Genomic DNA, 225,999 nt, shown 5'->3' on the forward strand with positions numbered 1-225,999 from the left:
GGCCAAACACCGCGGCCACGCCCATCGCTTTGAGATGGGGCACGTCCTCGTCGGGGATGATGCCCCCACCAAAGAGCAAAATGTCGTCGGCACCCTGCTCCTTGAGCAGGCGGCGCACCTCGCCAAAGTAGTGCATATGGGCCCCCGACAGCACCGACAAGCCAATGGCGTCCACGTCTTCTTGCAGGGCCGCCGAGACGATCATCTCCGGGGTTTGTCGCAGACCGGTGTAGATCACCTCCATGCCGGCATCGCGCAAGGCCCTGGCCACCACCTTGGCCCCGCGATCGTGACCGTCCAGGCCGGGCTTGGCAATGAGCACCCGTATTCTTCTGTCCATACGCCTATCTTACGGCAGGCTGCCAAAAGCAACCAGGCAGGCGCAAATCACCCACAACCCCTTACAGCACAGCCAAAGGCCCTTGGGGGATTCGATGGCGTGCGTCAGGCTGTGGAGGCTGAAAGTTTTGGCGAATGGTGCGCTTTCTCGAGGTGTTCCTTGAACTGTTCAAAGGTTACCTTGAGCAGCTTGTTGGGTTCGCCAAAGAGCGTGGCGTACCACTCGGCGGCCTTGTCCAGCAGGGGGCTGTCGTAGTGGGGCTGACCCTCGAAGAGGAGCTCGAGGTGGGTGCCCCCATCCTCGGTTTCGCTCAGGCGCAACCAGCCCGAAATTTCCAGGTTGTGCGGCACCCCCGGCACGCTGCGGAATTCTAAGAACTCGGGGGGGCGGCGCTGGGTGGCCTCGGCCACCCAGACCAGATCCACCGGCGGCTGCCCCCGCGCCCGGAAGCGCCAGGCCGAGCCCTCGCGGCTCACCTCCTTGATGGCCTTGGCCCAGACCGGCCAGTTCGAGAAGTCCTGGAAAGCCGCCCAAACCGCCTCGCGTGGGGCCCGGATGTTGAGCACCAACTCCTCCCTGAAACGCATGGCTACCTCCCTTGGTGGATTACGCGCACGGCGGAAAGAGAACGAGTACAAGTTGGGGTAAGTGTATGGTGCCATAGAAAGGTGTACGGGCGGTGAAGCCTGGATTACACTACAGGGATGATGAAGGTGCACGTGATTGGAGCTGGCCTGTCGGGTGCGGAGGCGGCGTTTACAGCGGCCCGGCTGGGGGCACAGGTTCGGCTGTATGAGATGCGGCCCCGGCGCATGACCCCCGCCCACCAGACCGGACACTTTGCTGAGTTGGTCTGCTCCAATAGCCTGGGGGGTGAGGGCGAGACCAACGCAAAAGGCTTGTTGCAGGCTGAGCTGCGGGCTGCCGGCTCGCTAGTGATGCAGGCTGCCGACCACAACCGGGTTCCGGCGGGCGGGGCGCTGGCGGTAGAGCGGGAAGGGTTTTCGCAGGAGATTACCCGGCGGCTCGAGGCCCATCCGAACATTGAGGTGGTGCGGGAAGAGCTAACGAGGATTCCTCCGGACGGCATTACCGTGCTGGCGACCGGCCCGCTCACCTCCGATGCCCTCGCGGAGCACCTGCGCGCGCTGCTGGGCGATGAATTCCTGGGGTTCTACGATGCCGCCGCGCCGGTGGTGCTGGGCGAGAGCATCAACATGGAAGTGGTCTACCGGGCCGGGCGGTACGGCCAGAGCGCCGACTATTTGAACTGCCCCCTCAACGAGGAGCAGTACCGCCGGTTTTACGAGGTGCTAAGCCAGGCCCGCAAGCACACCCCCCACGAGTGGGAGAAGCTCGAGTTCTTCGAGGGCTGCATGCCCATCGAGGAAATTGCCCGCCGCGGCTTCGACACCCCGCGCTTTGGCCCCATGAAGCCGGTGGGCCTGCCCGACCCCCGAACCGGCCAGGAGCCCTACGCCGTGGTGCAGCTGCGGGCCGAGGATCGGCGCGGCCAGATGTGGAGCCTGGTGGGCTTCCAGACCGGATTGAAGTGGGGCGACCAGAAGCTGGTGGTGCAGAGCATACCGGGCCTGGAGAACGCCGAGATCGTGCGCTACGGGGTGATGCACCGCAACACCTACCTGTGCGCCCCCCGGCTGATTGAACCGACCCTGCAGTTCCGGGCGCACCCGAACCTGCTGGTAAGCGGGGTGCTGTGCGGGGTGGAGGGTTACCTCGAGTCCGCAGCCACCGGCTTTCTGGCCGGCCTCAACGCGGCCCGGCTGGCCCAGGGTCAGGAAGCCCTGGTTCCACCCGAAGCGACGATGCTGGGCGGCCTGGTGCGGTACCTGGCCAGCGCCAACCCCGACAACTTCCAGCCTATGAACGCCAACTGGGGGCTGGTGCCCGCCGAGGTCGGCAAGGGCAAAAAGTCCGAGAAACGGGCCCGGATGTTCCACCGGGGCCTGGCCGAGTTTCGGGCCTGGCTGGCCCGGTCGGTGGGCCTGGTTAGCGAGGAAATACTGGCAGGTTGAGGGCGGCCAGGCTGGCGTACACCACCTGCCAGCCCTGCTCGCCGAACACCAACTGGGCCTCGCCGCTGCGCCGCACCGGACTGCCGTCCAGCACGGCCAGCAGGCTGAAGCGCAGGGTGGCCTGGTTGCCCGCCAGCCGGGTTTGCAGGTTCTCGAGGCTAAACCCATCCAGCCGAACCCCGCTGCGGCCAAACGCCGCTGAAGGGTTCCGCAGGAAGCGCTGGCTCCAGACCGGGTCGTTGCACTTCAGGCCCTCGAACACCTGGCGCAGGGCGTTCTCGGCCAGCAGAGCCGAAGGTTGGGGGCGCAGGTTGGGGTCGGGGCGGGCAATGGCCTCGAGGGCGGCCCTGGCCCAGTGGCAGGGCGGCACATCCACAAAGGGCGAGGTGCCCGCCGCAGGCTGTGCCAGCGAAAAGCCCCCCAGGAGAAACAGGGCCACGAGCTTTTGCATAGCCTCAAAGTGACAGATGGGGCGGCTTTCCGCAAGGGAACCGAATACCTTTCGGAGTAGGTATAAACTGTGCAAGATGGAACGTAAATACTTTGGAACCGACGGGGTGCGGGGCGTGGCCGGGGAGCCACCGCTGACGCCCGAGTTTGTGCTCAAGCTGGGCCAGGCAGCAGGGGCGTTCTTTAAAAGCACGGTCAAGCGGCCGGTAATTTTGCTGGGCAAAGACACCCGCCAGTCCTGCGACATGCTCGAGGCTGCCCTGGCCGCGGGCCTGATGTCCCAGGGCGTGCAGGTCGAACACCTGGGGGTGCTGCCCACCCCGGGGGTGGCCTACCTGACCAAGGCCCTGGAGGCCACCGCCGGCGTGATGATCTCCGCCAGCCACAACCCCTACCAGGACAACGGCATCAAGTTTTTTAGCGCTGCGGGCGACAAGCTGCCCGACCAGGCTGAAAGCGAGATCGAGGGCCTGCTGGAACGCGAGTTCAAGACCGATGGCATCGGCACGGTCTCCGACTTCCGCGAGGCCGAGCGGATGTACCTGGACTTCCTGTCTTCCAAAGGAAGCAGCCTGGAAGGGCTCAAGGTGGCCCTCGACACCGCCAACGGGGCCACCTATCGCCTGGCCCATCGGCTATTCCAGCGGCTGGGGGCCGAGGTGTTCGTGATGTTCAACACCCCCGATGGGCGCAACATCAACAAAGGCTGCGGTTCGACCCACCCTGAGTTTTTGCGCCAGCAGGTGGTGGAGATGGGCTTTGACCTGGGGGTGGCCTTCGACGGCGACGGCGACCGGGCCATCCTGGTAGACCGGCAGGGGCGCGAGTTTCACGGCGACCACGTGCTCTACCTGAACGCCCTGGTACGACGCGAGCCGGGGGTGGTGGGCACCCTGATGAGCAACATGGGCCTCGAGGTCAAACTGCGCGAGGCCGGCATCAACTTCTACCGCACCGCGGTGGGCGACCGCTACGTCTATGAGAAACTCAAGGCCTCGGCCCTGACCCTGGGCGGGGAGCAGAGCGGCCACGTGCTCTTCCTCGACCACGCCCCCACCGGCGACGGCATGCTCACGGCCATCCTGACCCTGAAGGCCATGCGCGAGTCCGGGCGCGACCTTTCCGAGTGGTACGAGGCCCTGCCCATGTACCCGCAGATTCTGAAGAATGTGCGGGTCTCGGATAAACAAAAGGTCATGCAGCAGCCCGAGCTGCACCAGGCCATCCAGGAGGCCGAGCAAAAGCTATCGGGCCAGGGGCGGGTCAACGTGCGCCCCTCCGGCACCGAGCCGCTGGTGCGGGTGATGGTGGAAGGCCCCGCCGAACTGATCGAGCCGGTTTCCTCGGAACTGGTAGCGCTGGTAGAGCGCCTGGGAAGCGCCAGCTAGTATGAAGGTACGCCTGCCCATTACCGTCCGCTACGCCGAGACCGACGCCATGGGGGTGGTGCACCACAGCAGCTATGTGATCTGGCTCGAGGCCGCGCGGGTGGAGTGGCTCAACCAGATTGGGCTTCCCTATACCCAGATTGAAGCCCAGGGCCTGGCCTTTGCCGTGGTGGAAATTGGCCTAACCTACCGCAGCCCGGCCCGGTTCGGCGACACGGTCGAGGTCGAAACCTGGCTCAGCGAGGCCACCTCGCGCACGTTGCAGTACCGCTACCGGGTCTGGAAGGGCCAAACCCTGCTGGCCGAAGGCTTTACCCGCCACCTTTGCCAGGACACCAGGGGCAAAGCGGTGCGGATTCCCGCTGCCGTTGCAGAACCCCTACATAGGCATCTGCTGTCAGACTGAACCCAGCCCGGCCCCACCCCGGGAAGATTGGCCGGCGAGCTAGCAGCCCCCAGCGGCGTGATAAACTTAGGGCCGACCATGACCCTTTTTGAACAGTTTGAGCGTCACATCAACCCCGGTCTGGCCGGGCTGCTGCGCTTCACCGGACTGGACAAGGTGGAGTCCCACGCCGAAGGGGTGTACGTCTGGGACACCGAAGGCAAGCGCTACCTGGACTTTTTGGGCCTGTATGGAACCCTATCCCTGGGCCACCGACACCCCAAGGTGGTGGCTGCGGTCAAGGCCCAGCTTGACAAAATGCCCATGTCGGTGCGGGTGATGGTTTCCGAACCCACCACCAAGCTGGCCGCCCGCTTAGCCGAGATCACCCCCGGCGAGCTTTCGATGGTCTATTTTGGCAACTCAGGCACCGAAGGGGTAGAGGCAGCGCTCAAATTTGCCCGCTTCTACACGGGCAAGCCTGGCTTTATCACCACCCAAGGGGGCTACCACGGCAAAACCCTGGGGGCTCTTTCGGTTACACCGCGCGAGCACTACCAGCTTCCGGCGCGGCCCCTGGTGCCGGGGGTGACGGTGGTGCCCTACGGCGATGCCCAGGCCATTGAAGCGGCCATTGGCCCCGACACCGCCGCGGTGATCGTGGAGCCCATCCAGGGTGAGGGGGGCATCCGGGTGCCGCCCGAGGGGTATCTGCGGGAGGTGCGGCGCATCACCCGTGAGAAGGGCGTGCTGATGATCGCCGACGAGGTTCAGACCGGCCTGGGCCGCACCGGCAGGCTCTGGGCGGTGGACTGGGAAGAGGTAGAACCCGACATCCTGGTGAGCGCCAAGGCCCTAGGGGGTGGGGTGATGCCCATCTCGGCCACCATCTGCCGCCCGGAAATCCTGAGCATCTACAAAACCGAGCCTTTGATTCACTCCACCACCTTTGGGGGCAACCCACTGGCTGCGGCGGCGGCGCTGGCGGCCATCGAAGTCACGCTGGAAGAGGATATGCCCGCCCGGGCCCTCGAGATGGGCCAGTACCTGATGGCGCAGCTTGGCAGCCTGCAGCAGGCCTACCCCGAGTTCATCCAGGAGGTGCGGGGCCGGGGCCTGCTGGTGGGCCTCGAGTTCACGGACGCCGATATCGGGGCGGTGGTGGTGGCCGAGCTGGCGGCGCGGGGGGTGCTGACCGCCTTTGGCCTCAACAACCCCAAGGTGGTGCGGCTGGAGCCCCCCCTGATTGTGGAGAAGGCGCACATTGACGAGTGCCTCGAGGCCCTGGAGGGGGCTTTGAAAGCCACCCAGTTGGCTTTCGAGGGAGTGCTGTAGCCTGGGGCGAGAATTCGGCGCCGGTGCTCTATGATGGTGCGAGTAGCGCCTCGTTCTGAAAACATCATGCTAGAACAACGGATTTACGAGCACCTCAAACAGCACCCCAAAAAGCGCTTCAGTCTGCGCGAGCTGGTGCGGAGCCTGCGGCTCGACAAGGACGAGGCCAAGGAAGCCCTGGACCTGCTGGTAGCCGAGGGGAAGGTGGTCGAGCCGCGGCGCAAGCTCTACCAACTCCCCGAGGGACCGGGGAAAAAGGGCCTCGAGGGCCGCCTGCAAGCCCATGCAGCGGGTTTTGCTTTTGTGATTCCCACCAACCCCGACCTGCCCGACCTCTACATTCCCAAGGGCCACCTGGGCGGGGCCTGGCACGGCGACCTGGTACGGGCCGAGCCACGCCCACCGGGCCGCGGCCGCGACGGCAAGCCCTGGGGTGTGGTGGTGGAGGTGCTCGAGCGGGCCCATCATCAGGTGGTGGGGCGGCTGTACTTCAAGCAGGGGTTTGCCTGGCTCAAACCCGACGACCCAAGGCTGCCCGCGCTCAAGCTCAAGCCGGAGGGCCTCGAGGGCCTGGAAAGCGGGGCGCGGCTGGTGGTGCGGGTCACCTTCCCCAGCGGGCGCAAGCCGCAGGAGCCCTATGGGGAGTTCGCGGGCTACTTAGGCCAGGGGGATAGCCCCGAGGTCGAGACCGAGGCCATCATCGCCAAGTACGAGCTGAGAAGCGTCTTCCCGCCCGAAGCCCTGGCCGAAGCCGAGAAAGTGGCCCATCTGGACCCCAAAGAAGTTGCGCGCCGCGAGGACTTCCGGGCCTTGCGGGTTTTTACCATTGACGGGGCCGACGCCAAGGACTTCGACGACGCCATCCACCTCGAGCTGCTCCCCAACGGCAACTACCGCGTGGGCATTCACATCGCCGACGTCTCGCACTACGTAAAGGAGTTCTCGCCCCTCGACCACGAAGCCTATGCCCGCGCCACCAGCGTCTATCTGCCGGGGCGGGTGCTGCCCATGCTGCCCGAGCAGCTTTCCAACGGCATCTGTTCGCTCAAGCCCCACCAAGACCGGCTGGTGCTCTCGGTGCTGGTGGAGCTGACCCCCAAGGGCCGGGTCAAGGACTACCGCTTCGCCGAAGGGGTGATCCGCAGCGTGGCCCGGCTGACCTACACCGAGGTGGAGGCTTTCGCGGAGGCGCTCGAGGCCCCCGAAAAGGCCCTGGCCCCCGCCCCCTCCGACTGGAGCCTCGAGCTCCAGAACGATCTGAAGCTGCTGCTTGGGCTTACCCGCACCCTCAAGGAGCGCCGCCTGGAACAGGGCGCGCTGGATTTCCGCTTTACCGAGGTCAAGGTGGAGGTGGATGAGGAGGGCAACCTGCACCTGATCCCGCAGAAAGAGCCCAGGGCCCGCAGCCTGATCGAAGAGCTGATGCTGCTGGCCAACCGGGTGGTCGCCAAACACCTGGCCGAACGAGAGATCCCCACCCTCTTCCGCGTGCACGAAGACCCCAGCGAGGAGGCCTACAACAAGCTGGTGGCGGCCCTGGGCCGGCTGGGTTATAGCCTGCCGGGCGGTGAACCAAGCCCCAAAGCCCTGCAAAGCATCCTGAAGCAGGCCGAGGGCCGCCCCGAGGAGGCCGTGGTCTCGACCCTGCTGTTGCGCTCCTTGCGCCTGGCCCGCTACGCTGCCGAAAACCTGGGGCACTTCGGCCTGGCCGCCGAGCACTACCTGCACTTCACCAGCCCCATCCGGCGCTACCCCGACCTGGTGGTGCACCGGGTTCTGCGCGCGCTGCTCAAGCGTCGGGTGACCCAGGCCCGCAAGGAAGACTGGGCCCAGCGCTTCCCCAAAATTGCCGAGCACGCCTCGGAGCGGGAGCGGGCCGCCGAGAGTGCCGAGCGCGAGCTGACCAAGTACTACCAGTGCCTGTGGGCACAAAAGCACCAGGGCGAAACCTTCCGGGGCACGGTCTCGGGCGTAACCGGGTTTGGGGTGTTCGTGAGCCTGGACAACGGGGTGGAGGGCATGATCCGGCTGGGGGCCCTCGAGGACGACCACTACGAGTACATTGAAGAGCTGCTGGCCTTGGAGGGCCTGCGCACCAAGCGCCGCATTCGCATAGGAGACGAGATGGAAGTAAAGATAGAAGGAGCCAACCCTTCGGCGCGGCAGATTGATCTGGTGCCGACCGAAAAGTTTTACCAGACCGAAACCCAACCCGAACCCGAGCAGCCAAAGAGAAAAAAGCGCCGTAGGGGTAAGCGTGGGAAAGCCGCCGAAGCCCCCAGCAAAGCGGCGCGCAAGGTGGTGGCTACCGAACCCAAAAGCCCGGCCCCACACGCCCGGGCCCGCTCGAGGCGGGTGGTGGGCCCCCCCGAGGAACGCGGGGGCTTCCAGAAGCCGGTCAAGGTCAGGGCCCAGAAAATCTACTTTGGCTCGTGGGGGGGCGACCAGGAGCAGGCCCCACCTAGCAAAGCAGAGAAGTCCGGTAAGAAAAAGCGCCGCCGCCGCTAGATACCTCACCGGAAGCAGGGCCGGTTCGCCTATCGGGGCTGGGCCACCACCAGCACCCAGTAGTCCCCCCGCCTGACCATGCCCATCTCACGCAGGTGGGGGGCCATCAGGGTCTCGCAGTGGCCCTGGGGGCTCGCCAGCCAGGCTGCTACCGCCTCGGTCGCCTGTTCGTAGCCCTGGGCCAGGTTCTCGCGAATTTCCACGTAGTGGTAGCCGTTCTGAAGACTGCGGGTGGCAACCGCGGGGGTGGTGCTCGAGCCCTCGTAATGGCTCAACACACCGCTCTGCTGGAGGTACTCGGCCCGCTGGCGGGCCACTTCTCCTAGCAAACCGTTCCAGCTTAGCGCAGGGGCCGCAGCGTAAGGGGTGGCGTTGCAGGTGCGGGCCTGGGCGCGGGCCTGATTAACGGCATCCAGCACCAGTTGATAATCGTCCGGGGTGTAGGAAACCCCTGGGCTGGGGGTGCAGGCTGCTAAAACCATCAGGGCGGCGCTCAATAGCAGGCGCATGGCCTCAGTCTGCCAGGGTTTTAGCAATAGGCCGGTGAAGAAATCACCGTGGGGCGTTACAAACGGTATGCTATGCCCTGATGCGCCTGATTGGCCTCACCGGAAGCATTGGGAGCGGCAAGAGCACGGTGGCCCAGCGGTTGCGGGCCCTGGGCGTGACAGTTCTGGACGCCGACGAATATGCCCGCGAAGGAGCGTTGGTGCTAAAGTCGGAGATTTGCCAGGCCTTTCCCGAGGCCTGCGCGGGTGGAGAGGTCAACCGGGCTGCGCTGGGGCGGCTGGTTTTTAGCGACCCAGCGGCCCGCCGGCGGCTCGAGGCCCTCCTCCACCCCTATGTGCGCCGGCGGATGCAGGAAGAAACCGAAAAAGCCCGGCAGGCCGGGCATCGCCTGGTGGTGCAGGATATCCCCCTGCTCTTCGAGGCCGGGCGCGAAGCGGATTTTGCCGGGGTGCTGGTGGTGGCCGCCCCCACCGCTTTGCGCAAGGCGCGTGTGATGGCCCGCAGCGGCTTAAGCGAGGCCGAGTTCGAGGCCCGCGACCGGAGCCAGCTACCCCAGGAAGAAAAGGTGCGCCGGGCCACCTGGGTGATCTGGAACGACGCCGACCTGGACACCCTGCACAAGCGGGTGGAGGCCTGGTACCGGGAGGTGGCTGGGTGAAGCTCACCCACGACTGGCTGGGGCCGCTCGAGCTGCCCGATAATGCCCGGCGCATCGTATCCCTGGCCCCCAACGTGACCGAGACCCTCTTTGCCCTGGGCCTGGGTGAGCGGGTGGTGGGGCGGAGCGCCTTCTGCTACCGGCCCGCCGCTACACTCTCCCTGCCGGTGGTCTCGAGCTACACCCGGGTGCGCTGGGAGCTGCTGGAAAGCCTCCAGCCCGACCTGGTGCTCATCAGCACCGGCGTGCAGCGGGAGCTGCTCTTTGAGCTGCACCGGCGGGGGCTGCCCGTCTTTCCCGTACCCCTGCCCCAAAGCCCCTATGGCATTCTGGAGAACATCGCGGTCCTGGGGGCCTTGCTGGGCGTGAGCGAGGCGGCCACCGGGCTTTGCGCCCGGCTAAACGAGCGCTACCAGGCTTTGCACCGGGCGCTGCCGCCCCGGCGGGTCTACCTCGAGTTCGACCTGGGCGGCCCCATCACGGCAGGCCGGGGCAGCTACGTGGACGAGGCGCTGCGGCACCTGGGTTTGCAGAACATCTTCGCCGAGCATCCCCAGAGCTACTTCCAGCCCGACCTGGCCGAGGTGGTGCGCCGGGAACCGGCGCTGGTCATCTACGAGCCCAAGCCCCACCGCTCGAGGCCCCTGGAGAAAGCCCAGCGCCTCCTGGCCGAGCGGGGCTGGAAGTACCCGCTGGTGGTCACGGGGGGCGACGAGCTGGCCCACTACGGCCCGCTGTTCTTTGAGTACCTGGAGGCCCTGGTCGGGCAGATACGGGGCTTGGCTTTCTAGCCTTCAACCCTCAGACTAAGGCCGATGAATCTAGAGATCCTGCAAAACGAGCGCCTACGTCTTACGGTTGCCCCGGAACTGGGGGCCAGCGTGGTGGGCCTCGAGCTCTACCAGGCGGGCTTCTGGCTGCCCATCCTGCGCCCTACCCTGCCTGCGGCCCTGGCACAGAAGCACTCCCCCGATACCTCGAGCTACGTCCTGGCCCCTTACTCCAACCGCATCCGGGACGGGCGCTTTCGCTTTGGCGGGAAAACCTACCAGCTTCGCCCCAACTGGCCCGATGGCCGGCAGACCATCCACGGCGAGGTACACGGGCGGCCCTGGAGCGCACAGCGCCTCGACGGGCACACCCTGCGCTGCGCTTTCGATGCTTCCAGCCTCCAAGACCTGAACTTCCCATTCCCCTTCAGGGTGGAAGTGGCCTACCGGCTGCAGGGGGATGACCTGGAAATCTCGACCATGCTGACGAATGTGGGAACTGAACCCATGCCGGCGGGTTTCGGGCACCACCCATACTTTATGCGTCGCCTGGGCCTCTCGGACGAAGCCCGGATCTCCTTCGAGGCCCAGGGCGTCTACCTGACCGATGCGAGCTGCCTTCCCACCCAGCCCGCCCAGGCCCTCCCACCGGAGTTTGACTTCTCGCGTCCAAGGCCGCTGGGGGCTACCCAGCTAGACCATGTTTTTGCTGGCTGGAAGGGGCGGCTACAACTGGACTGGCCCAGTTCGGGTTGGCAGATGGTGCTCGAGGCCGACCCCATCTTCTCACACCTGGTAGTCTTCACCGCGCCCGATGGCAGCGTGGCCCTGGAGCCCGTCACCCACGCTACCGATGGTTTCAATCTGATGAGCCAGGGCTGGGACAGTACGGGGGTGCGGGTGCTGGAGCCGGGCGAAGAGATTTCCGGCCGCCTGCGCCTGCGCCTGCTGCCCGGCGGGTAGGCGCAAAGATTCGAAGAAAAGCGATAAACTACGGTTATGCACGTTTTTCGCCTGCGCGGCAACTTCGAAACCCTCGATATCTACTCGGCGGCGCTGTTTGAGCTGGGCGCGCGGGGTCTGGAGGAAAAACCCGGCGAGGTCTGGGCCTACTTCCCCGAGCGCATCGAGCTGCCGTTTCCGGGGGAGTGGCAGGAGCTCCCCGATACCGACTGGCTCGAGGCCTACAAGCGCGACCTGCAGCCGGTGCGGGCCGGGCCCTTTGTGGTGCTGGCCCCCTGGCATACCTGGGAGGGCCCGGAAAAACCAATCGTCATTGAGCCGGGCATGGCCTTTGGCACCGGCCACCACGAGACCACCCGCATGGCTCTGGAAACCCTGGCTGAGCGGGTTGAACCGGGGATGCGGGTGCTGGATCTGGGCACCGGCTCGGGCATTCTGGCTATCGGGGCCGCGCTGCTGGGGGCCGAGGCGCTGGGCATCGACATCGATCCCGCGGTGATCCCCCAGGCCATCGAGAACGCACGGCGCAACCAGGTTAAGGTGCAGTTCCAGGTGGGCAGCCTGGACGAGGCCTACGACCCCCTGGCCGAGACCGCACCACAAGCCCCCCCCGCCCAGCCGGCCCCAACGCCCCTGGTGCAGGGCCCGTTCGACCTGGTGGTGGCCAACCTCTACGCCGAGCTGCACACCTACTTCGCCCAAAAATACCGGGAGCTTTTCGGCATCTGCGGAACCCTGATTCTCACCGGTATCCTGGCCGAGCGGGAGGGAATTGTGAAGAGCGCCCTCGAGGCCGCCGGCTTCGGGCTGCTGGCCCGCCGGCAGGAAGGCGAGTGGGTCTGCCTGACCTACGCCGCCCGCTGAGTTGTATGCGTCCCCATCGCGCCTTTGTGGAAAGCATCCAGCCCCAGGTCGAGCTTGTCGGGCGCGAGGCCCACCACCTGCTGGACGTGCTGCGGGCCCGCGAGGGCGACTGGCTTACAGTCTTCGATGGCAAAGGGCTGGAAGGCCGCGCCCGGGTGCTGCAAACCGAACCCGGCTGGGTTCGCCTGCAGGTCGAGGAGACCTGGCCGGCCAGCAAAGAGCCCCCCCAGCCCATCACCCTGTATGTGGCCCTGCTCAAGGGCGACCACCTGGCCGAGGTGGCGCGGGCCGCCACCGAGCTGGGAGCGAGCCAGATTGTGCCCATCCTCACCCAGCACTGTGTGGTGCGGGAGTTGAGCGAGGCCAAGCGCCAGCGCCTGGAGCGTATCGTGCTCGAGGCCGCCAAACAGTGCGAGCGCGCGGTGGTTCCAAAGGTGCAGCCGGTCTTACAGCTCAAACTGATCCCACCGGTGGAGCAGGGCTTCGTGGCCCAGCCCCGCACCCAGGCCCTGCTACACGAACATTTCGATCCCAGCAAGCCCACCGCGCTCCTCACAGGCCCCGAGGGTGGCCTGGGTGAGGCCGAGGTGCAGTTCTTGCAGGCCAGGGGCTTCACCCCGGTCACATTGGGGCCGCGTATCCTGCGGGCAGAAACCGCCCCAGTTGCGCTTTTGAGCCTGGTAACGGCGGCCTTTGGACTATGAACCCCTGGCGCTTGTTGTTGCTTGGCTGGCTGCTTCTGCTGCCGGCCTGCCGTTATACCTTTGTGCCGCTCGACCCTGGTCGGGCCACCCTGCCCAATCGCTTCAGCGTGAGCGGAACCCTCGAGGCCACCGAGCGCGGAGCGCTGGCCAGGCTCACCGTCCGGCGCCTGGCCGAGCCCGCCTACCTCGAGCTGCGCTGGTACAAGGGCGATCAGCTCTTTCAGGAGCGCTCCATCTGGGTAGAGAAGCCCGGCACCTACCAGGCCCGGTTTGAGCGCCTCGACGACGGCTACTACCGGCTGGTGGTGCTGGTGCAGAATAGCCCTTTGTTGCAGCTCGAGCTGGGCTCACCCCTGCTGCCCCCACCCCCTGCGCCTTAGGACTTTATCCCACCCCAATCAGCAAGAGCACCAGAGGAATCGTAACAAACGATAGCACCGAGGAAGCCACCACCGCCCGGGCCGCTCGAGGGCCGTCGCCGCCAAACTCCCCCGCCATCAAGAAGGCATTGACCGCGATCGGCATGGCACTCTGGAGCACCAAAACCTGAATATCCAGCCGCTCCAAGCCCAGCGCCCAGCCCGCCACCGCAGCCAGCAAGGGGGCGGCCAGGAGCCGTAAAGCGCTGGCTTGCAGCTCAAAACCACCCCACTCGGGCTTGGATCGAGCAATCTGGATGCCCAGCGTCAGCAGCATCACCGGAATACAGGCCTGGCCCAGCAGGTGCACCCCCTCGTCCAGCCCCAGCGGCAGGGGAATGCTCAGCCCCCGCACCAGCAAGCCCCCCGCCAGGGCCCAGAACAGCGGCAGCCTCAGGGTGAAGGCCAGGCTTTGCAGAAAACCACCTCCGCGCAAAAAAGCCGGCCCCAGCCCAAACATCAACACGCTGCTGGCGATAAAAAAAACAATAGCCCGATCCAGGCCGGGCTGCCCCAGGGCAAAGAAGGTGAGCGATAGGCCCATGTTGCCTGAGTTGGGGAAGGTCGCCGAGGCAATCAGGGTTTTAGTTGCCCCCTTATCCAAGCGCAACCACCGGCTCAGCACCAGCGCAGCCCCATAGAGCCCTGCCGAAGCTATAAAAAAGGCCGCCGTAATGCCCAGCACGCTGGCCCCGGTGAGCTTGGCCCTGAGCATGGCGTCGAAGATCAGCACCGGCACCAGCACGTAAATCGAAAGTTTGGACAGGGTTTGCAGGTCGAAGTCGATGCGCTTGCCCACCAGGTAGCCCATGAGCACAATGAACGCCACGGGAACAACGGTGTTGAGCAGGGCTTCCATACCTGGGGTAGCTTACCTGAATCCAGGAATCCGGGCTATGGCGCCCTCCTCCAAACATACCCTGGAGACACTTTTTCCTGGCAGGCCTCGGCAAGACTACCAAATTAGGTGAGCGAGGGTATGTACAAAGAGCTGCTGGTGGTGCAGGCGGCGGCCACCTGGTTTCTGGTGGGCCTGATCTGGATGGTGCAGGTGGTGCATTACCCCCTGTTTGCACGGGTGGGGCCGGCGGAGTTTCCGGCTTATCATGCGGCCCACTCGAGCCTCATTACCTGGGTGGTGGGGCCTTTGATGCTGCTCGAGCTGTGCACGGCCCTCCTTCTGCTCAGCCAGTGGCCGCCCGGCTTACCAGGCTGGATGGGATGGCTGGGCCTGGCGCTGCTGGGGGTGATCTGGCTTACCACCCTGCTGGTATCGGTGCCGCTGCACGCGCGGCTGGCCGGGGGTTTCGAGGCCCAGGCCCACGCCCTGCTGGTGGGTACCAACTGGATCCGCACCCTGGCCTGGACGGCTCGAGGCCTTCTGAACCTGTGGGCCCTGCTGAGGCTCACGTAGCGCATCCCACCTGCAAGCAAACCGAGCCGCTGGGTGCCCTCAAGACACCCAGCGTTGTTCCTATCAGCCGCTAGGACAGGAAATCCAGCACTGTACGGGTGATCAGCTCAACACCCAGGGGCAGCGAGCGCTCGTCGTCAATCCAGAAGCCCGGGTGGTGATGGGGTCGGTTCTTGCTGGGGTCGGGGTCGCCGGCCCCCAGCCAGAAGTACACCCCGGGGCGGCGGTTAAGAAACTCCGACATATCGTCGCCCCCCATCACAGGGGGCACTTCCAGCACCGAGGCCTCCCCTACCACCTCTCGGGCCACCCGCCGGAAACGTTCGACCATCTGGGGGTCGTTGACCACCGCCGGCGATCCGGGTAGCCAGGTTACAGCGGCCCGCCCACCCATGGCCGCGGCAATTCCTTCCGAAAGCTCGCCAATGCGCCGCATGAGCTTTTCCCGCAGGCCTGCATCAAAGGTGCGCAGGGTGCCTTTGAGCGTAGCCGTCTCGGGGATGATGTTGTGGGCGCCCTCCCCTGCCGTAACCGTGGCAATGGTGATCACAGCGGTCTGGATGGGGTCGGTCTCGCGGCTGACCAGGCTTTGCAGCGCCACCGTGAGCTGGGCCGCCATCAAAACCGTATCCACGCCCTCGTGGGGCATGGCTGCATGCGCCCCTTTGCCCTGTAGCTGAATGGTAAAAGCATCGGCGGCGGCCATGGAAGGGCCCGGTCGCACCCCCACCTTACCCGCTGGCATCAGGCTGTACAGGTGAAGCCCCACCACCGAGTCCACCCCGTCCAGCACCCCGGCCTCCACCATGGGCTTCGCGCCCGATACAATCTCTTCGGCGGGCTGGAAGGCAAAGCGCACCTCACCGGCTATCTGCTCCTTGAAGCGGGCCAGCACCGCTGCCACATGGGCTGCAATGGCCGCGTGGCCGTCGTGGCCGCAGGCGTGCATGACACCGGGGGTCTGGGAGCTGTAGGGCACCCCGGAGTTTTCCTGTATCGGCAGAGCGTCGATGTCCGCCCGCACCAGCACGGTTTTTCCGGGATTCGCCCCCCGCAGCCGGGCCACCACCCCGGTCTGGGCCACGCCCCGGGTCACCTCGAGGCCCAGCCCCTCCAGAAACTCGGCTAGCCTGGCGCTGGTGCGCACCTCCTGAAAACCAAGCTCTGGATGGCGGTGAAAGTCCCGGCGCATCTCAATCAGACTGGGGGTGATCTCGGCGATGGCTTCTTGTAGGTTCATACCGCTTTAGTCAAACATCCCAGCCAGGGCCCGTCAACTGTGCATGGATTGACATTGGGCGGAAGGGCGCGGGGCAGATGCTTGGTGGGAAAGCAATGGGGGTGGGGCCTTGGCTGGGGTGTGCCCCATTCAAGCCAGACTGCTAAAATCCTGTTCTCGACATACTTTACGAGCACAGCTTGAACTCGGTACAGCATTTGCTAGACTTGGTAAAAACCAAGCTGCACCTTTCAGGAGCAAGACCATGAGCAAACCTTGGCTAAAACACTACGACAAAGGCGTCCCCGCGGATGTGCAGGTGCCCGAGGTGCCCCTCTGGCAACTGTTGGCCGACAGCGTCAAAAAGTATCCCGATCACGTGGCCCTCGAGTTCATGGGCAAGGTCATCGGCTACCGGCAACTGTGGGAATCGGTGCTGAAGTTCGCCGGGGCGCTCAAGGCCCAGGGGGTGGGCCCGGGCGACCGGGTCGCCATCATGCTGCCCAACAGCCCCCAGTTTGTGATCGCCTTTTACGGCACCCTGGTTGCCGGCGGCGTGTGCGTCAATATCAACCCCCTCTACACACCGCGCGAGCTACGCCACCAGCTCGCCGATGCCGGGGCCGAAACCCTAGTGATCCTGGATATGCTCTGGCCCCGGTACGCCGAAATAGAGGCCGAAGTACCGGTCAAGCGCGTCTTTACCACCGGCATCCAGGACTACCTGCCCTTCCCCAAAAACCTGCTTTTCCCGCTCAAGGCCCGGCGGGAAAAACGCTGGGTGAACCTGCCACAACACCCCAAACGGCTGGACTTTAGCAAAGCCCTGCGCAGTGCCACCCCACTTACTGAGCCTTACCCCGCCAAGCCCGACGATGTGGCCCTCCTGCAGTACACCGGGGGTACGACAGGACTGTCCAAAGGAGCCATGCTCACCCACCGCAACCTGGTGGCTAACACCTACCAGAGCCTGGCCTGGGGTGGCGACGAGGTGAAGGCGCTCGAGGGCAAGGGGGTTATGCTGGGCGCCATCCCTTTTTTCCACGTTTACGGCATGACCGTAGCCATGAACTACGGCCTGGCCGCTGGGTACAAACTGGTGCTGCTGCCGCGCCCCGAGGTCAAGCCCTGCATCGAGGCCATCGAAAAGCACGGGGTTACCCATTTCCCTGGCGTCCCCACACTCTACATCGGCTTCATCAACTTTCCCGGCATCGAGAAGCGCAAGGTGGGCACAGTCAAGGTCTGCATCTCTGGTTCGGCAGCGCTGCCGGTGGAGGTGGCTAAAAAGTTCGAGGCCCTCACCGGTGGCAAGCTGGTGGAAGGCTATGGCCTCACCGAAGCGGCCCCCTGCACCCACTGCAACCCCCTGTCCGGGCAGCGGAAAATGGGCAGCATCGGCATTCCCATGCCGGGCGTTGATGCCAAGATTTTAGACGAGAACCTGCACGAACTACCCCCGGGCGAAGTGGGTGAGCTGGCCGTTCGAGGGCCCAATATCATGCTGGGCTACTGGCAACGCCCCGACGAGACCAGCAAGACCATCAAGATCGACTGGCTCCTGACCGGCGATATGGCCCGGATGGACGAGGATGGCTACTTCTACATCGTGGATCGCAAGAAGGACATGATTATCGCGGGGGGCTACAACATCTACCCACGCGAGGTAGAAGAGGTGCTGTTTGCCCACCCCGGTGTGGCCGAGGCCGCCGTGGTGGGGCTGCCCGACGAGTACCGCGGCGAGACCGTGGCGGCTTTCATTGTGCCCAAACCCGGCGTCAACCTTACCCAGGAAGAGCTGGACAAATACTGCCGCGAGAACCTGGCGGCCTACAAGGTTCCGCGCATCTACGAGTTCCGCAGCGAACTGCCCAAGAGCGCAGTGGGTAAGGTGCTGCGCCGCGAGCTGCGCGAGGCCGCCCTCAAGGAGCGCCAGAAGGTGGGCAGCTAGTGCTTATCCCGGGATACGCCCCTTGCCGCCAGGGTTGGTGGCAAGGGGTTGCACCCGGAACCGCTATGTGTAAACCCTCGAGCGCTCCACGGCCTCGGCAAAGGCCTGGACCGCCTGATCCACCTCGGCCTCGGTGGTATAGCGCCCCAGGCTGAAGCGCACCGAGGCCCTGGCCTCTTCCTTGCTGCGCCCAATCGCCAGCAGCACATGGGAGGGCTCGAGGCTCCCGCTGCTACAGGCCGAGCCCGAAGACACCGCCACCCCCAGCAGATCGAGGTTGAGCAATAAGCCCTCCCCATCGGCCCCCCGCACCGTTACGTTGACGTGCTTGGGGCTGCGCAGGGTGGGATGTCCATTGAGCAGTACACCGGGTACGGCCAGAAGCCCGGCCTCGAGCCGCTCACGCAAAGCCAGAAGCCGCCGCGATTCTTCAGCCAGCCGTGCCGCTGCCTTTTCTGCAGCCAGCCCCTGGCCATACACCGCTGGCAGGTTCTCAGTGCCGCCCCGATACCCCTGCTCCTGCTTACCCGGGATAATCGGAAATAGCTCCACCCCTTTGCGCACATACAAGGCCCCCACCCCTTTGGGGCCGTAAAACTTGTGCGCGGCCAGGGAGATGAGATCGGCCCCCAGGGTCTCCACCTGGCAGGGCACGGTGCCCATGGCCTGCACGGCGTCGGTGTGCAAGAGCACGCCCCGCGCATGGCAGACTTCGGCGATCTCCCGAACCGGGTAGAGGGTGCCCAGCTCGTTGTTGACGGCCATTACCGAAACCAGAATGGTCGCAGGCCGCAGAGCCTCGGCCACCTGCTCGGGGTAGATGAGGCCGTGTCGGTCGGGCTGAAGCAGGGTCACCTCGAAACCCAGGCGCTCGAGGTTCTTCAGGGCCTGCAAGACCGCCGAATGCTCCACCGCGGTGCTGACCAGGTGCCCCCGGCCCCGGGCCAGGGCCACCCCGTACAGGGCCAGGGCGTCGGCCTCACTGCCGCCAGCGGTAAGCACCACCTCCCGGGGTTTGGCACCCAGGGCCCGGGCCAGCCGTTCGCGACCCTCCTCCAGCAGGCTGCGGGCCCGCCGGCCAAGCTGGTGAATTGAGCTGGGGTTGCCGTACTCCTCCAGCACCCCCTCCATCGCCGCCCTGACCTCGGGATCCAGGGGGGTGGTGGCTGCGTAATCGAGGTAGATCATGGCCTGGGGCTAGGCGGGGCGGGTGCCCTCTCCCGGTTCTGCGGGCATGGCGGGCTCGAGCTGCACCAGCTTGCGCGACTCAATCAGCCGGCGCTCTTCAATCAGGTCTTTCAGGGTGGTGCTCCGCAAAACCCCCCGCATGGCTTCGTCTACTCTCTTCCAGAGGGTTTCGGTGGAGCAGTGCCCGGTCTGCCAGCACAGCTCGGGGTCGTCCAGGCAGATGACCGGGGCCAGGCTCCCCTCCAAAGCCTCCACCACTTCCAGGGCATCGATGTGTTCGCTGGGACGACCCAGCCTATAACCACCACGGGCCCCCCGAACACTGCGGATAAACCCCGCCCGGCGAAGCTGGGCCGCGATCTGCTCGAGGTAGTGCAGGCTAATGCCCTGGGCTTCGGCCACATCCTTGAGGGGCACCGCCTGCGGCTGCCGCAAGCCAATCTCCACCAGGGCCCGCAGCCCATACTGCGCTTTGGTCGAGACCCACATAACCCTAGTATAAATCCCCAAAACCCGTAAGAAAAAGGAGGATTTTCACTCTTGGCGAAAAACCACGCTAGCGGCGCAAGGCCAGTGCCAGCCCAAACAGCAAGGCCTGCGCAAGCACAATGGCGCTGCCGGCTGGCACATCCAGCGCGTACGCCGCCACCAGGCCCGGCAGCACCGATAGCGTACCGATCAGGATGGCCGATACGGTCATGGCAGCAAAGGTCTGGCTGAGGAGGCGGGCAGTGGCCGCCGGAATCACCACAAACGCGGCGATCAGGACAACGCCCACCACCTTGACCGAGACCACCACCACCAGGGCTATCAGGGCCGAGAGCAGGTAGTCGTGCCGGAGCACCGGCAGGCGGTCGGCCAGGGCCAGTTCGCGGTCGAAGGTGGCGTAGGCCCAGTAGCGCCACAACGGGGCCAGGAGCAGCATTAACAGGGCCAGCAGCCCCATCACCTGTAGGTCGGTCGGGGTGACGGTCAGGATAGAGCCGAAAAGGTAGGCCACGGCGTCCGGAGCGAAGCCCTGCCGCAGGGACATAAAAAGCACCCCCAGCGCCACCGAGACGGCAAAAAATATCCCGATAGCGGTATCGTCGCCCAGGCTGCTTTGCTCGCGAACCCAGGTGATGAGCAAGGCAATTCCCACCGCAAAGGGAATAGCCACCCAGAGGGGCTCCTGCTGGAGCAGCAGACCCAGCGCGACGCCGGCAAAAGCGGCGTGGGCCAGGCCATCCCCTAGAAAGGAGAGGCGGCGCTGTACCACCAAGACGCCCAGGTAGCTGGCCAGCCCGCCCACCAGGAGGCCGGCCAGCAGGGCCCGTTGCATAAAGGGAAGTTGAAGCGCCTCGAGCATCCTAGCGCCCCCCCAGAACCACCTGGTGGGCATGACCCACGTGCCCAAAGGCCTGGCTGAGGCACTCGTGGCAGAGCACTTTCTCAGGGGGGCCGTAGCCCACCACCCGCCGGTTGAGCACCAGCACCGCCGAGGCGTGGTGCTGGGCGGCTTCCCAGTCGTGGGTGATCATCAGGATGGTGGCGCCGCGCTCGGCTTGGTAGGCCTCGAGGTGGCGGTACAGGTCGGCCTCCCCCACCACATCCACCCCGGTGGCGGGCTCATCCAGCAGCAGCAGCCGGGGCTGGCGGATCAGGCTCCGGGCCAGGTAGACCCGCTGCAGCTCGCCCCCCGAGAGCCCGCCCAGCCGGCGGCTGGCCAGGTGCAGGGCCCCCACTTTCTCCAGCACCTCGCTGGCCTGCCTACGTTCCTCGCGGCCAATCCGGAAGGGCCAGTGCCGCCGCAGGCCCGAGACCACCACCTCGATGGCCAGGGCCGGAAAGCTGCGGTCGAAGCCCTTGACCTGCGGCACATAGCCCACCCAACCGGGCGGCACCTCGCGGGGGGGGTGGCCAAAGACCCGGATGCGGCCCGTGACCCGGGTGGGGCCGTCGCGCATGGAACCCCGCTCGAGGCCCAGCAGGGCCTTGAGCAGGGTGCTCTTGCCGGCCCCGTTGGGGCCCACCATGGCCACGAAGGCCCCTTCGGGCACCTCGAGGCTCACCTCTTGCAGCGCCTGGAACTCGCCAAAGCGCACCGAATACTGCTCAATCTCCACCGCCGGCGCGGCCATATTTACTGATAATACGCTATCAATAGACCTTTTGGATAGGGGCCTTATTCCAGCGGCACTTCGATTACGTTGCCCAGGCTCGAGAGCGGCTTGTCGAACTGGCGCTGGTCGCCCACCACCACAATCACGAACTGCTCCGGGCGCACATACTGCTGCATCACCCGCTGCAAATCGGCCGGGGTGGCGGCCTGAATCTGGCGCACGTACTGCTCGTAGTAGTCATCGGGCAGGCCCAGCAGTTGCGTGCGGGCGATGCGCTCAGCCACCGCCTGTTTGGAGGTAAAGCGGAAGACCTCGGCGTTGAGGATGTTGTTGCGGAAGAGCTCGAGCTCCTCCTGGCTCACCGGGCGCTGGCGCAGGTCGCGGAACTGGGCCAGCATCAGCTCGATGACCTCGGCGGTCTTTTCGACGCGGGAAATAGAGGCCCCGTAGAAAAAGCCCGGCCAGCCGAAGCCCTGGGTCTGGGCCCCGCCGGTGGCGTAGGCCAGGCCGCGCTTGGTGCGGACTTCCAGGAAGAGCCGGCTATTGAAGCCATCCCCCAGCACCCGGCTGGCCAGATCCAGCTCGCTGTAGCCGGGGGCAAAGGCCGTCACCGTGGGGTTGCCCATGTAAATGACGCTCTGGTTGGTCTCCTTCTGTACAAAGTAGATGCCGGGCTTGGGGCTGGGCGGCGCAAAGGTGGGCAGGCTGACCTCGCCCCGCGCCCAGCCCTGCAGGGTGCGCTCGAGCCTGGCTACCATCTCCTGGGTGTTGAAGTCGCCGGTAACGGCCAGCACCGCCCCGTTGGGCTTGAAGAAGCGCTGGTGGAAGGCCAGCAGATCGTCGCGGGTGATGGACTGGATCGAGGCCGTGCTGCTGATGCGCCCCGCGGGGTGGCCCTCGTTGATGCGGCGCACGAACTCCCGCACGGCAATCTGGGTGGGCTGGTCGTTGCGGCGGCGGATGGCCTCCAAAGCCCGGCCCTTCTCGAGGTCAACCCGATCCTGGGCGAAGCGCGGGCGCAGCAGCACATCGACCCAGATCTGCAAGACCTGATCGAGGTTCTCGGTCAGGGTGTTGAAGGCCACCGAGGTAAAGAGGTTGTCGGTGCTCACGCTCACCGAAGCGGCCAGGGTCTCCAGGGTTTCGTCCACCTGGTCGGGGGTGCGATCCCCGGCCCCGCCGGTGCGCATCACCGCGGAGAAAATCCCGCTCAGGCCCACTTTGTCCTCGGGTTCGTAAATCGAGCCGGCCCGCAGGTAGATGCGCCCGTTCACGAAGGGCAGGCTGCGGTCTTCAATCAGCAGAACCGTCAGGCCGTTGGAAAGCTGGACGCGGGTGGGCTGGATGGCGGTCGGCTGCAACCGCTGGAACTGCATCTTGAAGGGGTCGGGCCAGTCGGCCGGTACGCCCTGGGCCAGGCCCAGCGTCAGAAGCGCCAGCAACAAACTCCATATCGCTTTCATCGGCTACCTCCCCGGCTAATCAGGGTGGCTACGGTGCGGTTTTCTGGGGTGAAGTATTTGCGGGCGACCTGCTGGATTTCCTCGGCGGTGATGGTGTTGTAGATGGCCTCCTCCTCGAAGATGCGCTGGTAGCCGCCAAAGAACAGCTCGTAGAAGGCCAGGGCCTGGGCCAGCCCCGGCCCACCTTGCAGCACCCGCAGGTAGGCCGCGCGGGTCTGGTTGCGCACTTTTTGCAGCTCCTGCGGGCTCACCGGCTCGTTCTTGAGCCGCTCGAGCTCCTCGTAAATCAGGCGCTCCAGGTCCTGGGTGGTGCGGGGGGCGCGCGGCTGGGCCGAGATGGTGAACAGGTTGGGGTAGCGGAAACCCGGCGAGGCCGAGCTCGAGCTCACGTTCAGGGCCGCCTGCTCCTGGATGACCAGGCGGCGGAAGAGCCGGCTGGTGCGGCCCTCGGTGAGGATGGAGTCAATCACGTCCATCACGTAGGCCTCGCGGTTGGGGTAGGTGGGCTTGTGGAAGCCAATCAGCAGGCTGGGCTGGGCGTTGTACTCGATGCTGGTGCGGCGCTCGGCGGTCTGAGGCGGCTCGGCGGGGATGCTCAGGTTGGGCCGCTCGGGGCCTCTGGGCACGGCCCCCATGTAGCGGCGCACCAACTGGATGTCGCGCTCCGGCTCCACATCCCCCACCAGCACCAGCACCGCCCGGTTGGGGTGGTAGTGGGTCTTCCAGAACTCCATGGCCTTGTCCACCCGGTAGCCCTGAATCTCCTCGCGGCTGCCAATCAGGGGGCGGCCATAGGGGTGCACCTGGAAGGCCGCGCGCAGGAAGGCCTCGCTCAAGGCCCCGTTGGGGTCGTTCTCGCTGCGCTGGCGACGCTCCTCCAGCACCACGTCGACCTCCTCGTAGAAGCTGCGGAAGACCGCGTTGAGCAGCACATCGGCATAGACCCGCAGGTAGAGCTCGAGGCGGTTGGAGGGCAGCGAGACCCGGTAATCGGTGCGGTCGTAGCCGGTGGAGGCGTTCAGGCCCTGCTCGCCGTTGTTGGTGAAGAGCTGGTCAATGGGGTTGGGCAGGGCCAGTTTCTTGGCCTCCTCGCGGGCCTGGTTGAACGCTGCCGTCAGCCGCTCTATCTCCCCCTGCGAAGCCCGGTTGGCAATGGCCCGATCCAGCTCGGCGCGGGCTTTGTCGATGGCCTCGAGGGCCGCTTTTTCCCTGGGCCAGTCCAGGCTCCCAATGCTGGGCGTACCCTTGAAGGCCATGTGCTCGACCATGTGGGCGATCCCCCCCAGGCCGGGGGCCTCGTCCACCCCGCCCACGTCGAACATCAGGTTGAAGTGGATCACCGGGGCGGTCTTGTCGGGCACCATCAGCACGCGCAGGCCGTTCTCGAGGGTGTATTTGCGGATCTGCTCACGGAGCTGCTGGGCCAAAGCCCCTGGCAGCAGCAGCACCAGCAAGAGCAACCAGACCAGTCTTTTCACCATGACCTCCTGTGCGGTGTCGAGTTTTTACCATTACGCCGCAAATTCCGCGTCCAGACTGAAGGAAGGTCTACAGTTGCCAGATACTGTGGAATGACGGCGATCAGCCCAGGCAAAGTTATCCGCCCAACCACGCCCTTTCGGCAACTTGAGGCTTTGGGGTTGCCTTCGAGAGGCCCAGCCGAACCCTTCCGGGTACTGGCACTGGAGCCTCGAGGCCCCCTCTACCGCCCTGCCGGGGGCGGCAAGACCTGGATGATGCTCTGCATGATAAAAGGCGGAACCCGCTTGCCCGGCAGGGGCCGCCCCATGAGCACCAGAAAGTAGGGGCCGGGCTTGGGAAAGGTCACCACCCCTTCCACGCGCCCGGTGCGCGGGTTGGGCTGCAAGCGCACCTGGGCGTCGGGCTGGGCGGTGGCGCTGACCCGGCCCTGGTAAAAAAGCAGCATGCAGAAGCAGTCCTGTGGCTTGATGGGCAGACCGCCCACCTGGATGTACTCAATCCAGGCCACCGTGGCCTTACCGGCGATGGGCGGGGCGTCGTTGGGTTCAAAGTCCACCTGGCCCTGCACATAGCCCCCGCTGCCCTCAAACGGGTGGCCCCAGGCCCACCCCAGGCCAAGCAGCAGGACAAGCCATCCAATCCGGGCATACCTCATGGGGTGCTCCCCTTTCCGCCGGGCGGCAGCAAGGCCGGGTTGGTGGTAAAACTCGTATCGGTGAGGGCCTCCAGGAAGGCCACCAGGTCGTCTACTTCCTGGTCGGTGAGGCCCAGGGGCCGGATGAGGGCGTCGGCATTGAGGTTGGGTTCACCACCGCGGTTGTAGTGCTGGACAACCTCTCGCAGGGTTCGGATGGAGCCGTCGTGCATGTAGGGGGCGGTGAGCGCAACGTTGCGCAGGGTGGGGGTTTTAAACTTGCCCACGTCTTCGTCCTTGCCGGTGGCGCGGGCCAGCCCGATGTCCTTGTAGACCGTGTAGAGGGCGGTGTTGCGGGGCTCGTCGTCGGTGAAGTCGGGGCCCACATGGCAGTGGAAACAGTCCCCCTTCTCGCTAAAGAAGAGTTCCATCCCGCGCAGGGCTGCCGGGCTCAGGGCCTGGTCGTCGCCGGCCTGGTAACGATCGAAGGGGCTATTGTAGGAAACCAGGGTGCGCTCGAAAGCTGCAATGGCATAGGTGACGGCCCTCAGGCTGGGGGGCTCGCCAAAGACCTCCTGAAAAGCCTGGGCGTACTCGGGGATGGCCTGGAGCCGCTGGGCGAGTTCCTCGGGCTCGAGGCCCATCTCGTCGTGGGCGGTGAGGGGGCCCACCGCCTGGAGCTCGAGCCGGGGAGAACGCCCTTCCCAAAACAGGTGCCGACGAAAGCCCACGTTGGTCAGGGTGGGAGCATTGCGGGTGCCTTTGCGGCCAAAGATGCCGGTGCTCACCGCCTTACCTCCATCGCTAAAGGCGAACTCGGGCCTGTGGCAGCTTGCACAGGCAACGGTGTTGTCCTTGGAAAGGCGGGTGTCGTAGAACAGTTTCCGCCCAAGGGCCACCTTGGCCGGGGTCTGGGGGTTGTCCTCGGGGATGGGCACGCTCCGCTCGGCAAAAAGAATGCGGGGGCTGGAAGGGTGCAGGGGGGGCTGCTCAACCACGGAGGGCGGAGGGACGGAGCGGGGCCAGAAGTACCAGCCCAGCAGGCCCACCCCCAGCAGGAGCCCCACCCAGACCATTGGCCGCCGTCGCATACGCATCTACTGGGCCAGCGAAAAGGCCGTCTGCATGTTGAAGTAAACCACCGACATCAGCAGGCTGGTCTCGGGGCTCAGGCCGTGCAGTTGGCGCAGGGGCTGCTTGCGCCAGTCCACAAAAACCCCGCCCGGCCCCGGCTCAAAAGCCCGGGCCACATCCAGGTTGAGCACAATAACCCCCCCACCGGGCGGGATGTTGATCTGCACCCGCCGGGTCTGGAGGTCGTGCAGGCGCACCGGGATACGAAAGGTGTCGGTGCCCATGTGGATCACCCATTTTTGGTTGCCCTCAGGGAGTAAGGCGGTGCCCTCGAGCCTGTAGAAGATGTAGCCGGGATTCCAGGCCCAGTACATGCCGGAGTTTACCCCCAGGGGTAGCTGCTGGGTGCCCGCGTCAAGGTGGTTGAGTTCACGCGGCACGCCCACATTGAAGCGCAGGCCCCGGTACTGCCCCGCCGGCACGTCCAGTCTCATGACGCTCACCCCCTGGGTAGGGCCATCCCGCTTGAACTCGGCCAGGGCCAGGCCGTCGGCGCGCACCTCGCGGCCATCCGGGCGCACCAGGGCCACCTCGGAAATGTAAAACTTCAGCAGGTCAATCTGGTAGCGCTGGCCCTGAGGGGTCTGGTAGGTCTGCCCCCATTGCAAGGGCCTGTCCCCCACCCGCAAATTCACCTTTATCTCAACCGGCACAGCCAGCGCGTGGGCGCTCAACAGCAGCAAAAACACTAGCCAGCCCTTTTTCATACCCGACCCCTTATTTTGAGGTTAGCAGAACCTGAACGGTTTTCGTGTGAAGCAGCCCTCAGGGGGCTACCTCGAGGGTGTACTCGAGGGTCTTGTGCGGCAGCTCCAGGGTAACCTGCCACGCACCAGGGGTTTGGGCCAACAGGGCAAAGTGATACTGCGCTTTGTACACCGGGCCTCCAGCATCCTCCAGGCGCATTGCTTCTCGCTCAGCACGAATACGCAGGCTGGGGCCACGCTCCAGCAGGTTGCCCTGGGCATCGCGCAGATCCAGGTAGAGGTGAATCAGACCGCCCTGGCTGAACAACTGACCGACATAGCGCCGGTCGCCCTGGGCCTCGGCGATGTTGATGAGGCGGGGCACGGCCTGGCGGGCTGGGGGGGGCGGTTCGGTGGTGGCTAGAAAACCACTCACCAGCAGCACCCCCAGCAGCAGGGCGGCCTCGAGGCTCACCGTCTGCAAGCCCTTGATCCGCTTCTCCCGCAACCGGGGCAGCAGCCAGAGCCGGTTGACCGCCGCCAGCCCCACCACCAGCCCCACCAGCCCCAGCTTGAGGAGCAGGCGCTGGCCATAGGCGGTGCCCCACAGGTGGGTCACCTCGCCCAGGCGAACCCAGGACAGGTACAGGCCCATCAGCGACAGGAGCACCACCGCACCCAGGCCCAGGGTCGAAAGGCGCTGGATGGCCCGCAGAATGGCATCGTAGCGGCTGCCTGGCCAGGCCACGGCCAGCGCCAGCACGCTCCCGCCCCAGGCCGCCGCAAATGCCAGGTGCAAAAGCCCGGCAAACATCTGCACAAGCCCGCCCCCGGCGGCGTGCGAGGTGAGGGTGAGGGTAAAAAGAAGCCCCAGCGCCAGCGGGGGGTAGAGCCAGCGATCCAAGCGAAACCAGCCCATGGACAAAAACAGCAGGCCCACCAGCAGCCCCAGCCGCAACAGCAACCAGTTACCCTGGGAGGTCTCGAGCAGGTAGCTGAGCAAAAGCGAGGTATCGCCCAGCATCCAGGTCACATGGTACACGCCATAAAGGGTGGCACCTACGGCCAGTAGGAAACCACCCGAGATCAGGTACCACAGCCGCCAGCGCTGGGCCCTGGCCGCCTCCGGCCCCACATACCGGCTGAACACCCCACCCCCCAGCAGCATAAACACCCCCAGGTAGAGGATGGCCCGCAGAATCGAGAGGGTGTTGTCGTGTTCGTGGGGCATAGCGGCTCAGGGGTTGGGGTTCCTAGACCAGGCGCTACTCTCCGGTATTCGATAGGTTATCAGAGCGCTAGGACGGCTTGTAGACAAACACGAAAAAATCGGTCTCGGTGTGCCCATCCACCCCCAGGTTTTTCCACATCACCACATAGGCCCCCGGCTGCAGGCCCGGCTTCAGCAGCACCGTGACACTCTTGCTGGTGCGAGCGGTGGTGCTCACCCCGGCGTCCACCCGGCGGGTGGTGTCGTTGCGCAAAGGCAGCACCTGCTGCACCAGGGAACGGGCCAGGCGCCTGAGCTGCGTAAAGTTACCCAGGGCCGCTGGAGGGGTCTCGAGGGGATAAACCTTGAAGCTCGAGAGCCGCACCTCCACGGCCTCACTAAAGTTTATGGTCACCGACCGGGGCATGGTTCGAAGGGTGGCGTTGGCCGGTGGGGTGGAGCTTCTGTACTCGGCGTGGGCAAAAACCGGAGCCACCAACAACAATAAACCGACATACCAGCGCATCAAGGTTTCCTCCTCAGGGCTCTACGACAAACACAAAAAACCCCTGGGTGGTGTGTGAGTCCACCGAAAGCACCCGCCACAGCACCACATACACCCCAGGGCCCAAACCCGGTCTGAGGGCTATGACCACATTTTCAGCGTCAGCCCGGCATCCACCCGCCCTGCTGGTTTAACCCCTCCAGCGGACAACGCCTTCTCTGCCAGGGCTTTGGCCTGTTCTTGCAACCAGCCCGCCTCCCGCCAGCGCTCATTGGGCACCTCGAGGGCGTACACCGCAAATTGCGAAAAGCGCAGTTCCACCGCCTCGGTAAAACTCAGCCGCACCTCACCCGGCGGCCTGCGAAGCAGCACGTTCTCGACGGGTGAACTGTTCACCAGATAGGCGTGCGCATGCGCGACCCCAGCCAAAGCCAGGGTCGCAGCAATCATCCAAAAGGCTCTCATCTGACCTCGAACAGCGACTTATCGCGAATGTTGAAGGTACTGCCCCCAACCGTGAAGTCAAAGGCTGTCCCCTCAATCTCGCCAAATATCCGCACCTGGTACTGCCCCGGAACGGCCAGGATCCACTTCGTCTGGTAGCGGCCTGCCCGATCCGCACCAGGCTGGGGTCGGAGCCGGTAAATATCTTTGGCGTCTTCCGACCACTTGTAGACGCGGCGCTGACCCGAGGGGCCGATAATCTCTACAGTGATGTTCTTTTCCGCACCAACTACCGGTGAGTTGTCGGCCTTACGGCGGATGATTAGGTCAAGACCGTTGATCTCCCCGGCCATCGAGGGCTCGTTAAGCTGGCCCACCGCAAAGACAAAAGGGCCTACCTCCACCCGCTCGTGCGCTAAAGCTGGAACCATCACAAAAGCCAGAAGTACAGCAAGGCAGGAAAAAGCACGCATGTAACAACCTCTCAGCACCCCCTCTTCAAGGGGAGTCTGTAACAAAATTCCTTGGGGCCGAAAAACCTAAAAAATGCCGTGTATAGCTAGGGGCGGCCCTCGAGCCGCCACGGCTTTCAGAAACTCATCCCGGGCCTGCTGCGCCCCAGACCAGAGCCGCGCCACCAAAGAGGCCACAAGAACCCCATTCAGCACCGGGGTTAGGTCGGGCAGCAGCATATGCAAAACGCAAAGCGGGCAATGCTCGAGGTGGTGATGGGTTTTTTCGGTGCCGTGGTGGGTGGCTTCATGCGGTTGGGTGGCTGTGGGTTCTATGGAGAACATCACCACCCCACGCAGACCAAACAACAGCGAGGTCAGGCATACCAGGCCCACCAGCCCAAGTGCAGCCAGGGCTCGAGGGGTGCTGGACTTGCTGCCCCGCATCATCAATCGCATCGATATTGTAACCGATTTGGCCTTACCTATATCGGGCGGATCAACCCCTCCCGAACCAGCTCTTGCAGCACCTCTGGCTTAGCATCCCGGGTTCGGCCCTCGGCAATGGCCCGCAGGGCTGCCAGGGCTTCGGGTTCTCCTCGCTTGAGCTGCAGGTGCAGGTCGCTGAAGGGGTTGAGGGCATCCTGTCCGCGCAGGGTGATGTGGTAGCGGCCAATGGGTGCAATCGGCGCCAGGTGGGCCAGGTAGTAGCGCGAAAGCTCCACATAGCGCTCGGCGTTCTGGGTTGGCTCCACCGGGCCGCGCACCTTGGCGGGAATGCCGATTGCCAGCATGCCTTCCGGAATTTCCATCCCGGGCGGCACCACCGCCCCGGCGCCCACCATCGCCCCTTTTCCCACCCGGGCTTTGTTGAGCACCACCGCACCAATCCCAATAAGGGCCCTATCTTCTATCAGCGCCCCGTGCACCACCGCCCGGTGGCCCACCGTTACGTTCTGTCCCAGGATACAGGGATCGCCCGGATCAGCATGTAGGATGGCACCGTCCTGCACGTTGCTTCCAGCGCCTATCACCACCCGCTCGGTATCGGAGCGCACCACCGCGCCAAACCAGACCGAGGCATTCTCGCCTATTTCGGCCTGGCCCACAATTAGCGCGTTGGGGGCAATAAAGGCGCTGGGATGAATTTGGGGTACGTGTTCGCCCAGTCGGTAGACGGCCATACTCACTCCTTTTTAATCTAAGTCTACGCTCAAACCCTGCGCTCGAGCCTGCACCAGGGCCTCATCCAGCAAGCGGACATCCTCGGGAAAGGCCAGCAAACGCCTTGCTTCTGCTGGATCAAAGAAGCCCGCCCCGTGCAAACCCCGCTCGAGCCGAATCGTACCCTCCCCTGTCATCAAAAACCAGTGAATCTCCCGATCGATACCCCTGTTGTTTTGGTAGCGCGTGGTGGACAGTTTTTGTCTTACAGTGCCTCTAAGGCCGGTTTCCTCTTCAACTTCGCGCAAGGCGGCCTGCTCCAAACTTTCCCCTGGATCCAGGTGCCCCTTGGGGAAACACCAGTAGCCCAGCCGGTCTCGAATGAGCAGAACCTGCCCCTGGGGATTGAACAGCACACCACCCGCACCCAGCACCCTATGGCTCATGCAAACTTCTCCTGCAAGTACTTGAGAACCATCTCATCCAAAACCGGCCCACCCCGGTAGCGCTCCTCGAGGTTCTCCATTCCAACGAGCATTACAAAGGCTTTTTCGGTGGCCTCGTCCCAGACCCCACTGGCTTCACCGGTGTAAAGCCCCTGGCGGCGGAGCAGAGCCTGAATCCAGGCAATCTCGTCGGAGTGTAAAGGTCGGCCCGGCTCGCCCGCGCCAAAAAGCAGCCGGTGGATGCTCAGCAGCCGCCGCAGCTCTGCTACCGGGTCGGGATGATCGTCTACCCGCAGGTCAATCCAGCGCTCCATGCCCCCGTAGCCCTTTCCTGTACCCACCACCAGCAACGCAGCCGACTGCCGGCCCCGCCGGTCACCCCCGGCCCGGTCGGCCTGGAACAAGGCTTCCAGCAGGCGCTCGGGAAAGGCCAGGTCGGTGCGGTTTAGGAAGGTGTGCTCGAGCGCCTCCAGTACCTCCGGCCCGGCCAGTAAGTTACCCTGGGCCGCATAGCCAGGGCCAAAGCGGCTGCCGGCCCAGGCCTGGCATTCCTGCCCGGTGTAACTCAGGCTCTCACCTGAAGCCAGCACATAGCCAAACTGGCGCCTGGCCAGATCGGGGTCGTTGCGGGCAAACACCGCCAAAATATCCTCCGGGCCGGCTCCCGCCTCCATCAAGGCCAGGCCTATGGGGCCGAAGCTGGGGTTGACGTAGGACTGGGTCGCCAGTGCACCCACGCCCGCTTTAGCCCAGGGCACCACAAAACCGACCGCAAGAAATTTGCTGGCAACCGCAATCCCTAAGTCGCCGGTATCGGGGTCGCGGGCCACCAGTGAAAAGGTGTGAACCGGCTGGTTCGCCTTCATGAGCCCTATCCTACCGTTGTCGCCAGCCCCCTAAATACTCCAGGCCGGTAGCTAGAAGATGGCCTGAATGACCAAAATACCCATCAGCAGGTGTATTAGAAACTTACCCGCCAACCCTCCCAACAGCCCTACCACCGCCCCCCAGGCCCCCCGCAGGGCCTCCTGGATCGAACGCCCTGCCACCAGCTCCCCCACGTAAGCGCCCACAAAGGGCATCAGGAACAAGCCCAGGGGAGGCAGAACAAAAAGACCCAGAAGACCCCCAATAAAAGCGCCCCAGACCCCCTGTCGGCTGCCTCCATAACGCCGGGCCCCTATGGCCCCAGCAATATTGTCCACCAGCGAAGAAAGCACCGTTAGAAAGCCCAAAACAATCCAGACCGGTATGGTGATTTCTCTAAACCCCAGCAGCAATTCGTGCAGCAGCGCCACCCCAATAATGACAAACCCAGCCGGAACCACCGGAATAAAGGTCGCCACCAGGGCCACCAACCACACCGCCACAAACAGCCAGTCGGCAAAAGCGTTCACGGCTTTACAGTGTAGCAAGGGGCTATGAGAAGCCAACCGCTCGAGGCTGGGTTTGAGCCCCCGCCATCTCCTCGAGCAGCTCGCCAGACGGCGCCCCCTGGCCCATTTCGGTAGCCACACCGAGCAAAACCTTTTTCAATCCTGTTTATTTCATTACACTCTTGAGTATAGATATGGCCGCTCGACTTCGACGCTACTTCATTACCGGTCTGCTTTCTACCTTGCCCATCGCGGTCACGCTGTATTTCCTGTGGTGGGTGTACAACTGGTCAAACAGCCTTATCGAGAGCATTCTGCGAATCATCGGTGCCGAGCCTGCCCGCTGGCTATCACCGTTTCTGCCCATTCTGGGCATTCTCGCCACGCTGGGCCTGGTGATCCTGGTGGGCGCACTGGCCGGGAACTATGTGGGGCGGCTCGTTCTGGGGGCCATTGACCGCAGCATCAAAACCATTCCCCTGGTGCGCGAAGTCTACAACGCCGTGCAGCAGATCGCCCACACCCTGCTGGGCCAGCCCGAGGTGCAATTCCAGCGTGCAGCGCTCATCGAATACCCCCGCAAGGGCCTGTATACCTTGTGTTTTATCGCCAGCCCCCAGGTCGGCAAACGCCTGTCGCCCTTACCCGAAGGATACACGGTGGTGCTCGTACCTACCAGCCCGGTGCCTGCATCCGGAATGGCCATCATCGTGCCCACCGCGGACGTAATTCCCCTGGACATTAGCATTGAAGACGCCCTCAAGTACGTGGTATCGGCAGGCTTCATCCTGCCCAATCAACGGGCCAAACAACTCCTCGAGACCGGCTCGCTCCCCCCCGAACCCAGCGCCTAGCGCAAACCCTTTGTGGGGTCGGTGGCCGTTTCGATCTGTTCCTGGGCCTGCTCGAGGTAGTTTTTAAGAGCCTCCAGGTTAGGGAAGTATCGCGTCGGCCCCCCCTGGGAAGGGCGCACGGAAGCCTTAACCACGCCATCGGGGCCCTGCCACATACGAATGATTAGGGCAATCGCTCTGGAGCGCATGAGATCACCCTTCATAAGGCTAGGGTAGGGCCTCGAGCGTTATACCGGCGTTATGCGGCCCCCTCGGGCATCTGTCCCGCCTGAAGCAGGCTAGTATGGGGCCATGGAAGGGATTTCACGTACCGGAAAAGCCCTGGGGCGCAGCGAAGTAGAAAAGGTGTACCAAAGCAAGCTGGTCAGCCTGGATGCCGCGGCTGGCATGATTAAGAGCCACTCAAGGGTCTTTGTCTCGGGCAATGCGGCGACCCCCACCCCCCTGCTGGAGGCCCTGGCCCAGCGCAAAGACGAGCTGGAGCAGGTTGAGCTGGTGCATGTCTTGCAGCTTGGCCCCGACCCCTTCCTGGCCCCCGAGATGGAGGGGCATTTCCGCCGACGCTCGCTGTTTGTAGGCCCCGCCGATCGCGAGGCAGTCAACTCCGGCCGGGCCGATTACGTGCCCATCTCGCTGCATCAAGTACCCTGGCTGTTCAAGCGGGGTGTGCTGCCCCTGGATTACGCCCTGGTACAGGTTTCCCCCCCGGACGAATTCGGTTTTGTGAGCCTGGGTGTGGAGGTAATCGCCGCCAAGGCCGCGGTAGAACAGGCCCGGCGGGTTATTGCCCTGGTCAACCCGCGAATGCCCCGCACGCTGGGCGACACCTTTGTGCACGTGTCGAAGTTCGCCGCCTTTGTGGAAGTGGATTTTCCGCTTCCGGTACTACCGCGCGACACGTTTGGTGAAGTCGAGGCCAGGATTGGCAAGTACGTGGCCGATCTAATTGACGACGGCTGTACCCTGCAGATGGGCATTGGGGCCATACCGGACGCCGTGCTGGCTAACCTTACCGGCCGCCAGGATCTGGGCATCCACACCGAGATGATCTCCGATGGCGTGATGGAGGCCTTAGAAAAGGGCCTCGTCACCGGGCAGCGCAAAACCTTGCTCCCCGGCAAAGTGGTGGGCACCTTTGTGCTGGGTTCCGAGCGGCTGTACCGCTTCGTGCACAACAACCCCCTTTTCGAGATGCGGCCCGCCGACTGGGTCAACAACCCCATCAACATAGCCCGCAACGACCATATGATCGCCATCAACTCGGCCCTCGAGGTCGACCTCACCGGCCAGGTTTGCGCCGACTCCATCGGCACCCGGATTTACTCCGGCTTTGGTGGCCAGCTCGACTTTATCCGTGGGGCCGCGGCCAGCAACGGCGGCAAACCCATCATTGCCCTCCCCAGCAGCGGCAAGGATGGAAGCTTTAGTCGGATTGTTTCTCTACTCAAAACCGGCGCCGGCGTTGTAACCACCCGGGCCGATGTGCACTATGTGGTCACCGAGTACGGCGTGGCCGAGCTGTTCGGCAAAAGCCTGCGCGAGCGGGCCCAGGCTCTTATCAGCATTGCACACCCCAACTTCCGTGAGGAGCTAAGCCGGGCCGCGTTTGAACGAGGCTTGCTGCCCAAAAGCTACCCCGGTTTTTCTGCTCCACAGTAACCAAAAAACGCGGCTCAATTAGGGTTTTTTGCGCTCGAGGGCTGCTCAAAACCCAGGGCCCTGTACATCAGGTCGAGGCTCTGGGCCAGGTCGGTGGTGGCCTTCTCGATCAGCTCGATGTACTGGGGAATGAGGGGATCGTTGTGGCTGGCGTCATCGCAGAAAATTTTCCAAAACCTGCGCACGCTGGCCAGGCCCTCACTCAGCCTGGGTTCCTTGCTCAACCACAGCTTGAAGGCCGGGTGGGACTCAACCCTGCACAGACGAAAGCTTTCCGTTTCAATCTGTAGCAAAAGTTTTTGAATCCGGACTTCGATGGACATAGCTTAAGATAGCCGAAATTTTGGCTACAGAACGCGTAAACAGGTGCGTTATTAGCCGTAGCCTGCCCCGGTCTGAGGCTTTCCTCATTTTCTCCGGCGCATTAGTTCGGTCGGCCAGTCTAAAAGCCTGATCAGGACGGGTTTATTGCGCATCAGACCTAAAGTCTTGTGTCAGGTATGCCCTTGACAAACCGGCCGCGCCTCGTCCATATACTGAACCGTATGCCGGATTCAACCTTAATTGTTGTGGAATCACCCGCCAAAGCCAAAAGCATTCAAAAAATGCTGGGCGCTGGCTATGAGGTGCGGGCCAGCAAAGGTCACATAGCCGATCTGCCCGAGCACGAACTGGGGGTGGATACCCAGGCCGATTTTGCACCGCAGTACACTGTCAAAAAAGACAAACAACCCATTGTGGAAGAGCTCAAGCGGGCGGCTCGAGGCAAACGGGTGCTCATCGCCACCGACCCCGACCGCGAGGGTGAGGCCATCGGTTGGCACGTGGCCCGGCTGCTGGGCCTCAACCCGCAAACCCCTCTACGGGTGGAGTTCCATGAGATTACCCCCAAGGTGGTGCGGGCCGCCGTGCAGAAGCCACGCCCAATAGACCAAAGCCTGGTCGATGCCCAGCAGGCCCGGAGGGTGCTGGATCGGCTGGTGGGCTACCAGCTCTCGCCGGTGCTGAGCATGGAGTTTCGGCGCCGGGCCCTATCGGCGGGCCGGGTGCAATCGGTCGCATTGCGGCTGCTGGTTGAGCGGGAGCAGGAAATCGAGGCCTTTGTTCCTCAGGAACACTGGAGCCTCGAGGGTCGGTTCGAGTCGGAGGGCCAGCAGTTTAAAGCCATGCTGTACAGCCTGGGCTCGGAGCGGGTGCAGTCCGGCGATAAATTCCTGATCACCAGTGAAAAACAGGCCCAGGAGATCGCCCGGCTCGCAAAAGATGTCTCAGGTTACCGCATCGGCAGCATCGAGCGCCGTGAGCGGCGCCGCAATGCCCCTCCCCCTTTCATCACCTCGACCCTCCAGCAAGCGGCCAGCAGCAGGCTGGGCTGGACAGCCAGCCGCACCATGCGCGTGGCCCAGAAGCTTTACGAGGGGATTGATCTGCCCGAGGGCACCGTGGGCCTCATCACCTATATGCGCACCGACTCAACTCGAGTCTCGCAGGAGGCCCTGGCCGAGGTGCGGGCCTTTATCCCGCGCCACTTTGGGCCGGCCTACCTGCCCGAGAAGCCCAATTTTTTTGCGGGCAAAAAAGCCGCCAACGCCCAGGACGCGCACGAGGCCATCCGTCCTACCTCGACCGAACGAACCCCAGACGCGCTGCGCAAGCACCTCAGCGACGAGGAGTACAGGTTATACCAGCTTATCTGGCAGCGCTTTGTGGCCTCACAGATGACCCCAGCGGTTTTTGATCAGACCACCGTGACGGTGGTTGGGGCCAGTGGAACCCCCAGCGGCGACCTGATCTTCCGGGCGGTGGGTTCGGTGCTGAAGTTCGACGGTTACCTGCGGGTGTATGGGCGGGAAGAAGGCGACGAAGCCGAAAACCGGCTACCGCCCCTACAGGAAAACGCCAGCGCCCGCCTGCTGGAGGTTACGCCTGAGCAGCATTTCACCGAGCCGCCCCCACGGTACACCGATGCCAGCCTGGTCAAAACCCTCGAGGAGATGGGCATCGGGCGGCCTTCGACCTACGCCCCCACCATCGACACCCTCGAGCGCCGGGGTTACCTCGAGCGCAGCGGCAAGTCGCTAAAGCCCACCCCGCTGGGCCGCGAGGTTACCGGCTACCTGATTAAGAGCTTCCCCGACGTGGTGGCCTACGATTTTACCGCCCAGCTCGAGTCCCGCCTCGACGAGATCGAGGAGGGCAAAGCCGCCTGGCCCAAGGTGGTGCGTGAGTTTTACGAACCTTTCCTCAAGGACTTTGCCAAGGTGCCGCAAAAACTCTGCCCTAAATGCGGGCGGCCCCTGGAGCTCAAGGTCTCGAGGTTCGGGCAGTTTTTGGGCTGCACCGGCTACCCCGAGTGCAAACACACCGAACGCCTCGAGCTCAAAAAAGAACCCGAGCCCATCGGGGAAGCCTGCCCAGCCTGTGGGGAGGGTCAACTGGTGCGCCGGCACGGGCGCTACGGCAGTTTTATTAGCTGTAGCCGCTACCCCGAGTGCAAGTACACCCGCGACGAGGCCCCTTCCACCGGGATCGAGTGCCCCAAATGCCACGCGGGCGAGGTCGTGCAAAAAACCAGCAAGCGGGGCAAGCCTTACTACCGCTGCAACAACCCGGCCTGCGACTTTTTATCCTTCGACCCGTTGCTGCCGGACAAGTGCCCCCTTTGCGGTTGGAACGAGGTGGCCAAGGGTCGCAGCGGCAAGCGGGCCTGTACCAATCCAGGCTGTGAACGCTACGGCGGGCCCAAGCTCGAGGCTCTGAACCAGCGGCGCACAAAAAGCAGCAGTAAAACCTCCGGTACAGCCAAAAACAAGGTCAAGGACAGGGCCAAAGCCAGCGCCACCTGGGCCGACCTCGAGCCCTTCATCACCAAAGCCGGCCTCACCCCCGAGCAAGCCGAGGTGGCCCGCCGCACCCAGGGCCAGCAAAAGCAGGTAGCTGCCGTGGCCAAAGCCCTCAATCAGCCCGAAGAGGCCGTGTTGAAACTCTTCCGCCAGGCCATGTTCAAGCTGCGCATGGAGTACGGCAAGGCCCGCAAAGAAGCGGTAAGCGCCTAGGCAGGGTGTGGTTGTATGAAGCTTCACCTAGTGCGGCTGGCTAAGCGCCAGGGACAGGCGCGCTTTCCGGGCCTCGAGGGTTTTTGCACGCTCCTGATGGAAAAGCCCCAAGAAATAGAGGGGCCGCGCCTGTACGTGCTGCTCGAGGGCGAGCTGGTGATAGACCTCCCCGACCACAGCTACCTGCACCTGCGCAAAGGCGAAGGGGCGCACCTACAGGGCCCCCATAAAATAACCCCCATCGATCCCAGCGTGGTGGCTGTGTGGAACCCCTGAGGGTGCTAGCATAAAAGCATGAACCACCCCGAGCTACAGCCGGTATTAGAGCGCATTCTGGAGGTGGTGCCGGCCCAGCAGATTATTCTCTTTGGCTCGAGGGCCAAAGGCCAGGCCCGCCCAGACAGCGATTACGATTTGCTGGTGGTGGTGCCGCCCGAACTGCCCAAACGCCCTACCGCCCAGTCCATCCACCGGGCTTTGCTGGGGCTGCTGGTGCCTGTTGATCTGGTGGTGGCGCATCCAGCCGACCTGGAGCGCTACCGCACCGCCTGGATGACCATTTATCCGGAAGCGCTGCAGGGCGGACAAGTGCTGTATGCGGCCTGATTCCACCGACCCCCAAGCCTGGCTGGCTCGAGCCAAGAGTAATCTGGCCCTGGCAGCTGCCGGCCCTATCACTCCTGAGGTTTACCTCGAGGATCTCTGCTTTGAGGCCCAACAAGCTGCTGAAAAAGCCCTCAAAGCCTTGTTGATCGCACACAATGTCCCCTTTCCTCGCACCCATGCTATAGGGCTGCTGCTTTCCTTAGTGCAAACCCATGTTCTAGAGCCACCTACCGGTGTGCTCGAGGCCGCCCAGCTCACTCCCTATGGCACCCTGGGCCGCTACCCCGGCGAGGACGACCCCGTGACCGAGGACGAGTACCATAAAGCCCTCGAGCTCGCCCAGCGGGTGGTGGCCTGGGTGGAGGCACAGATGGCGTGCTAGCATACAGACATGGAATACCCCGAGCTAAAGCCGGTATTGGAGCGCATTCTGGAAGTCGTACCGGCCCAGCAGATTATTTTGTTCGGCTCGAGGGCCAAAGGCCAGGCCCGCCCGGACAGCGATTACGATTTGCTGGTGGTGGTGCCAGAAGAGTACATCACCCTAGAAAACTATAAAGCGCTGTACCGCTGCCTCGGCCAGGTCAGGCGAAGCTTTGGGGTAGATTTGATTCTGACTACACCCGAACAGCTCGAGCGCGCGCGCAAGGCTTGGATGCCCCTCTATTCCGAAGCGCAGCACAACGGTCAGATTGTGTATGCCGGGTAAGGGCAACAACCCCAAAGCCTGGTTGCTGCGGGCTAAAGGCAGCCTGGCCCGCGCCAGCGCAGGCCGCCTCGCCCCAGAAATTCTTTACGAAGACCTCTGCTTCGACGCGCAGCAAGCTGCCGAAAAAGCCCTCAAGGCCCTGCTGCTGGCACACCACCAGCCCTTCCCCAAAACACACGACATCGGCCTCTTGTTGCAGCAGTTGGAAGCAGCGGGCATGGCCTTACCGGAGGAGATCAGAGCTGCCGAGGTGCTGTCTTTTTACGCCGTGGTAACCCGCTACCCAGGGGATTACCCCGATCTGGATGAAGCCGCTTACCTGGAAGCCCTCGAGCTCGCCCAGCGGGTGGTGGCCTGGGTGGACAAGCAACTTTAGACCCAGACCCTCGCAGTGCACATCAACCCACCAGGTACAGCACCTCGCTCAGGGCCTGCACATACTCCTCGGGCCGCAGGCCTTTTTTGGGGATGCGGAAGCCGGGGGGGTACTGGGTGGGCTCGACCCGGAAGGGCAGGGCCCGCAGGGCTTTGGCGTCGTAGTCGAGGGCGGAAGTCTGGAAGGCGATTTGCAGGTGCAGCATGTCCTCGGTGATGGAGACCACCCCCCGGCCCTCGGCCAGCAGGCGCAGGCGGGTGAGGGCCAGGAAGTTCTCCACCTCCTGGGGGGCCGGGCCGTAGCGCTCCTTGAGTTCTTTGACCAGGCGGGCGAGCTGGGCCAGGTTTTTGCACTCGGCCAGGCGGCCATAGTAGCGGCTGCGGGCCGCGGGGCTCTGGATGTACTCCGGGGAGAGCCGGGCCGAGAGCTGAAGGTCGAGGGTCACGTGGCGCTCAGGTTCGGTTTGTTCGCCCTTTAGCTTGCGGATGGCCTCGGAGAGCAGCTCGGTGTAGATTTCCAGGCTCACCGCGCGGATGTGGCCGTGCTGCTCGGGGCCCAGCAGGTTGCCCACCCCGCGGATTTCCATATCCTTTTCGGCCAGCAGGTGGCCGGAGCCCAGGTCGGAAAGGTCGGCGATGGCGGCCAGGCGGCGTTCGGCCCCTTCGGTGAGGCGCAGGGGGTGGAAGAGGTAGGCCCAGGCCTCCTGGTCGCGCCGCCCCACCCGGCCCCGGAGCTGGTACAGCGCGGCCAGGCCCAGCTTATCGGCCCGCTCGACCAGGATGGTGTTGGCCTCGGGGATGTCGAGGCCGGACTCGATGATGGTGGTGGCTAGAAGTACATCGAAAGCCCCCTCGGCGAAGGCCAGCATGGTCTCCTCCACCTCGGCCTCGGGCATCTGCCCGTGCACCACCCCAAAACGGGCCTCGGGCACCAGGGCTTCCAGGTAGCGGCGCCGGGCCAGGATGGTGGCGACCCGGTCGTGCACGTAGAAGGCTTTGCCGCCGCGCTCGAGCTCGTCCATGATGCCCTGCCGCACCAGGGCCGGATCGTAGGGGGCCAGCAGGGTGCGGATGGGCTTGCGGCCGGGGGGCGGGGTCTGGATGCTGCTGAGGTCGCGCAGGCCCACCAGGGCGCTGTAGAGGCTGCGGGGGATGGGGGTGGCCGAGAGGTAGAGGGTGTCCACGGCCTCTTTGAGTTCGCGGATGCGCTCCTTCTGCCCCACCCCGAAGCGGTGCTCCTCGTCCACTACCAGTAGGCCCAGGTCCTTGAAGCGCACGTCGGGCGAGAGCAGGCGGTGGGTGCCGATCACGATGTCTACTGTGCCCTGCTCGAGGCCCCGCAGCACCTCGCGGGTCTCCCGCTCCGAGGTGAAGCGCGATAGCGCCGCCACCCGCACCGGCAGGCCCTCCAGACGCTTCTGAAAGGTCTCCTTGTGCTGCTCGGCCAAGAGGGTGGTGGGCACCAGCACCGCCACCTGGGCCCCATGCCCCACCACCCGGAAGGCCGCCCGCAAGGCCACCTCGGTCTTACCGAAGCCCACGTCGCCTGAGATCAGGCGTTCCATGGGCCGGGGGGCCTCTAGGTCGCGCAGGGTCTCCTCGAGGGCCTTCCGCTGGTCGGGGGTGAGCTCGAAGGGAAAGTTTTGCTCAATCAGAACGTCCCACTCAGGCAGCGGCCCAAAAGCCCGGCCCGGCGTGGCCTCGCGCTTGGCGTGCAGCACCAGCAGGCGCTGGGCCAGTTCTTCCGCATCTTTGGCAGCTTTCTCGCGGCTCCGCTTCCACTCGCCCTTGCCCAGCGAGGAAAGCGCCGGGGGGTCGTCGGTGGTGCCAGGGTGGCGCTTCAGGAGCGGGAGTTGCTCGACCGGCAGGTACATGCGGGCCTCACCGGCGTAGCGCAGCACCAGGTAGTCGCGCTGGGCCCCCAGCACCTCGCGGGTCTCCAGGCCCAGGTACTGGCCGATGCCGTGCTCGGGGTGGATCAGGTAGTCGCCCACGGCCAGGGCGCCGGGGTCGGTCTCTTCGGCAGAGAGCAGCTTGCGGCTGCGCAGCACCTCGGCCCCACCGAAGGCGTACAGGTGGGCCTCGCTCAGGTAGACGGTGCGGCTTTGGGGCTCGAGGAAAGCCCCTTCGAAGGAGGCCGGTACCAGGTTGAGGCTGCCGGGCCGGGGGCCCAGGGTGGGGGTGGAGACCACGGCCAGGTCGGGGTACCGGGCCTGAAGCTTGGAGAGCAGGTAGTTTCGGCTCTTGACGTGGCGATAAAAGAACACCACCGACCAGCCCGCCCCCACCCAGTTATGCACATCCTCGACAAACTGGGAGATGCGGGCCCGGTAGGGGGGCAGGGGCTTGTAGTCCAGGGACAGGGTGGGCAGTTCGGGCCCTCCCAGGCCAAAGGCCACCCGATCCCGCCCGGCCAGCAAAGGCCACAGCGCCTCCGGGGCCAGGGCCGGGGTGTCGAGGAAGACCGGGCCGGGGAAGTGCAGAATCTTGTGGGAGTCCCAGGCCTCGGCCTTGCCTGCGCGGGCCGTCAGGACGTGGCGCTGGCGGGGCTGGCCGTCCACCTTGAGCACCTCGAGCTCGTCGCCAAAGAACTCGAGGCGCACCTCGCCCAGCTCGAGGACGTCCCCCTGCACCCGATAGTCCTCTTCGCGCAGGTAGCCCATGCGCAAAAGCCGTTCCAATAGTTCGTCGCGCAGGTAGCGGCGGCCCACCTCGAGCACCAACCGCCAGTCTTCGGGCCGGGCCGGAAAGCCCTCGAGGGCCTCGCGGTAGCTCATCACCACCACCTCGGCCTCGCCGATGGCCTCCAGACCAGGGTTCACATAGGACGAGACCCCCAGCGCGCTCAGATCGGCGTACAACCCCAGCCGCTCCTCGGGGCAGAGCAGCACCCGGGGGCCATGATGCTGGGCAAAGATCAGCGCGCGGGCCACCTGGGGCAGGCCGGGCAGGTAGTGGTTCAGGACAGAGGGCTCGGTAAGGTTCATAACAAATCATCAAAGCCCACCAGGAAAACCTGGGGGGATCGGCTCCAGTCTACAGGGGCAGCACCGATTGCACTACCGGCGGCTCTAGCGGGCGAATGCCATCATTACAGCGTCTAATGTTATCATTTAAGCATGGTGCGCACCCAGATTCAGCTCGAGGAAGCGCAATGGCAACAGCTACGGGAGATAGCCCACCGCGAGGGCATCTCCATAGCAGAGGCCGTGCGCAGGGCCGTAGATAACATGCTGGAAGAAAAACAAAAAGCCTACCGCTGGCGCAAAGAACAGGCCCTGGGCGTGGTGGGGCGCTTTGCTTCGGGCCTGCAGGATGTGAGCGAAAACCACGACCGCTACCTGGAGAAAGCCTTTGACCCTCGTTGACACCTCGGCCCTGTATGCCCTCCTAGATCGAGATGACCAAAACCATCCAGAGGCCAAAGAACGCTGGGAGATGCTCCTGGAAGAAGGCGAGCCCCTTTGCACACACACCTATGTGGGGGTAGAAATCACTGCCCTGGTACAGCGTCGGCTGGGGATAGAGGCCGTGCGCGCGCTCGAGGCGCTGATGGGCGTGATAACCTTATACCCAGTGAGCCTGGCCCTGCATCAGCAGGCGTTGGCTGCCTTGCTTAGCGCCGGGCGCCGCGAGGTAAGCCTGGTAGACTGGGTGAGCTTTTTGTGGATGCGAGAGCAAAATATCCGCCAGGCTTTCGCTTTTGATCAACATTTCCTCGAGCAGGGGTTCACCAGCCCCCCTTCCAAAACACCATGACCGACGTACTTATCATATCGGGCGGCAACGCCGAAGACCTGATTGGGGCCACCCTCTGCCAGCACCTGGAGGGCCTGCGGCTGGCTGCGCTGCCCCTGGTAGGCCCCGGCAAGCGCTACGAAGGCCGTGTAGAACGTATCCTGGGGCCGCGCAAACAGATGCCCTCCGGGGGCTTTCCCTTCAACAGCCTGGAAAACCTGCTGGCCGACCTGCAGGCGGGCTTTTTGCAAGAAATTGTCCTGCAAATCCGCGCAGCCCAGCTTGCCCGCCGCGAGGTGCGGGCCGTTGCGGTGGTAGGCGATGCCTACGCGCTGGCCGTGGGGGTGCTGGCCTCGGATTGGGGCCGCAGACCCTTATTTCACATCCAACCACTCATTTCTAGCTATTACCTACACGGAAGAAGCGTGTGGGAGAGGTTGCGCCAACCCAACCAGTTTTTTGCTGAGGACTTTTTATTCTACGAACGCTGGATGCACCAATTTGTGCGGGCGGTGTATGTGCGGGACAAGCTCAGCGAGCAGCGGGCCCATCAGCTTGGTATGCACAAAACCAAGTTTCTTGGCAGCTTAGCTATGGATATCCTGGGTACTCCCGAGCGCGACCTAAGCGGGCTACTGGACGGGCGCAAGGTACTGGTGCTCTTGCCCGGCACCCGGGCCGATGTGCGCTTCAGCCTGCCCCTCATGCTGCAAACCGCTGCGCTGCTACCCGAGTTACAACCCCTGGTGGCCTGGGCCGGCGACTTTACCAACGTACCTCTAGCCGAAGGCTGGGCGCTGGATATTCGGGACGAGCAAACCGCCATCGCCCACCACAACGGTCAGCAGGTCTGGCTCTTGCGGGGGGCCTTCTCGGCCATTCTGCACGTGGGCTATGTGGCTATTGGTACCGCCGGCACTGCCAACGAACAGGCGGCCGGGATGGGTATCCCGGTGGTGGCCTTCCCCACCCCAGGGCCGCAGTACATTTACCCCAACGCCCTGCGGCAAAGCCGGCTGTTGGGCAAGGCCATGCAGTTGGTGGAGGCCCGCGCAGATCGCATTGCCGAAGCGGTCAGGGTATTTATATCGGATGCGTTGACTCGAGAAAAAGCCCTGCAGGAAGGCCCTGAGCGAATTGGTAAGCCGGGAGCGATACCCCGCATAGCTGATGAACTTCGCCTCGCAATTGGAGTCGGAAAGATTTTATGAGTGAGCGAATACTAGCTCTGATCGTCACCCACAATCGTCAACATATGCTGCGGGACTGTCTCGAATTGCTGGCAGCCCAAACCCGCAAACCAAATCACACACTGGTCATAGACAATGCCTCCACCGACGATACCCCCGCGCTTCTAGCCCAGCACCAGGTCGAACATATACGCCTGGAAAAGAACACGGGCGCGGCAGGAGGTTTCCACTTTGGGCTGGCCGAGGCCTGCCGAAGGGACTTCGACTGGGTCTGGCTCCTCGACGACGATGCCCACCCAAGGCCCGACAGCCTCCAGAAGCTATTGGAGGGCCTGGAGCGGGCTCGAGGTATCGGACCCGAGCCCAACCTGCTGCTAAGCCGCCTGCTCTGGGTAGACGGGCGCGTCCATCCCATGGGTGTACCCTGGCCGGATCTGCGCAAACCGGGGCTCATGCTCAAAGCACGCTCCCACGGCCTGATGCCCGTTCGCTTTGGCACCTATGCCTCCATGCTGGTCAATCTGCGGGCCGCCCAAAGCCATCCCCTTCCGACGGCGGCTTACTTTCTGTACAACGACGACCTCGAGTACAGCGGGCGCCTGCTGCGCCGGGGGGTGGGCTACCTCGTGCGAGACAGCCTGGTGGTGCACAAAACCCGCAACCCCTATAGCTCGGCAATCAACGCTTCGGACGAGGTGTTTTACCTCGAGGCCCGCAACCGGGCCTGGTTGGTGCGCTCGGACGCCTTTGGGCCTCTCGGCAAAACCTACTGGCTACTGAATAGCCTGGGGGTGTTCACGGTTCGTCTCCTAAAAAAGGGCCCACAAGGTATCAAACCCATCTGGAAAGGCTGGCTCGAGGGTTTTCAAACCCTGCCCGATTCCAACAACCAAGCCTGATTCCGCACGCTCAATCGACTAGCTTAATGTCGTTGACCAGGATGGGACTGCTAAAATCGCGGCATGCACCCTCGTCGCGAAATGCCCCCAGCGCCCAATGGGTTGGATAATACAAAAGTGTCCACGCATCTTTTATATTGCCCTTGGCTCGGGGCCAGTCGGATGACGCCCAGCCCCGCAAGGAGGGCCCTATGAACGCCCTGGACAAGCTCCCATGGCAGCGGCAGGATTTGCCCAAATTCATCGTGATGCTCTCCACGCTGGGCCTTTTAGAGTTCACCCGCTCAGCTTTTTTCTGGGTGTACATGCCCTTTTCATCCAAAGAACTGGGTCTTAGCCTGAGCCTGGTCGGGCTGGCCTGGGTTGTGCACTCCCTGACCGAAGCACTGAGCCGGGGTATTGGGGGGTTTTTAGTTCAACGCATAGGCTTTGGCGCGGTGGGCGTTCTATCGGGCTTGGTGGGACTGCTGGCTTTGTCCGGCACCATCCTTAATCCCAACGGGTGGTTCTTGCTGGTAAGTATGCTGCTTTGGGGCGTGAGCATCTCCGGGTTGCAGCCAGGTTACCTATCTTTTTCCAGTCGAATCGCCGTTCCTGGTAGAGAAGGCCGGGCCATCGCCTATGCGCAGTTCCTGGTGATACCCTGGATTGGTCTGGGCTGGGTCTTAGGAACCTTTTTTATAAGGAATCTGCCTGAAAGCACCTCGTTGCTGCTCTTTGCTGCCCTGGGCCTGGTCACCCTGCTCGGCCTCGCCAGCCTGGGCGTGCGGGAGCCTTTGCCAAAGCAAAGCCTTAACATTCGGCAGCTCATGCAGGTGCTCATCATCGTTCCAACCGCCTTTGCCCAGCTTTTTTTGCAAAACCTGTTCAATCTGGTAATCCTCAAATTCACCCTCACACACCTCAAGCTGACCGAGTGGCAGCTTTATCTAGCCATGGGTCTAGCCGCCGCAGTGGTCTTCCTGGGGGCTGGTATCCTGGGCCGCCTGCCCGACCGCAAAGGGGTCTGGCTACCCCTGATCTCCAGCCTGGGCGCTCTGGCCGCCATCTTCCTGCTAATCGCCCAGCAGCCCTCCTACCCCTACTTCTTGCTTTTGTGCTTGCTGGGGGGCATAGCTTTTGCAACCTTTGTGCCAAGCTGGAACGCCCTATTGGTGCGCCTGCTGCCCACGGAAAACCGAGCAGCCATCTGGGGCTCGTTGATGGTGGTTGAAGGCCTGGGAGCCGCCACCGGCCCGGCGGTAGGCGGGTTTTTATGGGACTGGCTGGGCCCCCGCGGTCCCTTCTGGGGCGGGGCCGCGGTATGTGGGCTGCTAATCGCCTTCTACGGTTTCGTTTACTGGAGACTGCGCCGCGGCCTCTCGGTCGAGGCCTCTTAAATCAACCCTCGAGCGCCCCAACCATACTTACACCTCAAACTGCCAAACCCCAATAGAATATAGCCGCTATGGGATACCGAATCGAAACCGACACCATGGGCGAAGTGCAGGTCGAAGAGAGCCGCTACTGGGGGGCGCAAACCCAGCGTTCGCTGCAGAACTTCCCGATTGGGCAGGAGCGTTTCAAGATGCCCCGCTCCATCATCCGGGCCATGGGCATCCTAAAAAAAGGCGCGGCCCTAGCCAATGCCGACCTGGGCGAGCTACCTCGAGAGAAGGCCGATCTGATCGTACGGGCCGCCGATGAGGTGATTGCGGGTAAGCTGGACGACCACTTCCCGCTGGTGGTCTTCCAGACCGGCTCGGGCACCCAGACCAACATGAACGCCAACGAGGTCATTGCCAACCGGGCCATCGAGCTGGCCGGGGGCGTGCTGGGCTCCAAAAAGCCCATTCACCCCAACGACGACGTCAACCGGGGGCAGTCCTCCAACGACACCTTCCCCACCGCCATGCACATTGCCGTGGTGGAGGAACTGCACCGGCAGCTTTACCCCAACGTACAAAAGCTGCGTGACACCCTGGCGGCCAAGGCCGAGGCTTTCAAGGACGTGGTGAAGGTCGGGCGCACCCACCTGCAGGACGCCACCCCCATCACCCTGGGGCAGGAAATAGGAAGCTGGGTGGCCCAGATCGACTACTGCCTGGGTGAGGTTCGCCACGCCGAACAGGGCCTCTACGAGCTGGCCATCGGGGGAACGGCGGTGGGCACCGGCCTCAACGCCCACCCCAAGTTTGGCGATCTGGCCGCCTCGTATTTTGCCAAGGAAACTGGCTTCCCCTTTGTTTCGGCCAAAAACAAGTTTGCCGCGCTGGCTGCTCACGACGCCCTGGTCACCACCAGCGCCGCCCTGCGCACCCTGGCCGGGGCCCTGATGAAGATGGCCAACGATGTGCGCTGGCTGGCCTCCGGCCCGCGCAACGGGATTGGTGAGATTACCATCCCCGAGAACGAGCCCGGCAGCTCCATCATGCCCGGCAAGGTTAACCCCACCCAGAGCGAGGCCATGACCATGGTGTGCGTCCAGGTCTTCGGCAATGACGCAGCGGTAGCCTTTGCGGGTTCTCAGGGCAATTTCCAGCTCAACGTGTTCAAGCCGGTGATGGTGTACAACGTTCTGACCAGCATCCAACTGCTGGGCGACGCCTGCGCTGCTTTCAACGACAACTGTGCGGTGGGCATCGAACCCAACCTGCCGCGTATCCGGGAGAACCTCGAGAAAAACCTCATGCTGGTCACCGCCCTCAACCGCCACATCGGCTACGACAAAGCTGCCGCCATCGCCAAAAAGGCTCATAAAGAAGGCACCAGCCTCAAGGAAGCAGCCCTGGCACTGGGCTACCTGACCGAGGAAGAGTTCGATAAGTGGGTGGTGCCTTTAGAGATGACCCACAACTAGCGGCCTTTTGAGACCTCAGTCACAGCCTGAACCGGACTTGCGGTAATAGAGTACACCTGGGAGGTTCAATTATGAGTTACCCGTTCAAACTACCCGAGCTCGCCTACCCAAAGGACGCACTGGAACCCCACATTGACGCGCAAACCATGGAGATTCACCATGGCAAGCACCACGCGGCCTATGTGAACAATCTGAATGCGGCTCTGGAAAAACACCCCGAGCTGCATAGCTGGAGCCTCGAGGATTTGCTAACCAAAATTAACCAGGTGCCCGAAGACATCCGCACCGCCGTGCGCAACAACGGCGGCGGCCACCACAACCACACCCTATTCTGGGACATCCTCACCCCCGGCGGCTCCAAAGAGCCTACCGGCAAGCTGGCCGAGGCCATCAATGCCACATTCGGCTCTTTCGAGGAACTGAAAGCCAAGCTAACCCAGGCTGGCGCGACCCGCTTTGGCTCCGGCTGGGCCTGGCTGGTAAAGGACAAAGACGGCAAGCTGCAGGTCTATAGCACCGCCAACCAGGACTCCCCCCTGATGGAAGGCCACACCCCGCTGCTGGGCATTGACGTGTGGGAGCACGCCTACTACCTCAAATACCAGAACCGCCGCCCCGACTACCTGGCGGCCATCTGGAACGTGATTAACTGGGACAAAGTGGCCGAGCGGTTCTAGCGGAACTTTTAGCAAAAAAGGCCGGGGGGTTCCCCGGCCTTGACGCTTGGACGTTCTAGGGTGCGGTTGTAAATGTGCGGCCTGTAGATGCAGTGAAACTGCCTTCGGCAGCGCCCAAGAACACAGCCAGCCAACCTCCAGGCCCCGCCGCAGCGTCTACCGAGGCGAAAGGCGCAGCTCCCACAACATTCCATGAATAGACCGTAGATGCGGGTAATCCAAGCCCCACCGAGCTGAGGTTGGGAATGGTAGTGCTGGCCGCAGCAGTTACCACCACATAGTCGGGGTTTGCACCCGGGCCGTTAAATACCACAAAGTGCACACCGCCGGAGAAGGGGGTATACGAGAAGGTGGTGCTATTGTTGACGCCCGTAGCGGCATTGGGCGGCAGGCTAAGGTCTGAGCCTGCTGGCAGGGAAATCGAAACGCTAGTAGCATTGACCGCAAGACCTGGTTTGGTTGTAATCACAGTGGTTCCTGCAGCATTCCCTGCCGTAACCTGCATCCGTATAGTAGCTCCAGTGACATTGGGCGTGGTATAGGCAAAATTGGTGCTCGCACCAGTATCGGTTAGCACATCGATGTGCGACCCGTCTGCAAAGCCAACGGCCATGCGCTTGTTTGTGAGGGTGTATCCAGCCGGAAGGGTGACCGAACCCGAGATAGTGGCTTCGCTTACCCCATACATGGTTACATTCTGACTACCAAACGCTCCACCATCCGATAGCACCACACCCAGCTTCTCCCCGTACCCTTTGTAGTCGGTGGGAAGGTTCGTGCCGTCAAACAACCATTGAAGCGCATGAATATTTCCGGTGGTGGTGGTGGAACCAAACCAGCTAACCGTACCCATATTGTAGACACCGGTAGCGGTGTTGGCCGTTGCGCTATCCACCGCTTGGGGTGATCCAAAAGCGGTTCGGGTTACGTGGTTTGCGGGTTCGGGGAAGCCCGCACCACCCGAAACCGTGCCACTGAGAGTGGCTGACCGCGAAACGCCTGGAGAAAACCCGAGAAATACCAAAGTTGGATCGGTGCGGGTCAAACCCTTGTAAATGAGCGACCGGTTCCCAGCTACCACGGTTGCGTCATAGGGGGGGGTGACGCTGCTTACGCTAAAAACACCGCTTGCGTTGGTGGTTGTGCTGAAATTGGTGCCACCAGAGGTTATGACAACTGGCGCACTGGCAACTGGCTGTAGGTTTTCACCGATTACCGTACCAGAAACAGTAATGGTGGCAGGCGGATTAACGGTAATGTTGGCGGTGGCCGTTAGCGAGCCCGAGGTTGCAGTGAGTTGCACTGTAGTTGAGCTGGCTATCGTAGCTGGGGGCGTATAGGTAACAGAGGTACCTGTGGTTGCCGAGAGCGTACCTACATTTGGGCTAAGCGCCCAGTTGATGGTACCGGACGCATTGCTGAGGGTCGCGTTGAAGACTTGGTTTCCCGTCCCGGCAGTGAGTGTTGCCGAGGTCGGGGAAACCGTGAGGGTGGGTGCGGTTCCTCCGCCTCCACCGGGACAGGCCGTTAGCAACGGTATTAGACTCATGCTCAGGAGCCACAATAAACGTTTCATACAAACCTCTGAGCTCAACCATGTTGATGAATTTCAGGTTGTAGCCAGCTAGAGGCTAACAAGACCAGCGTTATATCGCCGTTACTGTTCTGAGCAAAACGCACTGCAATCCATCGTTTGCTTTGCAGTTTTATGGCAAGGTCATCTTTCAGGCACTTTGCTCAAAGCCCAGGCCACATACCGGTTTTGCAAAAGCCGTTCGGCAAGGTGAGGGGGCAATTGCTGCGCCAAGTTGTGTAGCAAGCTTTGGGTTTCGGCCAGCAAGTCCGCCCCTTGCTTGTCTCCCAGGGCCCGTGCCCTGGCATAAAGCACCAGCGGGAGGTCGTAGATGCCCAGTGCCCACGGCGCGCGCAGCTCGTGGGCCTCAGCAGAGATTTGCCGTGCTTGCTTGCGGTTACCGGCCCGTAAATGGTTCAGGGCCAAAGCTGCCAGTGAGCGGGCAGTGTGGCGGTATTCCTTTCTGTCGCGCCAGATCTGCACCGATTCCTCGAGGGTCTGCCGGCTTTGTTCAAGGTACCCCTGCTCGAGCAGGGTAAAGCCTAGGTTGAAAAGCGCATGGCCCAGCCGGGCCCGCTCACCCATCTCGCGCAGGTCGCGCAGAGCGGCCTCGAGCTCGCGCCGGGCTTCCTCCAGGCGGCCCGCAACCATCAGGGCGTTGCCGTAGTCGGAGCGGAGCAGGGCCAGGTCGCGCCAGGCCCCGACTTCGGCGGCCTCGACCATGGCCCGCTGCACGGTGGCCTCGAGCGTGGGTTCCAGGCCCAGCACCGCCGCATTAAGCAGAAGGCCCTGCAAAGCATCCCACACCGCCCACCAGTCGCCGCGTTCGCGGGCTTCCTGGTACAGCAGGTCGGCCATCTGCGTGCTGGCGGCATAGTCGCCTTTGACCCAGTCCACCATCAGCTTGTCGGCCCTTAGGCGGCGGAGCAGCAGGTCGTCTTTGAGTTGGGCGGCCCGTTTGAGGGCCTGCTCATAGACCTGCTGATGCTGCTCCAAGTCCCCCACCCGGAACCAGTAGCCCGAGAGGTTGCGCAAGGCCAGGGTTTCCATGGCCGGGTCGCCAATATCGTGGAAAGCCTGTATGGAGGCTAGCAGGGGCTCGAGCTGCTTATCGGGGTCACCCCCACGGTACTCGAGCCAGGCCAGTTTGAACAGGGCATGGCCCTGCTGCCAGGGCGTTCGTGCTAGATGCTTGGCCTCCTGTATCGCTTCGATCCCCTCGGCCACCCGGCCCGAGGCCAGGGCCACATCCGCATTGAGCAAGTGCATACGAAAGCGCTCAGGGTCGCCCAGATTTTCGACCAAACGGGCCATCTCCTGGCGCTCGGGAATCTGCAGTTGCCCCAGCAAGACCCGGGTCTCGGCGGCTTCGATCAGCATACGAAAGCGCTCCGAATCCGGTTCCATGGACGGACACAAAACCTGGGCGCGGGCATAGTGTTCCAAGGCCTGCCGGGCCAAGGGCCCCCGGCGCAGGCTACGACCGGCCATCAGATGGGCCACATAGGCTTCGGCGCGCTGCCCAGCCGCCTCCAGGTGCGCGGCCAGTTGGGGCAACGGCCCGCTCACCTCGCGCAAGGCATTGGCGATACGCCCGTGCAACCAGCAGCGACGCGACTCGCTCATCTCGGCCAGTACGGCCTGTCGTACCAGTTCGTGGCGCAGGGTATAGCCGGCCGGATCCAGGCGCAAGAAGCCGCTCTGGGTCAGGCGCTCCAGGGCTTCAATGGGGGCCTCGAGGTGGCGCAGCAAGCCGGCGGCCAGCTCGGGCGGCAGGGGAAAATCGGCCAGCGCCAGGGCTTGCGCAATGGGAACAACCCCCTCACCCAGTCGCTTAAGCCGCTCCAGCAGGGCATCGCGCACGCTGGGTGGGAGGGGCAGTTCGCGGTAATCGCTGGTAAAGCCATCGAAGGGGGTATGCCAGGCCCCCGCCTCAGCCCTGAGCAGGCCCTGGTCGAAGAGGTAGCGCAGCGTCTCCAGAACATAAAAGACATTTCCCTCCGTGGCCTTGAACAAGCGTTCGGCGAAGCGTTCACCACCCTCCTGCTGGCCCGAAAGCTGGCGCAGTAGATCGAGCAGGGCCGATTGGTCGATGGGCTCCAGGACTCGTTGCTGCATACTCCCTTCCTGGGCCAGCTCTTGCAGCACCCGCCTCACAGGCTCATTGTTTTGAAGTGCTTCGAATCGAGATGTGCCCAGCACTGCCAAGCCCAGCCTCCCCGCCCGGCGCACCAGGTAGGGCAGAAACTCCAGGCTGGCCCAGTCCAGCCATTGCAGATCATCCCAGAGCACCACCCCGCCGGGGCGAGCAATGGCTAGCAAACCCCTGCAAAGCGCCTCAAATAAGCGTGTCTTGTGTAAGCTGCCAGGTGGGCTTCCCAGCTCGGGCAGAAGCTGGGCCAGCTCCTCTCGCCAGGGTGAGGACAGATGGTGAAGCCTGCGATCCTCGTAGGCCTGGCGCAATACCTCCAACACCGCACTGAAACCAATTCCCTGGCCGCTTTCGCGCTGGCGAATCCGCAACACCTCGGCAGAACCGGCCCTCGTCCGCCGTCTGGCGTACTCCAGGGCCAGCCGGGTTTTACCCACCCCTGCTTCACCCAGCAGCAGCAGCAGGCCCTGCCCCCAGTGGGTCTCGAGCCAAAAGATATCCGCTTCACGGCCTACCAGAGGCGGCTCAGCCCAGGGGTTGGGGCTGTCGTTTGGAGGAGCGGTGAACCTGCCGGCCAGCATCTGCGCTCCAAAGGCCTTCATTTCCTGGCTCAGCTCGAGGCCTAGCTGTTCCATGAGCAGTGCCCGAAACTGTTCAAACTGCCGCAACGCTGCCGCGCGATCCCCCATCTGCAGGTACAGGCGCATTACCGCCATCTGATCGGACTCCTGTAAGGGATCATCCCCCAGAAGTCGGAGGTACATCTTTAGGGCCTCATGGTAATTAGCACCAGCTTCGTAGCTGCGGGCCAGACCGAGCAGGGCTTCGCGGTAAAGGCCAGCCCAGCGTTCACGCTCGGGAATCAGCCAGTCCTGGAAATTTTCCGAGGTCTTCGCTTCCAGATTGGCCAAAAACCCACCCCGCCAGAGCGCTGCTGCTTCGGCCCAAGCCCCCTGGGCCATCCGGTGCAGAAAAACCTCGAGGTCGGTCTCAACCGCCCCCAGGCCGACCGAGGCTGTGGTTTGCGCGAACACCTGCTCCCATGGGGTACGTTTAAGGCGGAACAACTCCTGGCGCAGGTTTCTGCGTGAGGCCGCCTCGTCGCCTTCCCATAGCAGATCGGCCAGACGACCCCGCTCCACCGGGTGGCCCACCACCGCCAGGTAGGCTGCCATGGCCACCGCCTTGCGGGGCAGCAGCGGCACCAACGCGCCATCCGCCCAAAGCTGGGGCGGGCCAAGCAAGCTCAGGTAGAGGGCCATTTAATCCTCGCACCGGTTGGGCTACCTCAACTGCACAAAAACCCCATCGCCCTGGCCGCGCCCCTTTGCTAAACCCCGGTCATTTGTGAGGCTGCGGCCTGCCAGTTGTGGCTGCGGGCCAGGCTGGTGCCAATCAAAACCCCATCAAACAGCCCCTCCAGCTCCTGTAGTTGTGCTTTATCGTTGTAGCCTGACTCGGCCACCAGCAAGCCCCTAAACCCCGCTGCCCGGGCCATACGCCCCAGGCGCGGGGCCGTTCGGCGGTCGATGCTCAAATCAATCAGGTTGCGGTTATTCACCCCGATGATGCGGGCCCCAGCCGACAAGGCCAGCTCGAGCTCGGCTTCGTCGTGCACCTCCACCAAGGCCTCGAGCCCCGCCTGCTCGGCAAGTTGCAGGTAAGACGCCGTGAGCCGGCCCAGCACCGCCACAATCAGCAGCACCGCCGAGGCCCCCAGGGCCCTGGCCTCGGCCACCTGCACCGGATGCACTGTGAAGTCTTTGCGCAGCACCGGCACATCCACCGCAGCCCGCACCTCCCGCAGATCCTGGTCTGAACCGGCAAAGTAGTGCGGCTCGGTCAGTACGCTAATGGCTCGAGCGCCCCCGGCCACATAGGCACGGGCTACTTCGGCAGCCTCGAGGGCCACCGCTATCTCGCCTTGCGAGGGACTCTTGCGTTTGACTTCAGCAATTAGCGATAGACCTGGCAAACGCAAAGCCTGGCTCAACAGGGGCGGGCTGGGCAGCACCGGCTCTGCCGGGACTTGCAAACCTTCCACCTCGCGCAAGCGTCGGCGCGAGATCTCCCCCAGCACGCCCGGTACGCGGGATAGCTCTGGAATCATGTGTTTTATGCTACTGCTTTATGGCTTCGCGCGATATGACAAATTTCTAATACTTCAAACAAAGCCCCACGGGCGCGCCTGCCTGCACTGTATGAAGCCATTCTGGTCATTAGCTTAAATGCGGCCTTGGTCAATGCTTAATCAAGGTCAGTGCACCTGGTTCAATTATTTTGCTAGCATAACAACTATGAAGGGTATTGTTCTGGCCCTGGGAGGCGGCGGCGTGCGGGGCAGCGCACATATGGCCCTGCTGGATGTATTGAGAGAGGCCAATATTCCAATTGCAGGGCTGGCTGGCAGCTCCGCTGGCGCGCTGGCAGCAGCTTTATATGCTTTCGGCATTCACGTACACCACAACGAGCTCGGCGAGTGGCTCAAAGATCCCGAGCTCGAGCGCCTGCAAAAAAACGGCGCTATACACCAGGTAAGCCGTCTGGTCGATTTTGTGCGGCGGCCTTACCTGGCCGAAGGGGCCAAGATCCGCCAGGGCTACCGCGCGCTGTTCGGCGAGCGGCGTATCGAAGAAAGCCCCATACCGCTGGTCATCCAGGCCTGCGACCTGACCACCGGGGAGCCGGTTATGCTGCGGGCCGGTTCAGTGGCCGACGCTTTGGCCGCCAGCAGCGCCGTACCCAGCATTTTCCCTCCGGTGGCCTGGCATGGCCGGCTGCTGGTTGATGGCGATGTGGCCGAAAAGGTGCCAGTCACGGCCGCCAAAGCCCTGCAGGCCGGCCCAATTGTGGCCGTGGACGTGTCCAATCGGGTGATACCCAGTGAGCCCAGGAGCGCGCTGGAAGCAGCCCTGCAGGCTGGGGAGGCCTCGCGCCGCCGGCTGTTGAGCATCGCCCTGGCCCAGGCCGATCTGGTGATCGCCCTGGAGGCCGACCCCCCCATCGAAACCTTCGACTACACCAAAGCCCAGAGGGCCTACGAGCTGGGCCGCCAGAAGGCCGAGGCCGCCTTACCCAAAATCAAAGAGCTGCTGTTCAAACCCGTTCCAAGCCGCAAACCCTGGTGGTCACGTTTTGCCCAGCTCAAGCCACAGACGCCAAAAAGCGGCTCCATAGCCCACGCAACCCAGAATCAAAAACAGCGCCACCCCTAAGTTAAGCCCCATCCGCAGAGCAAAAATCGCCGCAAGACCGGCCACCCCAAGCCACAGCGCATTCAGAAAAACTTTGCGCACGGGCTCGAGGCGCTGCTTAGTAGATGGACGGAATTGCTGCACCCCAACAGCCACCCACAGCAGAGCAAAAAAACCATTAATGGCCCAGACCATCCAGGCGGGCAGCCCAGCCAATACCGGTAAGACCAGCCAGGCCAGGCTGAGATGAAAGAACTGAACCAGCAAGGTCAGCGCACTTAGCTGCAACAAACCACGTCGCCTCGAAGCTAGAGGCGCTTGGCAATTCAGCAATTCCACCCAAGACTTCATCAGCCCAGCGCTAGGAGGCTGCTCGGCGGGCCCACCACTGCCAGCCCAGGGCCAGGGCCATCACCCCAATTCCTACAATTTCTGTGCTGGGGTTGTTGGGCATCAGTGTGAGCGCTGCCACCAAGTACAGAAGCCGCTGGGGCCAGTTGGCCTTCCCCAATAGGTAGCCCAGGGTGGCTGCTGAGAAGGCTGTAAGCCCCAGCAGGGCGGTTGTAATGATGCGTCCACCCTCGAGCACACTCTCCACCCCAATCATCAGCAAACCCGGGTTGAAGAAGACCATATAGGCCAGGAGGGCGGTTCGCAGCTCGTAGACAAAGCCCTGCACACCGGTTCTAAAGGGGTCGCCTTTGGCGATGGCCGAGGCCGCATAGGCCGCCAGGGCCACGGGCGGGGTCGAGTCGGCCATGATGCCAAAATAAAAGGCAAACATGTGGGCCACAATTTTCAGGATGGGCACCTCTATGCCCGAAAAGGTCAGGGAGCCATAGTCAATACCGTTCTGCTCGGCAATTTTGGTAATCACCGGAACCACTAGGCTGGCCATCACCACGTAGTTGGCGGTGGTGGGAAGGCCCATGCCCAGCACCAGGCTGATGAGCTGGGCCAGGAACAGGGCCACCAGCAGGTTGCCCCCCGAAAGGGTTTGCAGCAGGTCGGTCAGGCCAAACCCGATGTTGGTGATGAGCACCACCGCGATGATGATGCCGGCCAGACCGGTGGCAATAGCAATGCCCACCATGTTGCGGGCCCCGTTGGCGAAGCCCTCGATGACAATCTGTGCAAATGAGCGCAAGCCACTAGCAATCCCCTGCCCGCTGCGCTGGGCGCGGTAGAGTTCCTGTAGCAGCGCCACCCCAATCATCAAGAAGATGGTGTTGAGCGCGGCCCGTTCGGGCGACATCTCGATGACCAGCAGGGCGTAGAGCAGGTAGGCCAGGGGAAACACGTAGTGCAGCCCTGCCCGGAAGGTCGGCCAGAACCGGGGTAGCTCGGATCTGGGCAGCCCCTTAAGGCCCAGCTTGACCGCCTCTAAGTCCACCAGAATGAACAGGGTGGTGTAAGCCAGCAGGGCCGGCACCACAGCCATCAGCACCAGCGACGAGTACGGTACGCCCAGGAAGTCGGCCATGATAAAAGCCGCCGCCCCCATCACGGGGGGCATGAGCTGCCCGTTGGAGCTGGCCGCCACCTCGACCGCCCCGGCTTTCTCGGCCGAGTAGCCCGCCCGCCGCATGGCCGGGATGGTAAAGGTGCCGCTGGTGACCACATTGGAGATGGAAGAGCCCGAGACCACCCCGGTGAGCGCGGAGGAGACAATCGAGGCCTTGGCCGGCCCGCCCCGCACCCCACCCAAAATGCTGAAAGCCAGGTCGGTAAACCATTTACCGGCCCCGGCCCGCTCGAGGATGGCCCCAAACAGCACAAACACAAACACGGTTCGGGCCGCCACCCCAATGGGCGTCCCCCAGATGCTATCCGAGGCGTTCATAAAGAGCTGGCTCACCAACGAGCGCCACTGCACCCCTGCGTGGAGCTGGCCCAAGGCGCCGGGCAACTGCCCCTGGAAGAGCCCCTGGGGCCCGGTGAGAGCAAACAGCATAAACACAACGGTGATGATGGGCATGGCCGGCCCCAGCGAGCGCCAGCCTGCCAGCAGCAGCATCAGGATGGTGACACTGCCCACCACCAGGTCGGTCTGGTTGGCCAGCCCACCCCGGATCTCAATCATCTCCTTGTACTGCCACATCACGTAGCCTGCCGAAAGGGTTGCGGTAATGCCCAGCACCCAATCGAACAGGGGTATCCGGTCGCGGCGGCTACGGCGGTTGAAGGGGTAGACCAAAAACACCAGGGCGAAGGCAAAGGCCAGGTGGGCCGCCCGGAAGAAGAGCTGATCCAGTGAGCCAACCCAAGTCGCCCAGACCTGGAATACGCTCCAGCCCACCGCCAGCCCTAGAATGACCCAGCGGCTCCAGTCGGTTGGTTTTCGCCCCCCCAGCTCGGTCTCCTCAACCAGGCGGGTGGCTTCAACCTCCGGATTATTGTTATGCATCCATAACCTCCATAGTCACGTCCCCTACGCTGTTGGACTCGAGCAGGGCGCACCTCCCTGGCTCATAAGCTGGCATAGTTTTACACCCAAAAGCCCACAACGTCCATTTTGACCCGCAAAAAGTAAGGCCGACTCGATGGTCGGCCCGGACGGATTCAAGAATTTAGCGGATGATGCGCTTTTCACGGTAGTAGCGCTCGGCGCCGGGGTGCAGGGGAATCGGCAGGTTACGAGCGGCCAGGTTCACGTTGAAAAAGCGCTGCAGGTTGGGATGAATGGACTTGAACTCGGGGCTATCGAAGGTGGCCTTGAGCATGTTGTACACCACGTCGGCGCTCAGGCTCTCGGCAGCAATCCACATCGATAGCACCGCCACCGAAGGGGTGGTCACATCCACGCCGCGGTAGGTTTCACCCGGAATGTTGAAGGCGCGGTAGAAGGGGTACTTTTTAGCCAGTTCCTGCACACGGCTGGCCTCAACCTCCACAAGCTGGATGCGCAAGGTCTGGGCGGCCTGGCTGATCACCGAAGCGCCCAAGCCCCCCGTGAAGAAGAAGGCATCGGCGCGGCCGTCCTGCATCAGGGCCAGTGCGTTGTTGGGGTTCACCCGGATGGCTTCGCGCAGGTCGTTCAGGCCGAGCCCGTAGGCCTCGAGCACCTGCCGGGCGTTCTGCTCCGTGCCAGAGCCCACATCGCCGATCACCACCCGCTTGCCCTTGAGGTCGGCAATGGTGTTGATGCCAGCCCCAGCGCGGGCCACCACATGCACCACCTCGGGGTAAAGGATGCCCACCGCACGGATGTTCTTCACCGGCTTACCCTCGAAAGCAGGGATGCCAGTACCGTTGTAGGCATAGTAGGCGATATCGTTCTGAGCCAGGCCCATCTGGAGTTCACCCGAGGCGATGGCGTTGATGTTGAACACCGAGCCGCCGGTAGAGCGAGCGTTGGCCCGCACCCCAATGTTGGCATCGTTGACCAGTTTGGCGATGCCGGTAGCCACGGGAAAGTAAACCCCGGTGGTGCCACCAGAGCCGATGGTAACGAAGGTTTGCGCGAGAGCGGAGCCCAACAGCGCAAGTGAGGCGAATAGCAGAAACTTCTTTTTCATTTCAGTTCCCTCCTTGTGCTAACCGGGTTGATTATTCCCTAGTGTCAGGGCTGCGTCAACCTCTGTCCTTAGCTTCAGGCCATTGGGTAGAGTGAAGTGTGGTTAGGTTACATATTGAGAAGCTGGTTGCAGGCGGCCTGGGACTGGCCCGCACCCCCTCGGGAACCGCCCTGGTGCAGGGTGGTTTACCAGGTGAGACAGTAGAAGCAGAGCTTTGGCAGCGCAAAAACCACCTCGAGGGTCGGGTAATCCGTGTTCTGGAAGCACATCCAGCACGGTACCTCGAGGCATTGCCCCCTTCAGCCGACCTACCGCTGGAATACCCCTACCAGCTGCCCATAAAGCAGCTTTTGGTACAGGAGTCGCTCGAGCGCATTGGCAAGCTCCAATTCGAGCTGGCCCCAGTTCAGCCCTCCCCCAGCTATACCGCCCAGCCCGGCCTTTACTACCGCACCGCCGCCCAGTACGCCCTGCACCCCCTGGGGGGGCTGGCCTACCGGCGGCCCCGCTCCAACGAGCTGGTGCCCATACCCCACGACCCCCTCATCGCCGAACCCCTCCAACCCGCCTTCGAGCTGTTGAGCGGTTGGCCGCTCGCCAACCTCGAGGAGGTGGTCTTACGGGGCTCGATCTACGAGCAAAAGGTGCAGATCGGGTTTATTGGTGGACACGCGCGGCATTTCCAAAAAACCGCACAGGCCCTGGTGCAGGAAGGCATCGCCGGCGTGGTCTGGGGCGCCTCGAGCCCCAAGGGCCGTTTCCGCGGGCCGCTCCAGCACCTGGCTGGAACCCCGCACCTCCTCGAGGACTTTGGCGGGGTGCTTTCCAGCGTAAACGTGCAAAGTTTCGCCCAGGTCAACCCCAGGGCAGCCGGGCTGTTGTTTCAAGAAGCCGCCCAGGTGGTCGAACCGGGCCGCAAGGCTGTCGAGCTCTATGCGGGCAGCGGCGTCCTAAGCCTGCACCTGGCCCATCGCTTTACCGAGGTGGTGGCCATTGAGATTAACCCAAGCGCAGTTAAGCGGGGGGAGGCCGACCGCGACCGGCTGGGGGTGCAGAACCTGGTGTTTGTTCGGGATGACGCCAGGGTGCTGGGCCGGCACCTCCCCGCCGACCTGGTCATGGTTGATCCCCCTCGAGCCGGCCTGGCGCCCGAGGTGCTGGCCGGCCTGCTGGAGAAGAAGCCCCGGCAGATCCTCTACATCGCCTGCGACCCGGCCACCTGGGCCCGCGATATCGGAAGGCTTGTGCAGGGCGGTTATCGCCTGCGTTTTGCCCGTCCCTACGACTTCTACCCCTTTACCCACCATGTGGAGGTGCTGAGCCTGCTATCGCTCTGAGGGTGCTGTACGCCCCCACCGAGGCACCCCTTGCGCTTTGCGTCTGCTTCTCCGAGAATCGTCGTTGTGTTGGTCAAGCGCATCATCCCGTGCCTCGACGTCCACAATGGACGGGTGGTTAAAGGCATTAACTTTGTGAACCTGCGGGATGCCGGGGATCCAGTCGAGGCGGCCAAAGCCTACAACCTGGCCGGGGCCGACGAGCTGGTTTTCCTGGATATTACCGCCACCCACGAGGAGCGCGGCCTGATGCTCGAGATAGCCACCCAGGTGGCCGAGCAGGTGTTTATTCCCTTCACGGTGGGCGGGGGGGTGCGCAGCCTCGAGGATGCCCGGGCCCTGCTGCTGGCCGGCGCCGACAAGGTTTCGGTCAACTCGGCGGCCGTTCGACGGCCCGAGCTGATCCGGGAGCTGGCCGAGCACTTTGGCAACCAGGCCGTGGTGCTGGCCATTGATGCACGCAGAAGCGGCAGCTCCTGGGAGGTATACGTGGCTGGGGGCCGCACCCCCACCGGACTGGACGCGCTGGCCTGGGCCGAGCGGGGCGCCAGCCTGGGTGCGGGGGAGATTCTGCTGACCAGCATGGACGCCGACGGCACCAAGGCCGGTTTCGATGTGGCCCTGTGTCAGGCCGTGTCGCAGGTGGTGGATGTCCCGGTTATCGCCTCCGGCGGTGCGGGCAGCCCGAAGCACTTTGCCGAGGTGCTGCAAGACGGCATTGCCGACGCAGCCCTGGCCGCCAGCGTGTTTCATTTTGGCGAGATTCCCATCCCAGAGCTCAAAGCGTACCTGGCCCAACAGGGTATTCCGGTGCGGCTCGAGGCCCCCCGTGGGTTGCAATCCCCCACCTGACTACCGAGAATGAGCCAAGGGAAGCCTATGAATCTCAGCGAAGTTCGATTCGATGCCAACGGCCTGGTTCCGGTCATCGTGCAAGATGCGCAGACCGGTCAGGTGCTCACGCTGGCCTATGCCAACCTCGAGGCCCTCGAGCGAACCCTACAAACCCGGCAAAGCACCTTCTGGAGCCGCAGCCGGGGTGCGCTCTGGGTCAAGGGCCAGACCTCCGGGCATACCCAGCGGGTGGTGGAGGTTGTGCTCGACTGCGACCAGGACGCGGTGGTGTACAAAGTTATCCCGGAGGGCCCGGCCTGCCATACCGGGGCCGAGAGCTGTTTCCATCATCCCCTGACCCCCACCGCCGACCCACCCCTGGGTGAGGTTTTGGAGCGGGTGTACCGAACCATTCAGCAACGCATCCACACCCTGCCCGAGGGCTCGTACGTCGCCAAGCTGCACCAAGCGGGCCTCGACCGCCTGCTCAAAAAAATCGGCGAGGAGGCCGGTGAGGTGATCATCGCCGCTAAGAACCACCACCCCGAGGAGCTGGTCTGGGAAGCCTCGGATCTGCTGTTCCATCTGCTGTTCGTGCTCGCCGAGCAAGGCGTCACCCCCGCGGACCTCGCCCGCACGCTCTGGGGCCGGCACCAACCGAAGGACCAGGGCCAGGCATAGGGATTTCCTCTGGAAGGGCTACCAAGGCCTGTGCTTTAGCAAAGCTTGGTAAGCTTGGGGTATGGAAATGGAATTCGATACCGATATGGACATTGAGCGGCTCCTGGTGCTCGAGGTCGCCCGGGTAACCGAACAGGCCGCACTGGCCGCCAGCCGGCTGGCCGGAATGGGCAAAAAAGACGCCGTAGACGCGGCCGGTACCGAGGCCATGCGCACTGTGCTCTCCGAACTCCCCATCCATGGCCGGGTCGTGATCGGCGAAGGCGAGATGGATGAAGCCCCCATGCTTTACATCGGCGAGCGCCTCGGACGGGGTGGGCCGGAGGTGGACATTGCGGTGGACCCGGTAGAGGGCACCACCATCACCGCCAAAGGTCTGCCCAACGCCATCACGGTCATTGCCATCAGCGAAAAAGGCGGCCTGGTGGGGGCCCCCGACATGTACATGCAAAAGCTGGTGGTGGGCCCACCAGCAGCCGGCAAGGTGAGCCTGGATTTTCCGGTAGAGGCCAACCTGCGCATCGTCGCCGACTCCCTCCAGCGCAAGGTAGAAGACCTGGTGGTGGTCATCTTGGATCGGCCCCGGCACGAACAGCTTATCCGCGAGGTGCGGGAAGCCGGGGCCAGGGTCAAGCTGATTACCGATGGCGACGTGGTAGCAGCGGTCTCGGTGGCCGTTCGTGGAACCGGTGTTCACGTCATGATGGGCAGTGGGGGTGCCCCGGAAGGGGTGCTGGCGGCTGCTGCTTTGAAGTGCATGGGCGGGGAGATTCAAGGGCGCTTCCTGCCCAGCAACCCCGCCGAGCTCGAGCGGCTCCATGCCATGGGGGTGGACGAAAAGAAAATCTATCGCACCAATGACCTGGCCCCAGGCCGGCAAATTGTCTTCTCGGCAACCGGCATTACCCACGGAGAGCTGCTCGAGGGGGTGCGCTACTTTGGCGGCGGCGCCCGCACCCACTCGATTGTGATGGGCTATCAGACCAAGGTGGTGCGGTTTATCGACTCCATTCACCTCTTTGAGAGCGGCGCACGGGTCAATATCCGCGTATAGCACCTGCTATCACAGCAAAAACCAGGGGCAGTGCCCCTGGTTATAGCGGTTTGGCCCCGCTTGAATCCTTTGCCCCTGGGTGTAATCAAAAGCGCATTCCAGCAGTTTCGTTCGGGCTTTCGAAAGTAAACGATACGGCCGAAATGCGCGTTATTACAGCAAACCCAGCCGGATCAGAAGCCGATGTTTACACCCACAGCACCCCCCAGGCCAAAAGCGCTCGAGCTGCCAAAAAACAGCATGGGGTGCACCTCAACAAAAATGCCCACCAGCGGTAGACCCACGTTCAAATAGGTTCCGATCACCCCTCGAGCCCCCAGACCCCCGCTGCCAGCGCCTTGCGAAATCAGCGAGACGGTTGTCCCGGAGGCATAAAACAAGCCGGCCCCCGCGTACAGATCGGTCAGGGGTACCGAGACCAGTACGTCGGCGCCGCCACCGAGGGAGGCCGGCCCACCGGTAAAGAAGTTGGCACCGCCATACACCCGCCCATCCACCAGCAAGGGCACCAGGGAAAAGCGAACGCCAGCATTGACCCCAAAGGGACTGCCAGCAGTCACCTGCACACTCTGGGCCAGAGCCGAACCGAGCAGCAAAACCAACAGGATCAGCCATTTGCGCATACAAGCCTCCGCGCCAAGTATAAAGGGGTGCTAGCCTAGATGGCTACTGGCTTTTGCAGCAGCTCTGCAATCTGCACAGCATTCAAAGCCGCTCCCTTGAGCAGTTGGTCTCCCGCCACAAAGAAATCCAGCCCGTTATCAAAGGCCAGGCTTTTGCGGATACGCCCCACCTCCACGTTGAACTTGCCGGTCGCGCTCAGGGGCATGGGATAGCGTTTGGCAGCGGGATCGTCCACCAAATCCACCCCTGGCGCTGCGCTTAGCACCGCTCGAGCCGCCTCCGGACTTACGGGTTTTTCAAACTCCACCGTAACCGCCTCGGAGTGCACCCGCAGGGTAGGAACCCGTACTGCCGTGCAGGAAACCCGGATCTGCGAGTCCTCCATGATTTTTTGGGTCTCCCACAGCACCTTCATCTCCTCTTTGGTGTAGCCGTTTTCCTGGAAAGCGTCTATCTGTGGAATTACATTGAAGGGCAGGGGGTGGGCAAAGGTTTTGTGTTCAACCGCACGCCCGGCCAGGAACTCTTTGGTGCCCTGCAGCAGCTCCTCCATCCCGCTTGCGCCTGCCCCCGAAGCGCTCTGGTAGGTGCTCACAATCACCCTTCGGGCCTTAAAGGCTTTGTGCAGGGGATGAAGGGCCATCAGCAGGATGGCTGTGGTGCAGTTGGGGTTCGCAATGATGTTCTTATGACCCCGGATGGCGTGCGGGTTAATCTCCGGCACAATCAGGGGTACGTCCGGCTCATAGCGAAAGGCCGAGGAGTTGTCGATCACCACCGATTGGGTGGCCCATATGGGGGCATACTGCTTGGAGATGCTGCTACCTGCACTCGCCAGCACCACGTCCACCGGCAGTGGGGCCTCCGGCAGGGCCTCTACAGCGACTTCCTCTCCCCGAAAAACCATGCTTCGACCAGCAGAACGCGCCGAGGCGTACAGCCGCAGCTCCGAAACCGGAAAGTCTCGCCGCTCGAGCACGCTCAGCAACTCTTTACCAACCGCCCCGGTCGCCCCTACAATCGCGATTTTCATAGCCTTCACCTCTCTTCAACAAAAAACCTGCCAGAACTGGCAGGTAGCGGCAACTCGAGCGAGCCGCCGCTTAGCTAGTGGTGGTGGTATACCAAACCATCTGCGAACAACAATATAAGCAACTCAAGCAAAAGTCAAACCCAACCAGCCCGCTCCACAACCACAGAAAGGCCTGATTCCTCAGTTGCAGCGATAATCACCAATCCGCGCCTCGGGCACCTGTAGCCATGCCACCTGGGCCGTTGGGGTCTCCGGGGAAGCCAGGCAGCCGGTCACGCGGTTGACCGCAATGGTAAGGTAGGCCCGACCGGAGGCCAGCGCTGGGCCGGGGCGGGCGATGTAGGTGGGCTGGGGTGGGACATCCAGCACAGCAGACTGGGCGCCAGCCACCTGGGTGCGCTGCACCTGGCGCGCAGGAAACAAAGCCGCAACACCACTGGAACTGATATTCCCGGTTAGCAGGTCGAAGGTGGCCGTAGCCAGCCCAGAGGGTTGTGGAAAATCGCCGGCGGGGCGGCCGCGCAGGGCCTGTTCCACAAAGTCGCGCCAGATGGGCGGGTTCACCACCGAGCTGCTGGGCTCCACGCCGCCCATGCGCTGGGGTTTGTGATCATCCCGCCCGACCCAGAGCGTAGCCACCAGACCGCGGGTGGCCCCAGCAAACCATAGGTCGATGGCCTCGTCGCTGGTTCCAGTTTTGCCGCCCACAATACGCCCAGGGATGCGCGCCGCCGAGGCCAGGCTCGAGCTGAACCCAGGCGGCACGTCGTAGACGTAGCCTTTGAGCATATCCCAGATCTGATAGGCCACCTGGGGCGACCAGAGCAGAACTTTTTTGGTCTCAGGCTGGTAGATTATGCGGCCGTTGCTGTCCTCAACCCGAAGCACCAGCCGGGGCTCCACCCAGTAGCCCCCATTGACAAAGCTGGCGTAAGCAGCGGCCAGGCCCATGGGCGTGATCTCGGCGCCACCCCCAATCGCGTTGGCCAGCACGGCCATATTGCCGGTCAGGCGGAAGCCAGCGGTGCGCAGCTTATCGCCCAGGCGCTGCACCCCGATGGCCTCGGCGGTGCGAATGGCCGGCAGGTTCAGCGAGCGATCCAGGGCGTAGCGGATGCTGACCGGGCGGTCTAGGTAGCGGCCATCGAAATTTTTAGGCCGCCACACCCCCTGGGGCGTGCGGTACTCGATGGGTGAGTCGCGCACGGTGGTGGCCTGGGTCCAGCCAGCTTCCAGGGCGACCCCGTAAGTAAAGGGTTTGATGGCCGAGCCGGGACTACGCCAGGCCTGGGTGGCCCGGTTGAACTCACCCTCGGTGCCTGGCCGGGCCCCCACCATAGCCAGCACCTCGCCCGAGTTGGGCTCGAGGCCCACCAGCGCGAGCTGGGCCTGATCGGGTAGGCGGCGGCCCGTCACCGCCTTTTCAGCAGCGGTCTGCATCCGGAGATCCAGGGTTGTGATTATGCGCAGGCCACCCTGTTCACGCAGCTTGTCTGCACCTATTTTTTCTTTTAGATAGCGCTGTACCTCATATACAAAGTATGGAGCCAGGCGCACATTGCGTTCGGGCACAATTCGCACGCTGGGGTCAACCAGCTTGGCATTCTTGAGGTTGCCGTTGTCGTCGTATTCCACTTCCCAGCCCTTGGGCACCAGCTTATAACGCCACGCCGCATCGGCCTCAGACTGGCTAATCCACCCCTCCGAGACCATGTTGTTCAGCAATACCCGCATGCGCCGTCGGGTCGAGCTGAAGTCCAGGTAGCGGGTGTTCGGCGCAGGAATCAGCACGGCCAGGTAAGCCCCTTCGGCCAGGTTAAGCTCGGACGGCTCCTTACCAAAATAGGCCTGGGCCGCGGCCCAGATGCCCTGTGCGTTGCCGCCCCAGGGCACCACGTTCAGGTACATCTCTAAAATTTCCTCTTTGGAGTAGCGCCGCTCAACCTGAATAGCCAGCGGAAATTCCTTCAGTTTGCGCTCGAGGCCGCTGATACCCCGCCGCTCGAGGGCCAGATCCCTTAGCAGGGTGTTCTTGACCACCTGGGTGGTGATGGTGGAGCCCCCCTGTAGATCACCGCGCAAGGTGTAGTAAACCCCGCCCAGCAACCGGATGAAGTCGATGCCGTAGTGCCTGAAAAAGCGCTGATCCTCCGAAACCACCACCGCCACGGCCGCTGCGGGGGATACCTCGGAAAGCCGCACCAACTGCCGGGCAATAGCCCGCCCATCCTCCACCGAGGCCAGATCGGCAATGGGAATACCATCGCGGGTGTAGAAGGTAGAGGTGGCCGTGAAGCGCAAATCTTCAAGGGTCTCGAGGCTAGGCAGGTCGCGCAGGAGCAGCCAGGTTACGTACCCTGCGGCTCCCAGTGCGCCCAGAAACCCTGCAAGTAGCACCAGCCGCAAAACCTGAAGCAATCTTCGCACGTGCCCCAGTTTAGCAGCATTGCATTAGAGGGTTTGTAATGCTTATTTTGAGCCCAAAGACCTAAGGACTGGGCTGCGGCCTTGCCAGGTTGCGGAGAATATTGGAAAAGGCCTTGCGGTCTACCGGCTTGGAAAGCACGTGATCAACCCTGGCAAACTCGGCGGTTAGCTTGGTTCGCTCGTCGCCATCGGTAAGGAACAGCACCACCGGTACTTCTCGCAAGCGACGGCTCATTTTGAGGCGGGAAGCAATTGAAAAGGGGTCTATTTCTATTGCATCGTCTAGCACGATGGCACGGGGGGTATGGGCTTTCAGGTAATCCAGGCCTTCCTTAGCACTCTCGAAAAATTGCGCCTCAATACCTTGCTCCTCGATAGCCAGTTCGAGCAAAGCCCGCAAGGTCTGGCTCGAGGTTACTATCAACACCTTATTGCTTGGCACTGCTTCCGACATACTAGCTAGATGCTAGCAAACCCAGGGCGAAGGACAGGCCCAAATATCACAGTCATGCAGCCAGCGCGCGCTCCGGGGCGGTGCCCCGCCTGGGCTCACAAACCGCAAAATCGCCTTAAAGCCAACCACCCGAGGGGTATTCACCCCCGGGTGGGTGCGTCCTGCTGCTGGCTGGGGCACGTGGACTCGAACCACGACCGACGGTTCCAAAGACCGTTGTCCTGCCATTAGACGATGCCCCAGCGGAAGGCGCCATTGGGTTGCCAGAAACCCCGCAGGACAGCAATCGGTATTTTAGGGGTCTTCGCACCGTGTGTCAAACCCACCGGCCAGCCTAGGCTGCATAGCCTAGCATCCGCTGCAAGAGACGGGGGTTTTGCGTATGCGCTTGCAGATCAACCGCCAGAAGTTTCAAGTATTCGGCAAAGACAGGCTCGAGCTGTGGCATCCAGGCGCGCAACACAGCCTCGGAAAGACCCAGGTGCTCGGCCCATAGCTCAACCAGCTCGGTCGCCTTGATGGGCAGGTGGGCCTGCCAGCGGTAATGCAAGGTGGGCACCAGGTGCGCCACCACAAAATGCCGGTCAATCAGCCAGTCCAGTTGAGTACCTTGCTTTTGGACAAATAGGGCCAGGGCAGTAAGGGCGCTTTGTTCTAAGGTTTTGACGTTGAGAGGACGTTTCATGCTTGTTCTCCCTGATCGGCCAGGCTCGAGCCGATGTCTTTATGGTAGTAGGTAGACTCACAACTGAGAATGGCATATCGAAATAAATAAATGGATTTTTCAAACGAAAACAAAGTAAAATTTGCCTATGGCTATTGAATCTAAACCTCTGGACGAGGTCTCGTGGAAGATCCTGGAGCTGCTTCAGCAAAACGCCCGCCTGCCCTACAGCGAACTGGGCCGGCAGGTGGGGTTGTCGGCGCCCGCCGTGGCCGAACGGGTACGCCGGATGGAGGAGGCCGGGATTATCCGGGGCTACCGGGCCGATGTGGATCCCAGCCAGCTGGGGTATACCCTCGAGGTTTTCATCCGGGCCGAGGTCACACATAGCCACCACGAGGCCGCCATCCGCTATATATCCCAGCTACCCAATGTGCTCGAGTTCTGGAACCTGACGGGGCGCGATGGCTACTTGATTCGGGCGGTATTCCGCTCTGTGCAGGAGCTCGAGCAGGTGCTAAACCAGAAGCTGGGCATCTACGGCACAACCACCACAGCCCTGGTGCTTTCCAAACCAGTGGCCTTTCGTGTTCTTAGCCAAGCACAAGCGATCCAGTAGCGTTGTAATTCACAGGTCGTACCAGGGGGGCCGGCCTCGGAACAGCTCGATGGGCGCCCCCAAGACCTCTTCCCTTCCAGCCTCTACCAGCGAGATAACCTGCGGCGGGCAGCTCTCCAGGCAAGCCCCACACCCCGTACAGGCCGATACATTCAACTTGAGCACGTACTCCTCGCCGCCAGGTGCGCGTTCACGCTCGACGGCCTTGGTGGGGCAGACATTGCTACAAACCGGGCATAAGGTACACCCTTCAGCCACCGCGATGCGGGGCCAGCGGACGGCCTGGGCCCGATAAGCGGCCAGCCTGCGCAAGCGAAGCTCAGCGGGCAGCTCACCCCTTTTATCCTCATAGGGTTCCAAAGGCGGTAGGGGCAGGTTGGGTACCAGTTCCGCAGCCGAGCGCTTAGCCCCTCCTAGCAGGGCCCCAAAAAACTCCCGGCGGCCTACCTCGGCCCCGCGCAGGGGCTGGTTTTGTATATGCACCTCGAGCCCAGGAAAATACCGCTTGGCCTCCTGCACCGCCCATTGCACACGCTCTGGAATGGTGGGGCCCCCAATCCGACAGCTTTCGCAGTCGCCCCGGGCCAGAACGAGTGCACCGAAACGAGAGGCGGCCTCAGCCAGAGCGCCAGGGGTTAGCTGGCCCAGGCAGTGGATCTCGTCGCCTGCCCCCGGCGCTTTAGAACAGCGGATCTGGCCGCGCCCGCGGTGCAGTTTCTCCTGTATAGGCCCCAGCGGAAACTCGAGGGCCAGACCGGGACAGACGGCCGTGCATAACCCGCAGCTTGTGCACTTTACCTCGTCGATCTCAGCGGTAAAGCTCTCCAGATTAATAGCCCCGTGCGGGCAAACTTGCTGGCATTTATCGCATCCCCCGACGCTGTTGCGCTCGAGCAGGCAGCGCGGCCCGGTGTATTCGGGGGTGGGGTCGGTGAGTTTTAGAAAGGCCCCAACAAGGTTGTCAAGCAGTCCCACAGCAACAGCCTACCGGATTGGTTGAGGTAAAGAGGGGAAAAACCAACAGTTTAGGCTAAAAGGCTGTGGGCGCATCTGCTACACCCTCGAGGCCGGCTTCGGCATGAGGTCTTCGATGGCCTGCAAAAACTGCTCAAACTGGGCGAAGTCGAGCTGTTGTTCGTTGTCGGAGAGGGCCACTTTAGGGTTGGGGTGCACCTCAACATGCACCCCATCCAGGCCGGCTGCCAGAGCGGCTCGAGCCAGGGGGGCCAGCAAATCCCGCCGCCCCGCCGCGTGGGTCACATCCACAATCACCGGCAGATGGGTGAGCTGTTTAGCCAGGATGGCCGCCGATAGATCGAGGGTGTTTCGGGTCCACTTTTCATAAGTGCGGATGCCGCGCTCACACAAGATCACCTCGGAATTACCCTGCGAAAGTATATATTCGGCGCTGTAAAACCACTCCTCGATGGTCTGGGCAAAACCCCGCTTGAGCAGCACCGGCTTGTTGGCTTTGCCCACCTCACGCAGCAGGGCAAAGTTCTGCGCATTGCGGGTGCCTACCTGCAGGATGTCGGCATACTGGGCCACCCGTTCCACATCGCGGGTATCCATCACCTCGGTAACAAAAACCATCCCGTTGGCATCGGCAGCCGCACGGCCTATCTTGAGGGCTGGCTCCCCCATACCCTGAAAGCCATACGGGGAGGTGCGGGGTTTGTAGGCCCCACCGCGTAAAACCTTCACCCCATGCCCGGCCAGAAACTTAGCGGTGAGCAGCATCTGTTCTTCCGATTCAATGGAGCAGGGCCCAGCTACCAGCACCTTATCCCGGCCAAAGACCACATCTCCAACCCGAACTGTGGTGTCCTCGGGCTTGACCTGGCGTGAGTAGAGGAATTTTTGTTTATCTTGCTGCTCTTCTAAGTCCAGCGAGGCCTTGAAAATTTCCTTGAATAGCCGCTTGATGGTCTCAGCCGGGTAGGGCCCCGGGTTCTCCCGGGTCAGGTAGGCCAGCATCTCCTCTTCCCTTTTGGGGTCGTAGTGGGGCAGGCCCAGCTCGGTTTGCACCCGGCCGATCTCGCTCACCAGCTTGCCGCGTTCAGAGAGGAGACGGAGCAGTTCGCGGTTGATCCGGTCAACCTCCTTGCGCAGGTCTAAGATTCGCTGATCCATGAACCCAATGGTATACCAAAGTTGTCTTTTACAAGCAAGCCCAGTCCCCTAAACCGGGCTGGTTTCCACTTCCCTGGGGCGGCCCCGCTCAGCCCACTTTACCAACAAAATGGAAACGCCATAAAGCACCATTAGAGGAAGGGATACCAGGCTCAGGTTGACCACATCCACCGTAGGGGTAATCAGGGCGGCCAGGGTGACCAACAAGACCACCGCAATGCGCCAGTTATCCACCAGGAAGCGGCTCGAGAGCAGACCCAGCTTGGCTAGCAGGAAGCTCACCACCGGCATTTCGAACAGGATGCCCATCAGGGCCAGGAAGGTCACCACCTGTCCCATGTACATTCCGATAGAAATTTGCGGGGTGACCACATCCCCCAGAAAGCCCAGCAAGAATGGAACCGCAAAGGGCAGCAGCACAAAATAGGCGAACACCGCTCCTAGCGCGAAGCTGAAACCTGCTCCCAGGATAAACGGAACCGCCAGTCGGCGCTCGTGCAGGTACAGTCCGGGGGCGATAAAAGCCCATATCTGGTAGACGATAAAGGGCAGCGCCAGGGCCAGCCCCCCAAACGCGGCCACCTTGAAAGCAGTAAGGAAGGGTTCGGTAATGTTCAGGACGATTAGCTCGGCTTTGAGCGAAGCATTGGCGTTGTAGGCATCCAGGGGCCGCCGTAGGGCCTCGAGGATCTGCACACGAAACGTAAAGGCTACTGCGGTCATCACCGCCCAGGACACGATGGCCCAGATCAAGCGGCTGCGCAATTCCTCCAGGTGTTCCATCAAAGGGGCTTCACGCATGCCGACCCCCTCAGGACTTGGTCTCTTCCTTGGCCTCGAGCGGCCGTTTAAGCTCCTCTAGTGGCTTAGCCACCTCCTCCTTGATATCCTTGAGCTCCCGCACATCAGCGGCTTTTTCAAACTCCTCGCGGATGCTTTTAGCCCCACGCTGAAACTCGCGTATGCTCTGACCCAGGCTGCGCCCGAGTTCGGGAAGCTTGCGGGGCCCGAACAAAAGCAACGCAATCAACAAAATAATCAGGATTTCCGTCATTCCTAGGTTCATGGCAGTCTCCTGTGCATAGTTTACTCCGCCGGCTGAAGGCCGTCTGAAATCCAGGGCACCGCACATACCCCGGCTGTGCCTACCCCCCTCCAGGCCAGGCGAAGCGCAGCCAGCATCGCAGGTGGGCCTTACTTATCGTAGGGTTTGCCAACCGCAGCCGGGGGACGGCTCCGCCCGATAAAGCCAGCGAGCACCAGCATGGTCAGGATGAATGGCAGGGCTTGAACAATGGTGGCAGGCAAAACATTCCCACCCTGAAGCTGAATAGCCAGCGCCTGGGCGAAGCCAAACAGCAAGGTAGCCCCCAGCACGCCAAACGGATGCCATTTACCGAAGATGAGCGCGGCCAGGGCAATAAACCCGGCCCCGGCGCTCATAGCCCGGATAAACTGGTTCAGGAAGCCTATCGAGAGGTAGGCGCCCGCGATGCCAGCCAGCATACCGGACAGAATTACCGCGGTATAGCGCATCCGTATCACATTAACGCCCATGGTCTCGGCGGCCTCGGGGTGTTCGCCCACGGCCCGCAAGCGCAGACCCCAGGGGGTTTTGAAGAGCACCCACCAGACCACCGGCACCAGCAGAAAGGCGATCAGAACCAGGATGGAAACTTCTCCTATCCCCAGGTTGACCAGCGGCAGGCGGTTGTTGACCTCCTGAGAGGTGGAGGTGTTGTTGTACAGCACCTGCAGTACGATCGAAGGTGCGCCCAGCGCAGCAATGTTGATGGCCGTCCCCGAGACAATCTGGTCGGCGCGGTATTTGATGGAGGCAATGGCGTGAATCAGGCCCACCAGACCGCCCACAATGGCCCCCACCAGGAGGCCCACCCAGGGGATCCAGAAGGCCTCGAGGCCGCCCGTGGCTACCTCGATGCGGTTGACGGTGATGGCTGCGGCAGCCGCGCCGAATAGAATCATGCCCTCGAGGGCGATATTGACCACCCCACTGCGTTCTGAGAACAGCCCACCCAGCGCGGTGAGCAGCAGCGGCGTTGCCTGACGCAAGGTTGAGAAAAACAGTGCGATGACAAGCTCCATGGGTTAATCTCCTGCAACCGGCGATGTCTTGGCCTGACGGGCCTCCTGCTCGGCCTTGGCTTCGGTCTCGACCTGAGCAGCCCGCAGCGGATCGGTAAAGTAGCGTGGTAGGAAGCCGCCCACCGCTATGAACAAAATAATCAGGGCCTGCAAAACCTGAATGATCTGGTTGCTAATACCCAGTTGGGCATTAAGCGAGACCCCCCCCGCCAATAAAACACCAAACAGGGTGGCCGAGAGGAAGATCCCCAGCGGCGTGTTCTGACCCATCAGAGCCACCGCGATGCCGTCAAAGCCAACGCTCGATGGGATGGCAGTTTTAAGCCGGTAGGTGCCGTCCATACCCGCCCCCAAAACATAGTGGGTCGCGGCCAGCCCGGCTAAAGCCCCTGAGATGAACATGGCCAGCACCATTTTTCGCCTCAGATCAACCCCAGCATACTCCGCGGCTTTGGGGGCCAGGCCGGTGGCCCGTAGTTCGTACCCGCCTGAAGTGCGGAAAAGGTAAAAGTTATAGAACAGCAAAGCCAGAATGGCGATCAAGAACGAGCCGTTGAGGAGCTGCGAGGAAAGCGCCGAGCTGATGGTAACCGGGATGCCCGGCAGAAGCCCCCCCAACACGTAGCCCGCCACCAGGGCAGCCGCCGCAGCCAACAAGCGCTTGCCCAGCTCGAGCCGCCGCAGAGCGTAGTAGGCCCCTAGAGCCGCCACCACCCCAAGCGGCAGGGCCCACGAAAACGTGCTATTGGGCGCAAGGATATCGATCATAGGTGGAATGCGGGCCCCTTCCAGGATCTCCTCGCTACGCCCCTCAAAGCCCTCGGCCTTGAAGGGCAGGGTCACCTTGTTGCCGAAGAAGCTGTACTCGTTGGCGGCCAGCATGAACAATAGCACCGAAGCGGCGATGTAGTTCATCATGATGGTGTTGATCACCTCGTTGGCCCCAAAACGGGCCTTGAGCCAGCCCACCAGTCCGCCCCACAAAGCCCCGCCCAGGGCCGCGGCCAGTATGGCTGTGGGTAGCAGCAACCAGCCCGGCAGGGGCAGGTAAACCCCGGCCAGCATGGCAAAAAGCGCCCCAATGGTGAGCTGTCCGGGGGCCCCGATGTTGAACAGGCCCGCCCGGAAGCCAAAAGCCACAGCCAGCCCGGTAAAGATTAGGGGGGTGGCAAAGCTAAGGCTGTTGAAGATGCCGGGCAGGTTGAGGATGGGGCTGAACAGGATTTGGAAGGTATAGGTAACCAGGTCGAGTTTGCCGGCAATCAACTCACGCAGGCCCAGGCCCTCCACCCCCTGGGTGCCAAGCCCCGGGCGCAGGATGGCCACCACCCCGGCCCCGACCACCACCGCCAGCAGCAGCGACACCAGCGGAACCACCACCCCGCGCAGGCGCACCAGAAAGGCCAGCCCACCCGGTAGCTGCATCCGGGCCACCAGCAAAAGCCCCAGAGCGTAGAACAGCCCCACATAAGCACCCAGCGAAAGTGCAAAGCGGCGCAGGGGTGGACGCCGGGCTCCTGCTGCCAAAGCCGCCTCGTTGGCCGCGGCAATAGCCTGATAAAACAGATAAGCCTCGAGCGCAAACAAAGCCAGGCCCAGCCCCCCTAGTACGTAGAGGATCCTGGCCCGGGTTGCAGCGTTTGGTAAGAACACCACAATGCTGGCCGTCAACAGCAGCGCCACCCAAAGCCCAAACATGACCCCTAACCAGCCAAAACTTAACCCTTCTGGCAAAGTCAGGCCTTTGGGGTTCATGGCCCCTAGGGGGTTGAGTAAGTAACCGGTGCCGTCAAACTCCCGCATGGGTACAGCCCAGGGGGACAAGATCATCAGCACCAGCACAATCAGTCCCGCAAGCAAAAAGAGATACCTACCCATAAGTTCCTCAGAGCGGATTCTACACTGCGCGGCTCCATTGCATAGCGCGAAGCAGCTATACCCCCCGGCAGCCCCTCTCAAAAAGTCCAGGCCCACCCCGGAAACTGACTCTATTTTATGGGGTTCGGGGTGATAAACTTGTCGGGTGCAAGACTCGAGCGAAACCAAAGCCAAAGCCATTCAGCAAATGTTTTCGGAAATAGCCCCGCGCTACGATCTGCTCAATCGGGTGCTATCGCTTGGGGTGGATCGCCTCTGGCGTGTGGCTGCTGTTCGGGCGGCTTTGGAGAAAAATCCCTCGCGCATCCTCGACCTAGCCACCGGCACCGGTGATATTGCCCTGCTACTCAAAAAAGTAGCCCCTGAAGCCGAGGTGATCGGCGGCGACTTTGCGCCCCCCATGCTCGAGCTGGCCCGTCAAAAAGCGCTCAAGGCAGGGCTCGAGGTTCCTTTTGTAGAAGCCGACGCTCTTCGGCTGCCTTTCCCCGATCAGCACTTTGATGCGGTGGTCATCGCCTTTGGCTTTCGCAACTTTGCCGATTACCATAAGGCGCTGGTCGAGCTTTACCGGGTTATAGCACCGGGGGGGCGGCTGTGCATTCTAGAGTTCCCCCCTCCGCCCCGCAGCGGCCTGGGGGTGCTCTATCGCTTCTACTTCACCCGCATTCTACCCATCATCGGAGGGCTGGTCTCCGGCAGCGCCGCAGCCTACCGGTACCTGCCCGACTCGGTCGAGCGCTTCCCCAACCCCGACACATTGGCTAATATGATGAGCCTGGCCGGCTTTGCCACGCGGTATCAATTGTTTACCGGCGGTATCACCGCGCTGCACATTGGCGATAAACCCGGCCCGACCCCAGCCAGCCGGGTTGCCCGCACCGGAGAGTCTGACCCTGATGAACCAGCCTGATCCAGCCTTCGAAATAGACCCCCAGCGTTTGCTGCTGGAAAGCATGGAAACCGGGGCCTTGCCCGACTTAGAGCCGCTCGAGCTGGCCCGTGAATATGCCCAGGAGCTCGCCCAGGGCAGCAGCGGCGAGAATGAAATTGTGCGCTGGTGGCACAGCCCGAGCGGGTTCTATTACGAGTTTAAGCAATTTCCCGCTGCGTTCTATGGTCGTTCGGGCCCTGTGCAGGGCCAGTACCTATCACCCCAGGAAGCCCAGGAGCTGGTCTGGGAGGCACTCACTCGAGCCGATAAAGACCAGGCCGATCTCACCATGTTCTACACGCCCCATTTAATGCAAAGCGACCTGGACTTCTATATGGCCTACACCCTCGAGCAAACCCGTATCGAGCGGGGTGAGGCCCGCTATGCCCTGCCGCTGTTCATGCGTCTCAAGCTACCTACACACCTGCTGCTGCTGTTTCGTAGCAAAGATGAGTATCTGATGTTCAAGCTTCCTCAAGGCCAGCCGGTGCTTTATCAGGTGTTGGCTTAGAACCGAACTCGTTTTTTTCACCGGCCCCAGCGGCAAGAGGGGGCCGGGCAGCCAACCTCGAGCGCGCGCAAGTACCCAATAACAAAAAGCAGGGGAGCGCTCCCCTGCTTCGGCAGCCCCAGATGGGTCAGTGGCTGTGCTGGTGCGCGCTGTGGGCGTGGCCGTGCTCGAGCTCTTCCGGGGTGGCAGGCCGGATGGCCGTAAGGGTGACGTCGAAGTCGAGCGTCTCACCAGCAAGGGCGTGGTTGAAGTCAATGGTCACATCCTGACCGTCCACATTCAGCACCGTGAAGGGCATGGGGTTCCCCTGGGCGTCTTCGGCGTAGAACATGGCGCCTTCTACCAGCTCGGCGTCCTTGGGAAAGGCCGCCCGATCGACCACCTGCACTCCTTCGGGATCGTATAGACCGTAGCCTTTCTCCGGGGGCACAGAAACCACCACACGATCACCGGCGGCCTTGCCCTCGAGGGCCTCCTCCAGGCCGGTCACAATATTGCGGTATCCATGCAGGTAATCCAGCTCACCCTGGTCGATCAGCTCGTTTTCTACATGCAGGGTATATCGAATGGTCACCACATTGCCTTTGCTTGCTGTCATAACAACTCCTCTCCATTCACAGAAACCAACCTTCGTTTCCGCGAGACAACCGAGTATAAGCCATCTGGATTAAACAATCGTAAACTAAAGCGAATCTCGCCCACCAGGCCATGGCCTATGCTTATACACATGAACGTAGAAGACGTGATTGGGAAGACCCCGGTGGTTCGCCTGAAGCGCCTGGTAACGCCAGAGATGGCGGAGGTTTGGGTGAAGCTCGAGGGCAACAACCCCGGCGGCTCCATCAAAGACCGCACCGCCTGGTATCTGATCAAGGACGCTGAAGAGCGCGGCATTCTGAAGCCAGGATCGGGCCAGCTCATCGTGGAGCCTACCAGCGGCAACACCGGCATTGGCCTGGCCATGGTGGCTGCCAGTCGGGGCTACAGGCTCATCCTGACCATGCCGGCCCAGATGTCGGAAGAACGCAAGCGCATCCTCAAAGCCTATGGGGCCGAGCTGATACTCACCGACCCCAGCCGCCGGATGCTGGCCGCCATCGAGGAGGCCCAGCGGATTGTAGCCGAGCAGGGGGCTTTTATGCCCAACCAGTTCGACAACCCCGCCAACCCCAGGGCCCATTACGAGACCACCGGCCCGGAAATTTTTGAGCAGATGGAGGGTCGGCTGGACGCCTTCGTATATGGCTCCGGCACGGGCGGTACCATCATGGGCGTTGGTCGTTACCTGCGTGAGCGCCTGCCCAATGTCCAGATAATTGCCTGCGAACCTCGCCGGAGCAACGTGCTCTCGGGCGGCCAGATGGGCTCGCATCAGTTTCAGGGTATGGGGCCGGGGTTCATCCCGCCCAACCTCGACGTGAGGATGCTGGATCGGGTGATTCAGGTGCTGGAAGAAGACGCTTTCCCCCTAGCCAAGCCCCTGGCCCGCGAAGAAGGGCTTTTTGTCGGAATGAGCGCCTGCGGGATGATCTGGGCCGCCTTGCAAGTAGCCCGCGAACTCGGGCCTGGTAAAAGGGTTCTAACCATCGCCTGCGACTCGGGTATGAAGTACCTCTCGACCCAGCTTTTCGCGGATACCCAGGCTGAAACCAGCACGTCTTGAAGGTGCGTCAACACCTGTAGTTTGCGCGATTTGTAGGCTAAACTTGCTCTCAGATGGCTAGGGCGTCTATCCAGCTTCGCTGTACCGAGTGCGGGTATAAATCGGTCAAGGCACTCGGGCGCTGCCCCAACTGTGGAGCCTGGGACAGCTTTGCAGAAGAAGCGCCCCCGCTCAAATCTGTGGGCACTGGTAAGGCCGGGATAGCGCGGCCCCGCCCCTCACCCAATCCAGCGGCGCTGACCCGCCTCGAGGATGTGTCGGAGGAGGGTGAGGCGCGGTTTTCCAGCCGGATCGGCGAGCTGGATCGGGTGCTGGGTGGGGGGTTCGTACCCGGCGAGGTGCTGCTGCTGGGCGGCGAACCGGGGGTGGGCAAGAGCACCCTGCTGTTGCAGGTAGCCCAGCAGATGCTGGAGGCGGGCCAGCGGGTGGTCTACCTGGCCGGCGAGGAATCGCCCGGGCAAATACGTTTACGGGCCCGGCGGCTGGGCGTTTCAGGGGGCCTCGAGCTGCTGCGGGAGACTGAACTGGAGGCAATGCTGGCCACCCTCGAGGCTGCTCCACCCGACTTCCTGGTGGTGGATTCTATCCAGACCATCGAAACCACAGCCTCACCAGGCTCACTGGTCGCCGTGCGCGACGCAACGGCTGCCCTAACCCGCTTTGCCAAACGCCATCAGGTCACCACCGTGCTGGTCGGGCACGTCACCAAAGAGGGTGTGGTAGCCGGGCCCAAGGTGATCGAGCACGTGGTGGACGCCACCCTGTACCTGGAAAGCGCTGGAAACTTCCGGATACTGCGCTCCAGCAAAAACCGCTTCGGGCCGGTGGGCGAGCTGGGGGTCTTCAGCATGGTAAACGAAGGTTTGGCAGAGGTTCCCAACCCCTCGGCAGCCTTTCTGGCCGAACGACCGCTGGGTGCACCGGGCTCGGTGGTGGCCCTGAGCCTCTCGGGTGAGCGGGCGCTCGCTTTGGAGGTACAGGCCCTGGCGGCGCGCACGCCCTTTCCTGCTCCGCGCCGGGTGTCGCAAGGGCTGGACAGCCGCCGGGTGGACGTGGTGCTGGCGGTGCTGGAGCGAAGGCTCAATCTGCCCCTGGGCAACCTGGATATTTACGTGAATCTGGCCGGCGGACTTCGAATCTTCGATCCAGGGCTGGATCTGGCCGTGGGGCTGGCGGTGTATTCTGCTGTGGTAGGCCGCCCAATCCCCCAGGATGTGGCGGTGGTGGGTGAGGTGGGGCTGGCTGGGGAGCTGCGCAGCGTGGAGGGCCTCGAGCGCCGCCTGCGGGAAGGCCAGCGGGCAGGCTTTGAGCGCCTGGTACACCCACCCCAGTTCAAGAGCCTGGAAGCAGCGGTGAACATGTTTATATGAGTATGGTGCGGTGGATTTTATACGGGCTATTCGCCTATCTAGGCTACCGGGCTGGGGTGTGGCTCGAGGCCCACAACCTTATCGGGAGCAGCCCCTTGGGCAGCCTGATCAGCCTGAACCAGCTATACCTGAGCGTGGTGGGCCTGCTGGTGGGTTTTTTGCTGGTGCCCCGTCTAACCGACTGGCTGGAACAGCGCTGGACACGCACCCAGAACTGGCTTAAGGAACTGCCCCCTGAGATTCCCGTGGCCATCACGGCCGCTTCCGGCCTGGGGCTTCTGCTGGCCGTGCTGCTGACCAACCTGCTGAACCAGATTCCCGGCTTTTCCGCGATTCACTCCTTGATCATCGCAGCGGTGCTGGTCATCTCGCTCTCGGCCTTTGCCATTGCCAACCGCGAGTATTTCCGCCTGGTACGCCCCGCGCCTGCCCCCAGCAAACCCCGGGGGGGCAAGGTGCTCGATACTTCGGTGTTGATCGATGGTCGCATTGCGGATATCGCCGAGGTGGGGTTTCTGGAGGGCCCGCTCTTTGTGCCCCGGCAGGTGCTGCGCGAGTTACAGCAGTTTGCCGATTCCTCCGATGCCCCAAAGCGCGCCAAGGGGCGCCGGGGACTGGACACCCTCGAGCGCCTGAAGCTGAGCGTGGGGCTCGAGGTGCTCGATAGCTCCGAGAGCGACGAACCCGTGGACGACCAGATACTGGCCGAGGCCAAAAGGCTGGGCTCGGCTTTGGTAACCAACGACCACGCGCTGGCCCAGCTCTCCCGCATTTACGGGGTCAAAACCCTTTCGGTGCAGGCCCTGGCCTCGGCGCTGCGGGCCCCCTTGCAGCAGGGCGACACCCTGAGCATCACCATCGTCAAAGAGGGTAAAGAGCCCGGCCAGGGCGTGGGCTATCTGGAAGACGGCACCATGGTCGTGGTGGACGACGCCATCCCCTTTAAGGGCAAGGAGGTGGGGGTGGTCATCACCCAGTCCATTCAGACCCAGGTGGGCCGTTTGCTGTTTGGAAAGCTCCAGACCGAGCCAGCCGAGCGCCCCACGCACAGGTCGGAGCGATAGCGCACCCGGTTGGCGGGTTTCAAGAGAATCCCAACCGCGTTGGAGCAAACCCAGGTCAACACGCGGTAAACTGTGGTTAATGCCCTATCGTGTGCCTAAAAGTCGGCTGCTGCCGCCCCGTACCGCTCGCGAGGTGGAACGGCTGCGGCTTTTGGAGCGGCTGCGACAGGGTTTCGCCAAAAGCCCGGTGCTGGTGTTGGCCGCGGGGGCCGGGTATGGCAAGTCCACCCTGCTCTCGAGCCTTCCAGCCCTGTGGCTGACCCTGGGCGAGGACTGTTCCGACCCGGTGGTGCTGGGCTGGCATCTGGTCGAGGTCTACCGGCCCCGGCTGGGGGATGGACTGGATGGGGTGGTGGGCGCGCTCGAGCGGGGCGCCTGGGCCGCAGCCAGCGAACTCCTGCTCGAGCGGCTGGCCAATCAGCCAGCCCATACCCTGGTGCTCGACGAAGCCCAGCGGGTGGCAAGCCGGGAGGCCGTCGCCTTTCTGCGCACCCTCACCCAGGTACCGGGGCTGCACCTGGCCCTGCTCACCCGCCGGGCCGCCCCCTGGGAGGTGCTGGGGCAGGTGCTGGACGAAAGCGAGCTGGCCTTCGACCCCGCCGAGGCCCTGCAGCTCGGCCAGGCCATTGCCCCCGAGTTGAACGCTTTTGAGGTTGAGCAGGCCCACAGCCTGGTGCGGGGCTGGCCTTTAGGGCTGCGGCTTTTGCTGCGGGCCATGCAGCGGGGGGCCAAGCCGGAGGAGGCCTTCTACGCACACCCCGATCCGGCCAGTCTGCTGGTCTACCTGATGCCTGCCCTGCCCGAGCAGATACTTCACCTGGCGGCCCGGGCCAGCGTGCTGGGCGAAGTCGGGCCCGAGGAAGCAGCTTGGGTGGGAAAGCTGGAAACCCTGCAACCGTATGCCCCCGACCTGCTGCTGGAGCATGTGGGGGGGCGTATTCGTTTTCACCCCCTGGTGCGGGCCGCCCTGATGAGCCTGCTCGAGCCCGGCGAGGTGCGCGGGCTGCTGACCAAAGCCGCCGATCTGGCACTGGAACGCGGCGAAGAGGTGCAAGCGGCGGGCTATCTACTGGAGGCCGGACGGCTGGGCCACGCCGCCGACCTGCTGCAGCGGCAGGGCCAGGCCTGGCTGGCTCGAGGTCTCACCTACAGCGTGCTGGCCCTGCTCGAGCGCCTGCCCGAGGCCACGCGAACCACCCGGCCCGACCTGCGCTACCTGCACGGGGAAGCCTTGCGGCAGGCCGGGCGCTATACCGAGGCCGAGGCGGCATATCAGCAGGCCCTGCAGGCCGGTGTGAACCAGGCCCTGCTGGGCCTATCGAGGCTGTACCTCGACACGGTGGAGCCGGCCAAGGCCCAGGGCTATCTGCTAGCAGCACGCGTGCGCTTTCCTGTCGAGGTTGAACGGCTTTGGGCCGAGAACTTGCTCAATGCCGGGCGGGTCGAGGAAGCCAGAGCGCTTGGCCTGAAGGGCCCGCGGGTCTGGCTGCGCAGCGGCCAGCCCGAGCGGGCGCTGGCCGAGTTGCGCCGACTGGAAGGGGATGCCACCGCACGGGCCCCACAAAACCACCGCGAGGGAACCTTGCTGCTGGCCCTGCTGGAAGCCATCGCGGGCGACGCGGTGGTGGCCGAGCAGGCCGCCTACCGGGGCCGCCGCGAGGGAGAAACGCTGGGTAGCCCATTTGTGGTGGCCCTGGCCGAAGCCCGGCTTGGGCATGCCTTGCTGGCCCAGAACCGCTGGGCCGAGGCTGGGGAAGCCTACCGAAGGGCGCTTTCCCTTTCGCAGGGTGGGCCGGCTCGCTTACGGGTGGAACCCCTTGGAGGACTGGCCGCGCTCGGCGAGGCCCGCGCCTTCGAAGAGATGGTGCGCCAGGCCCGCGAGGCCGGGGATGCCTGGGTCGAGGCCTTCATGACCCTGGTAGCCGCCCAGGCCCACCTGCGGCGGGGCCTGCCCTTCAACTTGCCTGCCCTGCCAGGGCTGCAAGACCCTTTTTTGCGCGCACTGGCTGTCAGCTACCCCTGGGCCGCCGACCCGGAGGGGATGCTGGCGCGCTACCCCTTTCTCTGCCAGCCCACCCTCTTTGCCCCCCCTTTGCATCGCAGCCGCCGGCTTTTGTGGGAGGCTGGAAGGCTGGACGTGGCCTATCATCCCGGCGTGAGCGTTGAAATTCGCGCTCGAGGTGGTTTTCAGGTCTGGGTGAACCACCAGGAAGTCCGCTTTAAGCGCGAGAAAACCCGCACCCTGCTGGCTTTGCTGCTGGTTCGCGACTGGAGCAAGGAGGCCCTGATGGAGGCCCTCGAGGTCTCCGACGGCGAGTTCCGGGTGCTGTGGTCGGAGCTGCTGGGCGCCCTCGAGCCCGGACGCCCGCCCCGCGCGCCCGGTTATTTCCTCAGGCCCTATGCGCTATGCCGGGTTCCCGAGCTTCGGGTGGATCTGTGGGAAGACGCACGAGGCAAAGAAGGCCCCTTCGAGGGACTGGATCACCCGGTGCTCGAGCGCTACCGCGCGGCCTGGCTGCAGGATGTTCTGCGGGCCTGCCGCCAGAGCGATGCCCCGGAGGATTGGCTCTTTGGGCTTCGCCTGGATCCGCTGGACGAAGAGCTGCTGGCCCGCCTCGAGCACACCGAGCTGGCCACCCTGGCCCGGCGCATTCGCCAGGAAGCCCTGGAGGAGCTCGAGCTAGAAAGCTAAATTGGGGCGTGGATACAGCCAGCAGGTTCGCAGTTGGGCCTGGGCATAGGCCCGCGCCTCGGCAGCCCAGCGGTGGGTATGGGCCCGGGCCTGTTCGGGCTCGAGCAAATCCGGGGTGAAGGGGATGCCGAGCAGCTTCTGAAGCCAGTCCGGGTTAATCGCCACCCCCTGCTCGGCCAGCGCCCCCAGGAGCGCCAGGCCCACGGCCAGCAGGTCGGTGGGCGGGCCCACCCGGTGCACCTGCACCCCCGCGCAACGTTGCCCCTGATGTTTGGAGAAGTAAGGGGTGAAAAAGGTAGGCCTGAAGCGCACCCCTGGCAGCCCCAGTTCGTTCAGCCGCCGGGCCAGCCGGGCTGCGTCCAGCCCCGGTGCCCCCACCAGCCCAAACGGCAGCGCCGTACCCCGCCCTTCCGAGGCCGCCGAGGCTTCCACCAGGGCCACGCCGGTATAGAGCCAGAGGCTCTCGAGGTTGGGCAGGTTGGGCGAGGGCGGAACCCAGGGCAGGGCCTCGGGGCCAAAGGCAGCCTGGGGGTCGCAGGGGATGACCTCAACGCCTGGGTCTACAAAGCGGGCGCACTCCCCCAGGGTGAGGCCATGGCGCAGGGGTAGCTCGAGCATCCCCACAAACGAGCGGTAGGCCGGTTGCAGGATGGGCCCCGAGACTGCAAAGCCCAGGGGGTTGGGCCGGTCGAGCACCACCACCCGCACCCCCCTCTGCCGGGCCGCCCCCAGCACCTGCACCAGGGTGGAGACAAAGGTGTAGTAGCGCAGCCCCACGTCCTGCAAGTCCACCAGCAGGGTATCCACCTGGGCGATGAGGGCCGCCAGCTCATCTGGCGTTTTTTCGTAGAGGCTGTGCGCCGGCAGGCCGGTAAGGGGGTCGGCGGCCATCTCGGGGGCCTCGCCGGCCTGCCCCGAGCCGTCCACCCCGTGCTCGGGCCCAAAGAGGCGCTCGATCCGGATTCCCTTTTGCAAAAGGGCCACCGCAGCGGGAACCAGGTCACGGGTCACCCCTGCCGGATGGCTCAACAGTCCAAGGCGCCCTGTTTTTCCTAGAAGGCTGGGTTCAGCGAGAAGCCGCTCGAGGCCGGTAGGCGCGAGCCCTGGGTTAACTGACGGCCAACTCATAGTTCGTTGAAGTGCCTCGTCTATCGCTCGAGGCCGGTAGGGCGCGAGCTTGGGGAAGTTATGAGGCTTTCATTCATAAGCTGAGCAAGCCTCGTCTATCGCTCGAGGCCGGTAGGCGCGAGCCCTGGGTTAACTGACGGCCAACTCATAGTTCGTTGAAGTGCCTCGTCTATCGCTCGAGGCCGGTAGGGCGCGAGCTTGGGGAAGTTATGAGGCTTTCATTCATAAGCTGAGCAAGCCTCGTCTATCGCTCGAGGCCGGTAGGCGCGAGCCCTGGATTAGCTAACGGCAAGCTCATATTGTGTCGAGATGCCTCGTCTTGCGCTCGAGAAGATTTATCGCATCAGGCTTTCTCAAACATGCTGAAGTTGGTGAAGATGATGCGGTTGTCGCGGGCGAAGAAATTGCCAAGACGGGCGTGTCCGGCGGCCACGGCGGTGGGTTTGGCAATCATAATCACGGGCAGGTTCTGCGCAAAGAGAAGCTGCCAGCGATCGTAGAGGCGTTTGCGCTCGTTCTGGTCGCCGAGCTGCTCGGCCTGGCGGAAGATCTCCCAGATGTTTTTCTCCCAGGGGAACATCTGGTCGAACTTGGGCTCGCTGCTGCCCCGGTCGGGCCAGACTGAGCGGTGCCAGTAGTTGAGCTGGCCGCCCGGCTGCCAGATGTCCTTGCGCAACTGCGGGTCGGGCTGGTCGCCGTAGGCCATCAGGATGCTTTCGAAGTTGCCGCCGGTGGCGGTTGCCAGCAAGGTGCCCTGCTGGATGCCTTGCAGGTTGAGCTTGACCCCAATCTGGCGCAGGTCGTTTTGCAGGATGGCCGCAATGGCCGCAAAGGGGGCCGAGTCGGAGGCGTAGGTAAAGGCAAACTCGAGAACCCTTCCGCTGGGCAGCCGTCGTTGCCCGTCGCTGCCGCGCCGCAGCCCCAGCGAGTCCAGCAGGCCCGCCGCGCGCTCGAGGCTAAACTCCCCCAGGTAGCTGCGGGTGTCGTAGTACCAGAAGGTGCCCGGCGCCACCCCATGCCCCGGCAAGACTGCCAGGCCGTTGTACACATCCTCGATAATGCGCTTGCGGTTGACCGCAAACTGCATGGCCTTGCGGAAGGTCAGGTTGCGGAAAAACTCGCGCAGCTCGGGGTTGGGGACGTCGAAGTTGAACCCCCAGTGGGGGGGCGAGGTGTAGATGGTGCTGCCGCTCAGCACGCGGATTTTGGCTCCCCCCACCTCGAGGCGCTTGAGCTCGGGGAACTGGGCCCCGGTGATGGGCACCTGGTCGAGGTTGCCGGCCCGGAACTGGGCGATCTGCACGTTGGGGTCACGGATAATCAGGTACTCGAGGCGGTCGAAGTAGGGCAGTGGGTTGCCCTGGGGGTCGCGCCGCCAGGAGTTGGGGTTGCGCACCAGGGTGACTTTCTGGTCGGGCACGTAACTTTGCAGGATAAAAGGCCCGGTGCCCACAATCTCCTTGGGGTCGGTGTTGGTGGCCCAGATCCGGCTGAAGCCGCCGGGGTCTTCCTTGGGCTTGAACTGGGCCAGTTTGTGCCGCGGCAGGATGGGCGAGAAGGTCAGGGCTTGCAGCACCGCCCCGTAGGGCTTGCTCGAGATCACCCGGAAGGTGAGGTCGTCGACCTTCTCGAAGCGCAAGGGCACCCCGGCCACCGTGAGGGTGGCGGCCTGGTTGGCCCGCAGGTTGGTGTTGGAGGCCACCTCGGTAAAGGTGAAAAGCACGTCGTCGGCGGTGAAGGGGGTGCCGTCCGACCACTTGATACCGCTGCGCAGCTTGACGGTGGTGGTGCGGGCGTCCTTGGAGATGCTCCAGGACTCAGCCAAAACACCCACCAGCTCAAAGCTGATCTGGTCGAGCTGCATCAGGCGATCAAATACGTTGTTGAGCACGGTGTAGGCGAAGTTGTCAATCACCGCAAAGTAGTTCCAGCTCTGGGGAGTGGATCCCAGCGGTAGGGTCAGGGTGCCCCCGCGCCGACCAATCTCCTGAAACAGGTTGGCCGGAACATTGGCAGCCCCACCCTGGGCCAGCCCACGGGCCCAGAGGCCCGGGGTCAGCACCCCCGCGCCCAGTCCCAACGCAGCTTGCCGTAAAAACCTTCTTCTGTTCATACCTTGCTCCTTTCTAGTCCCTCGAGCGCACATCCGCGGCGTCCCGCAGCGCATCGCCGAAAAAGTTGTAGGCCAGTACCGAGATAAATATCAGGAGGCCGGGGGTCAGCAACCAGGGGTAGAGGCTCAGCGACTGGAAGTTTTGTGCATCCTTCAAGAGCAGACCCCAGCTAGCCATGGGTTCCTTAATGCCCAGCCCCAAAAACGACAGCGCCGACTCGCCGATAATGTAGCCGGGCAGGGCCAGGGTCGCGGTCACGATCAGGTAGCTGCTCAGGTTGGGCACGATGTGCCGCAGGATGATGCGCAGGTTGGAGGCCCCCTGGGCCACCGCGGCGGTCACGTAGTCCACCTCGCGCAGGGCCAGCACCTGCCCCCGCACCACCCTTGCCAGCCCCGCCCAGCCGATAAACGAGAGCACCGCAATAATGCCCAGATACACGTAGGTGCTGGGCCAACTGGCCGGAATCACCGTGGAGAGGGCCATCAAGATGGGCAGCCGGGGAATCGAGAGTAGCACCTCGGTGATGCGCTGGATGAGGGTATCCACCCAGCCGCCAAAGTAGCCCGAGATGCCCCCCAACAAAATCCCGATAGCAAAGGAGATCAGCACCCCGACCACCCCCACCGTGAGCGAGACCTGCGACCCCACCAGGATGCGCGAGAAGAGGCAGCGGCCAAACTGGTCGGTGCCCAAAGGGAAAAAGTACCCCTCGCGCTCGGCCACCCCAAACAGGTGCCAGTTGGTTTTGAACCCCAAAAAGCGGTAGGGCTCGCCCTGGGCGATCAGAAAGCGGATGGGGGTGGGCCGGGTGCGGTCTTCTTTGTAGGTGCTGATGAAGGTAACCGGGTCGCGCTCGCGTTTGAGCTGGTACACGTAGGGCCGCACGGGCCGGCCATCGCGGAAGAAGTAGACCCGCTGGGGGGGCTGGTAAACAGCGTCTGGGTGCTGCACGGTCAGGTTGTTGGGGGCCAGGAAGCCGGCCAGGAAGGCCACCAGGTACAGCGCAATTAGAACTACGCCGCTGATGACCCCCGGCTTGGAGCGCAAAAAGCGCCGCCAGGCCAGGTAGAGGGGGTTATTGCGCTTGTCCATGGGCCTACTCGTAACGGATGCGGGGGTCTACCCAGGCCAGCAACACGTCGGCCAGCAGGTTGCCCACCATCAGCAGGACTGCAGAAAGCATCAAGAGGGCCATCACCACGTACTGGTCTTTGTTCAGGAGGGAGTCGTACAGGAAGGGCCCAATGGTGGGCAGGCTCAGCACGATGGAGGCGATGATGGTGCTCGAGATCAGGGTGGGGAGCTGTAATCCGGCCAGACTGATGAGCGGGTTGATGGCGTTGCGCACCGCGTGCTTCCAGAGCACCACCCGCTCGGCCAGCCCCTTGGCGCGGGCAGTGCGGATATAGTCCTGCGAGAGCACGTCCAGCAGGTTGGCCCGCATCTGCCGCATGATGGTCGCGGTGCCGTCCAGGCCAATCACAATCAGGGGAATCCAGAGGTGGGCCAGCATGTCCTGGAACCTGGCCCAGCTCCAGGGCGCATCAATGTACTGCGGGCTAAAAAGGCCCCCCACAGCAGTCCCACCGCTTTGTAGCACCAGGAAGATGAGCAGCAGGGCCACCAGAAAGTCCGGGGTGGCCAGCCCGAAGTAGCCCACAAAGTTGAGCACCGTGGACGAGGGGCCGTAGCGGTTGAGCGCCGTGTAGATGCCCAGGGGAATGGCGATCACCCAGGTGGCCAGGATGGTCAGGGCGGCCAGGAAAACCGTCCAGCCCATGCGCTCCCAGATTAGCTCCGAGACGGGGCGGCTATTGAGGAAGGAGTAGCCAAAATCCCCCCGCACAATCCCGCCCAGCCAGTGCAGGTACTGCACCCAGACCGGCTGATCCAGGAGGTACTGTCGGCGAATGTTCTCGATGGTCTCCCGGCTTACCCTGGGATCTTCCAGCAGGTTTTCTAGGAAGCCGCCTGGCTGGAGCTGGATGACCGCAAACACCAACACCGAGATCAACCACAGGGTAGGAATCGCCACCAAGACGCGCCGCAAAAGGTAAATGCCCATAACCCTTCCCTGCAAGCCCCATCCCTGGCTATAAGCTTTACCGCTGGAACATCAGCGGCACGGGGTTGAAGCCGGGGATCACGCCCAGGCTGTAGATGTAGTTGCCGTAGCGGTTGGAAACCGCTCCTACCGCATACTCTTTGGCAATCATGATGACCTGGGCCTCACGGGCCGCGATGGCCTGCCAGCGGTCGTAGAGGGCTTTGCGCTGGGTGAAGTTGGTGGTGCTGGCCGCCCGCTCCCACAGGCCGTAGATTTCACGTTCCCAGGGCAGGAAGTTGTTGAACTGGGGCTGGCCGTTGGGGGTGGTGGGCTGGGTGGCCTGGTGCCAGTAGTACAGGGCCCCGCCCGGCTTCCAGATGGGGGTGCGCAGCTCGGGGTCGGGTTGGTCGCCCAGGGCCAGCAGGATGGCCTCCCAGTCCTGGCCTCGCCCCGTTGAGAGCAGGTTGGCGGCCAGGATGCCTTGTAGGTTAACCTTGACCCCTACCCGCTGGAAGTCGCTTTGCAAAATGGTGGCAATAGCGGTGAAAACCGCGGAGTTGGAGCCGTAGGTGAGGGTGAACTCGAGCGGCCTTCCACTGGGCAGGCGCCGGATGCCGTCCGGGCCCCGCCGCAGTCCCAGCCGATCCAGAGCGGCGTTGGCTGCATTCAGGTCAAACCGGCCCTGCAAACGGGCCACTTCCGGGTAGTACCACTCGGAAAGCGGGGCCACCCCATAGCTGGCTCGCTCGGCCAGACCGTTGTATACGTCCTCGATGATGCGCTCGCGGTTGACGGCGAACTGTAGCGCACGGCGGAAGTCGCTGTTTTTGAAAAGGTTCGCCAGCTCGGCGTTCTTGGCGTTGTAGTTGAAGCCGATGTGCGGCGGCGAGCCAAAAAGCGCGCGGAATTGCACCACCCGGAACGGGGCCCCCTGGGTTTCGCGGCGTTTGAGGTCGGGGAACTCGGCCCCGGTGATGTTGATCTGACCGATGTTACCCGCCAAAAACTGCGCCACCCGGGCCTGGGAGTCGGTGATGATCAGGTACTGCAGCTGATCGAGGTAAGGCAGGGGGGTGCCAGCAGCATCGCGCTTCCAGTAGTTGGGGTTCTTGACCAGGGTAACCTGCTGCCCGGCGGTGTAGCTGCGCAGGCGGAAGGGACCGGTGCCCACCACTTCCTCGGGGTTGACGTTGGTGGGCCAGGCGTTGTTGATTTCGGCGCGGGGCTTGCCCCCTTCCTGGCTGAAGGGTAGCAGCTTGTGCTTGGGCATGATGGGCAGGCGCATGTAATGGATAAAGGCAGGCGCGGGTTTGGGCAGGGTAAAGCGCACCCGGAAATCACCCAGCTTTTCAATTTTCACACCCTCAAAGTTGGCCGCGTCGCCGCCACGGGCCTCGGGGTTGGCGACAATCTGGGTGTAGGTAAAAACCACATCGTCGGCGGTGAAGGGGCGGCCATCGTGCCAACGCACATCCCGGCGCAGGTCAAAGGTGTAAATCCGGCTATCGGTGATGCTCCAGCGCGTGGCCAGGGCCGGTTCGATCTGGTAGTTGGCCAGGTTGTACTCGATCAGGCCGTCGAACATCTGGTTGGCGAGGTTCTGGATAGCCGAGTCAATCGCGCCGTAGTAAAAGAAAGTCTGCGGCGCACTGGCCAGTGACAGGGTGAGGCTCCCTCCAGCTTTGCCAGCCGTCACGCCCAGGTTGGTATAGGCCGGCAGCACCTTGGGCTGCGCATAGCCCAGACCTGAAATCAGCAAAACCATAGCTACAGGCCAAAAACATCTTTTCATCTTCACTCCTCCATCTGGTGCCTCAGCCCCGGGGCCCCACATGCATTGGTTCGGTTGAAGTATACGTCAGGCGTTATTGGTATTCAAGTGGTATAATATCTGGCAATCTATGGAATCCAAGCTGGATCCTCACTCCGCCACCCCGCTTTATCTACAGCTCGAGGCCCTTCTGCGTGAGGCCCTGGCCTCCAACACCTGGAAAGCCGGCGAGGCCATGCCCCCCGAGCGCGAGCTGGCCGAACGGTTTGGGGTCTCGAGGCTCACGCTGCGCAAAGCCCTCGAGCGCCTCGAGGCCCAGGGCCTGGTGCAGCGCCGCCAGGGGTCGGGCACCTATGTGGCCCCCCGCCTCGAGCAGCCCCTCTCGGCGCTGACCAGCTTCAGCGAGGACATGCGGGCGCGCGGCCTCGAGCCCAGCACGCGCTGGCTCAAACGGGGGTTGTTCACCGCCTCCCCCGAGGAGGTGCTGGCCCTATCGCTCTCGCCAGGCGAGAAAGTGGCCCGGCTCGAGCGCGTGCGCAGCGCGCAGGGTGAGCCCATGGCTGTTGAGCGGGCCGCCTTGCCAGCCCACCTCCTCCCCCACCCCGAACAGGTCAAAGAATCCCTGTACGCCTATCTGGAGAGCAAAGGCTTACGGCCGGTTCGGGCCCTGCAACGCCTGCGCTCGGTCGCGGCCAGCCGCCAGGAAGCCGAGCTTTTGGGTCTTCGAGCAGGCGAACCGGTACTCTACATCGAGCGCCTGAGCTACCTGGCCGACGGCAGCGTGCTGGAGTTTACCCGCAGCCACTACCGCGGCGACCGCTACGATTTCGTGGCCGAGCTACGCCGGGCCTGAGAGGGGCCATGTACTGCTCCTGCACACGTATTCCCCGATGCTCTGACTCAATCAAATATGGCAAAATTCCACTCGACGGCTTAGGCTAGGTTTCACGCTTCTAAGCCGCCCAGCTTCTAACCTCTAGCCGTGGTTCGAGCTGCCATTGTCGCCCTGGTGACCATTATTTTACTTTCGGTTTTCCTGGTCACCCGCCCCATTCCAAGCCCAGCCACACCCAACCGGGGGGTTCGCCTCGAGCGCGTCCAGCTCACCCTATATCCAGAGCAAGACCCTAAAGCCCGCTGGGAGTTTTCCGCAGCACAGGTCGATCAGGATCCCAACACCCGCGAGGCTAAGGTAACCGGCCTGCAGTCCGGGGAGCGGTATGTGGAAGACCGGCTCGATATGCGGCTGTTCGCACCCGAGGTCGTCATCGACCGCGTCGACAACCTTCGGCTGCCCTACGCTCGGGTGGAAATTCTCAAGGGCTGCTACACGGTCAACCTTGGCAAGCCTGGCGAGATGCCGGTTACCATCGATCAGCGCGAAGGTTTTCGCGCCCCCAGCGTCTACATCACCGCACCCAGCCTGGAGGTACAGGGCAAGGACTTCAAGAGTGATTTTGGCATCGAGAATCCCAGTTGGCGCGACCCCGTTGAGAAGTTTATTTCCGGTGGGGAACAGCCGCCCTGTCCCATCGAAGGGGGTAGCTCATGAAACGTATAGCCTGGCTTCTTTTTCTACTAGCGTTGGCGGTACTGGCCCAGAGCAAAGAGCAGCGCATCATCACCATCGAGGCCCCAGGCGGACAGCGTTCGGGCAACCTGCGCAACGGCCCCTGGGTTTATGAGGCCGGCAAACCGGGCGGGGTCATTGGCCGGGTCAAAGACCTGGAAATCCAGGCCACCCGCGCCACGCTGGAAGCCCCCCAGGGCAAAACCATGCAAGAGGCCGAGGGGGAGCGGGTGGCCTCTTTCGAGGGCAGCGTAGTGGTCAAGCGCGACCGCATGACCGCCACCGGGCCAAAGCTGGTCTACCGCGAGAGCAACGGGCGCGGCACCCTCGAGGGCAACGCCCGCATGCGCCAGGAGCCCAGGGATCAAAACGGCGATCCGGTTGAGGTGCTGGCGCCTCGCATGACCTTTGAGGTGGATACCAATATTTCCACCAGCGAAGGGGGCGTAACCCTGAAGAACGGCCGACAAGAGGGACGCTCCGAAGCGGTTTACTATGAAGAAGACCGGGGGCTGGCGGTTTTCAGCGACGCCAAAGAGGTCGTGCTGCTGCGCAAGCGCGAGGGCAAGGGCGATCTGGTAATCCGCGCCAAAGAGGTGCGTAGCCTCACCGACGAAAAGCGCTTGCTGGCCACCGGCGGGGTCACCCTGGTCGATGGCGATATCACCACCACCGGGGCCAGCCTGCTCTACAACGACAACACCGGCGAAGCCACGGTGGTAGCCGGCCGGGTGGGCAATCAGAACGTGCCGGCCCGAAGTGTGAACGCCAAGGAGCGGGCCACCCTGTCGGGCAACTCCTTGCTGCACAATGTCAACCGTTCGCAGGTGCGGGTGCTGGCCCAGGCGCCCCGGCTACCCATCGCCGAGTTTCGCAAGCTGAGCGAGCGATAATATGCGCTGGGCCTGGCTGCTCCTGGGGTTGTTGCTGGTAGCAATCGCGCAGCAGGAGCCTGAGCCCTCGTTTCAAACCACCGCCGAGATTGAGCGGCGCGGTAAAAAAATTGTGGTCGTTAAGAGTGGGCCGGACAACCCCCCCGCCATCATCGAGTTGCGCGACCTGTACGGGGGGGTCATTACCGCGCTGGACGCTGAGAAGAAATCCCTTCACCTGGGTGAAAGGGTTTTTACCACCGATAAGCTGACCCGCTTCTGGCTCGAAGGGAAACCGGTGCAGTTTGCCGACCTGAAGATAGGCCAGCAGGTGCGCCTCGAGGCCGCCGAGCAAAACGACGGCAGCCTCAAGGCCTTTGATGTGCAGATTGGCGGTAAACCCGAAGGCCCCTCCCTCAGCCGTTCGCTTTTTGCCGATCCACCCCCCTATCGCGTCCAGATTACCTTTGGTGAGGATGCTAAGGCTTTCGGGGCCATCGCCCGCGTGGAGCAAATCCGGGAAGTAAACGACTTTGTATTCATGACCGGGGGCACGGCCCGGTACATCGAGGATGAGGATCGCCTCGAGCTCGATCTCAAGCCGGGCCCGCGGGCCGTAGAGGTTCAGCAGGGCCAGAGCAGGGCCTGGGGTAGCCGCCTCGACTACGATAACCAGAGCGGCGAGGCCCGGGTGGCGGGGCCCATCGAGCTCGAGCGCTCCGGCGACAAGCCCCTGCAAGGCAGCGCCCAGCGCATGGTCTACAACGTGGACGACGAGATCCTGCGCCTGTTTGGGGAGATCAGGTTGGTGCAGGATGGCCGTACTTCCACGGCAGAAAGCGCAGTGGTGCACGAAAAAGACCGCATCGCTTATTTGTACGGTAGCAAGGAAAGACCGGTGCGCAGCCAAAACAAGGATGGCTTTGTGCAGGGCACCCGCGTGCTATACCACCTCGATACCGGCGATGTGGTGGTGCTGGAAGGGGTGCAGGGGGAGTTTCAGGAGCCCTGAGCCCCTGCGGCCTGCGCAGAGCCCTCGGTGATACCGGCCATCAACAACCCAAGCCGCTCCTCGCTGGCCTCGCTGGCTTTGAGCTCACCCATGATGCGGCCTTCAAACATCACCAAGATGCGATCGGATAGCGAGCGCACCTCGTTTAGATCGGCCGATACCAGCAGCACCGCCATCCCCGCATCACGGGCTTTAACGATGTTTTCGTGAATAAACTCGATGGCCCCAATATCCACCCCACGGGTCGGCTGGGCTGCAACCAGCACCTTGGGCTTTCGGCTCAGCTCCCGGCCCACGATGATTTTCTGCGCGTTGCCCCCCGAGTAGCGGCGGGCTGCCAGCTCGGTGCTTCGGGGCCGTACATCGAAGGTTTCGACCACCTCCCGGGCGTGGGCTTCCATCTGCGTAGCGTCCAAAAAGCCCAGGAATCCCGCATAAGGCGGCCGGTAGTGATCCCCCAGAATCAGGTTCTCGCGGGTGGTAAAGTCGAGCACCAGCCCGCGCAGGTTGCGGTCTTCGGGGATGTGCGAAACGCCCCACTCGCGCACCAGCCGGGCGTTGGGTTTGAGGGTCTGGCCCTGGTATCGGATGGTGCCCTGGTAAGGCCGCAGGCCGGTGATGGCCTCCACCAGCTCGGTCTGGCCGTTGCCCTCCACCCCTGCAATGCCCACAATCTCACCGGCCCGTACCTGAAACGACACCCCATTAAGCCGGTGTTTTTTGTCTTTTTCGGGCATGCGCAGGTCGATTACCTCGAGCACGGCCTCGGTGGGTCTGGCCTCCGACTTGTCCACCGAAAGGATCACCTCCCGCCCTACCATCATGCGCGCCAGCTCGTTCACGCTGGTCTCAGGGGTGTTGACCGTGCCCACCACCTTGCCATCGCGGATAACGGTGACGCGGTGGGAGAGTTTGATGACCTCGGCCAGCTTGTGGCTGATGAAAATAACCGCATTGCCCTGCTCCACATAGCGGCGCAGGAAGTCGAATAACTCATCGGCCTCCTGGGGGGTCAGTACGGCGGTGGGCTCATCCAGAATGAGGATTTTGGCCTTGCGGTAAAGCGCCTTGAGAATCTCCACCCGCTGCTGCAAACCCACCGGCAGCTCCTCCACCGGTGTATCCAGCGGCAGATCGAACTCGAGGTCCCTCATCAAGGCCTCGACCTCGGCCCGGGCCTGGGCCAGGTTGAGCTGGCCCCCCTGGGTGGGCTCTGAACCTAGAATTACGTTCTCCAGCACCGTAAAGGGGTCTACCAGCATAAAGTGCTGGTGTACCATGCCAATCCCCAGGGCAATGGCGTCGCCTGGCTCGGCAATCTGCACCCTCTGGCCGTCAACCCAGATTTCGCCCTGGTCGGGTTTGACCAGGCCGTACACGATCTTCATCAGGGTGGATTTACCCGCGCCGTTCTCACCCACCACAGCCAGCACCTCACCCCAGCGCACGTCCAGTGAGATGCGATCGTTGGCCAGCACCAGAGGGTAGCGTTTGGTGATGTTGCGGAGCTCGAGCGCAACCGAACCCTTAGCGCGCGCGCTCGAGGCAGCAGCAGAATCGTTCATGTCTCCAATCATACAGGCAAGCAGCCTCCAGGTGCTTTGCTCAAGGCTCAAAACAACACCCACAGTTGGGCTGGGGACGCAGCAAAAAGCGCCCAGGGCCACAACCCCGGGCGCCGACAAAACAATCGCCTAGCGCTTGTCGGGCACCTTGATGGCCCCGGAGACAATCTGGCTGCGCAGAACCGCCAGGCGGTTGATGACGGCCTGCGGGATCAGGGCCTTGTTGTAGTTGTCCAGGGCATAGCCCACACCGTTGTTGTTCAGGCCAAACTCGCGCACCCCGCCTTTGAAGGTGCCGTCCTTAACCGACTTGATGACCTCGTAGGTGGCCACATCCACCCGCTTGAGCATGGAGGTCAGCACGTGGTTGAGGGTGTTGGGGTTGTTGTCGGTGTCGCCCAGGTAGTTCTGGTTAGCATCTACCCCAACCATGAACATGGGGCGGGAGGTGGCCGCCGGGCAGGACTGGTTGTAAGCGGCGTAACGCGGCACATTGGAGCCATTGTTAGAGATAAAGCGCACACCCGAGGGCAGCTCGTTTTGCTTCAAGCACTTCTGCTGCTTAACATAGTCCAGCACACCCAGGCCCGAAGCCCCGGCCGCCGCGTAGATGATGTCCGCCCCCTGCTTGGCCTGCGCGGTGGCGATTTCTTTGGCCTTGCCCGGGTCGTTCCAGGCCGCCGGGGTGTTGCCCACGTAGTTGATGAGCACGCGGGGGTTGGAGATGCCCCGCTCGCGCATACCGGCGATGGCCCCGGCCCGGTAGCCCTGCTCAAACTTGTGGATCAGGGGGATATCCATGCCGCCCACGAAGCCCACCACACCGGTGTTGGTCATGCGGCCCGCGATGTAGCCCACCAGGTAGCTGCCTTCGTGCTCACGGAAGACCAGCCCCACCGCGTTGGCGCACTTGCCCTCGCAGGGCACCGAGTCGATTACGGCGAACCTGATGTCCTTAAACTCCTGGGCGTTTTTGGTGATCGAGGGTTCGTTGGCGAAGCCCACCCCCACGATCAGGTCGAAGCCCTCTTCGGCAAAGCGGCGGATGCCCTGACCCACCTGACCGGGGTCGCCGGGTTCAAAGTCGAAGATCCGAACCCCCAGCTCTTTAGCGGCTCGCTGGGCGCCTTCAAAGGTGGACTGGTTGAAGCTGCGGTCGTTTTTACCACCCGCATCGAAGGCCATGCCCACGCGAATCTCCTGGGCCAGACCCAGGCCTAGCGCAGTTGCTAAGGCAGCACCGAGCACAACGAGTTTCTTCATGTGATTCGCCTCCATTTCACTTGTGTAGCTCACAAGCGCTGAACTGGCTGTTAGCCTCCGGCATTATAGAGCACAAAGCAGGGGGGTTGAAAGGGCTTGACAAATGAGTAAAACCCTTCTTTGGCCACCCTTCAGGCTATTCTAAGGCCTGTTTTACAACCACCCTCGAGCTGGTAGCATCACGCTATGCAGACCCCTAAGCAGCGCATCATGGAACTGCGGGAGCTGATTCGCTACCACAATTACCGCTATTACGTGCTGGACAAACCGGAAATTTCCGATGCCGAGTACGACCGCCTGCTCCAGGAGCTGAGGGCCCTTGAAGAAGCCCATCCTGAGCTGATCATCCCCGACTCCCCCACGCAAACCGTGGGCAGCGCCATCCTCGAGACCCCCTTCACCCCCGTGCCCCACCCCACCCGTATGTACTCGCTGGGGAACGCCTTTTCGCAAGACGACATCGCCGATTTCGAGGCCAGCATCAACCGCTTCCTGGGCCGGGAAGAGTCGCGCGAGTATGTGCTGGAGTACAAGATTGACGGACTCTCGGTCAACCTCATCTATGAAGAGGGGGTGTTTCGCCAGGGGCTCACCCGCGGCGACGGCCTGACCGGCGAGGACGTAACGCCCAACCTGCTAGCGATTCCCGACATTCCCCGGCAGCTACCACAGCCCCTCGACCTCGAGGTTCGGGGGGAAATTTACCTACCCATCCAGACCTTTTTGGAGTTGAACACGCAGCTCGAGGAGGCTGGGGAGCCTCCTTTCAAAAACCCGCGCAACGCCGCAGCCGGCAGCCTACGGCAAAAAGACCCCCGAATCAGCGCCAGCCGGGGCTTGCGGGGCCTGTTTTATGGGGTGGGAAGGCCGGAAAGCCTGGGGGTCGGCACCCAGCAAGAATTGCTGGAGAAACTAGGCCAGCTTGGTTTCTCCGTGGATCCGCATTACCAGGTGGTGCGGGGCGTGGAGGGCATCGAGCAGGGCTACCAGGCCATGCTGGCCGCGCGCAAAAGCCTGCCTTTTGAAGCCGATGGCGTGACCGTCAAGCTCAACAATCTTTCCCTGTGGAGCGAGCTGGGCTACACCGCCAAAACCCCCCGTTTCGCCATCGCCTACAAGTTCCCCGCCGAAGAAAAGACCACCCGGGTGCTGCGGGTAATCTTTCAGGTGGGGCGCACCGGCCGGGTCACCCCGGTGGCGGAGCTCGAGCCGGTCTTTCTGGACGGCTCCACCGTGAGCCGGGTCACCCTGCACAACGAAAGTTACGTACAGGAGCTGGGCTTACGCATCGGGGATACCGTGCTGGTACACAAATCGGGCGGGGTGATCCCCGAGGTGTTGCGGGTGGTCACCGAGGCCCCCCGGGGGCATGCGCCCGTGGAGTGGCCCACCCACTGTCCCGAGTGCGGTACAGCCCTCGAGCTTTCGGGCAAGATTCACCTCTGCCCCAACCCCCTATGCCCGGCCAAGGCTTTCGAGGCGATCCGGCATTTTGCCAGCCGCAGGGCCATGGACATCCAGGGCCTGGGCGAGAAGCTGATTGAGCAGCTTTTGGAAACCGGTCTGGTGCGGGATGCCGCCGACCTCTACAACCTTAAGAAAGAAGATATTGCCGCGCTCGAGCGCAAGGCCGAGAAAAGCGCCCAGAACCTTATTGAGCAGATCGAGGCCAGCAAAAGCCGGGGCCTCGAGCGGCTGCTCTTTGCGCTGGGCATTCCCCAGGTCGGCGAAAGCACCGCCCGGGCCCTGGCCAAGCGCTTTGGGCACCTGGACAGCATCCTGAAGGCCACGGTCGAGGAGCTGGATGCCGTACCGGACATCGCCGAGACCACTGCCCAGGCCATCCACCAGGCCCTGGCTCGCCCGGAGATGCAGAGCTTCATCGAGCGCCTGCGGGCCGCTGGTTTGGTGTTCGAGGCCAGAGAAAAGCAGCAAAGCCAGGCCCTCGAGGGTCTTACCTTTGTCTTAACCGGCGAGCTCTCGCGCCCCCGGGAAGAGGTCGCGCGGCAGCTCGAGGCCCACGGGGCCAAAATTTCCGGCTCCGTGAGCAGAAAAACCAGCTATGTGATCGCCGGGCCAGGGGCGGGCTCCAAGCTCAGCAAGGCCAAAGAGCTGGGCATTCCCATTCTGGACGAAGCAGGCCTACGGGCGCTGCTGGAGCAGAAAATCGGCGCAGCCTCCATCTAGGCACCAGTGTAACAAGGTTGTAACAGCCCCTGGGTACACTCACCTCAATCGGGTTTAGAGGTTCAAGATGGCGTACCTTCGGGGCCTAGGGGTCTACCTTCCTACACCGCGCATGCACAGCAGCGAAATTGCCGCGGCCAGCGGGCTGCCGGAATGGGTGGTGCGGGAGAAGCTGGGCATTCACCAAAAGCCCATCCCCGGCCCGGAAGACCACCCCGGCCGCATGGCAGGCTGGGCTGCTCGGGCCGCGCTCGAGGAGGCGGGCCTCGAGGGGGCCGCGCTGGATGTGGTAATCAGCATCACCGATGAGTACAAAGACTACCCGGTCTGGTGCAGCGCCCCCCTGATCGCCCAGATGGTGGGGGCCAGGCGGGCCTGGGCCTTCGACCTGAACCAGAAGTGTGCCAGCTTTATCAGCGCGCTGGCCGTGGCCGAGGGCCTTCTGGCCAGCCAGCCCGATCTGCAACACCTGCTGATTGCCGGCGGCTACCGCAACGGCGATCTGATCGATTACACCGATCCGGCGGTGCGCTTCATGTACGACCTGGCCGCCGGCGGCGGGGCCGCGGTAATGGCGCGGCAGGGGCCGGGGTTCAGGCTACTGGCCACCCGGCTCAAGACCGATCCCAGCCTGGCCACCAGCGTGCGGGTGCCGGTGGGTGGCACGGTCGAGCCGCTCAGCCCGATGAACGTAGATCGGTACAAGCTGCGGGTGGCCGAGCCCGAGGTCATGAAGGCGCGCCTCGAGCAGGTCTCGCTAACGAGCTTTCTGGAGGTTATTCAAGAAGCGCTGGGACAGGCCGGTTACACCGCCGCCGATCTCGACTACCTGGCCCTGCTGCACATGAAACCCTCAGCCCACCAGGCGGTGCTGGCCGGGCTGGGGTTATCTGAAGAACGGGCCATTTACCTTTCCGATTACGGCCACCTGGGCCAGCTCGACCCCATCCTCTCGCTCAAGCTGGCGATGGACGCCGGGAAGCTGGGCGCGGGAAGCCTGGTGGCCCTGGCCGCGGCCGGGGTGGGCTACCACTGGGGGGCTGCGGTCTTGCGTTTGGAGGAGGTGGCATGGAGCTAAACGCCAACTGGCTCGCGCGGCTGGCCGCCTACCACCCCGAGCGGCCGGCGGTCTACTGGCGTGGGGATTGGCTTAGCTACGCAGGCTTGTACCAGCGGGCCCGGCGAGCCGCAGCCTCGCTGGCCGGCCTCGGGATCGCCAGGGGGGATCGGGTCGCAGTGCTGGGGCCCAACCACCTGGGCTACCTCGAGCTCTACTTTGCCGCGCCTTTGCTGGGCTTTATTCCCACCCTGCTCAACCACCGCCTGAGCGAGGCCGAGCTTAAGGGGCTGCTCGAGTACACCCGGCCCAAAGCCCTTTTCTATACCGAAGACTTCGCGGTGCCGGCCCAGCGACTGCACCCCCAGGCACATCCTCTGGAGGCCCTACAAACCCTGCCCGAAAAAGAGATACCAGGTTTTACCCCCGGCTTAGAAGACCCGGCCCTGCTGCTCTTTACTGGCGGCACCACCGGGCTGCCCAAAGGGGCCCTCATCCCCTACCGCCAGCTCCTGGTCAATGCCATTCAGACCTGCATGAGCTGGGGACTTTCTCCCGAAGACCGCTACATCGTAGCCACCCCCATGTTCCATGCGGCCCTAAATGCCCTGGCCACACCGCTGCTCTACCTGGGCGGCCAGGTGCTTGTGCAGGAAAGGTTCGACCCCGCTTTGTACCTGGCCTGGGTTCGGGAACATGGGGTAACCCTGCTGTTCCTGGTGCCCACCATGTACCAGATGCTGGCCCAGCACCCCGACTTCGCCCAGGCCGACCTGCGCACGGTGCGCTGGGCCATCTCCGGCGGAGCCCCCTGCCCGCACCCGGTGCGGGCCGCCTTCAAGGCCAGGGGTGTGCGCTTCAAGCAGGGCTATGGTCTGACCGAGTGCGGCGTCAACTGCTTTACCCAGAGCCTCGAGGAGGCCGAGGCGCACCCCGAGTCGGTGGGCCGCCCCATGCCCCACCTCTGGGCCCGGCTGGTCGGGGCCGGGGGTCAGGAGGCCCTCGAGGAGGGTGAGCTGTGGCTCTCGGGGCCGGTGGTGATGTCGGGCTACTTTGAGCGACCCGCCGAGACCGCTCAGGCCCTGGTCGTGCACAATGGCCGCACCTGGCTGCGCACCGGCGACCTGGCCCGGCGCGATGCCGAGGGGCGCTACTACATCGTGGGGCGGGCCAAGGAGATGTTCATCTCGGGGGGGGAGAACGTCTACCCCATCGAGGTGGAACGGGCCCTCTACGATCATCCGGCGGTGCTCGAGTGCGCGGTGCTGGGCGTACCCGATGCCCACTGGGGCGAGGTGGGCCTGGCTGCGGTGGTACTCAAAACCCCCATCGGCGCGGAAGAGCTGAAGAGTTTTCTGAAGGCCCGCCTGGCCGGCTACAAGGTGCCCAAGCATTTCCTGTTCCTATCCGAGCTACCCAAAAGCGGCCCCGGCAAAATTTTGAAAAGTGCATTGTACCAGCGGTTCATGGAGGAATTCCATGCCTGAGCAAGTCGTCAATGGAACTCAGCTTTTCTACCGGCTGGATGGCCCCGAAGAAGCGCCGTGCCTGGTGCTGCTCAACGGCATCTTTCAGCGCACCGAGGCCTGGGAGCCCCTCATGCCCTACCTGAAGAATTTCCGGGTGCTGCGCTACGACATGCGCGGCCAGGGGCAAAGCGCCGCACCCCCAGGGCCCTACCCCCCCGCACAGCACGCCGGCGACCTGGCCGCCCTCCTGGAGGCTCTAAAGATTCCGCGCTACCACCTGCTGGGCCTGTCCAACGGCGGGGTGGTGGCCCAGGTGTACGCCGCCCAACAACCCGCCGGCCTGGAAAAGCTCATCTTGGTGTGCACCACCCCCCGCCTCGACCCCCTGGTGCGGGCCAAAGTGGCAAGCTGGCGGCAGGCCCTGGCCTGGGGCGGCACCCGCGGGCGTTTGCAGATCGCCCTACCCTGGATCTGGGGCCGGGCCTATCTGGAAGCCCACCCGGAGATCGCCGACGAGGCTTCTCTAGCACAGATGGAGCAGGCCGCCCCAACCCCAGAGGCCCAGCAAAACTTACTGGACGGCTTTCTGGCTATGGAAGACCTGCGCCCCCACCTGAAGCGGGTTAAGGCCCCTACGCTGGTGCTCTCGGGTGAGGACGATCTGCTCTTCCCGCCCTGCTACGGCCAGGAGATCGCAGCCGCCATTCCCCAGGCCACCCACCGGGTGCTACCCCAGGTGGGCCACGTGGCCCCAGTTGAAGACACCGCCGGGCTGGCCGGGGCTATCCTGAGGTTTTTGGAGGTACAGGCATGAGGTTCCAGGTAGGAGACAGCGCTTCTTACACCCAGACCATCAGCGAGGCCCATGTGGCCCTGTTCATCGGGGCGGTGGGTGATACCAATCCACTACATGTGGACGCCGAGTACGCAAAGAAAAGCCGTTTTGGGGCCCGCATCGCCCAGGGCATTCTGGTGGCCGGACTCATATCCACCGCCATCGGCACCAGGCTGCCGGGGCCGGGGGCCATCTACCTGGGCCAGAGCCTGCGCTTTCTGAAGCCCACCTACCTGGGCGACACCATCACGGCCACCGTAACGGTGCGGGCCATCCGCCCGGATAAACCCATCCTGAGCCTCGAGACCGCCTGCACCAACCAAAAAGGTGAGCGGGTCATCGAGGGTGAGGCGACGGTGCTCTACGAGGAGGTTTTGTGAAACCTAATAGGAGGCAGGCATGAAAAAAGTTTGGATGGTTCTTCTGGCAGTTTTGGGTCTGGCCGGGTTGGCCCTGGCCCAGACCACGGTGCGGGTGGGTGTGCTCCTGCCCATCTCGACCGTAGCGGGCAAGGCCGCTCTGAACGGAGTACAGCTCGGCGTGGATCAGGTCAACGCCGGCGGCAAGGTAAAGATTGAGCTGGTGGTGGTGGACGACGGCAACGCCCCGGCCACCGCGGTGCCGGCCCTCACCAAGCTGATGACCGTGGATCGGGTGGACATTGTGATCGGCGGGCTGGCCTCGGGGGTTACCTTTGCCCTCTCAGGGCCCGTCAAGCAGTACCAGCCGCTCTTCCTCTGCATCGGAGCGGCCAGCAGCGTGGTGGAGCAGGCTTTTAGCGATTACAACCGCTTCTTCCACTACCACCCCTGGGACTATCACAACGTGGCGGCGGCCCTCGAGTTCTTCAAGTACCTCTACGACAACGGGGCCCGGCGCGTGGCCATCCTCTGCGAAGATGGGCCTTTTGGCTCGGCGGGCATCCAGACCTACCGCCAGCAGCTCGAGCGCCAGGGTTACACCGTGCAGGCCGAGCCTTTCAAGTCGGGTTCGGGTAGCTTCACCGCCATTCTGACCCGCCTCAAGGGCTTCCGGCCCGATATTCTGTACTGGATCGGCTACGACGTGGACGCCCTGCCCATCGCGGCGCAAACCCGGCAGGTGGGGCTCGAGCCCAAACTCATCTACGGGGCCCCCCCAGCCTGGCCGACCGGCTTCGAGAAAAACAACCTTTCCAACGACATAGCTGGCATGACCGCCTGGCTGCCCTCGGTAGCCAACAACGAAAGCCGCCGCTTCGTGAACCTTTACCGGCGCAAGTTCGGCGAGGTCACCGACGAGTACATGGCCCCCATGGGCTATGTGATTGCCCTGAGCCTGGGCAGGGCGCTCGAGGCCGCCGGTTCTACCGATAAAGATCGGATTGCCGCCGAGCTGGCCAAGGTTCAGATGGATACCCCCTTCGGCCCCCTATCCTTCAAGCCCTCCGATACCGGGCGTACCCGCTTCCAGGGCTTCAACCAGAGCATCTGGCTACAGTTCCAGTACCTGGAGGGCTCGAGGCGCCCGGTCTTCCCGCCCAACCGCGCAGCCCGGCCCCTGCGCTTCCCAGGCAACTACTAAACCCGGGCCGAAGCTTCATCAAAGGTGAACCCCAACGAGCCCCGTTGGGGTTCCATCCCGCACCAGGTTTGGGATGCTCGACGGAAGGTTGGCCTACTGGCGCTTGGGAAGCCCGTCCCCACAAACTATGGAATTGCTGCTACAAACCCTCATCAACGGCATCCTGGCCGCCGGCATATACGCCCTGGTAGCCAGCGGACTGGCGCTCGCGGTGGGCGTGGTGGGCATCGTCAACTTTGCCCACGGCGAGTTCACCATGATTGGGGCTTTCATTGCCTATCTGCTCTTTGTGGGCACCGGCCTGGACCCCTTTCTTTCTCTGGGATTGGCGGCCTTGGTGCTCTTTGGGGTAGGAGCCATCACCTACCTGGGGCTGATCCGTCCCGTGCTGGCCGCCCCTGAGCTCAACCAGATGCTGCTTACCTTTGGTCTTTCGGTGGCCTTGCAAAACATCGCCTTGCTGCTCTTTGGCGCCGATACCCGTGTGGTCTCCACCAGCTACCAGGGGGCCACCCTCAGCCTGGGCGGTCTTTCGTTTGGCGTACCGCCGCTGCTGGCTTTTGGTCTTTCGGTTGTCATTCTGGGTGCGCTGTATGGCTTTCTGGATCGCACCCGATTGGGCCTGGCGGTACGGGCGGTGGCGCAAAATCGACTGGCACCGGGGCTTCTGGGCATCGAGACCCAGCGGGTGTACCTGCTGGCCTTTGGGCTTTCGGCGGCCCTGGCCGGGGTGGCCGGGGTGATGCTCTCGGTGATGCTCTACGCCTCCCCCACGGTGGGCTTTGCCTACACCCTCAAAGCCTTTGCCATCATCGTGATGGCGGGGCTGGGCAACCTGCGGGGGGTGGTGCCAGCCGCCATCATCCTGGCCCTGGCCGAGGCCCTGGTCAGCACCTATCTGCCGGGCGGAGGGGGCTGGGTAGAGGCTGTGTTCTTTCTGGTCATCTTCGTGGCCCTCACCTGGCGTAGCTGGAGGGCCGCATGATACTGGTGGGACTGCTTTTGCTGGTAGCCCTGGTACTGCCAGGGCTGCCGTTGGGTGAGTGGCGGGCCTTTTTGCTGGATACCGCCCAGTTTGCCTTCTTGATCAGTGCACTGGCCCTGGCCTGGGATCTGCTGGCCCGCACCGGGCAGCTCTCGCTGGCCCACGGGGCCTTCTTCGGCCTGGGGGCCTACGCCGCCGCGCTCGCAGCCCCGGCCCTGGGCACGCTGCCCGCTTTGCTGGTGGGGGGGGTGGTGGCCGGGGCCTCGAGCCTCTTCCTGGGCCTGGCCACCCTGCGCCTGCACGGCATGTACTTTGCCATCGCCACCCTGGCCTTCAGCGAGGTAATGCGCACCCTGGTGCTCAAAGCCCCCTTCACCGGAGGGGCTATCGGCCTGCCGGTACAGCCCGCGTTCGGAGGAGCCTTCCCCCTCGGCGGCTACTACCTGGCCGTGGGCGTGCTGGCCCTGGCCGCCGGGATTAGCCTTCTTCTGAGCAGAAGCCGCCTGCACTACGCCATGGCCGCTACCCGGCAGGGCGAGGCCGTGGCCCGGGTGCTGGGGGTTCCGGTGGTACGGGTTAAGCTCCTGGCGTTTATGATTTCCGCTTTTCTGGCCGGGCTGGCCGGTGGGGTTTACGCCATGAAGACCCTATTCCTCTCCCCTTACGATGCCTTTGGCCTGGGGCGGGCTGTGGAGGCTCTGGTGATCCCCATTTTTGGCGGACTGTATACCACCACCGGGCCCCTGCTGGGGGGGTTGATTATCGTGAGCCTCGAGACCTGGCTGCGGCTGCGCATCGGCGAGGGGTATCTGGTGGTCTATGGGGTAATTCTGGTGCTGACCATCCTGTTTTTGCCCAGGGGGCTGGTCAGCCTCTTTCACCGTAAGGGGGCGGGCCATGCTTAGCGTTCAGGGCCTTTGCAAACGCTTTGGTGGGGTGACAGCGGCCAATGAGGTTAGCCTTCAGGTAGCACCCGGTGAAATTCTGGCGGTGATCGGCCCCAACGGCGCCGGTAAGAGCACCCTGCTGAACCTGCTTTCGGGCCTGCTCCGCCCCGACGAGGGTCGGATCGAGTTTTTAGGCCAGGAGATCACCCATGCTCCACCGGAAGTGCGCACCTGGAAGGGCCTGGGACGGGCCTTTCAGATTGTGCAGCCCTTCCCGGAGATGAGCGTGTGGGAAAACCTTCTGGTCGGGGCTCTGTACGGTAAACCCAGCACCCCGCGCAAAGTGGCTGAACGGGTGGTGGCGGAGGTCATCGAGCTCACCGGCCTGGCTCCTAAAGCCCAGACCCCCGCCGGGGAGCTCACGCTTCTGGAGGACAAGCGCCTCGAGCTCGCCCGGGCCCTTTGCACCCAGCCCAGGCTGTTGCTCCTGGACGAGGTGATGGCCGGGCTGCGCCCTTCGGAGGCCCTGGAGGCGGTGGCACTGGTGCGGCGAATCCGGGACAGCGGCGTAACGGTGCTGTTCATCGAGCACCTGATGCCGGTGGTGCGGGCCCTGGCCGACCGGGTGGTGGTAATGGACTATGGCCGGGTGATCGCCGAGGGGCCCTACGATGCGGTGGCCGCCAACCCCAAGGTGCGCGAGGCTTATCTGGGGAGGGCCCAATGAGGCTACGCGTCAAGCAGCTAACGGTTGGCTACGGCAAGGCCCAGGTGTTGTTTGGGCTTTCGCTCGAGGTGGCCCAGGGTGAGTTGGTGGCCCTCCTGGGGGCCAACGGGGCCGGAAAAACCACGGCCTTGCGCACCATCTCCGGCCTGCTACGACCCTGGGGCGGCGGGGTGTGGCTCGATGAAACCAGCCTGCAGGGCCTCTCGGCAGCCCAGCGGGCCCGCCGGGGTCTGGGGCACGTGCCCGAGGGGCGGCAACTTTTTCCCCTCATGAGCGTGGAGGAAAACCTACGCCTGGGGGCGGCCTTCCTGGCCTGGCCATACCGCCAGGAGGGTTTGGAGCGCATCTACACCCTTTTCCCCCGCCTGGCTGAACGGCGCAAGCAGATGGCCGGTACCCTCTCGGGGGGGGAGCAGCAGATGCTGGCTATCGGACGGGCCCTGATGGGCCGACCCAGAATCCTGATGGTGGATGAGCCCAGCCTGGGGCTTTCCCCCAAGCTGGCCGAGGAGGTGCTGACCACCTTAGCCCAGGTGAAGGCCGAGGGGGTGGGGGTGCTGCTGGTCGAACAGAACGTGGCGCTGTCGCTGGAAGTGGCCGACCGGGGCTACGTGGTCGAGCACGGGAAGGTTGTACTGAGCGGCAGCGCACAGGAGCTCCTGAGCAACCCAGGCGTGCAGAAAGCCTACCTGGCTTTGTAAGCCCGCCACAAGGTAGCATGAAACTATGCAACTGAAGGGAAAAACCGCCCTCATCACCGGTGCAGGTAGCGGCATTGGCAGGGCCATCGCCGAAGTGTTCGCCCGGGAAGGGGCCAGGGTAATCCTCAACGATCTGTCCCCCGCAGCCGGCGAAGTCGCCAAGGCCGTGGGGGGCACCTTTATTCAGGCCGACCTCTCCGATCAGCAGGCCGTTAGAGACCTGGCCCAACGGGCGCTCGAGCTGGGCCCCATCGACATCCTGGTGAATAACGCCGGCTTGCAGCGCATCCATCCGGTGGATGAGTTTCCCCTGGAAACCTGGAACCTCATGCTCCAGGTGCTGCTCACGGCCCCATTTCAGCTCATCAAGCACACCCTACCGGCCATGAAGCAAAGGCGTTGGGGCCGGATTATCAACATCGCGTCGTTACACGGCTTGGTCGCCAGCCCCTACAAGTCGGCCTACATCGCGGCCAAGCACGGCTTACTGGGCCTGACCAAAACGGTGGCGCTCGAGGTCGGGGAGTACGGCATCACCTGCAACGCCATCTGCCCGGCCTACGTGCGCACCCCCCTGGTCACCTCGCAAATTGCCGACCAGGCCCGCACGCTGGGCATCCCTGAAGCCCAGGTCATCGAACAGGTCATGCTGGCGCCCGCGGCTATCAGGCGCCTCATCGAGCCCGAAGAGGTAGCAGAGTACGCACTGTTCCTGGCTTCCGATAAGGCCGGGGCCATCACAGGTTCGGCGCAGGTGATGGATCTGGGCTGGACGGCGCGCTAGCGCTTATACACCCGCCGCTCCGCCTCGATGGCCTGCAGCACCTCCTGGATCTCTTTGGTCAGGGTACGAGTCTTGTCGAGGTCGGCGGTGCTATTGAGCTGGGCCTTGAGTTTGTCCAGGCGCAGCTCGTAGTAAACCTCCCGCACCCGGGCCAGGGCCACATTCAGGTGGGCCTCGAGGTTCTGTTGATCGAAGCTGGGGCTTTTCATGAGAACATCCATCAAACGGGCCCCTTCTCCACGCTGCTCAAAATACCTCAAGATACGGCTTTTACCCTGCTCTGAGCGGGCCGCCTGCATGAATTCGGCCAAGAGGCTGCCCTCGGGCGGCCAGGTGTGGTCTTCCACGTAAAGCGCCCACTGCAAAAACTCTTCCTCGGGCACCGAGTATAGCAGGGCGATAACGTCCAGCTCGCGCAAAAGGCGTTTCTCTGTGAGGTCGGGCCGGGCCAGCCCAATGCCCAGGGTTCGGTCGGGCGCTGCAGAGGCCGCACGCTTTGGGGTGCGGGCCCGGGCCAGGTAGTCTTCCAGGGCGCGCGGGCTCAGTTCCAGGGCGCTGATAACCTTGGCCTTGAGCTTTTCCACCACCGGGTCGAAAGGCTCGCTCGAGATCAAGCGGGGCTTGAGGGCCTCGAGGACTTTTTGCTTATGCTCGGGGCGCTTAAGGTCTAACCCCGCCGCCGCCGCCTCAAAGCGGTACTCCACCTCGGGCAGGGCCGCCTCCAGCGCCACCTCGAAGCGCTCTTTGCCATCAGGGAGCAGCAGCAGATCGCCCGGGTCTTTGCCATCCTCCAGCAGCACCGCATAGACCACAAAGCTACGGGCAATCTCTAGGTTCAGGCTCTGCAAGGTGGCCTTGCGCCCGGCCTCGTCGGCGTCGAAGGCAAGGTAAAGCTCGGCAGCATCGGCCCGCCGCAGAAGGTGGGCCTGCTCACCGGAAAGCGACGAGCCCAGCACCGCCACCGCCTCAGTAAAGCCCATCTGGTGCAGGGCGATAACATCAAACAACCCTTCCACCACCACCGCCCGCCCCCGCTCGCGGATAGTCGACCGGGCCTGGGGATAGCCGTACAGGAGCTGGCTCTTTTTGAACAGGGCGGTCTCCGGGGAGTTGAGGTACTTGGGGTTGTCGTCTTTTTCCAGGGCTCGAGCGGTGAAAGCCACAATGCGGCCCATAGGATCCAGAACTGGAAAGGTCACGCGGTGGCGGAAGCGGTCGAAGTAGCGGCCTTCGCGCTCCACCAACACCCCGGCTTCCACGGCTTCCTGAGGGTCAACGCCGTGCCCCTGAAGATGTCGAATCAGACCATCCCAGCTTTTGGGCGCGTAACCCAGGCCAAAGCGCTCGATGGAGGCAGGGTTCAGGCCGCGCTCCTGCAGGTATCGCTCGGCCGAACCGGATAGGTTGGCACGGAAGTAGGCCTGGGTGAGCTCGAGAATCTGCAAAGCCTCTTTGCGCCCAGAGGAACGCCCCTTAAACTGCGGCAGTTCTACACCAGTCTCCTGGGCCAGGCGCTCCAGGGCCTCCCGAAACCCAATCCCCTCGATCTTCTGTAAGAAAGCGAAGATATCCCCCCCGTTCTTACAGCCAAAGCAGTAGCACAGCCCTTTGTCTTCGCTGACCTGAAAGGAGGGGGTTTTTTCCTGGTGAAAAGGGCACAGGCCCTTCCAGACGCCCTTCCCACTTGGTTTGAGCGCAACATACCGGCCCACCAGCTCTCGAATGGGCATCCGAGAGCGAATCAGTTCGATGGCTTGGGCAATTTGGGCATCCATAGGTGCAGGTCTAACAGACCACCAGACCGGTAAATTTAGACCACCATTCTAACCCGCCCTGGCGGCAAAGGGCCCGAAACTAAAGGGGTTTTTCGGCAACGCTCCAATCGTTTATAAGCATCGCCGTAAGACGCAATCTTACTCGAGCTGCCTGGAACGCGGTTTCAAAAGCCCCGTGGGCCGTTGAAAAAAGTAGCGGGCCAGGACACCCAGCACACCATACCCCCGGAAGCCAACAGTGTTTATGCGGGGTTTTTCACCCTTCAGAGCCCCCCGCATAAGCACGACCCACAGCTCGGCCAAGGGCGTTTTGGCTTCAAACGTCAGCAAGTCGGTGGGATCCTGGCCCCTGGTGAGTAAGATCTGGGCCTGTAATAAGCGGGCATAGCCGTGATACACCACAAAACCAGCCACCGCGGTTTTTCGTAGCAGGTAGCGCGTTATCGTCAGGGCCTTTTTGGGGTTCCGGGTGTGGTGCAGGTAGCCGAGGCCCAGCAGCGCGTAGAAAAAGAGCCTGGGGTTATGGGCCTGCCGCGCCAACTGGGCCGCCCGGCGCAGATGGTCGGCCCCGCCCCGCTCCCAGTACCACGAGTGGATCCCCCTGGCCAGCGCACAGGCAGCCTGCACCTCGGGCTGCTGCTGGCCCTCCAGGCCTTTGAGCATCCGCTGGAGCATCTGGTGGTTGTGCTGTCCGGGGGCCAGGGCATAGGCCAGGGCCAGAGTAGCCAGCAGGCTGGGAGAGGGGGCTCGAGCCACCGCCGACTCCCCAAAGTAGAGCGCGTCCTCTAACTGGCCCGATTCAATCAAGTAGCGCAAGCGAACACGGCTGATCCGCTCGATCGCCCAAGGAGGCGCGCCCTCGAGCAGCAGCAGGCTTTCCTCCAGCAGAGCCCCTGCTTCCTCGAGCTGGCCCCGGTCAAGCTGCAGGTCAGCCAGGTTGCTGTTGTATAGGCTGCTAAACCAGGAAGGCAGCACCTCACCTGGCGGCGGGCCCAAGGCCCTCAGGGCCTCCTCGAGCCTAAACTGTCGCCAGAGCACCTCGGATAGAATTTGCCGCGCCTCAAAGGTTTCTGCCGGGCTGTTGGCAAACTCCCTGAGGTAGTCCTCACACTGCGCCTGGGCCAGCTTTAGCTGTCCGGAGCGTAACCAGCCCCGAGCCCGGATCAGCCTGGCTGCGCCCTCGAGGTGCGGGGGTAGGCCTTCCAACAGGGCCAGCGCCTGTTCCAGCGGAAGGGTACGGGCCAGCGCCAGTGCCCAGCGGGGCTCCAGTTGGTGCGGAACACTGGTTTCGTGGCCTTCTGGAGATCCGGGGCCGTCCCCATCTCCCAGGGAAGCCTCCGGCGGGCATGACCTTGAATCCACTCGGCGGATGCTGGCGGCCTCGTGCAGCACCAGGCGTTCCACCAGGTCGGTCTGCCCCAAAGCCAGACCCGCCTCGAGGCGGATCGCCCAGGCCCGCTGGCGCAGGTTCAGGGGTAGCTCCTGGGCCTCCAGCGGGCGGCTGGCCAGTTCCAGGGCCTCGGCATAGCGGCCCAGGGCCAGATGGGCCTCGGCCGCCTCGAGCGCCGCCTGCCAGCGCACATTCCCCTCAGCCAATCGCAAAGCCTCGAGGAAGCCCAGTATGGCCGCTGAGTAACGCTCCTCGGCCCAGGTCTGCTGGGCCACCACCCGCCACATGCGGTAGGCCGCAACCAGATCGCCAGCGGCCTCGAGGTGGGTGGCTGCCTCGGCCAGACGGCCCTGGCGCTGATACCAGCGCGCCGCCTGCTGGTGCCAGGTTTTAACCTGCTGCCCGCCCACCTGACCCAGAATCGCCTCCCGCAACCAGGGAATCGCGAAACGTAGCTGGCCCCGGTCGTCGGCCTCGAGGTAACCCTCCCCAACCAGCCGGGCCAGATCGGCCTCCTCTCCCACCAGATGCCTTACCAACTCAGGTGGGATGGTTACACCCAGAACAGCCGCGGCCTGCAAGGCCACCCGGGCCAGGCGGGGCAGGCTATCCAGCCTGGGCTGGAACAGCGGAATGGGTTCAGGTTCGCCGGTGGGGGTAAGGCTCAGGGCCTGCACAGCCAGGGGGTAGCCCCCACTGGCCTCCGCCAGATGAAGACTGGCTGCCGGGCCCAGGTCGGGACGGATGCGCAAAATAAGACGCTGGGCATCTTCCAGTGAAAGGGGCTCGAGCCGCAGGGTTTCCAAATCGTCGGCGGGCTCCCAGCGGTTCTGCCTGGCCACCATGAGCAGCAGCACCCCAGGCGGCGCCGGACGGCGGGTGAACTCGAGCACGGTGGGGTCGGCGTTGTGCATGTCTTCCAGCACCACCACAATCGGCACCTGCTGGGCTATCCGGGCCAGCAAAGTCCACCAGGCCTCAATCAACAAACCATCCAGCTCGTCGGAGGGCAACCCCGGATGCTCTTCAATGCCTATACTGAAATCCAGTATGGTTCGAAGGTGCTCCGGCAAATTAAGCTGTCGGAGCTGGGAAAGCCCCCCTGGCAACAGCCTGTGCAGGGCCTGTTGCAGGGCGTAGCGCAGGGCCACCCCGGTGGTCAGCCGAGGTGCCAGCACACCGCGCACCCCGTCCGGGAGGGTCTCGATGAGGTGGCGGGCCAGGTGCGACTTGCCGACCCCCATTGGGCCATAAAGCACCAGGCGTCTACCAGCCCCCGCCTGCACGGCTTCTAAAGCCCGTTGCAGGATGCGCACCTCCCGCTCCCGCCCCAACACCTCCGGCGGATCCGGACGTAGCCCCAGAAAGCGGTAGGGAGAAAGTGGCTCGGCATAACCCTTGAGGGGTTGGGGTGGCAGCGCTTCGGTAATTGCGCTCGGAACCAGGCGCATGGTTGTTTCGTCGCACCATACCTCACCCGGTGGTGCCGCCTGCGACAGGCGCTGAGAGAGATTGATGGCCGGTCCCAGTACGGTCTGGTCACCGGCCAGCCCCCCCCCGAGGGGTGTGCGCAGGACCAGGCCACTGGCGACCCCCGCACGGCCCGGTAGGGTGCTGGAAGCCACCATCGCCCGGGCGGCTTCCAGGGCCGCCCGCGCATCCGATTCCTGGCTGCGCGGCACGCCAAAAACCGCCAAAAAACCGTCTCCAAAAAACTTGTCTATGTGCCCACCGTAGACTCGAACATGGCTGGCCGCAGTCTGCAAGGCGGTATTGGCAGCTTCCCAGGTATCTTCCAGCGGGTGCGCTAGGGCGTACTCGGTAAACCTCGAAAGGTCGAAAAACACTGCGCTTACCCAGCGCCGTTCCTGAACGAAAGTCCCCCCAGGCAGCAGCGTATTACCGCAACGGACGCAGATTTCCTCGCCATCCGCACTGCTATGGCCACAACGAGGGCAAATCATAGGGCAAAACCATGCTAGAAATGTGGTTCGATGCGGTGAGGGTACCTATGAAATTAGATTGCCAGGTCGCCAGCCTTCAAGTGCTTACTGCCCAACACCAGCAAGTATAGCCAGTCTGACGGCGATTTCCAAGCCAGCCAGCTAGCCTCAGCAAAAAGTTCGGCACGTCCCACTTTAAGTGACTAGCGCAAAGACGCTTCCGCCCGAAAAGCCATCAACGGGGAAGCCAGGTGGGCCTGAATCGGGGTGCCCAGCTCCGGCAGCCTCGAGCCGGCCAGCACCAGGTGCAGCCGGTTCTCTTGCCCGGCCCCTGCCAGGCCCAGCAGAAAGTATCGGCTGTCCAGCACTGCTTCCACACGGCCCTGCACCCTGTAGCGCCCCCCGCCAAGGTGCTCGATCGCGGGGGTCTCGGAAGCCACCTCCCAGCGCTCCACCTGTCCGTGAATAATGAGCAAGGCCTTTTCGCCGGAAAAAGGCGTTAGGGATCTGTCAAAAACATACAAAACACCCCATGGGGTCAGCACCTCGAGCACCGGGCTCCCCAGGGGTTCTGGACTTACCGGCCAGGTCTGTGCGTACTGAGAAAAGCGCTCCCAGAAGGATTCCGGGCTATCCTCGAGGGCCGCAGCGCGGGCAATCGCATTCATCAAACTCCATCATACGCATTTCGGTAGTATCGTTCACTTCGGCAAGCCTAAACGATACTACCGAAATGCTTTTCTACTCCCTTCGGTCGGCTTGAATCCTTCACCTCTGGCTTCGTTCAACGGTGAAGGATTCAAGCGGAAACGGTATCATACCGCCCTTTCAGGCACGGGCCACTGGCGGGCTCGAGGATGCCCATTAGCTTAGAAGCCCAGGCCCAGGCGCAGCGCGAAACGGCCTGTGGGGTAGCGCTGGCTAAAACCGTAGTCGAGGCGTATGGGCGGCAGAATCGCACCGAGCAGGTCGAGGTTGAGTTGCAACCCCACACCAGCTCCCAGGAAGAAAGCGTCCAGGTCACCCGAGGCCGGCCACAGGCGGCCAAAATCCGCAAACACAAAGCCGTAGAGGTTGGTGCCGCCGGTGGGGCTCAATCCAAAGTCGTAGCCGTACTCAATCGAGCCGTTCAGCACGGTGGTGCCTTTATCCAGGAAGCGGGGGTCGTAACCGCGCAGGGTTGTGATGTCGGTGCTGTTACCCCCGAGGCTGAATTTTTGGCTGTCCTGCGCTGTACCTAGAATGGTGCCTACAGAAACCCGCAAACCCAGGGCCTGGCGCGCTGCCTGGTCTAGCTGGAAATAGGTTCTTCCGGTGACCACCACCGGAACGTACTGCGTCACATCGCTGCCTTTAGGGAAGGTGATGCCGTAGCCCGTGCTGAGGTTGATCGAAAAGCCCTGGGTGGGGAAGGTAGGGCTGTTGAGGGTGGAGTAGGTCGCGCCCAGGGTCAGCGTGATGGCCTGAAACTCCCGCACGCTCTGTTCAAACTTGCTCTGGGCATCCTGCAACAGAGCCTCGCTGCAGGCGGTATCCTCGGCCACCGAGGGGTTGGCGGTGTTGCTCGAGTCCGAGACCTTCACCAAACAGCGGGGCCGGTTGGGATCGTTGACCTCCAGAAAGGGGATGCTCCATTCCCAGCCGAGCCCTGCCGAAAGCCGCAGGTTGGGCAGGTCGTTGCTCAGGGGGCGCGAGATGGTGAAGCTAATACCGGTTTTGCGCTCGGTATACTGCCACTGCGAGGTTTTGTCGTTATCGTCAATGACCCCATCCCCGTTGAGGTCGGGGGTGTTGCCGTTGTAAAGCTGCTCGAGGGGGAAGCTGGTGTTGGCCTGCGGCTGGCTGTAGATGCTCACCCCAAAGGAGGTGCGCACCTGCTTGAAGTCGGCAAAGTCGATGTAGACCCAAGGAATGCGGTAAGAGGCGCTAAAGGTTAGGAACTGGCCGGCATCGTTGGGGTTAATACCCAAGGTTACGTTGTACTGGTGGGCCAGCCCCCACAGGTTGGTATCGCTGATGCCAATGCTGCCTTCCCAACCGGTCAGGCTACTCCAGGAAATTCCAGGTATGAAGCTACCGGTCTGGGCCTCGCGGAAGCTCAGTACCAGGATCACATCCTCGGGTTTTTCACCCTGCTGGGGGCGTACCCCCGGCGGCTCACGCAGCAAGCCGGTGCGCAGAATGTTGGTAATGCTCTGCCGCAAAACGCTCACCGAAAACAGGCTGCCCACCGGGGGCATCTCACGCAAAAACACGCTGGGATCGGTGCGGGTCAGGGCCGGCTCGATACGGTAGCCCGCAATTCGCAGCTCGCGCAAGCGTTGCACATAGACCCCCTCGCGGAAGCTAATATCGGGCTGGGCAACCAGGTCGTAGCCAAGATCGCGGTACTCTCGTAATATACGGGCAAAATCCTCGTTGGCCAGGGTCGGGTTGTACTCATCCCCCGGTTTGAGCCGCAGCTTTGATAGCAACTGTTCTGTGGGGATGGCGGTGTTGCCCTCTATGCGCACTTCACGAATCGCCCCATAGCGCTGCTCGCCGGCTTGAAAAGTCAGGCGTACCCCTTCCTGGCTTACCCGCTCGGGCCTTAAATCAACCACACGCCCAAGGCTGCGGGATAGAGCATTAACCCCGTCCAGTATGCGGTCGAGGTTGAAAGGATCGCCCACTTTGAGGTTCAGGGAGCTGATATCCACCCCTCGAGCGCTGATCTCGACGATCTTAAGCTCGCTGAAGGCCACCTTGAGCACGCCGTCCACCAGGCTGGTGCCGGCCAGGTTGACCCCGCTACCCCTAAAACCCGCTGCAGCGTACACATCGGCTGTACGACCCACCGCGTCGCGGAAGCGTTCAAAGGAAAAGCGCCCGTTCTCGATAACCGGTTGAAAGAGCGGCTCGAGGCGTTCTTTGGGAACATAGGTCGCAGCACCCACCTCCACCGATTTGAGCTCGGGGCTTTCATCCACATTGAAGGAAAGCTCCACGCCCCCGGCCACCTCCTTGGCCTCGGGCACAATCCTGGGTTCAAATGGGAAACCCTCGTTGCGGTAGATCTTAGCCAGGGCTTGGGCCGCCTCGCTGGCCTTTTTGGGGTTGAAAACCGAGCCCACCCCGATGGCCTGTTCGGTCTCCAGGTAGCGCAGCACACTGGCCTCGGGGAAAGCCTTGGCCGAGGTGGTCACTTTGGTGATGCTGGGGTTGGTCACCACCTCAACCACCAGCTTGCTGTCCTCCAATCGAATTTTCACATCCCGGAAATAGCCGGTATCCAGTACGGCCGCGCGGGCCTGCTCGAGATCACCTGGTTCATCGCCCACCCCAAAAGGCAGCGCAATGCGTACCAGAGCAGCCAGAACGGCATCGGTACCCCGCACTTCCACTTCCTGGATGGGGGCCGCCCAGGCCGCGCTCAGTAAAAGCACAACGGCGAACAGTCGCTTCATGCTGCCAAACATATGCGAAGCGCGTGAAGCGTGAGTGAGAGAGCTTTCAACGCCGAGCGGCGCTGTTCTGGCATCTGAAGCAACTCCTCCCAAAGCCATCCTTTAGAAGCGGAAAGTAAAGCCCACCCCAAACTTAATACCGTCGCTGCGGTAACCATCCCCCACCCCTGTGGCCAGGTCGATGGTGAGGTCGGCCCCGAGGGGGCGAATCGTCCAGCCAAATGAAATTTCCGGCCTGGGCTGGGGGAAGACCTCGGTGCTGAAGCGCAGGCGATAATCGCCCTGCAGGTATTCGGCAAAAATGGTCTGGTAGCCCCGCAGATCCACCGAGTAGGCAAAAAACAGCTCAGGGGACAGATAGCGCCCGATGGTGAAGCGGGTCTCCTCGATGGTACCACCGTTCAGGGCAGGAATTTCTACCCGCACCTGATCCAGCCCCAAAGCCTTGGCCAGTTCGCGCTCGAGCTGCCCCACAATAAAGTTCTGTATCGCCGCCTGAAGGCCGGTCTGGGCAATATCGCTGGGCAGGGCCGATAGGTCGGAACGGCCCAGCAGGAGCAAGGTATAGATCTCGGCCTCACTGTATGGCTGGCCGTCGGCTTTGCGGGCTGTTTCGTTGTTGTAGATAGCCTCAAAAGTTGGGGTCAAACTAACCTTGATACGCCCATTCTGCCGCAGAAATTCCCCCTTAAGCGTAAGGTTGATTTGGATCCGGCGGTTATCCTGGGCGCGATCCTGCACCTGCGTGTCGGCTACAATCTGCAGCTCGGGTAGAATGCCAGCGGCCGGGCTAAACTGGGCATAGCTGCGCTGCTCGGTGGAGCGATCCCGGATGGTAAAGTCGCGATCCCACAGCCGGAAGTTCCCCCGCAAGGGCACCACCTCCCCCGATAGGTAGGGGTTGGTGATCTCGCCGTTAAGGAAGACCTCCCCAGCAAGCTCACCCTGGGCCAGCGACTCCTGAATGATAATGCCCCGATCGGCCTTAAATTGAATGTTGGCGAATTCCACGGGAATCACATTAGCCGGACGGGTAGAGCCGGCCTCGGATGGGGCTTTAATGGTCACTTCGCGCTGCCCCTCGGGCAAGCCCAGCCGGGCTCGAATCACATTGGCGGCCCCCTGAAGAATATAGGTTCCGCGCTGGTAGCGCAGAATCAGGTTGGTCTCGAGCAACCCATCCAGCAAGAAGTACTGCGGGTAGCTGACCGGCACCTGCCCCTGCAGGGTTAGAATGAGCTGAGGGAAAAGCGTACCGTACAAGCGGGCATCCTGTTTTTGTAAACGAGCATCCACCGTGTAGGCCGGGTAATTAAAGCTCAGATCAAAGGGCTCATCGGGGCTCAGGAGCGGCAGGTTGGCCAGGCCCGTAGCCCGAACTGTAAAGTTGCTAAGGTCACCCTCGCCAGAAAGCTGGGCCTCGGCTGGGTAGGGGGCGGTGAGTTTGATACGACCCTCTGCGCTGGTGGTGTTGCCAACGCGCAGCACCGCGCGGGGGGTCTCGGCCCGCACCGGGCCCAGCTTGAAGCCAAAATTTTCCAGCGTGAGGTCAAACGCTTCGCCATTCGAAACCAGGCGCAGGGTGCCACTGCCCTCAGGGGCCAGCGGCTTGAGGTTGGGTATAACCTGCAAAACCGGCGTAAAACTGGTGTTCTCCAGGCTGAGGCGAAGGTTACTACCCCGCCGGCCATAGTACCCCGACCCCGTCCAGGTTCCCTTGCCCGAAAGGCTCAACTGGTCTATGTACAGCCGCTCCTGCTCAAAGCGCAGCGCCGCCGTACCCACCAGGGTGTCGCCCCCGCCCTGGAAGCGCAGGTACTCCCCTACCCAGACACCCCTGGAAGCCCAGGGGTTGCGGATGTTATAGCTGAAACTGGTGCGGCCCGTCCAAAAAGCCTGACCGGCCAGTTCGCCGGCCCAGGTTGAAAAAAGCCAGTGCAGGGGGAAGGCAGCCGCCACAGCCTCTCCGCTCAGGATGCCGTTTTCCAGGCGAATCCTGGCCGTTGTGCGGTTGGAGCCCAGGTTGCCGTTCTGCGCCAAGCTGCCCAATGGATCGGTTTTCTCGAAGTCAATTTCGGCCTGCATCAGGCCGTTGGCAATCTCGCCTTTGGCCTCCATGGCCAGCACCAGGTCATCGCCCTTGACCTTAAGCCCCGGGCTGCTAAGGCGGAACTCCATCTGGCCCTGGTCGTATACCAGCGAGCCCGTGGTTCGCCCCGCAAGAAAAGGCAGGCGGCTGGCAAGCTGGGGAACCTCTTCGATGGCCAGATCCTTAAAGCCAGCCCGCGCCCGCAGGCCGTTACGGGCCAGGGCCCCTTGAATCTCGAGGCTGCCCACATCACCATCCAGACTACCCGCGGCACTGAGGGTATCCTGGCCATCCAGCCGAAGCCGCAGGCGGCTGGAAAGAGGCTCGAGGGGCAGATCGAGCTGCAAGCGACCCTGCCAGTTACCCGGGCTGGGGTATTTTAGCTGTCCTTGAATCCAGGGCCCTCGAGCCGCAACGGAGGCCTCGAGCAGACGCCCCTCGGCCTCGATCTGCTGCTTTTGTTCGGGGTCGCGGTACAGCAGCTTCCAGCCGCCATCGAGGCCAATCTGTCCGGTCAGAACGCCGCTTTTCCAGGGAAGCCACTCGGTTGCGGGGTGTTCTATCCGCAGGCTGGCCTGTTGCCCGGCGCCCTCGAGGGTCAGGCCCAGTCCGTAGGCCGTGAGGTTCAGCACCCCATCCAGCCGACCCTGCTTATAGCTCAGCTCACCCGTCCCCAGCTCGGGCGCCGAGAGAGCCACGGCCAAAGTCTGCAAGTCCAAAGCAGCCACCAGGCGCCCCCCGGCAAAAGGATAGACCGCCTCGAGCGCAGGCCCCCGGCCCCGCACCTCCACGCTGTGCACGTCCAGCTCGCCCGAGGCGCTGCGCTCGGCCAGGTTGATCATCAGGCTGCTGGCCCGCCGGGTGCTGACCGGGGTGGGGCTGTTCAGGCCCTCACGGCTGGGGGCCACCTGCAGCATGGGGTAGCGCAGGCGCAGCCCCAGGCCCAGGACCTCGCCCTCCACCATAGGAATCCCGGTACCGGAAAGCTCGAGGCTCCCTTCCCGAAAACGCAGACGCCCCGACCAGGCCTCTTGGTAGTTAAGAGACCCCTCCAGGTCGCCCTGCAGGCTTGCCTGCAGGCGGCCTTGCTGCCAGGTGGCCTGCAAGGCCCCTTTCCGGCCAAACCCAGCCCAATCCAGGCTGCTTTCCAGGGCACTCCACGGCCCGGCAACCCGCCCGCTCAGGCGCAGGCCGCTCAGGTTGTAGTCCTGCAGGCGGGCCTCGAGCCGCTCGGGGGTGAGGGTGGCTTCCAGCCCCGGTGCGCCGAGGCGAAGCGTGGTGTCCTGTCCCACCAGGCTGGCGCTTTGCCCGGCGATCTGATAGCGGCCCACCACCCACTGTCCGGGGTACGTGCCCCTGGCCTCGAGGGTGCCCAAACCGCGCGGCAGGGCCCCCGCGTACGACCAGTTAATCTGCAAAGGGCTCAGCCGCAAGCGCCCGGCGAGGGGGGCCAGCTCGTCCAGGCCGCGCAGCTCGATCTCGCTGCCCTGGGCCAGAAACTGCACCGCCCCCCATTCCGGCACCTGCACCCGCCCGCTGCCCCGCAAGGCCAGTGGGGAAGCGTCCAGTTCGAACTGCCCCTCCAGGCTCACCGGGGTGTTCTGGGCTGGATAGGGGCCTTTGAGGCTGGCCTCGAGCGCCCAGCGGGTGGGCTGGCCCCAACCCTCGCGCAGACGCCCGCTCAGGCTCCCCTGCCAGCCTTCGCGGCCCTCGAGCGCCACCCGGCCTTCGTCCAGGCGGGCCTGCCCCACCAGCCGCCCACCGGGTAAGGGAAGGTCGAGCTGCAACAACCCGCTGGGGGCATTCCCCGCCCAGCGGGCCGTGCCGGTGGCGTAGGGGCCCTCCAGCAGCAACTGCGCCTGCCGGTCGTAGCGCAGGTCAAAACGCTGCTGTTCGTAGCGGCCCCGAAGCTGCACCTGCAGCCCGGCCGGGAAGGCCGTACCACTGGCCTCGAGGTTGGGGCCGCTCAGGGTTAGGGGCAGGCGCAGGTTTGCCCAGGGGCCTTCACCCTGGGTCTGCAGGCGCAAGGGCAGGCCCACGAAGGGCTCGAGGTCGCTGTCCATCCGAAGGCTCAGCACACCCCCGGCCAGACGGGCCGAGAGCCCCGCCCCTTCGGCCTGGGCCCAGAGGGCCGCCGGCAAGCCGTTAATCATCCCGGCTGTACCAGAGGGGGTCTCTGAGCCGTATCCGAAGCGCAAAGCCACCGCCGCGCCGCGCCCCGCCAGGCTGCCCTCGCCTTGCAGCACCGGCTGCCACAGGGTTCCGCTCAGGGTTCCACGGACTTTTAGGGTGCTGTTGCCCAGGCTGCGGGTATAGCCGGCCTGGCCGCTGAGCCCACCCTGGCGGTTGGTGCGGGCTTCCACATAGACCCCGTAGGCCGTTCCACGGGCCAGCAAGTCCCTGCCCCGGCCCAGCAGCTCGAGCGAAACCTGCTCGCCCTGGGCCCGCATCTGCCCAGAGAAGGCTTCACCGGTAAGGGCCATGCTGCCCGAGAGCGCCAAAAGGCGTCCTGCCAGCTCGAGGTTCGCCTCCCCCGCCAGGCGCACCTGTTCGGGGTTGGCCGCCTGGCCCTGGGCCTCCAACCGCAGGGGGGCTGCCCAGAGCAGCGTCCAGCGGGCCCCTTCGCCATTGAGCCGCAGCGGGCCGCTCTGCCGCAGGTACTGCAGGCTGGAGAGGTGCCCGCTGGCCTGGTAGCGGCTGCCCGCGCTCGAGAGTTCCAGGCTGGCCTGGGCATAGGGGCTCTCGAGCTGCACCTGCGCCAGCCCCTGGTTTTGCTGGAGGGCGTAGCTGCCCTGGGCCTGTAGCTGCAAAGCCGGGGCCTGGGCCTCCAGGCCGAACGTTGGGCGCAGGCGCGGCCCGCTAATCTGGGCCTCCACCTCGAGGCCTTCCACCCGGTAGGCCAGGCGGCCATTGAGCTGTTCGCCCAGCTCGAGCCGGCCCTCCAGGTTACCAAGCCCGATGACCTGGGGATTCTGGCCGGGCTCGAGCTCCACCAGAGCCCCCACCCGGTAGGCCGGGAGGAAAGCTGAAAGGGAGCGGTCTTTGTAATCCAGCACTACCTGCTGGCCGTACACCCGCAACATCCCTTCCAGCTCGCCTTTCGGCACAGAGAGGGCCGTGTCGCTACGGGATAAAACCCCCGCCAGGTCGAGGCGGCCCCGCAGCCGTCCCTGTACCTCGGCGTTCCAGAGGCGGGCCAGGGGGGCGGTCTCGAGGTCGAAGACCGCCTGCTTTTGGGCAAGCTGCACCCGGCCCTCGGGCAGCTCGAGGGTGGCCCGCAAGCGTTCCAGGTCGGCGCCTTCGGCCTGTAAAACGGCGCTTATGGGCAGACCCGCATAGGTGGTACGCAGGCTGCCCCGCAGCGAGAGGCCCTGGCCTTCCAGGCCACCCTGCAACACCCCCGAGCGCTCCAGCAGCCGGTAGGGCCAGTTAATCCGGCCCGTGTAAGCCAGGCCCTTGCCCTCGAGCGCCAACGGCCCCTCCAGCCTCCAGGTCTGGGCCAGCACATCCGCACTCAGCCGCCAGTTCTGGGGCTCCAGGTAGGGCAGGTTGTAGCGCCCCTGGCCCCGTGCCCCCAGGTTGTTCCAGGGCCCCGAGATCGCCAGCGTGCCGCTTATATAGGGCAGGCGCAGGCTCCCGCGCAAGGCGATGGCCTCGGTGCTAACCATGCCGCGCACCGTACCGTAGGGGCTCTGGGCCTCGAGGTTGGCCGGCCCCAGGAGGCTCGAGCCGCTTAGCTGGGCCCGTCCATAAGGGGTGTCCAGGCTGAGGCGCCCCCCGCGCTCCGACCAGTTGCCCTTGAGGGTGCCGGGCAGCCCCCAGCCGCGCAGGTTGTAGTCGCTGGCAATAACCCGCAGGCGCAGCCCGTCCAGCGGTTTTCCGGCCACCAGACGATAATCACCGGCCAGGGTGAGGCGACCGTTCTGCAAGCGCCCGGCGTAGCTCAGGCTGGTGCTGCGACCCCTGAACTCCAGCGCCCCCTCGAGCCTGGGTACCTGCAAACGCCCCTGGTAGGCCAGGCCAAAGAGGTCGGCCTGCCCCTGTAGCTGGCCTGCGAACCCGGCGTAATTCAGGCTACCCCGCACCGCCAGGCTGCGCCAGGCCCCTTCCCCATTCACGGTGCCAAAGGGGGTGCGCAGCAGCAGGCTGCCGCGCTCGAGGTTGCCCCGGGCCTCCAGGCTGCCAGCCTGGCGATTAATCCGAAGGGGCAGGGTGCCCTCAAAGGGAAGGCCCGCCCGCAGCGCCACCCGCCCCCCCGGCCAGCGCACCTCGGTGCGGCTCACCGCCAAGGGCACCGCCGGCACCTCCACAAACCCTGATAAGGGCAGGGTCAGGCGGCCCTTGAGCGCGGTGGTGGGCCAGATGGGGCCAGCGAGCTGGGCATAGCCATCGGCGATGGCCCACAGCGCCGGGCCGTGCCCCTCCAGCCGCCCGCTCAACCAGGGGGTGTCGAAGCGCACCTCGCCCCGGTAGCGCGAACCCTGCAAGCCCAGGTCGGCCTCGAGGCGGATCTGCGGGCCAAGCTCGAGCGGCCCTTGCAGCCGCAGCCCCTCAGGGCCATTGGCGGTAATGCGGAGGGTATCGAGCTGGGCTTGGAGCCCAGTGCTGTCGGCGGTTCCGCTTAAAGGCAGCACCCGCAAGGGGGTGCGCACCTCCCCCCGGTAGCGGGTGGCCAGGTCGAAGAGTTCGCCCTCCAGGCCCAGCCGCTCCCCCTGCAGGTTCCAGTTACCCGAGAGCCTGCCTTGGGCGTAGCGCAGATCACCGGAGAGCTTCAGGGCTTCCAGCACCTGCAAGGGCAGGTCGCGCACCCCTAGGGTAAACACCCCGCTGCGGTACAGCCCGCTGGCCCAGCGGTTGGATAGCCGCCAGGTCTGCCCGTCCTGCTGCACCGCGATGGGAAAGCGGGTGTAGGGTGAGTCGTAGATCAGATTGCCGCTGAAGCGCCCGGCCTTGAGGGCGGCCTGGCCTGTAAGCTGGCCCACCAGGAGCTCGAGGCCCTCAAGCTGCATCTGCAGGTTGTCCCAGGTGCCACCAAAGCGCACCGGCCCCAGCCGGCCCTGCACACTGGCCCCCGCCCCCTGCAAGCTACCCGAGAGGCTGAAGGGTTTGGCGGTGGGCAGGCCCACGTTCTCCGACTGCACGCTCAGGTTCCAGCGCGACCCACGGCTCTCGAAGCGCACCCCGGCCTCTCCCAGCAAAGGGCGCGGCCAGACCAGGGTGCCCTCGGCCTGGGTGTTGGGGCCCTTGCCGGTCAGGCGCAGGTTGCTCTGGAAAGAATCGCGCAGCCGAACGGTGTACTCGTCGGTGTTGCGCAGGGCCAGCGTGGCCTGAAAGGTGCGGTCGAATAGGGCCCCATCCACCACCGTGTCGAGCCGAAACTTTTTATCGAAGGCCAGCGTGCCCTGGTAGGTCAGGGGTTCGCCCAGCAGGCGGCCTTGGCCGTTGTAACGCCCATCTATCACAATGTTCTGCCAGCCCCGGCCCAAAAGCACCAGAGGCCCGCCCCCGCTCACCGGTAGCCGCAGGCCGAAGTGGGCGGCCAGGGCCGGTAGGGTGGGGTTGCCCTCCACCCGGAAGCGGTACTCCTGGCCCGGCAGATCCACCGTGGCCGAGCCCTTGAGGGGGCCGTCCAGGCCGCGCCCGACCAGGTTGGCGGTCACGGTCTGGCCGTCGAAATCCACCGCCCCAGAGATGTCGGTCAGGGTAAAGCCCACGATTTTGACGGTGGCGTTTTTGATCTGGTTCTTGCCCAGGATGCCGTTCTTGACCCTGGGGCCAATCGTCCAGGTGCCCTCGAGCTCCCCCGCCTCGAAACCCTCGAACCAGTAGCGGGCCGCCCGCAGCTCGCCCCTGGCCTCGATCTGCCAGGCCTCAAACTCACGCCCGGTACGGCGAACCGTGGCCCAGAGCCTCCCATCGGGCAGCGCCACCGCCACCTGGTAGGGGCCGCTGCCGCGGATGGTGGCCCGCAGGGCAGGCAAAAAAAACTTCTGGCTTTGCTCGATCTGCACGCTCACGCGATTCAGCACCAGCTCGTCTACCCGCAGCTGAAAGGGCGCGGGCGCCCCTGGCTGGCGCTGCTCGGGGATGAGGGTGTCCCAGCGCAGGAACACATCGCCCTCCTCGGCCAGAATGCGCAAGGGCAGTTCGCGGCGTTGCAGACTCAACAGGTTGTAGCCGATGCGCAGCCGCTGGGCCTGCAGCCGCAGCCCATTGCCCTCCAGCTCCACCCCCCGCAGCTCGAGCCCCCCCAGCAGATACCCCCCCACCGCCTGCCACCGACCGGTGAAATTGGCCGCTTTGAGGCCCTCCTGCAGAGCGTAGCTGATCAGTGGGGGAAAGGCCGGGAGGCCCACCAAAAGGAGGAGCAGAATTACCGGAACCCAGCGCCAAAACCGCACCCATATAGTCTAGCCCAGAACTCTGAGGGGAAGCTAGGAAAAAAACCCATCCAGAGCCAATCAAATCTGACTTTTACTCCAAGGAACTTGATCCGAGTCCAAAACCAGCCCACCCCGGTCATCAGCATTACAGAACAGGGCCCCTGTGAAAGCGCGCCCTTTACTTGCCCCGACTGTTGTAGATTGAGGGCGTGTTTCGCATTACGGTACTGGTCAGCGGGCGGGTGCAGGGTGTTGGCTACCGCCACTTCACCCGTAAAAAAGCCCTCGAGCTCGGCCTTTCCGGCTATGCCGAGAACCTATCGGATGGACGGGTGGAGGTGGTGGCCGAAGGTGAAAAAGCCGATCTGGAGCTCCTGATTCACCACCTGCGCCAGGGGCCCCGGGGGGCTTTGGTTCTTCAGCTCGACGTGCAGTGGAGCGAGGCTACCGGCCTGAAGGGATTTCAAACTTTCTGAAGCAGCATCAATCGGTGAGGGCAGCAGCCACCCCCGGCTCTCTCGGCGGGTAGGCCCAGGCCGCCGGGCGCACCCCCTGCGCCAACAGAGCCTCGGCCACGGCCTGCTTCAGCTCGCCCAGGCCCTGCCCCCGCACCGCCGAAACCGGAAAACCGCCCAGCCGCTCCCTGAGGAACTCGAGGTCGTAACCGTCGGCAGCATCGGCTTTAGAGAGCACCAGCACTTGCGGCGACTCCACGCCCAGTTCAGCCAGCAGGTCTTCCACCACCTGATAGCGCTCCAGCGCCCCTTCCTGCGAGGCGTCCAGCACGTGCAAAAGCACATCGGCGTCGCGCAGCTCCTCCAGGGTGGAGCGGAAGGCCTCCAGCAAGTCGCCCGGCATGTGGCGTATGAAACCCACCGTATCGGTGAACAGCACCTCGCCTATGCCGGGCAAAAAACCCCGGCGGGTGAGCGGGCGCAGGGTAGCGAACAGTTTGTTCTCCCCTTCGTCGCCTTTTTTAGCCAGGGCGTGCATCAGGGTGGTCTTGCCGGCGTTGGTGTAGCCCACCACCCCCACGATGGGCAGGCCCGATTTGTCCCGCTGGCGGCGGGTCTCCTGGCGGCGGCCGGCAATTTCTTGCAGCTTGCGGGTGAGTTCAGCGATGCGGTCTTGCAGGCGGCGGCGGTCGACCTCGAGCTTGGTCTCCCCCGGCCCCCGGGTTCCAATACCACCCCCCAGACGCGACAACTCTTTACCCTTACCCACCAGCCGCGGCAGCAGGTATTTGAGCTGGGCCAGTTCGACCTGCACCTTGGCCTCGGGGGTGCGGGCATGCTGGGCGAAGATGTCCAGAATGAGCTGGGTGCGATCCAGCACCTTGAGGCCGGTGATGGTTTCCAGTTCGCGGGCCTGGGCCGCGCTCAGGTCGATGCCAAAGATGAGGGTGCCAGCGTTCTGGTGGTAGGCGTGGGAGACCAGCTCCTCCACCTTACCACGCCCCACCGCGTAGCGCGGGTCGAGGCTGGGGCGGAAGACCAGCTCTTTGTGGGCCACCACCGCCCCCGCGGTGCGGGCCAGCTCGGCCAGCTCGGCCAGGTCTACCTCGGCCTGCACCCCCTCACCCTGGTCTATCCCCACCAGCACCGCCCGCTCCCCCGAGCCGTCGCGCAGATCGAGGCCGCGGGCCTGGCGTGAAAGCTCCTCTTCCAGCGCTGCCACCGAGGCCGCCAGATCCCACTCGAGGTACTCGTGGTAGGGCTTGGAGGGGAAAATTTGCCAGTCTTCTTCGTCGGCCTTGGGCGGTGAAAGCTGGGCCAGGTGTAACCGGCCGGGGTGGCCCTGCTCAACCTCGAGGGCCGCCATAGCATCCAGGCGGTGCAAAAACAACACCGAGAGATCCGGGCGCGAAAGCCCCCCCGAGCCCAGGTGGGTGTGCAGGATGCGGTACCCGGAGAGCCGGGTCTCCACCAGGGCCCTCTCGGGCACCGGCAGCTCTTTGGCATCCCCCACCGCCACCCGCATCACCCGACCACCCCGATCCAAAAGCAGGCTGATGGGCTTGCCCAGCTCTCCCGACAAAGCCGCCATGGTACGGGCCAGCTCGGCGGTGAGCAGACGGTTGGCCCCCACGCGGCGGTTGTACAGGTTGGCAAGGCGCTTCTTTTCGCTGGGTTTCAGACCGTTGGTGCGACCGAAGATTTTCTCCACTAATTCATCACCTAAGCTGAGCCAAAAGACAAACCCGCTCCTTCCACCTTTTAGGCTTCTGGGAGCGCGGTTCGCAGTCTCAACTTGCTTAGAGTATAACACCTGCGCTGTCAGGGGAAGATGATAAAAGTTACAACGGCAGGCTTTTACTTATCATTCGTCTACTTGATAGGCTTGCCCTGTGGGGAGGCTGAAGGCTGTTTTCTTCGATTTAGACGATACTGTGCTGGCCCCGCGGGCCACCAACCCCTGGGCCACCTTCAAGCAAGAACATCGGCTCCCAAGCCATCTGCTCATTCTGGACGGCATCACGCTGCGCCCACCCCACGAGCAGGCCGAGCTGCACCAACGGCTGCTGGCCTACGAACAGGCCCTGGCCGCCAGTTCGGAGGTGCGTGAAGGCATGCCGGAGCTGCTTGGGGCGCTGGCCGCTTTGGGGCTGCCCACCGCTTTGCTCACCAACAACCACCGGGCCGCCACCGAGCTAGCCCTGCAAAAACACAGCCTGACCTTCACCCTGGTGCTCACCCGCGAGGAGGCCCCGCCCAAACCCAGCCCGGCCCTCCTAGAGCGGGCCCTGGAGCATTTTGGCTTGCAGCCCCACGAAGCCCTGTACATCGGGGACTCGGAGGGCGATTTACAAGCAGCGCAGGCCATCGGCCTACCGGTGTGGTTTTTGGCCACGCCGCACAACCCGGCCCTCCGACCCCGCTTCGAGTATCCTGCGGAGTTGTTGCGCTCGCTTATGCAAGATTGGAGGTAAAATTCAGCTATGCGCGTGTGGTGGGCCTTGGTGTTTGTGGCGGTGGGACTGGTGTTTTTTAGCCCCAAAGCCTCGCCCGGCACCCTACAAAAGGCCGACTGGATTGTGGTGTTGGGGGCCGCGCAGTACAACGGCGAGCCCTCGGTGATTTTCCGCAACCGCCTCGAGGCTGCCCTGCGCCTCTACCAGCAAGGGTACGCCCCCCGCATCGCCGTTACCGGGGGCCGCGCCCCTGGCGACCGCTACAGCGAAGGCGGGGTAGGTTGTTCATATCTGGAAGCCAAGGGGGTTCCGCCCGCAGCCCTCTACTGCGAGCAACAAAGCCGACGCACCGTTGAAAACCTCACCAACATTGCCCCTGTGGTCGGCAAGTCCCGGCTCATCATCGTCACCGACGAACCGCATCTGCCCCGCGCCCTGATCCTGGCCGAACAGCTCGGCCTTCAGGCCACAGGGTTTGCCGTACACGGAAACTTTAAGGAGTCCTACCGGTATCGAGAAAGCCTGCTGGCCCTGCTGGCCCGGCTGGGGGTGCGCTAACACCCCGGTCGGGCGCTTAGCGTTTGAAGCGATCCAGCGAGGCCAGGTAACCCTCGAGCAGGGCGCGAAACTGGCTCACAAACAGGTCGCGCTCGTTGCGCACCTGTTCGATGTCGTTTTTGATGCGCTTCATCTGCTCAATTAGCTCTTGCAGCGCGGCCTGTCGCTCGGACTCGGTCTCCCGCCGGATGAGCTCAGCCTCGCGCTCAGCCTGGGCCTTGATCTCGCGGGCGATGCGCTCAGCCGCCACCACCGCCCGCTTGAGCTCGGCCTCGCCCTCTTTGGCCTTGGCTAGCTGGGCCTCGAGCTCGCGGATATGGCTGCGCAAGCGCTCGTTTTCTTCGATGAGGGCGGTCTGGACGTCGGCCACCCGGCCCAGGTACTCCCGCACCTCGGCCACCAAATAGCCGCGCAAGCCCTGGCGAAACTCCTGGTAGCGGATGTCCAGAGGGGTCAGGTCGCTGCGCTCACCGCGTTCGATGCGAAACTCACCGGTTATACGATCTTCCACGGCCTTAGACTACTACACCCACCAGGCTCCGGGCATTTTCACAAGGTACGGGCTGGCCCCTGGATTTTCGCAATCGAAACTTCATATTTCGTTTATCTTTCGTTATGTAATCAGAATCTTGACAAACGAAAGTTCGGAGCATACAATGCCCTCGACCTCAGAGTTAACGGTCACGGCCAAGAAAGGGGCTTCAGCGGTGCTGCCTCGATTTTTGGCAGGGAGGTGTCTGGCATGAAAAAGGTGTGGTTGGCAGCTTTGTTGGTTTTGGGGATGGGCCTGGCGCTGGCCCAGCAGGTGCGGATCGTGGTGATCTCCCACGGCCAGGCTTCGGATCCTTTCTGGTCGGTGGTGAAGAACGGGGTGGAGGCCGCCGCCAAGGAAACCGGAGCCCGGGTAGAGTACCGGGCACCCGAGACCTTCGATATGGTGCGCATGGCCCAGCTCATTGACGCGGCGGTGGCCTCGAGGCCCAACGGCATCGTGGTCTCGATTCCCGACGGCAAGGCCCTTGAGCGCTCCATCCGGGCGGCGGTGCGGGCCGGCATCCCAGTGATCTCGATGAACTCCGGCTCCGATGTGGCCGAAAGCCTGGGGGTGCTGGTACACGTGGGCCAGACCGAGTACGAAGCCGGGTTGGGCGCCGGTAAGCGCATGAAGGCCGCCGGGGTCAAGAACGCCATCTGCATTAACCAGGAAGTGGGCAACGTGGCCCTCGACCTGCGCTGCAAGGGTTTCTTTGACGGGCTGGGCATTAAGGCCAACGTGATTCCGGTCAAGATTGGCGACCCCACCGGCATCCGCAATGCGGTAGCGGCGGCTTTGCAAAGAGACCCCAGCATTGACGGGGTGCTGACCCTGGGCCCCACGGCCGCCGAGCCGGTGCTGCAAGCCCTGGAGGGCAAAAAAGTCACCTTCGGCACCTTCGACCTTTCGCCGGCGGTACTGACCGCGCTCAGCCAGAAAAAGATGGCCTTTGCCATCGACCAGCAGCAGTGGCTCCAGGGCTACCTGCCCATCATCATCCTTAACAACTACATCAAGTATGGGCTCCTGCCAGCCAACCCGGTCATCCTGACCGGCCCCGGCTTCGTCACCCCGGAAAACGCGGCCCAGGTGATTGACCTTTCCAAGAAGGGCATCCGCTAAGCGCTTGAAGACGGGCTTGGCTTGGGGGCTCCCTGGGGGGTATATGGGGGAGCCCCCGCGCTCTGGAGGAAATATGACAGTGCAGTCGCGCGACGAACGGTTGCAGCCCATTGGCCTCTGGCAACGGCTGCTGTTGCGGCCCGAGCTGGGTTCGATTGCCGGGTTGATTGTGGTCTTCACTTTTTTCGCCGTCATGGCTGGCAACAGCGGCTTTCTGACCTGGGCCGGAACCCGCAATTACCTCGAGGTCGCCGCCCAGCTCGGCATCCTGGCCTCGGCGGTGGCCTTGCTGATGATCGCCGGGGAGTTCGACCTCTCGGTGAGCTCAATGATCGGGGTGGCGGCCATCAGCATGGCCCTGCTGGCCCACCCCGACTACGGCAACCTACCCCTGGGGCTGGCCATCCTGCTCACCCTGGGCCTGGCCCTTTCGGTGGGCTACCTCAACGGCTACCTGGTGCTGCGCACGGGCCTGCCCAGCTTTATCGTGACCCTGGCCATGATGTTCATCCTGGCCGGGGCCAACATCGGTTTTACCAAACTCATCACCAAGCTCACCATCGTCTCGGGCCTGAACGAGAAAATCGCCCAGGACCCCATCGCCCACCTGTTCACCGGCACGCTGTTGGGCCTGCCGGCGGCGGTCTGGTGGTGGCTGGGGGTGATGGGGGTGCTCAGCTTCGTACTGCTACGAACCCCTTTTGGCAACTGGATTTTTGGGGCCGGCGGCGACGCCAACGCCGCCCGCAACGTGGGCGTGCCGGTGCACCGGGTCAAGATCACCCTCTTCATGCTGACCGCGGGCGCTGCCACCCTGCTGGCCACCATTCAGGTGATGGGACTGGGTTCGGCCAATGTGCTGCAGGGCCAGGGGAAGGAGCTCGAGGCCATCGCCGCAGCGGTGATTGGCGGCTGTCTGCTCACCGGGGGGTATGGCTCGGTGATCGGGGCCGGCATCGGGGCTTTGATTCTGGCCATCGTGCAGCAAGGCATCATCTACACCAACATTGACCTGGACTGGTTCAAGGTGATGGTGGGGGGGATGATTCTGGGCGCGGTCATTCTCAACAACCATCTGCGCAAGCTCTCCATGCAGGTGCGGAGGTAGACATGACCCCCCTCATCGAACTGCGCAAGGTGAGCAAGTACTTTGGGCCGGTGGTCTCGCTCAAAGACATCGACATGAAGGTCTACGCCGGGGAGGTGCACTGCCTGTTGGGCGACAACGGCGCGGGCAAGAGCACCCTGATTAAGACCCTTTCCGGGGTACACCAGCCCTCGGAGGGGCAGATCTTCATGGAAGGGCAGCCGGTGGTCTTCAAGTCGCCCCGCGATGCTTTGGACAGGGGCATTGCCACGGTTTATCAAGACCTGGCCATGCTGCCCTTGATGAGCATCAGTCGGAACTTCTTTTTAGGCCGGGAGCCCCGGCGGAAGGTGGGGCCTTTCAGCATCTACGACGCGGCCTTTGCCGCCCGTGTGGCCCGCGAGGAGATGAAGAAGATCGGGATTGACATCCGCGACCCCGACCAGCCGGTGGGCACCCTGTCGGGCGGGGAGCGGCAGTCGGTGGCCATTGCCCGGGCCGTCTACTTTGGTGCCAAGGTGCTGATTCTGGACGAGCCCACCTCGGCCCTGGGGGTCAAGGAGTCGGCGGTGGTGCTCAAGTACATCGTGCAGGCCAAGCTGCGCGGCCTGGGGGTCATTTTCATCACCCACAACGTGCACCATGCCTGGGCGGTGGGCGACACCTTCACCGTGCTCAACCGGGGCAAGAGCTACGGCACCTTTGGCAAAAACCAGGTGACCCGGGAGCAGCTTTTGCAGATGATGGCCGGCGGGGAGGAACTCGAGGCCCTGGCGGTGGAGCTGGATTTGATTGCCCGAAAAGACCCCAGCGCCGCCGCTGCCGCCGAGCACCAGGCCGCAGAGGAGCTGCACAAACCCAACTAGAACCTGGGTTGCCGCCCGCACCAGATATAGAAGTGAGGTTTAGAAGGCGTGAAACGACTTAACGTAGCCATGATTGGGGCCGGGCGGATGGGCCAGGCCCATGCCCGGGTGCTGGCGGGCCTCTGGCACTGCCGGGTGGTCTGGGTGGTGGATCCGGCGGAGGCTCGAGCCAGCGCAGTAGCCGCCGAGCTGGGGGCCCAGGCCAGCAGCCATCTGGAGGAGGCTTTGCAGGATGCCTCGGTGGATGCGGTGATCATCACCACGCCCACCCCCACCCACGCGCAGGTGGTGGAAGCCGCCGCCAGGGCCGGAAAAGCGATATTCGTGGAGAAGCCCATCGCCGAGAGCCTCGAGGCTGGAAAACGCGTAGTGCAGGCTATCGAAAAGCACGGCGTCCCCTGCCAGGTGGGCTTCCAGCGCCGCTACGACCCGGCCTACCAGCGGGCCAGGGCCATGATCGAGCAGGGGGCTTTGGGCCGGCTGGAGGGCATCCGGCTGGTGGGGCGCGACCCCCACCCACCCAGCCTGGAGTTTCTCAAGACCAGCGGGGGCCTGCTGGTGGATATGGGCATCCACGACCTGGACTCGGCCCGGTTTTTGCTTGGTGAGGTGCTCGAGGTCGCGGCCATCGGGGGTGCATTGGCCGAGCCAGGTTTGCGGGAATATGGCCTCTTCGACACCGCCGTGGCGACCCTGCGCTTTGAGAATGGGGCGGTGGGGACGCTCGAGGTGGCCCTGCGCACCGCCTACGGCTACGACATCCGCTGCGAGGTGCTGGGGGAAAAGGGCCGCATCCACATCGAGTACGACCGAAAACCCCAGCTCACCCTCTACGACGCGCAAGGGGGCCATTTTGACCGCCCGCGCAACTTCGAGCAACGGTTCGCCGAGGCCTACCGGGCCGAGCTGGAAGCCTTCGCCCAGAACCTACAGGCCGGCCAGCCCCTGAAGCCCGATGCCCGCGAGGCCTGGTACTCGCTGCGCCTGGCCCTGGCCGCCCAGCAAGCCCTCGAGACGGGGCAGGTGGTACAGGTGGCCGCCCTGGGTTCTCTGGAGTGAAGAATGCAGAACTCTGTCCAGCGCTTCCCAAAAGATGCGCAACAGCCCACAAAAGACCCGCTTTGTCCTATGAGTTATCCGCGCAGATCCCATGACAGAAAAACCAAAAGACACCCGATGTTTGGGACTAAAGCCCTAGAAGGAGGTAGCGATTGAAATCCCTGCGTCTTACTGTAGCCCAGGCCCTGGTCAGGTTCCTCGCCGCGCAGCACACCGAGCGGGACGGCAAAGAACAGCGTCTGATCCGGGGGGTCTGGGCTATCTTCGGGCACGGCAACGTCTCCGGGCTGGGGCAGGCCCTGGAAGAGTACGGTGACCAGGTCGGCCTGCCCACCTACCACCCGCAAAACGAACAGGCCATGGTGCACGCCGCCATTGCCTATGCCAAACACACCCGCCGGTTGAGCACCTTTGCCTGCACCGCCTCGGTGGGGCCGGGCTCCACCAATATGCTGACCGCAGCAGCCACCGCCACCGTAAACCGCCTGCCGGTGTTGCTCCTGCCCTCCGATTACTTTGCCAACCGCCTGCCCGACCCGGTGTTGCAGCAGCTCGAGCACCCCACCGAGCACGACGTCAGCGTCAACGATGCTTTCCGGCCCCTGAGCCGCTTCTTCACCCGCATCACCCGGCCCTCCCAGCTCCTCTCCGCCCTGCCCGAGGCCATGCGGGTGCTCACCGACCCCGCCGAGACCGGGGCCGTTACAGTTTGCCTGCCCGAGGATGTGCAGACCGAGGCCTACGACTGGCCCGCGTCCTTCTTTGCCCCCAGGGTCTGGCGCATCCGCCGCCCCGCCCCTGAGCCGGAGGTGGTGGCCCAGGCCGCCGCGCTGATCCGGCAGGCCCAGCGCCCGCTGATCGTGACCGGCGGGGGCACGCTCTACGCCGAGGCCCAGGAGGCGCTTGCGGCTTTTGCCCAGCGCTTTGGCATTCCGGTGGCCGAGTCGCAGGGCGGCAAAGGGGCCCTGCCCTGGAACCACCCCATGTGCGTGGGGCCGGTGGGCGCCAACGGCGGAACCGCGGCCAACCGCCTGGCCCGCGAGGCCGATCTGGTTATCGCCATTGGTACGCGGCTGGGCGACTTTGTGACCGCTTCCAAAACCGCCTTCCAGCACCCGGAGGTCAGGTTCATCGGGGTGAATGTGCTGCCTTTCGATGCGGCGAAACTTAGCGGCCTCGCGCTGGTGGCCGATGCCCGGCGGGCCCTCGAGGCTCTGGAGGCGGCCCTGGCCGGTTTTGCTGGCACCCAGGCCGCCTACCGCTCGGAGGTGGCCCAGCTCAAGCAGGAGTGGGACGCGCTGGTGCAGCACTACCGCACCCCCAAACCCGAGAAATCGCAGATGGCCCAGGCCGAGGTGATTGGCCTGGTCAACGAGGTGTTCGGCCCCCAGGCCACGGTCATCTGCGCGGCGGGGAGCCTGCCGGGCGACCTGCTCAAACTGTGGCGCTGTGAGGATTCCAAGGCGTATCACCTCGAGTACGGCTTCTCCTGCATGGGCTACGAGATTCCCGCCGGGCTGGGGGTGGCCCTGGCCGAGCCGGGGCGCGAGGTGGTGGTCTTCGTGGGGGACGGCAGCTACCTGATGATGAACTCGGAGATCGTCACCGCGGTGGCCGAGGGGCTCGAGTTCACGGTCATTCTGGTGGACAACCGGGCCTTTGGTTCCATCCGCGGCCTGCAGCTCTCGGTGGGCTCCCCCTCCTTCAACAACGAGCTGCGGCGGCGCGACGCCCGGACGGGCCGCACCGACGGGGCGGTGCTCGAGCTGGACTTTGCCGCCCACGCGCGGGCCATGGGGGCGCGGGTGTGGACCCCCCAGAACTACCAGGCGCTGCAAGAGGCCCTGCGGGAAGCCCGCAAAGCCCGGGGGGTGCGGGTCATCGTGGTGCCGGTGAGCCTGGAGGATCGGGTTCCCGGCTTTGAGGGCTGGTGGGACGTGCCGGTGGCTGAGGTCTCGAGCCAGCCCGAGGTGCAGAAGGCCCGCCAAACCTATGAGGCCCACCTGAAGAAACAACGTCACTTCTGAAAGGAACCTGCCATGGCGATCCGTTTTGGCAACGCCCCCTGTAGCTGGGGCACCATCGAAGGCTGGGGACAGGGCATCGGCTACAGCCAGATGCTCGACGAACTCAAGGCCAGCGGCTACCACGGCACCGAGCTGGGCGACTGGGGCTACATGCCCACCGAGCCCGCCCGGCTTCGTCAGGAACTCAGCTCGCGCGGCCTGAGCATGCTGGGGGCCTACGAAGGGGTCTACCTGCTCGAGCCCGGCGAACACGCCGCCGGTGAGGCCCGCGTGCTGCGCACCGCCCGCCTGCTGCAAAGCGTGGCCGATCTCAACCAGGGCTGGTCGCCCTTGGTGGTGCTGGCCGATGAACACAGCCGCGACCCGGTGCGCTTTCAGCACGCCGGAAGAATCCGACCCGAGCAAAGCCTGAGCGCCCAGCAGTGGAAGGTTTTTGCCGCAGGGGCCAACCGCATCGCTCGAGCCGTCCACGATGAAACCGGGCTGCGCACGGTCTTTCACCACCACTGCGCGGGCTACGTAGAGACCCCCTGGGAGATCGAGGCCCTGCTCGAGCACACCGACGAACGGGTGCTGGGGCTGGTCTTCGACACCGGGCACTACCTGTACGGCACGGGCCTGAATGAGCCGGAACGGGTGCTGGAGGGCCTCGAGCGCTTCAAGGATCGGCTCTGGTACGTGCACTACAAAGACTGCCAGCCCCAAATTGCCAGCCGGGCCCGCCGCGAGGGCTGGAGCTACAAGGAGGCCATCGGCCAGGGGGTGTTCTGTGAGCTGGGCCAGGGCCAGATTGATTTTGGCGCGGTGACCCGGAAGCTACAAGAGCTGGGCTACGCTGGCTGGATTACCGTGGAGCAGGACGTGCTGCCCGGCATGGGCCAGCCCAAAGAGAGCGCCCAGCGCAACCGCGAGTATCTGCGGAGGGTGACCGGGCTGTGAGGGCGCTCGAGTTCGACCTGATCACCATGGGGCGCTCGTCCATTGACCTCTACTCCACCGACATCGGCGCAGCGTTCCCCGATATCACCGCCTTTGGGGCCTACATCGGCGGAAGCCCCCTGAACATCGCGGTGGGGGCGCGGCGGCTGGGCCTCAAAACCGCCCTCCTCACCGCGGTGGGGCCCGATAAGGTGGGGGAGTTCATCCTGGAGCGCCTCAGGCGCGAAGGGGTGGAGACCCGCTTCATCCCTCAGAAACCCGGCACCCGCAGCAGCGCGGTGGTGCTGGGCATCCAGCCGCCCGACCGCTTCCCCATCACCTTTTACCGGGAGAACGCCGCCGATATCCAGCTCGGCATTGACGACGTGCTCGCCACCCCCATCGCCGCTTCCAGGGCCGTCCAGCTCTCGGGGGCGGCCCTGGCCAAGGAGCCCAGCCGCAGCGCCACCTTCTTCGCCGCTGAAGAGGCCAAAGCCGCCGGGGTCACGGTCTTTCTCGACCTGGACTTCCGGGCCGACCAGTGGCACGACCCCCGCGCCTACGGGGTGCAGGTGCGGGCGCTACTACCTCTGGTGGATGTGGCCATCGGCACCGAGGAGGAGGTCAACGCGGCCATGCTGCGCCGCCCCGAGGATCTCATCATCCGCGACTCGCAGATTACCGCCCCGGAGATCCGCGGGAACCTGGAGGCCAACCTTCACGCGCTGCTGACTAAAGGCCCAGGGGCCCTGGTGGTCAAGCGGGGGGCCCGGGGCTCGGAGGTCTGGCTACCGGACGGCAACGTGATACAGGCACCGGGCTTTCCGGTCGAGGTACTGAGCGTGCTGGGAGCGGGCGACGCCTTCGCGGCAGGCTTCATCTACGGGCGTTTGCAGGGCTGGGACTGGTACCGCAGCGCCCGCATGGGCAACGCTTGCGGGGCCATCGTGGTCACGCGCATCGGCTGTGCCGACTTTACCCCTTACCTGGAGGAAGTTCTGGAGTTCATCGAGGCGCGCGGGGGGTTTTAGTGCTCCGGCGACCTGTGGGGGTTGCCGCGGGCGCTTCTCTAAATAGAGCCGCTTGCTGACAGACTGCGCTTAGTCCTATGACTTGGAGGAAGCATCAATGCAAATAGGGGTCTGCACTTGGACGTTTGGGCCGCTTGGCCTGGAGCAGGTAGCCTCGAGGCTCCAGCGCCTGGGGTTTGATGGGGTCGAACTTTTGGGCGAGCTGCCGCTAAATCCCAGTGAGGTACGCGCCATTTTGCAATCACACGGGCTCAGGCTCTTTTCCCTCACCCCAGCCAACGTTGATCTGGCCCATCCCGACCCGGCCAGGCGGCTCGAGGCCCTGGACTACTACCACCGGCTGCTCGACTTTGCCGCAGAGGCGGGCGGCCCGCTGGTCTCCTGCCACGGGGCGGTGGGGCGCTTTGCCCCACTGGCAACGCAAAGCCAGGAATGGGCCTGGCTGGTAGAGGGCGTGGGTCAAATCTGTTCGCACGCCAGGGCCCTGGGGCTCACGGTGGTCTTCGAGGTGCTCAACCGCTACGAAACCCACCTGGTACACACCGCCCAGGAAGCCCTGGCGCTGTTGTCGCAGGTGGGCCAGCCCAACCTCAAGGTGCTGCTGGATACCTACCACATGAACATCGAAGAGGCCAGCCTGCCCGCGGCCATCCGCCAGGCCGGCCCCCACCTGGGCCTCTTCCACCTGGCCGACTCCAACCGCCGGGGGATTGGGGAAGGGCATACCGACTTCGCAGAGATCTGGGCCGCGCTGCAGGAGGTGGGCTATACCGGCCCGCTCATCCTGGAGGCCACCGCCCCCGGCCCCAACCCCTTCACCCCGGTTAAGGGGGCAGGGTATCTCGAAACTTTGGAAGCCGATCTGAGCAAGAGCCTGCGCCGGCTACGGGCCAGGGCGCAGTAAAGGAGGAAGAGCGATATGTCTAAATCGTTTGGTGTAGCGTTGCTGGGTGCAGGAAGGATGGGTATGGAGCACGCCCGTACCCTGCTGGGCATTGCCGAGGCCCGGGTGCTGGCGGTGGCCGACCCCAACCTGCAAGCCGCCGAGGCCGCCCGGCTTCTGTTACGCGCCGAGAAGATCTACCCCAACCCCGAGGAAGCCATCCACCACCCCGGCGTGGAGGCAGTGGTGATCGTCACGCCCACCGATACCCACGCCCGCTACATCGAGCTTGCGGCCCTGACCGGCAAGGCCATCTTCTGCGAGAAGCCGGTGGCCAAGGAGCTGGGGGAAACCCGGCGGGTTCTGGAGGTGGTGGAGCAGAAGGGCGTACCTTTCCAGATTGGCTTCCAGCGCCGCTACGACCCCCCTTACGCCCAGGCCAAAAGCAAGATTGAGGCCGGCGAGATTGGGCCGGTCGAGCAGTTTATCGCGGTGATGCGCGACCCCGCCCCGGCCCCCCTGGAGTACCTGCGCACCTCGGGCGGGCTGTTTGTGGACATGGCTATTCACGACATAGACTGCGCCCGGTTTCTGGTGGGCGAGGTGGAGGAGGTGCAGGCCTGGGGCACGGTGCGGGTGGATCCCCGGATTGGCGAGATTGGCGATGTGGACACCACCAACCTGAGCCTGCGCTTCGCCAACGGGGCGCTGGGGGTAATCCAGAACTCCCGCCGTGCGGTCTACGGCTACGACGTGCGCACCGAGGTTTTCGGGGCCAGGGGCAAGCTGGTGATGGACGCCACCCCCAAAACCCCCTTGTGGCAGTACGGCAGTGGCATCAACGCCGACCACTACCACTTCTTTATGGATCGCTTCAAGGAGGCCTACCGGCTGGAGCTCGAGGCCTTCTTCCGCTCGCTGAGCCAGGGGGTGGCCCCCACGCCCGGCCCCCAGGATGCCCTCGAGTCCCTGCGCATCGCGGTTGCAGCCACCAAGAGCCTGCGGGAGGGCCGGGTGGTGCGCCTTTCGGAGGTGGTATGAGCAGGCATCACTTCAGACCTGTGGTGGGCCCCACCCTGCTCGAGGTCACCCCGGCCACGGCGGGCTGGCGCTACCTGTCGTTTGGGGTCTGGGCGCTACAGGAAGGAGAGACCCGCACAGGACAGACCGGGGGCCTCGAGGTGGCCCTGGTGCCCCTATCCGGTGAGCTGGAAGTGCAGGTTGGCTCGGCGCTGTTCCAGCTAAAACGCCAGGATGTCTTCAGCGAGCTGCCCTCGGTGCTCTACCTGCCGCCGGCCAGCACCTACCAGGTGACAGCCCTGCAAGCAACCGAGCTGGCCTGGGGCGGGGCCCCCGCTGAGGGGCGTTACCCCCTGCGCCTGTTCCAGCCCCCCGAGATGCGGGTGGAGATGCGGGGTGGAGGCCACGCGCTGCGCCAGGTCTCGCACATCCTGGGGCCCCACCTACCCGCCGAACGGCTGATTCTCTACGAGGTCTACACCCCTTCGGGCTCCTGGTCGGGCTGGCCCCCCCACCGGCACGATGGGCAGATGGGCTCGCTGTACCTCGAGGAAACCTACTACTACAAGGTGAGCCCCAGGACTGGCTGGGCCATCCACCGCAACTACAGCCCCGAGGATGGCCTGGACGAGCTGCTGCTGGCCCGCGACGGCGAGCTGATCCTGGCCCCCAAAGGCTATCATCCGGTGGTGGCCCCTCCCGGCTCCAACGTTTACTACCTCAACTACATGGCCGGGGAGGCCCTGTGCGAACAGCGGGCCACCCCCCCGGTGGACGAACCCGAATGGGCCTGGATGCGGCAGGACTGGTCGGGCCAGCCCATCACACTACCCATCGGCCAAAAGTAAGCGTATGTTGGGAGGTGGTATGCGCAGCGAGGAACGCCGTAGCAAAATCATCGAGCTGCTGGAACAAAAAGGCTCGGTGCTGGTCGAGGATCTGGCGGCCCTGTTTGAGGTCAGCCAGGTCACCATCCGCAAAGACTTGAGTGAGCTCGAGGCCCGCGGTCTTTTGCACCGCACCCATGGGGGGGCCACCTACACCCACAAGAGCCTGTTCAACCCTTCCTTCAGGGAAAAAATCCACCTCCAGCAGGCCGAGAAACAGGCCATTGCCAAAGCTGCGCTCGAGCTGATCGAGGAGGGCGACACCCTGATTCTGGACGCCGGCAGCACCACCTTGGCCCTGGTGCGCCTGATGAAGCGGGCTTTTCGTTCCTTATACATCATCACCAACTCGGTGCCCATCGCCTCCGAGCTCTCCGAGACCCGCTGGGAGCTGCTTTTGACCGGTGGACTGGTGCGCCACCACAGCATGGCCCTGATTGGCCCGGCGGCGGTGCGCACCCTCGAGGTCTACCACGCCGACAAAGCCTTCATGTGCGCCACCGGGGTTTCTCTCCAGACCGGCTACACCACCCCCAACCCCTACGAGGCCCAGACCAAACAGGCCATGCTCCGCGCCGCCGATACCCGCTACGCCCTGGTGGACTCGAGCAAGCTGGGCCGGGCCACCCTGGCCAGCTTTGCGGCGCTGGACGAGATAGACCTGCTGATTAGCGACGAAGGTGCTCCCAAGGAGTTTTTAGCCCAGCTAGAGCAGCGCAACCTGCCCTACAAGCTGGCCCCGCTCCGGGCCGAAACCCACACCGCAGCGGTCTAGGTCGTCTGTTCGAAGATCGCCCGCCCCACCCGCACCAGCGTGGCCCCCTCCTCCACCGCCACCTCGAGGTCGCCCGACATCCCCATGCTGCGCTCGGGTAGCCCATAGCGGTCGGCCAGCCGGGAAAGCTGGGCAAAAATAGGCCGCACGGTCTCCGGGGTGTCGGTGTAGGGGGCCACGGTCATCAGGCCCTCCACCCGCAGCCCTTCCAGGGCCTGGATCTGGGCTATGGCCTGGGGCAGCTCTTCCTCCAGAAAGCCGTGCTTCTGCGGTTCGCGCCCCAGGTTGAGCTCCAGGAGCACCCGCTGCACCTTGCCCTGCTCGAGCGCCTTGCGGGCCACCGCCTCGGCCAGGCGCAGCGAGTCTATGGAATGGATTAGCTCAAAGCGCACCGCAAACTTGGCCTTGTTGCGCTGCAAGGGCCCGATAAAGTGCCACTCGGCCTCGAGTTCACCCATCTTGGGCAGGGCCTCCTGAATGCGCGACTCCCCCAGGGGGAAGTGGCCGTAGCGCAGTACCTGCTCGCGAATTTCTGCAACGGTGTGTTCTTTAGTCACCGCTACCAGCCGGACACCTTTCGGGTCACGACCCACACGGCCACAGGCTTTTTCAATACGCTCCAAGACACCGGGAAGACTCATAGTGGCTACTTCATTAGAGATTGGCAGAGCCTTTGATGGCCCCAAAAGCCCAGTGGCAAACGGGCCGCCTCAGATGGCCGCCAGAATCCCCCGCACAAACCGGCGGAACAGCGCCCCGCTCCGGGCCGCGGTAGCCAGCACCTCCTGCTCGGTGGCGTGGTGGTCGCGCTCGGGCACGGCCATGTCGGTAATGGTGGAGAGGCCCAGCACCCGGGCCCCCAGGTGGCGCAAGGCAATCACCTCCGGCACGGTGGACATCCCGATGGCGTCGGCTCCCAGGGTGCGCAGCAGCTTGAGTTCGGCCCGGCTGGCAAACTGCGGCCCCGGCCACCAGACGTACACGCCCTCGCGCAGGTGGAAGTCCTGGGCTCGAGCCACCTTATGGGCCAGCGCCCGCAGCTCCGGGTCGTAGGCGTCGAAGGTCACCGGGAAGCGCGGCCCCAGGCGCTCGTCGTTGGGGCCGGTGAGGGGTGAGAGGGGCGCGTAGTTGATGTAGTCGTTGTGCAGCATCAGCTCCCCCGCGTGCCAGTTGGGGTTGAGCCCCCCGGCCGCCGAGGTGATGAAAAAGGTCTTTGCCCCCAAAAAGTAGCCCACCCGCACGGGAAACGCGACCTGCGCTGCGGTGTAGCCCTCGTAGCAGTGCACCCGGCCTTTGTAGGCCAGTACGTTTTTGCCCTCGAGCCGCCCCAGAATCAGCTTCCCCTCGTGCCCCGGCGCGGTGGACTGGGGAAAGTTGGGCAGCTCTGCATACGGAAAACTCGCCACCACCTCGATCTCGTCGCCCAGCGGCCCCAGCCCCGAACCCAGCACAATGCCCACCTCGGGCACGAAATCGGTCTGGGCGCGAATGTGATTGATGGTCTCTTGAATCTGGTCGTAGGTCGAACGCATACCCCCACAATCTACCGCAAACACCGCCCCGGGAGTAGAAGCGTTGCCCGTATAGACCACGGGCTGTAGACCTGTGGCCTACAGCCCGTGGATCCAACAACGGCTTCAGGCCTCGCGCACGGGTTGTTCCGGACGCACCCCCGGACGGCGCGGGGTCAGGGGCGCTTGCTCGGCCTCGCGGCGGGCCTCCTCGAGGCGCTTGAGGGTCTTCTGGTCGATAACCTGGGTGTCGCGCACAAAGTCGGAGCCGGTACCGGCGGGAATCAGCTTGCCCAGAATCACGTTTTCTTTCAGGCCGATGAGCTCGTCCAGCTTGCCGGCAATGGCGGCCTCGGTGAGCACGTGGGTGGTGTGCTGGAAGCTGGCTGCCGAAAGCCAGCTCTTGGTCGAGAGGGCGCTCTTGGTCACCCCCATCAGCATGGGCTTCCAACTGGCCGGGGTCTTGCCCTCGGCCATCAGGGCCTCGTTGGTCGTCTCCACATCCCACTTCTCGATGACCTGGCCCTCCAGGTAACGGCTATCGCCCGGGTCGGTAATTTCGACGTACTTGAGCATCTGCCGCACGATGACCTCGATGTGCTTGTCGTGCAGCTTCACGCCCTGGGCGCGGTAGACCCGCTGGATTTCGTCGGTCAGGTAACGCTCCACCGCCTCGGGGCCCTTGGCCTCCAGAAGCTGGTGGGGGTCAATGGCCCCGCGGGTCAGGGGCTGGCCGGCCTCCACCGTCTCGCCCTCCTTGACGGTAATACGGGCGTCCTTGGGCACCTTGTACTCCTTGGAGAAGCCCTCGCTCGAGACGTAGATGACCACCTTGTCCTCGAGCTCCTCGATGTGCACCGTTCCGTCAATTTCGGCAATTACCGCCTTCACCTTGGGGCGACGGGCCTCGAACAGCTCGATCACACGGGGCAGACCCTGGGTGATGTCGGTACCGGTGGCCACACCGCCGGTGTGGAAGGTACGCATGGTGAGCTGGGTGCCAGGCTCGCCGATGGACTCGGCGGCCACCACCCCCACGCTTTCGCCAATCGAGACCAGCTTGGCCGCCGACAAATCCCAGCCGTAGCACTGCTGGCAGACCCCGTAGCGGGTGCGGCAGGTCAGGGGCGAGCGCACCGGCACTTCCTCAATCAGGCGCTCTTCGGCGGCCTTGACGATGAAGTTGACGTCCTCGAGGCTTAGCTGGTGTCCTTCGGAGAAGACCCGGCCCTTGACCTCGATCTCGCGGCCCAGGGTGCGGCCATACAGCCCCGACTCGATGTCGCTCTTCTTGCGCAGGCGCTTGTTGCGGAAGGCCTCGTCGAACTGCAAGAGGGGCACCGAGATGTAGTCGGGCGTCCCGCAGTCGGCTTCCCGCACGATCACCTCGTGGGCCACGTCGTGCAGTTTGCGGGTCAGGTAGCCCGAGTCGGCGGTGCGCAGCGCGGTGTCGGCCCCACCCTTGCGGGCCCCGTGGGTGGAGATGAAGTACTCCAGCACCGTGAGCCCCTCGCGGAAGGAAGCCTTTACCGGCACGGGGTAGGTTTCACCCGAAGGCTTGGCCATCAGGCCGCGCATCCCGGAGATCTGGCGGATCTGCTGGGGGTTCCCACGGGCCCCCGACTGGCTCATCACGTAGAGCGGGTTGAAGGGATAGTTCTCCTCGAAGTTCTTGAACACCGCGCTGGTGACCTTCTCGGTGGTCTGGCTCCAGAGTTGCAGAATCTGCTGGAAGCGCTCCTCCTCGGTCATCATGCCCATCTCGAAAGCCTGCTCGATCTGGGCTAGCTTGGCGTCGGCCTCCTGCAGGTACTGCTTCTTCTCCGCCGGGATCACCGCGTCGTCAATGCCGATGGTAATGCCCGAGGTGGTGGAGAGCACGAAGCCGTAGTACTTGAGGGCGTCCAGGAGCTTGGCGGTTTTCTCGACCCCCAGCAGCAGGAAGCTCTTGTAGACCAGGTCTTTGAGCGAGTTCTTCTCCTGGGCCACCTCGAGGTTCACCAACTCCTGGGCCTTTTCGGGGTCTTCGATGGCCTCACTCACAATCCGCAGGAACAGCATCCGGCCCGGCGAGGTTTCCAGGAGCTTGTCGCCCAGGCGCACCGTGACCACGTCCTGGTGATCCACCACCCCGCTCTGCACGGCCAGCAGGGCCTCGTCCACGCTGCTGAAGACATACTTCAGGCAGCCCACGCTGGTCTCTTTGCCAGCCACCTTAATCCGGGCGTTGAGGGCCACCCGCCCCTGCTCGTAGGCTTGCAGGGCTTCTTCGACGCTGGCGAACTCCAGGCCCTGGCCCTTCTTCTCGCGGCGGAGCTGGGTGATGTAGTAAAGACCCAGGATGATATCACGGGCCGGCTTGGCCACCGGCTCCCCCGAGGCCGGCGAGAGGATGTTGTGCGAGGAGAGCATCTGGATGCGGGCCTCGGCCTGGGCGTAGCTGGATAGCGGCACGTGCACGGCCATCTGGTCGCCGTCGAAGTCGGCGTTGAAGGCCTCGCAGACCAGCGGGTGAAGCTGGATGCTCTGCCCCTCCACCAAGACCGGCTGGAAGGCCTGGATACCCAGGCGGTGCAGGGTGGGGGCGCGGTTCAGAAGCACCACCTTGCCGTGGATGACCTCCTCCAGGGCGTCCCAGACCTCGTCTTTGATGTCACGCGAACGCTCGAGCATCTTGCGGGCGCTCTTGACGTTGTTAGCGATGCCCTTCTCCTCCATTTTCTTGAGCAAAAAGGGCTTGAAGAGTTCCAGGGCCATGCGCTTGGGCAGACCGCACTGGTGTAGTTTGAGCTGCGGCCCCACCACGATCACCGAGCGGCCCGAGTAGTCCACGCGCTTGCCCAGCAGGTTCTGGCGGAAGCGGCCCTGCTTGCCCGAGAGGATGTCGGTGAGGGAGCGCAGGGCCCGGTCGGAGCCGGGGTTGGTCACCGGGGTGCCCCGGCGGCCGTTGTCCAGCAGGGCGTCCACGGCTTCCTGCAGCATGCGCTTCTCGTTGCGGATGATCATCTCGGGTGCCCCCTGCGACAGGAGCTTGCGCAGGCGGTTGTTGCGGTTGATCAGGCGGCGGTAGAGATCGTTGAGGTCGGAGGTGGCAAAACGCCCGCCGTCTACCTGCACCATCGGGCGCAGGTCGGGGGGCAGCACCGGCACGGCCTCGAGGATCATCCACTCGGGGCGGTTGCCCGAGTCGCGGAAGGCCCGCACCACTTCCAGGCGCTTGCGGGCCTTGGCCCGCCGGGCCCGGCTGGGGTGTTTCATCTCCTCGACCAGTTCGGCCTCGAGCACGCCCAGGTCAATCTCCTTGAGCAGCTCCTGGATGGCCTGGGCCCCCATCTTGGCGTCAATGTCGTAGGACTCGATCACCCGCACCGCCATGCGGATGAAGTCCACCTCCACCCGGCCGTAGATCTCCGAGGTTACCTTGCCGCCGTCGGCCAGGGCGTCGCCGGGCGAGACCCGGTCGCCGTTGGTTACCTCCACATCGTCTTCGAAGGGGTAGAGCTTGGCCTTCATTACCACAATGGAGGCCGGCTCGTGCAGGTGCACCACCCCGTCGGACTCGGCGTAGACCTCTTCCTCCGGATCGATGGCCCCCACCAGCTTATCGCCCTTGCGCACGCTCGTGCCCTCACCAACCAGCACGTGCATATGGGGCTGGAGGGGGTAGTCCACCACCCGGGTGCGCTCGAGGGTAAGGCTAAGGTGCACCTCTTTTTTGGAGGTATCGGCCACCAGCTTTGCAACCCGGCGCCCCCGGGGCATCCGGAGCTGCCCTTTGCCCTGGGCCAGCACATCGCCGTTGCCAACCAGCTCGCCCTGGCCCACTTTGAGGTGCATTCCGGTAGGAATGAGATAGGTTGCGGTGGGCGTGCCGCTGTCCGGATCGAGGATTTTCACCAAAGCCCCATCCCCGATGTCCTCCACATCCACCACACCCGCATCCTCGCTAATAATCTGGTAGGAGTCCTCGAGCTCGGCCAGGGGCTCACCCGGCTTGTAGGTTTCCTGTTCGATCCAGGCCGCCTTGGGCAGGGTCAGGCTGGCCCGCTCGGTCTCGATGTACTCCAGGCGGATGCGACGGGGGAAGCGGAAGAGCACCAGCCCGTCCATCTTGCTCACCACACCGGGGGCCAACTCCTGGCCTTTCTTCACCTCGTCCCCGTCTTTGACGAAGGTCTCAACCCCGGCTGGAATGGTGTAGGTTTCCTGGCGACCAAAGCGCAGCTCGCGGTACTCGTCATCGGTGAGGAGCTGGCGCTTCTGCACCGGCACGCCGTTTAGCATGGCCCCCTTGGGGTCGATGGTGATGTACTTGGCAAAGTACAGAACCTGCTCCAGCTCCTGGGCCGATAGGTCGAGCAGGGTGCCAATCTTGCTGGGTACGTCCTTGACATACCAGATGTGGGCCACCGGGGTGGCCAGCTCCACATGCCCCATGCGGTAGCGCCGTACGATGCTCTTGGTAACCTCCACCCCACAGCGTTCACACACCTTGCCCTCGAAACGCTGGCGCTTGTACTTGCCGCAGGCGCACTCGTAGTCTTTTTGCGGCCCGAAGATGCGCTCGTCAAAAAGCCCGTCGCGCTCAGGCTTCAGGGTGCGATAGTTGATGGTCTCGGGTTTTTCAACCTCGCCATAGCTCCAGCTCCGAATCTTCTCGGGGGAGGCCAGGCCGATTCGTACTTTACGAACTTCTCGTTTAATCATTGCTCACTCCGTGCACTGCCTCTTTTCAGATCTAGGCCCGTTGCAGTGGGTACCCCTTCTCAGGTTCAGGCCTGGCCTTAGCGTCTGCTGGCCAGCCCTTCAAAGATGTCCAGGTTGCGGGAATTTTCGTCGTAGGTCTCCACATCCAGGCCCAGCGACTGCAACTCCTTCACCAACACCCTGAAGCTCTCCGGCACGCTGGCCTCGGGCACATCCTCACCCTTGACCACGGCCTCGTAAGCCGCGTTGCGCCCCTCGATGTCGTCGGATTTGATGGTGAGGATCTCCTGCAAGGTATGGGCCGCTCCGTAGGCCTCCAACGCCCACACCTCCATCTCCCCGAAGCGCTGTCCACCAAACTGGGCCTTACCACCCAGGGGCTGCTGGGTAATGAGCGAGTAAGGGCCAGTGGAACGCGCGTGCATCTTGTCCTCTACCATGTGGTAAAGCTTCATGATGTACATCACGCCCACCACAATGGGGGCCTCGATGGGCTCGCCGGTGCGGCCATCGTAAAGCACGCTCTTACCCTGCTGGAACACCTCCCGGAGCTGCTCCACCTCACTGGCCTCGGCGCTCACCAGCCCCAGCTTGGCAGCCCTGGCCAGCACCTCCCGCTCGCGGTTATCCAGGCCAAAACCAGCCTGGGTGCGGGCCTCCCACTTTTTGTCAAAGGCCTTGCCCAGCAACTGCTTGATCTCTTCCTCCGTAATGCCATCAAATACCGGGGTAATAAACTTCAAGCCCAGCTCGTAACCCGCCAGCCCCAGATGGGTTTCTAGAATCTGGCCCAGGTTCATACGGCTGGGCACACCCAGCGGGTTGAGCACGATGTCCACCGGCGTGCCATCGGGCATGTGCGGCATGTCCTCGGGCGGCAAGATTTTGGAGACCACGCCCTTGTTACCGTGGCGGTTAGCCAGCTTGTCACCCACCTGAAGCTTGCGCTTCTGGGCCACATACACCCGCACCACCTCGCGCACGCCGGGTTTGAGCTCTACGCCAGGGTCACCCCGGCGCAGGCGCAGGGTGCGCACCACGATGCCCCCTTCGCCGGGCGGCACCCGCAGGGAGGTGTCCTTCACATCCCGGGCCTTCTCCCCAAAGATGCTGCGCAGCAGCCGCTCTTCGGGGGTGGGTTCAGTCTCACCCTTGAAGCTGGTGCGGCCCACCAGGATATCCCCGGCCTTGACCTCGGCCCCAATCCGCACCACGCCGTCCTCGTCCAGGTCGCGCAAGGCGGCTTCGGAAAGGTTGGGGATGTCGCGGGTGATGCGCTCAGGACCCAGCTTGGTATCGCGGGCCTCGATCTCGTAGCGCTCGATGTGCACCGAGGTGTAGAAGTCGCGGCGCAGGAGATCTTCGGAGATTACAATCGCGTCTTCGTAGTTGTAGCCATCAAAAGGCATGATGGCTAGCAGGATGTTTTGCCCCAAGGCCAGGTAGCCCTCTTCGGAGGCCGGGCCGTCGGCCAGCAGATCGCCCTTGCGCACTTTCTGGCCTTTGGAGACTCGAGGTCGCTGGTCGAGGGCCGTGCCCTGGTTCGAACGGACAAAGCGGCGCAGATTGAACTCATAGAGGCCCTTGTCTTCACCCCTGACCAGGATTTTGGAACCGTCCACGTACTCCACCACCCCATCCACAGGGGAATACAGCGAGGTAAGGGAGTCGCGCACCACCCGCTCCTCCACCCCGGTCATCACCACCGGGCTTTGCGCGCGTAGCAGCGGCACCGCCTGGGCCTGCATGTTGGAACCCATCAGGGCGCGGTTGGCGTCGTCGTGCTCGAGGAAAGGAATCAGGTTGGTGTTCACCGAGAAAATCTGCTTGGGTGAAACATCCATGTATTCCACTTCCTCCGGACGCATGACCATTGGCTCGCCCTTCTTGCGCACCACCACCTGCTGGGTATCGAAGTGGCCGTCGGGCTTGAGGGGCGTGTTGGCCTGGGCAATGGCGTAGCGGTCCTCTTCGGTAGCGGTCATGAAGTCAACCTGGTCGGTGACCCGCCCGTTGATCACCTTGCGGTACGGGGTGAGGATAAAGCCCAGGTCGTTGATGCGGCCAAAGGAGGCCAGCGAGGAGATCAGACCGATGTTGGCACCTTCGGGGGTTTCGATGGGGCAGATGCGGCCGTAGTGGGTGCGGTGCACGTCGCGCACGTCAAAGCCGGCCCGCTCGCGGGTCAGGCCGCCCGGCCCCAGGGCGGAGATGCGGCGCTTGTGGCGCAGCTCCGAGAGGGGGTTGGTCTGGTCTTTGAACTGGCTGAGCTGGCTGCGGCCAAAAAACTCGCGGATGGCTGCCACCAGTGGGCGGTTGTTGACCAGCTTGGCCGGGGTGGCGCTTTCGGGGGAACCCAGCAGCATACGCTCGCGCACCCCTCGAGCCAGGCGCGAAAGCCCCACCCGGAACTGGTCGGCCAGCAGCTCGCCCACTGTGCGAATGCGGCGGTTGCCCAGGTGGTCGATGTCGTCGGCCTCGTAGCCGGGCTCCCCGCTTTGCAAGGCGAACAGGTACTTGAGCACCGGCAATAGGGCCTCGTCCTTGAACTCGCCGTTTTCAAAGCGAATTAGCATCCGCCCCGAAAGCTGAATACCCAGCTTCTGTTGGGCTTTATACTTTCCGGCTTCGCCCAGGTCATAGCGGCGCGGGTCAGACAAGAGCGAGTGCAGGTAGGTAATGGCCTTGTCGCGTTTGGGTGGGTCGCCGGGGCGCAGCTCGGTGAAAAGCTTGAGGAGGGCCTCATCCACCCCCATCTCGAGGGCCTTGGTTCCACGGAACTGGGCTTCCAGCAGGCCTGGTAGCAGGTCGGGGTAATCGGCCAGCTCCTTGCTGAGGGTCTCGGCGGTAAAGCCCAGCACCCGCAGCAGCAGGGCCAGGGGGAATTTCTTCTTGTTGACCTTCATCACCACCACCCCGGACTGCTCGAACTCGAGGTCAATCCAGGGGCCGCGCTTGGGCAGGGGAATCACCGAGGCAACGAACCTGCCCGGGCGCGTCTGGTCGGCGGTGAAGTACACCCCCGGCGAGCGGTGGATCTGCGAAACGATAACCCGGTCGGCCCCATTCACGATGAACGAGCCGTCCTGGGTCATGAGGGGCAGGTCGCCCAGAAAGACTTCATCTTCTTTGAGCAGACCGGTGTCCTTGTGCACCAGCAGCAGCTTTGCGTACAACGGCGCCTGGTAGGTGAGGTCTTTTTCCCGGCACTCGTCCTGGTCGAAGGGGGGTTCGCCCAGGCGGTACTCGAGAAAATCCAGCACCAGCCCCCGCCCCTTCTCACCCTCCTCGATCGGGAAGGTCTCCTTAAAGGCCGCTTGCAGGCCGATGTTTTCCCGCTTGGAGGGGGGTACGTTGGCCTGTAAGGCTTTGGTAAACGAATCAACCTGAATCTCGGTGAGGGGTGGAAGGGGAATGACTTCGTTAATCTTGCCGTACCGCTCTATCTTCATCAAAACACCTCTTAACCCATGGGCTCTGGCTGCACGCAGGCGGTGCAGCTACGGCTTGCTTGGGGTCGCTGGGGGTTTTCGTAAGCTAACAGGGTTCTTCCGCAGGCGAATACTCCCTGCGGCGGCTGGCTCTTACGCTGTTTGTGGGTCACACTCGAGGTGCAGGCCACAAAACACAAACGTTAGTGTAGCACAACTACACGTAAAGGCACAATACACGCACCCCACCATTCGGCTCTATAGCCAGGATTGTAACACAGCATGAGGTGTTTGAGGAGAACCGCCCCGCAGATTGACCTGCCTACAACGCCGAGGGCTCGAGCTTCTCCTTGCCGAAATAGGGCTGCACAGCCCTGGGAACATTCACGGTGCCATCCTCGTTCTGGTGGTTTTCCAGCAGCATCACTAAAATCCTGGGGGTGGCCAGGGCGGTGTTATTGAGCGTGTAGGCGTAGTGTATTTTGCCGCGCTCGTCGCGGTAACGCAGGCCGGCCCGCCGGGCCTGCCAGTCGAGCAAAGCCGAGCAGGAATGGGTCTCGCGGTAGCGGTTTTCACTGGGCACCCAGGTCTCGAGGTCTACCTGGCGGTATTTGCCCAGTCCCATATCCCCTGTGGATACCTCGATCACCCGGTAGGGCAGCTCGAGGGCCTGCAGAATGCCCTCGGAGATTGAAAGCATGGTCTCAAACCAGCGATTCGATTCGTCCAAATCGGCTTTACACAGCACGTACTGCTCCACCTTATTGAACTGGTGAACGCGCATCAGGCCCCGCACATCCCTTCCGGCGGAGCCGGCCTCGCTGCGAAAACAGGGCGAGAGCGCACAGTAGGTCTTAGGAAGTTCTGTCTCCGCGAGGATTTCCCCAGCGTGCAGGTAGTTCAGCAGCACCTCGGCGGTACCCGCCAGGTAGACCTCCCCCCCATCCACCGCGTAGACCTGGTCGCGGGCAGCAGGAAACTGTCCGTGGGCATAAAGCGCCTCCTCTTTGGTCAGGCTGGGCACGCTCATCGGCGTGAAGCCGGCCTGGATCATCCGGTCGAGGGCAAACCGCAGCAGGGCCTGCTCGTAGACCATCAGATCGCCCTTAAGGATGTAAGAACGTGAGCCGGAGACCTTAGCGGCACGCTCAAAATCACCCCAGCCGTTCTTTTCCATCAGGGCCACGTGATCCAGCGGTTCAAACAGGAAGGTGCGCGGATTGCCGTGCACCCGCGTCTCGACGTTAAAAGAGTCGTCCGGGCCCACCGGGGCGCCTTCCCAGGGAAGGGTGGGGGTCAGGTAGAGGAGCTGCTTGAGCTGGGCCTCGAGGGTGCGCAACTGGGGCTCGAGCTCGGCCAGCTGGCGGCCAATCTCTTTGCCCCGCTCGATCATGGCGGCCCGCTCTTCCGGCTTAGCCCTGGCCGCTGCCTTGGCGTTGGCGTTGCGTTCGGCCTGTATTTTTTCAATGGTGCGCTTGAGGGTCTGCACCTCCTGGTCGAGTTCGAGCAGTTTGTCGAGCTCGAGGGTAAGACCTTTTTTTTCTATGGCCTGACGAACGGCTTCGGGGTTCTCACGGATGAATTTGATGTCTAGCATAAAAAGTCCAAGGGTGCAAACGCATCGGCTATTCTATAACCCTGGGCACCTTAAATTGGCCCTCGTGCGCTTCTATAGCCACCGACAGGGCTTGTTCCTGTGCGAGCGAGGGGCGAACCTGATCGGCCCGCAGGCGGTTGGTGATCTCCACCGGCCGGGCCATCTCGGGCAGGCCCTCGGTGTTCAGCTCATTCAATTTTTCAAAAAAGCCCACGATCGAGCGCAGCTCGCCCTCGAGCCTGGCCTCTTCCTCCGGTGTAAGAGCAAGCCGCGAAAGCCTGCTCAGATGTTTCACCAGTTCCGGCGTAATCTCCATGCGTGCCATTCTAACGTCCACAAGGCTGGAGGGTACAGCTCGAGGGCTGGGCTTGACATCACAGGGTTGTCTATCTAGACTCACATCTATCCGCGCTGGGGCGCGGCCACAATCAATCAAGTTCTTTTATCCAGAGCGATGGAGGGATCGGCCCTGCGAAGTCGCAGCAACCCACAAAAAGCCTCTGCTCATCACCAGATGGCTTTTTGCAAGGTGCTAATTCCGGCCCGACTGCTGAACGTTGTAGGCACACGATGTTCAAGGCTAGGCATAGCCTGGCAGTTGGGAAAGATAAGAGAAGGGAGCGCACACAAAGTGGCGCAGCGGGATGTCGAAGCCGTACCCCCTTCCAGTCATAAAAGAACGTCTGGTAGGGGGTTTTGCTATAGCAAAACTCCTACCAAGATAGCGCCCCAAATCCCACGCGGATCATTTCCCATCGGAACAGGCGGCCCTGGCCGCCGTCCGCTGGGTGGTAGGAGAGCAGCATGTCGCAAAAACACCGTTTCGAGACCCTGCAACTACACGCCGGCTACAGCCCCGACCCCACCACTGGGGCCCGTCAGGTGCCCATCTACGCCACCACCTCGTATCAGTTCAAGGACGCCGACCACGCCGCCCGGCTCTTTGGGTTGCAGGAGTTCGGCAACATTTATACCCGCATCATGAACCCCACCACCGATGTGCTGGAGAAGCGCATCGCGGCCCTCGAGGGGGGGGTGGCGGCCCTGGCCACCAGCTCGGGCCATGCCGCGCAGTTCCTGGCTATCACCAACATCGCCCAGGCCGGCGATAACTTTGTGTCCACCCCCAACCTCTACGGGGGCAGCATCAACCAGTTCAAAGTGACGCTGCCCCGGCTTGGCATTGAAAGCCGTTTTACCGACAGCGCCGAGAGCGTGGACGATTTCATCCGCCTGACCGACGATAAAACCCGCTTCTGGTACCTGGAGTCGCTGGGCAACCCGGCCCTCAACATCCCCGACTTCGAGCTCATCGCCCAGGCCGCCCAGGAGCGGGGCATCGCCCTGATTGTGGACAACACCTTTGGGCACGGGGGCTATCTCTTCCGCCCCATCGAGTGGGGGGCCAACGTGGTAACCCACTCCGGTACCAAGTGGATTGGGGGGCACGGTGCGGCCATCGCTGGCCTGATTGTGGACGGCGGCAACTTCAACTGGGACAACGGGCGCTACCCCCTGATTACCCAGCCCCAGCCCGGCTACCACGGCCTCGAGCTGCACAAGGCCCTGGGCAACCTGGCCTTCATCATCAAGGCCCGCGTGGACGGCCTGCGCGACCAGGGGCAGTGCCTGGGGCCTTTCGAGGCTTTCTTGCTGCTCCTGGGCCTCGAGACCCTCTCGCTGCGCTCGGAGCGGCACGTGCAGAACACCCTGGCCCTGGCCCACTGGCTGCGTGAGCAGGACGAGGTGGCCTGGGTCAACTACCCCGGCCTGGACGACCACCCCAGTTATGCCAAGGCCCAGAAGTACTTCAAGGGCAGGCCGGGATCGGTGCTTACCTTCGGCCTCAAGGGTGGATACGAGGCCGCCAAGAGCTTCATCAACCGGCTCGAGCTGGTCTCCCACCTGGCCAATGTGGGCGATACCCGCACCCTGGCCATCCACCCCGCCTCCACCACCCACTCCCAGCTATCGCCGGAGGAGCAGGTTCGCGCGGGGGTCAACCCCGAGTTGGTGCGAATTAGCGTGGGGCTGGAGGCCATCGAAGACATCCAAGCCGACCTCAAGCAGGCCCTGCGCTCGAGGGTGGGCGTCTAACCGCCCTGGCGCTTTGCGGTGTAGCGAGGGCGAATAAAATGAGCGATCTGCTTATTCAAGAGGCCTGGGGCGACCATGAAGCCCTGCTGATTAAACCGCCCAAAAGCCGGGGCCGGGTACCACCGCCGGTGCCGGCCCAGGCCCTGGTGGCCGGCGGCTTTCGCCTCGAGTACGGCGGTGTGCTGCCCGAGCTGCGCATGCGCTACGAGACCTACGGCCAGCTCAACTTCGAGCGCAGCAACGCGGTGCTGGTCTTCCACGCCTGGACGGGCTCGGCGCACCTGGCCGGTACCTACACCCAGGAAACCCTGCGCAGCCTGCCCAAATTGGACCAGGCCTTCGGGCCGGATGGCTGGTGGGATGAGCTGGCCGGGCCGGGCCGCATGCTGGATACCGAGAAGTACTTTGTCATCTGCGCCAACCACATCGGCAGTTGCTACGGCTCGACCGGCCCGCTCTCGCAGAATCCCGAGACCGGGCGCCCGTATGGCCCGGAGTTTCCCAAGCTCACCGTGCGCGACCTGGCTCGAGCCCAGGCCAAACTACTGGACTTCCTGGGCATCGAAAAGGTGACCCTGCTGGGCGGCAGCCTGGGGGGCATGGTGGCGCTGGAGTTCGCCCTGCTCTATCCAGACCGTGTGAACAAACTGGTAGTGTTGGCCGCACCGCCGGTGCACAGCCCCTGGGCCCGGGCCTTCAACCGGCTTTCGCGCGAGGCGGTGCTGGCCGACCCCGGCTACCAGGGCGGCTATTACACCGAGCAACCCCTGGGGCTCCAGCTCGGCCGGGCCATTGCCATGCTCTCCTTTCGCTCCCCCGACTCCTTCCGCCTGCGCTGGCAGCAGCACCCCGAGCGGGGGGAAAGCTATGTGCTTTACCAGGGTGAAAAATTTGCCAAGCGCTTCGATGCCAACGCCTACCTCACCCTCTCAGAGGCCATGGACACCCACGATGTGGGGCGCGGGCGCGGGGGCCTCGAGGCAGCGCTGCGCCAGCTAAGGCGCATCCCCAGCCTGTTTGTTGGGATCAACACAGATGTGCTCTATACCGCCCAGGAAGTTCGCGAGATGGCTGCTCTGAGCGGTGGCATCTACCGTGAAATTCACAGCCCGCACGGACACGATGCCTTTCTAATCGAAACCGACCAGGTCGAGCGCATTCTGGGCGACTTCCTGTAGCACCGCGTTTTCCGGCCTCACGCCAGCCCACAAGGAATACGCTTCATACCTGTACCACCGGACGCAGGCAAAGGTAAAGATCGGTGGTATCGTTTGGCCTTGTCAGAGTGAGCGATACCACCAAAACACGCATCAAAGATCACTGGTCGGGGCAACCCACCCCAAGCAATAGCGGATTGTTCGGGCCTGCCCTAGCCAGCGTAAAAACCCCGTGCTGGAGATTGCCGGGCTACTCAGGACGCGTATTCCTCCACCGGCGGACAGGAACAAACGATGTTGCGATCGCCGTAGACATTATCCACCCGGTTCACCGGGCTCCAGTACTTATCCATGGCCGACTGACCGGCAGGGAAGCAGCCCTGGGCCCGGGTGTATTTGCGGTTCCAGTTCTCATCGGCCAGATCCAGCACGGTGTGGGGGGCGTGGCGCAGGGGGCTTTCCTCGGCGGTGAGTTCGCCCCGCTCGATCTGGGCGATTTCCTGGCGGATGGCGATCATGGCGTTGATAAAGCGATCGAGTTCGTGCTTCGACTCCGACTCGGTCGGCTCGACCATCAGGGTTCCGGCCACCGGAAAGCTCATGGTGGGGGCATGAAAGCCAAAGTCAATCAGGCGCTTGGCAATGTCTTCGGCGGTGATGTCGCAGCGGGCCTTGAAGGCCCGGGGGTCGAGGATGCACTCGTGGGCCACCCGGCCTTTTTCGTTTTTGTAGAGCACCGGAAAGTAGGGCTCGAGCCGGCTGGCAATGTAGTTGGCGTTCAGGATGGCCACCTCGGTGGCCCGCTTGAGCCCCTCGCTGCCCATCATCCAGATGTAGGCGAACGATATGGGCAGAATTGAGGCGGAGCCGTAGGGGGCCGCCGCCACCGGCCCCACCGGAGCCGTCCCACCGTCGAGCACGGGGTGCCCCGGCAGGAAAGGGGCCAGGTGGGCCTTGACCGCGATGGGGCCCATCCCCGGCCCGCCCCCACCGTGAGGAATGGCGAAGGTCTTGTGCAGGTTGAGGTGCGAAACATCGGCCCCGTAGTGGCCAGGTTTGGCCAGCCCCACCTGGGCGTTGAGGTTGGCCCCGTCCAGGTAGACCTGCCCTCCGTAGCGGTGCACGATTTCGCACAGCTCGCGTATCTTCTCCTCAAACACCCCGTGGGTAGAGGGGTAGGTAACCATCACCGCCGCCAGTCTGTCGGCGTGCTGCTTTGCTTTGGCCTCGAGGTCGTTCAGATCCACGTAGCCCTGCGCATCGCAGGCCACCACCACCACCTCCATCCCGGCCATATGGGCCGAGGCCGGGTTGGTGCCGTGGGCCGAGGAAGGAATCAAACAGACGTTGCGGTGCCCCTCACCCCTCGAGCGGTGGTAGGCCCGGATAGCCAGCAGCCCGGCATACTCGCCCTGGGCCCCGGAGTTGGGCTGGAGCGATACCGCGTCGTAGCCGGTGATTTCACACAGCCAGCGGCTCAGGGTTTCGAAGAGCTCGTGGTAGCCCTGGGCCTGCTCGGCGGGTGCAAAGGGGTGCAAATTGGCGAACTCGGGCCAGCTAATGGGAATCATCTCGGCCGCGGCGTTGAGCTTCATGGTGCAGGAGCCCAGGGGAATCATGGCGCGGTCGAGCGCCAGGTCGCGGTCGGCCAGGCGGCGCATGTAGCGCATCAACTCGGTTTCGGAGTGGTAGCGGTTGAAGACCGGGTGGGTCAGGTAGGGGCTGGTGCGCTGCAAGGCAGCCGGTAGGTGATTTTCGGGGACAAAGTCCTGGTACCGGAAGTCGCCCCCAAAGGCCTGCCAGACCGCCTCGATGACCTCGGGGGTGGTGGTCTCGTCGAGGGCGATGCCGATGTGGGCCTCGTCCACTTTGCGCAGGTTGATGCGGCGGCGGCGGGCCTCGGCCAAAATTTCCTCTACCCGGCCCTCGGCCCGGATGGTCAGGGTATCGAAGAAGTGGGCATTGACCCGCTCAAAACCCAGGCGCTTCAGGCCCGCGGCCAGCACCGCGGTTTTGTCGTGCACGCTCTGGGCAATCTCGCGCAGGCCTTCGGGCCCGTGGTAGACCGCGTACATCGAGGCAATCACCGCCAGCAACACCTGCGCGGTGCAGATGTTGGAGGTGGCCTTTTCGCGGCGGATGTGCTGCTCGCGGGTCTGGAGGGTCAGGCGGTAGGCCCGGTTGCCCCTCGAGTCGATCGAAACCCCCACCAGTCGCCCGGGCAGGGCCCGCTTGAGGGCGTCCCTGATCGCCATGTAGCCGGCGTGGGGCCCGCCGTAGCCCATGGGAACCCCAAAGCGCTGGGCCGAGCCCACCGCGATATCGGCCCCCAGCTCGCCGGGCGGGGTGAGCAGGGTCAGGGCCAACAGATCGGCGGCCACCACTGCCAGCCCGCCAGCCGCCTTAACCCGCTCGATGGGGCCACGCAGGTCGCGGATCTGGCCGAGGGTATCGGGGTACTGAAAGATAGCCCCAAACAGCCCCTCCGGGTTCAGGTCGGTCTCGGGGTCGCCCACCACCAGCTGCCAGCCCAGGGGTTCGGCCCGGGTCTGCAAAACCGCCAGCGTCTGGGGGTGCACGTTCCTGTCCACAAAAAAGGCCGTGCGCGGGGCTTTGCAACTTCGCTGGGCCACCGCCATGGCCTCGGCCGCCGCCGTGGCTTCGTCCAGGAGGGAGGCGTTGGCGATGTCCAGGCCGGTGAGGTCGGCCACCATGGTCTGGAAGTTGAGCAAGGCCTCGAGGCGGCCCTGGCTAATCTCGGGCTGGTAGGGGGTGTAGGCGGTGTACCAGGCCGGGTTTTCCAGCAGGTTGCGCTGGATCACCGGGGGCAGAATAGTGCCGTAGTAGCCCTGCCCGATGAGCGAGGTAAACACCTGGTTCTTGCTGGCGATGGCCCGCATGCGCGCCAGCATCTCGGTCTCGCTCAGGCCAGGGCCAATGTTGAGCGGCTCGGCCTCGCGGATGGAGGCCGGCACGGTCTGTTGGATGAGTTCCTCCAGCGAGGAAACCCCCACGGCTTGCAGCATCTGCTCGATGTCCGCAGGGGTGGGGCCAATGTGGCGGCGCGAGAAATCGGTGGAACGGGGTTTGCGTTCAGGGGTCATGCGGTCTCCTCCACTGACCCCATCTGTCCTTTTGCCTGAGAGTGTTATCCCGTCGGCGGGCGCTTGGCGCCTCTCTCCAGATTTCACTGCTGTGGTCCTTTTGCCTGAGAGTTTCCGGGGTGGTTGCTCCTTCGGCGTGGGGCTGGCCCATCTCTCCCATCAGCAGCGCGCTGCTTGTACCAAAGCCATGATAGCCCAAACCTGCACAGGTCAAAAAGTGACACTTGTACAGTTTTGTTTCGAGGTCTACTGGCTTTCTGCCACGGCCTGGTACTCCACCGCCGATAAGAGCCCGTTCAGATCCGCCGGGTTCACCCGCATTTTGAACAGCCAGCCCTCGCCGTAGGGCGACTGGTTGATGAGCTCGGGCTTATCGGACAAAGCGCTGTTGACCTCGAGGATCTCCCCGGCCACCGGGGCGTAGATGTCGGAGGCGGTCTTGACCGACTCCACCACCGCCACCGCCGAACCAGCCTCCACGGCCTTACCCACCTGCGGCAAGTCCACAAACACCACATCCCCCAGGGCGTCCTGGGCGAAGTCGGTGATGCCCACCACGGCCACGTCGCCCTCGAGGCGAACCCATTCGTGCGATTTGGTGTACTTGAGCTCGGAAGGATAATTCATCGTCTCACCTCGGCTGTCAGTTTATTGCCTGAAAGGCCCCTACGCGCAACACCTAGCGCTTCACGAAAGGCGTCTCGACCACAGCGGCCGGCGCGGCCCGGCCGCGAATCTCCACCTCCAGTGCGGTGCCCACCCCGGCCCAGTCGGACTGCACATAGGCCAGCCCAATGCCCTTTTTGAGCACGGGGGAGTGGGTTCCTGAGGTAAGGATGCCGACCTCCTTGCCCCCTCCCAGCACCCGGTAGCCCTCGCGCGGAATCCCCCCCTCGACCAGCAGCCCCACCAGCCGGCGCTCGCAGGCCGCGTCCAGCATGGCCTGTTTACCGAAAAACTCCTTCTGGCCCTTGACCACCCAGTCGAAAGGGGTGCATAGGGGGTTGGTGGTGTCGGTGAGTTCGTGGCCGTACAGGGGAAAGCCGGCCTCGAGCCTCAAGGTATCGCGCGCCCCCAGACCACAAGGGGTCACCCCAGCCTCCAGGAGGGCCGCCCAGACCGCCGGGGCTTCGTCGGGGGCCACGAACACCTCGTAGCCGTCCTCGCCGGTGTAGCCGGTGCGGGCAAAGCGCACCCACTTGCCTGCCAGCTTGCCCATGAAGGTGTCGTTCTTCTTGCGCGAGACCAGGTCGGTGTCGCAGAGCTTTTGCAGCACTGCCACCGCCTGGGGGCCCTGCACCGCAATCAGGGCAAAAAAATCGGAGGCGTCCTCGAGCCTCACCTCAAAGCCTTCCGCCAGGCGCTGAAGATGTTCCCAGTCCTTCTCGATGTTGGCGGCGTTCACCACCATCAGGTATTCCTCTTCGCCGGTGCGGTACAGGTAAATGTCGTCCACCACGCCCCCTTGCGCATTGGGCAGCATGGAGTAGTGGGCCCGGCCCACTTTAAGCTTAGTCACATCGTTCAGGGTGGCGTACTGCAAAAACTCGAGGGCCCCCGGCCCTTTTATCCAGAACTCACCCATATGGCTCACATCAAACATCCCCACCAACCCCCGAACGGCCAGGTGTTCGGAGGTGATGGAGGTGTACTGGATGGGCATCTCGTAACCGGCAAAAGGCACCATCCTGGCTCCCAGGGCCAGATGGGCTTGGTGAAGTGGTGTGGTTTTCATGCCGCTTCAGCATACCAACCCAGGGGCCCAGGCCCGAAGGTTGTAACACGCACTACGGCAGCATCGTTACTTTTTAGAAAGCCCAACGATGCGCACAACCAATACCGTGAACGGTTGGGCGGTACGTCAACCTGGCGTAAGCTAGCCAGCCGACGCCACGCGGGCCAGCACCTGACGGCTCACAGCCTTCAGGGTCTCGAACACCCCAACGCCATTGGTAGCGATGGCCTCAAAGATGGGCAGCCGCATCTCGGGGTCAATCACCGCCTGGATCATCTCCACCGGTAAGGCATCGGGGGCATCGCGCTTGTTGGCCTGTAGCACAAGGGGGATGTCCTCTACCTTTATGCCGTACTCAGCCAGGTTTTCGCGCAGGTTGCGCATGGATTCTGCATTGGCCCGCAGGCGGTTGGGGGCCGAGTCGGCCACAAAGACAATCCCGTCCACGCCCCGCAAAATGAGCTTGCGGCTGGCGTTGTAAAACACCTGCCCCGGCACGGTGTACAGGTGAAAGCGGGTTTTGAAGCCCTTAACCTCGCCCAGATCCACGGGTAAAAAGTCGAAGAACAGGGTGCGTTCATCCTCGGTGGCCAGCGAGACCATCTCACCTTTGCGGTTTTGCGGCACCTGCTGGAAAACCCATTTGAGGTTGGTGGTCTTACCGGACATACCGGGGCCGTAGTAGACGATCTTGAAGTTGATCTCCCGGGCGGCAAAGTTGATCGTGCTCATAGTTAGTTACCAAATAGTTCGTCCAGAAGGGCGCTGGCCCCAGCGTGGTACTCGCGATCAATCCCCAAGGTGCCCGGTTCTACCAGGGCCTCTTTGGTGATGACCTCGAGCGACTGTACGGCCCGTTTACCAAATAGCTTGACCCGCCCCACCGGGGCCGTGTTGTCGAAGATAATCACCAGCAGGGCCAGATCCCCCACTTCTTCAGCGTACAGGCCGTAGGTGGCCCCTTGGTGCAGAAGTTCGTTAAAGCGAGGCTCGCCGAGCATTTTAGCCAAAGCCTGGGTAGCTGCCGCGTTACCAGCAATCAAAGTAGCCAGCGAGTCCAGGGCCGGGGGCCGGGGCGCCCACAGGGCCTCTTTGTGTGCCAGCACAAAGCCCTTGCGGTCAAGCAAAAGCACGTAACGGGCCCCCGTCTCGCGAAGGAGCTCCTCGAGGACGTGCGAGGCCTTTTCATAGGCCCCCCCGAAGAGCGCGATTGCAGGCTCAACCATACCAGGCCCAGTGTAACACGCACCCGTTACCCACCCCTGTGACGAATTACGCTGGGTGGTTTTGTGCGCAAAGATCGCCGCGAGCAGCTCTCCGGTCTCAGCTGAGCAAAAGCAGTGTGCATCAGAGCAGACTGAATCGGCCCCGCGCAGCTTATCTTGGCGTTTATGCAACGCTTCTTCGGGGTAATCTGGCCTTGTCTGGTGCTGCTCGGCCCCCTGGCCCTGGCCCAGAATCCCGCCACCATCGACGAACTCACGCGCCAGCGCTTTGGCGGTGGCCTGCTCAGCATCGAGCGGGTTTTAGAGCGCAACTCGAGCTTTACCCGCTACCTGGTGCGCTACCCCTCGGATGGGCTTCAGATGTACGGCTTTATGAACGTGCCCAACCAGGAGGGCCGTTTCCCGGTGGTGGTCGTGATTCACGGGTATGTCAACCCCGCCACCTACCAAACCCTGACCTACACCACCCGCTACGCCGATGCCCTGGCCCGGGCTGGGTTCGTCACCCTTCACCCCAACCTCCGGGGGCATGGTCTGTCCCAGGGACGCCCCGAGCAAAGCCCCTGGCGCCTGCAGTACGCGAAGGAAATCCTCGATTTGGTGGCTATAATTCGGGCCCAGGCCGGTAGCGGGCCCCTGACCAAAGCCCGCCCAAGCATCGGCCTGATGGGGCACAGCATGGGGGGTGGCATCGCCCAGCGGGTGGCGGTGGTCGACCCCAGCATTCGCGCCCTGTTGCTCTATGGCACCATGCACGGCAACGACCTAAAAAATGCCCAGCAGATCTGCAATGTCTTTACCAATGGCCTGCGCGGTTGCCAGGAAGCCCGCAACCCTCCCCCAAACCTAGCCCAGGTGTCACCGATTAACTATTATGGCCGTTTGCGGGCCAGGGTGCAGGTACACCACGGCACCCAGGATCCCCAGACCCCCTATGCCTGGGCCCAGGAAATTTGCGCGGCTTTGCGAAAAAACAGGGTTGAGCACGAGTGTTTCAGTTATCCCGGGGCCGGCCATACCTTCCGTGGGCAGGATTACAGCCGGCTGATACAGCGAGCCGTGGCTTTCTTTCGCAGCGCGCTTAACTGAAGGGCCCGGCCAGGCTCGAGGATGGGAGACCCAGCTTTGCAACACCTTTATCTGCACGTACCGTTCTGCCCCACCATCTGCCCGTACTGCGACTTTCATGTGGTTCGCCGCTATGGGGACGTGGTAGAGGCCTATCTAAAGCGACTGGCCCAGGAGGCCCGGGGGCTTTTTGAGCAACACCCCGGCCCGCTTACCACGCTCTACCTGGGCGGGGGCACCCCCAGCTTCCTGCGCAGCCACGAGCTGGAGGCCCTTTTTCGCGCCCTGCCCTGGAACATAGAGGCTGCTGAGGTCACCCTCGAGGCCAACCCTGGCACCCTCAACCCAGAACGGCTTCGCCTGCTACGCGAGCTAGGGGTCAACCGCATCTCGCTGGGGGTACAGAGCTTCCAGGACAGCGTGCTCAAAACCCTGGGCCGGGCCCACGGCCGCATCGGGGCCCTGCGGGCTGTGGAGATGAGCCTCGAGGCTGGCTTCCGTACCTCTATCGACCTGATTCTGGGCCTACCCGGTCAGGATGCCGAGGCCGACCTGGCCCAGGCCGCGGCCTTGGGGGTGGAACACGTTTCGGCCTATACGCTACAGGTTGAGCCCGGCACACCGTTTGCGCTCAAGGGATTGGCGCCCGACCCAGACGCCGAAGCCCAGGCCTTTGAGCTGGCCCAGCATCTGCTGGGCAGGGCCGGCCTGACCCGGTACGAGGTATCCAACTTTGCCCGCCCGGGAGGAGAAAGCCGGCACAACCTAGCCTACTGGCGCAACGCGTTCTGGGGTGGGCTGGGGCCAGGCGCTACCGGGCAGCTTGCCGGACTCGAGCCGCATATTTTCGCAGTGCGCTACACCAACCCCCCTCTACCGCGCTGGCTACAGGGGGAAGAACCTTCGCTGGAACCGATTAGCAGGCTCGAGCACGTCAAGGAGTCTCTCATGCTGGGCCTACGGCTGGCCCAGGGGGTTGACCTGGAATTGCTCGAGCAGCGCAGTGGGCTCGAGGTATGGCCGGCCCTGGAGCCCGCCGTTCAGCAGTTAAGCAGCCAGGGTTGGCTGGTCGTAGAGCAAAAACGCATCCGCGCCACCGACCTCAACACCCTGCACCCCATCATTTTGCAGCTCTGGGACAGCCTGGAGGCACGAAACCCCGCGCCGCTTGCGCCCCGCCGGCTACCGGGGTATTAGCGAAGCGTGCATGGCCTCAAAATCGCGCAGGGCCTCGAGGGCGTTCTGGTAACGCTCAGCGACATCCTTGCAGATGAGGCGGCTCAGGAAACCCTGCAACTCGGCGGTCACGGTCAGGCCGGTCTCGGGGGCAGCCACCAGCGGCGGCGGAGGTAGCTTGAGGTGGGCGTTCATCACCTCGACCGGCTCCCCCACGAACGGTAGCTCACCGGCAATAGCCCAGTACAGCAGGATACCCGCCGAGTACATGTCCGAAGCCGGGGTGGGTGAGCGTCCACGGATCTGCTCCGGGGCGATATAGGCAATGGTGCCTAGGCGAACCTTTTGGCTAAAGCGCTCCCCCAATGGGCCAGAGAGGTCGAAATCCACCAGGCGGGCCTCACCGGTGCCGTCCACCACAAGGTTGTCCGGCTTAACATCGCGGTGTACTAAATTCTGGCCGTGCATATGCGCCAGGGCCTCGAGGAGGTGCTTGAAAACCCCTAGTATCCGGGCCGGGTTATCCCTACGCCACTCCGACAGGCGGATGCCCGGGGCAAAGGCCAGGAGCACCGCGGGGTGCTCTCCACCGTCGTGGGGCACGCTTAGACGGGCCAGAACAGGGTTGATGTGCGGGTGCTTGAGCTGCTGACCCACCTTCCACTCCCGGTCGGCCCGCCCCTCAAATCCCCGCGGGAAAACCTTGAGCGCATAGGGGGTGCCGTGAACATCGAAGGCCAGGTAGACCGTGGCCAGCGCCCCACGGGCAATGGGTCGGATGACCTTGTAGCGGCCTTCCAAGGTGATGCCGGCTAACCCCACAACCATCACTATACCGATTCTGGCCGGTATTGGGGGTTCATAGCACCGATCGGTAAAATGTTCCAAGGTGCGAGGTTTGGTCTTGTCAGGTGGTGGTGCCAGGGGGCTGGCCCATATCGGGGTGCTGGAGGTGCTCGAGGCCCAGGGTTTCCAGGCCGAGGTGATCGCAGGTACCAGCATGGGGGCTGTGGTTGGCGCCCTGTACGCCTCCGGCAAAAAACCCCGTGAAATACTGGAAATTGCCCGCTCCACCCCCTGGTTGCGCTTGCTGGATCTGGTACCCCGGCCCGGGCTGATCTCCCAGCGCGGCCTTAGGGACTTCCTGGCTAAACACCTGCCCCCCCGGTTCGAGCAGCTCTGCAAAAAACTGGTCGTTACCGCCGTCGACCTCGAGGCCGGTAAACTAGCCTACTTTGCAGAGGGCGACCTGCCGGGGGCGGTGCTGGCCTCGGCGGCCTACCCCGGCCTGGTTGCGCCGGTGCAATTCGAGGGCCGAACCTATGTGGATGGTGGGGTGCTCGACAACCTGCCGGTTGACGCAGCTCGCTTTATGCGGGCCCGGTATGTACTGGCGGTCGACGTCACCCCCGAGATAGGCCTGCCGGGGATTCCGCGCTCTGCAATAGGGCAGGTTCGCCGGGCCATCGATATCATGCAAAACCACCTTACCGCTGCCCGCCGCTCGCTTTATCCACCCGAACTCTATATCCGCCCCGAGCTGCCCGGGGTGGGTATTGAGCAGTTTGGGCGCCTCGAGGAGATCGTCGAGGCCGGTCGCAAAGCCGCTGCACAGGCCCGGCTCAGGATCTAGCGCCCGGCCATGGACGGCACTGTGGCTTCGCGGCAAAGCCCGGTCGGGTGTACGTTATGCTATGGCCGGGCCTAGGCCACGGACGAAAGGGATCTTGTGATGCAGAAGTTTCTGGACTACCTCTTCAAAGAATGGTTTCGACAGGTGGGCGAGGCCTTGCTGCTGGCCTTCCTGGTGACCACGTTTTTGTTTACCACGGTGGGCGTGGTGGGCAGCTCGATGAACCCCACCTTGCTCAACGGCGAGCGGGTGTTTGTACCCAAATACGAGACCTGGCTGGTGCGTTTTGGCCTGATGCAGTGGCGGCGGGGCGAGGTGGCGATTGTCAAACCGCCCGAGGGCACCCCCAACGCGGTGGCTCAGTTTCCGGTGCTGGGCTTCCAGTTCCGGGCTTTTTTTATCAAGCGCATCATCGGCCTGCCGGGCGATGAGGTGAGCCTGCGGGAAGGGGTGGTATACGTTAACGGCCAGCCCATCAATGAAATCCACATCACCGCCTCCCTTACGCCCTACCCCGATAGCTACCCTGTGGTGTGCTACCAAAACGAGCGGCTGACCGCCCTGGTAACCCAGCAACAGGTGCGCTTCACCCCGGATACGTTGCCTGAGTACCTCAAACCCACCCTCGAGATGCTCACCCCCCCCAGCCCGGAGGATTTAGCCAAAAGCCGCTCCGGCGAGCACTGCTTTACCGGTTCGCTCAAGCTCAAGCCGGGCTACTACTTTGTAATGGGCGATAACCGCACCTTTGGGGGCTCCGAGGATTCGCGCACCTTTGGCCCTGTGCCCGCCAGCGCCATTGCCGGCCGGGCCAATGCCGTGTGGTGGCCGCTGAATCGTATTCGTGGCCTGGATATTCCCGAGGGCTTCAAGGGCTTATAGCCCCCTGGCCGTCGCTTCCGCCCCCGGCTGGCCGGGGGTTTTGTTTTGCTCGAGTGGGCTCGCAAGACAGCCGGGCGCGCACATCCTGTGCAGCCCCAAAACCGCCGGTTAAGATGTCCAGCGCCCCTGGCCAAGGGCTTTCGGATGGGGCTGCTCTCATACCAGATTCACCGTGCGGCGCTAGATTCCGTAGGAATGGAGCGAATGCACGGCACCACTATTGTGGCAGTTCGTCGAGACGGTGTCACCGCAATCGCAGGCGACGGGCAGGTCACCCTGGGTCAGACCATCATGAAAACCAGCGCGGTTAAGGTTCGCCGCCTCGAGCAGGGTGATGGCATTTTGGTTGGCTTTGCTGGCGCCGTGGCCGATGCACTGACGCTTTTGGAGAAGTTTGAGGGGGCTTTATCGGGCGCCAAAGGCAACCTGCCTCGAGCGGCCATCGAGACGGCCAAGCTCTGGCGCACCGACCGGGTGCTGCGGAGCCTCGAGGCCATGCTGGTACTCGCCGATCGCGACCACCTGTTGCTGCTTTCCGGGAATGGTGAGGTGCTGAACCCCGATGAGCCGGTGATCGCGGTGGGATCCGGCGGCCCCTATGCCCTGGCCGCCGCCAAAGCCCTGTTGCGGTACTCGAGCCTCTCAGCCCCCCAGATCGCCGAACAGGCCATCCGGATTGCCGGGGAGATCGACCTGTATACCAGTGGGCAGGCCACCTCGGTGCTGAGCGTGGGGGGTGGGTCATGAACCTGACGCCCGCGGAGATCGTGCGCGAGCTGGATAAACACATCGTCGGCCAGGCCGCCGCTAAGCGCGCGGTGGCGGTGGCGCTGCGCAACCGCATACGCCGCAAGAAGCTGCCGCCTGAGCTGGCTCGAGAGGTCATGCCCAAAAATATCCTGATGATTGGCCCCACCGGGGTGGGCAAGACCGAAATTGCCCGACGGCTGGCCCGGCTGGCGGGCGCCCCCTTCCTGAAGGTAGAGGCCACGAAATTTACCGAAGTGGGCTATGTGGGCCGCGATGTGGACTCGATTGTACGCGATCTGGCCGAGGCCGCCTACCAGCTCGTGATGCAGGAGATGAAGGCCAAAGTGGAAGGGCGCGCCCAGAACCTGGCTGAGGAGGAGGTGGCCTCCATTCTGCGCGTCTCACCCCTGGAGTTGCGCACCGGTCGCTACAATGACCAGCTCATCGAGATCGAGGTGGCCGAAGAGGCCCGCCTACCCATGATGGGGATGTTCGGCGGGGAGCAGATGCAAAGCCTGCAAGACATGCTCAAAGGGCTGATGCCCCAGCGCAAAGTCCGGCGCAAAGTGCGCGTAAAAGAGGCCCTGGAGATCCTTAAAAACCAGGAGGCCGAGCGCCTGGTGGATAAAGAAGAGGCCACCCAGGAGGCCCTGCGCCGCGCCCAGGAAGAGGGCATCGTCTTTATCGATGAGGTGGATAAAATCGCCAGGGGTAAAGGGGCTGTGGGCGGCCCGGATGTTTCCGGTGAGGGCGTGCAGCGGGACTTGCTACCCATCGTGGAGGGTACGGTGGTCTCGACCCGCCTGGGGCCGGTCTCAACCGACCACGTGCTGTTTATCGCTGCCGGAGCCTTCCACGTTTCCAAACCCTCCGATCTGATTCCTGAGTTGCAGGGCCGCTTTCCCATCCGGGTTGAGCTCGAGCCCCTCGGGCCAGCAGAGTTCGAGCGCATTCTGCGAGAGCCGGAAAACTCGCTCATCAAACAGTACCAGGCCTTGCTGGCCGCCGACGAGACCGAGCTTCATTTCACCCCCGAAGCCATCCAGGCGGTGGCCCGGTTTGCTCACCAAGCTAACCAAGAGTTGGAGGATATTGGCGCCAGGCGACTCGCTACGGTGCTGGAACGCGTTCTGGAAGAGGTTTCGTTCCAAACCAGCCTGGGGCGGGTCGAGGTTACCAAAGAATATGTGGAAGCACGGCTCAAAGATGTACTGGCCTCTCACGATCTTTCCCGCTATATCCTGTGAAGGTTGGGCCTCGTATGAAACCTCAATCAGCCCTACCCCTGGGTCAAGTGCAAACACCCATAGTACCATTTAGGAGGAAGATGATGCGTTTTTGGTTCTTTGTGCTGGCGCTATCGGTAGGAACCGCTGTGGCGCAGCAAAACCCTACCCAGCCCGCACCCAAGCCGCAGACTCAGGCCAACCTATGCCTCCTGCTCTATGAGGCGGGGCGCCCCGAAGCCGCCCTACCGGCCTGCGAGCGCGCTGTTAAGGACGCACCCAGCGCAGAAAACCTCTACCTGTTGGCCCGTGTGCAGTCCGATCTGAACCGCTTTACTGCGGCCATCGAAAACCTGCGCCGCTCAATCACCCTTAACAGCAGCTATATCCAGTCTTACGTGGCGCTGGCCCAGGTGTATGTACGCCAGTACCTCCTATCGGAGAACCGCGAGGCCAGCAAGGGCTTGCTGGATCAGGCCCTGAGCGTACTGCGCGAAGCCGAGCGGGTCAACGCCAAGTACGCCCCCATCTACGCAACCCGCGGCACGGTGTTGGCTTACCAGAACAAGCTCGACCAGGCTGTGGAATCCATCAACCGCTCACTGGCCCTGAAGGACGAACCGGTTGTTCGGGCTTTGCTGGCCGATATCTACATTCGGCAAGGCAAGTGGGATGAGGCCCTCAAACACTACGACGAGGCGGTCAAGGCGGCCCCCAAAAACCCCAGCCTGCGCATCAAATACGGCAGCCTGTTGCTGCTCAGGGGCAATGTGGATTTAGCCATTGAGCACCTCGACCAGGCCGTAATCCTGAGCCCCGGCAACGCCGAGGCCTGGCTGCGCCGGGGTGACGCTTACTACGAGAAGAAGGACTGGCAGCAGGCCGGGGTCTCCTACCAGCAGACCGTGGCCCTCTCGCCGGTTCGCTATCCGGATGCCTATATTGGCCTGGGCCAGGTGCTGATCGAGCTCAAGGATTACCAAAAGGCCCGGTTCAACTTCACCAAGGCTGTTGCCCTGGAGCAGAACAACCCGGTTTACCGCTACTGGCTGTGTCGCGCCAACGAACTGCTGGGAGACAAGGCCGGCGCAAAAGAGCAGTGCGAGCAAGCCCTCAAGCTGCGGCCCGACCTCAAAGAAGCCCAGGAAGTACTTAATCGCTTAAAGTAAGGCATCCGGGCCCGAAGGTAGAGGGACGTCGAGTGGATAGTTGTATGTTTTTTACATTCTCATAATGCTATTTTCGTTAATAGCAAAATATTGTAGATTGGGTTTATGGCCTGGAAGCTGGAAGCCTGGAACCCTGAGTACGCGCTGCCCGAACGCATAGAGAGTGAGGATGAGGCCGGCGGCCTCGAGGACATCAAAATCCATTACGAGGGTGACTGGGTAGCCCATACACCCCCCAGGGTCGCCCCCCAGAACTGGCCGGTTGTGTATCTGGTGGATGGCCGCCAGCGCATAGACGCCCAGATCGCCGATGCCAAAGGGCGGCGGGCCTTGCTGGCGACGGTGATCGCCGGGGCCTTGCTGCGGGATGGAGCCGGCATTCGCCCGGTGGGAGACCCAATCAAACGCCACATCCTGCTGCACAGCAGCGACCTCGAGGAGCCCCTACCCCCCGGCCTCAGGCATTATGAACCCATCCAAACCACAAAGTCCGACCCCGCCAGCCTGCGCAGCAAGGTAACGGAGGTGATGCGCCACCTGGAGGCCAGTCTGGTGAATACGCTCGAGGGTGGCCTGGTAATTGTGGATGGGCAGATCTACCCCGGCGCACAGGACTACAACACACCTGGGCGGCTGCTGGGCTACACCAAGACCCAGGCCGCAACCTATTTGGGGCCCGACCAGCAAGCCTTGCTGTATGACCTGCAGCCCTACCAGCGCACCCCCATTTTTCAGATTCCCGGTTATGCCCTGAGGCGCCCGCTGGATGTGTTCTCGTGGTATGTGCGCCTGCCTCTGGAACCCAACGCCACCTTCTACAGCGGCGCAGCCCTACTGCGCATCGAGACCCCCAGCGAGGAGCCCAGCGAAGCGGTTCGACTGGCCGATCTTTCGGTCAGTCTTTTTTGCACCCTGGCCTCCTCGCCCGCCAAAGACCCGCGCGCGCCCCAGAACCTGATTCCTGTGGGGGGGCTCGAGCAGTGGCTGGGGCGGCACCTGGGGCCGGCTGAGGTGGTTCGGCGTAGAATCGTGCAGGCGCTATTTGCTTAGAGTCGGGAGGAAGCTGTGAAACCGGTAGGCATGGTATTGGGTAGCCGCGAAGCAAAGGCCTTGGATTTCTGGGTTGCAGTCGAGGAGGGGCAGTACCTGCGCCTCGACGACCTGGTCTATGTCGAGTTTCTTCACCCCGACCCAAGCAAAGGCAAGGTGCGCTACTACGGCATGGTGGATGAGGTGATCAAGCTCTACGAGGGGGCCCCGTTCGACACCGATGTGTTCCTGGCCCGGCGCGACCTGCTGCCGGTGAGCCTCTCCTATGTCGCACACGTGCAGGTCACCCGGATCATGCCGGAGGAATACCTACCCCCCAACCCTGGCGCGCCGGTCTATCCGGCGCAGGACGCTTCGCTGGAGCTGGCCCTGTACTACGACCGGATGCAAGAGCAAAAACTCCCGGTGGGCCTCCTGAAAAACGGCGAGGTGGCCTACATCAACTTCGAATTTCTCAACGGCTTCAAAGGCGGGCACGTCAATATATCGGGGGTCTCGGGGGTGGCGGCCAAAACCAGCTACGCCACCTTTTTGCTGCACAGCATCTTTCAATCGTCTGCCAACCGGCAAAAAGCCAACACCAAGGCCCTTATCTTCAACGTCAAGGGGGAAGACCTCTTCTACCTCGACAAGGACAACAGCGGGCTGAACAACGAGGCCAGAGCCGCCTACCAAAAGCTGGGCCTGCCTGCCCAGGCCTTCCAGAGCGTGGCCTTCCTGGCCCCGCCCCGCAAAACCCCTGGCGATATTCTGGCCGATGTGGGCCGCCCCGATGCCAGCGCTTACTACTGGGACTTGGTGCAGTTCTGCCGCGAGGGCCTGCTCCCATTCCTGTTCACCGATCGAGGGGCCATGAGCAACCTGGGCTTTCTGATTGACCAGGTAACTGAGCGCCTGCGCCGCCTGGTGGGCGATGAGAACGATAAGCAAGGGCAGCGGGGCCCCCATATTTTGGTAGACGACTGGTCGGATGAGCTTTCGACCAGCGAGGCCCATGTGCCATTTGATGAGCTGGGCCGGCAAAAGATCGTCACCTTTGCCCAGTTGGTGCGCTACATCGAGTTCAAGCTCTTGGGGCCCGAGTCTGCCGACGACGAAGACAAGCAGAAGGGCGACCCGCGCTGGACAGCCCGGCAGGCTCGAGGCACGCTCGAGGCTTTTGTGCGGCGTTTGCGTGCTTCCATTGGCAACGTCGAGCACCTCGTCCGAGGGGATAAACCCGGCAAAAGGCCCAACCCCCTGGGCAGCCAGGCCCAGGTAAGCGTGGTGGACATTCACCAGCTCTCGGCGCAGGCACAGATGTTTGTGGTTGGCTCCATTTTGCGCGAGGTGTTTGGCCGCAAAGAGAAAGGTGATTATGCGGGCCGGGTGTTTGTGGTGCTGGATGAGCTCAACAAGTACGCCCCCCGCGACGGCGAAAGCCCCATCAAAGACATTCTGCTGGACATTGCCGAGCGCGGGCGCAGCCTGGGCGTGATTCTGATTGGCGCGCAACAAACCGCCTCCGAGGTGGAGAGCCGCATTGTCGGCAACGCCGCTATCCGGGTGGTAGGCCGGCTCGATGCCGCCGAGGCTGAGCGGCCCGAGTACCGCTACCTGCCCCCATCCTTCCGCCAGAGGGCAGTAATTTTACCGCAAGGAACCATGATTCTGCACCAACCCGAGGTGCCGGTGCCACTGGCTCTTACCTTTCCGCTGCCGGCCTGGGCCATGAAAAAAGATGAGGTGCTGGAGGATGTCTCGGCAGAAACATTATCCCGGCTGATAGACTGATTATGGCTATAGCAGCCATACGGGCCGGCCTGGCGCTGGCACAAAAGAAGCTCCGTTTGTGGATAAGAGCAACCTACAAGCTGTACTGGGCATGTATGCGCAGGGGTATTTTCCTCTGGGGATAGAGCACGGCATCGGCTGGTTCGACCAGCGGGCCTATGGCACGCCCTACCGCGCCCTGATGCCACTCGACGAGCGCTTTCACATTCCCCGCAGTTTAAGGCGGGTCTTAAACAGCAGACGTTTTGAAGTGCGCATCGACCACGATTTCGAAGGGGTTCTGGAGGGCTGTGCCACCCGGGGTTGGACGTATTCCAGCGAAACCTGGCTCACCCCTGAGGTGGCTGAGTTGTATAGAAGCCTTCATCGCTATGGCTTTGCCCACAGTTTCGAGACCTGGTGTGGCAACCAGCTCGCAGGCGGCATTCTGGGCATTGCGCTGGGGGCTGCCTTCATCGGTGACAGCATGTTTTACAGCATTCCCAACGCTTCCAAGGTGGCTATGGTGCGCTTGGTCGAGCACCTGCGCGCTCGAGGTTTTGAGATTTTTGATGTGCAGGTGCAAAACCCCCACCTGGCCCGATTCGGCGCCATCGAGGTAGACCCCCTCGAGTTTCGCCAGCGGCTATGGCGGGCCATCCAGAAACCGGCCCGGTTTGTGGACTAGAACGGATGGCATCGCTTGGACTATGCAAGCACAAAAAAACGGATGGCCTTCAGGAGCCATCCGCTGCACATAGCAAGAACCTTAGCGTTTCGACAGGGGTTTGTAGGGAAGGTCTAGCTTCCCGGTGTAGTGGGAGTCGGGGCGCAGCAAGCGGTTATCTAGCTTGGTGTACTCGAGGATGTGCGCACACCAGCCCGAGATGCGGGCCACCGCGAAGATGGGCGTAAAGAACTCGAGGGGGTAGCCCAGGTCGGAGTACACCACCCCCGAGTAGAAGTCCACGTTGGGGTAGATGCCCTTGGGGTTGTAGATGGCCCCTGCCTGGCGCTCGAGCTCCTTCAAGATGGCGTACTCTTTGCTGTACCCTTGCTTGGCGGCCACCGCCCCCGCGTACTTGTCGAGCACCCCAGCCCGGGGGTCGTAGGACTTGTAGACCCGATGGCCCATGCCCATCACGCGGCCCTTCTTGGCCTGCAGATCGGCCAGCCAGGCCGAGACGTTTTCGGGGGCGCCAATCTCGGCGATCATCTTCATCACCGCTTCGTTGGCGCCGCCGTGCCGGGGGCCCTTGAGCGCCCCCACCGCGGCAACGATGGAGCTGTAGATGTCGGCCTGGGTGGAGTAGGTGGCAATGGCGGTAAAGGTGGAGGCGTTGAAACCGTGCTCGGCCTGCAAAATCAGGGCCACGTCCATCAGCTTGGTCTCTTCCTTGCTGGGCACCTTGCCAGTGGACATGTAAAGGAAGTTGGCCGCATGGGACAGGCCTTTGCGGGGGGCCAGAATTTTTTGCCCCTCGCGGTGACGCTTGGTAGCGGCCACGATGGTAGCAAACTTGGCGATCAGAGAAAGAGACTTCTCGTACAGCGCCTCGGGGGAGACGTCGCTCTCGGTGGGGTCTACCATGCCCAGCTCGCTCACCGCGGTGCGCAGCATGGACATGGGGTGGGCGTCGCGGGGGAACTGTTTGATTTGTTTGATAATCGAGGCCGGTAAGGCCCGCAGCGAGGCCAGCCTGGCGCTGAAGGCCTTGAGCTCGGCCTTGTTGGGTAGGTGGCCGTGCAGCAGTAGGTAGGTTACTTCCTCAAAGGTGGAGTACTCGGCGAGATCCTGGATTTTATAGCCAGCGTAGTAGAGGCGACCCTGGTCGCCGTCGATGAAGCACAGGCTACTTTCGGTAAAGATGACATCTTCCAGACCTCGAGCAATCGCAACAGTTGCACTCATAATCGCTCCTTGGGTGCCCTGACCGCGGTCGGGGCTAGCCTGTGTATTGTATCGCGTTCTTACACGGAAATTCCGCACCAAAGCTCATAATCTTGCAGTGTAGATACACTAGGTTGCTCACCACACACCGGGCAGTCCGGGCGACGGGGGAAGCCCACCCGATGGAAGCGGGCCTGTAAACCATCGTAGAGCAGCAGCGTTCCGGACAGCACCTCCCCAAGGCCCAGCAGCACTTTTATCGCCTCGGTGGCCATCAAGCTACCAATCACGCCGGGAAGTACGCCAAACACCCCGGCCTCGGCGCAGCTAGGAACGGTACCAGGCCTGGGTGGCTGGGGGAACAGGCAGCGGTAACAGGGGCCCCCTTGGTGGTGAAACACCGAAAGCTGACCCTCAAACTGGTGGATGGCCCCATACACCAGCGGTTTATCTAGCAAGACACAGGCATCGTTGAGCAGGTAGCGGGTTGGAAAATTGTCGGTGCAGTCGATTACCAGATCGTAGGGGTGCAGCAGCCTAAGGGCGTTTTCGGAGGTAATCCGCTCGGCGTGGGCTTCGATCTGGATATGGGGGTTGAGGCTTTCCAGGCGGCTTTTGGCTATCTCGGCCTTGCGCTGCCCCACCGATGGGGTATCGAACAGCACCTGCCGCTGGAGGTTGGAAACGTCCACCCGATCCATCTCCACCAGGCCCAGCCGGCCCACCCCCGCTGCGGCCAGGTACATTAGAACCGGCGAGCCCAGTCCGCCGGCCCCCACCACCAGCACCGCGCTTTGTTTGAGCCGGGCCTGGCCGGCCCCCCCCACGCCCGGCAGCACAATGTGGCGGGCGTAACGGTCTAGCTCCTCTTTGCTCCACATACCAGCACTATAGCCAACCCGGTTATTTAAGACCCAGGCTGTATCCACAAAGCGGTTTAGCCCGAGCCGGGGCCGCTCATCCCTCGAGCCAGACCGGAACCTCCTCCGTTTGTGGCAGGCAAAAAGCCCGGAAGTCTCCGGTTCGCATATCGAAGATTACGTAGGGAACCCGCCAGTAAGCCTGCGCACGATCCGCCTCGCTGGGCAGCGCCGGGCCGCTGGGGTGGGAGTGCACGATGGCGAGAAGCTCGAGGCCCCTTTGCTCGATGCGCCGAACGGCTTCGATGAGGGCCTGGGGGTCGGCCTCGTAGCGCTCGCGGGGGCGCGGGTGAACGTTGGGCAGCGGCCAAAACTCCACCACCCGCCCCGCCCGGCCCACCCAGAGGCCCACGCCCTCCCGGGGCAGGGCGGCCCGCAGATAGAAGCGGGTCTGCTCGAGGCAGGCCGGGGGCAGCCTTAGAATCATGGCTCTTCCTCTTGCGGTAATAGCAAGACCTCGCTCAAAAACTGGTTGAGCGGCAGCAGTTCAAGAAACACCTTTTCTACGGCTGGGAGGAGTGCGTCGGAGGTAACCACCTCTTCGGCAAGGGGGTACGAAACCGTAAAGCTCCGCTGCTTGAGGTCTTCGATGAGGGGGTGGTCGGCGCGGTAGCCCCTGGGTGGGCGGGTGAGCTTGCCCTCCCCGTCGAGCTCGAGCCGCCCGCGCAGCCGCAGCCAGCGGGGATCCTGGCGGGCAATGGCGGCCCGGATGCGCCGCAGGTTTTCCGGCTCAGGCATCCAGATACCGGCGCCCAGGAAGCAGTTGTCGGGCTCGAGGTGAATGTAAAAGCCCGGCATATGCACATCCCGGCCCCGACGATGGCGAAACTGGGCCGCCGCATGGGTTTTGTAGGGGGCCTTGTTGGCGCTGAAGCGGGTATCGCGCTGGATGCGAAAGAGGCTCTGGGGGCCTGCCAGGTAATCGGGGCTGATTTTTTCCAGGTGCGGGGCGAAGTCGGCGATAAAGCGCAGGAACGGCTGCCGCACCAGGGCCTCGTAGCGGGGCTTGTTGGCCTGAAACCATTCGCGCCGGTTGTTATAGCGCAGCTCGATCAGAAAATGAAAAAGTTCGGGGGAAAAATACGCTTGCTTTTGGGTCAACACAGCCGCCATATTAGCCACCGTAGCCAGGGTGGGGTCTGGCAATTGTTGGGGAGGCTCGAGTTAAGCGTTCCCTCCCCAAAACCGGTATCCCCAGCACCGCGCTCAGTTGAGCTGGGCCAGGGCGGCCTGGAGCTGCTCCGGGCTCATATAGCCCCGCACCTCCCCCACCAGCCTGCCTCTGGAGTCATAGAAAAAGTTGGAGGGATAGCCGTTCACCCTGAGCGACCGGGAAACCGTCCGAAGCGCGTCCTGGTAGACCACCGCGCTGGAAAAGCCCCGGGTATCGTGGAACTGGCGCACCAACTGCACCGGCTCACCATCGTTGACAAAGGCGAATTGCACATCGGGCCGCTGGCGGGCCATCTCTTCGAACTCGGGGAGCTGCCGCTGGCAGTAGGTACACCAGGTCGCCCAGACCGTGAGCACAATGGGCTTTCCACTGCGCAAAACCGCGCTGCTACCGTCCAGGCGAACCAGCTGGGCCTGGGGCAGATCGCCCGCCCGCTGGGGGGGAGCCGCAAACAGCGCCAGGGCAACCAAACCAACGGCAATCAGACCGACAATGCCCAGCTGCAAAGCCGGGGAAAGTTTTTTAGGAGCCGCTTCCATCGAATTCAAGTTTAGCAGGGCCTGCCCGTCCGGGGTGTGCAGGGTCACAGTGCCCAGCAGAGGATACCGCCTCACCCTGAAACCCCGCCGGGCCACTCCTAAACCGATGCCGCTATGTTGCAGCCTCGAGGGGGATTCGTGGAGCTGGGCGTATACTGCCTTTGTGTCCGCTCATTCCTCCGCACAATCCAGTGACGGCTTGGCCCCCATTCCCGCACAGGTACGCAAGAACACCTGGTTGCTGGCCATCACCCAGGCCATCAACGGCGCAGGCATCCAGCTAGTGCCCACCTTTGGCGCCATCCAGGTGGTGATGCTGCTGGGCAATGCCGCATTTGCAGGCTTAGCCACCAGTCTTTTATCACTGGCCAGGGTCATGACGGCCTTTTACGTTGGGCGCATGACCGACCGACGGGGGAGAAAAGCGGGGCTGTACCTAGGTTTGTGGCTGGCCCTGGTGGGGGCCTTGCTGATCGGTACCGCCACCCTGCTGGGGTCGTTTGCCTTGTTCTGCGCAGGTGCTTTAGTTTTTGGCAGCGGGGTGGGGGCGGTGCAGCAGATGCGGGTGGCGGCCGCCGATATGTACCCCCCCAGCCGCCGGGCCGAGGGGCTGAGCCTGGTAGCCATGGGCTCTTTGTTTGGGGCCGGCCTCTCTCCATTGCTGGTCTGGGTGGCCGAGCACCTGGGGCTGGCCCTGGGCATCAACGAGATTGCCCTGGCCTGGCTAATGCTGCCACTGTTGATTCTGCCAAGCTTCCTGCTGGTAGCCGGCATCCAGCCCGACCCCAAGCAGATGGCCCTCGAGCTCGCCCGGTACTACCCGGCCTGGGCCTTGCAGGGCGCGGCCTCGGCCTCGGAGGGCCTCGAGCAAAAAGACCTGGCGCGCGTGCGGTTGGCGGCCATTCTCACGGCGGTCACGGTGCAGGGGCAGATGGTGATGATGATGGCCATGACGGCCCTGGCCCTCAAGGCCCTGGATTGCAGCCTTTCGCAGATCTCCTTTTCGGTAGCCCTGCACGTGATGGGCATGTTTGCCCTGTCCTGGCCCATAGGCCGCCTGACCGACCGGCTGGGCCGCAAGCCGGTGATCATGGCGGGGCTGGCGGTGGCAGGGCTGGGGGCCCTCCTGGTGGGGCTGGGTGAGGGCTACTGGGTGATCACCGCCGGCACTTTTCTGGTGGGGCTGGGCTGGTCGGGGGCCTTTCTGAGCGCCAACACCATGCTGACCGACGTGACACCCCCCACCCGGCGCGGCCAGGCCATTGGGATGCTCGACCTGTGGTCCAACGCCGCCGGCATGAGCCTGCCCATCCTGGGCGGGCTGATTGTGGAAGGGTTCAACCTCCACATGCTGGGCTTCTTTGGCGCGCTCTTGATGCTGGTTCCGCTTTACAATTTGTCCCGGGTGCGGGAGCACCAGCCCGGCGACTACCGCCCCTAACCCACCTTTGAAGCATGTCGTTGCCCAAGGCCTTACTGCCCTACACCTCCTACGCTGAATGGCTGCGCGACCTCGAGGGCTACGCCGGACAGCTCGCCTTTGTGCGGTTGCTGCCCGCCGAGCCACCGCAAAAAGCGGCCTACAACGGGGTTTTCTCGGGGGTACTGGCCGCGCTCGAGCTGCAACCCTTTAGCTTTCAGGCCGAGGCTTTTGCCGTCATTGAGCAGGGCCAGCACCTGGTGATGGCCACCTCCACCGCCTCGGGGAAGAGCCTGGTGTTTCAGGCCCCGGTGCTCAAAGCCGTGCTCGAGGGCCAGACCGCCCTGCTGCTCTACCCCACCAAGGCCCTGGCCCACGACCAGTTGGGACGGTTGCGGCAGATGGGGCGGGTGCTCGAGGTCGCCGACCGAATCTATGCCTACGACGGCGATACCCCCGACTCGCAGCGCAAAAAAGCCCGGGAGCAGGGGCGCGCCCTCCTCACCAACCCCGATATGCTGCACTTTGGCCTGCTCCCGCGTCACGGCGAGTGGGCGGCGTTTCTTGCCCGGCTACGCTACATCGTGCTGGACGAGCTTCACGCCTACCGGGGGGTGTTTGGCTCTCACACCGCCCTGATTCTGCAACGGCTTTTGCGGCTGGCCTGGCACTACGGGGCCAGGCCGCAGGTCATCGCGGCCAGCGCCACCATCGCCAACCCCGCCGAACACGCCCAGGGCCTGACCGGCCTCGAGTTCGTGCAAATCACCGCCAGCCCCCGGGGGGCCGAGCGCGAGTTTGCGGTCTGGGTGCCCAAGGCCCTGGATAAAGAGGGCAAAAACCGCCGCAGCCCCAACCTCGAGGCCGCCCTGCTGGCCCGCCACGCCGCCGAGCAGGGGCTGCGCACCCTGATCTTCACCAACGCCCGCCGCACCGCTGAGCTGGTCGCCCGCTACGCCGCCGACGATCGGGTGCGCCCCTACCGGGCCGGCTATACCGCAGCGGATCGTCGAAAGCTGGAACAGGCCCTGCAGGAAGGCACGGTTCGGGTGCTGGTGAGCACCAGCGCCCTCGAGCTGGGGGTGGATATCGGGGGATTGGAGGTGGTGGTGCTGCTGGGCTATCCGGGCTCGGTGAGTTCGTTCTGGCAGCGGGCCGGTCGGGCTGGGCGCGGGCAGCAGCGCGCGTTGGTGCTCTGGATTCCCCGCGAAGACCCCATGGATGCCTACTTCGAGCAACACCCCGAGCTGCTCCTGACCGGCGCCCCGGAGTCGGCCATCGCCGACCCCGATAACCCCACGCTCTTCCCCCTGCACGCCCACTGCGCCGCGCGGGAGCTGCCCATCGCCTTACCTGTGGAAGCCAGCACCCAGCCCCTCGACCCCTTTTACAAGCCCTGGCACAACATCCAGCCCCCCCTGATCGAAAAGCACCGGCGGCTTTTCTCCACCGTGCGCAACCCCCACCAGGCCCTAATCCTGCGCGGCTTTGGCAAAACCTTTAGCCTGCGCGACAACACCGGGAAGCTCTTGGGTACCCTGGACGAGCGCCAGGCCTACTGGGAGGCCCATCCGGGCGCGGTCTACCTGCACCAGGGCGAGGGTTATCTGGTGCGCAACCTCGACCTCGAGCGGCGGGAAATTGTGCTGCTGCCGGGCCTTGAGGACTACTACACCCAGCCCCGGGCCGAGACCGAGATCGAGGTGCTGCAAGGCGAGGAAATGCTCGAGGGGGTCTGGGTGGGGTCGGTGCTGCTGCGCGAGCGGGTGACCGGGTACGTCAAAAAGCGCTTCGTCAGCGAGGTGGTGCTGGAAGAGGTCGCGCTCCTGATGCCGGAACTCACCTTCCAGACCGAAGCCGTCTGGTTCCACCCCTGCCTGGGCCTGGCGGTGTTGCCGACGGTGGAAGCGGGCAACCCGGTGGAGCCGCGCTGGCCCGAGCGTGGCTTCCTGACCGAGGCCCTGGTGCCCTCGGCCATCCACGCCCTCGAGCACACCCTGATCGGCCTTCTGCCCCTCTTCGTGCTGGCCGAACGGCAGGACATCGGGGGGGTCTCGTACCCCTTTTACCCCCGGCCCCTGCCCTCGGGCAGCGGCCCCACCATCTTCATCTACGACGGCTACCCCGGCGGCGTGGGGTATGCTCGAGCGGCCGCGCGGCAGTTTCCCCGGTGGGTGGCCGCGGCCCGCGACCTGCTTCAGCGCTGCCCTTGCGAAGCGGGCTGTCCGCGCTGCATCCTGTCACCCAAGTGCGGCAACGGCAACCAGTTCCTGGACAAGCAGGCCGCGCTATTGCTGGCAGAATGGCTCAGTACACGTTACCGCAACAGAAAGCCCAACTGATGGAAGACCTGATCGCTCAAATTGTAGACTCGCTCAAGTCCGACCCCAAGGTGGTGGGGGTGTTGCTGACCGGCTCGCGCGCTCGAGGCGACGCCTCCCCTTTTGCCGATATTGACTTTTGGGTGCTTCTGAGTGGGGTCACGGAACGTGGCTTTCGAAGTTATGAACAAGACGGCCACCTGGTGGAGATACACTTTCGCAACCTGGTACAGGCCCGCGACAAGATGCGCCGCCACCCTATGGAGTTGTATAGCCACCTGGACGGCAGAATCCTCCATGACCCTGAGGGCAAGCTGGCCGCGCTGCGGCTCGAGGCCCAGCAGCTATTCGAAGCCTACGAGGTACCCGAAGCCGAACGCAAAGCCCTGGCCCACTGGCTGGAAACAGCCCGCCGCAAACTCCAGAGTGCTTTACAGGAGCAGGCCCGGCTCAAAATGGGGTATTTTTCCAGCATCCAGAGCCAGAAAATTTTGGAGGGCCTGTGGGCTGCCAATAACAAGCCCGTGCCCCCTGCCGGGGCGGTTTTCACCCACCTTACCCGGCTGGAAACCCCCCTGCCTCATTTCGAGCTGATCGAGGGCCTGTTTGCAGGCGATCCGCTCAAGCGCTGCAAAACTGCCCTAACCCTCATTGACTGGATTCTGCCGCGCATAAACTGAAAGCTTGTGGGCCTTCCTTCACTCAGTGACGTAATCGCGGCCATCGCCACCCCACCCGGCAAGGGGGCGGTGGGCATCATACGGGTCTCGGGCGAGGGTGCTTTGGAGCTGGTCTCGAGGCTGTGGAAAGGTAAAAACCCCAGCAAGCTGGCCGGGGGCCGCTTTACCCACGGCCAGATCTGCGACCCACACACCGGGGAGGTGCTGGACGAGGCGCTCTTGCTGGTGTTTCGCCAACCCCATTCCTACACCGGCCAGGATAGCGCGGAGCTTCATACCCACGGCTCACCGGCGGTATTGCGACGGGTTTTGCAGGCCCTGTTTGAGCTGGGGGCCCGCCCCGCCCAGCCCGGCGAGTTCACGCTGCGCGCTTATCTGAACGGAAAGATGGATCTGGCCCAGGCCGAGTCGGTGCTGAGCCTGATCGAGGCCGAGTCGGACGCGGCCCGGCGGCAGGCCTTGCGCGGCTTGAGCGCGGGTCTATCGCAAAAAATCAGTTATCTTTCGGAGCAACTTTTTGACCTGCTGGCCCATATCCAGGCCTGGCTCGACTACCCCGAGGAAGGGGTGGAGCCGGCCCAGATTCAGGCCGGTCTCGAGCCGGTTTTGCAGGAGATAACCCACCTGCTGGCCACCGCCCCCGCCGGGCGCATCGCCCAGAAAGGGGCCCGCATCGCCCTGGTGGGTGCGCCCAACGCGGGCAAGTCCAGCCTGCTCAACGCCCTGCTGGGCTACGAGCGGGCCATCGTCACCCCCATCCCCGGCACCACCCGCGACTACCTCGAGGCCCCCCTGGAGATCGCCGGGGTGCCCATCGTGGCGGTGGACACCGCTGGGGTGCGGGAAACCGACGACGTAATCGAGAAAAGCGGGGTGGAGCGGGCCCTGGCCATTGCCCAGGAGGCCGACCTGGTGCTCTACCTGGCCGACCAGAGCCAGCCCCGCCCCACCCCGCCCCCGCTGCCCTGGGAGCGTACCCTGAAGGTCGCCACCAAAGCCGACCTGGCCCCGGCCTGGAGCGACGCGGCCTACCTGAGGGTCTCGAGCCAGACCGGTCTGGGCCTGCCAGAGCTGCGCCAGCAGATTCACCACCGGCTCCTGGGCCAGGCCCCCGAGGGGGAGCTTTGGGTCAGCAACGAGCGCCACGTGGAGGCCCTGCGCCGCGCCCAGGGGCACCTCCAAGAAGCCCTGCAAGCCCCCGAAGACCTGGCCGCCCTCTCCATTGAGCAGGCCCTGGAGGCCCTGGCCGAAATCCTCGGTAAAGACGTTTCGGAAGAGGTGATCGACCGGGTCTTCCGCAACTTCTGCGTAGGGAAGTAGCCCTCGAGCCTGGCGGGTGCCCGACACCTTGTACCCGAGGGCAGGCCCGCATAAACTTGCCCCCATGGAAGCGCCTGCTGTCGTCTCGAAGCGCAGCGTGCAAACCTACCTGATGGCGCTGGGGCTGATGGTGATGGGCCTGGCGCTGGCGGCTTTGTGTCTGGCGGCCTGGCTCCAGGGGGTGGAGCCGCGCTGGTCGGTGATTTTGTTTGGGCTGCTGGGGGTCTACATGGTGCTGCTGGGGATCGACGAGGGCTGGTTGAGCGGGCTCGAGGTCACCCCCACCCACCTGCGCATCCGGAGTTTTGGCCGCTGGGAAGAGCATCCACTACCCCGCATCGAAGCGGTGGATGGCCTGCGCGACCTGCTGGGCGGGGGGTTGCAGCTCGTGCTCATCGCCGCCGAAGGCCAGGCCATCCGTGTACCCCTGCGGCGCTACGCCAATGCCGGCCCCCTGGCCCAAGCCCTGCTGGACGCACTCTGGCTCCACAACAAAGACCTCATCCTCATGCCCCGGCTCGCGCGGCGGCTGGGCCAGCCCCCCTTCGGGGTGTTCGCCACAAAAAAGTCCCGGCGCTAAAACCAAAACAAAGGATCAAGGGGCCATCTGTCCTCAATAAAAATCATCCCCGAAGTGTATGGAGCTTGTTTCTTCCCGAAGACGATCGTCCCCTATTATTGAGACATGGAGCTGGCATGGGTTGGAGCCGCCTATGGGTTGGGCTTGCTTGCAAGCCGTCTTGGACTGCCACCGCTGGTAGGCTACCTCGGGGCGGGCTTCACGCTGTGGGGTCTGGGCTACCAAAACAGCCCCTTACTGGAACAGATCGCCGATGTGGGCGTATTGCTGCTGCTTTTCACAGTCGGTCTGAAGCTCCGTTTTGCCAGTCTGGTGCGCCTGGAGGTGCTGGGCGTAGGGGGCCTTCACCTGGTGCTTTTCGGCCTGCTTCTGGGCCTGATTGGGCTTCTGTTGGGAATGGGCCCCAATGCCGCGCTCTTTTTAGGGATTGGACTGGCCTTCTCCAGCACGGTGCTGGCCGTGAAGCTGCTCGACGACCGCCGGGAGCTTTCCACCTTTCACGGGCGGGTGGCGGTTGGGATTCTGGTCTTGCAAGACCTGGTCGCGGTGGGCCTGCTGGCCTACGCGGGGGTCAAGAACCCCACGCCCTGGGCGCTGCTGCTGCTGGCCCTGCCCTTGCTGCGACCTTTGGTGGGTTGGATCCTGGAAAAAAGCGGCCACGATGAGCTCCTGTTGCTCTACGGCCTGGGCCTGGCCCTGGGGGGGCCAACCTGGCCCAAAATCTGGGGGTATCGCCCGAGCTGGGTGCTTTGCTGATAGGGGCGGCCCTGGCCGGTCATCCGCAAACCTCGGAGTTGTCGCGCACCCTGTGGGGCCTGAAAGAGGCCTTCCTGGTGGCTTTTTTCCTGCAAATTGGGCTGATGGGTCTGCCCTCCCTCTCGGCACTCCCCCTGGCCCTGGTGTTTATACTCCTGCTCCCCCTCAAAGCCGCCCTCTTTTTTGTGTTGTTTGTCCTCTTCGGCCTGCGGGCCCGCACCGCTTTCGTGACCAGCGTGTCCCTGGGTAGCTATAGCGAGTTTGCCCTGATCACCAGCGTGGCCGCCGTGGAGGCCGGCCTCTTACCGGAGTCCTGGGGTCAGTTGGTGGGCTTGGTGGTGGCGATCTCGCTGGCCCTGGCGGCCCCGCTCAACCGTTCGGTGCACACCCTGTTTCAGCGCTACGAGCGGTTCTTACTGCGCTTCGAGCGTAAAGGTTTGCACGCCGACGACGAACCCACCAGCCTGGGCGGGGCCGAGTGGCTGGTGGTGGGCATGGGCCGCACGGGTGGGGCGGCTTACAAGATGCTGACCGGGCAGGGCTACCGGGTGCTGGGGCTCGACGCCGACGAGAGCAAGCTCGAGTTCCACCGGGCCAAAAACCGCCAGGTGCGCTATGGCGACGCCGAAGACCCCGAGCTATGGGAACGGATCGATCTGGACGGGTTGCGCGGAGTGCTGCTGACCCTACCCGACCTCGAGGCCAAGCTTCGGGCCGCCCAGGGGCTCAAGCAGCGGGGCTTTTCGGGGGTCATCGCCGCAACCAGCTATCACCGCGAAGAGGATCCACTCCTGCAAGAAGCCGGGGCCACCCTCATCTCCCGGCCCTTTGCCGAGGCCGGGGAGCGCCTGGCCGAACGGGCTCTGGGTATCAACCTGGTCGAAGAGGCAGAAGACCCCAAACCCACCGAGACTGCGGCCAGCTAAGGGCTAGGCTTCGGGGCGTTCGGCCACTGTCCAGGCCTTTTTTCCTATGCCTGGCACCTTGCGCACTGTGAAGCCGGCTGCGGCCAGCGTGCGGCGAAAGCCCCCCGCTACCGAGTAGGTGGCCAGCCGCGCACCCCCTCGAGCGGCCGCAAATAGCTTGCTCAGAACACCAGGCTGCCAGGGCTCGGGGTTGACCTTGGGGCTGAAGGGGTCGAGGTAGACTGCAGTGGCCCAGCCGTTGGGGAAAAGGGCCTGTGTCACGTCTTCAAAACGCACCTCGAGCCGCCCCCAAGCCCCCTCCTGGCACAAAGACCCGCCGGGCGCTGCCGGCCAGCCCTCGAGGATACGGGCCCACACCTTCCGCGCCGCGACCGAAAGCGGCATCTCCACCGATGCCAGCACCTCCCTCGAGACCGGAAAAGCCTCGTAGCTTAGGTATTCTAGACACACCCCGCGCTGCAGGCAGTTCTCCAGCGTCGCCCGAAAATTAACCCCAAGCCCAAAGCCCACCTCGAGCACCCTTGGCGACGGGTGCTGGTGGGTCTGGGTCAGCTTGAGGTACAGCTCGTTGGCCTGCATCCAGGCCCCGTAACGGGAACTGTACGATTCACCAAACGCTGGATGTACCAGGGTGAGCGAGCCATCCTCGGTGCGCAGGGGCTCGAAGGGTTCAGCTTTCAATTTGCACCTTCTGGGCTTCCTGCTGCATCAGGGCCCACAGCGACTCCACATGACGGCGTTCGGTGGACTCAGCTCCAATCGAGACCCGTACCATCCAGCGCCCTTTGAGCAGAGCCGGGGTCAGGAAGGCCCGGCCAGAACGGTTGATGCGGGCCACCCAGTCCTGGGTGTGCCGATCCACCTGCGCTGGGCTCAGGCCGGCAGGGTTGTAGCGCAGGCACAGGGTCTGAAGCGGCACCGGCGCCAGCAGCTCCCAGCCGGGGGTCTGGCGAACCTGGGCCTCGAGCCAGCGGGCATTGGCTATATCACGCCTTAGCCGGGCTTGCAGGCCCTCGACCCCTTGGTCGAGCAGGGTGAACCAGATCTTCAGGGCCCGGAAGCGCCGCCCCAACGGGATTCCCCAGTCTTTGTAGTTTTTTACCTGACCATCGGCTGTCGAGTGCAGGTAGGAGGGGTTGGTGGACATGGCCCGGATCAGATGCTCGGGCGCACGCACGTAGTAGAGCGAGCAGTCGAAAGCCACCCCCAGCCACTTGTGGGGGTTGATGGCGATGGAGTCGGCGTGCTCGATGCCGTCCCACAGGCCCCGGCACTCCGGCAGAATCATGGCCGCACCGGCCATGGCTGCATCCACGTGCAGCCAGAGACCATACTTCCGGCACAGTTCGGCAATGGCCCGCACCGGATCGATGGCGGTGGTGTTGGTCGTACCCACCGCCGCCACCACCGCGCAGGGCCTGCGGCCCTCGGCCAGGTCGCGCTCTATGGCGGCCTCGAGCAGGTCTGCACGCATGGCATGGTCTTCGTCGGTCTCGATAAGGCGCAGGTTCTCGCGCCCAAAACCGGCCAGCAAAGCCGCCTTGGGCACCGAGCTGTGGGCCTGGTCGGAGACGTACACGGTAAGAGGCCGGGCCTCGGCCTGCAGCCCACCCCGATCCTGGGACTGATCCGTCGCCCACTCCCGGGCGGTCAGCAGCGCAACCAGCGTACCGGTGGAGGCGGTATCCTGAATGACCCCTTGAAAGCAATCGGGCAGGCCAAACATCTGGCGCAGCCAGTCGGTCATAACCTCCTCAACCTCGGTCAGGGCCGGGCTGGCCTGCCAGGTGATGCCGGTCTGGCCCAGTCCGGTAGCCACCAGATCGGCCAGCACCGAAGAGAGCGGCGCGTTGGAGGGAAACCAGGCATAAAAATTGGGACTTTGCCAATGGGTCAGACCCGGGAATAAGGCCCTGAGCCCCTCCTGCACCCCTGCCAGTCCCACGGCCTGTGCGGGCGGTGAAGCCGGAAACAGGGCTTTGATGCTTCCGGGTGAAGCTTGCGACATTACCGGCAGGGCCTCGAGGCTTGCGCGATACTCAGCGATGAAATCAATCAATTGGTACCCCAGGCGTCTGAACTCTTCGGGTGTCATACAGCTTAAATCTAACCCAATGCGACAAAACCAGCCCCACAATATGGAAGCCCGCCTCCACTTCGCTCAACCCACCCACCCCGCGGTTGGTAAAGCCTGGCTCAAGGTGAATCCCAAGATTCCTTTAGCCATGGCTCAAAACTAGCCCTATACGGCCACCTAGCCTGAAAACATGGCACCATTCCGACTGCTCATTCTGCTTCTAACCCTGCTGGTCGCGCCTGCGCAGGCCCGACCCCCCACAGTGGAGGTGATTGTGGAGCTTGATGGGCCAGCGCTGCCCAAAGGGCAGGCTAAAGCAGAGTTAATGCGCCTGCTGAAGACCCATTTGGGGCAGGCCGAAGGGCGGCTGCGCATCAAAGCCAGCAAAGGCTTCTGGGCCAGCCAAAGTCTTCTGGTGCGCCTGCCCGCATCGGAGGTCAAACGCCTGGCCCAGGTACCCGGCGTGCGGCGGGTTTACCCCAACCGCACCGTCCAGCTCGGCCAGCCGGTCGCCAGGGCGCTCTCCGACACGGTTGGCGGTGGCAGCAGCTGGGCCCTGGCCCACATCGGCGCACCCAGCCTGTGGGCTGCGGGAATGCGAGGCCAGGGCATCCGCATCGGCCATCTGGACACCGGCGTCGATGCCGCACACCCCGATTTACGAGGCAAAATCGTGGCTTTTGCCGAAGTGAGCGCCGATGGCGTAGCCCGCGTCGCCGAACCCTACGATTCCTCTTTGCATGGCACCTATACAGCCGGCCTGCTGGTGGGTAACCACGTGGGCGTCGCCCCAGAGGCGCGCCTGGTTTCGGCGCTGGTGCTGCCGGGCGGCTACGGCACACTGGCCCAGGTACTGGGCGGCCTGGACTGGGTGCTCGAACAGAACGTGCATATCGTTTCGATGTCGCTGGGCCTCGAGGGTACCCAGAACGAGTTCGTACCTGTGATCGAGCGCATGAGGCAGATGGGCGTGCTACCGGTGTTCGCCATTGGCAACTCCGGTGGGGCCCCGGCCACCCCTGGCAACATGCCGGGGGTACTGGGCATCGGTGCTATAGACTCCGCCAATCGGGTGGCCGGCTTCAGCAGCCGCGGTGAGGTGCGCTGGGGTACCCCCTACAACACCGTGGTGCAAAAACCCGATCTGGTCGCACCAGGGGTGGACGTGCGCTCGAGCATCCCCGGTGGGCGGTACATGTCCATGAGCGGCACCTCGGTGAGCACCGCCATTGCTGCCGGCGGTGCGGCTTTGTTGATGTCCGGGGGCTTCAAGGCCGAGCAGGTACGGCAGGCTTTGCTCAACTCGGCGCTACCCCTATCGGCCACCGGTAGTGGGAAGGGTGCGATTCGGCTGGGCGATGCCCTGGCCGCACTGAAACCCGCGCCGCCGGATAGCCCTCCGGCAGCAAAACCACCCACCCCCCTCAAAACCGCCCTGTTGGTAATCGAAACCCCCGAGACTGCGGCGATCCAAAAAGCCCTGGAGGCGCTGGAGCTTAGCAGCACGGTGGTGCAGGCCAGCCCCGACAAGCGGCCCGGGGCTGGAGAAATTGCGCAATACCCGCTGGTTGTCTGGGTGCTACCACCCGACTGGAGCCAGCGCTGGCCGGAGGCCCAGCGTAAGATGCTGCGGGCCTACGTGGAGCAGGGCGGCCGCCTGGTGCTTATAGCCAGCTATCCCGGCCAACAACCCCTGGCGGAGTCCAGTACCTTTGGCAAGGGCCGGGCCAGCTTTGTAAGCGGCGACCTGGACAGCCTGAGCCTCGAGCAGCGCACCCAGGCCCTGCGGGGTGTAATCCAGCAGATTCTGCGCTGAGCCCTGGCATGGCGCCCCCCACCAGGCCTCGGCACTCCACTTCAAGGCTTGCTTTTCTATACGTTCTTTCTTTCACGATATATCGCTTGTGAACAAAATCTGCATTTGCCGCACGCACCCTGGGCTTTTGGCCTCCTGGGCGTTAGCATACGGGCATGAAAATTGAAGCCGCTGAACTCCGTCTCATCTCCCTACCGCTCAAGTTTCGCTTCGAAACCTCCTTTGGGGTGCAGACCCAGCGCCACATCATCGTGCTCACCCTGTATGGCGAGGGCCTCGAGGGTTACGCCGAGACCGTGATGGAGTACACCCCCCACTACCGGGAGGAGACCATCCCAGGGGCCTGGGCGCTTTTGCAGGAGCTTTTGATTCCCAAGGTGCTGGGCAAAGACTTTGCCAACCCCGAGCAGCTCTGGGGTGAGATAGCCGGCTTCAGGGGCAACAAGATGACCAAGGCCGCCCTCGAGATGGCCTTCTGGGATCTGTGGTGCAAAAGCCTGGGGCAGCCCCTCTGGAAGGTGCTGGGTGGGGTGCGCACGGAGATTCCGGTGGGCATCAGCCTGGGCATCGAGCCCAGCCTCGAGGCCACCCTCGAGAAGGTGGGCCAGGGGCTGGCCCAGGGCTACAAGCGCATCAAACTGAAAATAAAGCCCGGCTGGGACGTCAAGCTGGCCCTGGCGGTGCGCGAGGCCTACCCCGAGGCCAACCTCACCGTGGACGCCAACTCGGCCTACAGCCTCAACGATATCGCCACCTTCAAGGCCCTGGATGCCGCCCGGCTCGACTACATCGAACAGCCCCTGGCCTTCGACGATATCCTCGACCACGCCAAGCTACAGGCGGCCATCTCCACCTCCATCTGCCTGGACGAGTCCATCACCTCGCCCGAGGATGCCCGCAAAGCCCTGGAGATCGGGGCCGGGCGGGTGATTAACCTCAAGCCGGGGCGGGTGGGGGGCATTCTGGCCAGCCGCAAAATCCACGACATCACCCAGAGCTACGGCCTGCCGGTCTGGATGGGCGGGATGCTGGAGGCCGGCATTGGCCGGGCCGCCAACATTCACGTGGCCACCCTGCCCATGTTCATCAAGCCCGGCGATACCAGCAGCGCCAGCCGCTACTGGCAGGAGGACATCATCGAAGAGCCGCTCGAGGCCACCGGCGGCCTGATGCCCGTGCCGCAGGGGCCCGGCCTGGGCGTGACCCTCAAGCGCGACTTGATTCAAAGCCTCACCGAGAAGTCGGCCTATATCGGCAAAAGCATCTGAGTGCGCCTATGCAAGTGGTGATTCGTGAACTGCACGAACCCGAGGAAATCATGCAGATTCCCCGGCTCGAGCAGGCCATCTGGAACGACCCCAACGACACCATCCGCAGCGGCACGCTGATGGCCCTGGTGCACGAGGGGGCCTTGCTGGCGGGGGCCTATCTCCAGGAGCCCAACGCCCCCGAACGGCTGGTGGGCTTTATCTTTGGCTTTCCCACTAACCGCCCCACCGACCACCACTCGCACATGGCCGGGGTTTTGCCGGAGTTCCAGGGCAGCCAGATTGGGCTGCTGCTAAAGCGCTACCAGCGCGACTGGGCCCTCAGCAAAGGCTACGAGCGGGTGGTCTGGACCTTCGACCCGCTGCGGGGGCTCAACGCCCATTTCAACCTGCGCAAACTGGGGGCCACCTTCCACCGCTACATCCCCAACTGCTACGGGCCCATGGGCGGTATCAACGCCGGGGCCCCTTCCGACCGGGCCTATGCGGTGTGGGAGCTGCGCACCCCAAGGGTGTTTCAGCGGATGTATGCCCCCGCACCCACCCCGGAGGTAGCGGGGCTTCCACTCGCCAACCGCCTCGAGCAGCAGGTGCCCGTGGAGGCCTACCTGGGCCTGAGCGACCCAAGAATCCTGGTGCAGATTCCCGAAGACTGGGGCCATATTTTGCAAACCGACCCCGCGCTGGCCCTGGCGTGGCGGATGCACAGCCGCGAGGTATTCGGGCATTACTTTGCCCGGGGCTACCGCGCCGTAGACTTTGTGCGCGGCCCCAACCGCTACCTGCTGGAGCGGGTGGCCGGCAACCACCCGCCCAGCCCATCCTTTGGAGGCAACCCTGAACCTTAAACCCGAAATCTGGACGGCCGACGTGGTGTACGCGGGTTTTGGCACCCCCATGCTCGAGGGCGGCCTGGTGGTGGTGGGCGGCCACGTGACCGCCGTGGGCCCCCTATCCGAGCTACGACAAAGCCACCCAGACGCGCCGCTTGTGCACAAAGGCAAGGCCCTCACGCCCCCGGTGGTCAACGCCCACACCCACCTGGACTTATCCACGGTGCCCTACTTTCGCGGAACCTACCCCAACTTTATCCAGCACGTGATTGAGCATGGCCCATGGCGCACCGTGGAGGCGGCCGCACGGGGCCTGGGTGAGCTTCAGGCGCTGGGGGTGGGTGGCTTTGGGGATATCGCCTACAAGCCAGAGGTTGTGGAGTGGCTGGTAGCGCACAGTTCCCTACCCGGGGTGGTGTATCTGGAAGTGATCAACCGCAACCCCGATCAGGCCGATTCGGTAGCGCGCAAAATAGCCGTGCAGTTGTCGAGCTGGCGCCAGCGCAACAGCCTCATCCGGGTGGGCATCTCACCCCACACGCCCTACAACGTGAGCGCCGGGCTGCTCAAGAAGCTGGTCGAGATCGCCAGGCTCGAGGGCTTTCCCATGCAGATGCACGTGGCCGAAAGCCTCGAGGAAACGGTTTTGATGACGCAGGGCGCTGGGGCACTACAGGAAATCCCCATGCGGTATGGTTTTCCTGCCTACCAGGAGGTTCCCGGCCTGACCCCTGTGCGCTACCTGGCCGAACTGGGGGTGCTGGGGCCGCACCTGACGATTGTGCACGGCGTGCAGGTGGACGAGGAAGAGGTGCAGATGCTGGCCCAGTCGGGCACCCGCATCGTCACCTGCCCGCGCAGCAACCAGGGACTGGCGTGCGGCCAGATGCCCTGGGAACTGTACCTGAAGCACCGCCTCGAGCCCGCCCTGGGTACCGACTCGCGCAGCAGCAGCCCCGACCTGGACGTGCGCAACGAGGCCCTTTTCCTGTGGAACCAGGTGGATCCCAGGGTGCTGGTGCGGGCCGCCACCCGCAACGGCTACCGGGTGCTGGGGCTCGAGCCGCCTCGCATTACCCGCGGAACACCGGTTTCACAGGTACAATCCTGGTAGTGGCCCCGCAGGGCCAGACCGCCCAACGCGCAGTGCACTATGCAGATCGGTTCGCTCATCCTATACAGCGCCTTCGTCGGAGCACTCACCGGTGTATTCGCCGCCGGGTTCGTGTCCGTGCTGAAGCTCTTCGAACGTTACTTGATGGGCGAAACCCTGGGCTACCTGCCGCCCGGCCTGCCCGGCGAGGGAGGGTTGTCGCAGGTTTTTCGCGGGCCCAGCTACTGGTGGCTGGCCCTGCTGTTGCCGCTGGTGTTCGCGGCCTCGAGCTACCTGGGTTCGGGCCGGGGCCTGGGCTGGCTCCTGGCCGCATACCGTGCGGGCCAACCGGTGCGGGCCAGCCAGTATTTTCGCGGCATCATCGGGGCCTTATTCCAGTTGGGGGCCGGCTCACCCCTGGGGCGTGAAGGGCCCATGGCCGCCCTGGGTTTATGGGTGGGCAGCGTGCTGGGACGGCGCATCCCCTTAGGGGAGTCGAGCCGGTTTCTGCCATTCGCCGGGATGGCCGCCGGCTTTGCCTCGGCTTTCCACGCGCCCATGGCCGGTGCGCTTTTAGCCAGCGAGATCGTCTACCGGGGGCTGGCCCTCGAGGTCGGCGCGCTGGCCCCCGCCCTGATTGGGGCCCTGGCCGGCTTTACCGTTTATGGCCTTTTTCACGGGTATGGGCCGCTGCTCGAGCTACCCCCAGGGCCGCTGGAATGGCCGCAGCTTTTCTTTGGCCTGGTCATCGGGCTGGTGTGCGCCGGGGTGGGTACGCTCTGGCTCGAGGCCGAGCGGTTCTTGCAGCGATGGTTGCGCCGGCTGACCTTTGGGTTTCGACACGCGCTATTTGGCTTGGTGCTGGCCGGGGTCTTGCTGCTGATGCCCGAAGCCATTGGCAATGGGCTGCCCTGGGTACAGCTCGGCACCTCCCCCATCCTTACCCTGCCCTTCCTGGGCGGGCTCTTCCTGGTGCAGTTGGCCTTGCTAATCCTGGGCGGCGGTGTGCGCGCCTACGGCGGCCAGCTCACCCCTGCAATTAGCCTGGGCGGTCTGAGCGGGCTGATTTTAGCGCAGCTTTTAGGCCAGGTTTTTCCCTCCATCGCGCCCGCACCCGAAACTGCTGCCCTGGTGGGTATGGCCGCGCTGCTGGCCGGTATCGCTCGAGCCCCGTTTGCAGCGGTGGTGCTGGCGGGTGAAATCGGCGGTTATAGCCTGCTGCCGCTCACCCTCATCGGGGCCTTTGCGGCCTACACCTTCACCAGCCCCCGCGGCAGTTTCGAGGATGTGGAGCTCAGCCAAGATAGGGATGGGCCAGCGGGGTCTCAGACTGAAACCGCTCCGCAAACTTCACGCCTGCCTCAGCCCCCAGCCTCGAGCGATTCGCCCTGAAGGCCTCGAGGCTGTACTCCCACTTGTAAAAATCGCGGTAGAAGCTGAAGACCTTCTCGGCCACCGCCTGCCCGTCCTCGCCCACGTCCACATACACCGTCGGACGGGGAATATCGCTGCGGTGGTAGTGCAAAAGCCGCACCGGCTGGCGGTGGGCCTCCCCTACCAGCTTGGGAATCCGGCAGAACTTGAGCGCCGAGAGGGTGGCCCAGTAGGCCGCCCGGTGGTCGGGGTGCACATCCTGGGGGTTCCAGGTGATCACCACATCCGGTTTCCAGGCCGCCACCACCCGGGCGATGGCCAGGGCTTCGTCGCGCCCGCCGGTGAGGCTCGAGTCGGCAAAGTCCAGGAACTGCGCCTCCGCGCCGATCATCTGGGCCACGGTGTGCCCATGCTCTTCGCGGATGCGGGCCACCTCGTCCGGGGGCGTCTCACCAAACTGGCTGGCCAGCTCGCCCCTGGTAAGCCAGAGAATCTTGGCCGCGTCGCCCCGCAAAACGTGCTTTGCCAGCGTGCCGGAAACCCCTATCTCGTCATCGGGATGAGGAAAGACTGCCAGTAAGCGCACGCTCAAAAGTATACGCTACCAGCTTGACGCTCCTCAGGCCGCCTTAGTACACTCAACCTTGCCTGCATGAGCAGGCCAAAGCTGGAGTGGTGCCCGAGTGGTTGAAGGGGCACGCCTGGAGAGCGTGTATACGGGTTTCCTGTATCGAGGGTTCGAATCCCTCCCACTCCGCCAGCAAGCCGCCCGATAACGGGCGGTTTTTTATTGCCAGGCCTCAATGGCCCGGGCCAGGGCCTCCACGTCCTCCAGGGTGTTGTAGACCTGGGCCGATATGCGCACCCATAAGCGCCCATTCAGGCAGAGGATAGGGGCTTCGATGCGGTGCTGGTACAGCAGGGCATACTGCAGGCGCACGGCGTCTTCGCGGGTATTCCCCAGCGAGGCCGGTAGGGGCAGGGTCGCCATACAGCCCAGCATGGCCCTGGGCGCTGGCGGTTCAAATCCCCAGCGCGCGGTCAGCCAAACTGCGGCCTGCCAGGCCAGGTGGTGGTTGTAGGCCTGCATGGCATCCAGGCCCCAGGCTTGCATGAGTTCCAGCGCCGCCGGCGCGGCCAGAAAGGGGGTGGGGTCTTTGGTGCCCACCCAGTCGAACTCCTGTACAAAGCCCCGCCCCAGGCCCCAGGAGATCACCGGCGGGTGCAGGCTTTGCTGCCGCTCGGGGGCCACCCACAAAAAGCCGCAACCTTTGGGGGCCAGGGCCCACTTGTGCAGGTTGCCGGTGTAGTAGTCCACCCCCAGGCGGGGGATGTCCAAGGGAATGGCCCCTGGGGCGTGGGCCCCATCCACCAGCACCGGCACCCCCGCCGCCCGGCAGCAGGCGGCCATCGCGGCCAGGGGCAGCACCAGCGCGGTCTCGGAGGTGATGTGGTCGAGGATTGCCAGGCGGGTGCGGGGGGTGAGGGCCTGGGCCAGCCGGTTCACGTAGTCCGCCGGACTGGACACCGGAAAGGGCAGCTCGAGCGTGACCAGGCGGCCCCCCCGGCGCTCGGCAGCAAACGCTGCAGCGTTGCGCACCGCGCCGTAGGCCAGGTTGGTGATCAGAATTTCGTCGCCTGGTTGCAGCTCGAGCGAGCCCAGCACCGCATTGACCCCGGTGGTGGCGTTGTCCACAAAAACCAGATCCTGCCCTTCGGCCCCCATGAACCGGGCCACCGCCTGGGCCGCCTCCCGCAGCCGGGGCAGGGCGCGCTCGGAAGGGCCCGAGAGGGCCGAAAGCTCCCGCAGCAAAAAGCGGGCCGGCTGCTGCTCCATTTCCTCACGCAGGGCCTGCTGTACGGCCAGCACCTGCTTTGGGGTGGCGCCAACCGTCCCGTGGTTCAGGTAGATGATGCTGGGGTCGAGGAACCAGTGGGCGCGCATGGCCCGGCCAAAGCGGGTTTGATTGGCGCTCGGCTCGAGCGCTTCGGTGTCTTGGTCAAAATCCATCGCGGGCTGTTCGTCCTTTCCCGTTAGGCCCAGGGTTTCACACGCCGGGATACCGCGCGCTGTTCAGGGATCCAGGGCCAGCTCCTCGTAGGGCAGGCCCAGGTAGCCCGCCAACACCTCCACCACCAGCTCGTGGTCTTCGCGCTGGGGCAGCCCCGAGACCGTGATGGCCCCAATACACCCCACCCCCTGCACGAAGACGGGGAAACTCCCCCCGTGGGCCGCGTAGTCCTGGGGGTTCAGGCCCCGCGCCTCCAGGCTGCTCTCCTTTTGCTTGAGCATCAGGCCCACCGCATAGGAGCTGCGGTGAAAACGCTGCACCACGTTGCGCTTGCGCCGGATCCAGTCGGCGTTGTCGGGGGTGGCGCCGGGCATGGCGTAGAAGAAGAGTGGCTGCCCAAACAGGCTGATGTCCATGGCAATGGCGCTGTGTAGGCCCTCGGCAGCTTCCTTGAGCCGAACACCCAGCTTCCAGGCCACGGCGGCATCGAAGCGCTCAAAGCGCAGGCGGGCCTCCTGTTCAGCGATCACCTTCAGGTCTTGTTCGGTGTTCATGCCTCACCCCCTAGAGCAATCTCGCGGCGCTCGAGCGCGCTCTTCTGGGCGGCCTCGAGCAACTCCATCAGCCGCACGGCCTGTTCGGGCGGCACCGGGTTGGGCCCCTTACCCTGGATGGCATCCCGCACCCCTTCGTAAAAGCGCCGGTAATCGCCCGGCTCCACCACAACGGGCTCGGGGGCCTGTTCAGGCCGGCGCAGCCAGGCTTCGCAACCGTCCGGTTTCCAGGCTGGCTCACCTGGGCGCAAGCCCGCCCTCAGGGCCTTTTCCTGTCCGTCCAGGCCGTGGTGCACCAGGCTGGCCTGGGTGCCGTGCACCACAAAGCGCGGACTGCCCCCTGGTACCAGGGCGCTGGCGTGCAGCACCACCCGGAGCCGGGGGTAGCGCAGCAGCACGTGGAAGTAGTCGTCGGCCTGGGCCCCATAGCGCTGCATCCCGATATCGGCGTAGACGGCCTGGGGCCAGCCAAACAGCAGCAGGGCCTGATCGGCCAGGTGGGGGCCCAGGTCGTACCAGAGTCCGCTGCCGGGGCCGGGCTGTTCGCGCCAGCGGTTCTGCACCACCGGGCGGTAGCGGTCGAAGTGCGACTCGAAGTAGACCACCTCCCCCAGAGCACCGGCCTCCACAATTTTGCGCAGGGTTATAAAATCGCCGTCCCAGCGCCGGTTCTGGAAGACCGCGAGCACCCGCCCCTGGGCCTGGGCCAGCGCCTGGAGCGCCCGGGCTTCGTGGGCAAAAAGCGTAAAGGGTTTGTCCACCACCACGTGCTTACCGGCCTCCAGGGCCCGCCGGGCCAGCTCGTAATGGGTGTTGTTGGGGGTGGCGATCACCACCAGGTCAATCTGGGAGTTCTCAACGATCTCCTCGAGCGAAGCGCTCACCCAGACCTCGGGCCAGTCTGAATGCACCTTCTGGGGCTGGCTACTCAGAATGGTCACCAGGCGCAGGCCCGGCACCGCCTGAATAACGGGGGCATGAAAGACTTTACCGGCCATACCATAGCCGACCAGTGCAACGTGAATGGGCAGGGTCATAAGGCCTCCTGGGATGCAAGGCTACCAGTAGTCTAGGGTTTTTGCAGCACTTCCAGCACCTGGCGGGCCACCTGCTGGCCCTGCTCGAGGCCGCCGCGGCCATCCACAAACCAGTGAATCCCCGCGACAACCCTCGAGTACGAGGCTTCTTTGGCCATGGCCTCCCAGGTCGGGGCTTCCTCAGGGAAGAAATACGTCAGCACCGTCGCGGCCGCCCCGCTGATGGTCGAGTGGCCCGAGGGGTAGGAAGGGTGCTTGGGGGTGCGCAGGTAGGGCTGCCAGCGCCGGTCGAAGCTGCGCACCCACTGCTCGGGCCGGGCTACATAGTAGGTGAACTTATCGCGCCAGCAGGCGATGTTGGCGTTGTGCATGGCGATGTTAAGCACGGCCAGAATCCCCACAGCCTGGGTGGCCTCGAGCCGGCGCTGGCGCAGGATCTCCAGGGCCGCCTCCTGCCAGAGGCCCGCTGGGGTGACGGTGCCGGGGTCGCCGGCCCACTTGTCGGCAATCTGCCGCCCGGCCTCGTCTAGTTTGGCCTGCTCGTCCCAGAATAGAGCCCGCTCACGGGCGAACTCGGGTGAGTCCCAGGCCGGGGGTGGCGGGGCTTTGGCCAGGGCCTCGGGGGCCACCCCAATGGGCCGCACCGCCCCCCAGCCCGGCTCCACCGCCGGCCGGCCCAGGGGCAGCACCCAGACCCCTGGGGCCGGGGCCGGGTAGGTGGGGATTACCTGGCGAGCGGCCCCATCCTGGCGGCCCCAGGCCACCACCTGCAACCCCACCTGGCGGCCCAGGGCCTGGCTGATCCTGAGGTTGGGCTCCGGCCAGCCCTGGGCCTGGGCCTGGCGGTAGATGGCCTGGGCGGTCTGGCGCACGGCATCCTTGAGGTTGGGAAAGGTGGGGTGCAGGTAGAGCATCACCTCCTGGGCGGCATAAGCCGCCAGCACGTTGGCCTCGACCGGCCGACCCTGGGTTAGATAAAGCGCGTCGTGGATGGCGACAGTGAGCAAGGCCAGCGCCCGGGCGGTGCGCAGGGGGGAGAACATCTGGGTCTGGATACCCAGAAGCTCGAGGCGCTGGAGCTCGCTCAAAGTCTCCCAGCTCAGTGAACTCTCCGGCAGGCCCTCCACCGGTTTGAGTTGCTCCAGCAGCCCGCGCAGGGCCGGGGTAGGGGTGGCGATCCAGGCCCTGGACTGGCCCAGACCCCAGGAACTCAGCAGCGCAAGCAGCAACGCCAATACACGCATAATTTCAGTCTATCGCCGCGCGCAAAAATTTATCGAGGAGGCACGGGCTACGTTTCTTTTCAGCCAAAGCACCCTATACTGCAATTCATGCCCTGGATGTACCGGGTGTGGGTTTTGCTGGGTATCTGGCTGGGCCCGTGGGCGCCGGCCCAGGTAACGCCCATTTTTGCCGAGGAAACCCAGAGCTCTGGCCTGCAAAGCCGCTTCGAGGGCGACTATGTGGTGGGGGGTGGGCTGGCCGCCTTCGACTGCAACGGCGATGGCCTACCCGAACTGGTGCTGGCGGGCGGCGCGCAACGGGCCAAGCTCTACCTAAACCAAAGCCCTGTGGGAGGGCCGCTGCGTTTTCGGGAAGCGAGCGCGGGGGTGGAACTCGAGGGGGTGATGGGGGCTTACCCCCTCGACATTGACAGCGACGGCCTCCCCGACCTGGCCCTGCTGCGCGACGGCGAGGACGTTTTGCTGCGCGGGCTGGGCAACTGCCGCTTCGAGAACGCCAACCGCCGGTGGGGCTTCCAGGGGGGGAGCACCTGGACGACCGCTTTTTCGGCCACCTGGGAACAGGGCCAGCCCTGGCCCACCCTGGCCACGGGCGCTTACGTCCAGCGCAACACCACCTTCCCCTGGGGCACCTGCCGGGGCAACGCGCTGTACCGGCCTGCCCCAGGGGGTAAAGGCTTTGCACCCCCCTGGCCGCTCGAGCCCAGCTACTGCGCGCTCTCCATGTTGTTTTCCGACTGGAACCGCTCGGGCCGCCCAGCCCTGCGGGTCTCCAACGACCGCGAGTACTACCAGGGCAAAGGCCAGGAGCAGCTCTGGCAGCTCAGCCCCGGCCAGCCCCCACGGCTTTATACCGAGGCCGAGGGCTGGAAGCGGCTGCAAATCTGGGGCATGGGCATCGCCAGCTACGACCTCACCGGCTCGGGCTACCCGGTCTACTACCTGACCAGCATGGGCGACAACAAGCTGCAGATGCTCGAGTCGCCCGAGAGGCCCAGCTACGTGGATATCGCCTTCCGCCGCAACGCCACCGCCCACCGCCCCTATACCGGGGGGGACGTGCACATGTCCACCGCCTGGCACGCCCAGTTCGAGGACGTCAACAACGATGGCCTGATCGATCTGTTTGTAAGCAAGGGCAACGTGGGTTTCATGCGCGAGGCGGCAGCCCGCGACCCCAACAACCTGATGCTCGGCAAGCCGGATGGAACCTTTGTTGAGGTGGGGGACAAGGCCGGGGTGGCCAGCTTTTTGCGGGGCCGGGGGGCCCAGGTGGTGGACTTGAACGCCGACGGCCGGCTGGACATCGTGGTGGTCAACCGGCTCGACCGGGCCCAGGTCTGGCGCAACCTGGGGGGGGCCAATGGCCAGCCCCTGGGCAACTGGCTACAGGTCAAGTTGCAGCAGCCGGGCCCCAACCGCGATGCCGTGGGGGCCTGGCTCGAGGTCGAGCTACCCGGCCGCATCCTGCGGCGCGAGCTGACGGTGGGCGGCGGCCATCTGAGCGGCAGCCTGGGCTTCGTGCACTTTGGGCTGGGCCAGGCCGAACGGGTGCGCCTGCGGGTGCGCTGGCCCGATGGCGAGCAGGGCGGCTGGCTCGAGGCCCCCAGCAATCGCTTCGTGGTGCTAAGCCGAAGCCAGGAGCTCCGCACCCACACGCCGGGTAGCGGTTATTGACAGGGCCGTTGCGCAGTGGTACTTTTTTTTCGAGTCGAAAAAACCAGGGCCTTCCATGCTCCTGAGGTCGTATCGGCTCGTCATAGGAGGAGGAAACATGAAGCCATTCACCAAGGTAATGGTGTTGTTGTGGTTTGCACTGGCCGTGCCAGCTTTCGCCCAGCAGATCATCGTGGGGGTAAGCTGGGCCAACTTCCAGGAGGAGCGCTGGAAGATTGACGAGCGGGCCATCCGCGAGCAGTTGGGCCGCATGGGCGCAACCTACATCAGCGCCGACGCCCAAAGCTCGTCCGAGAAGCAGCTCAACGACATTGACGCCCTGATTGCGCGCGGGGCCAAGGCCCTGATCATCCTGGCCTGGGACAAAGACGCCATCCTGCCCGCCATTGACAAGGCCAAGGCTGCGGGCATCCCGGTGGTGGCCTACGACCGCCTCATCGAAAACGACTACGCCTACTACATCACCTTCGACAACGTGGAGGTAGGCCGGATGCAGGCCCGCGAGGTCTATAAGGTTCGGCCCAAGGGCAACTACGCCTTCATCCTGGGGGCCAACACCGACCCCAACGCCGACTTCCTGCATAAAGGGCAGCTCGAGGTGCTCGATGCCGCCATCAAGCGCGGCGACATCAAGGTGGTGGGCAAACAGTACACCGAGGGTTGGAAGCCCGAGGTAGCCCAGCGCAACATGGAACAAATCCTCACCGCCAACGGCAACAAAGTGGACGCGGTGGTGGCCTCCAACGACGGCACCGCCGGCGGTGTGGTGGCTGCGCTGGCCGCGGTGGGCCTGGCCGGCAAGGTGCCGGTCTCGGGCCAGGACGGCGACCAGGCCGCCCTCAACCGGGTGGCGCGTGGGCTGCAAACCGTTAGCGTCTGGAAGGATGCCCGCGAGCTGGGCCGCCGCGCTGCCGAGGCCGCGGTGCTGCTGGCCCGTGGTACCCCCATGGACAAACTGCCGGGCCGCACCATCTTTGCCGATGGGCCCAATAAAGTTCGCATGAACGCCCTGCTGCTCAAGCCTATCCCCATCACCCGCCAGAACCTGGATGTGGTGCTGCGGGCTGGCTGGATCACCAAGCAAGCCCTCTGCCAGGGGGTGAGCGGCGCCAACGCCCCGGCGGCCTGCCGGTAGGACGAGCCATCTGCTAAGGGTGGGCGTGTTGCCCACCCTTTTTATAAGCCAAACAAGCCTCAAATCGCACGGTATAATCGGGTTCAACAAAAAAAGAGCGGAGGACTTTTGATGCAGATGCAAAGCACGTCGAGGGCCCGCGCAAACCTGGTGCAAAGCCTGGGGGTGGATGGGCGCATCCTGACCATGCTGATTGTGTTGGCGGTGGTCTGGACGGTCTTCCAGCTTCTCACCATGCAGCAGCCGGGCCAGTTTTTGAGTCCGCAAAACCTCTGGAACCTCTCGGTGCAGACCGCGGTGGTGGGCATCATGGTGGGGGGTATGGTCATGGTGATCGTAACCCGCCAGATCGACCTTTCGGTGGGCTCGATCCTGGGCTTCACCGGGATGATCATGGCCCTCATCCAGACCGTTCCGCCGCTGGGCTGGGGCAGCCACTGGCTCCTGGCGCTGCTGGCCGGGCTGGCGCTGGGCGCGCTGATTGGGGCCTTTCAGGGCTACTGGGTGGCCTACTGGGGGGTGCCGGCCTTTGTGGTCACCCTGGCCGGGCTGCTCATCTTTCGCAACGCCACCTTCATCGTGGCCAGCGGACGCACCATCGGGCCTCTGAATGACAACTTTAAGGTGCTGGGTGGGGGGCTCAACGGCTCCATCGGGGAGTTCTGGACCTGGGTGGTGGGGCTGGCGGTGATGGCTTATGTGGTTTATCAGGCCCTCTCCAACCGCAGCCGCCGTCTTAAAAATGGCCTGCCGGTGCGCCCGGTCTGGGCCGAGGGGCTGGTCACCGGCACCCTGCTAGTCCTGATTCTGGCTTTCGTGCTGGTCATGAACGCCTTCCCCTACCCCGGCACCAACATCCCTCGAGGCATGCCGGTACCGGTGCTGATTACCCTGGGGGTGCTGTTCGTGCTCAACTGGGTGGCCCTCAACACCCGCTTTGGCCGCTATGTGTTTGCCATTGGGGGCAACCCCGAGGCCGCGCTGCTGGCCGGCATCAACGTCAAGCGCATGCTGGTGGCGGTTTTTGCCCTGATGGGCATGCTGGCGGCCCTGGCCGGCGCGGTGCAGGCGGCCCGGCTCAACTTTGTGACCAACAGCATGGGCAACCTGCTCGAGCTCGACGTGATCGCCGCGGCGGTTATTGGCGGCACCGCCCTCTCCGGCGGCAGCGGCACCATCGTGGGGGCGGCCTTGGGGGCCCTGCTGATGTCCTCCCTGCGCAGCGGGATGGTGCTGATGGGCCTCCCAACCGAGTGGCAGAACGTGGTGCTGGGCCTGGTGTTGCTGGCCGCGGTCATCTGGAACACGGTCTACCTGAGGAACCGGAGGTAAGCATGACCCCACTGGTCGAAATGCGCAATATCAGCCTGCGCTTTGGGGGCAACCAGGCGCTGGACAAGGTGTCGGTCAACCTCTACCCCGGCGAGGTGGTGGGTCTGCTGGGCCACAACGGAGCGGGCAAGTCCACCCTGATCAAGGTGCTCTCCGGGGCCTACCAGGCCGACGCGGGCCAGATTTTCGTAAACGGGCAGGAGGTCAGCATCCGCACCCCCCAGGACGCCCAGGCCCTGGGCATCGAGACCATCTACCAGAACCTGGCCCTGGCCGACAACCTCGACGCCGTGGCCAATGTGTTTTTGGGGCGTGAAAAAGTGCGGGGCGTGGTGCTGGACGAAGACTTCATGGAGCTCGAGGCCCGCAAAACCCTGGATCGGCTCAAGGTCAAGATTCCCTCCTTGCGGCTGCCGGTGGCCCAGATGTCCGGCGGCCAGCGCCAGACCGTGGCCATTGGCCGGGCCATCTACTTCAAGGCCCGCTGCCTGATTATGGACGAGCCCACCGCCGCGCTGGGGCCGGAGGAAACCGCCAAGGTGGGCGAGCTGATCAAAGCCCTCAAGGCCGAGGGGGTGGGCATCTTCCTGATTAGCCACGACCTGCACGACGTCTTCGACCTGGCCGACCGCCTCACGGTTATGAAAAACGGGCGGGTGGTGGGCACCGTCTACACCCAGGACGTGAGCCACGACGACGTACTGGGCATGATTATCGGCGGGGTGATGCCCAAAAACGCCCGGCCCGCCCAGGTACCCTTGCCCCAAAGGGAGTAGTGCGTTGGCCGTCCCGTGTCGTTCAAGGGCTATTGGACAGAAAGGTGCCGGCTAAGGGAGAGCCACGATTCTCAAGACATCCCTAGTCTCTTTAGTAGAGCTTCCTTAGAAAGGAATCCATATGCGAATCGGAATCGTAGGTGCAGGCTGGTGGGCCGGGTTTGCCCACCTGCCCGCCTTCAAAGAGGCCGGGGCCCAGATCGCCGGCATCTACAGCCGCACCCCGGCCCATGCGCAAAAACTGGCCAGCGCCCACGGAACCCAGGCCTTCGAGCGGTACGAAGACCTGCTGCAACACTGCGACGCCGTGGCCATCTCCACCACCGACGACACCCACGCCCCCCTGGGTCTGATGGCCCTGCAGGCCGGCAAGCACCTCTTCATGGACAAGCCCCTGGCCCGCACCCTGGCCGAGGCCCAGGCCCTGCTCGAGGCCGCCCAGCAGCAAGGGCGCATCGGCCTGACCGCCTTCACCAGCCGGGGCGACCTGGCCGCCGAGACCGCCCAGGCCCTGCTGCGCGCGGGCGAGATTGGGGAGGTGCTCTACCTGCGGGGCTCCTTCCACGGCGGCTACATGGGCGACCCGGCCGGCCCCACCACCTGGCGGGCCAAAGCCGAGACCGGGGGGGCCGGGGGGGCGGTGGCCGACCTGGGGGCCCACCTCTTCGACCTGGTGCGCATGGTCACGGGCCTCGAGTTCACCCAGGTGATGGCCCAGGCCCATATCCACCTGCAGCGGCCCGACCCGGTCACCAACTACGACGAAGGCGCGGTGCTGGCCCGGCTGGGCGGTGCGACCGGGGTTTTCTCGCTCTCGAGGGTGCACATCGGCGCCGACCAGCGGCTCGAGCTGGAAATCCAGGGCACTAAAGGCGCCCTCAAGCTCTCCCCGGCCCTGTGGGGCCAGGGCAAAAGCGCACAGCTCTGGCTGGCCCCGCGCCCCGGCTTTTACCGGCAAGTCCCCCCCGACCCGGGCTTCCTGCGGGGGCGCAACCCCGAGACCTCCTGGGGGCATTTCCAGTTCACCGAGCTGGCCCGGCGCTTCCTCGAGGGCATCGCCCAGAACCGCCCGCCCACCCCGAGCCTCGAGGACGGCCTCGCCGCCCAGCGGATCATCGAGGCCGCGGTCGAGAGCAGCCGGCAAAACGCCTGGGTGTCGGTCTAGAACCCCGCCCCCACCCTTGGGTCTTATGCGGGATGCGGTGTATTCTTTGCATATTGGCATGAGCACCTCAACGCCCAAACCCCGTCTGGTAAGCCCCAACTTCATCACCGAGATCATCGATGAAGACCTGAAGGCCGGCCGTTACAAAAAAATCGTCACTCGCTTCCCCCCCGAGCCCAACGGCTACGCCCACCTGGGGCACGCCATCGCCAGCTACATCGACTTTGGCATCGCCCACGACTACGGCGGGGAGTGCCGGCTGCGCATGGACGACACCAACCCCGAGGCCGAGAAAGCCGAGTACGCCGAAGCCCTGATTGCCGATATGCGCTGGCTGGGCTGGGACTGGGGGCCCAGGGTTCGCTACGCCTCCGACTACTTCGAGCTTTTGTACCAGATGGCCGAGCGCCTCATCCAGAAGGGCCTGGCCTACGTGGACAGCGTCTCCCCCGAGGAGATGGCCCGGCTGCGCGGCACGGTGGACCAGCCCGGCACCCCCAGCCCCTACCGCGAGCGCAGCGTGGAAGAAAACCTGGATCTGTTCCGGCGCATGCGGGCCGGGGAGTTCCCCAACGGCGCCCACGTGCTGCGGGCCAAAATTGACCTGGCAAGCCCCAACATGAAGCTGCGCGACCCGGTGCTCTACCGCATCGTGCACGCCGAGCACTACCGCACCGGCCAAAAGTGGTGCATCTACCCCTCCTACGACTTCGCCCAGGCCACCACCGACGCCCTGGACGGGGTGACGCACAGCCTGTGTAGCCTCGAGTTCGTGGACAACCGGGCCATCTACGACTGGCTGATGGACCACCTATGGGGCGAGCCCCCCCTCGACCAGACCCCCCGCCCCCGCCAGTACGAGTTCGGCCGCCGGAGCCTGGAGTACACCGTGGTCTCCAAGCGCAAGCTGCGCAAGCTGGTGGAAGGGGGCTATGTGCGGGGCTGGGACGACCCCCGCATGCCCACCCTGGCCGGCCAGCGGCGCCGGGGGGTGCGGCCCGAGGCCATCCGCCGGTTTGCGGGCCAGGTCGGCATCTCGCGCACCAACCGCACGGTGGACATCGCCCTGCTGGAAGGGGCCATCCGCGACGACCTGAACACAGTCGCCCCCCGGGTGATGGCGGTGCTGCGGCCCCTCAAGGTGGTGCTCACCAACCTCAGCGAACCCCGAACCGTGACCCTCCCCTACTGGCCCCACGACGTAATCCGGGAGTCCCCCGACGGCCTGGTGCCCCTGCCCGATGGGCGGCGGGTAAAGCCCGAGCAGGCGGTGCGCCCGGTGACCCTTACCCGCGAACTCTACATCGAGCAGGACGACTTCGCCCTGAACCCACCCAAAGGCTTCAAGCGGCTGACCCCGGGCGGCACCGTGCGCCTGAAAATGGCCGGGGTGATCCGCTGCGATGGCTACCAAACCGACGCCCAGGGCCGGGTGACCGAGCTCCACTGCACCCTGCTGCCCGAGGAGGCCCGGGCCGCCGGGGTGATTCACTGGGTGAGCGCCAGCGAGGCCGTGCCCGCCGAGTTTCGCCTTTATGACCGGCTTTTTACCGTACCCCACCCCGAGGCCGAGGCCAGGGAGCTGGAGGATGAGGAGGCCCCCGAAGACCAGGACTTCCTGCGCTTTGTGAATCCCAAGAGCCTCGAGGTCGTGCAGGGCTACATCGAGCCCAGCGTGCTGGCTGACCCCAAGGAAACCCGCTACCAGCTCGAGCGCAACGGCTACTTCTGGCAAGACCCCCTCGACTCCCGGCCCGGGGCGCTGGTCTTCAACCGCATCGTCACGCTCAAGGACACCTGGGCCCGCACCGCACAGGAAAGCGAGCTGGAGGCCCGCCGCGCTGCTCCCAAAGCTAAAACTACCGAAGGCCCGCGCAAAACCCAGGGGGCCCCGTCCGAACCCCCGCTCACCCCCGAGCAGCAGGCCCAGCTCGAGCACTTTTTAGCCCAGGGCGTCCACGAAGCCGAGGCCCGGGTGCTGGCCCGCGAACCCCGGCTGGCCGAGTTTCTTATGCAGGCCGCACAAAAAGCCCCCATGGCCCTGCTCGCCAACTGGGTTGTCAACGACCTGGGCGCCGCCCTCCGCTCCGGCGAAGTCAAAATTACGCCCGCCGGGCTGGCTGGGCTGGTGCGGCTTCTGGAGGCCGGGGAGATCAACACCCGCATCGCCAAAGACGCGCTGGCTGAGGCCCTGCAAACCGGCCAGGATCCCGCAGAAATCGTGCGCAAGAAGGGCTTGAAGCAGGTCAGCGACGCAGGGGCCCTCGAGCCCATCGTAGACCGCATCCTGGCCGAGCACCCCGAGAAAGTAGCGGCCTACCGCGCCGGCAAAACCGGTCTGCTGGGCTTCTTTGTGGGCCAGGTCATGCGCGAAACCCAGGGGCAGGCCAACCCGCAACGGGTGCAGGAGCTGGTAAGGCAAAAGCTGGGCTAACCCCAGCATCAGAAGCTGCCAGCCAGTTTGCATGATCAGGGGCTTTCCACCTGCCCCTTATACCAGATGCGGTAGATGCGCCCCCCCTGGGCATCCGAGACATACATTGCACCATCAGCCCCTATCACCAGCCCCACCGGGCGGCCCCAGGCCTCGCGGCACATCTGCCCGGGCAGTCGCCAACCGGTGGCAAACGTTTCCGAGCGCACCGGCAGGCCGTTTTGTATCACGAAGCGCTCAACCTTGCAGTCGCGGTACTTGGCCGGGTCTTGCACGCCCAACGAGCCGTGGTAGGCGACATAGAGGCTATCGCGGTAGGCCGGTGGGAAATGGCTGTTCCGGGCCCAGGTCATGCCCAGGGGGGCCGAATGGGCCGGGGCGGTGAAGAGGGCCGGAACGGCTTTTCGGCAGTCGAAACCCTGGGTGCGGGAGTCAGGCACCTCGCTGCGTTCGGCCTTCAGGTTCAGACCCAAGCCCGGCGTGTAGCAGTAGGGCCAGCCGTGAAAACCTCCGGGTTGTACTGCCACAATCACCTCTTCCGGGGGGAGGTCGTCGCCCAGGTGATCGGTGCCGTTGTGGGTGGCCCAGAGTTCGCCCCGGGGTGTCCAGGTAAAGTCCACGCTGTTCTTGAGGCCCTCTGCCCAGATCACCCGGCGGCGGGGATCGGGGTCGCCTGCAAAGGGGTTATCTTCAGGCAGACTACCATCGGGGTTAAAACGCAGGATGGCCGCGCGGCGGGGGTCGCGCTCGGGGCCAAAGTTGGTCTCGGAGCCCACCGAAACATAGAGCCTGCCATCCGGCCCAAAATGCAGCGTGCGGGTGAAATGCCCCGAGGGGCCGGGGATGTCCGTGATGACGGTTTCCCGTTCCCAACCGCTTCGCCCCGGCCGCAATCGAATCACCGCCGTACTTACAGCCACATACAGCCAGCCCCGGTGCCACTCGAGGCCGTGCGGCAGTTCCAGGCCCCCCGTCACCACCTCCACCCGGTCGGCCCGGCCATCGCGGTTCAGATCAGGTAGCCGCACCACCTGCCCCCCGTACATCAAGCTCGCATAGAGCTGTCCATCCGGCCCCACGCTCATCATGCGGGGGGCGCCCTCGAGGCCCTCGGCAAAAATCCGAATAGCAAAACCCGGCGGCAGGCGAATTCGGCGGCTGGCCTCATCCAGCTCAGTGGATGGCTCCAGGCGCGTGACCGTCCAATAGGCCCCGGCCACAACCAGCACAACCCCCAGCACCACCCGGCTCAGATGGATCATCTGGGGCTTAGGGTAACAAAGCCTCTGCAGCTTTAATGTAAGCCCAATTCTGCCAGGCCCCAGGCTTTGCGCACACATCTCATCGTCTGGGTGCTACACTGCTCTTCAGGCATTGCCCCAAGACTATGAAAAATACCCATCCTATACCCCGCCTGGCTGTTCGTGAGCCTTTTAATACCTATTCCCACGCGGTTGGGGTGGTGCTGGGCCTGATCGGCACAGTTGTGTTGCTGTTCTTCACCCAGGGCAACCCGGCCAAAATCGCCGGCGCGCTGGTATTCGGCCTGACCATGATCCTGATGTACACCTCCTCGGCCCTGTATCACGCTTTACGGGTCTCAGAGCGGGCCTTGCTGTGGCTGCGCAAGCTCGACCACGCGGCCATTTTTCTCTTTATTGCCGGAACCTACACCCCAGTGTTGTTGCAAGCACTCGAACCCAGTTGGCGGCCCTGGGCGCTGGGGCTGGTCTGGGCGCTGGCGGTGCTGGGCGTGGGCCTCAAGCTAATCACCCTCAAAGCCCCGCGCTGGCTCTACACCACCACCTACCTGGGCATGGGCTGGCTCTCTGTCTTTTTCCTGCCCAAGCTGGCCCTCAACCCCTGGGCCCTAGCCTTCCTGATTGCAGGTGGGGTGGCCTATAGCCTGGGGGCGGTGGTCTACGCCGCCAAGTGGCCCAACCCGCTGCCCCGGCTGGTGGGTTTTCATGGCATCTGGCACGTGTTTGTGTTGCTGGGCAGCCTGGGCATGTACGGTGCGGTGGTCACCCTGTACCTGAGCTAAAACACGCACCGGTAGGCAAAGCACCGCACCGCGGTTCACCCGCCGCTAAAAATTACGCGCGGTCTTTGCCCGAACACCCAGGCAAACAGACCGCACTTAAACGCGCCTCGCAGGGTACAGCCCGCTAGAAGCTGATATTAACGCTACCCAGCTTACCCAGTATCAGCATCGAGGCCACCGTGGCTGCCGTGAGGATAATCAGCAGCAAAGCCATCGCAACGTAGCGCAGGTCAGCGCCTTCGCTTTCGACCTCGAGGGTGCGGGGGCGCAAAGCCAGGTACAAGAGCCAGGTGACCAGAATCGAACCGATGGTGAACAGGATGGCAAACAGCACTTTTTTTTCCTCCTATACCCTCTACCGGTTAGCACAAACGCCAGGCTTCCAGTAGGGACTGCAAACTCCTATCTAAGCCTACCAAACCCAGGCCGTACGTGGGTATACCCCGCTCCCAGCCCACCGCGCCAACCGGGGGGCCTGCAAAGGTGGGTAGCGCAGCCGGAGGGGGGGCCTGCCAGGGGGCATAGGCCCTGGGCTCGAGGTAGCTAAACTCCGGCCTGAGCACCACCTCGAGCTGTCGAGCCTCACGGGGGTCATCCCAGGACACCCATTCCCCCTCGGCCACCTCTTTGCGCCCAGGGTAGGCCAGGCCCAACCCTTCGCCAGGGCACACCACCAGCGCCCAGCGGGGGTTGGCCCAGTGCAAGGCCCTGGCAAAAGGCACCGCGTGACCTTCGGAAGCATCCAGACCCAGAACCATTCGACCCTTGAACTGCCGGGGCAGTTGTGGCAGCACGCCCGCCAGCATGGAGCGCTGCATCCATAGCAGCAAGGTGCCACCGCCAAAAGAGCCCTCGAGCCAGGCATAGAAACTGCCGAACTCGTCTATAAAGGTGTGGGTGCGCTCGGCCAGTAAAGTCTCCAGCCAGTCGGCGTCTGAAGCCACAGTCTGCACAACTGCAGGATACCCACAAACTCCCCACATCGCCACCGGCCTCGGCCTTAGGGGCCCGTGGTGCGCGGGCTTCCCCGTATCCATTAACAAGACTTATCCAGGTGAGCTGGGTATGATAGGGAAAGTGTGCGCTACCTAATCGTTTCCGACTTGCATGGCAATTGGCCTGCCCTCGAGGCGGTACTGAAAGAAGCCAGGGGCTACGACCAGGTGCTCTTCCTAGGCGATGCCGTAGGCTATTACCCCGATGCCAACCGAGTCTTGGACTGGCTACGCTCGGCAAACGCCCGGGGCGTGATGGGCAACCACGACATCTGGCTGCTGGAAATTAAATCCATGCAAATCGATGGCCCGGTGCTGGAAATTTTGTCCTGGCAAGCCGAGCGGATCAGCCCTGAGAACCGGGCCTATCTATCTAGCCTGCCCTGGACCACCGAGGTTGAAGGGGCCCTCCTGGTACACGGCAGCCCCCTCGACCCCCTGGCTTATCTGGAAGAAATTGAGCAGGCCCGAGAGGTGTTTGACAAAGTGAAGAACCGCTGGATTTTTCACGGACACACCCACCTGGCCGGCAGCTACCTAACCCTGGAGGCCTCCCCGCGAAATACCCCCGGCAGTTCCGAAGGGAGCCCTCAGGGCCGATTGGTGCGCTACAACCGCTATGCCAACGGCGGCGAGCTGATTGTTGCACCCAGGGCTCGAGCCATTATCAACCCAGGCTCCACCGGCCAGCCTCGAGACGGGGTGGTTGGGGCTGCTTATGCAATTTGGGACTCCAAAGAGGATACGGTGGAGTTTTACCGGGCCAAGTACAACCTCGAGCACGTGCTGGCCCGCTTGCATCATGAGCAGTTCCCTATGTGGCTCTACGAGCGGCTGGTGCTGGGTAAGTAGCCATAAAAGCGGCCCGGGCTCAATTTGCGCTTCTCAGAGATCGGTATGAACATACTCGGACATCAGCGTATTCTCGAGCTTTTACCCAAAATTAAGGCGCAAACCTTCCTGTTCACCGGCCCTGAGGGCGTGGGGCGCCGACTGGTGGCCCGCTGGTTTACAGCCGGCCTCAACTGCGAGGTGGGGTTTCCGCCTTGCGGTAATTGTGCCTCCTGTCGGCTGGAAGCCCACCCAGACTACCTAGAAATCGCTCCGGAGCACGAGACCAAAACCGGTCGAAAGGCCCGCCTGCCGCAAATCCGCCTCGAGCAAATCGCTCCCCGCGAATCCGAGGAGCCGAATCTGCTGGACTGGATCACCACCTACCCTCGCTTCAAAACCAAGGTCGCAGTGGTGGACGGGGCGCATTTTCTGGGGGAAGCCGCCGCCAATGCCCTGTTGAAGGTTCTGGAAGAACCCCCCTCCTTCGCCCGCATCATTCTGATTGCGCCCAGCCGCGAGCTGGTGCTACCCACCCTGGTGAGCCGGAGCCTCGAGGTCGGCTTCGCGCCGGTACCCGAAGCCCTGCTGCAACAACTGACCACCGACCCCGAGGTGCTGGCCTATGCACAGGGCGCGCCCGGCCGGGTGCGCTGGGCCCTGGAACATCCCGCCGAGTTCAACCGCCTGGTCAGCCGCACCCAGGGCCTGCTGGAAGCATTGCAGGCCGGCCCCGCCCAGACCTTAGAGGCGCTAAAGCTGCTCAGCGAGGTGGAAGGGGCCCTGCCCTACCTGGGCCAACGGCTACAGGCACACTTTGCGGTAGAAAGCCCAGCCTACAAAGCCGCGCTCGAGGCCCTTGCCCGTGCACAGGACGCGCACTCTGCTTATGTTAGCGAGGATCTGGTTCAAACCTGGCTGGCCCTTAAGCTATCCCAACTCTAGATTTGTAGACATACCTTGCCTTAGGCTAGGGACAGGCTGGGAGCTTCGGCCATCTGAAGCAAGGGCAGCAGCCCGCCCGGGCTTAATCCTGTAGGGTAGATCTCTGTTCGGGAGGTTTGAAATGGAATGCGTAGGCGTGCGATTTGCGCACAGCCCCAAAATCTACGATTACCGATTCGGTAGCCAGGCCCCACCCGTGGATAGCTGGGTGGTGGTCAAAACCCCGCGCGGGCTGGAGCTGGCCAAAGTGCGAACCGAGCCGCGCCTGGGGCATGCCGTGGGCGAGATTGTGCGCATCGCCACCCCGGCGGATCTGGATCAGCACAGTAAGCTCAAAAACCGCGCTGAGGAGATCTATTGGTGGCTCAAGGCCCGTTTGCGCCGGGAGGGCGTGCGGGCCAAGGTGCTGGGCTGCGAGTTTACCCTGGACGGCAATCATATTTCTGTGCAATACTCCGCTGAACAGCGCATCGACCTGCGACGCTGGGTGAGCGAGCTGAACAGGCTGGCCGGGGCTCGAGTGGAGTTCGTGGCCCTGGGCCCCCGCGACCAGACCGCCTATCTTGGCACCCTGGGGGCCTGCGGCATGGAGTCGTGTTGCTCAAAATGGCTCCAGGACTTCGCCCAGGTTTCCATTAAGATGGCTCGAGACCAGCAGCTACCGCTCTCGCCCGAGAAAATCTCGGGCCCTTGTGGGCGCTTGCTGTGCTGTTTGCAGTACGAACACCAACAGTACCAAGAACTCCTGGCCGAGCTACCCCGCAAAAACAGCAAAGCCTGCAGCCTCCAGGGCACCTGCGGCAAGGTAGCCAAGCTAAACCCGCTGGCCGGAACTGTGGATCTGCTTACCGAAGAGGGCAGCACAGTAACCGTGCACAAAAGTGAGCTTAAGTGGGAGTAATGGGCCAGAGCGCTTTCAGCAAACGGTGGGGTCAATCTCTGAGGTAATCGGTGCTGGATATTGCCAAGGTTCTTAGCCACAGCTTTGGGTTGTTGGCGCGGCATCCCGTCGGTATTGTCTGGCTACTGGTACAAGCCCTGCTGGTGAGTATCTTTACCCTTGGTTTTCTTGCCGGACCGATGCAGGTGGGGATCTATACCGTCCTGGTTCGCTATGCCCGCACCGGTGAGTGGAACCCCGAGGCCCTTTGGGGACACACAACCGGGCATAACATCGTGGCCGGTGTGGTGTTTGTAGCCAGCGCACTGGCCGCGTTTATTGTGGGCCTTCCCACCTCTGTGCCCAACCCCTGGCTGGCCTCCCTGCTGAGCTACCTTGGGCTTGCGGCCATCAACCTGCTGTGGTTTTACACCTTCCAGATTATGGTAGACGACGACCAGACCTGGCCCAGCGCCATGCGCAAAGGCTGGGATCTGATGCAGCAGGGTGGATTGCTCAACCACCTGTGGCTGATCGCCATCCTGGAGTCGCTGATACTGGTCTCGACCCTTTCCACCTGGATACCCCTGCAAACCAGCATGTACCTGCTGTTGCTTGGTTTTTCCACGCTGGCCCGGGCCGTGGCCTATGTGCAACTGGTTCCCACCCGGGCCTTTGAGCCGTAGCCAGGGCCATATCGTTGCAGAACCACACTTTCTTTGCAGCAGAAGAAAGCGGTTACTGGGTCTCCCCCCGCTTGCGTTTCACATAGCCCTCAATGTTGCGCTGACGTTCACGGGCAATAGCCAGCGCCCCCGCGGGTACATCCTGGTTAATGCCGCTGCCACCCGCTACAAAAGCATCATCTTCTAGCGTGATCGGCGCGATCAGAACGCTATTCGAACCCACGAACACCCGTTTCCCAATGATGGTCTTGTGCTTGCGTTGACCATCGTAGTTGGCCGTGATCACCCCAGCCCCGATATTGGACTCCTCCCCCACCTCGGCATCACCCAGGTAGGCGAGGTGGCCGGCCTTGGCTCCCCTGCCCAGTCGGGCATTCTTGAGTTCTACGAAATTGCCCACGTGGGCACCGGGCTCCAGATGGGCTTTGGGCCGCAAGCGCGCAAACGGCCCGGCATCGGCCCCGCTCGAGACATAAGCTTCTTCACAGACCGTATGCGACTTGATCTTCCCCCCGGCCTCAACCACGGTATCGATCAGCACCGCATAGGCCCCTACCTCCACCCCTTCGCCCAGGCGGGTACTGCCCCGCAGAATCACCCCCGGCCACAGGGTGACATCGGGGGCCAGTTCTACACTGGGTTCGATGTAGATGGTCTCGGGCTGGATCATCCGCACCCCCTGCGTCATCCAGTGCGACCGTAAGCGCTCGAGCAACACCCGCTCCACCTGGGCCAGTTGAGCTCGAGAGTTCACCCCGAGCAGTTCGCCCGTGTCTTTCGACTCGATGGAGGCGATTTTTTGCCCGGCCTCGCGGTAGATGCGGATTAGATCGGGCAGGTAGTACTCTCCCGCCGCGTTGCGGTTATCCACCAGCTTCAGCTTTTCCCAAAGGCTGCCATCAAAGCAGTACACCCCGGGGTTAATCTCCCGGATTGCCAGCTCGGCTGGGGTGGCGTCTTTTTGTTCCACATTGCCCAGAATTTGGCCCTGCTCATCGCGCAGGATCCGGCCATAGCCGGTGGGATCCTCGAGCCGCATGGTCAGCAGGGCCATTCCGGCCCGCTCCTTTTGCATGGTGTCCACCAGGCCGGTGAGGGTCTCGACCCGGGTGAGGGGGGTATCGCCCTGGGTGACCACAATAGGGCCCTGGAAATCCGCCAAAACCGGCTGGGCCTGGGCCAGGGCATGGGCGGTGCCCAGTTGCTGCTCCTGCACTACAAAGCTCAGGTTGGGGTACCCCGCAAAGGTCTGTCGTACCTGTTCGGCCCCGTGTCCAATCACCACCACCACTTTCTCGGCCCCACTGGCAAACGCCGTGTCGATGCAGTAGCCCACCAGGGGCTTGCCCAGCAAGGGGTGCAAGACCTTGGGTAGCCTCGATTTCATGCGGGTTCCCAGACCCGCTGCGAGAATTACCACAGCATGCGCCATATCCTTCTGATTGTATTCCCAAAAAGGGGGCTCGAGGGCTGGTTGTAACCCGCAGGGCGGTTCATCGCTTGATTTTTTTGCTTTCAGCAGACCCGCTCAGCATAGGCGAAGGCGCCGGCTGCTCGCGCGGCCCCTTCCAGCGCGTGAGGAAATAGATGGAGAGTGCAATGAGCGGGATGGAGATGATCTGCGTTGCGGTGAAAAAGCCGATACCAGCCTGCTCGTTGAGGTACACCTTGACCCACAGCGGATTAAGGCGGAAGGTTTCCTCGAAAACCGAGCGCAACACGCTGTACCACAAGACAAACTGCCAAAATACGTAGCCGTAGGCCCGGTTCTGCCGCAGCCAGTAAAGCGAAAGCAGCAGCAAAGCCAGGCCAATCAAAACCCCATACAACTGGGTGAAGTGAACCGGGCCCCGCACGAGCGTCTCGGGAGCGCAGCGCACCACCTCGCTGATATCCTGGATGCCCGGACAAACCCCCGGGAAACCGCTGGCCGAGGCAGGCCAGGTGAACCCGATGGGCCAGTTGGTCAGGCGCCCCACGGTATCCGAGCCGTTCATTATGTTGCCCAGCCGGCCTGCCATAATGCCCAGCGCTACACCGGGCACCACCGCATCAAGGTAAGCCCAGATGGGTATTTTATTGCGGTGGTAGTGGTAGACAAAGGGAATCAGGCCGCCGATGATGGCCCCATGAAAGGAAAGGCCGCCCTGCCATATGTACAGGGCCGCAGCCGGGTTGCCGCTAAATTCCCCCGGGCTGGTGATCACATAGCCCACCCGGGCCCCGACAACCCCCCAAATCACAGCCCAGAAGGCAATTTGCTCGAATTGCTCGGGGTTGTAGCCCCATTGCTTCAGGATGCGCTTGGCAATTTCGAAGGATGCAAAGATCGCCAGTACCAAAAACAGACCGTACCAGCGTATCTGTAGCGAACCGATCTCGATTAGGATTGGATCCATTCAAAAGCCTCCGGCTACAAAGATAGTTTCTTGGATAGGCGCTCGAGGGTAAACTTGCCCTCGAGCACCACCCGCCCCCTCCACAGGAGTACCGGAACCCGGAAGGTATACAGCTTTTTGAGGCGCTCGTCGGCATCTACATCCTGTAGCGTGTACGACACACCCTGGGCTTGCAGGAGCAGCTCGGCCTCCTCACAGAGGTGGCAGCCTTTTCGGCTGATCAGCACATAGTCCATCTGCCCCCCCAGTATAGCCCGGGCTTCACCGGGTGCACGCGGGCCACCTTACCTAGCCGCCTGCAAAATCCCTAACACTTCATCCACATCGGCCCGGGTGTGTTCGGCGGAAATCTGGAAGCGTATGGAGGCCTCCCCCTTGGGCACCACTGGGTACACGATGGCCGTTGCCAAAACGCCTTGCTCACGCAAGAAGGCAGCCATACGGTTGGTTTGACTTGCCTCACCCAGCACCAGCGGAACCACCGGATGAACCCCCGCAAAAGACGCGTAGCCCAGCGCCCTCAACCCCTGGCGAAAACGCTCTGTCATGGCCGTAAGGTGTTGCAGGCGCTGCTGGCCTTCCTCGGTCTGGAGTAGGTTCAAAGCAGCCAGGGCAGCAGCAGCCTCGCCTGGCGTGATGGGATTGGAGTAAATGTACATGGGGGCGGTTTCGCGCAAATAGGTAATGAGGTCGCTCGAGCCCACCACGTAACCACCGTTCACTCCAAAAGCCTTGCCCAGGGTTCCAATCAGGATGTCTGCCTGCGCCCCAGTGTACTCCTCGGTGCCGCGACCCGTAGCGCCAAAGGCCCCCACCCCGTGCGAGTCGTCCACCACCAGGATCGCGTTTTCGGCAAACTGGGGGTCATAGTGGTTCACAAGCTGTGCAATTTCTGCCAGAGGGGCGTGCGACCCCCGCATACTGAACACGCCATCGGATATAACCAGCACCCGCCGGGCCCCCATGGCTGCGGCTTTTTGCAGGGCCTGCTCGAGGCTCTCAAGGTCGAGGTGTTTGTAAATTAACTTCTCCAACGGTCGGGCCAGCCGCACCGCATTGATAATGCAGTTGTGGTTTAGCTCGTCGCTAATGAGGACGGTTTGGTCGGTGGTGAGGGGCACCACCACACTCAAAACCGTGGCATAGGCCGAGGAAAAAATCATGGCCGCCTCGCGCCCATGAAAAGCGGCGAGGCTGCGCTCGAGTTCCACGTGGGGCGCGTAGGTTCCACTGATAAAACGCACCGCCCCGGGCCCAACGCCAAAGCGCTCGATGGCCTCTTCTTCGGCCTGTTTGAGGCTGGGGTGGCGGGACAGGCCCAGGTAACTGTTGGAGTTCATGCGAATAAAGGGCTTATCACCATAGCCTGCCAGCAAATAGCGCGGCCCGCGCTCGCCCTCTGGGGGCAGCACCCCCACCACCACAGCCTCAGCCCCCTTCCTGCGACCTTCCTGTTCCAGCGCCCCTACGCTCTGGCGCAAAACGTCATTCAAGCGGTTCAATGCCATTTCTAAGCCTCCTTCAAGGCGCGTTCGGCCAGTTTTTCTAGCATGTCTTTGGTCATGGCCGCCAGGTCGTACTGGGGCCGCCAGCCCCATTCCTCCCTGGCCGCGCTATCATCCAGCGTGCGCGGCCAGGAGTCTGCAATGGCCTGCCGCAGTGGGTCGACTTCGTAGTGCATCTTGAAGCCGGGCCGGTGCTTCTGAATTTCGGCCGCCAGCTCGGCGGGGGTGCAGCTAAAGGCCGTTAGGTTAAAGGCGTTGCGATGCCGCAGCCGGGCCGGATCGGCCTGCATGAGCTCGAGGGTGGCCCGGATGGCATCCGGCATGTACATCATGGGCAGCCGGGTATCCGGTGCCAAAAAGCAGGTGTACCGGTCGTACCGCAGGGCGTGGTGAAAAATCTCCACCGCATAGTCGGTGGTACCCCCACCCGGCGGTGCGGTGTACGAGATCAAGCCAGGGTACCGCAAGCCCCGCACATCCAGGCCAAAGCGATGGGCATAGTAGTCGCACAGCAGCTCACCAGCCACCTTGGTCACGCCGTAAAGGGTGTTGGGACGTTGAAGGGTGTCCTGGGGGGTGGGGTCGCGCGGTGTGCTGGGGCCAAAAGCCGCGATGGAGCTGGGGACAAATACCTGAGCCCCAACCTGCCGCGCCGCCTCCAGCACGTTGTGTAGGCCCTCGATGTTGACCTGCCAGGCCAACTGGGGCTCGGCCTCAGCCCGTGCCGAAAGGATGGCCGCTAGGTGATAGACCACACCCACACGATGACGAACGAAAAACTCCAGCAAGGCCGGCCCGTTGGTGCAGTCTAGCTGTTCATAAGGCCCCTCCAGCGCAGGATGCCCTGGGGGCGCCCGCCGAATATCGGTCGCCAAGACTTCTTCGCTTCCGTACAAACCACGCAAAGCCGGAATCAGTTCGGAACCCACCTGACCCAGCGCACCGGTCACCAAAACTCTGGTCATATGCACCTAGGCTTGTTCTCATACGCCGGGGCTTCTCACCCGCTGCACCGCTCAGCGGCCAGCAGGCCCGGCCACACGCCAGTCTAAATGTAAAGCCGGTTTCCCATAACGGCAATGCCTGGGGTATCGTAGGGCCCATGGCCCAGTTTCAAAAGCGCATTCCCGTAGGCGTTATCGGAGGGTTTCTGGGCGCAGGCAAAACCACCCTGGTCAACCATCTGGTGGCGAGCGGAGCCCAAAAGTTTGGCATCATCGTCAATGAGTTCGGCGAAACCGGCATCGACGGCTCGCTGATTGAGAACGTAGACACCGACGGCATCGCCGAGCTATCCAATGGCTGTTTATGCTGTGTGGGGCGTGAGGACTTGGTCTCGGCCTTGTTCAAGCTCATCTCGCGCAAGGACAAGCCCGATTACATCCTCATCGAGCTCTCGGGCCTGGCCGACCCGGTGCCGGTGGCCCAGACCGTGTTGGATCCGTTTGCGCGTACCAGGTTCGAACTCGACAGCATCATTGGTGTAGCCGATGCCCGCAACCTCGAGCAAACCCTGCGCGACGGCCCCGAAGGCGCGGTGCAGCTTGCTTATGCCAGTGTCATCGTGCTCAACAAAACCGACCTGGCCAGCCCAGAACAGGTAGACGAGGCCGAGGCTTTGATTCGCAAAATCAACCCCCTGGCCCAGGTCTTCCGCACCGCCCAGTCGCGGGTCAACCCCCATGACCTACTGCATCTGCGCGCTTTTAGCCTGGACTGGCGGCCCCAGAACTACCAGCACCTGCACACGCCCAACCTGCAGAGTTTTACCCTCAGCACCGAGGGCCTGCTCGAGCGCCCCAAGGTCAACGAGTTTATTGACCAGTACCTGATCTCCCGGCCCGACGCGGTTTTCCGCGCCAAGGGTTTTCTGAGCGTCAAAGGCTTCGACAAGCAGGTGCTATTCCAGTCGGTGCGGGAGATTTTCAGCCTCGAGCTCTCCCAGGAGCCGCTGCAAGCCCGCTCGAGGCTGGTGGTGATTGGCCGGGGCCTCAATCAGTTCGAATATGAAGAGGCCTTCCAGGCCCTGAAGGCCCGTCTGTAACTTCGTTCCTATGCGGGAAGCCGGTCAGGAGTATGCTTGAAGGGTATGAGCGCCGCCTTCGAGGTGGAAAAACTGGGGCTCGTCCCCTACGCAGAAGCCTGGGAATACCAAAAAAAAGTGCACGCCGAGGTGGTGGCGGGGTTGCGCCGGCCCACCCTGCTGCTGTTGGAGCACCCCCGCACCATCACCCTGGGCCGGGCCGCCAAACCCGAGAACCTGCTCCTGAGCGAGGCCCAGTACCGGGCCCAGGGCATCGAGCTCTTTAGCATCGAGCGGGGCGGCGATGTCACCTACCACGGCCCCGGCCAGTTGGTGGGCTACCCCATCTTTCCGGTGGGGCGGCAGGTGCGGGGGTTTTTGCGGCAGCTCGAGGCGGTGATTATGACGGTAGCCAAGAGCTACGGCATCGAGACCTACGCCACGCCGGGCTATGCCGGGGTCTGGGTGCGCAGGGCCGCGCCCGTGGCCGGCTGGCCCGACCTGGAAGAAAAGCTCTGTGCGTTCGGGGTGGCCGTCAAGCAGGACGTAGCTTTGCACGGCTTTGCCCTGAACGTTAACACCAACCTGGACGACTTCAACCTGATTGTGCCCTGCGGTCTCAAGGACAAGGGCGTGACCTCGCTTCAGAAAATCCTGGGCCACGCGGTTAGCATGGACGGGGTGATGGAACGGGTGGTGCAGGCTTTTGAGCAGCAGTTCCCGATCTTCGACCAAGCCCCTCTACCCTCCAAGGAACTGGCATGAGCAAATTCAAAACCGTTCAACTCGAGGACTTCCAGCACGGCGGCCTGATCGAGCTCAAGGTGATCCCGGGCGGCATCGCCCAGGAACGCCCCGAGCCCGTAGACCGCAACAAACCTTCCTGGCTACGGGCCACCGTGCCCACCGGCCCCAACTACCAGCGCCTCAAGGAGATGACCAAGCGGCTACGGCTCAACACGGTCTGCCAGGAGGCCCTATGCCCCAACATCGGCGAGTGCTGGGGCCACGGCACTATGACCATCATGGTGCTGGGCAGCGTGTGTACACGAGCCTGCAAGTTCTGCGCGGTGGACACCGGCAACCCCAGGGGCTGGGTAGACCCCCTGGAACCCCTGCACGTGGCCCAGGCCGTGGCCGAGATGGGCCTCAAGTACGTGGTGCTGACCTCGGTAGACCGCGACGACCTGCCCGACGGCGGGGCCGCCCACTTCGCCGAGGTGGTGCGGCAGATCAAGCGGCTCGACCCCTCGGTCAAGGTCGAGACCCTGACCCCCGACTTCCAGGGCAACCTGGCAGATGTGGAGACCGTTTTGCAAGGCGGCCAGGACGTGTTCGCCAACAACCTCGAGACCGTCCGCCGCCTGACCCCCCGGGTGCGCGACCCCCGCGCCGGTTACGACCAGACCTTAAGGGTGCTCGAGCACGCCAAAAAAGTGCGCCCCGAGGTGCTCACCAAGTCCAGCCTGATGCTGGGCCTGGGCGAAACCGACGAGGAAATCCGCCAGGCCATGCGCGACCTGCGGGCCGTGGGGGTGGATATCGTCACCTTCGGGCAGTACCTGCGCCCCACCCAGCACCACCTGCCGGTCGAGCGCTACGTAACCCCGGCAGAGTTCGCCATGTACCGCGACTGGGGCCTCGAGGAAGGCTTCATGGAAGTGTTCAGCGGCCCCCTGGTGCGCAGCTCCTACCGGGCCGAAAAGGTCTTTTTCGAGGCCACCCAGGCCGAGTAGCCGCCTATGGTACGCCCTGACCGCCGCATAAGCCAAACCCTGGCCTGGGGCGATGCTTTGTGCATCGTGCTGTTTGCCGTTATTGGCCTGCAAACCCACGGCGAGCCCCTCAGTCTGGCCGGAATCATCCGCAACGCCCTGCCCATCCTGCTGGTCTGGTGGCTGGTTTCGCCGTTTTTGCGCACCTACACCCGGCCCTCCTGGCAAAACCTGCTCTACACCTGGGCCATTGCCGTAAGCGCCGGGGTCTGGCTGCGCTTTATGGTGCTGCAAAAGCCGTTCGACCTGGGCTACCTGATCTTCTGGGCGGTTGCGCTGGGAGCCACCCTGGTGTTGCTGCTGGCCTGGCGGGGGCTGGCGCTGGCGTGGTTGCGCCAACTGCGCAGCAAACCCTAACCACGCTACACTGGGATCATGCGAGTCAACATTGCGGGCGCCCTACGAGCTGGTGGTGGGTTATAGCCGAGCGGTGCGGGTAGGGTCGTACATTCACGTAGCCGGAACCACCGCCACCGATGCCAGCGGACAGGATGACCCCTACATCCAGACCGTACAGATTTTGCGTAATATCGAGGCTGCCCTTAAAAGGGCCGGAGCCAGCCTCGAGCACGTGGTTCGCACCCGCATTTATGTGGTCAATATCGAGCGCAACTGGAAGGAGATAGGCCGGGCCCACGGGGAGTTTTTTGTCCACATCCGCCCAGCCTCAACCATGCTCGAGGCCAGCCGGCTGGTCGAACCCGAGATGCTGGTGGAGATCGAGGCTGATGCAATCGTGTCCTAAAGGAATGGTAGACAGTGGCCTTTACCGCTAGGGGTGTGTACAGCTTGTAAAGTGTGGATTATGCGCCTCGTTTCCATCAACCTGGGCCGCCCAGAGCCCCTGCAAATCGGCCCCCGCCCCACCACCACCGGCATCTACAAAAACCCGGTTGAAGCCGCTCAAATTTCCACTCTGGGGCTGGTGGGCGACCACGTCGCCGACCAGGAGCACCACGGCGGCCCCGACCAGGCGGTGTATGTCTACAACGCCCAGGATTACGACTGGTGGATGGAACAGTTGGGCGAGGCCTTGCTGCCCGGTACGTTTGGCGAAAACCTGACCTTTTCAAGCTTCGGCGAAGAGCCCGTGCGCATTGGCGACCGCTTTAGGGTGGGTGAGGTTCTGCTCGAGGTCACCGCCCCCCGCATCCCCTGCTCGACCCTGGCCGCGCGCATGAACGACCTGGAGTTTGTAAAGAAGTTCCGCCAGGCCGCGCGGCCTGGTTTCTATGCCAGGGTACTGGAGGCGGGCCGGGTGCAGCAGGGCGACCCCGTTCAAAAAATTGCAGCCCCCACGGCCTTCCCTACCCTAGCCGATGTATTTCACCTCTGGTACGACAAAGCCCCCGAGACCGCCCGGCTTCGCTGGATCCTCACAGCACCCCTGGCCGAGCGAGCCAGGGCGGTTTTGGCCGCGCGATTGCCCATATAGAAAAAACGCCGCCCAATTGGGCGGCATCGCGAGTACCTCGAGCGGTTATGCCTTGTCGGCCACCACCGAGACCTTCAGGGTCATGGGCACCTCGGGGTGGGGCTTGTAGGCCAGGGCGTAATCGCCCAGGTCTTTAATGGGCTTTTCCAGGGCCAGCTTCTTGGGGTCAATGGTGATCTGGTGCTGGGCTTCCAGAGCAGCGGCAATCTCGCGGCTGGTCACCGAGCCGTAGATCTTCTGGTCGCCGGCCTTCACCTTGAGCACCAGGGTAATGGGCTCGAGGAGCTCCTTGAGGCGTTCGGCCTCGGCCTTGCGCTCGGCAGCTTTTTTGGCCTGGGCGCGGATTTTGGCCTCCAAGGTCTTGAGGTTGCTCTCGGTGGCCAGGGTGGCAAGGCCCCGCGGTAGCAGATAGTTGCGGGCGTACCCTGGCTTCACGTTGACCACTGCCCCCACGTCGCCGAGGTTTTCCATAGGTTCAAGCAGAATCACTTTCATCTTCCACTCTCCCTATTTCCGTACCAGCTTTTCGGTAAAGGGCAGCAAACCCAGCATGCGCGCGCGCTTGATGGTACGCGCCAGTTTACGCTGTTCCTGGGCGTTAAGTCCGGTACGACGGCGGGGCAGAATTTTCCCGGTCTCGGACAAAAAGCGCCGCAGAACCTCTACATTCTTGAAATCGGTAAGGTCGAAAGCCCCAACGGCGGCAGCCACTTTGGGTTTGCGGCCACGGCGCACACCGCGCTCGCGATCCTGGCGGTCGCCCTTAGGGTTTGCACGATTGGACATCTTCTTGGTGCTCAAAACGGTAAATCCTCCTCAGGTGGGAAATCGTCTTCTAAGCCTTCTTCAATATCTACCTTGCCCGCACGGCCTTTGGCTGCGGAAGCCATCTGGGAACCGTTTCCACCTGTGCTCTGTCCGGTTCCACGGGCAAGTCGCTCGAGGCGGCTTAGCTCCACACGGGTGGTGTAGCGCCTCGTGCCGTCCTGAGCAGTCCAGGAGTCGTTCACCAAGCGTCCCATTAAGAACGCCCCGTCTCCTTTTTTGAGTTCTGCCGCATACTCGGCCAGCTCACGCCAGGCCTGAGCCTCCACATAGTGCACCTTTTCCTGCTCACCCCCTTGGCGGGTGGTGAATTTTTCGTTCACCGCCAGCGATATCCGGGTAACAGCGGTACCCTGGGGCGTGTAGCGCAGCTCGGGGTCACGGGTCAGGTTACCGACCAGCATCACCTGGTTAAGGCCGTCCTTGAGGCGTTCCTGCCCGCGGGCATCGGTGACGGTTACCTGGCCTCGCTTACCCTCCAGGCTCACGATCTCCATCCGGTCGGCGCGAATATCCAGGCTGCTTTTTTTCTGACCGTCTTGCTCCCAGGCCCGGTACTCCAGCTTGCCATCCACAAACAACGCCATGCCCGCTTTCAGGGTATCGCCCCAAAATTCTGCGCTCTTGCCCAGCAGTTTCACGCGGTGGTACCAGGCCGGTTCACGGGTCTGGCCCTGTTCGTCTGTTACCACATCGTTGCCGGCCAGGTTAAGCTCCATCACCGCCAGCCCACCTGGGGTGTAGCGCAGTTCGGGGTCTTGGGTTAAGGTGCCTACTAGGGTTACGCGGTTGAGGCCTCGAGCCATGCTAATCAGTCCTTTATCGTTACGGTCTTTGGTTCTAAGTTTAGTACCGTTTGCGCGCTTGCGTTCCGTTGATGGTCTTGGCCTCAGAACTCAGCTTAAGGCCAGCAGCCTACTTCTTCTTCTGGCTGTTTCGCCATTCGGGACGGTCGCGGATGATGGTTACACGACGCACGTGGTCGCGCAGGCGCAGTTCGCGCTCGAGCGCAGCGTTGTTGTTACCGGCCATCTCCACCGTGTAAAAGACCACGTTGCCTTCAGGGTCTTTCTGGATGGGGTAGGCCAGGCGGCGGTTGCCCCAATCGTCGACGTTTTTGATGCTAGCGCCGTGACGCTCGAGGGCAGCTTTGATGACATCTTTCTCTAGCGCGGCCTGGGCCCCGTCGAGGTTGGGGTTGAGGATGATACCAATCTCGTACTGTGGCATGTTCACCTCCTTTCTGGTTGGCGTTTACCCATCGCGTTTTGCAAAGCATGATGGGGCACAACTCCGGTAGGCGATCCTCTCGGATCACGCAAGGTGAGAGTATAACAGATGAGCCTGGGTAGGGCCAATTAATAAAGCTTATGGGCCGGGGGAGGCTCAGCGCACCATCACCGCCCCAGGCATCCGGCTTCCCTGTAAAGCCCAGGCCGCCTCACGCCCCAGTAAGGCCCCCAGCACATTTCCGGTTCCGCTGTAGGCCCCAACTGCCCATACCCCCGGCCGCACCTCTTCCGCCACCGGGAGCCCGCTGCTGGTGTAGCCAACCGAGGCCGCCCAGCGGTGGGTGACCGGGGCCTGGACGCCAAGCTGACGCAGAAGCGCCTCCAGACGGTGCTGGATCGCTTCGGTAGGCTCGGCCTGGGTCGTCCATTCGGCCTCGCCGCCGGCGTCACGCATCCCCCCCAGGGCAATCCGGCCATCGGGTAGCTGCTGCCAGTAGTCGTAGCCCCAGCGGCGATACACCGGCCGCTTAAAGCGCATCGCCACCGGGGCCGTGGCTAGCATCTGCAAGCGGGCCGTGCGCACACGTCCTTTTAATTCGGGCAGCAGGTACTCCAGCCGCCCATCCACCGCCACCAGCACCTTCTGGCAGTGCACCCGCCCTTGGGGGGTCTGCACCATCCGACCCGCAATGCTCAGGGCGGGGGTGTTTTCAAAGAGCCTGGCCCCAGCCTGCAGCGCTTGCCGGGCCAGTGTTCTGCACCGCTCGAGCGGGTTGAAAACCCCATCGCTGGGTATCAGCAAGCCCTGCCCCTCCGGGCCTTCGTAGGGCTCCGCCTCGAAGCCATCGGCCCGGAGGGCCTCGAGGTGCGCCATGCAGTCTTGTAATTCCTCCTCCGAAGCCGCGATGCGTAAGGAGCCCACCGGCCGGATGGCCTCGGGCGTTTCTTCTTTCATTCGAGCGATCTGATCAAGGGTGGCCTGGTACACGCACCGGGCAAAGTCGCGCCCGTACTCAGCCACGCTCTGGTGATAGAACCTGGCCAGCCCAGCCAGCAAAAACCCACCGTTGCGGCCTGCCGCCCCGCCCGCTACAAAGCCTGCGTCAATGCCCACCACGCTTCGACCCAGCCGCAACAACTCGTGGATTGCCGCCAGGCCCGAACCGCCCAGCCCTACCACGCACACCTCGGCCTCGAGGTCGCCTTGCAGGCTGGGCAAACCCGGCCAATTGCCGTCGTCCCAAACCGGCGTATTCACCCCATCAGCATAACTAAAAAAGAGCTGGACACCAGAAGTCCAGCCCGCACCTGGGTTCCTTGGTGGAGGCGGAGGGATTTGAACCCCCGACCTTGTCCTTGCAAAGGACCTGCTCTCCCGCTGAGCTACGCCCCCAAGCCAGGCATGAAGTATAGCAACCATCGGGGCTTCCGTAAAGAGTCTCCCTCGGTTATACTCCAACGTTGGGTGTGCTGGCGCGCAGCCTGGGGTTAGGGAACGGTGCCCAGGGGAAGAGTGCAGCCCGCACAATTCAACGCCCACTCCAACCGTCCCGTAAGGAGAAACCATGGCAAACGTAAGCATCAAGGAACTGCTCGAGGCCGGTGTGCACTTCGGTCACGAGACCAAGCGCTGGAACCCCAAGATGAAGCGCTACATCTATGCCGAGCGCAACGGCATCTTCATCATCGACCTGCAAAAGAGCATGGTCGAGCTCGAGCGCACCTTCAAGTACGTGCAAGACCTGGCCATGCGGGGGGCTACCATCCTGTATGTGGGCACCAAAAAGCAAGCCCAGGAGATCATTCAGCAGGAGGCCGACCGGGCCGGGATGCCCTACGTCAACCAGCGCTGGCTGGGCGGCATGCTCACCAACTTCCGCACCATTACCGCTCAGGTCAACCGCCTCGCGGAGCTCGAGGCCCTCTTCGCCTCCGATGAGATTAAAGAGCGGGTCAAAACCGAGCAGGTCAAACTCCAGCACGAGCTCGAGCGCCTTCAGAAAAACCTGGGGGGTTTCCGCAAGCTGCGCCGCCTGCCCGACGCCATCTTCGTGGTAGACCCCACCAAAGAAGCCATCGCGGTCAAGGAAGCCCGCAAGCTGGGCATCCCGGTGATCGCCCTGGCCGACACCGACTCCGACCCCGACGTCTGCGACTACATCATCCCCGGCAACGACGATGCCATCCGCTCGATTCAGCTCATCGTCAGCCGTATGACCGACCTGATTGTGGAGGCCCGT

206 protein-coding genes, 3 tRNA genes, 1 pseudogene and 2 riboswitches (2 of these 212 only partly in view) are annotated in these 225,999 nt (G+C 63.6%); of the genes and pseudogenes, 111 read left to right on the forward strand and 99 right to left on the reverse strand.

Translation table 11 applies throughout. From position 1 onward, the window contains the following. Together MRUB_RS07995 and MRUB_RS08000 are read right to left on the reverse strand one after the other, a co-directional pair. Positions 1 to 340: the 5' portion of a cobalamin B12-binding domain-containing protein gene (locus MRUB_RS07995; protein ID WP_013013838.1), read on the reverse strand. Its footprint begins 74 nt before the window's first position; only the first 340 of its 414 coding nucleotides appear in the window; it begins with the start codon at positions 338 to 340; its stop codon lies off the left edge, out of view. A gap of 104 nt (positions 341 to 444) precedes the next feature. Further along, entirely contained in the window at positions 445 to 927 is a 483-nt protein-coding gene (locus MRUB_RS08000) for an SRPBCC family protein (RefSeq protein WP_013013839.1), read from the reverse strand. Positions 928 to 1,044: 117 nt separating this feature from the next. Between MRUB_RS08000 and trmFO the strand changes: the two genes are divergently transcribed. Then, on the forward strand, positions 1,045 to 2,376 hold the full coding sequence (gene trmFO, locus MRUB_RS08005; protein ID WP_013013840.1) for a methylenetetrahydrofolate--tRNA-(uracil(54)-C(5))-methyltransferase (FADH(2)-oxidizing) TrmFO: 1,332 nt from the start codon (positions 1,045 to 1,047) through the stop codon (positions 2,374 to 2,376). On the opposite strand, the gene MRUB_RS08010 is transcribed toward trmFO, so the two are convergent. Continuing rightward, positions 2,351 to 2,827 (reverse strand): hypothetical protein, encoded by a 477-nt coding sequence (locus MRUB_RS08010; RefSeq protein WP_013013841.1) that lies wholly within the window; start codon positions 2,825 to 2,827, stop codon positions 2,351 to 2,353. The genes trmFO and MRUB_RS08010 overlap by 26 nt on opposite strands. Positions 2,828 to 2,903: 76 nt before the next feature. Between MRUB_RS08010 and glmM the strand changes: the two genes are divergently transcribed. The 4 genes from glmM (at position 2,904) to rnr (ending at position 8,442) form a co-directional block, all read left to right on the forward strand. Beyond that, positions 2,904 to 4,214: a phosphoglucosamine mutase gene (gene glmM / locus MRUB_RS08015; protein ID WP_013013842.1), complete on the forward strand. Its 1,311-nt coding sequence runs from the start codon at positions 2,904 to 2,906 to the stop codon at positions 4,212 to 4,214. A gap of 1 nt (position 4,215) precedes the next feature. Next, entirely contained in the window at positions 4,216 to 4,620 is a 405-nt protein-coding gene (locus MRUB_RS08020) for an acyl-CoA thioesterase (protein ID WP_013013843.1), read from the forward strand. Positions 4,621 to 4,698: 78 nt separating this feature from the next. Beyond that, positions 4,699 to 5,934, forward strand: coding sequence for an aspartate aminotransferase family protein (locus MRUB_RS08025; RefSeq protein WP_013013844.1), 1,236 nt, complete (start codon positions 4,699 to 4,701; stop codon positions 5,932 to 5,934). A gap of 66 nt (positions 5,935 to 6,000) precedes the next feature. Beyond that, on the forward strand, positions 6,001 to 8,442 hold the full coding sequence (gene rnr / locus MRUB_RS08030; protein WP_013013845.1) for a ribonuclease R: 2,442 nt from the start codon (positions 6,001 to 6,003) through the stop codon (positions 8,440 to 8,442). A 29-nt stretch (positions 8,443 to 8,471) separates the two neighbouring features. Here rnr and MRUB_RS08035 read toward each other — a convergent pair whose 3' ends face one another. Continuing rightward, positions 8,472 to 8,951, reverse strand: coding sequence for a CAP domain-containing protein (locus tag MRUB_RS08035; RefSeq protein WP_013013846.1), 480 nt, complete (start codon positions 8,949 to 8,951; stop codon positions 8,472 to 8,474). Between the two features lie 80 nt (positions 8,952 to 9,031). Here MRUB_RS08035 and coaE point away from each other — a divergent pair, with 80 nt between their 5' ends. Genes coaE through MRUB_RS08065 form a run of 6 tightly spaced genes read left to right on the forward strand, consistent with a single transcriptional unit; the run spans position 9,032 to position 13,291 of the window. After that, positions 9,032 to 9,610, forward strand: coding sequence for a dephospho-CoA kinase (gene coaE, locus MRUB_RS08040; protein WP_013013847.1), 579 nt, complete (start codon positions 9,032 to 9,034; stop codon positions 9,608 to 9,610). Next, complete coding sequence (locus MRUB_RS08045) at positions 9,607 to 10,401, forward strand: ABC transporter substrate-binding protein (protein WP_013013848.1); 795 nt, start codon at positions 9,607 to 9,609, stop codon at positions 10,399 to 10,401. Before coaE ends, MRUB_RS08045 begins: the two co-directional genes overlap by 4 nt. 24 nt (positions 10,402 to 10,425) lie before the next feature. Beyond that, the gene (locus tag MRUB_RS08050) at positions 10,426 to 11,343 is read left to right on the forward strand and encodes an aldose 1-epimerase (protein WP_013013849.1); all 918 of its coding nucleotides are present in this window, start codon (positions 10,426 to 10,428) and stop codon (positions 11,341 to 11,343) included. Positions 11,344 to 11,379: 36 nt separating this feature from the next. Continuing rightward, the gene (locus MRUB_RS08055; RefSeq protein ID WP_013013850.1) at positions 11,380 to 12,207 is read left to right on the forward strand and encodes a 50S ribosomal protein L11 methyltransferase; all 828 of its coding nucleotides are present in this window, start codon (positions 11,380 to 11,382) and stop codon (positions 12,205 to 12,207) included. Positions 12,208 to 12,212: 5 nt separating this feature from the next. Then, on the forward strand, positions 12,213 to 12,911 hold the full coding sequence (locus MRUB_RS08060; RefSeq protein WP_013013851.1) for a 16S rRNA (uracil(1498)-N(3))-methyltransferase: 699 nt from the start codon (positions 12,213 to 12,215) through the stop codon (positions 12,909 to 12,911). After that, the gene (locus MRUB_RS08065) at positions 12,908 to 13,291 is read left to right on the forward strand and encodes a hypothetical protein (protein WP_013013852.1); all 384 of its coding nucleotides are present in this window, start codon (positions 12,908 to 12,910) and stop codon (positions 13,289 to 13,291) included. Before MRUB_RS08060 ends, MRUB_RS08065 begins: the two co-directional genes overlap by 4 nt. A gap of 4 nt (positions 13,292 to 13,295) precedes the next feature. Here MRUB_RS08065 and MRUB_RS08070 read toward each other — a convergent pair whose 3' ends face one another. Next, entirely contained in the window at positions 13,296 to 14,189 is an 894-nt protein-coding gene (locus MRUB_RS08070; RefSeq protein ID WP_013013853.1) for an AEC family transporter, read from the reverse strand. Positions 14,190 to 14,309: 120 nt separating this feature from the next. Between MRUB_RS08070 and MRUB_RS08075 the strand changes: the two genes are divergently transcribed. Next, a complete protein-coding gene (locus MRUB_RS08075; protein ID WP_013013854.1) occupies positions 14,310 to 14,744 on the forward strand; it encodes a hypothetical protein in 435 nt (144 codons plus the stop codon). A gap of 70 nt (positions 14,745 to 14,814) precedes the next feature. Here MRUB_RS08075 and MRUB_RS08080 read toward each other — a convergent pair whose 3' ends face one another. Continuing rightward, on the reverse strand, positions 14,815 to 15,984 hold the full coding sequence (locus tag MRUB_RS08080) for a M20 metallopeptidase family protein (protein ID WP_013013855.1): 1,170 nt from the start codon (positions 15,982 to 15,984) through the stop codon (positions 14,815 to 14,817). 244 nt (positions 15,985 to 16,228) lie between these two features. Here MRUB_RS08080 and MRUB_RS08085 point away from each other — a divergent pair, with 244 nt between their 5' ends. After that, positions 16,229 to 17,914, forward strand: coding sequence for a long-chain-fatty-acid--CoA ligase (locus MRUB_RS08085; RefSeq protein ID WP_013013856.1), 1,686 nt, complete (start codon positions 16,229 to 16,231; stop codon positions 17,912 to 17,914). A gap of 63 nt (positions 17,915 to 17,977) precedes the next feature. Here MRUB_RS08085 and MRUB_RS08090 read toward each other — a convergent pair whose 3' ends face one another. From MRUB_RS08090 to MRUB_RS08175, 19 genes are all read right to left on the reverse strand, one after another. Then, positions 17,978 to 19,102 (reverse strand): cysteine desulfurase family protein, encoded by a 1,125-nt coding sequence (locus MRUB_RS08090; protein ID WP_013013857.1) that lies wholly within the window; start codon positions 19,100 to 19,102, stop codon positions 17,978 to 17,980. Positions 19,103 to 19,111: 9 nt separating this feature from the next. Next, entirely contained in the window at positions 19,112 to 19,591 is a 480-nt protein-coding gene (locus MRUB_RS08095) for an RrF2 family transcriptional regulator (protein ID WP_013013858.1), read from the reverse strand. Positions 19,592 to 19,658: 67 nt separating this feature from the next. Continuing rightward, positions 19,659 to 20,450 (reverse strand): metal ABC transporter permease, encoded by a 792-nt coding sequence (locus MRUB_RS08100; protein ID WP_013013859.1) that lies wholly within the window; start codon positions 20,448 to 20,450, stop codon positions 19,659 to 19,661. Position 20,451: 1 nt separating this feature from the next. Then, the gene (locus MRUB_RS08105; protein ID WP_013013860.1) at positions 20,452 to 21,222 is read right to left on the reverse strand and encodes a metal ABC transporter ATP-binding protein; all 771 of its coding nucleotides are present in this window, start codon (positions 21,220 to 21,222) and stop codon (positions 20,452 to 20,454) included. 44 nt (positions 21,223 to 21,266) lie between these two features. Then, positions 21,267 to 22,667, reverse strand: a complete 1,401-nt coding sequence (locus tag MRUB_RS08110) for a M16 family metallopeptidase (RefSeq protein ID WP_013013861.1) — start codon at positions 22,665 to 22,667, stop codon at positions 21,267 to 21,269. Then, positions 22,664 to 24,148 carry a M16 family metallopeptidase gene (locus MRUB_RS08115; protein ID WP_015586906.1) on the reverse strand — a complete coding sequence of 495 codons (1,485 nt, stop codon included), beginning with the start codon at positions 24,146 to 24,148 and terminating at the stop codon, positions 22,664 to 22,666. The genes MRUB_RS08110 and MRUB_RS08115 overlap by 4 nt, the downstream gene beginning before the upstream one ends. Positions 24,149 to 24,369: 221 nt before the next feature. Then, positions 24,370 to 24,804: a hypothetical protein gene (locus MRUB_RS08120; protein WP_013013863.1), complete on the reverse strand. Its 435-nt coding sequence runs from the start codon at positions 24,802 to 24,804 to the stop codon at positions 24,370 to 24,372. Then, positions 24,801 to 25,874 carry a cytochrome-c peroxidase gene (locus MRUB_RS08125; protein ID WP_013013864.1) on the reverse strand — a complete coding sequence of 358 codons (1,074 nt, stop codon included), beginning with the start codon at positions 25,872 to 25,874 and terminating at the stop codon, positions 24,801 to 24,803. The genes MRUB_RS08120 and MRUB_RS08125 overlap by 4 nt, the downstream gene beginning before the upstream one ends. Before the next feature lie 6 nt (positions 25,875 to 25,880). Next, positions 25,881 to 26,624: an MbnP family protein gene (locus MRUB_RS08130; protein WP_013013865.1), complete on the reverse strand. Its 744-nt coding sequence runs from the start codon at positions 26,622 to 26,624 to the stop codon at positions 25,881 to 25,883. Between the two features lie 58 nt (positions 26,625 to 26,682). Next, entirely contained in the window at positions 26,683 to 27,834 is a 1,152-nt protein-coding gene (locus MRUB_RS08135; protein WP_013013866.1) for a CopD family protein, read from the reverse strand. A gap of 67 nt (positions 27,835 to 27,901) precedes the next feature. Further along, entirely contained in the window at positions 27,902 to 28,339 is a 438-nt protein-coding gene (locus MRUB_RS08140; RefSeq protein ID WP_013013867.1) for a copper resistance CopC family protein, read from the reverse strand. A 13-nt stretch (positions 28,340 to 28,352) separates the two neighbouring features. Then, on the reverse strand, positions 28,353 to 28,469 hold the full coding sequence (locus MRUB_RS16215) for a copper resistance protein CopC (protein WP_081439952.1): 117 nt from the start codon (positions 28,467 to 28,469) through the stop codon (positions 28,353 to 28,355). Then, positions 28,460 to 28,783, reverse strand: coding sequence for a copper resistance CopC family protein (locus tag MRUB_RS08145; protein ID WP_013013868.1), 324 nt, complete (start codon positions 28,781 to 28,783; stop codon positions 28,460 to 28,462). The genes MRUB_RS16215 and MRUB_RS08145 overlap by 10 nt, the downstream gene beginning before the upstream one ends. Then, the gene (locus MRUB_RS08150; protein ID WP_235438194.1) at positions 28,780 to 29,193 is read right to left on the reverse strand and encodes a hypothetical protein; all 414 of its coding nucleotides are present in this window, start codon (positions 29,191 to 29,193) and stop codon (positions 28,780 to 28,782) included. Before MRUB_RS08150 ends, MRUB_RS08145 begins: the two co-directional genes overlap by 4 nt. 108 nt (positions 29,194 to 29,301) lie before the next feature. Continuing rightward, the gene (locus MRUB_RS08155; protein WP_013013870.1) at positions 29,302 to 29,673 is read right to left on the reverse strand and encodes a DUF2946 family protein; all 372 of its coding nucleotides are present in this window, start codon (positions 29,671 to 29,673) and stop codon (positions 29,302 to 29,304) included. 26 nt (positions 29,674 to 29,699) lie between these two features. Next, the gene (locus tag MRUB_RS08160; protein WP_013013871.1) at positions 29,700 to 30,398 is read right to left on the reverse strand and encodes a gamma carbonic anhydrase family protein; all 699 of its coding nucleotides are present in this window, start codon (positions 30,396 to 30,398) and stop codon (positions 29,700 to 29,702) included. A gap of 12 nt (positions 30,399 to 30,410) precedes the next feature. Further along, entirely contained in the window at positions 30,411 to 30,824 is a 414-nt protein-coding gene (locus tag MRUB_RS08165) for an NUDIX hydrolase (protein WP_013013872.1), read from the reverse strand. Next, positions 30,821 to 31,690 carry a DUF1028 domain-containing protein gene (locus MRUB_RS08170; protein ID WP_013013873.1) on the reverse strand — a complete coding sequence of 290 codons (870 nt, stop codon included), beginning with the start codon at positions 31,688 to 31,690 and terminating at the stop codon, positions 30,821 to 30,823. Before MRUB_RS08170 ends, MRUB_RS08165 begins: the two co-directional genes overlap by 4 nt. 51 nt (positions 31,691 to 31,741) lie before the next feature. Beyond that, the gene (locus MRUB_RS08175) at positions 31,742 to 32,221 is read right to left on the reverse strand and encodes a DUF456 domain-containing protein (RefSeq protein ID WP_013013874.1); all 480 of its coding nucleotides are present in this window, start codon (positions 32,219 to 32,221) and stop codon (positions 31,742 to 31,744) included. 173 nt (positions 32,222 to 32,394) lie between these two features. Here MRUB_RS08175 and MRUB_RS08180 point away from each other — a divergent pair, with 173 nt between their 5' ends. Further along, positions 32,395 to 33,054 (forward strand): DUF502 domain-containing protein, encoded by a 660-nt coding sequence (locus tag MRUB_RS08180; RefSeq protein ID WP_013013875.1) that lies wholly within the window; start codon positions 32,395 to 32,397, stop codon positions 33,052 to 33,054. Here the strand turns inward: MRUB_RS08180 and MRUB_RS08185 are convergent. Then, positions 33,051 to 33,257: a hypothetical protein gene (locus MRUB_RS08185; RefSeq protein WP_015586901.1), complete on the reverse strand. Its 207-nt coding sequence runs from the start codon at positions 33,255 to 33,257 to the stop codon at positions 33,051 to 33,053. The genes MRUB_RS08180 and MRUB_RS08185 overlap by 4 nt on opposite strands. Before the next feature lie 88 nt (positions 33,258 to 33,345). Between MRUB_RS08185 and MRUB_RS08190 the strand changes: the two genes are divergently transcribed. Beyond that, positions 33,346 to 34,713: an acetyl-CoA hydrolase/transferase family protein gene (locus tag MRUB_RS08190; protein ID WP_013013877.1), complete on the forward strand. Its 1,368-nt coding sequence runs from the start codon at positions 33,346 to 33,348 to the stop codon at positions 34,711 to 34,713. Between the two features lie 14 nt (positions 34,714 to 34,727). Here the strand turns inward: MRUB_RS08190 and MRUB_RS08195 are convergent, their stop codons facing one another. After that, positions 34,728 to 35,036 (reverse strand): hypothetical protein, encoded by a 309-nt coding sequence (locus MRUB_RS08195; RefSeq protein WP_013013878.1) that lies wholly within the window; start codon positions 35,034 to 35,036, stop codon positions 34,728 to 34,730. Between the two features lie 222 nt (positions 35,037 to 35,258). Here MRUB_RS08195 and topA point away from each other — a divergent pair, with 222 nt between their 5' ends. Genes topA through MRUB_RS08225 form a run of 6 tightly spaced genes read left to right on the forward strand, consistent with a single transcriptional unit; the run spans position 35,259 to position 39,460 of the window. Then, positions 35,259 to 37,769, forward strand: coding sequence for a type I DNA topoisomerase (topA, locus tag MRUB_RS08200; protein ID WP_013013879.1), 2,511 nt, complete (start codon positions 35,259 to 35,261; stop codon positions 37,767 to 37,769). A 15-nt stretch (positions 37,770 to 37,784) separates the two neighbouring features. Next, a complete protein-coding gene (locus MRUB_RS08205; protein WP_013013880.1) occupies positions 37,785 to 38,045 on the forward strand; it encodes a hypothetical protein in 261 nt (86 codons plus the stop codon). 18 nt (positions 38,046 to 38,063) lie between these two features. After that, positions 38,064 to 38,375, forward strand: coding sequence for a nucleotidyltransferase domain-containing protein (locus tag MRUB_RS08210; protein ID WP_013013881.1), 312 nt, complete (start codon positions 38,064 to 38,066; stop codon positions 38,373 to 38,375). Next, positions 38,365 to 38,757 (forward strand): HEPN domain-containing protein, encoded by a 393-nt coding sequence (locus tag MRUB_RS08215; RefSeq protein WP_013013882.1) that lies wholly within the window; start codon positions 38,365 to 38,367, stop codon positions 38,755 to 38,757. Before MRUB_RS08210 ends, MRUB_RS08215 begins: the two co-directional genes overlap by 11 nt. Before the next feature lie 9 nt (positions 38,758 to 38,766). Beyond that, the gene (locus MRUB_RS08220) at positions 38,767 to 39,084 is read left to right on the forward strand and encodes a nucleotidyltransferase domain-containing protein (RefSeq protein ID WP_013013883.1); all 318 of its coding nucleotides are present in this window, start codon (positions 38,767 to 38,769) and stop codon (positions 39,082 to 39,084) included. Further along, the gene (locus MRUB_RS08225; RefSeq protein ID WP_013013884.1) at positions 39,074 to 39,460 is read left to right on the forward strand and encodes a HEPN domain-containing protein; all 387 of its coding nucleotides are present in this window, start codon (positions 39,074 to 39,076) and stop codon (positions 39,458 to 39,460) included. Before MRUB_RS08220 ends, MRUB_RS08225 begins: the two co-directional genes overlap by 11 nt. A 22-nt stretch (positions 39,461 to 39,482) precedes the next feature. Here MRUB_RS08225 and mfd read toward each other — a convergent pair whose 3' ends face one another. Then, positions 39,483 to 42,446 (reverse strand): transcription-repair coupling factor, encoded by a 2,964-nt coding sequence (gene mfd / locus MRUB_RS08230; RefSeq protein WP_013013885.1) that lies wholly within the window; start codon positions 42,444 to 42,446, stop codon positions 39,483 to 39,485. Between the two features lie 132 nt (positions 42,447 to 42,578). Between mfd and MRUB_RS08235 the strand changes: the two genes are divergently transcribed. The 7 genes from MRUB_RS08235 (at position 42,579) to MRUB_RS08265 (ending at position 48,802) form a co-directional block, all read left to right on the forward strand. Beyond that, positions 42,579 to 42,827: a ribbon-helix-helix domain-containing protein gene (locus MRUB_RS08235; protein WP_013013886.1), complete on the forward strand. Its 249-nt coding sequence runs from the start codon at positions 42,579 to 42,581 to the stop codon at positions 42,825 to 42,827. Further along, the gene (locus MRUB_RS08240; protein ID WP_015586900.1) at positions 42,814 to 43,218 is read left to right on the forward strand and encodes a type II toxin-antitoxin system VapC family toxin; all 405 of its coding nucleotides are present in this window, start codon (positions 42,814 to 42,816) and stop codon (positions 43,216 to 43,218) included. The genes MRUB_RS08235 and MRUB_RS08240 overlap by 14 nt, the downstream gene beginning before the upstream one ends. After that, positions 43,215 to 44,408: a lipid-A-disaccharide synthase-related protein gene (locus MRUB_RS08245; protein WP_013013888.1), complete on the forward strand. Its 1,194-nt coding sequence runs from the start codon at positions 43,215 to 43,217 to the stop codon at positions 44,406 to 44,408. The genes MRUB_RS08240 and MRUB_RS08245 overlap by 4 nt, the downstream gene beginning before the upstream one ends. After that, a complete protein-coding gene (locus MRUB_RS08250; RefSeq protein WP_013013889.1) occupies positions 44,405 to 45,286 on the forward strand; it encodes a glycosyltransferase in 882 nt (293 codons plus the stop codon). The genes MRUB_RS08245 and MRUB_RS08250 overlap by 4 nt, the downstream gene beginning before the upstream one ends. Positions 45,287 to 45,477: 191 nt before the next feature. Beyond that, positions 45,478 to 46,665 carry an MFS transporter gene (locus MRUB_RS08255; protein ID WP_013013890.1) on the forward strand — a complete coding sequence of 396 codons (1,188 nt, stop codon included), beginning with the start codon at positions 45,478 to 45,480 and terminating at the stop codon, positions 46,663 to 46,665. 68 nt (positions 46,666 to 46,733) lie between these two features. After that, entirely contained in the window at positions 46,734 to 48,125 is a 1,392-nt protein-coding gene (fumC, locus tag MRUB_RS08260; RefSeq protein ID WP_013013891.1) for a class II fumarate hydratase, read from the forward strand. Positions 48,126 to 48,196: 71 nt separating this feature from the next. Then, a complete protein-coding gene (locus tag MRUB_RS08265) occupies positions 48,197 to 48,802 on the forward strand; it encodes a superoxide dismutase (protein WP_013013892.1) in 606 nt (201 codons plus the stop codon). Between the two features lie 55 nt (positions 48,803 to 48,857). Here the strand turns inward: MRUB_RS08265 and MRUB_RS15580 are convergent, their stop codons facing one another. The 3 genes from MRUB_RS15580 to trpC all read right to left on the reverse strand — a co-directional run bounded on the left by MRUB_RS15580 (position 48,858) and on the right by trpC (position 54,637). Further along, on the reverse strand, positions 48,858 to 50,378 hold the full coding sequence (locus MRUB_RS15580; RefSeq protein ID WP_013013893.1) for a carboxypeptidase-like regulatory domain-containing protein: 1,521 nt from the start codon (positions 50,376 to 50,378) through the stop codon (positions 48,858 to 48,860). A 141-nt stretch (positions 50,379 to 50,519) separates the two neighbouring features. Next, complete coding sequence (locus MRUB_RS08270) at positions 50,520 to 53,789, reverse strand: ATP-binding protein (protein WP_013013894.1); 3,270 nt, start codon at positions 53,787 to 53,789, stop codon at positions 50,520 to 50,522. Positions 53,790 to 53,857: 68 nt separating this feature from the next. Beyond that, entirely contained in the window at positions 53,858 to 54,637 is a 780-nt protein-coding gene (trpC, locus tag MRUB_RS08275) for an indole-3-glycerol phosphate synthase TrpC (protein WP_013013895.1), read from the reverse strand. 187 nt (positions 54,638 to 54,824) lie between these two features. Here trpC and MRUB_RS08280 point away from each other — a divergent pair, with 187 nt between their 5' ends. Then, positions 54,825 to 55,742: a patatin-like phospholipase family protein gene (locus MRUB_RS08280; protein ID WP_013013896.1), complete on the forward strand. Its 918-nt coding sequence runs from the start codon at positions 54,825 to 54,827 to the stop codon at positions 55,740 to 55,742. Here the strand turns inward: MRUB_RS08280 and MRUB_RS15795 are convergent. The 3 genes from MRUB_RS15795 to MRUB_RS08290 all read right to left on the reverse strand — a co-directional run bounded on the left by MRUB_RS15795 (position 55,656) and on the right by MRUB_RS08290 (position 59,239). Beyond that, positions 55,656 to 56,012: a hypothetical protein gene (locus MRUB_RS15795; protein ID WP_036200174.1), complete on the reverse strand. Its 357-nt coding sequence runs from the start codon at positions 56,010 to 56,012 to the stop codon at positions 55,656 to 55,658. The genes MRUB_RS08280 and MRUB_RS15795 overlap by 87 nt on opposite strands. Positions 56,013 to 56,082: 70 nt before the next feature. Next, on the reverse strand, positions 56,083 to 58,128 hold the full coding sequence (locus MRUB_RS08285; protein WP_013013897.1) for a TRAP transporter permease: 2,046 nt from the start codon (positions 58,126 to 58,128) through the stop codon (positions 56,083 to 56,085). A 163-nt stretch (positions 58,129 to 58,291) separates the two neighbouring features. Next, complete coding sequence (locus MRUB_RS08290) at positions 58,292 to 59,239, reverse strand: TAXI family TRAP transporter solute-binding subunit (RefSeq protein WP_013013898.1); 948 nt, start codon at positions 59,237 to 59,239, stop codon at positions 58,292 to 58,294. Between the two features lie 98 nt (positions 59,240 to 59,337). Between MRUB_RS08290 and MRUB_RS08295 the strand changes: the two genes are divergently transcribed. The 4 genes from MRUB_RS08295 to glpX all read left to right on the forward strand — a co-directional run bounded on the left by MRUB_RS08295 (position 59,338) and on the right by glpX (position 63,145). Beyond that, on the forward strand, positions 59,338 to 60,576 hold the full coding sequence (locus MRUB_RS08295) for a class I SAM-dependent RNA methyltransferase (protein WP_013013899.1): 1,239 nt from the start codon (positions 59,338 to 59,340) through the stop codon (positions 60,574 to 60,576). 66 nt (positions 60,577 to 60,642) lie between these two features. Further along, on the forward strand, positions 60,643 to 61,428 hold the full coding sequence (gene hisF / locus MRUB_RS08300; protein WP_013013900.1) for an imidazole glycerol phosphate synthase subunit HisF: 786 nt from the start codon (positions 60,643 to 60,645) through the stop codon (positions 61,426 to 61,428). Between the two features lie 27 nt (positions 61,429 to 61,455). Further along, a complete protein-coding gene (gene hisIE / locus MRUB_RS08305) occupies positions 61,456 to 62,091 on the forward strand; it encodes a bifunctional phosphoribosyl-AMP cyclohydrolase/phosphoribosyl-ATP diphosphatase HisIE (protein ID WP_013013901.1) in 636 nt (211 codons plus the stop codon). A gap of 85 nt (positions 62,092 to 62,176) precedes the next feature. Beyond that, positions 62,177 to 63,145: a class II fructose-bisphosphatase gene (gene glpX, locus MRUB_RS08310; protein ID WP_015586897.1), complete on the forward strand. Its 969-nt coding sequence runs from the start codon at positions 62,177 to 62,179 to the stop codon at positions 63,143 to 63,145. A 173-nt stretch (positions 63,146 to 63,318) separates the two neighbouring features. On the opposite strand, the gene MRUB_RS08315 is transcribed toward glpX, so the two are convergent. The 6 genes from MRUB_RS08315 to MRUB_RS08340 all read right to left on the reverse strand — a co-directional run bounded on the left by MRUB_RS08315 (position 63,319) and on the right by MRUB_RS08340 (position 68,368). Then, a complete protein-coding gene (locus MRUB_RS08315) occupies positions 63,319 to 63,768 on the reverse strand; it encodes a hypothetical protein (protein ID WP_013013903.1) in 450 nt (149 codons plus the stop codon). A gap of 35 nt (positions 63,769 to 63,803) precedes the next feature. Further along, positions 63,804 to 64,802 carry an aspartate-semialdehyde dehydrogenase gene (locus tag MRUB_RS08320; RefSeq protein ID WP_013013904.1) on the reverse strand — a complete coding sequence of 333 codons (999 nt, stop codon included), beginning with the start codon at positions 64,800 to 64,802 and terminating at the stop codon, positions 63,804 to 63,806. A 180-nt stretch (positions 64,803 to 64,982) separates the two neighbouring features. Further along, entirely contained in the window at positions 64,983 to 67,229 is a 2,247-nt protein-coding gene (locus MRUB_RS08325) for a transglycosylase domain-containing protein (RefSeq protein ID WP_013013905.1), read from the reverse strand. Positions 67,230 to 67,290: 61 nt separating this feature from the next. After that, on the reverse strand, positions 67,291 to 67,683 hold the full coding sequence (locus MRUB_RS08330) for a response regulator (RefSeq protein ID WP_013013906.1): 393 nt from the start codon (positions 67,681 to 67,683) through the stop codon (positions 67,291 to 67,293). A 168-nt stretch (positions 67,684 to 67,851) separates the two neighbouring features. Next, positions 67,852 to 67,925: transfer RNA gene (locus tag MRUB_RS08335), tRNA-Gln, on the reverse strand. A gap of 92 nt (positions 67,926 to 68,017) precedes the next feature. Beyond that, complete coding sequence (locus MRUB_RS08340) at positions 68,018 to 68,368, reverse strand: hypothetical protein (protein ID WP_013013907.1); 351 nt, start codon at positions 68,366 to 68,368, stop codon at positions 68,018 to 68,020. 127 nt (positions 68,369 to 68,495) lie between these two features. On the opposite strand from MRUB_RS08340, the gene MRUB_RS08345 reads away from it, so the two are divergent. Beyond that, positions 68,496 to 68,966: an Lrp/AsnC family transcriptional regulator gene (locus MRUB_RS08345; RefSeq protein ID WP_013013908.1), complete on the forward strand. Its 471-nt coding sequence runs from the start codon at positions 68,496 to 68,498 to the stop codon at positions 68,964 to 68,966. Positions 68,967 to 68,975: 9 nt separating this feature from the next. On the opposite strand, the gene MRUB_RS08350 is transcribed toward MRUB_RS08345, so the two are convergent. The 6 genes from MRUB_RS08350 to MRUB_RS08375 form a co-directional block, all read right to left on the reverse strand. After that, a complete protein-coding gene (locus MRUB_RS08350; protein WP_013013909.1) occupies positions 68,976 to 69,941 on the reverse strand; it encodes a 4Fe-4S dicluster domain-containing protein in 966 nt (321 codons plus the stop codon). A gap of 78 nt (positions 69,942 to 70,019) precedes the next feature. Further along, positions 70,020 to 71,099 (reverse strand): bifunctional 3-deoxy-7-phosphoheptulonate synthase/chorismate mutase, encoded by a 1,080-nt coding sequence (locus MRUB_RS08355; protein WP_013013910.1) that lies wholly within the window; start codon positions 71,097 to 71,099, stop codon positions 70,020 to 70,022. Between the two features lie 48 nt (positions 71,100 to 71,147). Further along, positions 71,148 to 71,900 carry a twin-arginine translocase subunit TatC gene (gene tatC / locus MRUB_RS08360; RefSeq protein WP_013013911.1) on the reverse strand — a complete coding sequence of 251 codons (753 nt, stop codon included), beginning with the start codon at positions 71,898 to 71,900 and terminating at the stop codon, positions 71,148 to 71,150. A 10-nt stretch (positions 71,901 to 71,910) separates the two neighbouring features. Further along, positions 71,911 to 72,165, reverse strand: coding sequence for a Sec-independent protein translocase subunit TatA/TatB (locus MRUB_RS08365; protein WP_013013912.1), 255 nt, complete (start codon positions 72,163 to 72,165; stop codon positions 71,911 to 71,913). A gap of 128 nt (positions 72,166 to 72,293) precedes the next feature. Further along, positions 72,294 to 73,205: an ABC transporter permease gene (locus MRUB_RS08370; RefSeq protein WP_013013913.1), complete on the reverse strand. Its 912-nt coding sequence runs from the start codon at positions 73,203 to 73,205 to the stop codon at positions 72,294 to 72,296. A 3-nt stretch (positions 73,206 to 73,208) separates the two neighbouring features. Next, positions 73,209 to 75,083, reverse strand: a complete 1,875-nt coding sequence (locus tag MRUB_RS08375) for an ABC transporter permease (RefSeq protein WP_013013914.1) — start codon at positions 75,081 to 75,083, stop codon at positions 73,209 to 73,211. Between the two features lie 145 nt (positions 75,084 to 75,228). On the opposite strand from MRUB_RS08375, the gene ubiE reads away from it, so the two are divergent. Next, positions 75,229 to 75,993: a bifunctional demethylmenaquinone methyltransferase/2-methoxy-6-polyprenyl-1,4-benzoquinol methylase UbiE gene (gene ubiE, locus MRUB_RS08380; protein WP_013013915.1), complete on the forward strand. Its 765-nt coding sequence runs from the start codon at positions 75,229 to 75,231 to the stop codon at positions 75,991 to 75,993. Next, positions 75,980 to 76,525 (forward strand): hypothetical protein, encoded by a 546-nt coding sequence (locus MRUB_RS08385; RefSeq protein ID WP_013013916.1) that lies wholly within the window; start codon positions 75,980 to 75,982, stop codon positions 76,523 to 76,525. Before ubiE ends, MRUB_RS08385 begins: the two co-directional genes overlap by 14 nt. 127 nt (positions 76,526 to 76,652) lie before the next feature. On the opposite strand, the gene MRUB_RS08390 is transcribed toward MRUB_RS08385, so the two are convergent. Beyond that, the gene (locus MRUB_RS08390; RefSeq protein WP_013013917.1) at positions 76,653 to 77,123 is read right to left on the reverse strand and encodes an FKBP-type peptidyl-prolyl cis-trans isomerase; all 471 of its coding nucleotides are present in this window, start codon (positions 77,121 to 77,123) and stop codon (positions 76,653 to 76,655) included. Between the two features lie 129 nt (positions 77,124 to 77,252). Here MRUB_RS08390 and cysK point away from each other — a divergent pair, with 129 nt between their 5' ends. The 4 genes from cysK to MRUB_RS08410 all read left to right on the forward strand — a co-directional run bounded on the left by cysK (position 77,253) and on the right by MRUB_RS08410 (position 83,314). Further along, positions 77,253 to 78,188, forward strand: coding sequence for a cysteine synthase A (cysK, locus tag MRUB_RS08395; RefSeq protein WP_015586895.1), 936 nt, complete (start codon positions 77,253 to 77,255; stop codon positions 78,186 to 78,188). Positions 78,189 to 78,241: 53 nt separating this feature from the next. Then, complete coding sequence (gene radA, locus MRUB_RS08400) at positions 78,242 to 79,558, forward strand: DNA repair protein RadA (RefSeq protein ID WP_013013919.1); 1,317 nt, start codon at positions 78,242 to 78,244, stop codon at positions 79,556 to 79,558. Beyond that, complete coding sequence (locus MRUB_RS08405; protein ID WP_013013920.1) at positions 79,555 to 80,622, forward strand: PIN/TRAM domain-containing protein; 1,068 nt, start codon at positions 79,555 to 79,557, stop codon at positions 80,620 to 80,622. Before radA ends, MRUB_RS08405 begins: the two co-directional genes overlap by 4 nt. Positions 80,623 to 80,701: 79 nt before the next feature. Further along, on the forward strand, positions 80,702 to 83,314 hold the full coding sequence (locus tag MRUB_RS08410) for a MalT transcriptional regulator family protein (protein WP_013013921.1): 2,613 nt from the start codon (positions 80,702 to 80,704) through the stop codon (positions 83,312 to 83,314). Here MRUB_RS08410 and MRUB_RS08415 read toward each other — a convergent pair. The 5 genes from MRUB_RS08415 to MRUB_RS08435 form a co-directional block, all read right to left on the reverse strand. Beyond that, entirely contained in the window at positions 83,303 to 84,442 is a 1,140-nt protein-coding gene (locus MRUB_RS08415; protein ID WP_277188340.1) for an exo-beta-N-acetylmuramidase NamZ family protein, read from the reverse strand. The two genes, MRUB_RS08410 and MRUB_RS08415, sit on opposite strands and share 12 nt — an antisense overlap. Positions 84,443 to 84,785: 343 nt before the next feature. Next, a complete protein-coding gene (locus tag MRUB_RS08420; RefSeq protein ID WP_013013923.1) occupies positions 84,786 to 86,555 on the reverse strand; it encodes an ABC transporter substrate-binding protein in 1,770 nt (589 codons plus the stop codon). A gap of 13 nt (positions 86,556 to 86,568) precedes the next feature. Further along, a complete protein-coding gene (locus MRUB_RS08425) occupies positions 86,569 to 87,651 on the reverse strand; it encodes an ABC transporter permease (RefSeq protein WP_013013924.1) in 1,083 nt (360 codons plus the stop codon). Between the two features lie 4 nt (positions 87,652 to 87,655). After that, positions 87,656 to 88,624 (reverse strand): ABC transporter permease, encoded by a 969-nt coding sequence (locus MRUB_RS08430; protein WP_013013925.1) that lies wholly within the window; start codon positions 88,622 to 88,624, stop codon positions 87,656 to 87,658. Between the two features lie 37 nt (positions 88,625 to 88,661). Then, on the reverse strand, positions 88,662 to 90,371 hold the full coding sequence (locus MRUB_RS08435; RefSeq protein ID WP_015586891.1) for an ABC transporter substrate-binding protein: 1,710 nt from the start codon (positions 90,369 to 90,371) through the stop codon (positions 88,662 to 88,664). Positions 90,372 to 90,507: 136 nt separating this feature from the next. Here MRUB_RS08435 and MRUB_RS08440 point away from each other — a divergent pair, with 136 nt between their 5' ends. From MRUB_RS08440 to MRUB_RS08455, 4 genes are all read left to right on the forward strand, one after another. Beyond that, positions 90,508 to 91,230 (forward strand): GntR family transcriptional regulator, encoded by a 723-nt coding sequence (locus MRUB_RS08440; RefSeq protein WP_013013927.1) that lies wholly within the window; start codon positions 90,508 to 90,510, stop codon positions 91,228 to 91,230. A gap of 129 nt (positions 91,231 to 91,359) precedes the next feature. Beyond that, positions 91,360 to 91,929 carry a hypothetical protein gene (locus MRUB_RS08445; RefSeq protein ID WP_013013928.1) on the forward strand — a complete coding sequence of 190 codons (570 nt, stop codon included), beginning with the start codon at positions 91,360 to 91,362 and terminating at the stop codon, positions 91,927 to 91,929. Then, positions 91,926 to 92,840, forward strand: coding sequence for an LptA/OstA family protein (locus tag MRUB_RS08450; RefSeq protein WP_013013929.1), 915 nt, complete (start codon positions 91,926 to 91,928; stop codon positions 92,838 to 92,840). Before MRUB_RS08445 ends, MRUB_RS08450 begins: the two co-directional genes overlap by 4 nt. A 1-nt stretch (position 92,841) precedes the next feature. After that, the gene (locus MRUB_RS08455) at positions 92,842 to 93,831 is read left to right on the forward strand and encodes a DUF5666 domain-containing protein (protein ID WP_013013930.1); all 990 of its coding nucleotides are present in this window, start codon (positions 92,842 to 92,844) and stop codon (positions 93,829 to 93,831) included. Here MRUB_RS08455 and MRUB_RS08460 read toward each other — a convergent pair. Then, the gene (locus tag MRUB_RS08460; RefSeq protein ID WP_015586889.1) at positions 93,819 to 95,396 is read right to left on the reverse strand and encodes an ABC transporter ATP-binding protein; all 1,578 of its coding nucleotides are present in this window, start codon (positions 95,394 to 95,396) and stop codon (positions 93,819 to 93,821) included. The two genes, MRUB_RS08455 and MRUB_RS08460, sit on opposite strands and share 13 nt — an antisense overlap. Positions 95,397 to 95,525: 129 nt before the next feature. Further along, positions 95,526 to 96,659 carry a BMP family lipoprotein gene (locus MRUB_RS08465; protein ID WP_013013932.1) on the reverse strand — a complete coding sequence of 378 codons (1,134 nt, stop codon included), beginning with the start codon at positions 96,657 to 96,659 and terminating at the stop codon, positions 95,526 to 95,528. Between the two features lie 186 nt (positions 96,660 to 96,845). Here MRUB_RS08465 and ligA point away from each other — a divergent pair, with 186 nt between their 5' ends. The 11 genes from ligA (at position 96,846) to MRUB_RS08520 (ending at position 107,854) form a co-directional block, all read left to right on the forward strand. After that, complete coding sequence (gene ligA, locus MRUB_RS08470; RefSeq protein WP_013013933.1) at positions 96,846 to 98,846, forward strand: NAD-dependent DNA ligase LigA; 2,001 nt, start codon at positions 96,846 to 96,848, stop codon at positions 98,844 to 98,846. 67 nt (positions 98,847 to 98,913) lie between these two features. Further along, positions 98,914 to 99,924 (forward strand): 3-oxoacyl-ACP synthase, encoded by a 1,011-nt coding sequence (locus tag MRUB_RS08475; RefSeq protein WP_013013934.1) that lies wholly within the window; start codon positions 98,914 to 98,916, stop codon positions 99,922 to 99,924. Next, the gene (locus tag MRUB_RS08480; protein ID WP_013013935.1) at positions 99,915 to 101,390 is read left to right on the forward strand and encodes a class I adenylate-forming enzyme family protein; all 1,476 of its coding nucleotides are present in this window, start codon (positions 99,915 to 99,917) and stop codon (positions 101,388 to 101,390) included. The genes MRUB_RS08475 and MRUB_RS08480 overlap by 10 nt, the downstream gene beginning before the upstream one ends. Next, positions 101,383 to 102,186, forward strand: coding sequence for an alpha/beta fold hydrolase (locus tag MRUB_RS08485; protein ID WP_013013936.1), 804 nt, complete (start codon positions 101,383 to 101,385; stop codon positions 102,184 to 102,186). The genes MRUB_RS08480 and MRUB_RS08485 overlap by 8 nt, the downstream gene beginning before the upstream one ends. Next, complete coding sequence (locus MRUB_RS08490) at positions 102,183 to 102,587, forward strand: MaoC family dehydratase (protein ID WP_013013937.1); 405 nt, start codon at positions 102,183 to 102,185, stop codon at positions 102,585 to 102,587. Before MRUB_RS08485 ends, MRUB_RS08490 begins: the two co-directional genes overlap by 4 nt. Before the next feature lie 19 nt (positions 102,588 to 102,606). Next, positions 102,607 to 103,770, forward strand: a complete 1,164-nt coding sequence (locus MRUB_RS08495) for an ABC transporter substrate-binding protein (protein ID WP_013013938.1) — start codon at positions 102,607 to 102,609, stop codon at positions 103,768 to 103,770. 127 nt (positions 103,771 to 103,897) lie between these two features. Beyond that, positions 103,898 to 104,755 carry a branched-chain amino acid ABC transporter permease gene (locus tag MRUB_RS08500; protein ID WP_013013939.1) on the forward strand — a complete coding sequence of 286 codons (858 nt, stop codon included), beginning with the start codon at positions 103,898 to 103,900 and terminating at the stop codon, positions 104,753 to 104,755. Further along, entirely contained in the window at positions 104,752 to 105,660 is a 909-nt protein-coding gene (locus MRUB_RS08505) for a branched-chain amino acid ABC transporter permease (protein ID WP_013013940.1), read from the forward strand. The genes MRUB_RS08500 and MRUB_RS08505 overlap by 4 nt, the downstream gene beginning before the upstream one ends. Continuing rightward, positions 105,653 to 106,369 (forward strand): ABC transporter ATP-binding protein, encoded by a 717-nt coding sequence (locus tag MRUB_RS08510; protein WP_013013941.1) that lies wholly within the window; start codon positions 105,653 to 105,655, stop codon positions 106,367 to 106,369. Before MRUB_RS08505 ends, MRUB_RS08510 begins: the two co-directional genes overlap by 8 nt. Continuing rightward, positions 106,366 to 107,070, forward strand: coding sequence for an ABC transporter ATP-binding protein (locus tag MRUB_RS08515; RefSeq protein ID WP_013013942.1), 705 nt, complete (start codon positions 106,366 to 106,368; stop codon positions 107,068 to 107,070). The genes MRUB_RS08510 and MRUB_RS08515 overlap by 4 nt, the downstream gene beginning before the upstream one ends. A gap of 25 nt (positions 107,071 to 107,095) precedes the next feature. After that, entirely contained in the window at positions 107,096 to 107,854 is a 759-nt protein-coding gene (locus MRUB_RS08520; RefSeq protein WP_013013943.1) for a 3-hydroxybutyrate dehydrogenase, read from the forward strand. Here the strand turns inward: MRUB_RS08520 and dnaG are convergent. The 5 genes from dnaG to MRUB_RS08545 form a co-directional block, all read right to left on the reverse strand. After that, complete coding sequence (gene dnaG / locus MRUB_RS08525; RefSeq protein ID WP_013013944.1) at positions 107,851 to 109,629, reverse strand: DNA primase; 1,779 nt, start codon at positions 109,627 to 109,629, stop codon at positions 107,851 to 107,853. The two genes, MRUB_RS08520 and dnaG, sit on opposite strands and share 4 nt — an antisense overlap. Before the next feature lie 138 nt (positions 109,630 to 109,767). After that, positions 109,768 to 112,866, reverse strand: coding sequence for an ATP-binding protein (locus tag MRUB_RS08530; protein WP_015586887.1), 3,099 nt, complete (start codon positions 112,864 to 112,866; stop codon positions 109,768 to 109,770). 299 nt (positions 112,867 to 113,165) lie between these two features. Further along, entirely contained in the window at positions 113,166 to 113,630 is a 465-nt protein-coding gene (locus tag MRUB_RS08535) for a hypothetical protein (RefSeq protein WP_013013946.1), read from the reverse strand. Between the two features lie 201 nt (positions 113,631 to 113,831). Further along, positions 113,832 to 116,408, reverse strand: coding sequence for a BamA/OMP85 family outer membrane protein (locus tag MRUB_RS08540; protein WP_036198627.1), 2,577 nt, complete (start codon positions 116,406 to 116,408; stop codon positions 113,832 to 113,834). Between the two features lie 102 nt (positions 116,409 to 116,510). Then, entirely contained in the window at positions 116,511 to 124,898 is an 8,388-nt protein-coding gene (locus tag MRUB_RS08545; protein WP_013013948.1) for a translocation/assembly module TamB domain-containing protein, read from the reverse strand. A 191-nt stretch (positions 124,899 to 125,089) separates the two neighbouring features. Between MRUB_RS08545 and MRUB_RS08550 the strand changes: the two genes are divergently transcribed. Continuing rightward, positions 125,090 to 125,356 (forward strand): acylphosphatase, encoded by a 267-nt coding sequence (locus tag MRUB_RS08550; protein WP_013013949.1) that lies wholly within the window; start codon positions 125,090 to 125,092, stop codon positions 125,354 to 125,356. Positions 125,357 to 125,363: 7 nt separating this feature from the next. Here MRUB_RS08550 and hflX read toward each other — a convergent pair whose 3' ends face one another. Next, a complete protein-coding gene (hflX, locus tag MRUB_RS08555; protein ID WP_013013950.1) occupies positions 125,364 to 127,046 on the reverse strand; it encodes a GTPase HflX in 1,683 nt (560 codons plus the stop codon). A 181-nt stretch (positions 127,047 to 127,227) separates the two neighbouring features. On the opposite strand from hflX, the gene MRUB_RS08560 reads away from it, so the two are divergent. Both MRUB_RS08560 and MRUB_RS08565 read left to right on the forward strand, forming a co-directional pair. Then, positions 127,228 to 127,809: an HAD family hydrolase gene (locus tag MRUB_RS08560; RefSeq protein WP_013013951.1), complete on the forward strand. Its 582-nt coding sequence runs from the start codon at positions 127,228 to 127,230 to the stop codon at positions 127,807 to 127,809. Between the two features lie 9 nt (positions 127,810 to 127,818). Then, complete coding sequence (locus MRUB_RS08565; protein ID WP_013013952.1) at positions 127,819 to 128,349, forward strand: YdcF family protein; 531 nt, start codon at positions 127,819 to 127,821, stop codon at positions 128,347 to 128,349. 16 nt (positions 128,350 to 128,365) lie between these two features. Here the strand turns inward: MRUB_RS08565 and MRUB_RS08570 are convergent, their stop codons facing one another. Then, entirely contained in the window at positions 128,366 to 128,860 is a 495-nt protein-coding gene (locus tag MRUB_RS08570) for a DivIVA domain-containing protein (protein WP_013013953.1), read from the reverse strand. Positions 128,861 to 129,091: 231 nt separating this feature from the next. Between MRUB_RS08570 and MRUB_RS08575 the strand changes: the two genes are divergently transcribed. The 11 genes from MRUB_RS08575 to MRUB_RS08625 all read left to right on the forward strand — a co-directional run bounded on the left by MRUB_RS08575 (position 129,092) and on the right by MRUB_RS08625 (position 140,559). After that, on the forward strand, positions 129,092 to 130,006 hold the full coding sequence (locus MRUB_RS08575; protein WP_013013954.1) for a sugar ABC transporter substrate-binding protein: 915 nt from the start codon (positions 129,092 to 129,094) through the stop codon (positions 130,004 to 130,006). A 73-nt stretch (positions 130,007 to 130,079) separates the two neighbouring features. Beyond that, positions 130,080 to 131,114: an ABC transporter permease gene (locus MRUB_RS08580; protein ID WP_013013955.1), complete on the forward strand. Its 1,035-nt coding sequence runs from the start codon at positions 130,080 to 130,082 to the stop codon at positions 131,112 to 131,114. Positions 131,115 to 131,116: 2 nt separating this feature from the next. Further along, a complete protein-coding gene (locus tag MRUB_RS08585; protein WP_013013956.1) occupies positions 131,117 to 131,959 on the forward strand; it encodes an ATP-binding cassette domain-containing protein in 843 nt (280 codons plus the stop codon). Positions 131,960 to 132,007: 48 nt separating this feature from the next. Beyond that, positions 132,008 to 133,018, forward strand: a complete 1,011-nt coding sequence (gene iolG, locus MRUB_RS08590) for an inositol 2-dehydrogenase (protein ID WP_152024886.1) — start codon at positions 132,008 to 132,010, stop codon at positions 133,016 to 133,018. Positions 133,019 to 133,170: 152 nt separating this feature from the next. Next, positions 133,171 to 135,045 (forward strand): 3D-(3,5/4)-trihydroxycyclohexane-1,2-dione acylhydrolase (decyclizing), encoded by a 1,875-nt coding sequence (iolD, locus tag MRUB_RS08595; protein WP_013013958.1) that lies wholly within the window; start codon positions 133,171 to 133,173, stop codon positions 135,043 to 135,045. Between the two features lie 12 nt (positions 135,046 to 135,057). Continuing rightward, complete coding sequence (locus MRUB_RS08600) at positions 135,058 to 135,984, forward strand: TIM barrel protein (protein WP_013013959.1); 927 nt, start codon at positions 135,058 to 135,060, stop codon at positions 135,982 to 135,984. Next, the gene (gene iolC / locus MRUB_RS08605) at positions 135,981 to 136,994 is read left to right on the forward strand and encodes a 5-dehydro-2-deoxygluconokinase (protein WP_013013960.1); all 1,014 of its coding nucleotides are present in this window, start codon (positions 135,981 to 135,983) and stop codon (positions 136,992 to 136,994) included. Before MRUB_RS08600 ends, iolC begins: the two co-directional genes overlap by 4 nt. Positions 136,995 to 137,091: 97 nt before the next feature. After that, complete coding sequence (locus MRUB_RS08610) at positions 137,092 to 137,898, forward strand: sugar phosphate isomerase/epimerase family protein (RefSeq protein WP_013013961.1); 807 nt, start codon at positions 137,092 to 137,094, stop codon at positions 137,896 to 137,898. Positions 137,899 to 137,913: 15 nt separating this feature from the next. After that, entirely contained in the window at positions 137,914 to 138,918 is a 1,005-nt protein-coding gene (gene iolG / locus MRUB_RS08615) for an inositol 2-dehydrogenase (protein ID WP_013013962.1), read from the forward strand. Beyond that, positions 138,915 to 139,745, forward strand: coding sequence for a 5-deoxy-glucuronate isomerase (gene iolB, locus MRUB_RS08620; RefSeq protein ID WP_013013963.1), 831 nt, complete (start codon positions 138,915 to 138,917; stop codon positions 139,743 to 139,745). Before iolG (MRUB_RS08615) ends, iolB begins: the two co-directional genes overlap by 4 nt. Before the next feature lie 19 nt (positions 139,746 to 139,764). Beyond that, positions 139,765 to 140,559: a DeoR/GlpR family DNA-binding transcription regulator gene (locus tag MRUB_RS08625; RefSeq protein ID WP_013013964.1), complete on the forward strand. Its 795-nt coding sequence runs from the start codon at positions 139,765 to 139,767 to the stop codon at positions 140,557 to 140,559. On the opposite strand, the gene MRUB_RS08630 is transcribed toward MRUB_RS08625, so the two are convergent. The 6 genes from MRUB_RS08630 to gatC form a co-directional block, all read right to left on the reverse strand. Beyond that, positions 140,556 to 141,200 carry a YggS family pyridoxal phosphate-dependent enzyme gene (locus tag MRUB_RS08630; RefSeq protein ID WP_013013965.1) on the reverse strand — a complete coding sequence of 215 codons (645 nt, stop codon included), beginning with the start codon at positions 141,198 to 141,200 and terminating at the stop codon, positions 140,556 to 140,558. The two genes, MRUB_RS08625 and MRUB_RS08630, sit on opposite strands and share 4 nt — an antisense overlap. Before the next feature lie 69 nt (positions 141,201 to 141,269). Then, positions 141,270 to 142,091, reverse strand: a complete 822-nt coding sequence (locus MRUB_RS08635) for a purine-nucleoside phosphorylase (protein WP_013013966.1) — start codon at positions 142,089 to 142,091, stop codon at positions 141,270 to 141,272. Positions 142,092 to 142,196: 105 nt separating this feature from the next. Further along, positions 142,197 to 146,774 (reverse strand): DNA-directed RNA polymerase subunit beta', encoded by a 4,578-nt coding sequence (locus tag MRUB_RS08640; protein WP_085986634.1) that lies wholly within the window; start codon positions 146,772 to 146,774, stop codon positions 142,197 to 142,199. An 80-nt stretch (positions 146,775 to 146,854) separates the two neighbouring features. Beyond that, positions 146,855 to 150,229 carry a DNA-directed RNA polymerase subunit beta gene (rpoB, locus tag MRUB_RS08645; protein ID WP_013013968.1) on the reverse strand — a complete coding sequence of 1,125 codons (3,375 nt, stop codon included), beginning with the start codon at positions 150,227 to 150,229 and terminating at the stop codon, positions 146,855 to 146,857. Positions 150,230 to 150,530: 301 nt separating this feature from the next. Further along, a complete protein-coding gene (serS, locus tag MRUB_RS08650; protein ID WP_013013969.1) occupies positions 150,531 to 151,805 on the reverse strand; it encodes a serine--tRNA ligase in 1,275 nt (424 codons plus the stop codon). A 28-nt stretch (positions 151,806 to 151,833) separates the two neighbouring features. After that, positions 151,834 to 152,121, reverse strand: coding sequence for an Asp-tRNA(Asn)/Glu-tRNA(Gln) amidotransferase subunit GatC (gatC, locus tag MRUB_RS08655; protein WP_015586882.1), 288 nt, complete (start codon positions 152,119 to 152,121; stop codon positions 151,834 to 151,836). 123 nt (positions 152,122 to 152,244) lie between these two features. Further along, positions 152,245 to 152,362: riboswitch (SAM riboswitch) on the forward strand. A 247-nt stretch (positions 152,363 to 152,609) separates the two neighbouring features. Between gatC and MRUB_RS08660 the strand changes: the two genes are divergently transcribed. After that, the gene (locus MRUB_RS08660) at positions 152,610 to 153,902 is read left to right on the forward strand and encodes an O-acetylhomoserine aminocarboxypropyltransferase/cysteine synthase family protein (RefSeq protein WP_013013971.1); all 1,293 of its coding nucleotides are present in this window, start codon (positions 152,610 to 152,612) and stop codon (positions 153,900 to 153,902) included. Between the two features lie 38 nt (positions 153,903 to 153,940). Beyond that, positions 153,941 to 155,080, forward strand: a complete 1,140-nt coding sequence (metX, locus tag MRUB_RS08665; RefSeq protein WP_013013972.1) for a homoserine O-acetyltransferase MetX — start codon at positions 153,941 to 153,943, stop codon at positions 155,078 to 155,080. Between the two features lie 233 nt (positions 155,081 to 155,313). Here metX and gcvP read toward each other — a convergent pair whose 3' ends face one another. The 5 genes from gcvP to mglB all read right to left on the reverse strand — a co-directional run bounded on the left by gcvP (position 155,314) and on the right by mglB (position 161,124). After that, entirely contained in the window at positions 155,314 to 158,163 is a 2,850-nt protein-coding gene (gcvP, locus tag MRUB_RS08670) for an aminomethyl-transferring glycine dehydrogenase (RefSeq protein WP_013013973.1), read from the reverse strand. Between the two features lie 82 nt (positions 158,164 to 158,245). After that, positions 158,246 to 158,333, reverse strand: a riboswitch (glycine riboswitch). A 76-nt stretch (positions 158,334 to 158,409) separates the two neighbouring features. Further along, a complete protein-coding gene (gcvH, locus tag MRUB_RS08675) occupies positions 158,410 to 158,790 on the reverse strand; it encodes a glycine cleavage system protein GcvH (RefSeq protein WP_013013974.1) in 381 nt (126 codons plus the stop codon). A 52-nt stretch (positions 158,791 to 158,842) separates the two neighbouring features. Next, positions 158,843 to 159,898: a glycine cleavage system aminomethyltransferase GcvT gene (gene gcvT, locus MRUB_RS08680; protein ID WP_013013975.1), complete on the reverse strand. Its 1,056-nt coding sequence runs from the start codon at positions 159,896 to 159,898 to the stop codon at positions 158,843 to 158,845. Positions 159,899 to 160,039: 141 nt separating this feature from the next. Beyond that, positions 160,040 to 160,630, reverse strand: coding sequence for a GTPase MglA (gene mglA, locus MRUB_RS08685; RefSeq protein ID WP_013013976.1), 591 nt, complete (start codon positions 160,628 to 160,630; stop codon positions 160,040 to 160,042). A 2-nt stretch (positions 160,631 to 160,632) separates the two neighbouring features. Further along, positions 160,633 to 161,124: a GTPase-activating protein MglB gene (gene mglB, locus MRUB_RS08690; RefSeq protein WP_013013977.1), complete on the reverse strand. Its 492-nt coding sequence runs from the start codon at positions 161,122 to 161,124 to the stop codon at positions 160,633 to 160,635. Positions 161,125 to 161,289: 165 nt separating this feature from the next. Between mglB and MRUB_RS08695 the strand changes: the two genes are divergently transcribed. Together MRUB_RS08695 and hemW are read left to right on the forward strand one after the other, a co-directional pair. Beyond that, positions 161,290 to 162,213, forward strand: coding sequence for an alpha/beta hydrolase family protein (locus tag MRUB_RS08695; protein ID WP_013013978.1), 924 nt, complete (start codon positions 161,290 to 161,292; stop codon positions 162,211 to 162,213). A gap of 36 nt (positions 162,214 to 162,249) precedes the next feature. Continuing rightward, positions 162,250 to 163,389, forward strand: coding sequence for a radical SAM family heme chaperone HemW (gene hemW / locus MRUB_RS08700; protein WP_235438197.1), 1,140 nt, complete (start codon positions 162,250 to 162,252; stop codon positions 163,387 to 163,389). Here the strand turns inward: hemW and MRUB_RS08705 are convergent. After that, complete coding sequence (locus MRUB_RS08705) at positions 163,375 to 164,196, reverse strand: serine/threonine-protein kinase (protein ID WP_013013980.1); 822 nt, start codon at positions 164,194 to 164,196, stop codon at positions 163,375 to 163,377. The two genes, hemW and MRUB_RS08705, sit on opposite strands and share 15 nt — an antisense overlap. 61 nt (positions 164,197 to 164,257) lie before the next feature. Here MRUB_RS08705 and MRUB_RS08710 point away from each other — a divergent pair, with 61 nt between their 5' ends. From MRUB_RS08710 to aat, 8 genes are all read left to right on the forward strand, one after another. Further along, a complete protein-coding gene (locus MRUB_RS08710; protein ID WP_013013981.1) occupies positions 164,258 to 165,001 on the forward strand; it encodes a patatin-like phospholipase family protein in 744 nt (247 codons plus the stop codon). A 99-nt stretch (positions 165,002 to 165,100) separates the two neighbouring features. Next, a complete protein-coding gene (lepB, locus tag MRUB_RS08715; RefSeq protein ID WP_013013982.1) occupies positions 165,101 to 165,883 on the forward strand; it encodes a signal peptidase I in 783 nt (260 codons plus the stop codon). Positions 165,884 to 166,078: 195 nt separating this feature from the next. Continuing rightward, the gene (gene hslV / locus MRUB_RS08720) at positions 166,079 to 166,630 is read left to right on the forward strand and encodes an ATP-dependent protease subunit HslV (RefSeq protein WP_013013983.1); all 552 of its coding nucleotides are present in this window, start codon (positions 166,079 to 166,081) and stop codon (positions 166,628 to 166,630) included. Then, a complete protein-coding gene (locus MRUB_RS08725) occupies positions 166,627 to 167,880 on the forward strand; it encodes an ATP-dependent protease ATPase subunit HslU (RefSeq protein ID WP_013013984.1) in 1,254 nt (417 codons plus the stop codon). Before hslV ends, MRUB_RS08725 begins: the two co-directional genes overlap by 4 nt. An 83-nt stretch (positions 167,881 to 167,963) precedes the next feature. Beyond that, positions 167,964 to 169,028: a tetratricopeptide repeat protein gene (locus tag MRUB_RS08730; RefSeq protein ID WP_013013985.1), complete on the forward strand. Its 1,065-nt coding sequence runs from the start codon at positions 167,964 to 167,966 to the stop codon at positions 169,026 to 169,028. A gap of 105 nt (positions 169,029 to 169,133) precedes the next feature. Further along, entirely contained in the window at positions 169,134 to 170,078 is a 945-nt protein-coding gene (locus tag MRUB_RS08735) for a DNA double-strand break repair nuclease NurA (protein ID WP_013013986.1), read from the forward strand. Positions 170,079 to 170,093: 15 nt separating this feature from the next. Next, positions 170,094 to 171,851, forward strand: coding sequence for an ATP-binding protein (locus MRUB_RS08740; RefSeq protein ID WP_013013987.1), 1,758 nt, complete (start codon positions 170,094 to 170,096; stop codon positions 171,849 to 171,851). A gap of 58 nt (positions 171,852 to 171,909) precedes the next feature. Then, a complete protein-coding gene (gene aat, locus MRUB_RS08745; protein ID WP_013013988.1) occupies positions 171,910 to 172,518 on the forward strand; it encodes a leucyl/phenylalanyl-tRNA--protein transferase in 609 nt (202 codons plus the stop codon). Between the two features lie 81 nt (positions 172,519 to 172,599). Here aat and MRUB_RS08750 read toward each other — a convergent pair whose 3' ends face one another. The 5 genes from MRUB_RS08750 to MRUB_RS08770 form a co-directional block, all read right to left on the reverse strand. Beyond that, positions 172,600 to 173,742: a citrate synthase/methylcitrate synthase gene (locus MRUB_RS08750; RefSeq protein WP_013013989.1), complete on the reverse strand. Its 1,143-nt coding sequence runs from the start codon at positions 173,740 to 173,742 to the stop codon at positions 172,600 to 172,602. A 59-nt stretch (positions 173,743 to 173,801) separates the two neighbouring features. Further along, complete coding sequence (locus MRUB_RS08755; RefSeq protein ID WP_013013990.1) at positions 173,802 to 174,602, reverse strand: HesA/MoeB/ThiF family protein; 801 nt, start codon at positions 174,600 to 174,602, stop codon at positions 173,802 to 173,804. 76 nt (positions 174,603 to 174,678) lie between these two features. Continuing rightward, positions 174,679 to 175,068: a M67 family metallopeptidase gene (locus MRUB_RS08760; protein WP_013013991.1), complete on the reverse strand. Its 390-nt coding sequence runs from the start codon at positions 175,066 to 175,068 to the stop codon at positions 174,679 to 174,681. Continuing rightward, entirely contained in the window at positions 175,065 to 175,754 is a 690-nt protein-coding gene (locus tag MRUB_RS08765) for a DUF2461 domain-containing protein (protein WP_013013992.1), read from the reverse strand. The genes MRUB_RS08760 and MRUB_RS08765 overlap by 4 nt, the downstream gene beginning before the upstream one ends. Positions 175,755 to 175,847: 93 nt before the next feature. Beyond that, positions 175,848 to 176,429, reverse strand: a complete 582-nt coding sequence (locus MRUB_RS08770; RefSeq protein WP_152024888.1) for a TlpA family protein disulfide reductase — start codon at positions 176,427 to 176,429, stop codon at positions 175,848 to 175,850. A gap of 88 nt (positions 176,430 to 176,517) precedes the next feature. Here MRUB_RS08770 and MRUB_RS08775 point away from each other — a divergent pair, with 88 nt between their 5' ends. The 6 genes and pseudogenes from MRUB_RS08775 (at position 176,518) to MRUB_RS16360 (ending at position 184,357) form a co-directional block, all read left to right on the forward strand. Continuing rightward, complete coding sequence (locus tag MRUB_RS08775) at positions 176,518 to 177,795, forward strand: MFS transporter (RefSeq protein ID WP_241476980.1); 1,278 nt, start codon at positions 176,518 to 176,520, stop codon at positions 177,793 to 177,795. Between the two features lie 14 nt (positions 177,796 to 177,809). Further along, complete coding sequence (locus tag MRUB_RS08780; RefSeq protein WP_013013995.1) at positions 177,810 to 180,116, forward strand: DEAD/DEAH box helicase; 2,307 nt, start codon at positions 177,810 to 177,812, stop codon at positions 180,114 to 180,116. Then, positions 180,116 to 180,775 carry a nucleotidyltransferase domain-containing protein gene (locus tag MRUB_RS08785; RefSeq protein ID WP_015586877.1) on the forward strand — a complete coding sequence of 220 codons (660 nt, stop codon included), beginning with the start codon at positions 180,116 to 180,118 and terminating at the stop codon, positions 180,773 to 180,775. Before MRUB_RS08780 ends, MRUB_RS08785 begins: the two co-directional genes overlap by 1 nt. 6 nt (positions 180,776 to 180,781) lie before the next feature. Further along, positions 180,782 to 182,095 carry a tRNA uridine-5-carboxymethylaminomethyl(34) synthesis GTPase MnmE gene (gene mnmE, locus MRUB_RS08790; RefSeq protein WP_013013997.1) on the forward strand — a complete coding sequence of 438 codons (1,314 nt, stop codon included), beginning with the start codon at positions 180,782 to 180,784 and terminating at the stop codon, positions 182,093 to 182,095. Positions 182,096 to 182,159: 64 nt separating this feature from the next. Beyond that, complete coding sequence (locus tag MRUB_RS08795; RefSeq protein ID WP_013013998.1) at positions 182,160 to 182,675, forward strand: hypothetical protein; 516 nt, start codon at positions 182,160 to 182,162, stop codon at positions 182,673 to 182,675. 105 nt (positions 182,676 to 182,780) lie between these two features. Next, positions 182,781 to 184,357: pseudogene (locus tag MRUB_RS16360) on the forward strand (cation:proton antiporter domain-containing protein). A gap of 3 nt (positions 184,358 to 184,360) precedes the next feature. Here MRUB_RS16360 and mnmC2 read toward each other — a convergent pair. Next, positions 184,361 to 185,038, reverse strand: coding sequence for a tRNA (5-methylaminomethyl-2-thiouridine)(34)-methyltransferase MnmC2 (gene mnmC2 / locus MRUB_RS08805; RefSeq protein ID WP_013013999.1), 678 nt, complete (start codon positions 185,036 to 185,038; stop codon positions 184,361 to 184,363). Then, complete coding sequence (locus MRUB_RS08810) at positions 185,028 to 186,452, reverse strand: pyridoxal phosphate-dependent decarboxylase family protein (RefSeq protein WP_013014000.1); 1,425 nt, start codon at positions 186,450 to 186,452, stop codon at positions 185,028 to 185,030. Before MRUB_RS08810 ends, mnmC2 begins: the two co-directional genes overlap by 11 nt. Before the next feature lie 172 nt (positions 186,453 to 186,624). Between MRUB_RS08810 and MRUB_RS08815 the strand changes: the two genes are divergently transcribed. The 5 genes from MRUB_RS08815 to MRUB_RS08835 all read left to right on the forward strand — a co-directional run bounded on the left by MRUB_RS08815 (position 186,625) and on the right by MRUB_RS08835 (position 192,836). Next, positions 186,625 to 188,250: a S8 family peptidase gene (locus MRUB_RS08815; protein ID WP_013014002.1), complete on the forward strand. Its 1,626-nt coding sequence runs from the start codon at positions 186,625 to 186,627 to the stop codon at positions 188,248 to 188,250. 155 nt (positions 188,251 to 188,405) lie between these two features. After that, positions 188,406 to 189,518, forward strand: a complete 1,113-nt coding sequence (gene menC / locus MRUB_RS08820; protein ID WP_013014003.1) for an o-succinylbenzoate synthase — start codon at positions 188,406 to 188,408, stop codon at positions 189,516 to 189,518. Positions 189,519 to 189,526: 8 nt separating this feature from the next. Further along, a complete protein-coding gene (locus MRUB_RS08825; protein ID WP_013014004.1) occupies positions 189,527 to 190,366 on the forward strand; it encodes a GNAT family N-acetyltransferase in 840 nt (279 codons plus the stop codon). Then, positions 190,344 to 191,465, forward strand: coding sequence for an amidohydrolase family protein (locus tag MRUB_RS08830; protein ID WP_013014005.1), 1,122 nt, complete (start codon positions 190,344 to 190,346; stop codon positions 191,463 to 191,465). The genes MRUB_RS08825 and MRUB_RS08830 overlap by 23 nt, the downstream gene beginning before the upstream one ends. Positions 191,466 to 191,576: 111 nt before the next feature. Further along, entirely contained in the window at positions 191,577 to 192,836 is a 1,260-nt protein-coding gene (locus MRUB_RS08835; RefSeq protein ID WP_235438199.1) for a chloride channel protein, read from the forward strand. Here the strand turns inward: MRUB_RS08835 and MRUB_RS08840 are convergent. Beyond that, complete coding sequence (locus MRUB_RS08840; RefSeq protein ID WP_013014007.1) at positions 192,739 to 193,404, reverse strand: PIG-L deacetylase family protein; 666 nt, start codon at positions 193,402 to 193,404, stop codon at positions 192,739 to 192,741. The two genes, MRUB_RS08835 and MRUB_RS08840, sit on opposite strands and share 98 nt — an antisense overlap. Positions 193,405 to 193,487: 83 nt before the next feature. Between MRUB_RS08840 and MRUB_RS08845 the strand changes: the two genes are divergently transcribed. Beyond that, positions 193,488 to 193,578: transfer RNA gene (locus tag MRUB_RS08845), tRNA-Ser, on the forward strand. A gap of 27 nt (positions 193,579 to 193,605) precedes the next feature. Here the strand turns inward: MRUB_RS08845 and MRUB_RS08850 are convergent. The 4 genes from MRUB_RS08850 to MRUB_RS16220 all read right to left on the reverse strand — a co-directional run bounded on the left by MRUB_RS08850 (position 193,606) and on the right by MRUB_RS16220 (position 197,665). Continuing rightward, positions 193,606 to 194,829 (reverse strand): aminotransferase class V-fold PLP-dependent enzyme, encoded by a 1,224-nt coding sequence (locus MRUB_RS08850; RefSeq protein WP_013014008.1) that lies wholly within the window; start codon positions 194,827 to 194,829, stop codon positions 193,606 to 193,608. Positions 194,830 to 194,892: 63 nt separating this feature from the next. Then, positions 194,893 to 195,384: a heme-degrading domain-containing protein gene (locus MRUB_RS08855; protein WP_013014009.1), complete on the reverse strand. Its 492-nt coding sequence runs from the start codon at positions 195,382 to 195,384 to the stop codon at positions 194,893 to 194,895. Beyond that, positions 195,381 to 196,421, reverse strand: coding sequence for an oxidoreductase (locus MRUB_RS08860; protein ID WP_013014010.1), 1,041 nt, complete (start codon positions 196,419 to 196,421; stop codon positions 195,381 to 195,383). The genes MRUB_RS08855 and MRUB_RS08860 overlap by 4 nt, the downstream gene beginning before the upstream one ends. A 32-nt stretch (positions 196,422 to 196,453) precedes the next feature. Continuing rightward, positions 196,454 to 197,665, reverse strand: a complete 1,212-nt coding sequence (locus tag MRUB_RS16220) for a vanadium-dependent haloperoxidase (RefSeq protein ID WP_013014011.1) — start codon at positions 197,663 to 197,665, stop codon at positions 196,454 to 196,456. 87 nt (positions 197,666 to 197,752) lie between these two features. Between MRUB_RS16220 and MRUB_RS08870 the strand changes: the two genes are divergently transcribed. The 6 genes from MRUB_RS08870 (at position 197,753) to MRUB_RS08895 (ending at position 206,184) form a co-directional block, all read left to right on the forward strand. Next, positions 197,753 to 199,342 (forward strand): CRTAC1 family protein, encoded by a 1,590-nt coding sequence (locus tag MRUB_RS08870; protein WP_015586873.1) that lies wholly within the window; start codon positions 197,753 to 197,755, stop codon positions 199,340 to 199,342. 97 nt (positions 199,343 to 199,439) lie between these two features. After that, the gene (gene xylF, locus MRUB_RS08875; RefSeq protein WP_013014013.1) at positions 199,440 to 200,477 is read left to right on the forward strand and encodes a D-xylose ABC transporter substrate-binding protein; all 1,038 of its coding nucleotides are present in this window, start codon (positions 199,440 to 199,442) and stop codon (positions 200,475 to 200,477) included. A 117-nt stretch (positions 200,478 to 200,594) separates the two neighbouring features. Then, positions 200,595 to 201,809 (forward strand): sugar ABC transporter permease, encoded by a 1,215-nt coding sequence (locus MRUB_RS08880; RefSeq protein ID WP_244403970.1) that lies wholly within the window; start codon positions 200,595 to 200,597, stop codon positions 201,807 to 201,809. 2 nt (positions 201,810 to 201,811) lie between these two features. Then, positions 201,812 to 202,585, forward strand: coding sequence for an ATP-binding cassette domain-containing protein (locus tag MRUB_RS08885; RefSeq protein WP_013014015.1), 774 nt, complete (start codon positions 201,812 to 201,814; stop codon positions 202,583 to 202,585). A 121-nt stretch (positions 202,586 to 202,706) separates the two neighbouring features. Further along, on the forward strand, positions 202,707 to 203,750 hold the full coding sequence (locus MRUB_RS08890) for a Gfo/Idh/MocA family protein (protein WP_013014016.1): 1,044 nt from the start codon (positions 202,707 to 202,709) through the stop codon (positions 203,748 to 203,750). A 58-nt stretch (positions 203,751 to 203,808) separates the two neighbouring features. After that, the gene (locus MRUB_RS08895; protein WP_015586871.1) at positions 203,809 to 206,184 is read left to right on the forward strand and encodes a glutamine--tRNA ligase/YqeY domain fusion protein; all 2,376 of its coding nucleotides are present in this window, start codon (positions 203,809 to 203,811) and stop codon (positions 206,182 to 206,184) included. Positions 206,185 to 206,219: 35 nt separating this feature from the next. Here MRUB_RS08895 and MRUB_RS08900 read toward each other — a convergent pair whose 3' ends face one another. Beyond that, positions 206,220 to 207,446: a PQQ-dependent sugar dehydrogenase gene (locus MRUB_RS08900; RefSeq protein WP_013014018.1), complete on the reverse strand. Its 1,227-nt coding sequence runs from the start codon at positions 207,444 to 207,446 to the stop codon at positions 206,220 to 206,222. A gap of 125 nt (positions 207,447 to 207,571) precedes the next feature. Between MRUB_RS08900 and trhA the strand changes: the two genes are divergently transcribed. Continuing rightward, positions 207,572 to 208,228 carry a PAQR family membrane homeostasis protein TrhA gene (trhA, locus tag MRUB_RS08905; RefSeq protein WP_013014019.1) on the forward strand — a complete coding sequence of 219 codons (657 nt, stop codon included), beginning with the start codon at positions 207,572 to 207,574 and terminating at the stop codon, positions 208,226 to 208,228. A 124-nt stretch (positions 208,229 to 208,352) separates the two neighbouring features. Here the strand turns inward: trhA and MRUB_RS08910 are convergent, their stop codons facing one another. Both MRUB_RS08910 and MRUB_RS08915 read right to left on the reverse strand, forming a co-directional pair. After that, the gene (locus MRUB_RS08910) at positions 208,353 to 208,562 is read right to left on the reverse strand and encodes a hypothetical protein (protein WP_013014020.1); all 210 of its coding nucleotides are present in this window, start codon (positions 208,560 to 208,562) and stop codon (positions 208,353 to 208,355) included. Positions 208,563 to 208,590: 28 nt separating this feature from the next. After that, a complete protein-coding gene (locus MRUB_RS08915; RefSeq protein WP_015586869.1) occupies positions 208,591 to 209,181 on the reverse strand; it encodes a hypothetical protein in 591 nt (196 codons plus the stop codon). 126 nt (positions 209,182 to 209,307) lie between these two features. On the opposite strand from MRUB_RS08915, the gene MRUB_RS08920 reads away from it, so the two are divergent. The 4 genes from MRUB_RS08920 to MRUB_RS08935 all read left to right on the forward strand — a co-directional run bounded on the left by MRUB_RS08920 (position 209,308) and on the right by MRUB_RS08935 (position 212,565). Beyond that, positions 209,308 to 210,075 carry a metallophosphoesterase family protein gene (locus MRUB_RS08920; RefSeq protein ID WP_013014022.1) on the forward strand — a complete coding sequence of 256 codons (768 nt, stop codon included), beginning with the start codon at positions 209,308 to 209,310 and terminating at the stop codon, positions 210,073 to 210,075. 45 nt (positions 210,076 to 210,120) lie between these two features. After that, the gene (locus tag MRUB_RS08925) at positions 210,121 to 210,999 is read left to right on the forward strand and encodes a hypothetical protein (RefSeq protein WP_013014023.1); all 879 of its coding nucleotides are present in this window, start codon (positions 210,121 to 210,123) and stop codon (positions 210,997 to 210,999) included. Positions 211,000 to 211,120: 121 nt separating this feature from the next. Then, the gene (locus MRUB_RS08930; RefSeq protein WP_013014024.1) at positions 211,121 to 211,900 is read left to right on the forward strand and encodes a PSP1 domain-containing protein; all 780 of its coding nucleotides are present in this window, start codon (positions 211,121 to 211,123) and stop codon (positions 211,898 to 211,900) included. A 179-nt stretch (positions 211,901 to 212,079) separates the two neighbouring features. Then, positions 212,080 to 212,565 (forward strand): hypothetical protein, encoded by a 486-nt coding sequence (locus tag MRUB_RS08935; RefSeq protein WP_235438201.1) that lies wholly within the window; start codon positions 212,080 to 212,082, stop codon positions 212,563 to 212,565. Between the two features lie 52 nt (positions 212,566 to 212,617). Here the strand turns inward: MRUB_RS08935 and glmU are convergent, their stop codons facing one another. The 5 genes from glmU to MRUB_RS08960 form a co-directional block, all read right to left on the reverse strand. Beyond that, on the reverse strand, positions 212,618 to 213,997 hold the full coding sequence (glmU, locus tag MRUB_RS08940; RefSeq protein WP_013014026.1) for a bifunctional UDP-N-acetylglucosamine diphosphorylase/glucosamine-1-phosphate N-acetyltransferase GlmU: 1,380 nt from the start codon (positions 213,995 to 213,997) through the stop codon (positions 212,618 to 212,620). A 61-nt stretch (positions 213,998 to 214,058) separates the two neighbouring features. Continuing rightward, the gene (gene lgt, locus MRUB_RS08945) at positions 214,059 to 214,964 is read right to left on the reverse strand and encodes a prolipoprotein diacylglyceryl transferase (RefSeq protein WP_013014027.1); all 906 of its coding nucleotides are present in this window, start codon (positions 214,962 to 214,964) and stop codon (positions 214,059 to 214,061) included. Positions 214,965 to 214,978: 14 nt separating this feature from the next. After that, positions 214,979 to 215,200 (reverse strand): glutaredoxin family protein, encoded by a 222-nt coding sequence (locus MRUB_RS08950; protein WP_013014028.1) that lies wholly within the window; start codon positions 215,198 to 215,200, stop codon positions 214,979 to 214,981. Between the two features lie 48 nt (positions 215,201 to 215,248). Further along, the gene (locus MRUB_RS08955; protein ID WP_013014029.1) at positions 215,249 to 216,472 is read right to left on the reverse strand and encodes an aminotransferase class I/II-fold pyridoxal phosphate-dependent enzyme; all 1,224 of its coding nucleotides are present in this window, start codon (positions 216,470 to 216,472) and stop codon (positions 215,249 to 215,251) included. A 2-nt stretch (positions 216,473 to 216,474) separates the two neighbouring features. After that, on the reverse strand, positions 216,475 to 217,434 hold the full coding sequence (locus MRUB_RS08960; protein WP_013014030.1) for an L-threonine 3-dehydrogenase: 960 nt from the start codon (positions 217,432 to 217,434) through the stop codon (positions 216,475 to 216,477). A gap of 137 nt (positions 217,435 to 217,571) precedes the next feature. Here MRUB_RS08960 and MRUB_RS08965 point away from each other — a divergent pair, with 137 nt between their 5' ends. Genes MRUB_RS08965 through MRUB_RS08990 form a run of 6 tightly spaced genes read left to right on the forward strand, consistent with a single transcriptional unit; the run spans position 217,572 to position 221,702 of the window. After that, positions 217,572 to 218,513: a CobW family GTP-binding protein gene (locus tag MRUB_RS08965; RefSeq protein ID WP_013014031.1), complete on the forward strand. Its 942-nt coding sequence runs from the start codon at positions 217,572 to 217,574 to the stop codon at positions 218,511 to 218,513. Positions 218,514 to 218,558: 45 nt separating this feature from the next. Continuing rightward, positions 218,559 to 219,257, forward strand: coding sequence for a lipoyl(octanoyl) transferase LipB (gene lipB, locus MRUB_RS08970; protein WP_013014032.1), 699 nt, complete (start codon positions 218,559 to 218,561; stop codon positions 219,255 to 219,257). Next, positions 219,254 to 220,228: a lipoyl synthase gene (lipA, locus tag MRUB_RS08975; RefSeq protein ID WP_013014033.1), complete on the forward strand. Its 975-nt coding sequence runs from the start codon at positions 219,254 to 219,256 to the stop codon at positions 220,226 to 220,228. The genes lipB and lipA overlap by 4 nt, the downstream gene beginning before the upstream one ends. Before the next feature lie 6 nt (positions 220,229 to 220,234). Next, positions 220,235 to 220,624: a DUF3054 domain-containing protein gene (locus MRUB_RS08980; protein WP_013014034.1), complete on the forward strand. Its 390-nt coding sequence runs from the start codon at positions 220,235 to 220,237 to the stop codon at positions 220,622 to 220,624. Positions 220,625 to 220,655: 31 nt separating this feature from the next. Beyond that, positions 220,656 to 221,012, forward strand: coding sequence for a RidA family protein (locus MRUB_RS08985; RefSeq protein WP_013014035.1), 357 nt, complete (start codon positions 220,656 to 220,658; stop codon positions 221,010 to 221,012). A gap of 60 nt (positions 221,013 to 221,072) precedes the next feature. After that, positions 221,073 to 221,702 (forward strand): MOSC domain-containing protein, encoded by a 630-nt coding sequence (locus tag MRUB_RS08990; protein WP_013014036.1) that lies wholly within the window; start codon positions 221,073 to 221,075, stop codon positions 221,700 to 221,702. 45 nt (positions 221,703 to 221,747) lie between these two features. On the opposite strand, the gene rplI is transcribed toward MRUB_RS08990, so the two are convergent. From rplI to MRUB_RS09020, 6 genes are all read right to left on the reverse strand, one after another. Further along, positions 221,748 to 222,197, reverse strand: a complete 450-nt coding sequence (gene rplI / locus MRUB_RS08995; protein ID WP_013014037.1) for a 50S ribosomal protein L9 — start codon at positions 222,195 to 222,197, stop codon at positions 221,748 to 221,750. 12 nt (positions 222,198 to 222,209) lie between these two features. Continuing rightward, complete coding sequence (gene rpsR, locus MRUB_RS09000) at positions 222,210 to 222,488, reverse strand: 30S ribosomal protein S18 (RefSeq protein WP_013014038.1); 279 nt, start codon at positions 222,486 to 222,488, stop codon at positions 222,210 to 222,212. An 11-nt stretch (positions 222,489 to 222,499) separates the two neighbouring features. After that, positions 222,500 to 223,333: a single-stranded DNA-binding protein gene (locus tag MRUB_RS16225; protein WP_013014039.1), complete on the reverse strand. Its 834-nt coding sequence runs from the start codon at positions 223,331 to 223,333 to the stop codon at positions 222,500 to 222,502. Between the two features lie 109 nt (positions 223,334 to 223,442). Then, a complete protein-coding gene (rpsF, locus tag MRUB_RS09010; protein WP_013014040.1) occupies positions 223,443 to 223,757 on the reverse strand; it encodes a 30S ribosomal protein S6 in 315 nt (104 codons plus the stop codon). A 156-nt stretch (positions 223,758 to 223,913) separates the two neighbouring features. Further along, positions 223,914 to 225,017 carry an NAD(P)/FAD-dependent oxidoreductase gene (locus MRUB_RS09015; RefSeq protein ID WP_013014041.1) on the reverse strand — a complete coding sequence of 368 codons (1,104 nt, stop codon included), beginning with the start codon at positions 225,015 to 225,017 and terminating at the stop codon, positions 223,914 to 223,916. A 60-nt stretch (positions 225,018 to 225,077) separates the two neighbouring features. Continuing rightward, positions 225,078 to 225,152, reverse strand: a tRNA-Ala gene (locus MRUB_RS09020). 172 nt (positions 225,153 to 225,324) lie between these two features. Between MRUB_RS09020 and rpsB the strand changes: the two genes are divergently transcribed. Then, positions 225,325 to 225,999 carry the 5' portion of a 30S ribosomal protein S2 gene (gene rpsB / locus MRUB_RS09025; RefSeq protein ID WP_013014042.1) on the forward strand. The gene runs 57 nt beyond the window's last position, so the window shows 675 of its 732 coding nt (coding positions 1-675); it begins with the start codon at positions 225,325 to 225,327; its stop codon lies beyond the right edge, outside the window.

Source organism: Meiothermus ruber DSM 1279 (assembly GCF_000024425.1).
GTDB lineage: Bacteria > Deinococcota > Deinococci > Deinococcales > Thermaceae > Meiothermus > Meiothermus ruber.

Excerpts from the sequence above, each read along its gene's own strand:
- MRUB_RS08000 (WP_013013839.1), bottom strand. The coding sequence starts at position 927 with ATGCGTTTCAGGGAGGAGTTGGTGCTCAACATCCGGGCCCCACGCGAG.
- trmFO (WP_013013840.1), top strand. The coding sequence starts at position 1,045 with ATGATGAAGGTGCACGTGATTGGAGCTGGCCTGTCGGGTGCGGAGGCG.
- MRUB_RS08010 (WP_013013841.1), bottom strand. The coding sequence starts at position 2,827 with ATGCAAAAGCTCGTGGCCCTGTTTCTCCTGGGGGGCTTTTCGCTGGCA.
- glmM (WP_013013842.1), top strand. The coding sequence starts at position 2,904 with ATGGAACGTAAATACTTTGGAACCGACGGGGTGCGGGGCGTGGCCGGG.
- MRUB_RS08020 (WP_013013843.1), top strand. The coding sequence starts at position 4,216 with ATGAAGGTACGCCTGCCCATTACCGTCCGCTACGCCGAGACCGACGCC.
- MRUB_RS08025 (WP_013013844.1), top strand. The coding sequence starts at position 4,699 with ATGACCCTTTTTGAACAGTTTGAGCGTCACATCAACCCCGGTCTGGCC.
- rnr (WP_013013845.1), top strand. The coding sequence starts at position 6,001 with ATGCTAGAACAACGGATTTACGAGCACCTCAAACAGCACCCCAAAAAG.
- MRUB_RS08035 (WP_013013846.1), bottom strand. The coding sequence starts at position 8,951 with ATGCGCCTGCTATTGAGCGCCGCCCTGATGGTTTTAGCAGCCTGCACC.
- coaE (WP_013013847.1), top strand. The coding sequence starts at position 9,032 with ATGCGCCTGATTGGCCTCACCGGAAGCATTGGGAGCGGCAAGAGCACG.
- MRUB_RS08050 (WP_013013849.1), top strand. The coding sequence starts at position 10,426 with ATGAATCTAGAGATCCTGCAAAACGAGCGCCTACGTCTTACGGTTGCC.
- MRUB_RS08055 (WP_013013850.1), top strand. The coding sequence starts at position 11,380 with ATGCACGTTTTTCGCCTGCGCGGCAACTTCGAAACCCTCGATATCTAC.
- MRUB_RS08060 (WP_013013851.1), top strand. The coding sequence starts at position 12,213 with ATGCGTCCCCATCGCGCCTTTGTGGAAAGCATCCAGCCCCAGGTCGAG.
- MRUB_RS08065 (WP_013013852.1), top strand. The coding sequence starts at position 12,908 with ATGAACCCCTGGCGCTTGTTGTTGCTTGGCTGGCTGCTTCTGCTGCCG.
- MRUB_RS08070 (WP_013013853.1), bottom strand. The coding sequence starts at position 14,189 with ATGGAAGCCCTGCTCAACACCGTTGTTCCCGTGGCGTTCATTGTGCTC.
- MRUB_RS08075 (WP_013013854.1), top strand. The coding sequence starts at position 14,310 with ATGTACAAAGAGCTGCTGGTGGTGCAGGCGGCGGCCACCTGGTTTCTG.
- MRUB_RS08080 (WP_013013855.1), bottom strand. The coding sequence starts at position 15,984 with ATGAACCTACAAGAAGCCATCGCCGAGATCACCCCCAGTCTGATTGAG.
- MRUB_RS08085 (WP_013013856.1), top strand. The coding sequence starts at position 16,229 with ATGAGCAAACCTTGGCTAAAACACTACGACAAAGGCGTCCCCGCGGAT.
- MRUB_RS08090 (WP_013013857.1), bottom strand. The coding sequence starts at position 19,102 with ATGATCTACCTCGATTACGCAGCCACCACCCCCCTGGATCCCGAGGTC.
- MRUB_RS08095 (WP_013013858.1), bottom strand. The coding sequence starts at position 19,591 with ATGTGGGTCTCGACCAAAGCGCAGTATGGGCTGCGGGCCCTGGTGGAG.
- MRUB_RS08100 (WP_013013859.1), bottom strand. The coding sequence starts at position 20,450 with ATGCTCGAGGCGCTTCAACTTCCCTTTATGCAACGGGCCCTGCTGGCC.
- MRUB_RS08105 (WP_013013860.1), bottom strand. The coding sequence starts at position 21,222 with ATGGCCGCGCCGGCGGTGGAGATTGAGCAGTATTCGGTGCGCTTTGGC.
- MRUB_RS08110 (WP_013013861.1), bottom strand. The coding sequence starts at position 22,667 with ATGAAAGCGATATGGAGTTTGTTGCTGGCGCTTCTGACGCTGGGCCTG.
- MRUB_RS08115 (WP_015586906.1), bottom strand. The coding sequence starts at position 24,148 with ATGGTGAAAAGACTGGTCTGGTTGCTCTTGCTGGTGCTGCTGCTGCCA.
- MRUB_RS08120 (WP_013013863.1), bottom strand. The coding sequence starts at position 24,804 with ATGAGGTATGCCCGGATTGGATGGCTTGTCCTGCTGCTTGGCCTGGGG.
- MRUB_RS08125 (WP_013013864.1), bottom strand. The coding sequence starts at position 25,874 with ATGCGACGGCGGCCAATGGTCTGGGTGGGGCTCCTGCTGGGGGTGGGC.
- MRUB_RS08130 (WP_013013865.1), bottom strand. The coding sequence starts at position 26,624 with ATGAAAAAGGGCTGGCTAGTGTTTTTGCTGCTGTTGAGCGCCCACGCG.
- MRUB_RS08135 (WP_013013866.1), bottom strand. The coding sequence starts at position 27,834 with ATGCCCCACGAACACGACAACACCCTCTCGATTCTGCGGGCCATCCTC.
- MRUB_RS08140 (WP_013013867.1), bottom strand. The coding sequence starts at position 28,339 with ATGCGCTGGTATGTCGGTTTATTGTTGTTGGTGGCTCCGGTTTTTGCC.
- MRUB_RS08145 (WP_013013868.1), bottom strand. The coding sequence starts at position 28,783 with ATGAGAGCCTTTTGGATGATTGCTGCGACCCTGGCTTTGGCTGGGGTC.
- MRUB_RS08150 (WP_235438194.1), bottom strand. The coding sequence starts at position 29,193 with ATGGTTCCAGCTTTAGCGCACGAGCGGGTGGAGGTAGGCCCTTTTGTC.
- MRUB_RS08155 (WP_013013870.1), bottom strand. The coding sequence starts at position 29,673 with ATGCGATTGATGATGCGGGGCAGCAAGTCCAGCACCCCTCGAGCCCTG.
- MRUB_RS08160 (WP_013013871.1), bottom strand. The coding sequence starts at position 30,398 with ATGGCCGTCTACCGACTGGGCGAACACGTACCCCAAATTCATCCCAGC.
- MRUB_RS08165 (WP_013013872.1), bottom strand. The coding sequence starts at position 30,824 with ATGAGCCATAGGGTGCTGGGTGCGGGTGGTGTGCTGTTCAATCCCCAG.
- MRUB_RS08170 (WP_013013873.1), bottom strand. The coding sequence starts at position 31,690 with ATGAAGGCGAACCAGCCGGTTCACACCTTTTCACTGGTGGCCCGCGAC.
- MRUB_RS08180 (WP_013013875.1), top strand. The coding sequence starts at position 32,395 with ATGGCCGCTCGACTTCGACGCTACTTCATTACCGGTCTGCTTTCTACC.
- MRUB_RS08185 (WP_015586901.1), bottom strand. The coding sequence starts at position 33,257 with ATGAAGGGTGATCTCATGCGCTCCAGAGCGATTGCCCTAATCATTCGT.
- MRUB_RS08190 (WP_013013877.1), top strand. The coding sequence starts at position 33,346 with ATGGAAGGGATTTCACGTACCGGAAAAGCCCTGGGGCGCAGCGAAGTA.
- MRUB_RS08195 (WP_013013878.1), bottom strand. The coding sequence starts at position 35,036 with ATGTCCATCGAAGTCCGGATTCAAAAACTTTTGCTACAGATTGAAACG.
- topA (WP_013013879.1), top strand. The coding sequence starts at position 35,259 with ATGCCGGATTCAACCTTAATTGTTGTGGAATCACCCGCCAAAGCCAAA.
- MRUB_RS08205 (WP_013013880.1), top strand. The coding sequence starts at position 37,785 with ATGAAGCTTCACCTAGTGCGGCTGGCTAAGCGCCAGGGACAGGCGCGC.
- MRUB_RS08210 (WP_013013881.1), top strand. The coding sequence starts at position 38,064 with ATGAACCACCCCGAGCTACAGCCGGTATTAGAGCGCATTCTGGAGGTG.
- MRUB_RS08215 (WP_013013882.1), top strand. The coding sequence starts at position 38,365 with ATGCGGCCTGATTCCACCGACCCCCAAGCCTGGCTGGCTCGAGCCAAG.
- MRUB_RS08220 (WP_013013883.1), top strand. The coding sequence starts at position 38,767 with ATGGAATACCCCGAGCTAAAGCCGGTATTGGAGCGCATTCTGGAAGTC.
- MRUB_RS08225 (WP_013013884.1), top strand. The coding sequence starts at position 39,074 with ATGCCGGGTAAGGGCAACAACCCCAAAGCCTGGTTGCTGCGGGCTAAA.
- mfd (WP_013013885.1), bottom strand. The coding sequence starts at position 42,446 with ATGAACCTTACCGAGCCCTCTGTCCTGAACCACTACCTGCCCGGCCTG.
- MRUB_RS08235 (WP_013013886.1), top strand. The coding sequence starts at position 42,579 with ATGGTGCGCACCCAGATTCAGCTCGAGGAAGCGCAATGGCAACAGCTA.
- MRUB_RS08245 (WP_013013888.1), top strand. The coding sequence starts at position 43,215 with ATGACCGACGTACTTATCATATCGGGCGGCAACGCCGAAGACCTGATT.
- MRUB_RS08250 (WP_013013889.1), top strand. The coding sequence starts at position 44,405 with ATGAGTGAGCGAATACTAGCTCTGATCGTCACCCACAATCGTCAACAT.
- MRUB_RS08255 (WP_013013890.1), top strand. The coding sequence starts at position 45,478 with ATGAACGCCCTGGACAAGCTCCCATGGCAGCGGCAGGATTTGCCCAAA.
- fumC (WP_013013891.1), top strand. The coding sequence starts at position 46,734 with ATGGGATACCGAATCGAAACCGACACCATGGGCGAAGTGCAGGTCGAA.
- MRUB_RS08265 (WP_013013892.1), top strand. The coding sequence starts at position 48,197 with ATGAGTTACCCGTTCAAACTACCCGAGCTCGCCTACCCAAAGGACGCA.
- MRUB_RS15580 (WP_013013893.1), bottom strand. The coding sequence starts at position 50,378 with ATGAAACGTTTATTGTGGCTCCTGAGCATGAGTCTAATACCGTTGCTA.
- MRUB_RS08270 (WP_013013894.1), bottom strand. The coding sequence starts at position 53,789 with ATGGCCCTCTACCTGAGCTTGCTTGGCCCGCCCCAGCTTTGGGCGGAT.
- trpC (WP_013013895.1), bottom strand. The coding sequence starts at position 54,637 with ATGATTCCAGAGCTATCCCGCGTACCGGGCGTGCTGGGGGAGATCTCG.
- MRUB_RS08280 (WP_013013896.1), top strand. The coding sequence starts at position 54,825 with ATGAAGGGTATTGTTCTGGCCCTGGGAGGCGGCGGCGTGCGGGGCAGC.
- MRUB_RS08285 (WP_013013897.1), bottom strand. The coding sequence starts at position 58,128 with ATGCATAACAATAATCCGGAGGTTGAAGCCACCCGCCTGGTTGAGGAG.
- MRUB_RS08290 (WP_013013898.1), bottom strand. The coding sequence starts at position 59,239 with ATGAAAAAGAAGTTTCTGCTATTCGCCTCACTTGCGCTGTTGGGCTCC.
- hisIE (WP_013013901.1), top strand. The coding sequence starts at position 61,456 with ATGAATCTCAGCGAAGTTCGATTCGATGCCAACGGCCTGGTTCCGGTC.
- glpX (WP_015586897.1), top strand. The coding sequence starts at position 62,177 with ATGGACATTGAGCGGCTCCTGGTGCTCGAGGTCGCCCGGGTAACCGAA.
- MRUB_RS08315 (WP_013013903.1), bottom strand. The coding sequence starts at position 63,768 with ATGCGCAAATGGCTGATCCTGTTGGTTTTGCTGCTCGGTTCGGCTCTG.
- MRUB_RS08320 (WP_013013904.1), bottom strand. The coding sequence starts at position 64,802 with ATGAAAATCGCGATTGTAGGGGCGACCGGGGCGGTTGGTAAAGAGTTG.
- MRUB_RS08330 (WP_013013906.1), bottom strand. The coding sequence starts at position 67,683 with ATGTCGGAAGCAGTGCCAAGCAATAAGGTGTTGATAGTAACCTCGAGC.
- MRUB_RS08340 (WP_013013907.1), bottom strand. The coding sequence starts at position 68,368 with ATGAAACGTCCTCTCAACGTCAAAACCTTAGAACAAAGCGCCCTTACT.
- MRUB_RS08345 (WP_013013908.1), top strand. The coding sequence starts at position 68,496 with ATGGCTATTGAATCTAAACCTCTGGACGAGGTCTCGTGGAAGATCCTG.
- MRUB_RS08355 (WP_013013910.1), bottom strand. The coding sequence starts at position 71,099 with ATGGATCAGCGAATCTTAGACCTGCGCAAGGAGGTTGACCGGATCAAC.
- tatC (WP_013013911.1), bottom strand. The coding sequence starts at position 71,900 with ATGCGTGAAGCCCCTTTGATGGAACACCTGGAGGAATTGCGCAGCCGC.
- MRUB_RS08365 (WP_013013912.1), bottom strand. The coding sequence starts at position 72,165 with ATGAACCTAGGAATGACGGAAATCCTGATTATTTTGTTGATTGCGTTG.
- MRUB_RS08370 (WP_013013913.1), bottom strand. The coding sequence starts at position 73,205 with ATGGAGCTTGTCATCGCACTGTTTTTCTCAACCTTGCGTCAGGCAACG.
- MRUB_RS08375 (WP_013013914.1), bottom strand. The coding sequence starts at position 75,083 with ATGGGTAGGTATCTCTTTTTGCTTGCGGGACTGATTGTGCTGGTGCTG.
- MRUB_RS08385 (WP_013013916.1), top strand. The coding sequence starts at position 75,980 with ATGAACCAGCCTGATCCAGCCTTCGAAATAGACCCCCAGCGTTTGCTG.
- MRUB_RS08390 (WP_013013917.1), bottom strand. The coding sequence starts at position 77,123 with ATGACAGCAAGCAAAGGCAATGTGGTGACCATTCGATATACCCTGCAT.
- cysK (WP_015586895.1), top strand. The coding sequence starts at position 77,253 with ATGAACGTAGAAGACGTGATTGGGAAGACCCCGGTGGTTCGCCTGAAG.
- radA (WP_013013919.1), top strand. The coding sequence starts at position 78,242 with ATGGCTAGGGCGTCTATCCAGCTTCGCTGTACCGAGTGCGGGTATAAA.
- MRUB_RS08405 (WP_013013920.1), top strand. The coding sequence starts at position 79,555 with ATGAGTATGGTGCGGTGGATTTTATACGGGCTATTCGCCTATCTAGGC.
- MRUB_RS08410 (WP_013013921.1), top strand. The coding sequence starts at position 80,702 with ATGCCCTATCGTGTGCCTAAAAGTCGGCTGCTGCCGCCCCGTACCGCT.
- MRUB_RS08415 (WP_277188340.1), bottom strand. The coding sequence starts at position 84,442 with ATGAGTTGGCCGTCAGTTAACCCAGGGCTCGCGCCTACCGGCCTCGAG.
- MRUB_RS08420 (WP_013013923.1), bottom strand. The coding sequence starts at position 86,555 with ATGAACAGAAGAAGGTTTTTACGGCAAGCTGCGTTGGGACTGGGCGCG.
- MRUB_RS08425 (WP_013013924.1), bottom strand. The coding sequence starts at position 87,651 with ATGGACAAGCGCAATAACCCCCTCTACCTGGCCTGGCGGCGCTTTTTG.
- MRUB_RS08430 (WP_013013925.1), bottom strand. The coding sequence starts at position 88,624 with ATGGGCATTTACCTTTTGCGGCGCGTCTTGGTGGCGATTCCTACCCTG.
- MRUB_RS08435 (WP_015586891.1), bottom strand. The coding sequence starts at position 90,371 with ATGGTTTTGCTGATTTCAGGTCTGGGCTATGCGCAGCCCAAGGTGCTG.
- MRUB_RS08440 (WP_013013927.1), top strand. The coding sequence starts at position 90,508 with ATGGAATCCAAGCTGGATCCTCACTCCGCCACCCCGCTTTATCTACAG.
- MRUB_RS08450 (WP_013013929.1), top strand. The coding sequence starts at position 91,926 with ATGAAACGTATAGCCTGGCTTCTTTTTCTACTAGCGTTGGCGGTACTG.
- MRUB_RS08455 (WP_013013930.1), top strand. The coding sequence starts at position 92,842 with ATGCGCTGGGCCTGGCTGCTCCTGGGGTTGTTGCTGGTAGCAATCGCG.
- MRUB_RS08460 (WP_015586889.1), bottom strand. The coding sequence starts at position 95,396 with ATGAACGATTCTGCTGCTGCCTCGAGCGCGCGCGCTAAGGGTTCGGTT.
- MRUB_RS08465 (WP_013013932.1), bottom strand. The coding sequence starts at position 96,659 with ATGAAGAAACTCGTTGTGCTCGGTGCTGCCTTAGCAACTGCGCTAGGC.
- ligA (WP_013013933.1), top strand. The coding sequence starts at position 96,846 with ATGCAGACCCCTAAGCAGCGCATCATGGAACTGCGGGAGCTGATTCGC.
- MRUB_RS08475 (WP_013013934.1), top strand. The coding sequence starts at position 98,914 with ATGGCGTACCTTCGGGGCCTAGGGGTCTACCTTCCTACACCGCGCATG.
- MRUB_RS08480 (WP_013013935.1), top strand. The coding sequence starts at position 99,915 with ATGGAGCTAAACGCCAACTGGCTCGCGCGGCTGGCCGCCTACCACCCC.
- MRUB_RS08485 (WP_013013936.1), top strand. The coding sequence starts at position 101,383 with ATGCCTGAGCAAGTCGTCAATGGAACTCAGCTTTTCTACCGGCTGGAT.
- MRUB_RS08490 (WP_013013937.1), top strand. The coding sequence starts at position 102,183 with ATGAGGTTCCAGGTAGGAGACAGCGCTTCTTACACCCAGACCATCAGC.
- MRUB_RS08495 (WP_013013938.1), top strand. The coding sequence starts at position 102,607 with ATGAAAAAAGTTTGGATGGTTCTTCTGGCAGTTTTGGGTCTGGCCGGG.
- MRUB_RS08500 (WP_013013939.1), top strand. The coding sequence starts at position 103,898 with ATGGAATTGCTGCTACAAACCCTCATCAACGGCATCCTGGCCGCCGGC.
- MRUB_RS08505 (WP_013013940.1), top strand. The coding sequence starts at position 104,752 with ATGATACTGGTGGGACTGCTTTTGCTGGTAGCCCTGGTACTGCCAGGG.
- MRUB_RS08510 (WP_013013941.1), top strand. The coding sequence starts at position 105,653 with ATGCTTAGCGTTCAGGGCCTTTGCAAACGCTTTGGTGGGGTGACAGCG.
- MRUB_RS08515 (WP_013013942.1), top strand. The coding sequence starts at position 106,366 with ATGAGGCTACGCGTCAAGCAGCTAACGGTTGGCTACGGCAAGGCCCAG.
- MRUB_RS08520 (WP_013013943.1), top strand. The coding sequence starts at position 107,096 with ATGCAACTGAAGGGAAAAACCGCCCTCATCACCGGTGCAGGTAGCGGC.
- dnaG (WP_013013944.1), bottom strand. The coding sequence starts at position 109,629 with ATGGATGCCCAAATTGCCCAAGCCATCGAACTGATTCGCTCTCGGATG.
- MRUB_RS08535 (WP_013013946.1), bottom strand. The coding sequence starts at position 113,630 with ATGAATGCGATTGCCCGCGCTGCGGCCCTCGAGGATAGCCCGGAATCC.
- MRUB_RS08540 (WP_036198627.1), bottom strand. The coding sequence starts at position 116,408 with ATGAAGCGACTGTTCGCCGTTGTGCTTTTACTGAGCGCGGCCTGGGCG.
- MRUB_RS08565 (WP_013013952.1), top strand. The coding sequence starts at position 127,819 with ATGCGCGTGTGGTGGGCCTTGGTGTTTGTGGCGGTGGGACTGGTGTTT.
- MRUB_RS08575 (WP_013013954.1), top strand. The coding sequence starts at position 129,092 with ATGAAAAAGGTGTGGTTGGCAGCTTTGTTGGTTTTGGGGATGGGCCTG.
- MRUB_RS08580 (WP_013013955.1), top strand. The coding sequence starts at position 130,080 with ATGACAGTGCAGTCGCGCGACGAACGGTTGCAGCCCATTGGCCTCTGG.
- MRUB_RS08585 (WP_013013956.1), top strand. The coding sequence starts at position 131,117 with ATGACCCCCCTCATCGAACTGCGCAAGGTGAGCAAGTACTTTGGGCCG.
- MRUB_RS08600 (WP_013013959.1), top strand. The coding sequence starts at position 135,058 with ATGGCGATCCGTTTTGGCAACGCCCCCTGTAGCTGGGGCACCATCGAA.
- MRUB_RS08610 (WP_013013961.1), top strand. The coding sequence starts at position 137,092 with ATGCAAATAGGGGTCTGCACTTGGACGTTTGGGCCGCTTGGCCTGGAG.
- iolG (WP_013013962.1), top strand. The coding sequence starts at position 137,914 with ATGTCTAAATCGTTTGGTGTAGCGTTGCTGGGTGCAGGAAGGATGGGT.
- iolB (WP_013013963.1), top strand. The coding sequence starts at position 138,915 with ATGAGCAGGCATCACTTCAGACCTGTGGTGGGCCCCACCCTGCTCGAG.
- MRUB_RS08625 (WP_013013964.1), top strand. The coding sequence starts at position 139,765 with ATGCGCAGCGAGGAACGCCGTAGCAAAATCATCGAGCTGCTGGAACAA.
- MRUB_RS08630 (WP_013013965.1), bottom strand. The coding sequence starts at position 141,200 with ATGAGTCTTCCCGGTGTCTTGGAGCGTATTGAAAAAGCCTGTGGCCGT.
- MRUB_RS08635 (WP_013013966.1), bottom strand. The coding sequence starts at position 142,091 with ATGCGTTCGACCTACGACCAGATTCAAGAGACCATCAATCACATTCGC.
- rpoB (WP_013013968.1), bottom strand. The coding sequence starts at position 150,229 with ATGAAGATAGAGCGGTACGGCAAGATTAACGAAGTCATTCCCCTTCCA.
- serS (WP_013013969.1), bottom strand. The coding sequence starts at position 151,805 with ATGCTAGACATCAAATTCATCCGTGAGAACCCCGAAGCCGTTCGTCAG.
- gatC (WP_015586882.1), bottom strand. The coding sequence starts at position 152,121 with ATGGAGATTACGCCGGAACTGGTGAAACATCTGAGCAGGCTTTCGCGG.
- MRUB_RS08660 (WP_013013971.1), top strand. The coding sequence starts at position 152,610 with ATGTCGCAAAAACACCGTTTCGAGACCCTGCAACTACACGCCGGCTAC.
- metX (WP_013013972.1), top strand. The coding sequence starts at position 153,941 with ATGAGCGATCTGCTTATTCAAGAGGCCTGGGGCGACCATGAAGCCCTG.
- gcvP (WP_013013973.1), bottom strand. The coding sequence starts at position 158,163 with ATGACCCCTGAACGCAAACCCCGTTCCACCGATTTCTCGCGCCGCCAC.
- gcvH (WP_013013974.1), bottom strand. The coding sequence starts at position 158,790 with ATGAATTATCCTTCCGAGCTCAAGTACACCAAATCGCACGAATGGGTT.
- gcvT (WP_013013975.1), bottom strand. The coding sequence starts at position 159,898 with ATGAAAACCACACCACTTCACCAAGCCCATCTGGCCCTGGGAGCCAGG.
- mglA (WP_013013976.1), bottom strand. The coding sequence starts at position 160,630 with ATGAGCACGATCAACTTTGCCGCCCGGGAGATCAACTTCAAGATCGTC.
- mglB (WP_013013977.1), bottom strand. The coding sequence starts at position 161,124 with ATGGTTGAGCCTGCAATCGCGCTCTTCGGGGGGGCCTATGAAAAGGCC.
- MRUB_RS08695 (WP_013013978.1), top strand. The coding sequence starts at position 161,290 with ATGCAACGCTTCTTCGGGGTAATCTGGCCTTGTCTGGTGCTGCTCGGC.
- MRUB_RS08705 (WP_013013980.1), bottom strand. The coding sequence starts at position 164,196 with ATGGTTGTGGGGTTAGCCGGCATCACCTTGGAAGGCCGCTACAAGGTC.
- lepB (WP_013013982.1), top strand. The coding sequence starts at position 165,101 with ATGCAGAAGTTTCTGGACTACCTCTTCAAAGAATGGTTTCGACAGGTG.
- hslV (WP_013013983.1), top strand. The coding sequence starts at position 166,079 with ATGGAGCGAATGCACGGCACCACTATTGTGGCAGTTCGTCGAGACGGT.
- MRUB_RS08725 (WP_013013984.1), top strand. The coding sequence starts at position 166,627 with ATGAACCTGACGCCCGCGGAGATCGTGCGCGAGCTGGATAAACACATC.
- MRUB_RS08730 (WP_013013985.1), top strand. The coding sequence starts at position 167,964 with ATGCGTTTTTGGTTCTTTGTGCTGGCGCTATCGGTAGGAACCGCTGTG.
- MRUB_RS08735 (WP_013013986.1), top strand. The coding sequence starts at position 169,134 with ATGGCCTGGAAGCTGGAAGCCTGGAACCCTGAGTACGCGCTGCCCGAA.
- MRUB_RS08750 (WP_013013989.1), bottom strand. The coding sequence starts at position 173,742 with ATGAGTGCAACTGTTGCGATTGCTCGAGGTCTGGAAGATGTCATCTTT.
- MRUB_RS08755 (WP_013013990.1), bottom strand. The coding sequence starts at position 174,602 with ATGTGGAGCAAAGAGGAGCTAGACCGTTACGCCCGCCACATTGTGCTG.
- MRUB_RS08760 (WP_013013991.1), bottom strand. The coding sequence starts at position 175,068 with ATGATTCTAAGGCTGCCCCCGGCCTGCCTCGAGCAGACCCGCTTCTAT.
- MRUB_RS08765 (WP_013013992.1), bottom strand. The coding sequence starts at position 175,754 with ATGGCGGCTGTGTTGACCCAAAAGCAAGCGTATTTTTCCCCCGAACTT.
- MRUB_RS08780 (WP_013013995.1), top strand. The coding sequence starts at position 177,810 with ATGTCGTTGCCCAAGGCCTTACTGCCCTACACCTCCTACGCTGAATGG.
- MRUB_RS08785 (WP_015586877.1), top strand. The coding sequence starts at position 180,116 with ATGGAAGACCTGATCGCTCAAATTGTAGACTCGCTCAAGTCCGACCCC.
- MRUB_RS08795 (WP_013013998.1), top strand. The coding sequence starts at position 182,160 with ATGGAAGCGCCTGCTGTCGTCTCGAAGCGCAGCGTGCAAACCTACCTG.
- MRUB_RS08810 (WP_013014000.1), bottom strand. The coding sequence starts at position 186,452 with ATGACACCCGAAGAGTTCAGACGCCTGGGGTACCAATTGATTGATTTC.
- MRUB_RS08815 (WP_013014002.1), top strand. The coding sequence starts at position 186,625 with ATGGCACCATTCCGACTGCTCATTCTGCTTCTAACCCTGCTGGTCGCG.
- menC (WP_013014003.1), top strand. The coding sequence starts at position 188,406 with ATGAAAATTGAAGCCGCTGAACTCCGTCTCATCTCCCTACCGCTCAAG.
- MRUB_RS08825 (WP_013014004.1), top strand. The coding sequence starts at position 189,527 with ATGCAAGTGGTGATTCGTGAACTGCACGAACCCGAGGAAATCATGCAG.
- MRUB_RS08850 (WP_013014008.1), bottom strand. The coding sequence starts at position 194,829 with ATGGATTTTGACCAAGACACCGAAGCGCTCGAGCCGAGCGCCAATCAA.
- MRUB_RS08855 (WP_013014009.1), bottom strand. The coding sequence starts at position 195,384 with ATGAACACCGAACAAGACCTGAAGGTGATCGCTGAACAGGAGGCCCGC.
- MRUB_RS08860 (WP_013014010.1), bottom strand. The coding sequence starts at position 196,421 with ATGACCCTGCCCATTCACGTTGCACTGGTCGGCTATGGTATGGCCGGT.
- MRUB_RS16220 (WP_013014011.1), bottom strand. The coding sequence starts at position 197,665 with ATGCGTGTATTGGCGTTGCTGCTTGCGCTGCTGAGTTCCTGGGGTCTG.
- MRUB_RS08870 (WP_015586873.1), top strand. The coding sequence starts at position 197,753 with ATGCCCTGGATGTACCGGGTGTGGGTTTTGCTGGGTATCTGGCTGGGC.
- xylF (WP_013014013.1), top strand. The coding sequence starts at position 199,440 with ATGAAGCCATTCACCAAGGTAATGGTGTTGTTGTGGTTTGCACTGGCC.
- MRUB_RS08880 (WP_244403970.1), top strand. The coding sequence starts at position 200,595 with ATGCAAAGCACGTCGAGGGCCCGCGCAAACCTGGTGCAAAGCCTGGGG.
- MRUB_RS08885 (WP_013014015.1), top strand. The coding sequence starts at position 201,812 with ATGACCCCACTGGTCGAAATGCGCAATATCAGCCTGCGCTTTGGGGGC.
- MRUB_RS08890 (WP_013014016.1), top strand. The coding sequence starts at position 202,707 with ATGCGAATCGGAATCGTAGGTGCAGGCTGGTGGGCCGGGTTTGCCCAC.
- MRUB_RS08895 (WP_015586871.1), top strand. The coding sequence starts at position 203,809 with ATGAGCACCTCAACGCCCAAACCCCGTCTGGTAAGCCCCAACTTCATC.
- MRUB_RS08900 (WP_013014018.1), bottom strand. The coding sequence starts at position 207,446 with ATGATCCATCTGAGCCGGGTGGTGCTGGGGGTTGTGCTGGTTGTGGCC.
- trhA (WP_013014019.1), top strand. The coding sequence starts at position 207,572 with ATGAAAAATACCCATCCTATACCCCGCCTGGCTGTTCGTGAGCCTTTT.
- MRUB_RS08925 (WP_013014023.1), top strand. The coding sequence starts at position 210,121 with ATGAACATACTCGGACATCAGCGTATTCTCGAGCTTTTACCCAAAATT.
- MRUB_RS08930 (WP_013014024.1), top strand. The coding sequence starts at position 211,121 with ATGGAATGCGTAGGCGTGCGATTTGCGCACAGCCCCAAAATCTACGAT.
- MRUB_RS08935 (WP_235438201.1), top strand. The coding sequence starts at position 212,080 with ATGCAGGTGGGGATCTATACCGTCCTGGTTCGCTATGCCCGCACCGGT.
- glmU (WP_013014026.1), bottom strand. The coding sequence starts at position 213,997 with ATGGCGCATGCTGTGGTAATTCTCGCAGCGGGTCTGGGAACCCGCATG.
- lgt (WP_013014027.1), bottom strand. The coding sequence starts at position 214,964 with ATGGATCCAATCCTAATCGAGATCGGTTCGCTACAGATACGCTGGTAC.
- MRUB_RS08950 (WP_013014028.1), bottom strand. The coding sequence starts at position 215,200 with ATGGACTATGTGCTGATCAGCCGAAAAGGCTGCCACCTCTGTGAGGAG.
- MRUB_RS08955 (WP_013014029.1), bottom strand. The coding sequence starts at position 216,472 with ATGGCATTGAACCGCTTGAATGACGTTTTGCGCCAGAGCGTAGGGGCG.
- MRUB_RS08960 (WP_013014030.1), bottom strand. The coding sequence starts at position 217,434 with ATGACCAGAGTTTTGGTGACCGGTGCGCTGGGTCAGGTGGGTTCCGAA.
- MRUB_RS08965 (WP_013014031.1), top strand. The coding sequence starts at position 217,572 with ATGGCCCAGTTTCAAAAGCGCATTCCCGTAGGCGTTATCGGAGGGTTT.
- lipB (WP_013014032.1), top strand. The coding sequence starts at position 218,559 with ATGAGCGCCGCCTTCGAGGTGGAAAAACTGGGGCTCGTCCCCTACGCA.
- lipA (WP_013014033.1), top strand. The coding sequence starts at position 219,254 with ATGAGCAAATTCAAAACCGTTCAACTCGAGGACTTCCAGCACGGCGGC.
- MRUB_RS08980 (WP_013014034.1), top strand. The coding sequence starts at position 220,235 with ATGGTACGCCCTGACCGCCGCATAAGCCAAACCCTGGCCTGGGGCGAT.
- MRUB_RS08990 (WP_013014036.1), top strand. The coding sequence starts at position 221,073 with ATGCGCCTCGTTTCCATCAACCTGGGCCGCCCAGAGCCCCTGCAAATC.
- rplI (WP_013014037.1), bottom strand. The coding sequence starts at position 222,197 with ATGAAAGTGATTCTGCTTGAACCTATGGAAAACCTCGGCGACGTGGGG.
- rpsR (WP_013014038.1), bottom strand. The coding sequence starts at position 222,488 with ATGTCCAATCGTGCAAACCCTAAGGGCGACCGCCAGGATCGCGAGCGC.
- MRUB_RS16225 (WP_013014039.1), bottom strand. The coding sequence starts at position 223,333 with ATGGCTCGAGGCCTCAACCGCGTAACCCTAGTAGGCACCTTAACCCAA.
- rpsF (WP_013014040.1), bottom strand. The coding sequence starts at position 223,757 with ATGCCACAGTACGAGATTGGTATCATCCTCAACCCCAACCTCGACGGG.